Source organism: Nocardia heshunensis, from assembly GCF_054782115.1.
The window spans coordinates 113,065-342,650 of the sequence record NZ_BAAGTC010000004.1 but is presented as its reverse complement, the minus strand read 5'-3'; the positions used below and the strand labels follow the sequence as shown (position 1 = coordinate 342,650).

Sequence of the window (229,586 nt, the reverse complement as noted above, 5' to 3'; positions counted from 1 at the left end):
GCAATGAATTCCGCGGCGATGACGATGGCGCCCAGGGTCATTACCACCGCGAGCATGTCGAGCTTGCCGAGCTTGGCCAGCGGGCGTTCGATCCAGCCCAGCCAGGTGACCTCGTGCTCCTCGAGAATGAAGTTGAAGAACAGCAGCAGCAGGAACGCGCCACCGAAGGCCGCGATCTGCGGATGCGCGTCGGTGAGCAGCTTCTCGTAGGAGGCGCTGCCGTCGGGGAAGGTGAGCGCGCCGTCGGCGGGCGGGTTCATGGCCAGGTCGAAGGCGCGAACCGGGTTGAGCCCGGCCGTGATCCACACGATGGCCAGCGGAAACACCAGGCGCATACCGAAAACGGCGATGACCACACCGACGGTCAGGAAGATGCGCTGCCAGAATTCGCTCATCCGCTGCAGCACGCTGGCATTGATGACCGCGTTGTCGAAGGACAGGGACACTTCGAGCACACCCAGGATGGCGCACAGCAGCAGGGCCGTGGGGCCGCCGTAGATCAGCGCCGCCAGCAGCGCCAATACGGTGACGACGATGGAGAGTCCGAATATTCGCACCGCAGTGGGCCTTTCGTTGAGGCGGGATGGGATGGGTGGCGGTCGGACACACGAAGAGGGCCCGTGCGACCGAGCCCTCTTGCGATGTCGCTGATTATCGGTACTTAGACATTGACGCCGAAGTCGCGCGCGATGCCCGCCAGGCCGGACGCGTAGCCCTGGCCGATCGCCCGGAACTTCCACTCCCCATTGTTGCGGTAGAGCTCACCGAACACCATGGCGGTTTCGGTGGAGGCGTCCTCGCTCAGGTCGTAGCGGGCCAGCTCGGCGCCGTTGGCGCGGTCCACCACCCGGATGTAGGCGTTGCGGACCTGGCCGAAGCTCTGGCCGCGGGAGTCGGCGTCGTAGATCGAGACCGGGAAGAAGATGGATTCGATGGCCGGCGGGGTGTTGGCGAGATCGATATTGATGGTCTCGTCGTCGCCCTCGCCCTCACCGGTGAGGTTGTCGCCGGTGTGCACGATGGTGCCCTCCGGGGACTGCAGGTTGTTGAAGAACACGAAGTGCTTGTCGGACAGGGCCTTCTTCTCGGCGCCGGTTGCGATGGCGCTGGCATCGAGGTCGAAGTCGGTACCCGTGGTGGTGCGGACGTCCCAGCCGAGGCCGACGGCGACCTGGGTCAGGTTCGGAGCCTGCTTGGTCAGCGAAACGTTTCCGCCCTTGGACAAACTGACACCCATTGCGGCGATCCTTCCGTTGTGAAGCGTGTGAAGCCGTTCCTTTGGTCCAACGGCGTGTCCTCTATGTCGGTTCCGCGCCGAGTCAAACAGTAATGGTTTCCCCAAATCCTGGATAGGTGGAGCCCAATACAGCTGGGCAGGACCAACTGTCATACGACAGGTTTGCACGAATACCCGCCGCTGTCGCCCGTAGAACTCGCGTCCGCGCGGACCGATCTAACATCGGGGGCGTGGCAGGCCGTCGACGCGGATGGTTCCGGGCATCCGGGACAGCTCAGAACAACGAATGGGCGCAACAGGCCCGGCAGGCGCTGACGACCGCCTTCCTGGATATGGACAAGCGGCAGACCATCGCCGAGGCCGCGGTCGCCGCGTCCGCGGCGCTGTTCCCCGAACGCGGTATGGCCGCGCGCTGGGATGTGGTGCGTGCCCGCTGCTACGGCGCCTCCGGCGCCTACCTGGCCCTCAACGACCGCCTCGACCAGGCCGAACGCGATGGCACCAGGATCGCCCAGCCCGAAATCGACAGTGTCATCCGGGGACTGGCCGAGGCCGCCGGTGGGGTCGACCAGTTCTATCGCGGCAATCAGGCCCACCTCGAGCACGCGGTCGCCGTGTACGGCTCGGTGCCGCAGTTGATCGCGCAGGTGCGTGCGCAGGCGCAGCAGCAACTCGCGGCCGTGGCCGCTTCGCCGTATGCCGAATACCCGTCGATCCACCACGCCGCGGCCGGTGTGAATGAGGGACTGGTCACACTCGAAGCGGCGGTGGCCGCCGGTTCCGGACGCTCCGGCCGCGATGCCGCGACCCGCCTCGAGACCCTGCTGCGGGAACTGTCCACCGCCCTGGAAGCCGCTCCCGCGAAACAGCATTCGGCCACCACCGCCATCTCCTCGGCGGCCACCCGGCTCGACGCCGCGCGCAATCGGGTGGAGCGCGTCGCGCCCGCCATGTCCGCGCTGCTGCGCGAGTTCGCGGCTGCGTCGTCCGACGATTTGGCGAACAATGAGCGACAAGCCCGGGAGGCCGTCGCGGCCGCCGACGCGGATCTGACCCGCGCCCGGGCCGCCCTCGCCGCCCACGACCCGGAGGATGCGCTCGACCTGACTTCCACCGCCCGCGCCCACCTGGCCACCGCCGAAGAGCGCGCCGAGGCCGTCGCCGATCGGCTCGCCCTGCTGCGGCAGGTGCGCGAGCAGCCCGCCGACCGCGCCAAGACCGTGCGCTTCAAACTGCGCGACGCGCAGATGCTGGCCGTCAACAAGGGTGTGGTCCCGCAATGGGGGACCGTGCTCGACGCCCAGTCCGAACGCCTGGAGCGGGCCGCCGCGGGCCTGAGCGGACGCCACCCCGACTACTGGGCCTACGTGTCCGAACTCGACGCCATCTCCGCCTTCGTGGCCGGGGTGGTCGATCGCATGCGAAATACCGACAGATAGACCGAAAGTCAGCAGGAGGACGGCCGCACCGATGACCGCGATGATCGACAGCGATCCGGAGCTCGCCCCAGTCTCCCTGCGTAAGACCTTCCCGCTGCGCCACTTCCGGCAGGTGCCAGGACCGGAACTGCGGCGGCTGTTCCACCTGCTGCCCGAACCCTTCGGCGGCTCCCGCGACCGGGAACTGCTGGCCATGGCCCTGGGCGCCACCCTGTACGTGCCCGCCACCCGGCCCGACCTCACCGCCACCATCGTGCGCCGTGCCGCGCGCGGCGTGTGCTCGATGGTCATCGATCTCGAGGACGCGGTCGCCGACCATGCCGTCGAGGCCGGAAAGCGGCAGGCCGCACGGACTCTCGACGAGCTCGCCGACAGCGGGGAGCCGCATCCACTGCTGTTCGTGCGGGTGCGCGATGCCGAGAGCATCGGTGAGATCGCCGCCCGGCTGCGATCCGGTGCGCGGGCGCTCACCGGATTCGTGCTGCCCAAATTCGATGCCGCCCGTGCGGGCGACTATCTGCGCGCCGTGACTGCCGCGTCGGAACGGCTGGGGCGCACCGTGTTCGGGATGCCGGTGCTGGAATCACCCGCGCTGGTGCACCGCGAGAGTCGCGACCGGGAACTGCGCCTGATCGGGGACCTGCTCGCCGAGCACCGCGAACAGATCCTCGCGGTCCGCATCGGGGCCACCGATATGTGCTCCACCTTCGGGATTCGCCGCGACCGCGACCTGACCATCTACGACGTGCGGGTGGTCGCCGACGTGATCGCCGACATCGTCAACTATCTGGGCCGCGCCGACGGCACCGGGTTCACCATCACCGGACCGGTGTGGGAGTACTTCGCCGACCACGACCGCATGTTCCGGCCGCTGCTACGCACCTCGCCGTTCGCCGAGATCGATGCGGTCCCGTTCCGGGAGTCGCTGGTCAGCCGCGATCTGGACGGGCTGTTGCGGGAGATCACGCTGGACCGCGCCAACGGGATCCAGGGCAAGACGGTCATCCACCCGTCGCATGTGGCCGTGGTGCACGCGCTCTCGGTGGTGACCCATGAGGAATACGCCGACGCGCAGGACATTCTGCGCGTCGATACCGGCGGCGTCGCCGCCTCCGGGTACCGCAACAAGATGAACGAGATGCGACCCCATCGCAGCTGGGCGCACCAGATCATGCGGCGCGCCACCGTATTCGGCGTCGCCAATCAAGGAGTCTCCTTCGTGGATCTGCTCAAGGCGCTGGTCGAATCGTGACCGCCGACGCCGCCCTACCCGCGCCCACCCGCGAACTCCCCTGGGCCACCCGCGAACTCGGCCTCACCCTCGATCACACCGATTCCGCACTCCCGCAACCCGATTGGCGCATCGACGCCCTGATCGAACCCGGCCTACGCCGCAACCCCCACCGCGCCCACCTGCTGGTCTCCACCGTGCTGGGCAAACACCTCCCCACCGACCCGCACCGCGTGCTCGAGGCCGGTAACCGGCTGGGGGACCTGGTTTCCGAGCTGCTCGGAGCCCGCCCGGCCGTCGTGCTGGGGTTCGCGGAGACCGCCACCGGGCTCGGCCACACCGTGGCGGCCCGCATCGGCGCGCGCTGCTACCTGCATTCGACCCGCCGCGACGTGCCCACCGCCGAAACGCTCGCGGGCTTCGAGGAGGGCCACTCGCATGCCACCTCACACCTGCTGCAACCGATGCCCGCCGCGGTGTTCGACAACGACCTGCCCATGGTGTTGGTGGACGACGAGATCTCCACCGGTGCAACGGCACTGGACGCGGTACGCGCGCTGCACACGTACATGCCGCGCACCCACTACATCCTCGCGTCGCTGGTCGATATGCGCACCGAAGCCGACCGTATCGCCTTCGAGGCGGCGGCCGCCGAACTCGGTGTCCGCATCGACACCGTCTGCCTGGCCACCGGCCGCACCCACCTGCCGACCGACCTGATCGACGCCGTCGCCGCACTCCCGGAACCGGCGCTCAACCCGGTTGCCGACCGCCGAGGTACCTGCACGCGGGTGGAATTGCCTTGGCCTGCAGACGTTCCGGAGGGCGGCCGTCACGGCTTCCTGGACTCGGACGCCGCGCCGTTCGACGCGGCGCTCGCGCGGGCGGTGGCCGTGCTGTCGCAGGAACTCACGGCACCGGCTGTCGACGGATCGAACGGGCCGCGCCCGGTGATCGTGGTGGCCCACGAGGAGCTCATGTATCTGCCGCTGCGGATCGCGGCGGCCCTGGCCGACAACGGCATTCCCACCCGCTATCAGACCACGACCCGATCCCCCGCCTACGTGCTGGACCGGCCGGGTTACCCGCTGCGCCGTGGATTCCGTTTCACCGCACCGGAATCCGGCGAGGATGCCCCCCGTTTTCTGTACAACGCGCAGTGGCCGGGCAGTTCGTCCGATCCGATCCTCCTGATCGTCGTCGACACTCCCGCCGACACCGAACGGCTCACGGCCACCGGCGGACTGGTCGACGTCATCACCGCCTCGGGTGCCGACGTCATGGTGGCGGTCCTCCCGGACGCGGATCCTCGCGCGCTCGAGGCTGCCCGCTCGTTGCCAGAACCGTTGTACGGGCCCGAGTTCGGGTCGTATGCGCGGGCAGAGGTGGGCTGGCTGCTGACCGATCTTTCCGGTGCCGAGTTGGAAGCCGATGTGGCGGAACGGGAACGGCTGATTCAGGCCGGGGACGCGCATTACGCGGAGTCGTTGCCGGTGGAGTATCAACCGGATGCGGCCTATCGCGAACTTTTCGATCGGGTGCTCGAGGAGAGCGCCGAGCGGTTGGCCTTGGCGGTGGCGACCGTGTCGGAGTTGGTGGTCGCCGAGCGGGGGAGTGCGGTCGTGCTGGTTTCGCTGGCGCGGGCGGGGACTCCGGTCGGGGTGTTGATGCGTCGGTGGCTGTCGGGGCGGGGGATCGAGGTGCCGCACTATGCCGTGTCGATCGTTCGGGAGCGGGGGATCGATGCGGTGGCGTTGGATTATCTTGCGCGCCATCACGATCCGGGGCAGATCGTCTTCGTGGACGGGTGGACCGGTAAGGGGGCGATCACCCGGGAGCTCGCCGAGGCCTTGACCGCCTACGAGGCAGCGGGTGGCGCGCGGTTCGATCCCGAGCTGGCGGTGCTCGCCGATCCGGGCGGTTGCGTGCGGACCTTCGGCACGCGCGACGACTTCCTCATCGCGTCGGCCTGCCTGAATTCCACTGTGTCGGGCCTGGTTTCCCGCACGGTGCTCAACGATCGGCTGATCAACCCGGACCAGTTCCACGGGGCCAAGTTCTACGCCGAGCTCGCGGGCCAGGACGTGTCCAACCGCCTGCTGGATGCCGTGAGCGACTGCTTCGACCGGGTGCGTCCGCTCGTCGACGCGCGAGTGCGTGAACTGCTGGCGGCCGACCGGACCCCCACCTGGGCGGGCTGGGAGTCGGTGGAGCGGGTGCGTGCCGAATACGGCATCGCGAGCGTGAATTTCGTGAAACCCGGTGTGGGCGAGACGACCCGGGTGCTGCTGCGGCGGGTGCCGTGGCGGGTATTGGTACGCGACCCCGACGCGGGCGAACACGCCCACATCCGAATGCTGGCGGCGGCACGCGGTGTGCCGGTCGAGACGGTGCCGGATTTGGCGTATGCCTGTATGGGTTTGATCAAGGATATGAAGGGATAGCTGGTGCGCTCGGTGATGGTGGCGACGGATCTGGATCGAACCATGATCTACACGCGAGCGGCCGGAGGGCCCTCGAATCTCCCGACGGTGTGTGTGGAACACCATGAGGGCCAACCGCTCTCGTACATGACGGAAGCGGCCGCGCGGCAATTGAGCACGCTGGCCGCGACGGCCGCGGTAGTTCCGGTCACCACCCGCACCATCGAGCAGTTCCAGCGGGTCGCGCTGCCCGGCGGGCCGTGGCCGTACGCGGTCACCAGCAACGGCGGCACCATCCTGCGCAACGGCCTGCCCGACCGGCGCTGGCGTTCGGCACTCGACGCCCGGGTGCGCGCGGAATGCGCCACCCTGATCGAGGTGCGCGCGGAATTGCGTGCGCGCGTGGACGAATCGTTCGCCCTCAAGCTGCGCGAGGCCGACGACCTGTTCTGCTACCTGGTCGTCGATGAGGCCCGGCTGCCCGCGAACTTCCTGGCGGACTGGGATGCCTGGTGCCGTCCCCGCGGCTGGTCGGCATCCCAGCAGGGCCGCAAGATCTACGCCATGCCGACGCCGGTGTGCAAGAGCGCCGCGGTGCACGAGGTGCGCCGCCGCCTGCTCGACGCCGGTGACCTGCACCCCGATTCGGTGCTGGCGGCCGCGGGTGACGGTGCGCTGGATGCCGAAATGCTGCGCACCGCCGACCTCGCCATCCGGCCCCGCCACGGCGAGCTGGAACAGCGCAACTGGATCCATCCGGGCGTGGCCGTCACCGCGACCTCCGGCATCCACGCCGCGGAGGAGATCCTGGACTACTTCCTGGGCGTCAGCGCCAACCCGCCAGCAGCTGGTTCACCTGCTCGGACAGGGCACGCTGCAGGAACGGCCCGAAACTGACCCGCGCCACACCGAGTTCGGCGAAGTAGGCGGGCGTGCCGTTGTCGGGCAGGCCGATCGCATTGACCGGCAGCGGCAGCTCCGCGGTGAGCGTGCGCTGTACCTCCGGCTCGTGGCGGCCCACCGGGTAGAGCACGTCCGCGCCCGCCTCGGCGGCCAGCCGCAGGCGGGTGAGCGCGCTGGAGAGCCGCTCCTCCGGGGTGCCGGTATCCTGGCGCAGGAACACGTCGGTGCGGGCATTGATCACCACGTGCACGCCGGAAGCGTCGGCGGCGGCCCGCAATTCGGCCACCAGGTCGGCGTGCTCCTGCGGGGTGCGCAACCGGCCGCCCTCGCTGTGGACCGAATCCTCCAGATTGAAGCCGACCGCGCCCGCCTCCAGCAGGCCCTCGATGATCGAGGACGGCTTCTCGGCGTAGCCGGATTCCAGGTCGACCGACACCGGAATGTCCACGGTTGCGGTGATTTCCCGCACCCGGGCCAGCACCTCGGCGAGGGTCATGCCCTCCTGGTCCGGCTTGCCCATCGAGTCGGCCAGCGGGTGGCTGCCGATGGTCAACGCCGAAAAACCGGCGTCGGCCACCAGTTTCGCGGACCAGGCATCCCACACCGTCGGCAGGATCACGGGGTTACCGGGCTGATGCAGTTGCAGGAACGTGGTGGCTTTCTCACCGAGGCTGGTCATGATCTCGATTCTCGACCAGCGCACCGATTTTGGCGACCACCCGCGCCGCATCGGGTCCACTCGCGCGGACTTCCAGCCGCTGGCCCGGGAGCACACCGAGGGTGAGCACCCGGGTGAGGCTGTCCCCCGCGACCGGGCCCGCGCCGGTGGTGGCATTGGACAGGGTCACCGTCGCATCGAAATCCCGCAGGGCCGCGACCAATTCGGCGGCGGGCCGGGCGTGCAGTCCGTGCTCGCCGGTGACCTCGAAGGTTGCGGTGAGCGAATCATCCACAGACCCAACGGCTGTGGATGATTGTGGATAACCCGGCACCGGGGCATCGGGGGATGCGCCGAGCTGGGCGTGTTTGGCGCCGAGCGCGCCCTCGGCCTCCCGAGCCACCACGTCCAGATCCGCGCCGCCACCGGCCGTCGCCAGCGCCGTCACCAGCCCCTCCACCAGCGGTGCGGCCGAAAGCCGCACTCGCACCGGTGAATCCAGCAGATCCAGCGCGGTCTCGGCGGACAGCACCGCGCTGCCCAGATCCATCAACACCAGCACGCCGTCCCCGCTGTCCGCCGCGGCAATGGCGTCGGCCACCGCGACCGCGTCGGTCCCGAACTCGCCGTTGTCCAGCCCGGCCGCGATCCGGACGTCGACGCCCTGCTCGGGCAGCAGCCCGGCCGCCAGCGCCACCGCGGCCTCCGCGAGCGCGCGGCTGTGCGACACCACCACCAGGCCGATCATCGCAACGCCCGACCGGCCGCCAGCACCAGCAGCGCCGCACTCGTGGCACCCGGATCCTGGTGTCCCGCACTGCGTTCACCGAGGTACGAGGCCCGGCCCTTGCGCGCCACCAGCGGCGTGGTCGCATCCCGCCCGGCCTCGGCCGCCGCCACCGCGGCAGCGAGCGCCTGGGGAGCATCGGCTCCGGCCGCGACCGCCTCGTCCAGCGCGTCGGCGGCCGGACCCAGCGTGTCCACCATGGTCTTGTCCCCGGGCTCGGCCTTACCGCGCGCGATCACACCGTCCAGACCGGCCCGGAAGCCGCGCGCGAAATCCGCGATATCCGAACCCTTTTCGACAGCACCGGCGAACCGCAGGAGGAATGTGCCGAACAGGGGACCGCTCGCCCCGCCGATGGTGCGGATGAGGACCAGCGCGGTCTGCTTGGCCACCTCGGCGGCCCCCTCGGGTGGCGAATCATCCAGTGCCGCAACCGCGGCCGTCATACCGCGTTGCATGTTCGTGCCGTGGTCGGCGTCGCCGATGGCGGCATCGAGCGCGGTCAATTCCGCGGCGTGCGCGTCGATCAGCGCCGCGAATTCCCGCACCCACACGGCCACGTCCACGCTCGCCATCAGATGCCCCACCGCAGCGCGGGCGTCCGCACCGGCGCGTCCCACAACGCCGTCAGTTCGTCGTCCAGCCGGGTCAGGGTGATCGAGCAGCCCGCCATATCGAGCGAGGTGATGTACGACCCGACCAGCGACCGCTCGATGTGGATGCGATGCCCGCGCAGGATCCGCGCCACCTCGTCGAACATCAGATACAGCTCGAGCAGGGGAGTGGCGCCCATGCCGTTCACGAAGCACAGCACCCGATCGCCCTGCGCGAACGGCAGATCCGCGAGGATCGGTTCCAGCAGCAGCTCCGCGATATCGTGCGCCGGGGCCACCGGCCGCCGCAACCGGCCCGGCTCCCCGTGGATGCCGATGCCGATCTCCATCTCGTGCTCACCCAGTTCGAAGGTCGGGTGCCCGACCGCCGGAACCGTGCACGAGGTCAGCGCCATCCCCATGCTGCGCGAATTCGCGTTCACGGTTTCGGCGATCCGAGCCACCTCGGCCAGCGGGTGGCCGGCTTCGGCGGCAGCGCCCGCCATCTTCTCGAGGATCACCGTCGCGCCCACCCCGCGCCGACCCGCCGTATACGTGCTGTCCTGCACCGCAACATCGTCGTTCACCACCACCGAGCGCACCTCGATGCCGGTCTCGGCGGCCGCCAGTTCGGCGGCCATCTCGAAGTTCATGACATCGCCGGTGTAGTTCTTCACGATGTGCAGCACCCCGGCCCCGGCATCCACGGCGGCGGTGGCGGCCTGAATCTGATCGGGCACCGGCGAGGTGAAGATCTCGCCGGGACAGGCCGCGTCCAGCATGCCGAGCCCGACGAAACCGCCGTGCAGCGGTTCGTGCCCGGAACCGCCGCCGGAGAGCAATCCCACCTTGCCCGGTACCGGCGCATCGGCGCGGACCACGATGCGCTGCTTCACATCCACCCGCAGCTCGGGGTGGGCCGCGGCCATGCCCGCCAGCGCGGCGTCCACCACCTCGGCCGGATCGTTGATGAGCTTCTTCACCGAATTCTCCCGTCGGCAGGCCGGTTACGATCCCTCGCGAGCTTATTCGGCGCGCTCCTCCAGGGTGCGGGCCAGCTCGATGTCGGTCACCAACTGCACCATCAGATCTCGCAGTTCACAGTCGGGCAGATGGTCGGCGGCGAACTCGAACGGCTCCGACACATCCAGCCCACCCTGCGTCGCGGCCAGGATCACCCACGGGATCCCGACGTCGGCCACGCCGAGTCGCTCCCGGATCAGATCCTCGGTGTCGTCCATCAATCCATTGCGCGCGGCCACCGCCGCCGTCATCTGCTCATCGAGTTCCACCCGGCGCAGTTCCAAAAGGCCCGCGTCGGCGCTGATCTCCTGGGCGGGCGTGGTGCGCACCGAGCCGTCGTCGTAGACCTGGTAGCCCTCGTTCACGCAGATGGTGCCCAATGTCACCTCGGCGTCGGCCAATTCGGGCAGCGTGCGCAGACAGTCCAGCACCGCGTCCAGCGCGGCCACCAGGCGGTCGCGAATATCGCGGCGGCGCACCAGCTCCCGCTCCGCGTCCTCCCGCTCGGACAGCACCTGCTCGACCGCCCGGCCGATCTGGAAGGCCATGGCGGTGGATTCCGGGGCCCAGCCGCCGCGCGGGACGAACTCGTCCTCCTTGGGCGTGATGGTGTCCAGGAACGCATTCACCGCATCGAGCAGGTCCCGCAACTGGTCGCGGGACACGGCCGGATGCCGGAAGGCTCGCAGGTACTGCTCGTGCGCTTCCACGGGATCGACCTCACCGTCGCTCACCCAGCCGATCCTGCCACGGCCGCCCGCCCGGGCTGCTAATCACGGCCACGGCCCGTGTCGCGGAGTTCTCGTAGAGTGGCAGCGAAAGCACCGACAAGCGAAGGGTCGATCTTGTCCACAGTTTTGGTGAAGGGCCAGAACGGTCCCTCCAGCGTCCGTGACCTGGTGATCAGCGTGCAGGTGGCCGCGCCCGCGGACCTGTCCGCGCTGCTGGTCACCGCCGCGGGCACCGTCCGCACCGACGCCGACTTCGTGTTCTTCAACCAGCCTTCCGGCCCCGGCGTCAGCTTGCGGCCCGGCGCACCCGGGCAGCCGCAGGTGCTGGCCGTGGCCCTGAACGAGATTCCCGCCGAGATCGAGCAGCTGCGGGCCGTCATCACCCTCGACGACGCCGGTGCCAGCTTCGGGCAGCTATCCGCGCCCGTGGCGCAGGTCGGCGATGCCGCCGGAAACGTGTTGTACGAGTACCGGATCGACGGGCTCAGCACCGAATCCATCGTCATCGCACTGGAGTTGTACCGCCGCCAGGGTGAGTGGAAGGTGCGCGCGGTCGGCCAGGGCTACGCGGGCGGTTTCGCGGCACTGGTCACCGACCACGGCGTCCAGGTGAACGAGGCCCCGCAACCCGCGGCCGCGCCGGTACCGCCCGCCGCTGCGCACATGCCGCCCGCGCCAGCGCCGTTGGCGGCGCCGATCCCCAGTTATCCGGCGCCGACCGAGAGTTACGCCCCGGCGGGTGGCTACCCGCCGCCCCTGCCGAACCAGGGCTATCCCCAGCCCACCGAGCAGTACGCGCCGACCGGCGGCTATCCGCCGCCGGCCTACCAGCAGTCCGCCCCCATCCCTCCGCCGCCTGGGTATGCCCAGCCCGGCCCGGTCGATCGCGACCTGCCGAACGGACACGCGGTCAGCCTGGTCAAGGGCCAGCGCATCAATCTGCGCAAGGAGGGCGGCGCGGCCCTCGGCTACGTGAAGATGGGGCTGGGCTGGGATCCGGTCAAGCGCGGCGGCGTCTTCGGCAACAAGACCGTAGAGGTGGATCTGGACGCCTCGGTCGTGCTGTTCGCCGGCCCCAAGCCCGTCGACGTCGTCTACTACGGCAGCCTCAACTCCAAGGACGGCTCCATCCGGCACCTGGGCGACAACCTGACCGGTGAGGGCGAGGGCGACGACGAGGAGATCACCGTCGACCTCACCCGGATCGCCGACTCGGTCAACACGCTCCTGTTCATCGTGACCTCCTACAAGGGCCACACCTTCGAGCAGATCGCCAACGCCTACTGCCGTCTGGTCGACAGCGCCACCAATGCCGAGCTGGCGCGCTTCACCCTCGCGGGCGGCATGCCGTTCACGGCCATGGCGATGGCGAAGATGTATCGCCCTGCGCCGGGCGCGGATTGGAAGCTGGAAGCCCTCGGCGAGGGCTTCCAGGCCAAGCATCCGGGCGAGGCCGTGCCGCAGCTGGCCCGGTTCGTCTAGCGGTCGTTCAGGTAACGGGAGCGGGCTGCCGCGGCCGCAGCAGCGGCGGCAGCCAGGGCCGCTGCGGATCCGGGGCGTGCGCGAGCAGACCGCCCCCCGGATCGTCGACCCCGTCGCGGCGCACCGGATCCTCACCGGGCCGGTAGATCTGGCGGATCACCAGCACGCACAACGCGACCACGGCCAGATCCCGCAGCACCACCGCGCCGGTGAACCACTGTTCCGGCAGGCCCTTGTGATCGGGGCCCAGGTAGTAGTACATGCGCGGCACCCACACCAGAGCATCGATCGTCATCCACGCCAACAGGATTCGCCGCTGCGGTATCGCCAGCACCGCCAGCGGCACCAGCCACAGCGAATACTGCGGGCTCCACACCTTGTTGGTGAGCAGGAATGCCGCCACCACCAGGAAGACCAACTGCGCCAACCGTGGTCGCCGCGCCGCGGTCAGGCCGATCCAGGCGATGCCCGCGCAGGCGGCGACAAACAGCAACAGCGACACCGCATTCAATATCGTCGGTGTCTGCTGCGGTCCCAGCACCCCGTCGAATCCGCTCCAGTCGGTGAACGAGGTGATCACGTTGTAGATCGAATCCGGGTCGGCGTGGCGTTCGGTGTTGAGCCGGAAGAACTCCCACCAGCCGTCCGGGTAGAGCGCCGCGATGGGCGCGTTCACCGCCAGCCAGGTGATCACCGCGCCCGCGACGGCCGCGCCCGCCGCCCGCAGCGGCCGCACTCCGCCCCAGGCCGATTCGTCCTCGTCGAGGCGTTCGGCGCGCAGGCACAGAATCACGATGGGCCCCAGCAACAACAGCGGATACAGCTTCGCCGCGCCGCCCAGACCCAGCAGTACGCCCGCGATCACCGGCCGTCGCCGCGCCCAGGCCAGCAGGCCACCGGCCGCGAAAGCCGTTGCCAGCGCGTCGAAATTGGTGAAGGCGTGCACCAGCACCAGCGGTGAGAGCGCCACCAGCGCGGCATCCCACACCCGGCGTCCGGCCGAGAGCGCCGTCGCCCAGATGGTCACCAGCCAGGCCAGCGCGAGTCCGACGGCCACCACATCGAAGTAGATGACCACCTCGAGCGCACTGTGCCCGGGCAGCGCGGACATCTTCCACGCCTTGGCGATTCCCATGGAGGCGTACTGGTAGAGCCCCGACAGCACCGGGTACTCCATGTACCGGACCTGCGGCCGGCCGTCGCCGCCGGTCTCCACCCACTGCTTCTTGTACGGGAACGCGCCCTCGTTGAGATGCTCGGCCCCGTACAGCGGCACGGTGTCGGAGTAGCACATGGCGATGTACTGGCGGCCGTTGCTCCAGTCCAGCCCCAGCACGCCGTCGTCCGGCCGCTGCTGGATGCAGCCCGCCTTACCGAACCAGCTGAACGCCAGGAACAGCACCGCGAACGCCATCATCACGCGCATCGGTGTCCAGAAGCGGACCCGGCCGATCACCGCGTGATCGCCCACCGGGCCGCCGATCAGATCGCACAGCTGCGCGGTCAATGTGTCGGTGCGACTGGGCTTGTCGCGATCGTCGATCGATCGCAGATCCCCGGCCAGCGGCTCCGGCGATTCGTAGACGACCGGTACCTCGCGCGTGCGAGCCTCTTCCACCGCTGCCTCCCCCGGCTTCAGCGCGCCACCGGCCGGCTCGCCCGAGGCGGCCGGCCGGTGCACCAGTTCCTGCTCGATCACGGCAGCAGGCTACCGAGTCGGCCTGGACCCGTTGCCGTTGCCGTTCCCATTACCGCCACCGCCGTTCGGCGCGGTCGTCGGTGTGGACCCGTCGGCCGGGGCCACCGGCTGACCGGACATCGGCCCGCCGTCCTGCGGACTTGCCGGTTGGGTCGTCTGCCGCTGATTGTTCGGATTGGGTGCCAGACCCGGCACCGGGATCGTGATACCCGGCAGGATCTCGACCTGGCTCTGCGTCACCACCGGCGGCAGCACCGGCTGCTCGGTGGTGGACGGCGGCGTGTACGGCGCGGACCAGGACGGCACACCACCGTCGGAGCTGCCGATCTTGCCGGGCTTCGGGAAGGTCTCGGTCGGCGTGCCCTTGAGCGCGCCGTCCATGGTGGCCTTCCAGATGTCGGCGGGCAGACCCGAACCGTAGATCATGCCGCCGTTCACGTTGCGCAGCTTCTCGTTACCGGCGGCGGTACCGACCCACACGGCGGTGGACAGCGACGGCGTGTAGCCGACCATCCACGCGTCCTTGTTCTCGACGGTGTCACCCAGCTGGGCGGTACCGGTCTTCGACGCCGACTGCCGGTCACTGGCCAGCTGATGCTTGTTCGAGTACTGCGCGATCGGCTTCAGCGCGTCGGTCACGTTGTCCGCCACCGCCGCCGCGACCTTGCGGTCACCGGCGACATCGCCACGATCCATCAGCACGGTGCCGTCGGAGGCGACGACCTTCTGCACGAAGTGCGGTGCGTGATACATGCCCGAGGCGGCCAGCGTGGCATAGCCCGAGGCCATGTCCAGCACGCGAACGTTGTACTGGCCCAGCACGATACCGTTGTTCGGCGACCCGCCACCCGGCTCCACCAGCGTCTGGCCGATACCCGGGACGTTCTCCGGAATGCCGAGACGGTGCGCCATGTCGGCGATCTTCTGCGGGCCGTTGCCCGGCATGTCCAGCATCATCCGGTAGAAGCTGGTGTTGTAGGACCGCTTGGTCGCCTCGGCGATGGTGCACACGCCGCAGTTCTCGTCGGCGACATTGTGAATGTCGATGCCGTTGACCTTGAACGGCGAGGAGCTGTCGTACATGGTCGAGAGCGGCTTGCCCAGTTCCAGGTTCTCGGCCAGGCCGAACACCTTGAACGAGGAGCCCGGCTGCAGCCCGGCATTCGCGAAATCGAAGCCCTGGCCGTCGGATCCGCCGTAGTACGCCTTCACCGCGCCCGTCTTGGGATCGACCGACACCACCGCGGTGCGCAGCTGATCCGGCTCGCCGTCCATCACCTTGTTGACCGCGTCCACCGCCGCCTGCTGCGCCTTGGCGTCGATCGTGGTGGTGATGGTCAGGCCCTGGGTGTTCAGGTCGTGCTCGGAAATGCCCGCGGCTTCCAGCTCTTTGAGCACCTGGGTCTTGATCAGGCCCTCCGGACCGGAGTCCAGGGTCTTGTCGTGCGCGGCGTCCGCGGCCGAGATGACGGTTGGGTACTGCATGCCCTTGCGGTCGTTGGAGTTCAGATTGCCGCCGTCGACCATGCCGTCGAGCACGTAGTTCCAACGGGTCTTGGCGCCGTCCGGGTTCTTCTCCGGATCCAGGTTCGAGGGCTGCTGAATGGTCGCGGCCAGCACCGCGCCCTCGGCCACCGACAGCTCTCCCACCGGCTTGTTGAAGTACGCCTTGGACGCCGCGTCGATGCCGTACGCGCCGCGGCCGAAGTAGATGGTGTTGAGGTAGGCGGCCAGGATCTGATCCTTGGACCACTGCTGGGCCATCTTGGCCGAGATCACCAGCTCGCGCAGCTTACGGGTCAGCGAGTGCTCGTTGCCGACCATCGCGTTCTTCACGTACTGCTGGGTGATCGTCGAACCACCACCGGCGCTGGAATCCCCGGTCAGCTGACCGAGGGCCGCGCGGCCGAAGCCCTGAATCGAGAAGCCCGGATTGGTGTAGAACGAACGGTCTTCCGCGGCGATCACGGCATTGCGCACGTGCGGCGGAATCTGATCGATCGTCACATCGGTCCGGTTGCCCTCCGGCGGAATGACTTTCGCGAGCACGGAGGTGCCGTCGGCCATGTAGATGGTGGCCACCTGGTTGTTCTTCAGGTCACCGGGCTGCGGCACGTTCACCGTCGAATAGGCGTACAGGAAGATCGAACTCATGCCGCCGAACATCAGCGCGATGAACAGATAGATGACGCGCCGGACGATCCGCCAGGGCGAGCTCTTCTTTTTCTTCGGCGCGCCCTTGCCGCCGCCACCACCGGGGCCGTTGCCGCCGGGCCGCCGCGGCGGCGGACCGGAGGGGACGTCGCCCTGCGGGCGAGGCCGGGTCGCGGTACCCGCACCGGCTCCCGCGCGCACGGCGCGATCGGAGATCCGCTGGGTGCGGTCGGAGGTGGCCGCGCGGGAAATGTGGTTCGGAACCGCCTGGCGCCCGCCGGTATTCAGCTTGGCGTCCTGATTGGCGGGATGGGGCAGCTTGCGTGTCGCATCCGGATTGTCCGGTCGCTGCGGCGGCGGGCCCTGACGTCTAGGGGGCTGACCGCCCTGCGGCATCGGACCGCGCGGCGGCTGCCCGTTCGGTCCGCGCGGCGGCAGGCCGCCGGGACCACCGGGACCGCCGACGGGACCACGCTGCGGACCACCCGCCCCGGGTGTGGGCCGATTCGCTCCGGGCGGCGGGCCTGCCGGTCGAGGCGGCGGGTAGCCACCGGGGCCGGGTTGCGAACCGCCACGGGGGCGGCCGCCGTGCGGTCCGTCGTCATAGGGCGATGTCACAGCCTGGCTCTCCAATAACTACTCGGTACGGGTCCTGATTGGCTCAGTGCGGTCACGCGTTGCACCGCGGCGGGCATGGTCGTGCCCGCTGGATCAGCAGTCGACGTGGCCTCTCACTCGGCGGCCGTGCGACGGGTGCCGGTGCGGCGGCGCCTCGTCGGTGCCGGGGTCGACCCCAGCACATAGGACTGCACCAGATGATTCCAACTGCAGGTCCGGCACACCTCGACCACATGCACCGAGAACTCCTCGCGAGACTCGGCCAGCCGGACCAACTCTTCCGGCGTGCGGGCGGAGCCCGCCACGGGCCCGAGCCCGTCGCCGTAGACCCACGATACGAGAGTCAACTGCTCTTTCCTGCAGATAGGGCATGTGACCTCGCTCCCCCGACCGTGGAACTTCGCCGCACGCAATAGGTACGGATTCGCATCGCACACTTCCGCGACGTCCACCCGCCCCGCGTAGACGTCGGCCAGCAGCGACTTACGCCGAAGCGCATAGTCCACTACCTGCCGCTGTATTCGCACGCGACCCAGAGTACTTGCGGCCACCGTCGGCCCGCACGCCCCGAGTCGACTCTCACGGAATCTCCACATGGGTCGGGCGGTTCGGGGCGCGGCTGCCGAGGCCGCGAACGCGCGCCAACTATATCGGCGCGATATAGTTTGGAACTGCATCCATCGGTTAGGTTCTGAACACACAACAGTCAGGAGGTGAAGCCCGTGCTGGAACTGGCGATCCTCGGGCTGCTCCTCGAATCACCGATGCACGGCTACGAGTTGCGGAAGCGACTTACCGGTCTGCTCGGGCCTTTTCGGGCCTTCTCCTACGGGTCGCTCTATCCGGCCCTGCGGCGCATGCAGACCGACGGCCTCATCGCGGAGGAGAGTCCGCAGGGATTGGCCACCCGCCGTGCGCGGCGGGTCTACAACCTGACTGAGCCCGGCCGGGAGCGGTTCGCGGAACTGCTCGCCGACACCGGGCCACAGAACTACACCGACGACGGCTTCGGCGTTCATCTGGCCTTCTTCAGTCGCACCCCCGCGGAAGCGCGGATGCGAATCCTGGAGGGCCGGCGGAGGCAGGTCGAGGAGCGCCGAGAAGGACTGCGGGAAGCGATAAAACGCGCCAGCGGGCAACTGGACCGCTATACCCGCCAGCTCCATCAACTCGGTCTCGAATCAAGCGAGCGCGAAGTGCGCTGGCTCAACGAGTTGATTGCCGCAGAGCAATCGACGAAGGCGGCACCACAGAAAGAGGGAAATATCGGCCATGAGTGACATCAACACCGAAGTACGGGTGGCCATCGTCGGCGTGGGTAACTGCGCGTCTTCCCTGGTTCAGGGCGTGCAGTACTACAAGGACGCCGACGCGGATTCGACCGTCCCCGGACTCATGCACGTGAAGTTCGGTCCCTACCACGTTCGCGATGTGAAGTTCGTCGCCGCGTTCGACGTCGACGCCAAGAAGGTCGGCTTCGACCTGTCCGACGCGATCTTCGCCAGCGAGAACAACACCATCAAGATCTCCGACGTGCCGCCGTCGGGCCTCACCGTGCAGCGTGGTCCGACGCTGGACGGCATCGGCAAGTACTACGCGCAGACCATCGAGCTGTCCGAGGCCGAGCCGGTCGACGTCGTCCAGGCGTTGAAGGATGCCAAGGTCGACGTCCTCGTGTCCTACCTTCCGGTCGGTTCTGAAGAAGCCGACAAGTTCTACGCGCAGTGCGCCATCGACGCGGGTGTGGCCTTCGTCAATGCGCTGCCGGTGTTCATCGCCTCCGACCCGGTCTGGGCCCAGAAGTTCGTCGACGCGGGCCTGCCCATCGTCGGCGACGACATCAAGTCCCAGGTCGGCGCGACCATCACGCACCGCGTGATGGCCAAGCTGTTCGAGGACCGCGGTGTCACGCTGGACCGCACCTACCAGCTCAATGTCGGCGGCAACATGGACTTCAAGAACATGCTGGAGCGGGAGCGGCTGGAGTCCAAGAAGGTCTCCAAGACCCAGGCCGTCACCTCCAACCTCGAGGGCCCGCTGGCCGGCAAGGTGCACGACCGCAACGTGCACATCGGCCCGTCGGACTACGTCGAGTGGCTCGACGACCGCAAGTGGGCCTACGTCCGGCTCGAGGGGCGCGCCTTCGGCGACGTGCCGCTGAACCTGGAGTACAAGCTCGAGGTGTGGGACTCGCCGAACTCGGCGGGCATCATCATCGACGCGGTGCGCGCGGCCAAGATCGCCAAGGATCGCGGCATCGGCGGACCCGTCCTCCCGGCCTCGGCCTACCTGATGAAGTCCCCGCCGAAGCAGCTGGCCGACGACGTCGCCCGCGCCCAGCTGGAAGCGTTCATCATCGGGGCTGAATAACTCTCATCGCTCTCAGGGGGCTTCGCCCCCCGAACCCCCGATGAGAGACGTGGGGGCTCCGCCCCCACACCCCCAAATACAAACGGCGGCACCGCGAATCGCGGTGCCGCCGTCTGTTTGCTCTGGACGTCAGTCGAGCGAGACGTACACCTCGACCGAGGTCGGCCCGGTGTAGCGCTCGATCTCCGCGCTGTGCGAGCGGGTGATGGTGCCCGCGTTCTCGGCCTTGGCGACCTTGGCCCACGCGGTGCGCAGCAAGTCGTAAGGCTTGTCCGAGACAACGAATTTCGCGTAGCGGCCCGCCGGGATGCGGGTGACCACATCACCGGTGTCCAGATCGCTCAGACCCGAAAGTTCGTAGCCCAGCACGGCCACCGCGTGATCGTTCTGGCCGATGTAGGCGGCGGTCCGCTCGGCCTTCTTCTCGCGCGCCAGGTAGCGGTCCCAGGTGAAGTTCACCAGATCCAGATCGCGCGCGGTGACCTCGCGGCCGGCCAGGGGGATGGTCAGGCCGCCGACCAGGAACTCCTCCAGGGTGACGATTTCGAAGTCCACTGCTTCCCCTACCCCTCGGCGCTGGGATCCAGCGCGACGAAAACCTCTACCGTCCGGTTGTCCGGATAGTGCTCGAAATCCCCGGTGTACGCGCGCACCAGAGTGCCGGCCGCCTCGAGGTCCCAGACCGTGCGCCAGATCGACACGATGATGTCGCCGAGATTGTCGCCACTGCGAATGAAGCGCGCGAATTTACCGGCCGGGATACGGGCGAGTACATCGCCTGGCAATAAATCGTCCAAGTTCTTGCACTCGTACCCGACGACATGCGTCAGATACGAACCGATCTCCGGCGCGTGATCCACATACGCGGTCGCGGGGGGACCGGGCAGATCGCGTGCCAAATTCTGCTTCCAGGCCTCCTCGACCTTCGCGCGGCGCGGTCCTTCGACCGCTAGTGCCGGACTGCGTAGCACCGTTCCGGCTACCAGCGTTTCGTGGCGTTCAACGACATTGAAATCCACCGGCGTCGCCCCTAAGTCTCGTGCTGTCTCCGACCCCACCCTGCTCCCAACCCGCATCCTGCCATCGACTCCAGGAGTCATTGAAGCCGGTGGCGGTCTCCACCATATCCGTGGCTGCCCATAGATGGGCACAGTAGGCATGAAACATGATCAACACAGCATCACTGTTTCGAATCAGCCCGGCACAGGGATGCTGAGGCCCGGGAAGATTTCTACTTCCTTGGGGGTCGGGGCCGGGGGGATGACGAGGACCGGTTCTTGTTGGGGGCCGGGGGCGGGCGGGTTGAGGATGTCGTAATTGCCGTTGCTCGGGGGCATTCCGGCGATTTGTTCCGGCGCGGGGAATTGGTCGACGGGACTGCCGTCGAGGGCGCCGTCCATGGTCTGCTTCCAGAGGTCGGCGGGCAGACCGGAACCGTAGATGGCGGCGCCGCGCGAGGTGCGGATGGGTTGGGACTGTTCGGTTCCCACCCAGACCGCGGTGGACAGGCCCGGCGTGAAGCCGACCATCCAGGCGTCCTTGTTCTGGCCGCTGTCGCCGAGCTGGGTGGTGCCGGTCTTGGCGGCCGCGGGGCGGCCGCCCGCCAGGTTGTGATTGTTGGAGTAGGCGGCGATGGGCAGCATCGCCTGGGCGACGGTGTCGGCCACCGAAGTCTGGATGCGCTGCTCGGTCTTGCGCGGGTCCTTGCCGCGGTCGAGCAGGACGCGGCCGTCGCCGGTGATCACCTTCTGCACGAAGTAGGGCGCGCGGTAGGCGCCGGAGGCGGCCAGGGTGGCGTACGCGGACGCCATGTCGATGGGGCGCACCGAATACGCGCCCAGCACGATGGCGGGCAGCGGCGGGCCGCCGTCCTCGGTGAGGGTCTTGCCCGGCACGCCGGGGATCTGATCGGGGATACCGGCCTGATGTGCCGCATTGGCAATGGCTTTCGGGCCCTCGAACAGGGTCTGGGTGAGCCGGTAGAAGCTGGTGTTGAGCGACCGCTTGAACGCCTCGGCCAGCGAGCAGGTGCCGCAGGACTCGCCGCCCACGTTCTGGATCTTCTCGCCGTTCACCGTGACCGGTTCGCTGTCGAGCCGATACGACAGCGGGATACCCTGCTCCAGCGCGGCCAGCACCGCGAAAGTCTTGAAGGCGGAACCGGTTTGCAGCGGGGCCTGCGCGAAGTCGAAGCCGATGCCGTCGGGTCCGCCGTAGTAGGCGCGCACCGCGCCCGAGCGCGGATCGATCGAGACGACGGCGGTGCGCAATTCGCCGGGCTGCCCGCCCAACACGTTGCCGACCGCGTTCAGCGCGGCCTGCTGCGCCTTGGCGTCGATGGTCGTGATGATCTGCAGCGCACCGGTATTCAGGTCGTGTTCGCTGATGCCGGAGGAGCGCAGCTCGCGCAGCACCTGTGCGCGGATGAGTCCCTCGGGGCCGCGCGGGGTGCTGTCGTCCACCTCGGTGGCCGGGAGGATGTTCGGGAACACGGTGGCGGCGCGCTCGTTGTGGTTGAGCACGCCCATGGTCACCATGCCGTCGAGCACGTAGGTCCAGCGGGCCTTCAGCTGTTCGAGGTGGCTCTCCGGGTCCAGCAGCGACGGGGTGCGGATCACCGAGGCCAGTACCGCGCCCTCGGCGAGGCTGAGTTCGGTTGTGGGCTTACCGAAGTACGCCTTGGCGGCGGCCGAGATGCCGTACGCGCCGCGCCCGTAGTAGATGGTGTTGAGGTAGGCGGCGAGGATGTCGTCCTTGCTCCATTCGCGGGCCATCTTGGCGGAGATGATGAGCTCGCGCATCTTGCGGCTCAGTGTCCGTTCGGAACTCAGGAAGGCGTTCTTCACATACTGCTGGGTAATGGTGGAGCCGCCACCCGCGTCGTCGCGGCCCAGCAGGTTGTCGCGGGCCGCGCGCAGGAACGCCGAGGTGGAGTAGCCCGGATTGGTGTAGAAGTTGCGGTCCTCGGCGGAGAGCACCGCCAGCCGCACCGGTTCGGGTACGTCGCTGAGCGGGACCGGGACCCGATTGCCTTCCGGCGGAACGACCTTCGCGATGACGGAGTTGCCGTCGGAGGCGAGGATGGTGGCGATCTGGTTGGTCTGCACCGCATTCGGGTCCGGGATCTCGGCGCTCCAGTACGCGATGCCCATCAGCGTGGTCGGCATGACCACCAGGACCAGGAACAGAGCGAGTATCAGGCGGCGTAATCGCTGGCCGCGGGTGCGCCGCGGACGTGGTGACGGGTCGGGCTGTTTCGCTGCTCGCGGTGGCTTCGCGCGGCGGCGCGGCCTGCTGTGCGAGGGCTGTTGCCCCCGGCGGGCCGCCGCCGACGCCAGCTCGTTCCAGCCCGCCGTGGTGCCGTATGGCGCGGGTTCCCCACGACGTCGCTTGCGGGACGAGCTCACGAGCATCTCCTTCCGGAGCGTCGAAAAAGCTTGTGACAGGTGACGCCGCGGACCCATCCACGGCGCGACCCATGCTAATCGACGTTGCTCGGCGTCCCTAGCTCTTCACGCCGCCGGCGGTGAGGCCGGAGATGATGCGGCGCTGGAACAGCAGCACCATGATCACCAGCGGAATGGTGACGATGGTGCCCGCGGCCATGATCGCGCCGTAGGGCGGCACCTTCGAGCCGTTGTTGCCGCCGAAGTGCGCGACCGCGACCGTCACCGGCGCGGTGGCGTCCGAGGACAGCAGGTTGGCCAGCAGGAATTCGTTGACCGCGGCGATGAAAGCCAGGATGGCCGTGGTGAACACGGCGGGCGCGGCCAGCGGCAGCATGATCAGCCGGAAGGCCTGGAAGCGCGACGCGCCGTCGATGCGCGCGGCTTCCTCCAGCTCCCAGGGCAGTTCGCTGAAGAACGAGGACAGGATGTAGACCGTCATCGGCAGCACGAACGAGATGTTCGGGATGATCATCGCCTGGTAGTGCCCGTACCAGCCGAGGTCGGTGAACAGCTGGAACAGCGGCGTCGCCAACACCACGACCGGGAACATGGACGCCGACAGGATCAGGCCCGCGACCAGGTACTTGCCGCGGAAGGTCAAGCGCGCCAGCGCATATGCGGCCATCACGCCCAGTGCCAGGGCGATGGCGGTGGTGGCCGAGCCGATGAGCACGCTGTTGCCCAGCGCGCGACCGAAATTGGTGCCGCGGCTGGTGTCGAAGGCGGTCCGGAAGTTCTCCAGCGTCAGGTGCGTCGGCCACGGCGTGGTGTCGAAGACGTACGCCGGATCGCGCAGTGCGGTGACGACCATCCAGTAGAACGGGGCCAGCCCCCAGATCAGCACGATCAGCGCGCCCAGGTAGACGCGGCCCGAGGTGAGCCGCTGCTGCCAGGAAAGTGTCTGCCGCACCGGCGGCTTGGCGGTCTCGTCGATCACGTTGGTGCTCATCAGTGCGCCTCCCGCTGCTCTTCCTGGGTGCGAACAGCGTTGGCGCCCAAACCCTTCACCAGTACGAACGCGACCGCGAAGATGAGCAGGAAGGTGATCACCGACAGGGCCGAGGCGCTGTTGGCGCCCGACCGCGACTGGTCCACCACCAGCATCGAAATGGTGCGGGTGGCACCGAGATTCTGGGTCATGATGGCGGGCAGATCGTAGAGGCGCAGGGCGTCCATGGTGCGGAACAGCACCGCCACCAGCAGCGCCGGCTTGAGCAGCGGCATGGTGATGTAGCGGAACCGCTGCCAGGCCGAGGCGCCGTCCACGCGGGCGGCCTCGTACACGTCGCCCGGAATCACCTGCAGGCCGGCCAGAATCAGCAGCGCCATGAACGGGGTGGTCTTCCAGACGTCGGCGATGACGACCGCGAAGCGGGCGGGCCAGGTGTCGACGGTCCACACGATGTGGGTGCCGAAGACCCGATTGACCACGCCGTCGACGTGGAACATGAACTCCCACAACCGCGCCGTGACCGCGGTGGGAATGGCCCACGGGATCAGCACGGCCGCGCGCAGCAGCGCGCGGCCCTTGAAGGTCTTGCCCATGATCATGGCCATGCCCAGGCCGATGGTGGCCTCCAGCGTGACCGTGACGATCGCGAAGAACACGGTGACGCCGACGGCGGCCCAGAATTCGGAGCCGCCGTTACCGGTCGGGCAGGAGATGGTCTGGCCGAGCGAGTCGGTGCACTGTTGCAGCAGCCAGTGCGTGTAGTTGCTGAATCCGGCGCTGCCGCCGTCCACGAACATGCCCGTGGACTTGTCGATGCCGGCGTCCTTCTGGAAGGACATGATCACGGCCCGGACCACCGGGTAACCGACGACCACGATCAGCGCGATCAGCACCGGAGCGACGAACAGCCAGGCCCGGGCGGTGAGGCCGAGGAGCGGCCCCCGGCGCTTGGGCTTCGGGCCGTTCGGCTGTGCCGCTTCGGATTTCACGAATTGCTCCGTCGGTTCGGACTCCGCGACGTCGGTCGCTCCCGGAGGACGTGACACCTTTGACTCTTCTCCTACGGGACTGCGCCCATGATCGGGTACTGGGATTCCCGGTACACCTTACGATCCGGCGGTCTCGATGCCCTTCTGCATTCCGACAATCGCGTCGTCGACGGACTTGCTGCCCTGCAGCGCCGCGAAGGCGTTCTCCTGGATGGCCTTCGAGACCGCCGGGTAGAACGGGGTCACCGGCCGCGGCACGGCCGAGGCGATGGAGTCCTTGAGCGCGGGCAGGTACGGCATCTTGGCGATCAGGGCCGGGTCGTCGTAGACCGAGGCGCGCACCGACGGCAGGCCGCCCTGGGCCACGATGTGCTGGGCGTCCTCGCTGATCAGGTAGCGCAGGAAGTCCAGCGCGGTGGCCTTGTTCTTGGAGAAGGCGCTGATCGCGGCGTTGTAGCCACCGAGGGTGGAGGCGCCGATGCCGTCCTTGCCGGGCAGCGGGGCGACCCCGAACTTGTCCTTCACCGCGGAGGCGTCCGAGCCGGCGTCACCGAAGGAGGACGGCCAGCCGCGCATGAACATGAGATTGCCGCTGGTGAAGGCGTTCTGGGACTCCGGCTCCTTGAAGGAGAGGGCTTCCTTGGGCATGTCGTCGTTCTTGTACGCGTCGACCAGGGTCTGCAGGCCCTGCTTGGCCTGCGGGGTGTTCACGGTCGGGGTCTTGCCGTCGGGGCCCACGAAGCTGCCGCCGAAGGCGTTGATGACCTCGGCCGCATTCACGGTCAGACCCTCGTAGGGCGCCAACTGGCCTGCGTAGCAACCGATCTTGGCTTCCTTGGCCTTCGGGCACATGGAGATCATCTCGGCCCAGGTCTTGGGCGGCTCCGGCGCCAGGTCCTTGCGGTAGAACAGCAGGCCGCCGTTGGTGTTGCGCGGCGCGGCGTAGAGGGTGCCGTTGTAGGTGGCCGAGGCGACCGGCGGCGACAGCAGCGTCGAGGTGTCGATGGCGAAGGAGTCCTTCAGCGGCTGGATCCAGCCCTTGGCCGCGAACTCCGCGGTCCACGGCACGTCCAGGGCGACCACGTCGTAGTCCGACGCCTTGGCCTGCATGTGCTGCTTGAGGTCGTCGTACTGCTGGTTGGCGTCGCTGGACTGCTCCTTGAACGTCACCTTCTCGTCCGGGTGCGAGGTGTTCCAGCGGTCGATGAGCTGCTTGACCGCACCGGTCTCGGTGGTGTCCTTGCCCTCGACGTAGGTGATCGGGCCACGCCCGGTGAGGTTCTCGCCGATGGCGTTGGAGCCGCCGCTACTGCTGCTGGAGCAGCCGCTGGCGAGCGCCGCCGTCAGCAAGGCCGCCGAGGTCACGGCCACAGCGGCCCGTGGCACCAGCGTCGATCGTAGGGACGACACCTTCTTCAAAGCCATCGTGAATACTCCAGGGTCGAGACGTGAGCGGCAGCACACCCAGCCGGTTGCACAAGGGAAGATACAGGGTGGAGGTTCCCGGTGCCGGTACTACCTCGTCGTTCGGACGCTGACCACGATGATCTTCGCGGGCGTTAAGCTGGTCCGCGATGTCTTCACAGGACAAGATGCTCACCCGGATCGGGGGACTGCTGCGGCAGGCCGAATCGACCGACAACGAGCATGAAGCCGAGGCCTTTCTGGCTGCCGCGCAGCGCCTGGCGACCGGTTCGTCGGTGGATCTGGCGGTGGCGCGGGCGCATATCGCGAACCGGGAGCGGCGGCCGGTGCCGACGCAGCGGGTGATCCCGATCGGCGAGGCGGGCAAGCGCGGGCTACGCACCTATGTGCAGCTGTTCGTGGCCATCGCCGCCGCCAATGATGTGCGCTGCGATGTGGCCAGGTCCTCGACGACCGTGTACGCCTACGGTTTCGACACCGATATCGACACCTGCGAGGCGCTCTACACGAGTCTGCTGATCCAGATGGTGCGGGCGTCGGACCAGTACATCAAGTCGGGCAGCTATCGGTCGGCGACCACCGAGAAGATCGTGGTCGAACGCCGGTACGGCCGCCAGGTGCAGCGGCCCGTGCAGGTGCCGGTCGCGGGGGTGACGGCCCGGCTGAACTTCCAGATGGCCTTCGCCGCGCGGATCGGCCGTCGCCTGGCCGAGGTGAAGGCGGATGTCGAGACCGCGGCCGTGCGGGCCGACGCGGCCGAATCCGCGCCCACCGGAACGGCACTGGCGTTGCGCAACAAGGAGCTCGAGCTCACCGACTTCTACTCCCGCACCTCCGAGGCGCGAGGCACCTGGCGGGGGCCGGCGGCCTCGGCCGGATACTCGGCGGCCGCGCGACGCGCCGGTGACCGGGCGGGCAAGGCGGCCCGGCTGGGCAACGCAACGGAACTCGGCGGAGCGCGCGGGCAGCTGCCGCGCGGCGCGGGCGAATAGCGGTCGCGCGCATGGCGGTGCGGGACGCGCAGCGCTCCCAGGTGTACGACGCCGAGGGGCTGGTGCGCGGAATGTTCGACCGCGCCGACGAATTCGGGCTGCGCACGGTCGAGCTGCACGGGTCGAACATCACGCTGCCGATCGAGCGGCGCTTCGCATCGGTGGAATCGGTGCAGGCGTACGCGGATCGGGTGCTGGCACTGAACTGGGTTCGCGCCCAATGGGATCGATCGACCGCGCCTGTGGTCGTGCGGGCACGGGCGGGGGCCAAGGCGGCCCACTACGAATCCGCCGGTGCGGTGCTGGCCGTGCCGCTGCACGGCAGCGGAACCGCCTGGGCGTTGCGCGAATTGGTGATTCTGCATGAGTTGGCGCATCACCTGGACCCGGATCTCGCCGAGACCGCCGCGCACGGACCCGAATTCTGCGCCCGCTACCTCGAACTGCTGGACGGGATCATCGGGCCGGAGGCGGCGCTGCTGATGCGCACCACCATGTACTCGTGCGGGGTGCGGATCGCCTGAGCGCGGTCAGAGCAGTTTCGCGACGCGTGCCAGCCGTTGACGCCACCAGTCGGTGCGTTCCGGATCCGGGTGGCGATAGCGATCGAGCAGTTCCGGGTCGGGCACCGGTGCGCTGCGCGGGACCTGCAGCCAGCCGTCGACCGGGCGCAGCGGCTCGGTCACCACATCACCGGTGAGCAGCGACAACGTGTCCAGGCCGCAGGCGAAGTCGAGGTGAGGGAGCGCCGCGGCCAGTGCCACCTGGGCGGCCAGGCCGACGCTGGTCTCCAGCGCCGAGGACACCAGGCAGGGCAGTCCCGCCGCCTCCGCGACCTCGAGCGCCCGCCGGACCCCGCCCAGCGGAGTGCATTTCAGCACGGCCACATCGGCCGCCCCGGCCACCGCCACCCGCAGCGGATCCTCGGCGCGGCGAATGGATTCGTCCGCGGCGATGCGCACGCTCACCCGCTTGCGGACCGCGGCGAGTTCCGCCACGGTCCGGCAAGGCTGCTCGACATATTCCAAACCGCCTGCGGCCCGATCGATTCGGCGGATGTGCTCGACGGCGGTGTCCACCTCCCACACCGCGTTCGCGTCGACCCGCACCGCGCCGTCCGGTCCTAGCGCCTCCCGCACGGCGGCGACCCGATCCAGGTCCTCGGCCAGCGAATCCGGATGATCGGCCACCTTCACCTTGGCCGTGCGGCACCCGGAGGCGGCGACGATCTCCCGGGCCCGCTCCGGTCCGACGGCGGGCACGATGCAGTTCACCGGCACCCGATCCCGCACCGGCGCAGGCCATCCCGCGTTCGCCTGCTCCACGGCCGTGGCCAGCCACGCGGCGGCCTCGCGGTCGTCGTATTCGGGGAAGGCGCAGAATTCGCCCCAGCCGTGCGGCCCGGGAATCAGCATGCCCTCGCGCACGGTGATCCCTCGGAACCGGGTTCGCATCGGAATCGCGTAGACCACCGCCGACTCGAAATCCACCGCACCGCCGCCATCGCTCACCTCCCGCACCCTACCCAGCGCCCCCGGAGGTATCGGGTGGCGGTGCGGGCGTGCGCGGGTCACAATCCGAAGGAAGCCGATTCCGGCTCCAGACCTGCGCCTTGGGGGAGAACGCACACATGAACCGGCCCAATGAGCCCCGTCGTCCCGGACCGGACGGTCCGCCTCCCTCGCCTCCGGGCTTCCAGCCCGGACCGCCCCGGGGGCCCGAGGCCGACGGCGGGCACTCCGCACCGCCCGGCGGACGAGCGGGTGCGCGGCCCGGTGACGCGGGTTCGGCGGCGGGGCAGGGCAATCCGAATATGCCGGGTCCGCGCGCCGCGGGGCCGCAGCGCAATCCGGCGGGTCCGCGGCAGCCGGGAGGTCCCACCTCGCAACGCCCGCCGGGCGCGCCACGGCCCGAGGATCTGGCCGGTGCGGCAGGCCCGACGCTGCCCGGGCCGGGCCGCCAGGCTCCGCCGCCGCCTCCCGCGCCGCCGTCGGGCGCGCGTCCACCGGGTGAGGCGCTCGATCCGGCCGGGCCCACCCTCCCCAAGGGCGGCAACCGAACCCCGCCCGCGCCGGTTCCGCCGTCGCCGCCCGGTGGCCGCCTCGACGCCCGGGGCGCGGACCAGGCCCGGGGCCGGAGGCAAGCGCCGCCGTCCGCGCCGCCCCGACCGCTGGGCAATGCCGGTGGTGCGGCTGGTTCCGGTGGACCGGCAGGCCCGCCTCGTGGGGGATGGCAGCCCGCGGAGAGTGGTGCCGGGAACCAGCCCTACGGCGCCGGGCCGGGCCATCCGGACACCGGCTCGAATTACCCACCGGTCGTGGAGGTCTCGCCGGATGTCTGGGCTCCGGCCGGTGCGTCGTTCCCGCAGGACGCGGTCGGATCCGGGCAGTCCTTCGGCGAGAACGATCTGACCATGCCGTCGAAGCTGCCGCCCGCGGAGGCGGCCGCGGCGGCACTGCCCACGGCGGGCTCCGAGCGTAAACCGGTGCGCGGCAAGGACGTGCTGGTGGCGTCGCTGCTGTGCCTGGTCGGTGTGGCGGTGTCGTTCGGGTGGGCCTACGACCTCTTCTCCAAGCTCTCCGATCTGGTCCACAATCGCTGCACGGTGCAGTTGGGGCCGCCGGCCGCGAAGTGTGTGCTGATCCGCCCGCCTGCCTCGGCGCTGTGGGGCCTGCTGATCGGTGGCGGCGCGACGTTCCTGGTGCTGATCGTGGCGATCATCCTGACCTCGGTGGCGGCCATGACCGGCCGCCGGGCCTGGCTGTGGCCCGCCATCGCCCTGCCGATCATCGCCCTCGCGGGCGGAGCCGGGCACATCCTGGTGGCCACCGCCATCAACTGACCGGCATGCTGGAGGGGTGGCCGGATGGCGGCGGCCGCCGATCACGGCCGCGGATTTCGTTGCCACCGTGGTGATCTATCTCGGAGCCTGTGCTTCGGCCTGGACGGTGGCGGGCTTGGTGCCGGACTACCGCGGGCTGTTCCCGGCCACGGCCGACACCCGCTACCTCCCGCTGGCGGACGCGGTGGCCTGGCTGGGGATCGCACTGACCATGCTGCTGGTGCTGCTGTGGACAATTCGCGCGATAGCCCTGCGCCAGCGGGCATGGACCACCGCACTGGTCGCCTTCCCGCTACTGGTGGAGGCCTGGGGCCTCGGCTTACTGACCGCGATCGTCGCCGTGAGCGTGCTGCCAGCGCAGTGAATCCACCGCCCGGGCCGGGTTGGTGAGGGGTGGGTTGACCGCTTGGTAGGCAAGGGCATTCAGGTCCGGAGCCCGGGTCAGCAGCGCGCCGAGCCGGTGAGCGACGGCACGGAACTTCGCGGGAACGGATCGGGTGGCCAGCGGACTCGATCGGGCATAGCGCCGCACGATGTCGTCGAACGGTTCGGGTGGCGTGCCGCCGACCTCGAGCACGGCATCGGTGGGTGCGCCGATCCCGAAGGCGTCATCGCGGTAGTCCTGCAGGAACCAGTACAGCTGCCCGATGACGAAGTCCGAGAAGCCCAGGGACTTCGCGACTTTGAGGAACAGCGGCAGGGGAGTGTCGCGGTATTCGACCTTCCGCTCGAGCGCACGGCCGAAGGCGTCGGCGATCTCGCCGGGGTCCAGTAGGCGGGGGCCGGTGGGCCGGTAGGTCTTGCCGAGGTGCGGTCCGGGATCGATGAGCGCACCGGTGATCACCGCCGCGATGTCCTCGGTGGCGGGCGGAGCATTGCGACCCTCGCCCAGCGGCATGGCAAGGATCCCGAATTGGGCGGCCGCTTCCAGCGCGGCCAGGTAGTTGTCGGCGAACCACCCCGGATTCACCGTCACCAGCCCGATCTCCGACATCGATTGCAGGACTTGGCTACTCAGCCACTTCTCCCGCGCATGCACCGCCGGGTGCAGCGGATCCGCCACCCACTGGCTCAAGGCCACCACGACCTCCAGCCGGGCCTGCTGAGCGGCGGTGGCGAAAAGGGTTGCCCGGCGCAGAGTTCCGGGTTCCAGCGGCGGGCAGAAGTAGGCGCGTCGCACGCCGCTCAGCGCTGCTCGGCCTGCTGACTGCCGTGGTTGCGTTCAGCAACGAGATCAATCGAGACCTTCGTCGAGCTCTTCCCAGGTCAGCCGAACCTCGAAGGGGGCCAACGTCTCGATCGCGGCGCTGGCGTGCTCACCGCGGGTCCGGTGTCCATTGGACACATACTGTCCCGCGGAGTCGAGTACGAGCATCTCGATGGATATCGCCGGGCCGTCGTCGTTCGCCATGCGGACGATCCAGTAGTGCTGGATGCCATAGCGTGCATATTCGGCCCGCTTGTCGATGGTGTCGGTGGTAATCGTGCTGGGCGACACCACTTCTACGATCAGGATCGTGTCGGCGATGGTGGGTTTGGTTTTCCAGCGGGGCCGGGACTGTTCAATGCACCGGTAGACAATCGCGTCGGGCCGTTTGTAATGGAACGGGACCTCGGAGACCAGCATGTCGACATCATGATTCACCCGCAGACAGGGTTGCCGATCCGTTCGCCGTGCTTCGCCCTCGGCGAGTGCCCGCCGGAGGTTGTAGGAGATGACGTTGTGATTCGGCGACGGGGACTCGCAAAATACGATCATCCCGTCCTTTACCTCGACCGACCTCGACAATGCCTCCGGCAGTACCAGATAGTCGTCTATGTCGCAGGACAGAATATAGGTCTCGGGTGACAGCCAATCGAAAGCTTCCGACACGGTGGTCATCCTTCGGCTCGGGATTCCTCGCCATCGTACGTCCCGCGAACCCGGGGTTCGCGGGACAGACGTGAATTCGGCGACCGGGTCGGTGGAACGAAGGCCAGCTCAGAGGCGCTCGTAGAGGGTGGCGTTTGCGAGACCGCCTGCCTCGCACATGGTTTGCAGGCCGTAGCGGGCGCCGCGGTCGTGCATGGCGTGGACGAGGGTGGTGGCCAGGCGGGCGCCGGAGGCGCCGAGGGGGTGGCCGAGGGCGATGGCGCCGCCGTTGACGTTGACCTTGGAGAGGTCCGCGCCGGTTTCCTTTGCCCAGGCCAGGACGACCGAGGAGAACGCCTCGTTGACCTCGAACAGGTCGATGTCGGCGAGGTCGAGTCCGGAGCGCGCCAAGACCTTTCGGGTGGCGGGGATGACGGCGGTCAGCATGAGCAGGGGATCGTCGCCCGCGACGGCGAAGCTGTGCACCCGGGCCAGCGGGCGCAGGCCGAGCTGGGCGGCGCGTTCGCTGGTCATGATGAGGGTGGCGGCGCTGCCGTCGTTGATCGGGCTCGAGTTGGCGGCGGTGATGTTCCAGTTGATCTGCGGGAAGCGGGCGGCCATCTCCTCGCTGTAGAAGGCGGGGCGCAGCGCGCCGAGCGTCTCCAGCGTGCTGCCGACCCGGATGCCCTCGTCCACCGCAAGCCCGCCGTAGGGGCTGAGCTGGGCCTCGAAGGCGCCCGCCTTGGTTGCGGCGGCGGCCTTCTCGTGGCTGGAAAGGGCGAACTCGTCGAGCTGGGTGCGGCTCAGGCCCCACTTGGCGGCGATGAGTTCGGCGCTGACGCCCTGCGGCACCAGGCCCTCGGGATAGCGCTGCGCGAAGCCGACGCCCGCGATGTCCTCGGCACCGACCAGGTTGGCGCCCATGGGAACCCGGCTCATGGACTCCACGCCCGCGGCCACCACGATGTCGTACGCCCCGGCGATGACGCCCTGGGCGGCGAAGTGGATGGCCTGCTGGCTGCTGCCGCACTGGCGGTCGACCGTGGTGGCGGGCACCGATTCCGGATATCCGGCGGCCAGGGCGGCGCGGCGGGTGAGGTTGGAGCCCTGCTCGCCGACCTGGGTGACCACGCCGCCGATCACATCGTCGATCAGCGCGGGATCGATCTCGGTGCGCCGCACCACTTCCCGGAGGCTGTGCGCGAGCAGATCGGCGGGATGGGTGCCGTGCAAACCGCCGTTGGCCTTGCCCTTGCCGATCGGGGTGCGGACCGCTTCGACGATGACTGCGTCTCTCATGACGTTCCTTCCAGAGCCTCTAGCTTCATCGCTATATAGTTAGCGTAGGAGCTGGCAATAGTTAGGGCAAGTCAGGTTGGTATGATGTACGCCATGTCGGCAGTGATGGAAGGAAAGCTCAGCGACCTGGGTGCGTGGACGCCGGACGGCTGCTCGATCGCCAAGGCGATGGACATCGTCGGTACCCGCTCGGCGATTCTCATCCTGCGCGAGAGCTACTACGGGACGACCAGGTTCGACGGGTTCGCGGCACGCGTGGGGATCACCGACGCCGCCGCGTCGAGCGCGCTACGCAAACTGGTGGACGCGGGGCTGCTGGAGAAGCGACCGTACCGGGAAGAGGGCAAGCGCACGCGCAACGAATATGTCCTCACCCCAATGGGTTTGGACCTGTTGCCCGCGGTGGTCGCCCTGTGGCAGTGGGGTGACAAGTATTTGCAGGACGGCGTCGCGCCCCTGCAACGACTGGAGGATTCGACCGGCGAACCGGTCGCCGTCGAACTCCGCAGCGCCTCGGGAAACCCAGTGCCACTGGAGAATCTGCGGGTCCGGGTGAACGACGAATGGCGGCGGAAAACCCGCCGCCATTCGTGAGACTCGCGCGTCAGTTCAGGCGACGCCCGTCCTCCGGGTGGAAGAAGTAGGTGTGATCCGTGTCCGCCACCAGCGCCAGGCGGGTGCCCTTGGCGGGCGGGTTGCGCCAATCCGCCCGCGCCACAATGGTTTCCCCGTCACCGGCGGTACGGCCATAGATATAGGCGTCCGAGCCGAGCTCCTCGACCACATCAACTTCCATGGCGATACCCGCACCGTCGCCGACCGGCTCCAGGTGCTCGGGCCGGATGCCGACCACCACGTTCTCGCCGGTGGCCGCGGCCACCGAGCGCGGCAGCGGCAGCGGGCAGCCGCCCAGCGTGACCGAGCCATTGCTGACCGGCAGCGTGAACAGGTTCATGGCGGGCGAACCCATGAAGCCCGCAACGAACAGGTTGGCCGGATTGCGGTACAGGTCGCGCGGGGACGCGCACTGCTGCAACAGCCCGTCCTTGAGCACCGCCACCCGGTCGCCCATGGTCATGGCCTCGACCTGATCGTGGGTGACGTAGACGGTGGTGGTGCCGAGCCGGCGCTGCAGCTGCGCGATCTGGGTGCGGGTCTGCACACGCAGCTTGGCGTCCAGGTTGGACAGCGGCTCGTCCATCAGGAACACCTGCGGCTGCCGCACGATCGCACGACCCATGGCCACGCGCTGGCGCTGACCACCGGACAGCGCCTTGGGCTTGCGGTCCAGGTAGGGCTCCAGATCCAGCAGCTTGGCCGCCTCGAGCACCCGCTGCGCCCGCTCCTCCTTGGACACCTTGGCCATCTTCAGCGCAAAGCCCATGTTCTCCGCCACGCTCATGTGCGGGTAGAGCGCGTAGTTCTGGAACACCATCGCGATATCGCGTTCCTTGGGCTCGGCGTGCGTGACGTCCTTGTCCCCGATCAGGATTCGGCCGCCGCTCACCTCCTCCAGCCCCGCGAGCATGCGCAGCGAGGTGGATTTGCCGCAGCCGGAAGGCCCGACCAGCACCAGGAATTCGCCGTCCTCGATCTCGAGGTTCAAGGCATCCACGGCGGGCTTGTTCCCGCCGGGGTAGAGCCGGGTGGCCTTGTCGAAAGTCACCGTTGCCACGATTGAACACTTCCCTTCACCGGCAGGAACGTGCCGGACGATCCGTTGTAGAGGGTCGGCCCAGAGCGTAGCCGAGGGGCAGAATGGGGCGCAGTGTTCACCGACGGAGGAGCCCTTCATGAGCCAGCCGGTTCGTATCGGAGTTCAGTTGCAGCCCCAGCAGGCCCCCAACTACGGATTGATCCGGGATGCGGTGCGGCGATGTGAGGACGCGGGGGTCGATATCGTCTTCAACTGGGATCACTTCTATCCGCTCTACGGGGATCCCGAGGGCGCGCATTTCGAATGCTGGACCATGCTGGGCGCGATCGCCGAGCAGACCGAGCGGGTGGAGCTCGGGGCGCTGGTCACCGGCGGCGGCTACCGGAATCCGGACCTGCTGGCCGATATGGCGCGCACGGTGGACCACATCAGCAATGGGCGGCTCATCCTCGGCATCGGAGCGGGTTGGTTCCAGAAGGACTACGACCAGTACGGCTACGAATTCGGCACGGCCGGAAGCCGTTTGGCGGGACTCAAGGACGCCATGGCCCGCATCGCCGACCGCCTGGCCAAGCTGAACCCGCAGCCGGTGCGCGACATCCCGATCCTGATCGGCGGCGGTGGCGAGCGCAAGACGCTGCGGCTGGTCGCCCAGTACGCCCACATCTGGCACAGCTTCTCCGACATCGACGTGCTGCAGCGCAAGATCGGCATCCTGGGCGAGCACTGCGCCGAGGTCGGCACCGACGCCTCGGCCATCGCCAAGTCGGTGGCCTGGCCGGGCGCCGACCAGGTCGAGGCGTACGCGGCGGCGGGCGTCAGCCTGTTCACCGTAGGCGTGGGCGGACCGGACTACGACATGACCCGCATCCTCGAGGCCGTGGCCTGGCGAGATCGGCACAATCAGCAATCCGCGTGAGGGTAACTCTGGAATAGCAAGTCATCCCTATTAGGGTGATTTGCCATGGTTCCCTTGCGCCCGGGCGCGCCCCGACGCCGTCGGCCGACTCGCCTCCTGGCACTAGCGGGAGTATTGCTCGTTGGGCTGGTCGGCACCGTCACGCTCGGGGCGGGCGGGGCCGCGGCCGACAATGGCGATCTGTGCTCGCCGCCCGGCCTGGCCGCCGCCAGCGCCGCGCCGACCAATCTGGCGTCCGGACAGCGCGACGCCGGGGCGGACCGGTTCACCACCGCCACCACCGCGCCGCTGAACACCATCGATGTCGGCAAGCTGGGGTTGCTCACGGCCGGCAAGCTGAGCATCGGCACGCTGTCCGATGCGCCGCCGAGCATCTGCGTGAACTCCAAGGGCGTCTTCACCGGCTTCGACAACGAGCTGTTGAAGGCGATCGGCGCGAAACTCGGCTTGCAGGTGGAATTCACGGGCACCGAATTCTCGGGCCTGCTGGCCCAGGTCGCCAACAATCGCTTCGATGTCGGCTCCTCCAGCATCACCACCACCGATGAGCGGCGGCGGCTGGTCGACTTCACCAATGGCTACGACTTCGGGTACTTCTCGCTGGTGGTGCCGAACGGCAGTGGGATCAAGGGTTTCGCGGATCTGCACAAGGGCAATCGGATCGGTGTCGTGCAGGGCACCGTGCAGGACGAGTACGTGGTCAATGAACTGCACCTGGATCCGGTGAAGTTCCCCGACTACAACACCGCCTACGCGAACCTGAAGTCCGGCCAGATCGATGCCTGGGTCGCGCCCTCGCAGCAGGCGATCGGCGTGATCAAGGCGGGCGATCCGACCTCGATCGTGCAGAACACCTTCAGCGTCAACAACTTCACCGCATGGGCGGTGCGCAAGGGCAATCAGCCGTTGACCGACGCCCTCAATGCCGGTCTGGACGCGGTGATCGCGGACGGCACCTACCTGAAGCTGTACGAGGACTGGGTGCCGCGGCAGCCGCCACCGGGCTGGAAGCCGGGGTCGAAGGCCGTCGCCGCGCCGGACTGGCCGAACTTCACCGAGATCGCCGCCGAGCACGCCAAGGACAAGCCCGACAACAGCGGTGTCGCACCGAAATCCACGCTGGCACAGCTGAAGGACACGTTCTTCGACTGGTCGCTGTACCGCAAGGCTTTTCCCGATCTGATCAAGACGGGTCTGCCCAATACCCTGATCCTGGCGCTGGTTTCGGGTCTGCTCGGCACCGTGCTCGGCATGCTGCTGGCGGTGGCGGGTATTTCGCGGACCCGCTGGTTGCGCTGGCCCGCACGGGTTTACACCGATATCTTCCGGGGCCTGCCCGCGGTGGTGATCATCCTGATCATCGGATTGGGTGTGGGCCCGCTGGTCAAGAACATCACCGGCAACAATCCGTACTGGTTGGGCGCGATCGCGCTGGCCCTGCTGGCGTCGGCCTATATCGGTGAGATCTTCCGCTCCGGCATCCAGTCGGTGGAGGCCGGACAGCTGGAGGCGGCCCGCGCCATCGGATTCGGTTACCGGCAGGCCATGACGCTGGTGGTGATCCCGCAGGGTGTGCGCCGGGTGCTGCCCGCGCTGATGAACCAGTTCATCGCGCTGATCAAGGATTCCTCGCTCATCTACTTCCTGGGTCTGCTGGCCACCCAGCGCGAATTGTTCGCGGTGGGCCGGGATCTCAACGCGCAGACCGGAAATCTGTCGCCGCTGGTGGCGGCGGGTCTGATGTACCTGCTGCTGACCGTGCCGCTCACACACCTGGTCAACTACATCGACAAGCGCATGCGCGAAGGCCGACCACAGCCCACCGCCGAACCGATCGAACAGGCCGTCATCACCGAAGGGCGTGGAGCATGAGTGCCTCCCTGACCGGCACGGGCCTGCGCTTGACGCTGGGCCGCAACGAGATTCTGCGCGGCGTCGACGTGCATGTGGACGCGGGCAAGACCACCACGGTGATCGGCCCGTCCGGCTCCGGCAAGTCCACCCTGCTGCGGGTGCTCAACCGGCTGCACGAACCCGACGCGGGCGACATTCTGCTGGACGGCAAGTCGGTGCTGGGCGAGAACCCGGACCGGCTGCGGCAGCGCATCGGCATGGTGTTCCAGCATTTCAACCTGTTCCCGCACATGAGTGCCGCCGACAATGTGGCGCTGGGCCCGCGCAAGCTGCACGGCCTGTCCAAGGAGCAGGCGCGCACGCTGGCGGTGCAGCAGTTGGAGGCGGTCGGGCTGGCTGGGAAGGCGGATGCGCGGCCGGGCAATCTGTCCGGCGGTCAGCAGCAGCGCGTGGCCATCGCGCGGGCATTGGCGATGAAGCCGGACATCATGTTCTTCGACGAGGCCACCTCGGCCCTGGACCCCGAACTGGTGAAGGGCGTGCTGGCGCTGATGGCGGAGCTGGCGGACGGCGGCATGTCGATGGTCATCGTGACGCACGAAATGAGCTTCGCCCGTTCGGTTTCCGACCAGGTGGTCTTCATGGATCACGGTCAGGTGGTCGAAACCGGTAAGCCCGAGGCGCTTTTCGAGAATGCGGAAACCCCGCGCCTGCGCCAGTTCCTGTCCCAGGTGCTCTAACTGCTGCCGCGCCCGGATCCGCTGGCGCTGCCGCTGAAGGGGATATTGGCGAAGCCGCCGAAATCGCCCTGGGCTCCGCTGTACACGTTGAGGTCGACGCCCGCGCCGATGCCGTTGATCGCTCCGGAGTCGGTGGTCTGCCAGAAGGTCCAGGCAGGCCAGCCCCCGGGCACTTCGGGCTGGTCGTTGCCGCGGTAGTCGGCGATCCACAGCGGGTAGGACGTGAACTGGTTGGTATCGGCCATGGCCGTGCGCCAGAAGCGCGGATAGGTGTAGATGATCGGGCGGCGACCCGTCATGGCCTGCACCGTATTGAGATACCGATGGGTCCAATCGATCAGGGCGTCCGGCGGCAGTCCGCCGGAGTCCTCGAGATCCAGCACCGGCGGCAGATCCAGCAGCCCGTTCTGGCCCAGTACCAGGGCCGAGTAGAACGCGCCCTGGAGTTCGGGCGAGTCGGCCGGCCGCGCGAAATGGTATGTGCCGCGGGCGACTCCGGCCACCCGCATGGACAGGCTGTCCTGCACGAAGAACGGATTCACATAGCTGAGTCCCTCGGTGGCCTTGAGCATGGCGAACTGATATCCGGCCGCGCGCACGCCGAACCAGTTGATGCCGCTGCCGCCCGGGTGCTGATAGGAGGCCACATCGGGGCCCTCGACGTCGGCGGCGGCCACCCCGGCTGGGGTAGCCATCAGGATGCCGGTAGCTGCGACTGTGAGTACTTTCATCAGGCTTCGTCCGGTCATGCCAAAAAAGGCTAGGCCGAACTGTGCCTATAGCCGTGAAGGCTGGCCTGTGATGTTCGCCAAACGTTAGCTATCCAAGCCAATCCAAGACCGAAGCGGCGGTCCAGGACTGCTGCATGCTGCCCAGCGGCAGACCGGTGAACGGCTCGTAGTACTCCGCGAAGCTGCCGTCACTGGCCTGGCGCAGACCCTCCGCCCGCAGCATGAACGACCGTTCCGCCCAGCCGCGGCGGGCGAAGACCCAGGAGAACAGCCAGCTGATCACCGGCCACACCGGTCCGCGCCAGTACTCGCGCGGGCGAAAGTCCTTGGACACCGGGGAGGTCGAGGGCGGCAGGGCGTAGCGCAGATCCGGGTGCCCGCACCAGCGCGGCCCCTCGAACAGCCGCAGCAGCCGACGTTCGGCGTCGCGCGGCAGCCCGCCCGACAGCAGCGGTGCGAAGCAGGCGAGCGTCTCGGTCTCGATCCACTTGTCCGCGCGCACATCGAAATCGCGGGCCACCCCACTGCGCGCGTCGGTGGTGGCGACCACGCCCGCGCGGAAGTAGTCGGCCCACTCGTAGAGCTCGCGCACGTCCGCGTGCGGCTGCTTGTAGTCCTCGCCGATATTGGCCAGCACATCGCAGGCCAGCGCGAAGATGGCCGTCACGAACACGTCCTCGACGGCGAAGCTCATGGTCGAGGCCAGTTGGTAGTCGTCATACCCGGCGCGTCGCATCTGCTCGACCAGCCACATGTAGCGGTCGTACTCGCGGTCCGACGGCCGCTGCGTGGCATCGCCGACCACCTGCAGGTCCTCGCGCTGGTAGGGCGGCAGGTCCGGACCCGGAATCACGTTCTCGTAGGCGCGATCCCAGCGTGGCGAGTTGTCCATGCCGGATTCCCAGCCGTGGTACAGCGTGATGCGGCCGTGTTGCTTGGGGTCGCGGGCGTAGGCCAGCCAGCGGTGCCAGCGCATCAGATCGCCCCAGCGCCGATTCAGGAAGTCCTCGGCCACCGCGCGGGTACTGCGGCCGTGGCGGCGCGAATGATCCAGAATCCGCTGCACTGCAATGGCATGCACGGGCGGCTGGGTGATGCCGGAGGTATCGGGTCCGTCCGGCGCGTCGGCGGCGAGTCTGCGGCATTCCCAGCGGGCGGGTCCCGGGAAGTAGCCGTCGACGCCGTTGGCGAAGACGATGTGCGGGATCATGCCGTTGCGCCATTGCGCGGACAGCAGGGTGTCGAGTTCGAGCGCGGCTCTCTCCACACTCAGCGGCGCCAGGCCGACGGCCACGAAGGCCGCGTCCCAGCTCCACATGTGCGGATACAGCTTCGGTGCGGCGCTGGTCATGGTGCCCAGGTCGTTGCCGCGCAGCAGGTAGGCCGCGCGGGCCGCGAGCTGGGTGGGCGTGAATCCCGGGTGTGTCATCGCCCTATTCTGCGCTGGGACTCGCAGGTACGCGCGATGGACCGGACTGGAGGACGGCTCCTGATCGCCAGATTGCACTTCGTTCGCCTTCTCATGAATCAGTCGAGCGTTGGTGTGCCCGACCGATGCATCGCAGTCCGACCCCACGCGGTTACCGTGATCTCATGGCGAATTCCGCGAACACCAGCACCGAGGCGCCCACCGCGTTGATCACCGGGGCCAGCCGGGGGCTGGGCGCGGCCATCGCGCGGGAGCTCGCGCCGTCGCACCGGCTGTTGCTGGGCGCGCGCACGCCGGGGGCCCTGGACCCGATCCTGCGTGAGCTGCCCGGCTCGACCGGGTGGCCGGTCGAGCTCACCGACTACGCGGCGGTGGCGCGCGCGGTCGAGGGCATCGAACGGCTGGATGTACTGGTGCACAACGCCGGAATCGCCGACCTGGGAACGATAGCCGATTCCAGCGTCGAGCAGTGGCGGAATACGTTGGAAGGCAACCTGATCGCGGTCGCCGAGTTGACCCGGCTGTTGCTGCCCGCGCTGCGTGCCGCCAACGGCCATGTGGTGCTGATCAATTCGGGTGCGGGATTGCGGGCCAATCCGGGGTGGGGTGTGTACGCGGCGAGCAAGTTCGGCCTGCGCGCCTTCGGTGACGCACTGCGGCTCGAGGAGCCCGCGCTGCGGGTGACCTCGGTGCATCCGGGTCGCATCGACACCGACATGCAGCGCGCGATCATCGCCGAGGAGGGGCGGGCGTACGAGCCGCGGGAGTTCCTGACCGCCGAGACCGTGGCGCGGGCGGTGCGGGGAGCCGTCGAGACCCCGCGCGACGCGCATCCCACCGAAATCGTGTTGCGGCCCATCGCACGCTGAGGCTTCCCGGACCTCTCTGAGAGCAGCCTTAATTTCTCCACTGAATTCGAATCATTTCGCACAGATTTCGTGTTCGGTTCACAACCTGTGGATATAAATGATGAGCCCTGCGAGGGAGGCACGGCGCAAAAATATATATTTCGGAGTGATCGACAGGTATGGATAGAAGACAGCTGCTCGCCTTGCTCGCCGCGGGCACTGCGACTGCCCTGACGGGCTGCTCCGCCGACCCCTCCCCGCACAAGGTGACCCCGCGAATCAGCGGTCCCACCACCACGCCCGCGCCCTCGCCGGTGCCGCAGGCGCTGCCGACGCCCTCGGGCGCACCGAAGGCCCGAATTCCCGCCGGAACGATTACCGCGTTGCCCGGCAGCGGCAACAATCTGGCGCTCACCGTCGATGACGGCGCGAGTGCGGAGGTGGTCGGCGCGTATATCCAATTCGCCAAGGACACCGGCGCGCGGTTCACCTTTTTCGTCACCGCCTATTACGACTCCTGGACCACGCACCGCGCCGCGTTGCGGCCGCTGGTCGACTCGGGCCAGATCCAGCTGGGCAATCACACCTGGGACCACCCGGACCTCACCAAACTGTCCGCGGCCGAGGTATCCACGCAGCTCACCAAGGCGAAGACGTTCCTGCGCAACAACTTCGGCGTGGACGGTGCACCGTATTTCCGTCCCCCGTACGGCCGCCACGATGCTACGGTCGACAAGGTGGCAGCCGATCTCGGTTACACCGTTCCCGTCATGTGGTACGGCTCGCTGTCGGACTCCGGTGTCATCACCGAGGACTACCTGATCGAGTGCGCGCGTAAGTATTTCAACGCGCAAGCCATTGTCATCGGACACGCCAACCATCCGGCCGTCACCCACTGCTACGGCCAAATGGTCGACATCATCCGGTCCCGCAATCTGTCGCTGGTGACGCTGAACGACGTGCTGGTGTCGCCGACCTGACCCCCGGGGTTGCGTTGGGGGAGTGAAAGTTCCGGTGCCATGCGCGGTGCCGGAGTGAGGGAATGAGGTTCGACATGGACAGACGACGGCTGCTGACGATGCTGGCGGCGGGCACGGCTGCCACCCTGCTGGGCACCGGTGAAGCACGCGCCGACTTCCCCTTCGACTCCGGATCCTCCGGCATCGTCCCGCAGCTGCCGGGAATGCCGCAGACGACACCGGATTTCGGGCCCAAGACGCCGATCGGGACCGGCACCATCAGCGCGCTGCCCGGCGACGGCAATCACATGGCGCTCACCATCGACGACGGGGCCAGCTCCGAAACCATCGGCGGCTTCATCGATTTCGCCCGCAATACCGGCGCTCGGCTCACCTTCTTCGTGACCGCCTACTACCCCGGCTGGCTGGATCACCGGGATACGCTGCGGCCCTTGGTCGATTCCGGCCAGGTCCAGCTGGGCAATCACACCTGGGATCACCCGGACCTGACGCGACTATCCGGTGGCGCGATCGCCGATCAGCTCAACCGCTGCAAGGATTTCCTCTGGAACCAGTACGGCACCGACGGCACCCCGTACTACCGGCCGCCCTACGGCCACCACAACGGCAGTGTCGATGCCGTGGCCGCCGACTGCGGCTACACCGTTCCGACCATGTGGTACGGCAGCCTCAACGACACCAATACGGTGATCAACGACGGCATGCTGCTGGATGCCGCCCGGCAGTGGTTCCGGGCCCAGGCCATCGTCATCGGCCACGCCAACCGGCCGACGGTCACCCATCTCTACGACCAGCTCTCCGACATCATCCGCGAACGCAACCTGCAACTGGTCACCCTCAACGATGTCCTGATCCCGCCGCGCTAGCTCCCGGATGGGATGCTTGACCGCATGGCGGTGGACAGGGCGGAGGCGACGGGTGGTCGCTGGGGCGAGCACAATGTCGAGCGCCGCCGCGCCATCATCGACGCCTACATCGAGCTGATCGAGGAATCCGCACCGGGCGCGGACATTCCGCTGCAGGTGATCGCCGACCGCGCCGGGGTGAAGCGGTCGGTGGTCTACCGGCACTTCGGCGATCGCGGTGACCTGGATGCGAAGACGCGCGAGTTCGCCGTCGAGAGCGTGGTCGAGCTGGTGATGCCGGACTTCGAGCCGGAAGAAGGATTGCGCGACACCATCTTCCGCATCGTCGGCACCTACGTCGGCTGGGTGGCGGTGCACGCCCGGCTGCACGGCTGGATCGAGCGCGGTCCCGGCAGCGGTGATCCGGCGGGCAAGGCCGTGGTGGTCGGGACCAAGGCGGCCATCGCCGAACGCGTCGCGCAACTGTTCACCCTGGCGGCGAGTGTTGTCGGGCAACAGCATCCGGGCATCGACCCGGCTGCGTTCGCCATCGTCTCGCTGGTGGACGGCGGGGTGACCCGGTGGCTGGAGACGCGTCCGGCCGATCTGGACGAGGCCGAACTGACCCGTCTGCTCGCCGACTCGATCTGGGCGCTGTTCGACGCGATGGCCCGCACCCGCGGCTTCGCCGTCGACCCGGACCGGCCGATCGCGGAGCTGCTCGCCGATCCGCCCGCACCGCTCGATCTCTGATTCTCCTTCTTCTCCGCTTGTCACAGAGTGTGCGCGACATTGTGTCGCGATCACTCTTGTTTCGGCATGTCGGGACCGGTACCGTCGGTCCTATCGCGACATGATGTCGCGGTCACCCGAAACAGGGAGAAATGCCGTGAACGCACACCTCGGCCTCGACGCATACACCGAATCGCTGAGCACGCTCTCGGATGGATCGGTCAACAAGCGCTTCGATCCGTACGTCGACATCGACTGGGATCACCCCGACTTCGTGGTCCGCGCGGACGACGACCGCTGGATCCTCCCGCCCACCGACCCCTTCGGCGCGCACCCCTGGTACCAGGCATTGCCGCGCGAACGGCAGATCCACATCGGCATGTGGCGGCAGGCCAATGTCGCCAAGGTTGGGCTGCAATTCGAGAACCTGCTCATTCGCGGCCTCATGCAGTACGTGTTCTCGGTGCCCAACGGGTCGCCCGAATTCCGTTACTGCACACACGAAGCCATCGAAGAGTGCAACCACACCATGATGTTCCAGGAGGTGGTCAACCGTGTCGGCATGGATGTCGCGGGCATGCGTTCCTGGGTGCGGGTGGTCGGACCGCTGGTGCCGTTCCTGGCCTCGCTGTTCCCGGAATGGTTCTTCGTGATGGTGCTGGCGGGCGAGGAGCCCATCGATCACGCGCAGAAGACCGTGTTGCGCGGCGGCGACCGCACCCATCCCATGCTCGAACGCGTCATGACCATCCATGTGGCCGAGGAGGCGCGGCACATCAGCTTCGCGCATCAGTACCTCGAACACCATGTGCCGCAACTCGGTCCGATCAAGAAGTTCGCACTCTCGCTGGTCTTCGCGCCGACCATGCGCATCATCTGCGACCTGATCGCCGTCCCCACCCGCAAGTTCCGCCACGACTGCGACGTTCCGCACTCGGTCGTGCGCGACATCTTCTGGCGCAACCCGGAGGCCCGGAAGATGTTGCGCAACTTCTTCGCCGACGTCCGCATGCTGGCCGAGGAACTCGACCTGATGAACCCCGTCGCCCGCGTGCTGTGGCGCCTCTGCCGCATCGACGGCACGCCCTCGCGTTACCGCAGTGAACCCGCCCGGAAGGCCGCCTGATCCATGACCTACGAGTACCGATCCCCTTGGCTGGACGAGGATCTGGACGAGCTGCGCAAGCTCGCGCGCGCCTTCTGTGAAAAGGAGATCGCCCCGAATATCGAGAAGTTCATCGCCCAGCATCACGTCGATCGCGATCTATGGCAGGTGGCCGGCTCGCTCGGGCTGCTGTGCATGTCGATTCCCGAGGAGTACGGCGGCGGTGGCGGCACTTTCGCGCACGAGGCGGTGCTGATCGAGGAGCAGGCGCGCGTCGGCGACTCGTCCTGGGGCGGGCCGCTGCACAACGCCATCGTGGCGCACTACCTGCTGGCCTACGGGACCGAGGAGCAGAAGCGGCGGTGGTTGCCGAAGATGGCCGACGGCTCGGTGGTCGGCGCGATCGCCATGACCGAACCCGGCACCGGCTCGGACCTGCAGAACGTGAAGACGCGGGCGGTGCGCGACGGCGACGACTACGTGGTCAGTGGGTCGAAGACGTTCATCACCAATGGCGGCCAGGCCGACCTGATCATCGTCGTCGCCAAGACCGGAACCGGTGACGCGGCGGGGATCTCGCTGGTCCTGGTCGAGGCGGACCGGCCCGGATTCCGGCGCGGCCGGGTGCTGGACAAGATCGGCCAGCGTGGCCAGGACACCTCGGAGCTGTTCTTCGACGAGGTCCGGATACCGGTCGCCAACCTGCTCGGCACCGTAGAGGGGCAGGGCTTCATCCAGCTCATGCAGCAGTTGCCGCAGGAGCGGCTGATTCTCGCGGTCGGGTCCACCATCGCGGTGGAATCGGCGCTGGCCCACACGCTTTCCTACACCAAGCAGCGGGAGGCGTTCGGCAAGCCGATCTTCGGCTTCCAGAACACCAAGTTCACCCTCGCCGAGGTGGCCACCGAGGCCCGCATCATGCGGGTGTTCGTGGACCACTGCATCGAACGACACGTGCGCGGCGAACTCGATATCGCGACGGTCGCCATGGCCAAGTGGTGGACCACCGAGCGCGCCATGGCCAACCTCGACGAATGCCTGCAGTTGCACGGCGGATACGGGTACATGACCGAGTACCCGATCTCGCGGTTGTGGGTGGACAACCGGGTGCAGAAGATCTACGCGGGCACCAACGAGATCATGAAGGAGATCATCGCGCGGACACTGTGATTCATCCGGTGAAGACGGCGGCTTCGCGCAGGCGGTGCAGGCGCAGGGCGAGCTGGATCTCCAGTGCGCGATCGGGATGCTGCCAGCCCTCGCCGAGCAGGCCGGTGATGCGCTCGAGGCGTTGGGTCACCGTATTCACGTGCACATGTAGCTGTTTGGCGCTGGCACTGAGGCTGCACCCGCTGGCGAAATAGGCTTCCAGCGTGTGGATGAGTTCGGTGCGGCGACGCCGGTCGTAGTCGACAACCGGCCCCAGCGCACCGTCGAGGAAGCCGGGGGCGTCGGCGTCGCCACTGATCAGCAGGCCGACGAAGCCCAGATTGGCGGCGCTGCAGGCGGATCCGGTGCGGCCCAGCGCGTGCAGCACCCGCACGCAGCGCACCGCTTCGCGGTAGGCGGACTCGGCGCCGGACGGGAGGCCCACCGGTCCCGCGCCCGCGATGGTGGCGCGGGCTCCGAGCGCCGCGGCGAGTTCGCGGCCGATCTGGTCGGCGGTGGCGGCGGGGTCGTCGCCGGGCAGCAGCAGGACGGTGTGCTCGCCCCGGGTGGCCGCCAGCCCGTGATGGGACATGCCGTAACCGGTTGTCCAGGTGGCCATTCGGCGATGATCGCCGTGATCGACCACCACCAGCACATGGGGTCGGCCGAGATTGATGCCGAGCAGCGCCGCGCGGTTCTCCAGCGTCTCGCGGTCGGCGACCCGACCGGCCAGCAGATCGTCGAGCAGTTCCCCGCGCACCCGGCCCTCGGCCTCGGCGATGCTGCGGCGGAACAACAGCAGCAAGGCGGTGACCAGCGCCGCGCGCTCCAGAATGCGCTGATCGGAGACCGAGAGCGGGTCGGGGTGATGCAGCACCAGCGTGCACAGCGGATCACTGCCCGCCCCGCCGGGCGCGGCCCAGAGCTCCTTCAGTTGCGCGGTGCGCCCGAGTTGCGCGGCGGTGGTGGAGATTTCACCCAGCAGCCGGTCCTCGTCGAGTTGCTCGTGTGGCCGACCGTCGGGTGCGTCGACCAGGCCGACACGGCGGCCGTCGGCGTCCAGGACCAGTAGCGCGCCGCCGAGAATGTCGGCGGCCACCGCGGCGACATCCTCCACGCCACCGCCGCGCACCACCACGTCGGTCATCCGATCGTGGGCCTGTGCCGCACGTTCGACGGTGTTGTAGTGGGCGTGCATGGCCTCGTTGGCCGCGCTCAATTCGGCCAGGGCCGTGCGGGTTTCGGTGAGCAGGCGGGCCGAGTCCAGGGCGATGGTGGCGTGCGCCGCCAGCGAGGACAGCAGCGCGATCTCCTCCGGCGAGTAGGGGCGGGCATCGCGGTGCGAGGCGAACAGCACCCCGATCACCTGCTCGCCCAGCTTCATCGGCACCCCCAGGATCGCCACGATGCCCTCGTCGCGCACCGCGCCGTCGATGCCGGAGGTGTGGTGGAAACGCTGGTCGGCGAAGTAGTCCGGGGTGCAGTACGGCATGCCGGTCTGCTGCACCAGTCCGCCCAGGCCCGCGCCCATGGGCAGGCGGCAGGCGCGGAACTCCGGTGATCCGGAACCGTCGGTGACGCGCATGTAGGTGTCACCGCTCTCCTGGTCCGGCAGGGTCATGTAGGCGATGTCCGAGCGCAGCAGCCGACGCGCGCGATGCACGATGGCGCGCAGCACTGCGTCCACATCGCGCAGGCCCGCGAGATCGCTGGCGGTGTCGAACAGGGCCGCCAACTCGGCTTCCCGGCGGGTCCGCCGTTCCAACAGTGCGCGGACCCGCAGCGCGGACATTTTCGCTGTCTCTAGCGCGGCCACCTCGGCGGCGGGGGCGCCCGCGGCGCGCGCCTGCAGCACGGGGGCCTCGAATTCGACGGCGGGAGCTTCCCGTTCGAGCAACTCCAGGAAGATCTCGCTGGTCATGGCGTGACATTGTGGCGCACTTCGCGATCGCGCGGGCGGGAATGTCGTGTGGGCGTTCCACATAGTGATGACCCGGCCTATCTCTGTTGGCCACATGAGGTGACCTCCGACACATTCGCACCCGGAAATGTGGGTGACGCCCACCTGGCCGCGGTCGTGGCTGGTGAACAGACTTTCCGGCATTTCACTGGATATCACCGCCGTTCGAGAGGGAGCCCGATGCCGCAAGCACACCGCCGGGGCGCGATTCGCCGACTCGTCGCGCACACCGCCATTGCGACGGCCGCGGTCGTAGTCGCCGGAACCGTGGCCGCCGGGGAGCAGCCCGTGGCACGGGCCGCGAACTGTGCGGCGCCCCTGGTGCTCGGCGCACAGTTGCAGATCGCGGACTGCCTCGACGATCTGACCACCGCGGGCACCGTCGACTCCGGGCACACCGTGCCCGCCGACTGGGCGGGACTGCACCCGGCCGGTGCCCGCAATCCCAGCGGCGTACCCGGCATGCAGATCGACGGCTACTTCCCCGACAACTCCACCACCAACACCAATCACGGCTGGAATCACGACAGCCAGTTCGTGATTCGGCTGCCCGAGCACTGGAACGGGGGACTGGTGGTCAGCGGGTCGCCGGGCAATCGGCGGCAGTACGCCAACGACTTCGTCATCTCCGACTGGGTGCTGGCGCAGGGGTATGCCTTCGCCGCCACCGACAAGGGCAATACCGGCTCGGACTTCTTCCGCGACGACGCCGCACCCGGTGACGCGATGGCCGAATGGAACAGTCGCGTCACGCAATTGACCGTCGCGGCGCAGGCCACGGTCGCGCAACGCTACGGGCGGCCCGCCGCCCACACCCTCATGGCCGGACTGTCCAACGGCGGCTATCTGGTGCGCTGGCAACTGGAGAACGCGCCGTGGCTCTATGACGGCGGTGTCGACTGGGAGGGCACCCTGTGGACGGATGTGGATAACCCGCTCACCTCCCTTCCGCCTGCCATCGCGAATTACCCGAACTCACAATCGGATCCGGCCGCCCGCGATGCCATCGTGGCTGCGGGCTTCGCGGCCGAATCCCAGCCGCTGTGGGAGTACCACGACAAGACGTACTGGGAGCTGACCCAGCGCATCTACAGGCAAGAATTCGATCCCTCGTACACGGGTGCCGACGCCGAATACGACTATCCGGCCCGCCCGCAATCGGTTCACGACGCCGTCGCGCGGATCGCGCTCTCCGGCCGGATTCACAAGCCGCTCATCACCGTTCACGGCACCTTGGACACTCTTCTGCCCATTTCACACGACTCCGATGTGTACGCCGCCATGATCCGCGACCAGGGCCGCGCCGACCTGCACCGGTACTACCGCGTCGAGGGCGGCAATCACGTCGACGGCCTCTACGACACCTACCCCAACCTGCTGCGGCCCATGCTGCCGTGCTTCCGCAGCGCCTTCACCGCACTCGAATCCTGTACGACCGCAGGGCAATCGCCGCCCGCGGATACGACGCTGTCCCGCCCGGCCGGTACGGATCCGGCCAATGCGTGCCCGCTGGGCAACTGAGAGAAAGAAGTACAGATGAGGAAGTTCACGACGGTGGCCCTGCTGCTCGCCGCCACCGCCGGGGTTGCCACCGGACCCGCCGACGCGGCACCGGCCGGAACCGACAGCGGCGTCATCAATTACACCAACCAGGCCACGGCGACCGGCTCGGTCATTCGCACCGACGCGGGCTCGTTGGTGGTGGACGACGGCGCGCTGAAGATCAAGGCCGCCGATGGAACCACCGTCGCGGGAACGCCATTGACGTTCCGGGTCGATGACTTCGAGTTCCCGATCGCGGCCGAGGTCGCGGACCGCACCGCCACCTTGACGCCGCAGTTCGACGAGTCGCACGCGGTCTACAAGCCGGTCGCGCTGCCGTACGAGGATCAGGCCCCTTGGAAGACCCAGTACGACCGTGAGCAGGCCGCGTGGAACCGCCTGCGCGACACCGTGAGCATGGGCGCGACCGTCGGAACGCTGGTCGGCGGCCTGGGCGGCGCGGCACTCGGGTGCGTGATCGGTGGAGTCGTATTCGCCGCGGCCACAGCGCCTTTGGCCACGATGTTCGGTGTCGGTCCGGTCGCGGGCTGCCTCATCGGCGCCTCCACGGTCGGCTTCCTGGGCACCATCGCCGGCCAGGTCTTCGTGACCGCGCCCGTCGCCATCGCCTCCGCCATCCAGTACTTCACCACCATCAATCAGCCGTTCACTCCGGCGAAGTAGGGCCGCATGAAGTTACGAAACATCCTGTCCGTCACGGCCATCGGTCTCGGGCTGGCCGCGATCACCGCCAGCATGGTGACCGCCGCTGTCCCCAGCCCCACGCCGGGCACGCTGCAGGGCTACAACATCAGCGGCACCTACGTCTCGGGCGTCTCCTCCGGTGGCTATATGGCCAACCAGCTGCACGTCGCCTATTCCAGCGTGTTCGAGGGCGCGGGCATCTTCACCGCCGGCCCCTACCGCTGCGCCGGGGACTTCGACTACGCGGTCCGGGCGCAGAACTCCTGCATGCAGAACACATCAGGCCGCCAGACTCCCGCCCAATTGGAGTCGGCCACCAAGGATCTGGCGAACCAGGGCAAGGTGGATCCGGTCTCCGGCCTGTCCGGCTCCCCGGTGTACCTGTATCACGGCACCAACGACAACACCGTGCTGCAGGCCGTCAACGACGATCTCGCCACGTACTACACGGATTTCGGCGCGAACGTCACCTACAACAAGTCCAGTGCGGCCGGGCACGCCTGGGTCAGTCCGCTGGGGCCGGTGAACTGCTCGGACACGGCATCCCCGTTCGTCAACAACTGCAACAACGATCCCGAGAAGGAGATGCTCACCAAGCTCTTCGGCAGCGTGAGCGCCCCCGTCTCGACCCTGAACGGCAAGCTCATCCAGTTCGATCAGAACGCCTACGCCCCCGGCGGCAGCGCCAGCGCGATCAGCATGGACGACAAGGGATTCGCCTACATCCCGCAATCCTGCGCGGGCGGAACCAGCTGCCGGTTGATGGTCGCCCTGCACGGTTGCAAACAGGGCTACGACTACCAATCCCTCGGCGACGCCTTCATGAAGGACGCCAACCTCAACGAATACGCCGACACCAACAACATGATCGTGCTCTATCCACAGGCCGTGGTGGACAACGCCAACACCAATCCCAACGGCTGCTGGAACTGGTACGGCTACGAGGGCGATGCCAACTACGCCTGGCACGGCGGCAAGCAGATCGAGGCCATCATGGCCATGGTCCACAAACTCACGGGTGGCGCGACCCCGCCGCCTACGACTACACCGCCCACCACCACGCCCCCGACCACCCCGACCACCGTGCCGCCCACCACGACACCGCCGTCGACCACGACGACTCCGCCTACCACCACACCGGCACCCACCTGCGTGACGGCCAGCAACTACGCACACGTCCAGGCCGGCCGCGCCCACCAGACGATGGGCACCACCTACGCCAACGGTTCCAACCAGAACCTGGGCCTGTGGAACACCTTCGTCACCAGCACCATCAAGGAAACCAGCCCCGGCTACTGGGAAAAGTGCTGACGCACAACTGAAAACGGCCCGGTGCGCAATGCGCACCGGGCCGAATTCGTTCGCTGTCAGGCGACGATGTTCACCAGCCGACCCGGGACCACGATGATCTTACGAGGCGGCTTGCCGCCCAGCAGTTCCGCGATCTTCTCGTCCGCCAGGGCGGCGGCCTCGACCGCGGCCTGGTCGGCGTCGGCGGGGACGCTGATGCGGCTGCGGACCTTGCCGTTGACCTGGATCGGGTACTCGACCGAATCCGCCACCAGCAGTGCCGGATCCGCGATCGGGAAGGGACCGTGCGCCAGGGCGGTGGTGTGCCCCAGGCGTTCCCACAGTTCCTCGGCCACGTGCGGGGACATCGGGGCCAGCATCAGGACCAGCGGCTCGACCAGGACCCGCGGCGCACCGTCGCCGTAGTTCTTGGTCAGGTAGTTGGTCAGCTCGATCAGCTTCGCGCCCGCGGTGTTGTCGCGCAGGTTGGCGAAGTCGTCGTCGACACCGGCAATCGTCTTGTGCAGCAGGCGCAGTGCGTCGGCCGACGGTTCGGCGTCGGTGACCTTGATCGCGCCGGACTCCTCGTCCACCACCAGTCGCCACACCCGCTGCAGGAAGCGGTGTGCGCCGACGACATCCTTGGTGGCCCAGGGGCGCGAGGTGTCCAGCGGGCCCATCGACATCTCGTAGAAGCGGAAGGTGTCCGCGCCGTACAGATCGCACATCTCGTCGGGGGAGATGGCGTTCTTCAGCGACTTGCCGATCTTGCCGTACTCCTGGAACACCTCCTCCTCGACACCGGAAGCATTGGTCCAGAAGAACTTTCCGTCCCGCTCCACGATCTCGGCGGCGGGCACGTACGCGCCACGCGAGTCGGTGTAGGCGAAGGCCTGGATGTAGCCCTGGTTGAACAGGCGGCGGTACGGCTCGGAGCCGGACACCTCACCCAGATCGAACAGCACCTTCTGCCAGAACCGCGCGTACAGCAGGTGCAGCACCGCGTGCTCCACGCCGCCGACGTACAGGTCCACGCCGCCCGGATCCTTCGGGCCGTGCTCGGCCGGGCGCGGGCCCAGCCAGTACTGCTCGTTCTCGGGCGCGCAGAAGACCTTGTCGTTGGTCGGGTCCGTGTAGCGCAGCTGGTACCAGGAGCTGCCCGCCCAGTTGGGCATGACATTGGTGTCGCGGCGGTACATCCGGGGGCCGTCGCCCAGATCCAGTTCCACGTTCACCCAGTCGGTGGCCTTGGCCAGCGGCGGGGACGGCTCGGAGTCGGCGTCGTCCGGGTCGAAGGTGACCGGGGCGAAGTCGTCGATCTCCGGCAGCCGCACGGGCAGCATGGATTCCGGCAGCGCGTGGGGTGCGCCGTCCTCGTCGTAGACGATGGGGAACGGCTCGCCCCAGTAGCGCTGCCGCGCGAACAGCCAGTCGCGCAGCTTGTACTGGACGGTGCCGCGGCCGTGGCCGTCGGTCTCCAGCTGGGCGATCACCCGGGCCTTGGCGGTGTCGATGTCCAGGCCGTCCAGGTAACCGGAGTTCACCATCGGTCCGTCACCGGAGTACACGGCCTGTGAGACGTCGCCGCCCGCAACGACTTCCACGATGGGCAGGCCGAAGCCGGAGGCGAACTCCCAGTCCCGGGCGTCGTGGCCGGGGACGGCCATGATCGCGCCGGTGCCGTAGCCGCTCAGCACGTAGTCGGCGATGAAGATCGGCACGCGCGCCCCGTTGACCGGGTTGGTGGCGTAGGTGCCCAGGAAGACGCCGGTCTTCTCCTTGTTCTCCTGCCGCTCCAGATCCGACTTGGCGGCAATCGACTTGCGGTAGGCCGCAACGGCTTCCGCGGGCGAGTCCGCGCCGCCGAAGGTCCAGCGCGCGTCGGTGCCCGACGGCCAGGACGCACCGGTCAGCCGGTCGACCAGCTCGTGCTCGGGGGCCAGCACCACGTAGGTGGCGCCGAACAGGGTGTCGGGCCGGGTGGTGAACACCTCGATGATGTCGGAGCCCGCCTCGAACTTGACCTGCGCGCCGCGCGAGCGCCCGATCCAGTTGCGCTGCATGGACTTCACATTGTCCGGCCAGTCCAGCTCGTCCAGGTCGTCGACCAGGCGATCGGAGTAGGCGGTGATGCGCATCATCCACTGCCACAGGCGCTTACGGAACACCGGGAAGTTGCCGCGCTCGGAGCGGCCGTCGGCGGTGACCTCCTCGTTGGACAGCACGGTGCCCAGGCCCGGGCACCAGTTGACCATCGAATCCGTCTGGTAGACCAGGCGATAGGAGTCGATCAGCGCGCTGCGCTCGGCCGGGGTGCGCTCGGCCCAGGAGCGGCCCTCGACGGGATTGCGCTTGCCGACCTCGAATTCGGTGATCAGCTCGTCGATCGGGCGCGCCTTGCCCAGGCCCTCGTCGAACCAGGCGTTGTAGATGCGCAGGAAGATCCACTGCGTCCAGCGGTAGTACTCGGGATCGGTGGTGGCGAAGGTGCGGCGGCGGTCGTGGCCCAGGCCCAGCCGGTCCAGCTGTCGCTGCATGTTCGCCATGTTCGACGTGGTGGTGTCGCGCGGGTGCGCGCCGGTCTGCACCGCGTACTGCTCGGCGGGCAGGCCGAAGGCGTCATAGCCCAGGGCGTGCAGCACATTCCGGCCGCGCATGCGGTGGAAGCGGGCGAACACGTCGGTGGCGATGTAGCCCAGCGGGTGGCCGACATGCAGGCCCGCGCCCGAGGGATACGGGAACATGTCCTGGATGAACAGCTTGTCCGCCGGGATGTCGCCCTGCAGCGGGCCGACCGGATTGGGCGCGTAGAACGAGCCACGCTCCTGCCAGTTGTCCTGCCACTTGCGTTCGATGCGGCCCGCGAGGTCGGCGCTGTAGCGGTGTGCGGGAACGTCGCCGCCCCCACCCGCGCTCGCGGTGGGTGTCTCGGATACACGGGTGTCCTGCACGGTCCTGCCTTCTTTAGTTCGAGCCGATCCCCGTTAAGGTCGCCCACCAGCGTAAAACGTGCCCTACCCCAGGCCCAAAAAGGGTAGGCGTACCGTTTACCCGGTGTTCGTCGTGGCGCTGATCCTCTTTGTCCTCGCGGCTGTGGCCGTGGTCACCGGCGTGCTCGGACTTACCGGGACCCTGCCGGGCAACCGGTATTTCGGGGTGCACTCCGAGGCCGCGGTGAAAACCGAGGAGTCTTTCAAGCTGGCCAACAAGGTCGCCGCGCCGACCTCCATCGTGGCCGGGCTGCTGCTTGCGGCCAGCGGTGCGGTGGCGATCGTGGCGGGCGGGGTGCCCGCGCTGATCGTGACGGCGGTGGCCGTGGTGATCTCGGTGTTCACCCTGGGTGCGGGGGTGGCGGCGGCCGAAAAGGCCCTGGCCGTGTCCTTCCCGGAGGAGAAGGTCGGCGGTTGCGGCAGCGCGTGCGGATCCTGCTCGCTGCGCGACGCCTGCGAACCCGCCTGATCAGCTGAGCGTGCGGCGCATCCAGATGTGCGGGATGCCCGCGTCCATGCCGATCTCGCCGTACGCTTCGTAGCCCAGCTTCTCGTAGAAGCCGCGGGCCTGCGTCTGCGAATGCAGTTCGACCGCGTCCAGTCCGCGCTCGCGCGCCCGCTCCTCGATGGCCCGTACCAGCGCGACGCCCAGCCCGGTGCCGCGCGTCTCCTTCAATACGGCCAAGCGGCCGAGCACACCTATGCCGTCGCGGACGACCATGCGCCCGGCGCCGGCGGGCGCGCCGTCCAGCCGGCCCAGGAAATGATCGGCGATCTCGTCGAGCTCATCGATCTCGATGTCCGCGGGTACGCCCTGCTCATCCACGAACACCGTCATGCGCACGGCATAGACGTCGGCTCGTTCCTGTTCGGTGCTGACGGTGACGACCTCGATCATGGGACCAGCATGCCCGAGTGACCAGGCTCACCCGCGGCGGGTGGGCCAGCGCAGCCGGGCGCGCCCGGCCGGGCGCGGATCCGGGAGACCCAGTGCGCGGGCGAAGGCGGCGGCGTCCTCGGGAGTACTGGTCTTCGGCCGGGTGCGCGCCCACTCCACATAGCGGGCCACGAAATCCGACCCGACCGCGTGCGCCAGCAGCGGGAAGCGCCGCCGCACCTCCTCCGCGCGTTTGTGCAGCAGTCCGTGCGTGGTCGCGGCGAGATCACCCGCGTCGAAGCCCGCGGGTGCGGCGGCCCCGGCCACCAGCGCCCGCACCAGCTCCGCCTGCCGTTGCGCGAGTGAGTCGTTCATCCGCCACAGCCTCCCCCGCCGCCACCACATCCGCCACCGCCGCCACCGCCGCAACTGCTGATGCGACCACCGCTGATCGAGCCGCCCCAGCCGTCGGCGAGGATGGCCCCGCCGGTCAGCAGCTCGGCGGCCCGGGCGAGCGCCGGGTCCAGGGAGACCAGCAGCACCCCGCCGTAGAGCGCGACGGCGAGCGCGGCGCTCTCGGGCCCGTACGCGGAGAAGGCGGGCGAATTGGCCGGGCGCAGATGCCGATTGGCCTTCCGGGCCGCCGCGAACGCGACGCGGCCACGGTGGGTCAGGCGGACCTCGCGCCCGATCGCCCAGGTGAGCACGCCCGCGACGACGACGAGGCCCTCCAGCCAGGCGACGGGATGATGGGCGAGCAGACCGGCGATCACGCGAACCACGCCGAGCACGATCACCGCGAGGAGCGGGAGCGCACCAACCAGCAGAGCGCTCTTCTGACTGTCGTCCATCAGATAACCGCGTGCCTCCAGATCGCCGCGGAGAGCATCGGTTTCCGGACGGACAGCGACCAGCAACGCGGGGGTCTGGCCCTGCGGATCTTCACCCAGCCGGGTGTGCAACGCCCTGGAGATCGGATCGAGACTCCACTGCTCGGCCTGGTCCGGTTCCCGCAGCGGAACGCCCACGGAGCTGATCAGCTCGCCCGCGCGCAGTTGCGCCAGGCCGGCCAGGACCGGCCGCCGGTCGTCGGCCAGCATGGCGATTTCGAGAGGCCACAATGACTCGGCGGACGGGCGCGCCGCGTTGCCCCAGCGGAGAACATAGGTGCGCCAGGCGAATCCCCCGGCGGCGGCCACCAGGAGGATGGCCAGGTAGATCCCGAGGAAATCCGGACCCGAAATTCCCCAGGTGTCAGCTGCGGCCGGAGCCGCGACGATTCGAAGAACCATCATGTTCCCACCCCCGAGGGACGTGATTGTCGTTCGATACCAGTATCGCGCAGACTCCCGTGCGGTGTTATCCCCGAGCGGTCATCCCCCGATAACTCGCGGTGATCGGCGGGCGGCCCGCCGCGGCGGCGATGGCGTTCAATTCGGCGACGAGTTCGGTTGCGGGCGGATAGTTTCCGTCGCGCTCGAGCATGAGGGGCACCGGACGCCCGGGCGCGAATTCCGCCACCAGGGCCAAGACCTCGGCGGGGACGGCGTCGGTGTGGGTGTCGATATAGCGGCCGTCGGATTCGTGGCCGCCTGCGATATGGCAGTACGCCAGCCGTTCGGCGGGCAGTCGCAAGAGTTCGGTGAGCGGATCGCGCCCCGTATTGCGGGCATTGGCATAGACATTCGCGATATCGAGCAGCAGGTACACCCCGGTGCGCTCGACCAGCTCCTGGAGGAACTCGGCTTCGGTGTATTCGGCGTCGGGCCAGTCGAACAGGGTCGCGATATTCTCCACGGCCAGCGGCACATCCAGTTGACGGCTGGTCCGGAAGATATTGCGTTCCAGGGCATCCAACGCCTCGCGGGTGCGCGGCACCGGCAGCAGGTGCCCGGCCTCCAGGCCACCGGCCCGTACGAAGGCGATGTGCTCGCTCGCCAGCGGCGCACCCAGCGCCCGCGCGCAGTCGGCGAGGTGGGTGACGCGCTGCTCGTCGACCGGATCGGCACCGCCCAGCGAGAGCGAAATACCGTGCGGCACAGCGAGTATGCCTCGATCGATCAGCGCCGCGAGTTCCTCGGGCACCGTGATCGTCGACCGACGGCCACGCGTCAGCGATTCCGCGATGACCTCGCAGAATCCGATGCCGTCGAGATCCGCGACGATGCCGCAGATCTCGCGCCGCCAGCCGATGCCCAGCGCCGCGGTCGGGAGTGGGGAGCCGGTCATCCGCCACAGCCTCCGCCGCAACCACCGCCACAGCTGCTCCCGCAACTGCTACCGCCGCCCCCGCTGTCGCTGCTGCCGCAGCTGGAGCCGGAACTGCAACTGCTGCCGCCGCTTCCGACGCCGCCGACGGCGATCTCGGCGGCCCCGGCCAGCGCGGGATCGAGGGTCCACAGTGCCATCCCGCCGAACAGTGCGACGGCGACGGCCGCGCTGTCGGGACCGTACGCGGAGTAGGCCGGGGCATTGTTGGGCCGCAGGTGGCGGTTGCTCGCGGTGGTGATGAGGAGGGCCTCGCGGCCGCGCCGGGTCAGCCGGGTCGGCCGCCCCACCGGCCAGGTGAAGAAGGCCAGCACAATCATGGCGAACACGAGGAAGCCGACCGGATGCCCGGTCGAGGAGAAGAGCCGGGCGAAGCCCAGGACCAGCACCGCGAGCAGCGGAATCCGGGCTGTCCACAGCGCCTTCCGCTGCTTGCCGCCGAATAGGTAGCCACCGGTGATCAGATGCTCGCGTAGACCGCCCACCACCGAGCCGGTGGCGGCGACCATGTCGGACACGCGCGGCTGCTTCGCGCTGAACAGGTGGGCGTACAGCGTGCCGGACACCGGATCCAATTGCCGCTGTTCGGCTTCGGTGGGCGTGCGCACCGGCCGACCAGCGGAGTCGATGATCTGATGACCGCGCAATTGCGCGAGTCCGGCCAGCACCGGCCGCCGATCGTCGACGAGCATGGCGGTCTCGGTCGGCCGCAGCGCGGCGGCGGGCGGCCACTCCGGATCGATCATGCGCAGCACGGCGGCCCGCCGGGCGAACCCGGCGACCACGGCCAGCACACCGGCGATCACATAGCCGAGCATGAAGATGGGACCCGAAATCCCCCAGGTGTCGGGTGCGGCGGCGGCCGCGGCGGTCCACTGGACCATGGCGATTCCCCTCGGGAGTCGTCGAAACTGTCGATCACCACCAGTATCGCGGCCGTACAGGTGCGGTGTTATCCCGAGTTATCCCCAGAAATCTGACTGATTAGCCTGTTTCGGTGCGATTCCTCAGCAAGTTCTATATAGACGGATTCATTCTGGGGATCCTGGCGATGGTCGTGCTGGCCAGCATCTTCCCGGCCCGGGGTGAGGCCGCCGACGTCGTGAGCTGGCTGACGAAGATCGCCATCGGCTTGCTGTTCCTGCTCTACGGCACCCGCCTGGCTCCACAGGAAGCCCTCGCGGGTCTCAAGCATTGGCGCTTGCATGTCACCGTGCTGGCCTGCACGTTCATCATGTTCCCGCTGCTCGGTCTGGCCGCCCGCGTACTGGTCCCGCACATTCTCACCAGTGACCTCTACACCGGTGTGCTGTTCCTGTGCCTGGTGCCGTCCACGGTGCAGTCCTCGATCGCGTTCACCTCCATCGCCAAGGGCAATGTGGCGGGCGCGATCGTGAGCGCCACCGTGTCGAACCTGCTGGGTGTCTTCCTGACTCCCGCGCTGGTGATCCTGTTGATGAACACCACCGGTCAGGCGAAGGTCGATCCGTCGGCGGTGGTGGACATCGTGCTGCAGCTGCTGGTGCCGTTCTTCATCGGCCAGTTGATCCGCCCGAAGGTGAAGGGCTTCCTGTCCCGCTATGCCGAGCCGACCAAGCTGGTGGACCGCGGCTCCATTCTGCTGGTGGTCTACAGCGCGTTCAGCGCGGGCATGGTGGAGGGCATCTGGCATTCGATGTCGCCGTGGCGAATCCTGTCGCTGGCCCTGGTGTGCGCCGCGATCCTGGCCATCGTGATCGCCGCGACCGGATTCCTCGGCGAGGCCGTGAAATTCGATCGCGCCGACCGCATCGTGGTGGTGTTCTGCGGTTCCAAGAAGAGCTTGGCGACGGGCCTGCCCATGGCGACGGTACTGTTCGCCGGTCACCCGGTGGGCCTGATCGTGCTGCCGCTCATGATGTTCCACCAGATTCAGCTGATCACCTGTGCCGCCCTCGCACAACGCTGGGCTCGTAGCGCGCCGTGAGCGACAGCAACCGGCTGTCCTCCCGCCGCAGCGAGCGGCCGCCCGCCGACGGCCGCGCGGCCAGTGCGTGCAGTACGGCTCGGTCTGCACCCGGATCCCCGACCGCGATGCGGGCGCTGCCGTCCGGATAGCGCTTGGCCACGATCCCGGCCAGCGCCAGCGCGGGTGCGATGTCCCGGCCGGGCAGGTACAGGAAGTTGGCGCTGCTGCGCGGCACCCGGATCCCGCCGCGCCGCAGTTCGGTGCGCAGCAGTTCGCGTTCGGTGGTGATGCGCAGAATCCGTTCGCCCAGTTCGGCTTCCGCCGCGTAGGAGGCGCGCACCGCGGCCACCGCCGTGGCCGGGACTCCGAACGGCAGCTGTAGCCGTTGCACCTTGCGCACCAATTCCGGCGCGCCGAAGGCGTAGCCGATGCGCAGCCCGGCCAGGCCGTAGGCCTTGGAGAAGGTGCGCAACACCAGCACATTCGGATGCCGGTTGATCAGCTCGAGATCGTCGAGAGTGTCTGCCGCGCCCAGGAATTCGACGTACGCCTCGTCCAACAGCACCGGCACGTGCGGCGGAATCGAATACAGGAACGCCTTCAACTCGCTGGCCGGGATCACGGTGCCGGTCGGATTGTGCGGGCGGCACACCGCGATCAGCCCGGTGCGCTCGTCTACGGCGCGCGCCATCCCCCACAGGTCCTGGCGACCGTGGGTGTCCAGCGGCACCGCCACCGACCGCAGCCCGATCATGTTCGCCATGATCGGATAGCCGTCGAAAGTCGGTGCGCTGTAAACGAATCCGGCCCCGACCCGGGGGAGGGTCTGCATGATCTGCATGGCCACCCCGGTCGCGCCGGACCCCACCACCACCTGTTCGGTGTCGACGCCGAGATGGTCGGCGATCAGCCGCGGCAGCCGTTTGGGCAGGAACTCCGGATACCGATTGGCCTTACCCAGGCAGTCGTCCAGCGCCGCGACCACGGAAGGCAGTGGCGGAAACGGATTCTCGCTCAGGCTCAGGTCGTAGCGGATGGTCCGCGCGCCGTGCGGATCGAGCGCCCGTCCCTCCTCGATCAGCTCGCTGCCGCGCAGTCCGGTCGGCCAGGGCACCGGGGTCGCCGTGTGCGGTACCGGAAGGCTGTTCTCCCCCGAGCCGGGCCGGGTCATCGTGCGGCCCCCCAGCGTACGGCCGCCGCCCCCGCGAAGTCCCCGGCGTGCGCGAACGCCGCCAGCAGCACCACCGATCCATTGCGCAGCCGCCCCGCCCGGTTCTCGGCGTCGAGGGTGACCGGAATGCCCGCGGCGAACAGGTTTCCACAGCTGTCGAAGGTGTCCGGATGCCGTTCGGGCGGCAGTTCCAGGGCCTCGTTCCAGTTGCGCAGGAACAGTCGGTTGGGCTGATTGGTGACGAAGGTGTCGATATCGCGGGACTTCACCCCGATGCGCTGGCACACCGCCTGCGCCACCTCCGGGACCAGCCGGTTGCCGCGCGTCATCACCTTGGCCACCTTGGATTCGGTGAAGCTCACGCAGCCCTGGCCCTCGCCCGGCTCCCAGTACTTGCGGTCGCCATTGGTGCTGAACTCCATGTCCCCCGCGAATTCCGGATAGGTGCGGCATTCGATGTCGAGGATGGGCGCGGAATTGTTCTTCACCAGCAGCCCGACCCCGCAGCCGTCGCCGGGGACCGGGGCCTGCGCGAGCCCGCGAATATCGGACTGGGTGAACACCGGCCCGGCGCAGTTCTGGGCGCAGGCGATGAGCGCGGTGCGTGCGTCGGTGGTCTGCAGCACCATGCGGGCGATCCACATGGCGTGGATGAATGCCGCACAGCCGCCATTGCTGACGTCGAACACCCAGCGCGGCTTCATATCCAGCCGCCGTGCCACCTCCGGCCCCATGCCGAGGACCGGATTGTCCGGCAGCTGGGTGTGGGTGATCAGTACGTCGATATTCGAGAGCTCCTGTGTCCCATGGCGATCGATGAGCGGGGCGACCGCCCGCTCGACCATGTCCACCGAAGTCTCGTCGCGGGCGACGTGGTGGCGGCCCTTGGGCGCGCGGAACATGACGTTCTTGGCCATGCGATCCGAGCGGGAGAACTGGGTGAAGTACTCGGTGCCGACGGGCTCACCCGGTAGGTAGCCCGCCACGTCGACCAGGCTGACAGGCGGCGTCCTCAACGAGGGTTCTGTGAAATCCATTGGGTACTCACTTCTCTTCGATCGGGCTCAGCATCCAGTCGGGCTTGATGGGCAGGCCGTGCGAGGCGCGGTATTCGGCGATGGCTTTGAGGTTGTCGAGCTCCAATTGATGCCCGGCGGAGAACATCTCCCAGAAGTCGCCGACCCACACCTTGCGCTTGTCGGGCGCGGTGTCCTTGTAGGGGTTCTTGTCGTAGAACGGGTGGTGGCAATTCGTCCACAGGACAACCGATCCCGGCTTGTCGAACACCACCTGGGCGTCGACCACCCGCATCAGATAGATCATCCACAGGTGATCGCCCTGATCCCAGGCGCAGTGGTAATCCACCGTCATGGCATCGGGATTGGCGACCGTGCGGGTGTAGATATTGGTGTTGTCCCCCAGCCGGTCGTGCGAGATCCACAAACCCGGCTCCTCGGTCTCGGTGAACCCGCGCAGGCTGTAGGTCCACTCCTCCAGGCTGCGGGTGTCGGCGAGGTATTCGTAGAGATCCCGTGGCGGGGCGTCGATATAGCCTTGGACCGGGCAATAGTCGCCGAAGATTTGGTCGTGCGGATACACCGATCGCAGCATGTCGAGAATGATCGGGGTGGTGGCATCGCGATCGGAGTTCTCGATCCGCAGCAGACCGGGTACGGCGGTGTCGGGGATATCGCTCAGGGCGGGCAGGGCGCTGGTGGTCACGGGGTTACCTCCTGGTGGGGGGCGTCAGGAACGGTGTGAACGGCGGAATTTCATCGGGGTCGCAGTCGATGCTGACGAAGGCGGGTCCCGGCTGCTCGGCGCAATGCCGCAGCGCGGCGTCGAGCTCGGCGAGGGACTCCGGTGCATGGGTGCACAGATCCGGGAACATGGCGGCCATCCCGGCGCCCGGATACGCGGGACGAAATCGGTTGAAGCTGTAGCGATCTCCGTAGTACAGCTGTTCGCGGGTGATGCACATGGCGTGCGCGTTGTTGTTGAACACCACGAAAGTGATCGGCAGGCGATGCTCGATGGCGGTGTGAATTTCCATGCCGTGCATGAAGAAAGCACCGTCACCCGCGATCACATAGGTGCGGCGCGGACTGCCGTCGGGGCGACGGTGGCGGGCGAAGGCGGAGCCGATCCCGGCCCCGAACGCGTAACCCATCCCGCCCATACCCAGCGCCACCGTGAAACGGCCGTCACGCGGTAGCCGCAGGTGATGCACCACGGCCGCACCGGTATTGCCCGCGTCGGCGAACACGTCCGAACCCTCCGGCAGCGCGCTGTTGATGGTCTCCACCACCTCCCGGTAGCGCAGGCCCGGGCCCTCCGACGGCGGCACCGACAGGGCGGTCAGGGCGGGTTCGGGGCGCGGGCGGGGCCGCAGCGGAATCACCCGGGCATCGGGATCGCCACTGCCGGAAGTCAATTCGCCGATCAATTCGGTGAGAGTCTTGGCCAGGTCATTGCTGTGCGCGTGGGTGGCCGCCGGAAAGGGCGGCAGCGCGCCGATGCTCGCCAGCGGCACCGCCGCCAGCGCGTCCTCCATCCCGGCCCGGGCGGTCACCGGCATCCGGGTGCCGACCAGCAGGCACAGCGCCGCGCCGCGCAGCGCGTCGAGCAGTTCGGGATTGCCCATGCTGCCCGAGACGCCGCAGAATCCCGGATCGGCGTGGTGGTACACGTCTTTGGCGTCCGGGGCCACGCCCACCGCGGCATCCACGGCGGCGGCGAAGCGCGTCAGTTCGGCCCGGGCGTCGTCGCGGGCCACCTGGTCCCCGGCGATGATCACGATCTTGCCGGTGGCCCGGGCGGCACGCACGGTGCGCACTACCCGCCACAGGTTCTCGATCTCGCGACGGTAGGCGCGCGAGGGCGGGACGAAGTCCGGTGCGACCAGGTCGGCCTGCTGAATATCCTTGGGCAGCAACAACACCGCGGGTCCGCCGCGCCGCGCCGCGGTCACCGCGTGGGTGAGGTGCGCGGGCAGGTCGGCGGGGGCCTCGACACGCGCACAGTAGTGCGAGATCGGCGTGAACAGCGCGACCGCGTCGAAGGCGCCGGCCTGCCCGCTCGAATCCTGAAAGGCGCCCTTGCCCTCCAAGACCGTCGGCGGCTGCCCGATCAAGGCCAAGACCGGCACCCGGGAAGCGAATGCCTCGGCGAGCCCGGCCACCAGATTCACCGCCCCGCCGCCGGAGGTCGCGCACACCACCCCGAGCCCGGCGGTCGAGCGGGCGTACCCGTCGGCCATGGTCGCGGCGGCGAATTCGTGCTTGGCGACCACCGCCGTGATCAGCTCCCGCTGCTCGAAGGCAGCGTCGTACAGGTCTTCGATATTCGCTCCGCCGACACCGAAGATGTGCCCGACGCCCAGGGTCGACACCGCCTTGACCAGGTGATCTACGACCCGTGTACCGCTGTGCATGGGCGCTTCCTTTCGGTGATCTCCACCGGTGCCCTAGTAGCCTCACTCGGGATACGAATGCGAGTCGTCAGCGGTTCAATCAGCGCTGTTCACGAGACGTCACAGTGCGACAAGTCTTGCCATGTATGTATACGTCTACGTATAGTTGGGTCATGCCGAACAAGACGATTTACGTATCCGATGACGACCTCAAGCTGTTTCAGCGCGCGCAGGAGCTGGTGGGGGGCAATCTGTCGGGCGCGATCGTGACGGCACTGCGGCGCTTCATCGAGCTCGAGGAGGGCCGTCTACAGGGCTACGAAGAGGTGGTCCTCAAGGTCGGCAAGGACGGGGTGCGGCAGGTCCGCTTCTCCGGCCAGCTGCTGACGCACTGGCACCAGATGGCCAACGAGCGCATCGAGGACATCCGGGTGTACCGCACACGCAAAGGCGCGTACGCGGTGCACAGCCACTTCTCCAACTGGTCGGAGTTTCCGACCGACACCAATTGGCGCCAGTGGCGTCGTTTCCTCGGTCTGGGGGAACAGGATTGGGGCGATTTCGACCTCGAGGTCTTCGACTCGCTCGAGGACATGAAGGGCAAGATCCCGGATCGCCTCTACGCCCGCGTCGTCGACGCCCAGAACCCGCACGTCGAGGATCTCGATATCTGATCCGAACTTCTGATCCAAAACTCTTGTAGCACAACTGAATAGCCGGACAACAGCACTTTGACCGCACGCCTCGGCGGTCACGGCCTGGATGACGCATGCATTCATGCCTACGTATTGATGAAAGAGAGGGGAGCAATGAACCACCCCGCAGCGAAACATTCCGGAGCGGCGGCCATCGCGGTCACCGGCCTCTGCAAGTCCTTCGGCGAGCACATCGTGCTCGACCGCATCGACTTCACCGTCCCCGAGGGCAGCGTCTTCTCGATGCTCGGCCCCAACGGCGCGGGCAAGACCACCACGGTCGAGATCCTGTCCACCCTGAAGCGCGCCGACGGCGGCGACATCTCCGTCGGCGGTTTCGATCCCGGCACCGAGCCCGACGGAGTGCGCTCGGTCATCGGTGTCACCGGCCAGTTCTCGGCGGTCGACGAACTGCTCACCGGCCGCGAGAACCTCATTCTCATGGGCGACCTGCACCACCTGCCGCGCGCCGAAACCCGCAGGATCGCAGCCGAACTGCTCGCCACCTTCGATCTGGAGGAGGCCGGGGACAAGATCGCCTCCAGCTACTCCGGCGGCATGACGCGACGTCTCGACCTGGCCATGACCCTGGTCGGCGATCCCCGCATCATCTTCCTCGACGAGCCGACCGTGGGTCTGGACCCGCGCAGCCGCCGGGCCATGTGGGATGTCATCCGCCGCCTCACCGCGCGCGGCGTCACCATCTTCCTGACCACCCAGTACCTGGAGGAGGCCGACCAACTGGCCGACCGCATCGCGGTGCTGCATCAGGGCCGCCTGGTCGCCGAGGGCACCGCGGATCAGCTCAAGCGCCTGGTGCCCGGTGGATACATCCGCCTGGACTTCGGCGATCGAGTCGAATTCGAAACCGCCGCAAGTCTTTTCGGCTCGGCCTCGCAGGTCAACGGCGATCTCACGCTGGCCATCCCGAGTGACGGCGCGGTGCGCTCTGTGCGCGAGGTCATCGACCGCCTCGACTCGGCCGGGGTGGAACCCGCCGGGCTGTCCGTGCACACCCCCGACCTCGACGACGTCTTCCTGGCCCTGACCGGTGGCCACGCTCCCGAGAAGGAGACCTCCAAATGAGCACCCTGACAATGTCGTTCACCGACTCGCGGACCATGGTGCGTCGGAATCTGGTGCACGCCAAGCGGTATCCGGCGATGACCTTCTCGCTGATCATCATGCCGGTGTTCCTGCTGCTGCTGTTCAACTACGTGTTCGGCGGAGCGCTGAAGTCCGCCACCGGCGGCCGCTACATCGACTATCTGACGCCGGGCATGATGCTCATCATTCCGGCGTACATGGTGGCGGGCGTCGCGGTCGGCATGGCCACCGATATGACCAAGGGCATCATCAATCGCTTTCGCACCATGCGCTTCTCACACGCCTCGGTCCTGACCGGGCAGGTGGTGGGCACCCTGATTCAGGGCATGCTGGGCGTGATCGCCATGACGCTCATGGCCCTGGCCATCGGTTTCCGGCCGCACGCCAATGTCCTGGAATGGCTGGCCGCCTTCGGTCTCATCGCCCTGACCGTGTTCGCGTTGAACTGGCTGGGCGTCGGCTTCGGCGTGATCGCGCAGACGCCGGAGAGCGCCTCGAACATGCCGATGCCGATCCTGTTCCTGCCCTTCCTGGGTAGCGGCCTGGTGCCCACCGACACCATGCCCGCCGGAGTGAAGCAGTTCGCCGAATACCAGCCTTTCACCCCCATCACCGAAACCCTGCGCGGACTGCTCATGGGCGGACGGATCGGGCACAACGGGATTCTGGCGGTCGGCTGGTGCGTGGTGATCGGGGTGGCCGGCTACTTCTGGTCCACCACGACGTTCCGCCGCAAGACCAGGTGATCCGCCGCAAGACTCGCTGACCGCTCAGATACCCGCCGCGAGAAGGACTTTCCCCGACATATTGCGGATCTCCACCGTCTTCAGCTGCTCCGGCGACACCGAGGTGGTGCCGTCCGGAGTCAGCGTCTGTCCGGGCTTGACCGTCCACTCCGCGAGCTTGGACTGCACGCCGTCATCGCGGGTCACCCACAGCGACAGCGTCCACATGTACGAGGCATCGTCCTTGTCGGTGGCGGGCGGGTACTGGCACCACATGTCCACCCGGGTCTGGCCGTTGATCGTGCTCACCTTGAAGGTGGCCTGGATCGGGGTGTCGGTCTGCGGCTTCAGCGGCCCCTGCGCGACCACCTGCTGCACGATCGCCGGGCCCGCGTCACGCGCGACATTCGCCGTCACCGGCACCGCGATCATCACCGCCGCGGCCGTCGCCGCCACGGATCCGCCGATCGACCACCATCGCCCCCGGCGCCGCCGTTTCGCCGCCTGCTCCGCCAGGGTCGGCAGCAGCCGCTCGGGCGGTGGCGGCACGGAGGCGGGCGGATCCTCCTGCGCCGCAACCGACAGCGCGGTATCCGCATCCACCAGGGCCAGCAGTCCCGGCAGCCCGGCCAGTTTCCCCACCGCCGTGCGGCACGCCTCGCATCCCGTCAGATGCTCCTCGTACTCGCGGCGGTCGTCCCGGGCGAGAGCACCGAGCACATACGCGCCATCCCACGTGGTGTAGCCATCGCACAGCTCATGGCCCTCGGTCATCTCGTCACCCCCATCTCCTGCAGCACCAATCGCAATGCCCGCATGCCGTAGTGCATACGGGACTTGACCGTGCCCTCCGGGATCTCCAGCTCCTCCGAAATCTGGTGCGTGGACAGCCCCCGGTAATAGGCACGAACGATCACGTCGCGGTGATCGATGCTCAGCCGCGCCAGCGCGTCCGCCACCAGCCACCCGTCCAATGCCCGATCGGTCTTGTCCGGTTCGGGCACCTCCGGTGGATGGTCGGTGCGGAATTCACGCCGGCTGCGCGCGCTGCGATGTTCGTCGACAGCCAGGTTACGGGCCACCGTGAACAGCCAGGCGCGCGCCGAGCTCGTCGATTGATCCAGCACATTGGGCCGCTGCCACGCGCGCAGCAGCGTCTCCTGCACGATGTCCTCGGCCCGACCCGGATCCCCGACCAACCCGTAGGTGTAGCGCCACAGTGCCGCCGCGTGCTCGTCGTACAGCGCGCGGAGCAAAGCGGCCTGATCCTCCGGCATCGCTCACCTCCGCATCCACCACGACACAGACGTTCCGACGGTTCAGTTTCGTTCGAGCTCGATCGGGTGGGTGGCCAGCAGCGAGAGCGGGAGGGGTTGCCGGCGTAGGACTTGCGCCCACAGGTCGCCGCGGCCCGCGAGTGGGTCGGTGGGCAGCGCCGACAGGACGATCCAATCGCCGCGGTCCAGTTCGCCTTCCAGCTGGCCGAAGGTCCATCCGGCGTAACCGGCGAAGACCCGGACGCCCTCGACCAGGTGCTCGATCTGGTCGGGGTCGGAATCCAGGTCGATCAGGGCCACCCGGCCGTCGACCCGCCGTACCCCGGACAGACCCGCGATGGATGCGCCGACCTTGATGGTGGCCAGGCACAGTGCCGCATCGCGTTTCACCGGTCCGCCGATATAGAGGGCGCGTGGCCCGGAGGCCAGCTCGGACCAGGAGGGGAGCACATCGTGCAGGGCGGTATCGCTGGGTTTGTTGAGCACCACACCCCAGGTGCCGCCGTCATTGTGCTCGAGGATGTACACCACGGACCGTCGGAAGGACGGCTCCACGAGATCGGTTGCGGACACCAGCAGGGTGCCAGGGCGAACTACCTGGTCCTCATGCCGGAATTCGCGTCGAGAACGGTCACCGTGTTCCTCTGCGCGTGCCACTACGCCATCATCGCACTGAGACAGGCTAATTGCGTTGCATAATTTGCTGGTTACCCATTTGTGCCGTGACGAGCCGTTCCGGAGCCCGAAAAACTTGTCCCGCATACCTTGCGGTTGGTAGCTAGGGTGGCGATATGGAACGTCCCGAGGTGATCCTCGAGAACAGCGATGCCGTGTACGACTTCTATCGCGACCACCAGCAGAATCTGCTGAAGGCGCGGGCGGCCTACTGGCTGTTGGGGCGTCGCTACCGGCCGCGGGTGAGCTACGCGCCCGGGGCACGGGAACGGCTGCGGGAGTTGATCTCCCAGCGCCGACCGTTGCTCATCGCGGTCAATCACCTCTCGCAGTTGGATCCGTACACCGTCGCCGCCGCGGCCTGGCGCAGCGCGTTGCGGCCGGTCATCGGGCACACCCGGGTATTGGCCAAGGACGAATTGTTCATCGAACCGAAGCTGCGCGCCCGCATCGACATGATGGGCGGCATTCCGGTCTTTCGCGGCAAGGACCACGGATTGCGCGCGGTGAACGCGGCCGGGCAGCGCATGATCGACATCTGCGCCGAACGCATGGCGCGCGGGGACGGGGTGGCGGTATTCCCCGAGGGCACCTGCAATGACGTGGACCCCGCCCAGGTGCAGCAGGTCGGAAGCGGCATCGGGCACATCGCCTTCCGGGCCAAGAAGCTCGGGGCGGAGCCGGTGCTGGTGAGTCTCGGGCTGAGCTACGGGCCGCGCCCGGATCCCGCGGTGGAGCCCACCAAGGAAGAGGCGAACTCGGCGAGCTTCTACTTCGGCGTGCCGGTGCCGGAACTGCCCGCCAAGCCCGCCGAGATCACCCGGGTGGTGCGCGACGAACTGCAATCCGCGCTGGACGGCGCTGTCAAGGCCTACTGATCCGAGTTCAGCTCTGCGGCAGGTTCAGGCGCTGCCTGGACCACTGCGGCACCAATGCCAGGTATTCGGGCCGGGATTCGACGAAGTGGTGCACCATCGGGCACAGCGGCAGGATGCCGAACCCCTCGTCTCGGGTCTGATCCAGCGCCCCCTGCACCAGCTTGCGGCCGTAACCCAGGCCCTCGTGCTGTGGATAGATCTCGGTGTGCACGAAGGCGCGCTCATTGGCGGTGTCCTGGTAGGCCGTGACACCGGCGAGGTATCCGTCGACGTACAACTCGAACCGGTCCAATGCGGCGTTCTTGCGGACCTCGATCGACTCACTCGACATGGGTCCGACGTTAGTGCGCCCGCGGCGGCTATTTGTCCGAATACGTGAAGGGTGGCTCCGGGCGTGTCGCTTCCCACACCATTGCGCACACTGTAGGGATGACGAACCCACGGTCGCGCCGGGTGTTGCTCGCCCCGGACAAGTTCAAGGGCTCCCTCACCGCCGCACAGGTGGCCGCCGCACTCGCCGCGGGGATCGCCGAGGTGGCGCCGGAAACCCGGGTGCGGCAGGCCCCGATCGCGGACGGCGGGGACGGGACGGTCGACGCGTTCGTGGCGGCGGGCTGGGAGCGCGTCGAGGTCGAGAGCTACGGGCCGACCCTCGCACCGGTGAGCACCTCCTACGCCGTGCGCGGGCGGACCGCGGTGGTGGAGTTGGCGGCGGTCAGCGGCATCACGAAACTGCCCGGCGGACAGGCGGATCCCCTGCACGCCAGCACCTACGGCGTGGGCGACGTGATCGGCGACGCCCTGGACCGGGGCGCGCGCGACATCGTGCTCGGACTGGGCGGCAGCGCCTCCACCGACGGTGGCGCCGGCCTGCTGCAGGCGCTCGGGCTGCGCATCCTCGATGTGGACGGCAACGAATTGCCCTGCGGCGGTGCGGCACTCGCGCGCGCGGTGCACGTCGACCGCAGCGACCTGCATCCGGGCCTGGCCGATGCGACGTTCACCCTCGCCAGCGATGTGGACAATCCACTGCTCGGCTCCAACGGCGCGGCCGCCGTCTACGGTCCGCAGAAGGGCGCGAGTCCCGAACAGGTCGCGGATCTGGAAGCGGCACTGAAGAATTGGGCCGCCGTGCTCGGTCCCGAATGGGCCGACAAGGCGGGCGCGGGCGCGGCGGGCGGCACCGGATTCGGGGCGCTGGCGGCGCTGGGTGCGCGCATGCGATCCGGTATCGAGCTGGTGCTCGACCTGATCGACTTCCCGGCCCAGCTGGCCGACGCCGACCTCGTCGTCACCGGGGAGGGCTCCCTCGACGAGCAGAGCCTGTCGGGGAAGGCGCCGCTGGGCGTCGGTTTGGCGGCGCGAGCGGCCGGGGTGCCGATCATCGCGGTCGCGGGCCGCATCCAGCTCACCCCCGAACAGGTGCGCGCGGCCGGATTCACCACCGCCTACGCGCTTTCCGAGCTGGAACCGGACCCGGCCCGCAGCATGGCGAACGCCGCCGCACTGCTGGCGCGGGTCGGTGCGCGGATCGGGGAGGCCTGAGCGTCGGATCAGACCGCGGTGGTCAGCGGGCGGCCGAGCACCCGGTCGCGGTTGCGGTCGCCCCACTCCTCGAGCGGCCGCAACGCCACACTCAGATCCCGCCCCAGCTCGGTGAACGAATACTCCACGCGCGGCGGGATTTCCGGGAAGATTTCGCGATGCACGACGCCGCTGGCCTCCATCTGGCGCAGGTTCTCGGCGAGCACCTTCTCACTGACGCCGGGCAGCAGGCGGCGGATCTGCCCGAAGCGCTGCGGCCCCTCGGCCAGCACCCACATCAGGTGCATCTTCCATTTGCCGCCGACCACATCGATGGCCACGGACATGCCGCACACCGTGTTAGCCGTGTCACCCTCGGTACTCATCGCGCCCTCCTGACCAGATTTCGAACCTCCAGGTAAGCAACCCCACCCGAACGTGCGGTCTTCCCGAGGCCAGCGAGCGCGGGCACTCTCGACTTCAGCGCGCTGTACCGAAGAGCCGAAATCGAAGGGGTAACACCATGTCTGAACTGCGTCGATCCGTCACCGTCATCGGGCTGGGCCCGATGGGCCGGGCCATGGTCCGGGCCTTTCTGAAGGACGGGGTCGAGGTGACCGTCTGGAACCGCAGTCCCGGGAAGGCCGACGACATGGTCGAGCTGGGGGCGCGCAAGGTGGACACGGTCGCCGAGGCGCTGGACGCCAACGAGGTCATCATCCTGAGCCTCACCCACTACGCCGCCATGTACGACGTGCTGGGTCCGGCCGCGGATCACCTGCGTGGCAAGGTCATCGCCAATCTCTCGTCCGATTCGCCCGAGAAGGCCCGCGAGGGCGCGGCCTGGGTGCGCGAGCGCGGGGCCGAATTCCTGTCCGGCGGTGTCATGTCGGCGGGCAACAATATCGAGCACCCGGCGTCCTACATCTTCTACAGCGGTCCGCGGGAGGTGTTCGACGCGCACGCCGAACTGCTGCGCCCGCTGAGCCCGCAGGAATACCTGGGCGCGGATGACGGTCTGGCCCAGGTCTTCTACCAGGGCCTGCTCACCATCTTCCATCCGTGGCTGCTGGCCTTCGACCAGGCGACGGCCATGATCGCGCGGTCCGGGCACGACATCGCGCAGTTCGTGCCGTTCGCGGTGCGGTCGAATGCCGCCTTCCCCTATTTCATGGAGCAGTTCTCGGTGGAGAACCAGAACGGCGGCTGGGCCGATGTGGCCGGGCTGAAGATGATGGACGCGGGCGCGCAGCACATCATCGACGCCAGCGAGGAGGTCGGCGTGGACGCGACCCTCTCGCACACGGCACAGGCATTCTGGCGCAAGGCCGTCGCCGCCAGCGCCGACGCGGGCACGGCGGTGTCCACCTACGAGCTCATGAGCGCGGTGCCCGCGGACGCCTGAGCGTCAGCGGGTGGCAAGGAACTCGATGGCCGCCGCGTAGCCCTGGATCCCCATGCCCGCGATCACGGCCGTGGCGATGGGGGAGACATAGGAGTGGTGCCGGAACTCCTCGCGGGCATGCACATTGCTGATGTGCACCTCCACGATCGGCACCTCGGGAATCACCAGCGCGTCGCGCAGGGCCACCGAGGTGTGGGTGAGGCCGCCCGGATTGATGACGATCGCCGATTCCATGCCGCGCGCGGCATGGATCCGGTCGATCAGCGCCCCTTCGTGATTGGACTGGAACGCCACGATCTCCCGGTCGAACCGTGCCGCGGTCTTGCGGCACAGTTCCACCACGTCGTCGAGGGTGTCCGAGCCGTACACCTCGGGCTGGCGGGTGCCCAGCATGTTCAGGTTCGGGCCGTTGAGCACCAGGATCGGACCGGTTGCAGGCATGTGGCCCACTCTACGGCCCGGGCCACGGCCTACAGGCCGGTCGGTCCCTCGGAACGGAGGTCATCGACTTTGCTCATGGCCGAGCGCAATTCCTCCAGCCAGGCCTCGGCGTGCTTGCCGGCCAGCTTGACCGTCCAGGCCAGTGCGTCGGAGCGGGAGCGGGCGACGCCGGCGTCGACGAGGGTGTCGAGCACCTTGCGCTCGGGCTGGCGCAGCCGGGTCATGACCGGAATGGCCAGGTGGGTGAACATGATTCGCTCGCCGTCGACCGTGATGCCCCAGGCCACATTGCGGCCGTAACGGGCCTGTGCCTCCTGGGCGATCTGCATGCGAGCGGGGCGGGTGGTCTCCCGGAAGCGGGCGATGACGCCCTCGCGGGTGGCCTGCGGGACGCCGGCCGGGGGCGCGTCCTGGGGGGCGGCGTCGGCGGGTTCGGCTGTGGGGAGGGGGAGTTCGCCGACCACGACGATCTCGTCGCGATCGATCTCGAGGGTTGCGGGACCGGTGAACCAGTCGGCTGGCAAACGACCAGCGAACCAGTCGGCGGCGTCCGAGGCGTCGGGAAGGTCGGCTTGTTGCCAGCCGCCGGTGCGTCCGAAACCGGGTCCGCGATGTCCGTGTCTCATGTTGGTCACTCTCACTTACTGCATGGAGTTGTAATGCTGATTACAACGTTACGTCGAATCAGCCGCCGTGGGTTCCGCTCTGGGAGAACGGGGTTCGCGGGCTCGCGCCGGAACCGCTCGCATGCCTGTCACCAGTGAGAACCGAACGGTCTCCCGAGTCTCGAATACGCCAGGGCTGTAACCGACCGGTGATCATGTAAGTGGTCACTGCCGAACGATTTCGGCACTATGGTGGTGCTCAGAACAAGCACGCCTGGTGGAAAGGTGGAGCCGCGGGCGATAGGCGCGCGGTACCGTGGACCTGTTGCTGTTGTGGCCAGAGTGAAGAGTGGGCGATATGGATGTGTGGGGATCCCGCCGCTTCCGGGTACGGGGTGCGATCGCACTCGCGGGTGTGGCGGCCGTCGCTATCGCGATGGGGTCATGTGGAGTTCGGGAGCGATCGTCGGGTGCGGAGGCGGTGGTCGAACGGTTCACCACGCTGATCGACAAGAAGGACTATGACGGGGCGTCGCGACTGACGTCCTACCCGGCCGGGGCTTCGGCAACGCTGAAGCAAGTTTTCGAGGGCCTCGATCCGGGCAAGCCCGACTACCACATGACCCAGTACATCGGACTGGACGGTACGACTGGTCTCTTCTCCATGACCGGCGCCTGGAACTTCGGCGACAAGCGCGACTGGAAATACGACCTCAACGGCACCGTGCGCAAACTCAGTGTGGGCTGGCGCATCTCGTGGGATCCGGCCCTGGTGATGCCGCAACTCGACGCCAAGCGCAGCGCCAAACTGGTGCGCACCTCGGCGCAGCCCTCGCCCAAGGTGAACGACATCGTCGGGCAGCCGCTGATGACCGAGCAGACCATCAACGTCATCAAACTGGACCCGGCCAAGATCACCGACCCGGTCGCCTCCACCAACGCGCTGGGCGCCGCCATCGCGCCCGTGGCCCCGCTCATCGACGGACCGGCACTGCTGCAACAGCTCTCGGCCGCGCAGGGCAAACCCATCGTCGCGGTGAACCTGCGCGACGGCGACTTCAATATCCTGCAACCGCGCATGGCGCCCATCCCCGGCGTGGTGATGGAGAAGCAGCCCAAGCTGATCGCCGCCGACCGCCGCATCTGGTCGCCGCTGCTCGACGCCTTCGGCAAGGTGTGGAGCGACAATCGGGACGCGCACTCCGGCTGGGGAGTTCAGCTCTTCGAACCCGACGGCACCTTCGTCACCCAGCTGGCCGGCGAGCAGGTCCCGCCCGGACCCGACATTCCCGCCACCATGGACCAGCGTTTGCAGCGCGCGGCCGAGGACGCGGTGGTGAGCACCGGCTCGCCCACCTCCATCGTGGCCATCCAGCCGTCGAGTGGCGCGATCGTCGCGGCCGCGCAGAACAGCCAGGCCAGCGAGCGCGGCAATATCGCCTTCACCGGGCTCTACCCGGTCGGCGGCATGATCGAACTGTTCAAGAATGTCGCCGCGGTCACCAAGAACAAAGCGCCGCAGGATGTTTCGGTCGGCGACGCGGCGGACGCGGCCAGCCTGCTCGGCATCGGCATCGACTTCAAGGTGCCCGGCCTGGAGGAGACCACCGGTCGCCTGCCCACCGGCAAGAACGCCGCCGAAAATGTCGGCCGCGGCAATGCGGCGGACTCGTTGCTGGCCAGCCCCTGGGGCATGGCCATCGCGGCGGCGGCCATCGCCAACGGTCAGGTGCCCAAGCCGATGATCACCATCGGCCAGCCCGCCACCACCGAGGCCGACCTGGCCGCACTGCCCGGCGGCGCCACCGACCGGCTGCGGGCCATGCTGCACGACGGGGTCGGCGCGCCGGAAATGGCCGCCCTCAACCGCTATCGCGACGTGCAGGCCTTCGGGGCGACCACCGGCAACAGCGCCTGGCTCATCGCCACCATGGGTGACCTGGCCTTCGCCATCCACATCGACGATCCGGACAGCGGCGACCTCACCGCCCGCGTGGCCGCGCGACTGCTGCAGTCGCTGGCCTCGCCGGACTAGCGGGCGCGCAGGATCTGAACCGCTGCGCGCCAGCCGATCAGGAACAGGGCCAGGAAGGTCGCGGCCACCAGGACGAAGCTGAACGCGACCCCCTGGCCCGACACGGCCCGCAGCAGCATGCCGCCGATCAGCGTGCTCAGCCACAGGATCACCCCGGTCGGCCACCAGGCGCGGCCATCGAAACGCCGTGCCGCGCTGACCCCCTCGCGGCCCGACGCCACCGCGACGGCGATCACCCAGCCCAGCACCAGCCCGGTGCCGAACGGCCAGAAGGTACGCAGCAGACCCACGCCCAGCGTGGCCTCGTCATGACTGCGCCGCCCGAGCACGCAGAAGAACACCACGAGCACGACATCCACGGCGAACGGCACCAGTTTCCTCACGCGCCACAGGGTAGCTCCCCCGCCTCCCCGGGACTTCAGCGGACAACTCAGTGCCGCTACCGCTCTCGTATCCGTACCTGCCTTGGGAGCCGAAACAATTCTGGGCGTACCCGGTGAGTTACCCCGAACGTCACCGAATCGGTTGTCACCTGGGCAATCGAAGAATTTTCCCGCGTGACCTAGACCGGGGCGGTGCCGTTCGAATCTGCCGGTGGGGTGCGGCGGCGGTCGGTGACCAATGAATTGCCGCGCTCCTCGAATTCCTTTTCCAGCTCCGCGTCATCGGCCTGCGGCTTGCGGAACAGGAACAGGAAGACGATCCAGCCGACGATCGCCACCAGCACGAAGCTGATCAGGCGGTAGAGGAAGGCCGCGGCCACGGCCTGCGACGCGGGCAGCCCGGCCGCCACGGTCAGCGAATAGATGAGCGTCGCATCCACATAGACGATGCCGCCCGGCGCCAACGGAATGGTGCCGACCGCCTTGCCGGCCGCGAACGCCAACATGAGCGCCGCCCAGCGCGGGTCCGCACCCACCGCGTAGCAGGCGAAACCCAGGCACGCGACATCGGCGAGCCGATGCATCAACGCCCACAGCACAACCCAGGCGCCGTCACGCTTGTTGAGATCCACCGACTCCAGCTGCGCGAGGATCTCGCCGACCTTCTCCACCCCGGTATCGGCGGGCTTGTGGCGAATCCGGTTCACCCCGTGCAGGATTCGGGTCAGCAACGCCTCCACGCCGCCCGGATGCCGGGACACGTAGTTGACGGCCCCGACCAGCACGGCGATGGCGCCCAGCGTCAGGATCACCTTGAGCGGGCCCACCCGGTCCCCGGCCAGGACCGCGCCGAACAGGCCGAGCAGGGCCAGCCCGCCCGCCGCCACCACGCCCGACATCACCAGCTGCCAGGACGCCAGGATCGGGCTCGCCCCCCAGCGCCGGGTCTGCCGGTAGGTGAAGGCGGCCGAGAACACCTGGCCCGCGGGCAGGGTCAGCGACATACCGGTCGCGCCGTACACCACGGCCACCGATTTGCGCTGGCTCACCTCGACGCCGCCGGCGTGCATCAGCTGTTTCTGGATGCGGCCGAATCCGCTCATGGAAAGCGCCGCCATCACGATGCAGGCGGCGACCCAACCCCAATGGATTTCGGTGAGGTTCTTCCAGGATTCGTGCAGGCGCGGATATAGATAAACGCCCTCGGAAATCAGCAGCCCGACGAGCGCGATACCGAGAACCCATTTGACCCACCAGAACCTGCCACGATGCGAGTTACTCGCGGGCGGCGCAGGTTCGCCGGCCAGGTCACCATGGGCCGTCACGCCGTCAGCCTAACGAACTAGCCGCCGCCTCGTCTGCATCAGTAGGGTCGACGCTTTCCGACGGCCAGGCCAGCCGGGTTTTGCGGCGACGACCGCGCAGCTGCACCTCTTCACCGGTCTGCCAATGCAGCTGCTCGTTCTCGTCGGCGAAAAAAAGTGCGCTCGAGGAGGTCAGGACGCGTCCGGGGCGATCCTTGGCGAGTTCGGTGAGCCGCGAGGCCTCGTTCACCGGATCACCGATCACGGTGTATTCGAAGCGATTCGCGCCACCGATATTCCCGGCCACCGCCAGGCCCGCCGAAACCCCGATACCGATATCCAGCCCGACCACCTCGCGCAGGGCTTCGCGCAGCTCACGGGCGGCGGCGAGGGCCGCGGTCGGGGCGTCCGGACGGTCCAGCGGCGCACCGAAGATGGCCAGTGCGGCATCGCCCATGAATTTATTGATAAGTCCGTGGTGGCGGTCGATGACATCCACCACAACCCGGAAGAACTCGTTGAGCAGGCTGACCACTTCGGTCGGTGGGCGTTCCGCGGCGGTCGCGGTGGAACCGACCATATCCACGAACAAGACCGCCACGAATCGGGTTTCACCGCCGAGTTCGGTGCCGTACTCCAGCGCCCGGCGCGCGACCTCCTCACCCACGTGCTGGCCGAACAATTCCTGCAGTTCCCGCCGTTTCGCGGCCTCGCCCATCATGCGGTTGAAGCCAACCTGCAGCAGCCCGATTTCCGAACCGTCGAAGACTTCCACCTGCACATCCCGCGCGCCTTCCTGCACCCGGTCGATGGCCTGGCTGAGCTGGCGGATCGGATCGGAAATGGAAGAACCCGTGAGCATGGAAAGCGCCAGCGCCTGCATGATCACCACACCGCACAACAGGAGAATCGAGACGGCCAGCGACTGCGCGGAAAACTGGACGCGAGAAGAAATCTGGGTGACGCACAGCAGCACGATGGCAATGGTCGGGGCGAAGGTGCCCATGCCCCAGGTCATCGCCATCCGGGTGCCGACGCCGGCCGTCAGCGTGTGGTCGAAGGCGCCCGTGGTCAGGGCCTCCGCCGCGACCGGCCGCAGAATGCGTTCGCCCAGCATGTAGGTGAAGCCGAAAACGATGGTGGCGGCCATGCATTCGGTGACGATCACCGCCGCCGCCATCTCCGGGGTCCGCACGATGATCAGCGACGCCAGCACGCCACCGAGGATCAGCCACAACACCAGGTGCACGATCGACTGCCGCAACGGTGCGTGCAGCGCCGCCATCTGCTCCTGCCGCGACGGCGGCCCACCTCGCACCTGCCACCGCATCACCGGCCGCAGCATCAATGCCGACGCCGTCACACTCAGGAACCCACCCACCAGCAACACGACCGTCGGAATCAACAGCCCCGTCTGCCGGGTGGCGCTGTTCCCGTTCGCCGGAACCGGCAACCCGTACTGAATAAACGCCCACACCAGCACAGCACCGAACGCGTTGGCCGCGAGCATGGATGCCAGATACAGCGGCCAGCGAGTCCTCATGGTCTGTTTGACCGCTTCCAAAGGCGCTGCCGACACGATCACCAATCTAGCGGTCCCGCCCTGCCTAGGCCGCACCGCGCGACCGGGGCGAGGGCTGCTAGGCGGTGATCTGCTGGAAGATCTTCACGCCGACCAGGGCTACCGCGATGAGCAGATAACCGCGCAGTGCGATCATGCCCGCCATGCGTCCGGTGGAGAGTGCGGGGCGTTCGAGGGTGTCCAGCGCCGGGGTGCGGAAGCTTTCCCGGTCGGCCTCGAGGATGGCCTTGCGCTCGGCCTTGGTGAGCGGGGTCGAGTCGAGTTCCTCGACCTGGTCGGGGTCGAGTCCGCCCAGCTCGGCCGCGGTGATCTCGGCCTTCCTGCGACCGGACCTGTTGTGGGCGAACGCGATTGCCACGCCGCCGAGGATGCCCACCAGGGCGCCCACGCCGAACCCGATTTCGAGGGTCATGGTGCTCAGGTCGTGGAAGAAGGTCGCTGCCGTCAGGGCCAGCGACAGCAGCACCAGCGACCACACGATGATGCCCGCGATGATGTTCTGGCGCACCGTGTTCACCCACGGCCCCAGCACGGCCTTGTCGTTGCAGAGCAGTACCAGGAACACCGTGGCCGAGGGCAGCAGGACACCGGCCAGCGCCTGCACGCCCTGGGTCAGCAGGCCCAGCACGTGGTCGGGGCTGAACGACACCGCCGCGGCCACGGCCAGCAGGGCCGCGTAACCGGCGTAGAACACCGGCGCCTCAGTGATCTTCCAATGCAGTGAGTGCCGCTTACCCAGGGTGTCGCCGAGGGCGTACGTGGTGGCCAGGCCGACGGCATTGGCGCCGATCAGCGAGGCGTCCAGCAGCAGGATCGCGAACAGTGCACCCACCGTTTTGCCCATGTTGTCGTGCAGGGACTGCGCGACCGCGCCCGCGTCGGTGAAGTTGCCGACCGCGTCGGTGCCCGCCAGACCGAAGGCCGCGGCGGCCATGATGGCCACGGCACCGGCCATGACGACCGCGATGCCGATCCACAGATCGACGCGCTCGAACTTGATCCAGCGCGGGGTGATCCGCTTGTCGACGATGTTGGACTGCTGGAAGAACAGCTGCCAGGGCGCGACGGTGGTGCCGACGATCGACACGATGAGCAGCAGCAGCGTCGAGTCCAGCCCGCCCGGGAACGATGGAATCAGCCCGTGTGCGGTGTCTTTCACGCTCGGGTGCACCATGAACGCCAGCGGGAACAGCACGATGTTCACCGCGATGAGCGCGAAAAGGAAACGCTCCCAACGGCGGAACGAGCCGCCCGCGACCACGCCGAACAGCAATACCGCGGCCAACGGCACCGAGATCCCCTTGGGCAGCCCGAAGTAGTTGAGCGCCAAGGACACACCGATGAACTCGGTGACGATGGTCAGGGCATTGACGATGAACAGGTCACCGACGCTGAACGCGCCCCAGAACTTCCCGAACCGGGCGAAGATCAGGCGGGCGTGGCCGACCCCGGCGACCGCGCCGAGCCGGACGACCATTTCCTGGTTGACGTAGAGCACCGGGATCAGCAGCACCAGCGTCCAGACCAGGGCCATGCCGTAGTTCTGCCCGGCCTGCGCATAGGTCGCGACGCCACCTGCGTCATTGTCGCCGACCATGACGATGAGACCCGGGCCCATGATGGCCAGCAACATGCGGAAACGCTGCCAGCGGGTGCGGCCTTCGGTGGTGTCGTGTTGCCCGACGCGGCCCAGCGCGCCGACGATGTCGCCGACGTGCGCGCTGTCCATGACGGCACCCGGATTCGGGTTGTCCGCGACGGTGGAATGACGGCTGTCGCCGTTGGAGAAGAAAGTCATGACCTGTCACCAGTGGTAGGGGTGGCCGCCCAGCGAGGCGGTGTAGAGGGCGGCTCGGGGGCGAGCCGCCGCCATGTAGTGGCGCTCCTGATCGGTCAGCCGGGCCTTCATACGGATCCGGCGGATGAGTTTGATCAGGGACACCGGCATCGAGATGGTGTCGCGGTGAGGGAATGCGATGACGGCCATGACTGGCTCCTGGGGGTGAAGCCAACTGCCACAAGCGTTTCCGGGCATGACAAGGACACGCCGAAGTCACCCCGATGGGGTGGAAACTTCGAGCTCGGTCTGTCAGGAGTTCGGAAGGCCGCAGCGAGCTGGGAACGAAATGATTGCTCGAACCGGACTCGGATAAGGATCGTCGTCGTTCATGTTTTCGTCCCTCACCTCCCTGCTGCCGAGGCGCACGCGGGCGCCGATACGGTTGGGCCAGTACGCAAGGGGTGAATGCCGCACCGGAAAACGGTGGGCGAGCACCCCTCTCGTCAGAGCTTCGGCACTGCACGACGTATCCCGCTGTGCGGGAAGCCACCTGGGGTGACCCCTTAATCCGGGGAAACCTGTCCTGATCCTGGGCGTCTCTCGACGTCGTCGGATCAGTGGCCTGTGTTCGTACAGGAGCCTCGCCTAGCGAGGTGCTGACTCCAGAAGTGTGAACCTCTCGGAAGCCGCAAGTCAAGAGCCGTCGATCGCATCTTTACGGAATCCGATTGCGCCGGTGCGGCTTTCACGCCGGCGCAATCGGCCCACCACTACGCGGTCGCGGCGGCGGGGGCAGCCGGGGCCGGGGTGGAGTCCGGTGCGGTCAGGCGCTGGGCCAGGCCGATGCCGACCGCGATGGCGGCGGGCACGCCGGTGAACACCAATCCGGCCGCGGCGCCGAGTGGGATGCCGATGGCGGCACCGGCGACGCAGCCCGCGATGCCGGTCGGCACCGACATGATCACGACACCGGCGATGGCACCGCCGGCGGCGCCGATGGCACAGCCCGCGACGCCACCGACGAGGGTGCCGACCATGGTGCCCATGGAGGTGATGATGCCGAACTGGTTGACCGCGGCGGAGAAGGCGGCGTCCTGATCGGCCTGGCTGGCAATGTCTTTGGCCACCGGGGCCGGGAGGGCCGGGGCCGGGGTGACGGCGGCCGGATCCAGGTTCGGGGTGAGGGTGGCGGTGTTGCCGTCGATCCGGGCGGTGATCGGGTGCGCGCCCGCGTTGTCGAGCCAGCTCAGCGGGAACTGGGTGACCAGCCCGCCGGTGGTGTCACGGACCTGGAACTGGCCGTCCTGGGTGGTCAGCGAGCCCAGGTCGGTGGTCAGCACGACGGACTTGTCGACCACCCGGGTGGTCCAGTGGATGCCGGGATTCGCCGGTGCCGGATCGGCTTTGGCGTCCTGTGCGTTGCAGGCCACGACGCCGAGAGCGGTAGCGGCGGCCAGGGTGTAAGCGGTGAGCTTCCTCATCGGGATAAAAACCTTCGAAATTCAGGGGGACGATGAATTCGAATGGGGGTGAAATGGCCAGCACGAATTACACGGCCGCGCAGCGGACAGCATGCGGTCGCGTAAAAAGGGTTCGTGAATTTGTCAGGCTCGTGTGGCGTGTTTCCACCCGCAAACGAGTGCGGGGAACGAGGGACTGGGATGCGGACTATCGCCGGATGGCACTGTCGTTCCTCACCTCCTTGCGGCCGGGGCGCACGGGGGCGCCAGCACGTGTGCACACGAGGAGTCCACCCAGGTAGAAGACCGAATCGGGTGGGCACCTCTCTCGTCAGAGCTTCGGCACTGTGCGACGTATCCCATTGCCTGGGAAGCCACTTGGGGTGACCCCTTAATCCGGGGAAACCTGTCCTGATCCTGGGCGTCTCTCGACGTCGTCGGATCAGTGGCCTGTGTTCGCGCAGGAGCCTCGCCTAGCGAGGTGCTTATTACGGGGCACAGCTTGACACCAACGAGTTTGTTAAGTCAATTCGGACAATTGTCGATTGAGGTGTTTCGTTGTCCTGTTCGATACCGTCCGTTGAGCCAGAATTCGAGTGTTGGCACCGGCCACGGTGCAGGGTGAGGCTGTAGTCCCCGGTTCGCCGGAGACGCCGAGACAGGAGTGCATATGACCGACGCCACACCGCGGCCGATACCGGAACCCGCCGCGACCCTCCATCTGTCGCAGCTGCTGAAGTCTCCCGTGATCGCCGGATCCGGCGAATCCATCGGCCGCGTAGACGATTTGATCGTGCGATTGACCGGCGGCGACGCCTATCCGCCGATCAGCGGTGTGGTGGTCGGCGTCGGCGGGCGGCAGGTGTTCGTCTCGGCCGAGCGCATCCGCGAGTTCGGCGCCGATCGAATCGTGTTGGCGGTCAACAAGGTCGACCTGCGCTCCTTCGAGCGCCGTGACGGCGAGGTGCTGCTGAACGCGGACATCCTCGGGCACCGCCTGATCGACGTCGCCGCCGCGGAGTTGGTGCGCGCCTACGATGTCGAACTCGACGAGACCGCCGAGGGCTGGGTGCTGGCCCGGCTCGACACCCGCCGTCCGGCCCGGTTCTTCGGACTGATCAAATCCTCCGGCGGCCACGCCTCGCGGGATTGGAAGGCGTTCGAACCGCTCATCGGGCACAGCGGGTCGCAGACCGCGCGCGGCATCAGCGTTCGGCTGCGCGGGCTCAAGCCCGCCGAGCTCGCCGACCTGCTCGAGGATGCCGACAAGCACGAGCGCGGCGAGATCCTCGACCAGGTGCACGGCGATCCGGAACTCGAGGCCGACGTGTTCGAGGAGCTGGATTCCGATCAGTCCAGCCGGATCCTGAACTCCATGTCCGACGGCGAGGTCGCGGCCCTGCTCGGCCGCATGCGCGCCGACGACGCGGCGGACTCCATCCTCGAACTGCGCCAGTCGCGTCGCCGCCGGGTACTGGATCTGATGCCTGCCGGTCAGCGCGTCAAGGTCATCACGCTGATGGGGTTCAATCCCGACAGCGCGGGCGGGCTCATGAATGTGGATTTCGTTTCCTGCGCACCGAATTCCACCGTGTCGCAAGCGTTGTCGATCGTGGCGGCGGCGTCCGCACTGCAGCCCGAGGCGCTGCTGAAGATGCACGTGGTCGAGGGCGGGCAGCTGGTCGGCGTGGTGTCGGTGATCGCGCTGTTGCAGGCGGAACCGGGGCGGGCGATCGCCGAGATCATGGACGCCGACCCGGTGCGCATCGGGCCCGAGGCCGACCTCACCGATATCGCGCTGCTGATGGCGGATTACAACCTCTACCTGCTGCCGGTCGTCGACGACGAGGATCGCGTGCTCGGTGTGGTCACCGTCGACGACGTGCTCGAGGACATCATTCCCGAGGACTGGCGTCGCCGCGAGCCCGCACCGCGGCCGGTGCGCGAGCCCGCCTCGACCGGTAAGACCCCGAACCAGAACTCGAACGGCGCGGCACAGCTATGACGAACACTCACGAAAACCCCCCGGTGCCACCGGGTTCGGAACTCCCGCAGCCCGCGGCCGCCGCACCGACCCGGTCCCCCGCCGCGAATCGGCAGTCCGCCGTGCTGGATTCGGCGCACGTCGGTGATATCGAAGGCGCGTTCGGCAAGATCAAGCTCGGCGATACCGAGCATTCGCGCAGCTTCAAGACCCGGATGGCGACGCTGTTGGCGATCGTCGGGCCGGGCCTGATCGTCATGGTCGGCGACAATGACGCCGGTGGCGTGGCCACCTACGCCCAGGCCGGGCAGAACTACGGTTACAGCCTGCTGTGGGTGCTGCTGTTGCTGATTCCGGTGCTGATCGTGAACCAGGAGATGGTGGTTCGGCTCGGCGCGGTCACCGGTGTCGGGCATGCCCGGCTCATCAACGAGCGGTTCGGCCGCGGTTGGGGCTGGTTCTCGGTCGGTGACCTGTTCATCCTGAACTTCCTCACCATCGTCACCGAGTTCATCGGTGTCAGCCTGGCCGCGGAGTACTTCGGCATCTCCAAGTACATCGTGGTCCCGACCGCCGCGGTGGCGCTGGTCGTCATCATGGCCTCGGGCAGCTTCCGGCGCTGGGAGCGCGCGATGTTCGTGTTCATCGCCATCACCCTGCTGCAGATTCCACTGCTGCTGCTGTCGCATCCCGATTGGGGCCGGGCGGCAAAGGCTTTCGTGGTGCCCAGCATCTCCGGCGGGATCAGTTCCGATGCCGTGCTGCTGATCATCGCGATCGTCGGCACCACGGTCGCGCCCTGGCAGCTGTTCTTCCAGCAGTCCAATATCGTCGACAAGCGCATCACGCCGCGCTTCATCGGGTACGAGCGCGTCGACACCACCCTCGGTGCGTTCGTCGTGGTGCTCGGCGCGACCGCGCTGGTGATGACCGCCGATTACGCGGCGCGCGCCAACGACGCGGTCGGGAAGTTCGACGACGCGGGCGGCATCGCGCACCTGCTGGGCAACCTCGGCCACGGGCTCGGGTCGATCTTCGCGATCGTGCTGCTGGACGCCTCGATCATCGGCGCGGCGGCGGTCACGCTGGCCACCAGCTACGCCTTCGGTGACGTCTTCGGCATCAAGCACTCGCTGCATCGCGGTTTCAAGGACGCCAAGCAGTTCTACCTGTCCTACATCGCCATGGTGGCCGTGGCCGCCGCCATCGTGCTGATTCCCGGTGCGCCCCTGGGTCTTATCACCACGGCCGTGCAGGCGCTGGCCGGACTGCTGCTGCCGAGTGCGAGCGTGTTCCTGCTGCTGCTGTGCAACGACCCGCAGGTGCTGGGGCCGTGGGTGAACAAGACCTGGCTCAATATCGTGGCCGGTGTCATCGTCGCGGTTCTGCTGTTGCTGTCGGGGATCCTGATGGCCACCACCCTGTTCCCGGATCTGGACGTGGTCAGGACCTCCGAATACCTGGTTGTCGCGCTGGTCGTGCTCGCGGTGGTGACGGTAGGGGTGCTGCGCTTCCTGCAACGACGTTCCCCCGCGCCCGCACCGGCCCCCACCTTCGACCGGTCCGAGAAGGAACATTGGCGGATGCCGCCCCTGGCCCTGCTCGAACCGGTGACCTGGTCCGCGGGCACCAAACTCGGCATGCTGGCACTGCGCGGCTACCTGGTGATCGGCGCGATTCTGTTGGTGGTCAAGGCGGTACAACTCGGCCGCGGCTGACCGGGCGTAATCGCGGTCACACCGATTGACTTCCCATTCGGGTGGTGTAAAGCTACTGCCTCAATCAGTCAGGTGACTTCCCGGGTAACGGGAGATGTCGTGCAGTGCCGCAGCCCTGAACAGAGGGCACGAACGGTGGCCTCGCGACCCCGTAGCCCGAAAGCACTACTCATGCAGACGAATACCGCCGGCGCGGTCGCGCGCCCCAGGCCCGCGTCCCGGCCGTGGCAGCTGGGTGTCCTGGCAGGCCTGCTCACCTTCGCCGCGGTTCAGGCGATACCCGTCGACGCATCGGCCGCACCCGTGAACCCCGTGTGGTCCACGGTGCCGCCCGCGGAACTGGCCCGGCAGATGCAAGCCGCGATCCAGGACGCGTCCCCCGGCACCGAGGTCGGTATCGACGTCATCGATACCGGCACGGGCGCCGTGGTCGCGGCCCTCGCCGCCGATCGGCAGTTCTACACCGCGTCGGTGGTCAAGATTCTGATCGCGCTCGATGCCCTGCACGGGCAAGGGCGGCAAGCGGACTCGGCCGACCCGGCCCGGCTGGAGCAGATGCTCGCGACCAGTGACGACGATATCGCCGACGAGCTGTGGAGCGCGGGCGGCGGCACCGCGATCGTGAGCCGGATGATCGACCTGATCGGCCTCACCGGCACCCAGCCCCCGGACGACTCCGCCGAATGGGGTGAAACCCGCACCACCCCGGCGGATGTCGTCGCGGTCTACCGCTACCTCACCACCGTGGTCCCGGAACCGGACCGACAGGTCATCCTGAACGGCCTACGTCACACCACCCGCATCGCCGCCGACGGCACCGACCAGTCCTTCGGTATCCCCAGCGCTTTCCCCGGCGTCCCCACCGCGGTCAAACAGGGCTGGATGATGATGAACGCCTCCACGACCATGAACACCACCGGACTTGTGGCCGCCGCTGCTGACCAGCCATTGCGCTACCTGGTGGTCGTCCTGACCACCCAGCCCGCCGGAATCAGCTGGACCACAGCCGGTTCCGCCCTCACCGCCGGACTGACCGTCCTGAATTCCGCCCAATCCACCACCGTGGCCGCGGCCCACGTGCGCCTACCCGCGAGCGCCCCAACCGGATTGCCGTCGTAGTCGGCGGTCAGTGGGCGGCGGGGGTGGCGGCCAGCAGGGTGGGCCAGTCCTGGCGGGCGGCCCAGTCGGCGAAGGTGGTCCAGGCGATGGTGGGGTAGTCGCGGCGTAGGCCGGGGACGTCGACGTCGAGGCCCACCGTGGTGAAGTAGTCGAACATCGCGGCCAGGTCCTCCGAGCGGCTGCGGACGTATTCGAGTGGAACCCTCTGGTGCGCAATCGGAATGGCGAGGGCTCCGGTGAGGGCGGCGGCGATCTGTGCGGGGGTGAGTTCGTCGGCGGCGATGTCGATGCGGCGGCCGAAGAATTCGTCGCGGCGGTCGAGGGTGTGGGCGGCGAAGGCGCCGATGTCCTCGGGGCAGATGAGGGTGAAGGACCGGTCGGACGGCATGGGCCAGGAGAAGGTGCCGGTGCGCAGGCCGTCGAGGGTCCAGCCGGTGGTGTAGTTGTTCATGAAGGCGGCGGGGCCGATGACCGTCCACGGCACGCCCGAGGCCAGCAGGTACTGCTCGATGGCGAACTTGCTGTCGTAGTGCGGGACACCCGTCTCGCGGTCGGCGTGCGCGACCGAGCTGAAGACGATGTGGCCGATACCGGTGGCGACCGCGGCGTCGATGAGGGTCCTGCCGTGGCGGGTCTCGACGGAGGTGTCGGTGTCGAACGGAGTGGTGACCGCGAAGAGGGAATCGGCTTCTGCGAGTGCGGCATCGAGAGATTCGCGATCTTCGAAGTCGGCGTAGCGGACCTGAGCGCCGAGCTCGCGCAGGGCGACGGCGGACGGGGAGTCGGGGAAGCGGGTGAGGGCGCGGACCTGGTGGCCCTGGGTGAGCAGGGCGCGGGCGGTAGCGCCGCCCTGGGCGCCGGTGGCACCGGTAACCGCGATGGTGAGCACGAGGGTTCTCCTAGTAAGATCTGCTGTGTGGCGCATTAACTGCGTCACGCAGCAATCTAATCGGAATCGCTGCGCCGCGCAGCTGATTGGGAGTGTGATCTGGATGACATCCGAGCGTCGGCGCGCGCTGTACGAGGAAGTCTCGAACGAATCCCGCCGCTACATGGCGGCCTACACGCTGTTCAACCAGGCCCTCGCCGACCGGCTCGGCCTGCACCCCACCGACGTGCAGGCGCTGAGCCTGCTGACCGCCGAGCCCGAAGCGCTCACGGTGAAACAGATCGCCGATATGACCGGGCTGACCACCGGCTCGGCCACCCGCCTGGTCGACCGGCTCGAGCGCGGCGGCTACGTCGCCCGCGTCCCCGACACGCACGACCGCCGCCGGGTACTGGTCACCCCGGTGCCCGAGCGACTCGCCCACATCGCCGCGGTCTGGGGTGAACTCGGTGTGGGCTGGCAAGCGATGCTCGGCGAACACACCGACGACGAACTCGAGGTGATCGTGCGGCACCTGCGAAAAGCCCAGCAGCTCAGTCGAACTCAGATCGAACAGCTCAGGGGGCGGTGACCGGGGCGACGCAACTGGCCGGAGGATCGACCAGCTCGCACGCGGCGGGCGGACGCACCGGCAGGTAGTCGGTCGCCACGCCGTCCTGCGCGATGATGTCCCGGTAGGTGTCGACCGCGTCGGTGGGGATGCGAGTCAGGGCCGGATCGGTACGGACATTCACCGTGTACAGACCGAATCGCGGTGTGTAGGAAGCCCACTCGTAGTTGTCGGTCAGGCTCCAGTAGTTGTAGCCGATGACGTCCATGCCGTCGGTCTTTGCGCGCTGCAACCAGTAGACGGTGTCGCGCAGATGCTGTGAGCGGGTATAGCCGTCCGCCCGGGGCTGCCCGTTCTCGGTCGGCATGCCGTTCTCCACGATCCACAGCGGCTTTCCGGGGAACATCTGCGAATAGTGTTGCAGCGCAAAATAGATCCCCTCGGGATGGACCGGCAGATCCCACATGCCGCCCGAACCGCCGGGCGGTCCGTCACCGAAGTAGTAGTCGATGCCGACGAAATCCAGCCGGGCCCCGATCAGCGCCATCAGCGGCCCGTTGACCTGTGACTCCGCCCCCGCGACGTACCCGACATTGCTGGTCACCAACGCGTTCGGCTGCACCCGATGGATGTAGTCGTAGATGTCGTTGTGCGCCTGCGCCACCCGGCTCAGCATCTGATCGGCGTCGGTCCCGTTCAACTGCACCTCGTGCACGATGTAGGCGACCGGCTCGTTGATCGTCACCCAGATCGGGTCGCGTCCCGCGAAGTGGTCGACCACCTTGCGCATGTTGGTGAGCCAGTCCGTCACCATGCCGGGATTGCCCCAACCACCCCGATCGGCCTCCCAGCCCGGATACACCCAGTGATCCAGGGTCAGCATGGGCCGCATACCGGCCGCCACAATGGCCCCGACCACCTCGTCGTAGTAGGCGAAGGCGGCCGGATCCCACACCCCCGGTTGCGGTTCCAGCCGCGCCCATTCCACCCCGATCCGAAAAACCGTGACGCCGAGGTTCTTCGCCAGGGCGATATCGGATCGGAACCGGTCCCGGAAATCGACGGAATCCCCGAGCCGATCCCACCCGGGATTGGCTTCGATGTAACGGCTCCAATTGCTGTCCGGTGACTGACCTTCGGATTGAAACCCGGATTCCGCCACACCCCAGAGAAAGTCGTCACCGAGTACACCCGTGTGCGCTTCCGGCGCGGTGCGCCCCGCACCCGGGACCAGCAGCAGGGTGGCGGCCATAACGAGCCCGGCCGCGACGAGACAGCGAAATCGAGTGCGCATCAGCACTTCCCCAGGACCAGTACTCGAAATGAGTGAACGCGGTTACTTACTCCTGGATAGCTGCGATTGGTCTCGGAAATGTGCCAGGCCGATAGTGGTTTGGCACAACCCGTCGATGAGGCGCTTCACACTCGATTCCGGGAACTGGTTCCGGCGGATTGTCGAGCTCACCCAGTAGGCTCGCCCCTGTGAGTGAGGTGCGGGCGACGTCCAGCAGATCCGGCGAGTCCGGTGGTTCGCGCCGCCGTGACGGGGAGGCCGTGCACCCGATCGTGCGGCAGACCGCGGAGTGGTGCTGGCGGCTGCTGATCATCTTCGCGGCGGTGCTGGCCTTCGCCTACCTGGCGCGCAAGCTGTCCACGGTGACCATTCCGATGTCCATCGCGCTGCTCGGTGCGGCACTGATGGCGCCGCTGGTCAATTGGATGCAGCGGTTCGGGGTGCCCCGCGCGCTCGGCGTGTTCGTGGCGCTGGTCGGGTCGCTCGGCCTGCTCGCCGGGATCATGACCTTCGTCATCGAACAGTTCGTCACCGGTGTGCCGCAGCTGTCCGGCGAGTTCACCACCTCCGTGCACCAGGTGCAGGACTGGCTGATCAACGGGCCGCTGCACCTGAGCAACGATCAGATCCGCAATGCGGGCGACACCATCGTCAAGACCATCGAGTCCAACAAGGACGCGCTCACCAACGGCGCGCTCACCACCGCGACCGTGATCGGCGAATTCTTCACCGGCGCCTTCCTGACCCTGTTCATCCTCATCTTCTTCCTCTACGGCGGGGATCAGATCTGGACGTTCGTCACCCGCATCATCCCCACCGCGCACCGCGATCGGGTGCGGGTGGCCGGGAAGCTGGGCTTCGGCACCCTGACCGGATTCGTCCGCGCCACCGTCCTGGTGGCGCTGGTCGACGCCATCGGCATCGGCTCGGGCCTGGCGATCCTCAGTGTGCCGCTGGCGCTTCCGCTGGCCTCGCTGGTGTTCATCGGCGCGTTCATCCCGATCATCGGCTCCTTCATCGCCGGATCGGTGGCGGTGTTCATCGCGCTCATGACCAAGGGCCTCGTCACCGCGCTCATCGTGCTGGGCATCACCATCGCGGTCATGCAGCTGGAAGGCCATGTGCTGCAGCCGCTGTTGATGGGCCGCGCGGTGCGCATCCATCCGCTGGCCGTGGTGCTGGCCATCGCGGCGGGCATCGTGCTGGCCGGTCTGGCCGGTGGTCTGCTCGCGGTGCCGCTGGTGGCGGTGCTCAATACCGCCATCCGCTCGCTGCTGGCCGGTTCGCCCGAGGAGGCGTACCAGGAGTTGCACACCGGCGACCCGCACGACGGCATATTCCACGCCGAGCCGGACGATCCCGACGCGATTCTGCCCGTCTCCGCGATCACCGGCGAGGACGATCATCGGCCGACCAAGTCACCCGGCGGCACCGGTGACGCGGGCGACTGATCCGGATCCGGACTGGGCCGCATCCGCGCCGCTGTGGCGCGCGGTCCAGGCCTTCCGGCTGGTCACCCTGCTGTACGCGGTGGGCCAGCAGATCGCGTCGGTGTCGTACTACACCAATCAGCGGCTGAGCTGGTTCTACATCGCGATCATGGTGGTGTGGTCGGGGATCTCGGCGGTGCTGTTGTCGCAGTGGCGGATTCGCCACCACCCGCGGGTCCGGACCGCGGTGGTGATCGGCGACCACCTGGTGGTCATCGCCCTGATCTTCGCCACCCGGACCATCGCCTCCTACGACTGGTACCACCATCATCAGACCCTGCCCACCACCTTGTGGGCGGCGAACGCCGTGGTCTCCGCCGCGATCCTGTGGGGTCCGCTGGGCGGCGTCTGCTCGGGCCTGCTCGTCTCCGGCGCCGTCATCACCGCCCGCGCCCAATGGGATTTCGACGTCTGGCGCGACGCCACCCTGCCCGTGCTGATCTCGGTGGGCCTGGCCCTGGGCCTGGCCTCCAACACCGCCCGCCGCGCGCACGCGCAGCTGCAGCGCGCGGTCCGGCTCACCGCCGCCGCCCAGGAACGGGAACGCCTGGCCCGTGAGGTGCACGACGGCGTCCTGCAGGTGCTCAGCTACATCAAGCGTCGCGGCAACGAGATCGGCGGTCCGACAGCCGAATTAGCGCAGCGGGCCGGGGAGCAGGAGGTGGCGCTGCGGGTGCTCATCTCCGAGCAGGGCGTCCCCGCCGCCGACGGCGGCACCGAGGAGGACCTGCGCCCGCTGCTGACCGCCCAGGCCACCCCGTCGGTCTTCGTCTCCACCCCGGGTGATCCGGTGCCGCTGGGTCATTGGGCGGCCCGCGAGCTGGCCGCCGCCGTGGCCGCCGCCCTCGCCAATGTGGTGCAGCACGCCGGTCCTGGTGCGAAAGCCTATGTGCTGCTGGAAGATACCGGCGCCGAACTGATCGTGAGCGTGCGCGACGACGGCCCCGGGATTCCACCCGGCCGGCTCGCCGAAGCCGAAGACCAAGGGCGCATGGGCGTTTCGCGTTCGATCGTCGGTCGTGTCGAGGCCCTGGGCGGGACCGCGCAACTGTTGTTCGAGGCGGCGAGCTGGGACGACGACGAGGAAGGCGCGGGCGCGGAATGGGAGTTCCGCGTCCCCGTGCAACGGCGACAATGAGACCCGTGCGGCGGCAAGGAGAGCGGAGGATCCCATGAGCGAATCGGATCGGCGCATCACGGTGATGGTGGTCGACGACCACCCGATCTGGCGCGAGGGCGTGGCCCGCGACCTCGCCGAGGCGGGCTTCGACGTGGTCGCCACCGCCGACGGGGTGCGCGCCGCCGGTGCCCGCGCGGCCGCCGTCCTCCCGACCGTCGTGCTGATGGACATGCAACTGCCCGACGGCAACGGCGCGGACGCCACCGCCGAGGTGCTGCGGGTCTCGCCGCGCTCCCGGGTCCTGGTGCTCTCCGCCTCGGCCGAACGCGCCGACGTCCTCGACGCCATCAAGGCCGGGGCCACCGGCTACCTGGTCAAGAGCGCCTCGGCCACCGAACTGCTGGATGCCGTGCACGCCACCGCCGCCGGTCAGGCCGTCTTCACACCCGGCCTGGCGGGCCTGGTGCTCGGCGAGTTCCGTCGCATCGCCAATACCCCGGAGGACCGCGACGAACCGCATCGCCCGGCCCTCACCGACCGGGAGACCGAGATCCTGCGCATGGTGGCGAAGGGCTTGTCCGCCAAGCAGATCGCCACCCGTTTGAGCCTCAGCCATCGCACCGTCGAGAACCACGTGCAGTCCACGCTGCGCAAACTGCAACTCGGCAATCGCGTGGAGCTCACCCGCTACGCGATCGAACAGGGCCTCGAGTAGCGCTGCCGTACGACTCGAATCGGGGCGTGGATCAGGGATTGCCCTGATGCGGCCGGGGTGCGCCGCTGGCTAACCTCGAAGGCATGGGAGGTCCTGAAGCGGTTTCCGCTCTCGCGACCGGCAACGCCGTGATCGGCGACCGGGATCTACGGGTATCTGATGTCGAACGCGAACATGTCGGCCGGCTGCTGCAGCGCGCGGTGGGGCTGGGCATGCTGTCGCTGGGGGAGTTCACCGAGCGCATGGACACCGCGCTCGCGGCGAAGACCCGCGGCGAACTCAATACGGTGTTGGTCGATCTGCCGGGCATCCGGCTGGTCGGGCAACCCGCCCCCGCCGCGCAAGGCTGGGTGCAGCCGCAGCCACGATTCGTGACGGCGCAGCGCATGCCCCCGGCCATGCCGGGCAATGTGATTCGCGCGCGCCTGTCCAGTGTGGAACGCAAGGGTCCGTGGCAGGTGCCGCCGGCGATATCGATCAACAATTTGCTGGGCAGCGTGAAGCTGGACTTCACCCAGGCCGTGATGACCACCCAGGTGGTCGAGATCCATGTCAACGACACCTGCGGCTCGGTCGAACTGATCCTGCCGCCCGAGGCCACCGTCGACATGACCAGCATCGACCTGATCGCGTCCAGCGCCGAGACCAAGGTGCGCACCGGCGCGCCCATCGGTCCGCTGCACATCATCGTGCACGGCACGCTGCGCTTCAGTTCCATCAAGGCCAAGCACCCCTTCGGCACCAACTGGAAGCGCTTCCTCAACGGCGCGTGAAAACGGGCGCGTGAAACCGGACCGGCGGCAGTCTGTTCCGGACGGTAGGGTCACGGCATGGTGGAAGGCGTCGACGTTCCGGAGGCAGTGCATCGATCCGGCGGCGGCGCACCGCTGCTCCTGCTGCACGGGGTGCTGCTCACCTGGGAATCCTGGGGCACGGTCCTCGACGATCTGGCCACCGAGCACACCGTGCTCGCGCCCACCTTCCCCGGCCACTGGGGCGGACCCGAGGCCGCCCGCCCCGCCACCGTGGCCGCCCTGGTCGACTACTGTGAGCGGCTGCTCGACGAATCCGGTTGGGAGACCGCGCATATCGCGGGCAATTCGCTCGGCGGCTGGGTCGCGCTGGAACTCGCGGCGCGCGGCCGCGCCCGCTCCTGCACCGCCATCGCCCCCGCGGGATTGTGGCGCACCCCGGCCGCCGCCGATTCCCTGCTGCGCAAGTTCCGGGCCTTCGGCCCGCTCATCGGCCTGGGCCCCGACCGGCAGCCGACCATGCCCACCCTGCTGCGCAGCCTGTTGCTGCCGCTGCTCGCCAACCGGCCCGCCGATGTCCCGAATCCCTTGGCCAAGGCCATGACCGCCGCCATCACGGAATGCGCCATCGCCGACGATCTGGCCGAAGATCCGGATCTCGCAACGGGTTTCACACAGTTGTCCGAGCTGAAGCTGCCCACCACCATCCTGCTTCCGGAGAACGACCGCGTCCTCCCGCCGCACGTCTACCGCCCCCTCGCCTCGACCGACACCCTCGATGTGCGCCCGCTCCCGACCCTCGGGCACGTCCCCATGCTCGAATCCCCGGACCTCATCACCACCGAGATCCGCGCCACCATCGCCCGCGCCTCGGCCCCCGCGCACCCCGCCTGACCTGGGCTGCACACCCCGATCGGGCGTGCTCGGGTAGTAATCGTGAGTAGACCGGGTGGTTCTACTCAGGTGGCCGGACGCCCCACCCGAAAGTATGGCGACCATGAATCTCGCCATCGATCCTCGCCTGATCGCGCGGCTGTCGACTGAATTCACCTCGCTCAGCGAGCACATGAACGTCCTCGGCCGCGACCTCGAAACCCTGCACCGCCAGGTCATCGACGAAAACGCCCGCACCACACCGACATACACCGCAGCGCCCGTCACCCCACCACAGGTGACGGGCGCAACCATGCCCGCGGCCCCACCGTCGACCGCCTCGTCTCCTGCGCAAGCCACCCCACCCCCTGCGCAAGCCACCCCACCCCCTGCGCAGGCCGCGCCGCCGCCTGTACCAGCCGCACCGTCGCCCGCGCAGGGCGTGCCCACGCCGCCCATTCCTGCGGTGACCGGCTGGGGGCAGCCGTTTACGCCGGGTGCGGAGACCGTTGGGGGACAGGGTGTTCCGTCGCCGGGCGCGGTGCGTCCCGGCTGGATGGCGCCAAGCAATCGGCCGGCCAACCATCAGCCCATGCCGCAGTTGCCACCGCAGCGGGGTCGTGCGTATGCGCGGCCGGTGCGCTCGCCGTGGTGGCAGCGGGAAGGGGTGATCAGCCGGGTGCTGGCTGTCGCAGGGGTGGCGGTCACCTTGATCGGTGTGGTCATGCTGCTGGTGTTGGCGGCGCAGGCCGGGTTCTTCGGTCCGGTGCCGAGAGTTGTTGCGGGCGCGGTGTTCTCGGGCGCCCTGGTGGCGGTCGGGGTCCGGGTTTTCGGCAAGGCGGGCGGACGGGTCGGGGGAATCGCATTGGCGGCCACCGGTATCGCAGGGGGATACCTGGATGTCATCGCGATGACCACGATGTACGGCTGGCTGAATCCCGTGGTCGGGTACGTGGTCGCGCTGGGGATCGCGGCGGGTGGGGTCGCGCTGGCCGTGCAGTGGCGTTCGCAGGCACTCGCCGTACTCGTGGTGCTGGGTGCCGCACTGCTCGCGCCGATCGTGACCATCGAACTGGCGTTGCTCGGTTTCCTGATCGTGCTGCAGATCGCCGCCCTCCCGGTGCAATTGGTGCGTGACTGGCCGTGGCTGCACGTGGTGCGCACGGTTCCGGCGGTACTGGCGACCCTGGTCGCGGTCGGCGACTCGGCGCTGAAGCTGAACAGTGACGGGGCTGCCGCGTCGCACCGTTTCGAGGTGCTGGCCGCCGCGATCGTCATCGCGGTCGCGGGGCTGGCGGGTGCCGTCTCGTCCGGGCGGCGGCGGGCCGGGGATGTGGCCGCGAGCCTGAGTCTCGCGGCGGCGACCCTGCCCATGCTGGCCGCGCCGGTCATGTTCGGCCGCACCGGATCCGTGGTCGTGTCCGGCTCGGCCGCGGCCGTGCTGCTGCTCGTCGCGGCACTGCCGTGGGTGCCGAAACTGTCGGCTGCCCTGCGGATTCCGGGTCACCTCGCCGTGGTGGCGGGGCTGGCGGGCGCGTTCGCGCTGTTGGAGGCGTGCGTCGGAGTCTCGCGGGTGCAGACCTTGCCGCTGGCCCTGAACGTGGTCGCCCTGGGCTTCCTGGCGGTGGCCGGTCAGCAGCGGTCGCGGATTGCCGCGGGCCTCGGTGCGGCCTACGGGATGCTCGGCGCGCTCGCCTTCGTCGCTCAGGCCGACCCGAACACGCTCGCCGATCCCGCGGCAGCCGCGGCGCACCTGAGCATTTCGACCGCCCTGGCGGCGTTGCTGGTGCTCGCGGTGCTGGTGGTCGCGGGTTGGGCCGCGCGCCGCCTCGGCGTGCTGGATCGGGAATCCGATGCCACCACGCTGGCGGTGTTCGCCGGAATCGCCGGGCTGTACACGGTGACCGCGCTGACGGTGTCCCTCGGTGTCGCCACCGGCAACCCGGACGGCTTCCGCGCCGGGCACGGGATCGCCACGGTGGTCTGGATGGCCGCCGCGACGGCGGCCCTGCTCTACGGCCTGCGCAGCCTGGCCCGCACGCCGCAGCGGGCGAAGGTCGCGCTCGCGGCCGGGCTGCTGGTCACCGCCGCCGCTCTCGCCAAACTGTTCCTGTTCGATCTGGCGACCCTGGATGGGCTGGTGCGGGCCGCGGCCTTCCTGGTGGTCGGTGTCCTGTTGCTGGTGGCGGGCACCCGCTATGCGCGGGCCTACGCCGATCTGGATACCCGCACACCCACCGCGTGACCCGGTGAAAGACGAACGCCCGGCCGAGGATTCGGCCGGGCGTTCATCGTGGTCGGGTACGGATCAGTCGCGATCCTGGCGGCGGAGCAGTTCGTTGACGCTCACCTGGCGTCCCTCACCGCCGCGATGCTTGGCATCCTCGTCCGGCTTGGGTCGGCGGCGCGCGGAACGCAGATCCGACATCCACTGTTCGATGCTGCTGCGTTCACCGGTCGGCGGTTCGTCCGCCGCGTGGTGGGCCGGATGCTCTTCCGTCGCAGCCGAATCGGCGGCGGGCTCCGAGTGCGTCTCGGCGTCACCGGTTTCGGCCGGGTGCGGCTGGTAGAGCTGGGCTCGGGTGGCCGGATGCGGCGCGATCTTCGCCGTCGGGGGCGGCAGCACCCGCTCGGCACCGACCGCCGGGGCGGACGGATCGGCCGGTGCCGCAGGCGATGCGGGCGGTACCGGCGGTGCGGCGGCCGCGGGCGGCGTGGGCTGCGAGATCGACGGCACCGCGCCGGGCTGCGCCGACTGCGGTGCGGGTGTGCTGCCACGCTGCGGCAGGCCACCACCGGGATTGGTGAATCCCGTACCGGGCGAGGCGAAGTCACCGATCGGATGCGGGGCCATCGGGCCACGCGCGGTAGCGCCCCCACCCGGGCCGGCAGCACCGGCGCCGAGGTCGGTGGTCGGTGCGTCGGCCGAGGCCGCGCTGGTCACGCGGCGCGGCGGGAGTGCCGACCCGGACTCGCTCGAGCCGCCGAGATTCGTCAGCGGCGCACCGGATTCGGCGCGCGGCGCCGGGTTGCCCTGGCCTTCCGTGCCGGAAGTGCCGGGGGCCGGGGACGATTCGGGCGCGACGAGCCCCGACAGCGGGCCCGGGTTGCCGGGCACGCCCGGATTGGCGGGACCCGGGGTCGCTGTGCCCGGATTGACGACAAACGACGGCGCCGCAGCACCGGTCGAGGGTGTGACGCCGCGACCGGGACGTGCGGTGGCGGAAGGCAATCCGGGCGCGGGGCGATCGGACTCCGGCGCCTGCTCCGCGGGCGCCGCCGCCTTCTCCGTGACACTCGCGGACGGGGTGACATTGATGCGCTGCGTCGGCGCCTCGCTGTCCACGTTCACGGTGCGGCGCGGACGCGGCTTGCGGGGGCGGCTCGCGGCGGAACCGTCGGCCAGGATCGGGATCTGCATGGTGACCGGGTCGGTGATCGGGGTCGCCTTGACCAGGTCGAGCACCTCGCCGCCGCCGGGTCGCTCATCGTCGAGGATGGGCTCGCCCAGGCCGATCTTCTGCTGAATCTTCTTCATCCACTTGGGCGCCCACCAGCAGTCGTCGCCCAGCAGCTTCATGGTGGCCGGGACCAGCAGCATGCGCAGCACGGTCGCGTCGATGAACAGCGCCGCCACCATGCCGTAGGCGATGTACTGCATCATCACCAGATCGGAGAACGCGAACGCGCCGGTGACCACCAGCAGGATGAGCGCGGCCGCGGTGATGATCCGGCCGGTCTGCGCGGTGCCCGAGCGCACCGCCTCGGTCGTGCTCGCGCCCTGGGTGCGCGCCTCGACCATGCGGGAGAGCAGGAAGACCTCGTAGTCGATGGATAGGCCGTAGACCACGGAGATGATCAGCACCAGCACCGGCGACATGATCGGCTGCGGCGTGAAGTTCAGCAGCCCCGCGCCGTGACCGTCGATGAAGATCCAGGTCAGGATGCCGAGCGTGGAACCCAGGCCGAGCGCGCTCATGAGCGCGGCCTTGATCGGCAGCACCAGCGAACCGAAGGTGAGGAACATCAGGATGGTGGTCACCAGCACCACCAGCGCGATCATCAGCGGCATGCGATCGACCAGCTGATCGATGCTGTCCTGCATCATGACCGGCGTTCCGGTCACCATCACCTCGGCGCCGTCCGGCACGTCGATGGAGCGCAGGTCCGCCATCGTCTGCTTGATGTCGGCACCCTTGTCCAGCGGCCGCGTGGTGGACCACACGTTGGAGCCGTTGGGCGGCGTCTGCGGCAGCGAGAACGAGGTCTTCGGCTGCAGTCCGCTGGCCTTGTTCGCCTCGTTGAGGATGGTGCCGATGTTCTTCGGGTTGTCGGTGACGATGACCAGCTGCACCGGGTCGGCCTTGCGCAGCGGGAAGATCTCGTCGAAGTGCTGCTGCGCCAACCGGGTCGCGTTGTTCGGCGGCAGATACGTTTCGCTGATGCCACCGAAGGCCAGGTTCTTCACCGGGATGATCAGCAGCAGCAGGCCGATGGTGATCGGAATGGCGACCTTCAGCGGGTGCTTCATCACCCAGGCGGTGATCTTGCCCCAGAAACCGTTCTCGATTTCCTCGGTCGTCTTGTCCTTGCGGAACCGCTTGAGCCCCAGCGCATCCACGCGCGGACCCAGGATCGACAGCATGGCCGGCAGGATGGTCAGCGCCGACAGCGCGGCGAGCGCGACCGTCGCGATGGTGCCGTAGGCCACCGACTTGAGGAAGCCCTGCGGGAACAGCAGCATGCCCGCGCTGGCTGCGATGATCATGGTGGCCGAGAAGATGACGGTGCGGCCCGCGGTCTGCACCGTGCGCCGCACGGCCGCCTTGGTGTCGTAGCCGTCGGCCGTCTCCTCGCGGAAACGGCTCACGATGAACAGGCCGTAGTCGATGGCCAGACCCAGACCGATCATCGAAACAACGGGCGAGACAAAGGAGTTCACCTCGGTGAACTTGGTGATCCCCATGACGATGCCATTGGCGCCGAGCACCGTGAGGCCACCGATGATGAGCGGCAGGGCCGCCGCCACGACGCCGCCGAAGATGAAGAACAACAGGACGGCAACCACCGGAATGGCGATCATCTCCATGCGCTTCTGGTCCTGCGCCATGGTGTCGTTCAGGGTGCCCGCGACCGGCTGCAGACCGGCGACCTCGACGGTGACGCCCGGAATGGCGAAGGCGTCGGCCTGTTTCACCGTCCGGTAGTTGCGCACCATGTCGGTGTCGTTGTCGCCCTTGATGGCCACGGACGCGAAGGCGTGCTTACGATCCGTGCTCGCCGCCTGCGCCAGTTGCGAACTGGGCACGTCGAGCTTGAACGGAGAAGCGTTGATGCCACTGATCTCCGGGTACTTCGACGGCAGTGCGTTGAGGCTGTTGATGACCTTCTGACTCCACGTCGGATCATCGATGGTCTGGCCATCGGGCGCGGAGTACAGCAGGATCACGTCGCTGTTGTGATCGCGCCCGTAGACCTGGTCCTTGAGCATCGAGGCCTGGGAGGACTGCGAATTCGGGTCGAACCATCCGCTGGAGCTGAGATGGTCCTCGAGCCCGAATCCGAAGCCTCCGAGGCCGAGCATTGCGGCAACGACCACACCGAGCACGGTGTAGCGCAGCTTGTAGACCAGGTCGCCCCAGCGGGTGAACACTAAGCGACTCCTTGAGCGGGGCGGGAGGTGAGCAGGGCCGACAGCGGCCGGAACGGCTGCAACCATGCACCCTCGTCGGGCAGCGAGTCGAGGCTGACCCGGGGCAGCGGTTCACGGAACACGCCCGGGATGTCCTCGAGGTCGATGAACTCGAGGATATCCGACGTGACGGCCCAACTCGCGTGCTCGCGGAAACCCAATACCTGAACGGGCACACCGGAAGCGGCGATCTCCTCGAGGGGCGCGCGGAACGCCTGCCCGTCGGCGGAGGCCACCATGATGCCGGCCAGACCGGCACCGCGCCGGCGTAGTTCGATGTGGCCCAGCATGTCGCTGTCGACATCGGAGTCTTCGTCGATCTTGGGTTTCGCGAAGACGGCGTAGCCGACATTGCGGAGAGCTTCGACCCAGGGTCGCACGACGTCCGCGGTGCCCGGAGCGATATTGGTGAAGACGGTGGCCTCGGGCTCGACCCGGGTGCTGCTGCCCACCGACAGTTCCGCGGTGCGGGCCAGCAGCCAGCGGCCCAGCGCGTCGAAGCGCGGGCGGTAGGCGGCGGTCGGGCGGCCGCCGAGAATGGCGCCCAGACCCATATCCAGATTCGGTGCGTCCCACACCAGCAGCACGCGACGCACGTCGGTCGCGTTGCCGCCCAGGGCGACTGTGGCATTACCGCTCAGAGAGCCGGTGGCATGACCACTGAGAGATCCGGTGGCGGGGCCACCGGTGCTGCCGCCGAGACCGGTGGCGGTGCCCGATAGTTCGGTCGATTCGGTGCCGTGCATTATTCCGGCAACTTCGGCGACCTCCGGGGCCATCTCGCTGACGCTCATGATTCGATCTTCCCCCAGATGAACTCCGTGATGGCGCTGCCCGCGCGGAGTCCTTTGTTTTCGAACTTGGTAATCGGACGTTCAAAACCAATCGGTGCTTTGTTCCGATAGGCGTCGGGGTCCCCGCCGGTGGGCTCGTTCATGCCGATGAGCTGGGGTTCCGCATTTCCGTACTGTCCGATCCACTCCGCATAGTCGGCGTGATCGGTCGCCACATGCAACACGCCGCCGGGAATCAGGCGACTTGCGATGAGTGCGAAGGTTTCCGGCTGCAACAGCCGGCGTTTGTGGTGCCGCGCCTTCGGCCACGGGTCCGGAAAAAACACCCGAACACCCGTCAGCGATTCGGGAGCAATCATATTTTCCAGGACATCCACGGCATCGCCGCGCAGCAGTCGAATGTTCTCGATCTGTTCGCGTTCCACCCGCTGCACCAGCTGCGCCAGGCCGGGCTTGTAGACCTCGATGCCGATCAGGTTGAACTCCGGTTCGGCCTGCGCCATTGCCGCGGTGGCCGTGCCGGTGCCGCAGCCGATCTCGACGATCAGCGGGGCCGAGCGACCGAACCAGGTGTCGGCGTCCAGCTTTTCGTCGGAGACGTCCTTGCCGATCCGCGGCCACATCTCATCCCAGGAACCCTGGCGCGCGGGCGAGATCGCGCCGCGGCGCGCGCGGAAGCTGGTGACCCGCGGGTAGAGGCGATGGCCTCCCTCAGGACGCGGCCCGGGAGCTGGCTCGGCGGAGTGGTTAGCGGCGTCGTTCACGGCGTCCATTGTCCAGTATTGGATAGTTCGCGCAGCAATCGACCGGGGTTGCCGCGACCGCCGACACTCAGGCTGCCAGGCCCGAGACCTCGCTGGACGCCGTCGCGGAGCCCGGCCGCAGGGGCAGCCCGAGCGTGACTCGCATTGCGGTAGTTGCCATTTCCACCATGCTGCGCCAGTGCGCCGGGGCGAGCGCGACCGACCAGACGGTCTTGGTTGAGGGTTCGGTAAGAGTTTTCCCGGCGAGGCGATCGGCGAGCCAATCCAGGCTCAGTGGCGTGGCCAACGGCAGTAGCGAGAAATGCTCACTCAGGCGATCCCGGACATACCAGACGGCTGCCCCGCCCGCCCGATAGCGCTCCACCTGACCGTCGACACCCGCCGCGTCGATCACCTGGTCGTGTACGGGCTGCACCACCAGCACCGGACAAGCCGGGGTGCGATTGCCCAGCCGCAGTTCGTCGAACATGTCCTCGAGCTCGGGCAGGATCTCCGCCAGTGGACGCCGCAGGTAGTCGTCCAGGCGGTGGCCGACCAGCAGCGGCAGCACCGCGATCGGGCCCAGTCCGCGCACCCGATCCAGCAGGCGGCGGCCCTCCGGGGTGAAGTCGCGCTCCACCACCTCGGCCAGCGCCGGATACACCTGCCGCAGCGCCGCGATCACGATCGCCGGAAAGCCCGCGAACAGACCACCGTTCAGATTCAGGAAGACGTGCCGCGGATCACCCACTGGCGCGCCCAGCGCCGCGCCGACGATATTCAGTTCGGGCGCGTACTCCGGAGCCAGCTCCACCAGCCACGAACCGGCCATGCCGCCACCGGAATAGCCCCACACCGCCACCTTGGTGTCGGCGCGCAGGCCCAGCGGCGCGAAACGCAGTGCGGCGCGGACACCGTCGAGGCCGCGATAGCCCGGCTCCCGGGCCGCCCCGAAATTACCCAGCGGCCCTTCGTGATCCGCGATACTCACCGCCCAGCCGCGGCGCAGCGCGTTCGCGACCAGCAGCCACTCCAGCTGGGTGATCGAACCCGGGGCCAGGACGCCGCGGCGCAGCGCGTACGACGGCGCGCAGCGCTCGGTCACGGCGTCCATGGCGGTCTGGAACGCCAGTAGCGGGCGCTCGACATCCGGTTCCGCGCCCTGCGGCAGCAGCACCGTGGTCACCGCCGCCTCGGGGCGACCGTGCAGATCCTGACTGCGATACAGCAATTGCCACGCCGTCACCTGCTGCGGCACCAGTCCGAACAGCGCGATCTCGACCGTGCGGCTGCGCAGGATGGCGCCCGGCTCACGGCGCGCGAACCCGCGCGGCGGATGGAAGAAGGGGTCCCGGCTCGGTGGCAGCGGTCGGTCTCGCTCGTGGATACCGTCCGGTATTCCGATGGCACCGATGACGTCGGCGTTGACGGCCATCGCAACCTCCTCGTTCCAGCCTCGAACTTTGAGCGCAGCGGCCGTGGACCGAGAGGGTCAGCGCAGCCGTACATCGGCGTTGATGCCGACCGAATCGCCAGAGTAGGGGAATCCCGGGTGTCTGTGAAGGGCTGTCGCACCGAATTGTGCTGGCGCACAGAAGGACCCGGAACGGTCTGCTTCCTCACCGCCTGACCTGCGTGTTTGTGATCCGAAACCCGCACGCGCCCAGTAGCTTCCGGCTAGGCTGCCCGCGTGCAGGCCGGGCGATCCGTGCGCATCCAGGTGACGGGCCGGGCCCGTGCGGGCAAAACCACCCTGCGACATGCGCTCTCGCTGCTCACCGCCGAAGAAACCCGACCGGTCGACCACCCCGGGCAAACCGACCCCGTCCTGGACGCCGACCTTCTCCTCTATATCCTCCCCGGCGCCGCCGACCCCGCCGATCACCGGCTCCTGGCCACCCTCCCGCCCGAGGGCACCCTTGTGGTTCTCAACAAGGCCGACACCATCGGCACCCACTGGTCCGATGCCGCCGCGCACGCCGACCGGCTCGCGACCACCCTCGGCCACACCGTCTTCCCCGTGGTGGCCGCGGTCGCCGCGCGCACCCGCAACGGCACCCTCACCGACGCCGACCTGCGCACCCTCCGCCGCCACCACACGCGCCCCGACCCACCGCTGACCCTCTCCCACGAGCTGTTCACGGCACCCGACCTCGCCCCCGACCCCGAAGCGCGCCAAGCCCTCCTGGACCGCTGGGAACTCCACGGCGTCTCCTGCGCGCTCGCGGCCCTCCGCCACGACCCCACCCTCGGCCCGCGCGTACTCCTGCAAATCCTGCACAGCGCCACCGGAATCGACGCCCTGCACCGCGAACTCCACCACCGCTACGAGGCCATCGCCACGGCCCGCGGTCTTTGATCGAGGTCCGGCCAAGCCGAACGCACCCGCGGATACGAATCAGCGGGTGTTGATCCCCGAACCCCGCCCCGATCCGCCGCCGCTGAATCTGCCGCCGCAGCGGGCCGTCGCCGCCGATCCCGCGACCGAACCGGAACCCACTGCGATCCAGCCGCATTCGCCGCCTCCGCCGGAGGAGATGTCCGCCGGACTGACCGCGGCGGCGGAAGCCGTTGTCATGCGCTGGAATCCGCATGGGCTGGCGTTGTTGCGCGCGGTTCATGCGCCGGTCTCGGCGGCGGCCGGCTCGATCGCGCTGGTCGGGGGTGACGAAACCGGGGCGGCGGGGCTGCGGGTCGAGGTGGCGCGGTTGGCGCCGCAGGTCGATCTCGGTGCGGAGTCCGGCGGTCGGCCGGTTCCGGTGGCGCTGGTGGTCCTCGAGGCCGGGGCGCTGGTCGGCGGCGAGCTGATGGAGCGGGTGCGGCGCTTGTCGGCGGACGGGACTCGAATCGTGTTCGCGCTCGACGGGATTCACGCGCATCGGGAGTGGCGGGACGTGTTGAAGCTGGATACCGAACTGCTGGCCGAGGTGGACGGCTGCCGGGAGGTGGAGATCGTGCCGGTGTCGGCGCGGTTGGCCGCGGCCGGGCGGGCGTCGGGGGACGCGGCGCTGGTGGACCGGTCGGGGGTGGGGCTGTTGCATGCGCGGTTGGTGGCGGCGGCCGGGGCGGGGGCGGTCGGGGATCAGGTGGCGATCGTGCGGGAGCGGGTGGTGACGCAGACGCGGCGGCGGATCGAGGCGCAGATCGGGCGGCTGCGGGCGGGTGGGGATATCGGTGGACTGCGGGAGGAGCGGGCCCGGCTGCTGGCGGTCGGCGACGGCGGGCGCGGGGCGGCCATGACGATCGTGCGCCATCGGCTGCAACTGGCCCGGGTGGATCTATTGCACGAGGTGGGAGCCAGGATTCGGGCGGCGCACGGGGAGTTGCGCGGCGAAATCGAGGAGCTCGCGCGCGGCACACACGCCGAATTTCCGCGGCATGTGAGTGATGTTGTGGAAAAACTCACACAGGAGATGGATCGAGCGATTCGCTCCCGAGTCGGCGAATTGTGCCGTCAAGTCGAAGAATCCGTCGCGGAGGAATGGCATATATCTTTTCCGGCGGCCCCGGAACGGGTGGCGCGGGCGCTCCTCACGCCGGGTCCGCGCCGCCGCGGCGTGGAGGACCATCTGGTGGTGGCGCTGGGGGCCTCGGCGGGGTTCGGGCTGGGCCGCCTGGTGGTGGCGCCGCTGGCCCTGTGGCCGGCCCTCGACTACGCGATCATGCCGGTCAGCCTGCTGCTCGGGGCGGCCGCCGCGAGCTGGGTGGTGCGCGCCCGCGGCCATCTCGCGGAGGGCGCGCACCTGCGGCAATGGGTCGCGGACACGCTGGTCGACGCCCGTGCGCAGCTGGAACAGCGGGTCGCCACGGCCCTGGTCGACGCCGAGGAACGGCTCACCGACGAGGTGCTGGGCAGCTCCGCGGCCCGCATGGTGGAAACCGATCTGCGGGTCGGTGAATTGGAGGCGCAATTGCGTCAGGCCACCCAGCGCCGCCCCGCATTACTGCTGGCATGTGAACGTGACCTGGCCGCACTCGAATTCACATAGCGGCTGGTCGGAGGTTTCGACCCGATACCGAGTGGACAACCCGATTCCGTACGCCGCGATATGTGGCGTTAACCTCTATGGCAAGGAACTAGGGCATCCGGTGTCGCGAGCCGCGCTCCTCGGCTCGATGGCTATCGGGGGCCCGCCCATCTCAGGAGAGTTTTCATGACCTCAGCGACCATTCCTGGTCTTCACGATGGCACCGCGCCCACCGAGCACAAGGAACTGCTTGCCTGGGTACAGGAGGTCGCAGAACTCACCCAGCCCGACCGCGTGGTCTGGTCGGATGGGTCCGAAGAGGAAGCGGTTCGCCTCTCCGAGCAGCTGGTCGCCGCCGGCACCTTCAAGAAGCTGAACGAGGCCAAGAAGCCCAATTCCTACCTGGCGCTCTCCGATCCCTCCGACGTCGCCCGCGTCGAATCCCGCACCTACATCTGCTCGAAGACCGAGGCCGACGCCGGCCCGACCAACAACTGGGTCGACCCGGCCGAGATGCGCGCCACCATGACCGAGCTGTACCGCGGCTCCATGAAGGGCCGCACCATGTACGTGGTGCCCTTCTGCATGGGCCCGCTCGGCGCCGAGGACCCCAAGCTGGGTGTGGAGCTGACCGACTCCGAGTACGTCGTGGTCTCCATGCGCGTGATGACCCGCGCCGGCAGTGCCGCCCTGGAGAAGCTGGGCACCGACCGCCCCTTCGTGAAGGCGCTGCACTCCGTGGGCGCGCCGCTCGCCGAGGGCCAGGCCGACGTGCCGTGGCCGTGCAACGACACCAAGTACATCACCCACTTCCCCGAGGACCGCGAAATCTGGTCCTACGGTTCGGGTTACGGCGGCAACGCGCTGCTGGGCAAGAAGTGCTACTCGCTGCGCATCGCCTCCGCGATGGCGCACGACGAGGGCTGGCTGGCCGAGCACATGCTGATCCTCAAGCTGATCTCGCCCGAGGACAAGGCGTACTACATCGCCGCTGCGTTCCCGTCCGCCTGTGGCAAGACCAACCTCGCCATGATCCAGCCGACCATCCCGGGCTGGCGCGCCGAGACCCTCGGTGACGACATCGCGTGGATGCGCTTCGGCGCGGACGGGCGACTATATGCCGTCAACCCGGAGTTCGGCTTCTTCGGTGTCGCCCCCGGCACCAACCACAGCTCGAACCCGAACGCCATGGCCACCATGGAGGCCGGCAACACCGTCTACACCAACGTCGCCCTGACCGACGACAACGATGTGTGGTGGGAGGGCCTGGAGGGCACTCCGGACCACCTCATCGACTGGAAGGGCAACGACTGGTTCGAGCGCGAGTCGGAAACCCTCGCCGCGCACCCGAACTCGCGCTACTGCACCCCGATGTCGCAGTGCCCGACGCTGGCCCCCGAGTGGGACGACCCGCAGGGCGTGCCGATCTCCGCGATCCTCTTCGGCGGTCGCCGCAAGACCACCATCCCGCTGGTGACCGAGTCCTTCGACTGGCAGCACGGCGTGTTCATGGGCGCCACCGTCGGCTCCGAGCAGACCGCCGCCGCCGAGGGCAAGGTCGGCACCGTGCGCCGCGACCCGATGGCCATGCTGCCGTTCATGGGCTACCACGTGGGTGACTACCTCAACCACTGGATCACCCTCGGCAAGAACGCCGACGCGCAGGCGCTGCCGAAGATCTTCTACGTCAACTGGTTCCGTCGTGGCGCCGACGGTCGCTTCCTGTGGCCCGGCTTCGGCGAGAACTCCCGCGTGCTGGAGTGGGTCGTCGGTCGTATCGAGGGCACCGCTGCCGCGGAGGCCACCCCGATCGGCAATGTGCCGCACGCCGCCAACCTCGATCTCGAGGGCCTGGACGTGAACGCGGGCGACGTCGACGAGGCGCTTGCGGTGAACGTCGAGGAGTGGAAGAAGGAGATCCCCTCCATCGAGGAGTGGTTCGAGTTCATCGGCGACAAGCTGCCCAGCGGCCTGCGCGACGAGTTCGAGGCGCTCAAGCAGCGTCTGGCCTGACGTAAGACTGTCAGCGGCCCGTTTCCATCGATTTCGGTGGGAGCGGGCCGTTTTGTTGTTCCGGAGAATCCACCCGGGGGTGGAGGCACGCGGCGCCCTGGGTGGTGGTCGGTTCGTCGGGATCGGCGCAGGCTGAGGTTATGGACGCAGTCGATCTTCTGGTTCGGATAGCCGTGTGGAGCAGCCAGCTCGTATGGGTGGTCTGGCTGGGGACGGCGGTGTGGTTCGCGGCAGTGCGGCGCGACAGTCTCGGCGGGAAGGTGAAGCACTTCCTCGGGACGTTGCTGCCGGAGCCGTGGATGATCGTGGGGATCGTAATCCTTGTGGTGGCAATGAGTTTCGTGCCACGAAGGGTATGGGATCCGGTGATCTGGCACGTGCGGCCGATGCTGGCGCTGGGCGCGGTGGTGATCATCGCGGGGTCGGTGCTGATGGTGTGGGCGCGGCTGGCGCTGGGGACCATGTGGGCGGGGCGGCCGCTGATCCAGGAGGAACACCAATTACGGACGGGCGGGCCGTATCGCTTTGTGCGGCATCCGATTTACACCGGGCTGCTCGCCTTGGTGGGCGGCGCGGCGCTGCTGCAGGGCGGGCCGTCGCTGGTGATCTTCGCGTTCGTGCTGGCGTGGCTGCTGCGGCGGGTGCGGGTGGAGGATCGCATGCTGATCGCCACCTTCGGGCAGCGCTACGAGGAGTACCGGAACGCGGTTCCGGCACTCCTCCCGCTCGCCAAGCGCTAGGCGCCGAAGCCCATCGGCATGAGCAGCGACTTGGTCTCGCAGTAGGCGTCGAGACCCTCGGGGCCGTTCTCGCGGCCGATGCCGGAGGTCTTGTAGCCGCCGAAGGGCGCGCAGGCGTCGAAGGCGTACCAGTTGATGGCGTAGGTGCCGGTGCGGACCTTGGCGGCGACGCTCGCGCCGTGCTCGATATCGGTGGTCCACACCGAACCCGCGAGGCCGTAGTCGCTGTCGTTGGCGATCGCGATGGCCTCGGCCTCGGTGTCGTACGGCAGCACCGAGAGGACCGGGCCGAAGATCTCCTCGCGGGCGATGGTCATGGAGTTGTTCACATCGGCGAAGACGGTTGGACGGACGTACCAGCCGGGCAGGTCGGCGGGCCGGTCGCCGCCGCGGATCAGCCGCGCGCCCTCGTCCTTGCCCTTGGCGATGTAGCCCTCGACGCGCTCGCGCTGCTTCTCGGAGATGAGCGGGCCGAGCTGCGCGGCCGGATCGTCGGGCAGGCCGACCGGGAAGAGGTCGACGGAGGCGTTGAGGGCCTCCAAGATCTCGTCGTAGCGGCTGCGCGGGGCCAGGATCCGGGTCTGCGCCACGCACGCCTGGCCGCTGTTCATCAGGCCGGAGAAGGCGAGCTGGGGCATGTGCTCGATGTTCATGTCCGGCAACAGGATTGCCGCCGACTTCCCGCCCAGTTCGAGGGAGCAGCGCTTGAGCTGGCTGCCCGCGATGGCGGCGATCTTGCGGCCCACGGCCGAGCTGCCGGTGAAGGTCACCTTGTCGACGCCCGGATGGGAGACCAGGTATTCGGAGGCGTCGGCCTCGGCGGGCAGCACCGACAGCACGCCCTCGGGCAGGCCCGCCTCGGCGAAGATGTCGGCCAGCAGGTTGGCGGCCAGCGGGGTCAGCGGCGCGGGCTTGAGGACCACGCTGCACCCGGCCAGCAGGGCGGGCGCGAGCTTGTTGACGGCCAGGAACAGCGGCACGTTCCAGGCGATGATGGCGGCGACCACACCGACCGGTTCGCGTGAGACGCGGGTGGTTCCGAACAGACCGGTCCGAGTTTCGGTCCAGGGGAAGGACTTTCCGAGCCCGGCGTAGAAATCGAGGGTGGCGCGCGCGGGCACGTAGTTGAGGGTGCTGGCGGTCATGGTGGGCGCGCCCATCTCGGCGGACAGCGCGGCGGCGAGATCCCCCGCCTTCTGATCCAGCAGCGCGACAACGCGTGACAGTAGGGCGGCGCGTTCCTCGGGTGGGGTGGCGGGCCAGGGTCCGCTGTCGAAGGCCCGGCGGGCGGCCGCGACCGCGGCATCCACATCGGCGCGGGTGACAACGGGCACGCTGCCGACGGTTTCCAGGGTTGCGGGCGAGACGACGGGCAGGGTGTCGGGACCGGCGGGCGCGGTCCAGTGGCCACCGATGAACAGACTCTGGTACTCCATGAGAACACGTTACAGTTTTGCCCCTCTCGCTGTCCGGGGCATGGCGGGTCACGGTCCCGCTGACCGGGATTTTCTTTGAAATTCGACCCCTCGGTTTCTAAGCCGCCTTGTTACCCGTGGGGTAAAACGCGATTCGAATTCTGGGTAGCCAGGCGGTGGCCTATGCTCGGTTCTGCACGCCTTTCTCCACCGTTCTGGTCGGTTGCTATGCATTAGCTTCGCGAAAGGTAGATCACTCGTATGACCGATGTGCGCTCCGATGACCTCCTGCTCGACGAGTTGGCGGATCTGGGCCTGCCCACGATCAGTACGCCCATGCAGCGGGCCGCGAGTCAGTTGCAGCGGGTGCTGCCACCGGGCTGGCGGGTCGATGTGGCCGAGGCGACCTATCCGACAGTGCGGACCGGGCAGCCGGTATTGCGACTGGTGTTGCCGGAGGATTGATCGGCGTCTGATGTGCAGGGCCGCAAGTGATTCCGCATCCTTGCGGCAAACCGGCAGCACTCTGAAAAATCGAATTCCAACCTGTCGGTTCGCTTTTCACCGAACGCACTATTGCATTCGACGGGCGCAGCGAGCATGCTTTATAGCTACCGTGGATAGCTCGCTCGATTCATGAACCGTTACCGCACAGGGGAGTCCGAGTCATGGCGGTGCAAGTAGTCGATCGGTCGCTGATGACCAGTGATCTCACCCCGCATCAGGCGAAAAGCGTCGGCGCAGGCGGCTGGGTGGTGTCCTTCCTGCCGGGCCGGACCCTCACGCTGGAGCAGGCCGCCGCCGCATTGCAGGCGGCCGAGGCGGTAGCCGCGGTGAATGCCCTGGCCGGTCAGGTCGGCCTGACCGCGATGGAGACCGTCGGGTTGGCTACCCAGGAGTCACCGTGGGGCGAACCCGAACCGTGCACCGGTCTACGCCGCGTCTTCCGGCGCGGTTACGCCGAACGCTGACCCGTGTGCTTGGTGGCCACCACCACCAGGTTGCTGACCAGCAGCTCCCGCAGCCCGGGAACCTTGACCATCCACCACGCCCAGCGCGGGTGGTAGCGCGGGAAGACCGCGAGAATCTCGACCTCGTCCGGTGTTTCGTGCGCCCAGCGCATTCCCTCCGACGCCCGCACCGCGAACAGCGAACGGCCGAAACGATTCTTCGGCTCCCGGCCGTGCTTGCGTCGATACCGCCGCGCCGCGTACTCGCCACCCAGGTAGTGCCACGGCCCGGTCTCGTGCCCGCCGAACGGCCCCAGCCACACCGTGTACGAAAAGACCATCAGCCCACCGGGTTTGGTGACCCGCAGCATCTCCTCGGCCATCACCCACGGCTGCGGCACGTGCTCGGCGACATTTGAGGAGATGCAGATCTCCACCGCGTCATCACGGAACGGCAGCGCCATCCCCGACCCGCGCACCGACCCCGCCACCCGCAGCCCCGCCGCGTGCATCTCCGACGGATCCGGTTCCACCGGCAGATACCGGGCCCCCGCGCTCCCGAACTCGTCGGCGAAATACCCGGGCCCGCCACCCACATCCAGCACGATCGTGCCGCGCAGCGACTCCCCGGTCAGATCCCGATAGAAATCCCCCACCATTTCCGCGGTATCGGTGGCCACGCCGCCATAGAAAACAGCCGGGTCGGTCTGCTCGAACCGGAAACTCCCCAGCAGCCGTAGTGACCGGCGCAGCGTCGCCCGGCGGGCGAATCGCGGGCGCTGCCCGGCCTGGCGCTTGGTGGTCCGATCGGCTTGAAGCACGGCGGCCAGTTTTCCACAGCCCACCCCGGCCCGGACAAGAGGCGGCCGTGCAGGTCGGATGACCACTGTTGGCCCGTGGTGCGGGCTCGGGCTATATGGTGGAGCCCATTGTCTGTCCGTCCCGACCGTGACCCTGGAGATCCGCCCGTGCGTGAAGTGCTGCTGCTGTGCTGGCGCGACACCGGGCATCCACAGGGTGGGGGCAGTGAGCGGTATCTGGAGCAGGTCGGGGCGCAGCTGGCCGCGCGCGGGGTGAAGGTGACGCTGCGGACCGCCGGGTATCCGGGGGCGGCGCGGCGGGAATCGGTGGACGGCATCGAGATCAGTCGCGGTGGCGGCCGGTTCACCGTGTATCCGCGGGCGCTGGCGGCGATCGCCCTGGGACGGCTCGGGGTCGGCCCGTTGAAAGGGCTGCGGCCGGATGCGGTCGTCGATACCCAGAACGGCATTCCTTTCTTCGCGCGGGCCGCGACGGCCGCGCCGACCGTGGTGCTGGTGCATCACGGGCATCGCGAGCAGTGGCCGGTGGCCGGGCGGCTGGTCGGCCGGATCGGCTGGTGGATCGAATCGCGGCTCTCGCCGCGCGTGCACCGGCACGAGCAGTATCTGACGGTGTCGTTGCCGTCGGCGGAGGAGTTGACCGCCCTCGGTGTGGCCGGGACGCGAATCGCGGTGGTGCGCAACGGCGCCGAACCGATTCCGGCCCGCGTGCCCGCCGGTGCCGACGACACCCGCACCGCGCATCCGAGCATCGTGGTGCTGTCACGTCTGGTGCCGCACAAGCAGATCGAGGACGCCATGGCCGTGGTGGCCGGGCTGCGCGAGCGGAATCCCGGACTGCGCCTGGACGTGATCGGCGACGGCTGGTGGGCGGGCAATCTGCGCGCGCACGCCGACGAACTCGGCATCGCGGACGCGGTCACCTTCCACGGTCATGTCGATGAGCACGAGAAGCATCGGCTGCTCTCGCGCGCCTGGGTGCACGTGCTGCCGTCGCGCAAGGAGGGCTGGGGGCTGGCGGTCATCGAGGCGGCGCAGCACGGCGTGCCCACGGTCGGGTACCGGAGTTCGCGCGGGCTCACCGATTCCATCGTGGACGGGGTGACCGGGCTGCTGGTCGACGATGCCGCCGCGCTCACCGAGGCCGTCGGCGAACTGCTCGGCAATCGCGAGGCCCGCACGGTGCTGGGGGAGAAGGCGCGGGCGCGGGCGCGTGAATTCTCTTGGGAGCAAACCGGAAACGGGGTTTTCGAGGTGCTGTCGGCGGTGACCCGCGGGGAGCGGGTCAGCGGGCTGATCGCGCCCGCGCGCGACTGATTCGCTGTTCGGAAAACGAGCGGGCGGGTCTACTACGCTGCATAGTTAGTGGGTATGTGGATCATTCTCGTCATCGCGCTCGTGAGCATCGTCGTGATCGGCTTCGGCTTCGCTCTCGGATTCCCCAAGGACTGAGCCTTCTTCCGGGGCGGTCCTTCGCGAATACGCTGCCGCGGTGAGGAATCCGCCGACCAGCAGGGTCGCCCACAACAGATGCGCGGCACCCGACAGGCGGCGATCGGCGGGCGTGGCGTCATCGGTGGTGATGGTTCCCGGCACCCGGTACAACTGCAGATCCGCGTCACTGTAGACGGGATCCAGTTGGGCCAACGTGTTTTTCGAGTCGCCGAGCGGTCCGGGCGTCCCGCCCTCGACCAGCACCCAGCCCACCCCTTGCAGGGCGAGTTCGCGCGGGGACGCGCCGCGCAGCAGCAGCTTCTCCACCCGTCGCGCCTGCTTGCTCTCACCGGCGACCACCCCGCCCCGCACCGGAAGTTCGCCCGTCTGCAACGCATCTCGGCGCATCATGCGCGGAGCCGGATCCAGCACGGGCGCGCTACCGGAATAGCCGAACTTCCGGAATATGCCGCCCGGCAGGACCGCGATATCGCCGGGCCCGTCGGTCGCCGCCGCCACGCGCTGCCAGCCTTCCGGATAGTGCACCGGTCGCAGCGCCCCGCCGACGCCCCAGGCCAGATCCGGCAGCGCGATGAGCAGCAGGGCGATGAAAAGCACTGCGGCCCCGCCGGTCCGGGACCGATCGGGTCGCGCGCCGGGCCCGTCGAAGACATTCGTCGACAGCCATCGCCCGACCACCCGGCACCCGGCCGCCGCGCACAGCGCGTAGGCGGGCATCGCCAGGGCCACGTACTTCTGGGTGTCGCGCAGCAGTCCCGCGCCGGGCACCCGGGTCACCAGGAACTCGCCCACCGACAGCCCCCAGCCGGTCGCGCCCAGCGCGGGCAGCACGATCGCCGCGACCGCCAACCAGATCAGCCGCCGGGCGACTCGTCCGGAGTCGCGGACCGCGCGCAGCCCGGTGAGCACCAGCGCCAGCAGCAGCACCGTTCCGATCAAGGCGAAAAACGTTGTCCGCGAATCGGGTACCGCGGTGCTGTTCCAGATGCCGCCGAGGCCCGCCAGGCTGCCCAGGGTGCCGAGCCAGGGTTCGGCGCGGGCGGCGAACGCGGGGATGCCCGCCGGATCAGAGGGTGCGGCCCCGGTGCCCGAGAGCGCCGTCGCGATCACCCAGGGCGCGGTGGAGAGAATCCAGAACGTCACGGTCGCAGGCAGATTCCGCTTACCCACCAGCACTACCGCGAGGCCACCCGCCAGCAGCGACCCGGTCGGGGTGAGGCCCGCGGCCGCCAGACAACCGATCAGCGCCGCCCAGGTACCGGCCGTACCGGACGGGGGCGCGGCGCGTAATCGGGCCGCCAGCAGGGCGATCCAGGGCAGGGCGGCATACCCGGCGAGCAGACTCCAATGGCCTTGCAGCAGGCGTTCGGCCACATACGGGTTCCAGATGGCGACGGTGGCAGCCACCAGTTGCGGGCCCAGCGAGACCCGCAGTAGGTCCCGGGCCAGTGCCGCCGCGCCCCACCCGGCCAGCCAAACGGCCGCCAGCAGTATCGCTTTGACGATGATGCCGCCGTCCACGACCGAGGAGAGGGTGGCGATCAACGCGTCCTGCGGCACCGCGCGCGGTGCCGCCTCACCGAGCCCGAGCGCCGAATCGGTGAGATACGAGCGCGGCGTACTGACGGCGTCGCGCAGCAGCAGGTAGCCCGGTCCGAACAGCGGGCCCAGCACGAGCGCGGCCAGCGCCAGGCTGTAGCCCGCCGGGACCAGCCGATACCACCGCTTGTGACCCTCCGCATTCACATTCGGCACCCTACGTCCCACCCACTTCGAGATCAGGGACCGGCGAACGATGCTCGGCGTCGTCGCGTGCCGTGCGCAGGGCCACGCCGGTGATCACCAGGGTGGTGGCCGCCGCGGTCACGGTGGCGATGACGATCAGCGACAGCACCGAATGCGCACCGGCCAGCATGACGACCACGCCGACGGCCAGGCCGATCCAGGTGATCGCGGCCGGAGCCGTCCGATCCGCCGCGATCGCCGACAGCAGCGCCGCCTGTAGTACGGCGAGCAGTGCCCCCTCGAGCGCGAACAACCACAGCAGTCCTTCAATCGGCGCGTAATCCTGTCCGGCGAACAGGGGCGCCAGCGGGGCCGCCGCGGCCGCACCCAGTACGGTCACCGCCCCGATACCCAGCAGCACCGCCAGCGCGGATCGCATGGCGCGCACCGAATGTTGTGGCTGCGCCATCCGCGGATACAGCACCACCCCGACCGCCTGCGGCAACCAGAACGCGATCTTGGCGGCAATGGCCCCCAGCGCGTACCGCCCGGCATCGTTCTCGTCCAGCACAATCCGCGCCACCAGCAGATCCGCCGCCGACAGCGCGGTCAGCGCCGCCTGCACCTGCACCGCCCGGAAAACCGCCGCCACCCCGAGACCCCAGGTGGCCGCGGGAGGCGCGTCGGCGGAACGATCGGAGACGGCGGCATCGGTGATGCGCCGAGCGGTCGCCGCGGCGACCGCCGCTCCGGCCGCTCCGGCCCAGAGGGCGGGCGCGGCGCCGAAGCCGCAGGCCAGCAGGATCAGCGCCGGTGCTATCCGAATGACGGCCGCGCCGCCGAGCACGGTCGCCAGCTCACGGAACCGGCTGCGGCCCTGCAGAATTCCCTGCTCACCGGCCAGCAGCACCAGCATCGGCGCGGAGCACATCGCGCCTCCCGCGGCCACGAAGCTCACCTTCAGCACCGCGCTGACCACGGGTACCAGCACCAGCGCCGCCGCGGTCACCAGACCCGCGCAGCGCAGCGTGAGGCCCCGGGCCGCCGCGACGGGCGCACCCCGCACCACTTCGCGCGCCACCACGTTCTGCAGCGCGAGCGCGGGCACGGCACAGAGCATCTGCACGGCCAGCAGGCTCGCGAACGAGCTGTAGCCACCCACGCCCAGCCACCGGCTGGCGAGCAATTGCAGCAGGTAACCGGCCACATTCGCGGTCATCGCCCCCGCCGTCACCAAGGTCAGGTCCTTGACCACGGGCAGACGACGAACGGCAGACACGCCCGCAATGCTGCCATCACCGGCTGTGAGTCCGGGTGTGCACCCCTGGCGCGGAGGTGGAACGACAGCGGCCCAGCATCTTCGGAAAGATGCTGGGCCGCTGATCGAACGGGAGCCGCTAGGGCTTCTTGTTCATGTCGATCTGCTGGGTCGGCGGATCGAAGCTGCCGCCGGGACCACCGGCCGGAGCCGGGGCGGGGCGACGGACCGGGGTGGAGCCGTTGCCGTTCTTGCCGAGCACACCGAGCAGGACGCCGAGGATCAGGAAGACCGCGGCCAGCACGCCGAGGATGATCGGCAGGATGCGGCCGTACAGCGCCAGCTTGTCCATATTGTCCTTGGCCACCGAGATCTGCGATTCGATGGTGTTCTCGTCGAACACCAGGGTCGACTTCAGCGCGGTCACCTCGGGCTTGTCGCCGCTGCGGGCGTAGTACAGGTGAATCTGCTCCTGGCCCTTGATGACCGTGCCGGTGTCCGGCTCGACCCACAGGTCACGGACGTTCGTGTAGTAGCGGTCCATGGCGACGTCGCCGTCACCGTCCACGCCCCACTTGGCGGCGGGCAGGGTCAGCCGGTTGGTCGCCGAGTTGGCGACCGAGTTGAGATCGGTGGCCGGAACGGTCATCTGGAAGTGATAGACCTTCAGGTTGTTGATCTCGGTCTCTTCGACGTAGTTGATGTCGAAGGTCTTGCGCGCGTTCAGATCGAAGTACGGGTAGGTCTTCTTGTCCGTGCCGATCGGGAAGCGGTACTGCAGGCCGGTGTGCTGCACCGGGTCCATGACGGCCGCGCCCTTCTTGTCGACCGTCACCGCGATCGAGCCGTTGGGGCCGCCGTCCACGGAGTCCACCGGCTCACCGGTCTTGCGGTCCACGGTGACGCGGTCGATGGTCGCGGTGAGCAGGCCGGTGTCGCCCTGCTTGTCCGTGCGACGCAGAGTCTGACCGGCCTGGATCGTCAATTCCGAAGCATTGGACGGGTTTTCGATGGTGAGGAAGCGCTGCGAGACGAGCGGGACGTTCTGGTCCACCTTCGCCGCCCCGGTGGGCGAGGTCAGGGACTTGGCGTCGAGCACCTCACTGGGGGCACCGTTCTGCGGATTCGTCGCGACGGTGGTGATTTCCAGGTCCAGCGGGGTCTTCGCGAGGCGGCTCACGGTATAGGTGGGGATCATGATCGCGGCGACGAGCAGCATCGCACCGATTCCCACGAGTACGCAGGCCACCGTCCTTCGGGTACCGGCACTGAGTGCCATGCAGGTTCTCCTCGTCGTCGAACACGTGATTCGTCCAGCACTACGGTCGCCGCGCAGCACTCGTGAGCCCAGACACTAACAGTCCGAGCGGTCCAAGAGTGCGGCCGAGTCAGGAAAACACCCCTAAAATCCCCCAAGTCAAATGGCGAATGCTCACATAAACGGGTACAAGGCAGACTGGGACCCGATGACCACCACCCTGAACCCTGATGCGGGCCCGATCCCGGCCGGAGTTCCGGCCGAACATCGGCTCGGCCGGTTCGTTCCGGCACTCGAGGGTATGCGCGCACTGGCCGCGCTGGGCGTGGTCCTCACCCATGTGGCCTTCCAGACCGGCGCGACGGGACAGCCGCTGCTGGGCCGGGTGTGGGAGCGATTCGACATGGCGGTCGCGGTGTTCTTCGCGCTGTCGGGTTTTCTGCTCTGGCGGCCGCACGCGACAGCGGCCCGGGAAGCAGGAAAAGCACCGAGTGCCGCGCGGTATCTGCTGCATCGCGCGGCCCGCATCCTGCCCGCGTACTGGGTGGTGGTGACCGCGGTGCTGATTCTGCTGCCCAGCGCAGCGCACACCGCCGGGCTGCGGGTGTGGGTATCCAATCTCGCGCTGCTGCAGGTGTTCGTGCCGTTCACGCTGACCGACGGGCTCACCCAGATGTGGAGCCTCTCGGTGGAAGTGGCCTTCTACCTGCTACTTCCGCTACTGGCGTTCGCCCTGGTCTGGTTGCGTGGGCAGCGTGCACGGTTCCGGGTCCCGGTGGTGCTCGGCTTCGGACTGCTCTTCCTGGGCTGGAACCTGCTGCCCGTACCCACCCCCGAAGGCATCCATGCCGACAACTGGCTGCCCGCCTATCTGCCGTGGTTCGCGACCGGCATGCTGCTGGCCGAGCTCGCCGACCTGGCGATCCCGCGCCTGCGGCGGATCGCGGGAAACCACCTGCTGATGTGGCCGCTGGCGCTGGCGGCTCTGCTGCTCGCGACCACGAATCTGGCCGGACTCCGGGGCCTGACCCACGGTCAGCCGTGGCAGTACGCCACCAAGATGGTGCTCGGCGCGATCATCGGCTTCGGGTTGCTGGCTCCGCTGGTGCTGCGGCCGGACCGGCGGCACCGCTGGCTTGAGAGCCGGGTGGCCGCGACGTTCGGGCGCTGGTCCTTCGGCATCTTCATCTGGCATCTGGCGGTGCTGTCGATCATCTTTCCGGTCTTCGGCATCGTGCCGTTCCGCGGGCATTTCGTCATCGTCTACGTGCTGACCATCGCGTTCACGCTGCCGTTGGCAGCTGCCAGCTTCGCGCTCGTGGAGGAACCCGTCCGGCAGTGGACGCGCCGCCGCTTCGGCTGAGCGGCAGGCTGATTCAGCGTTTGTCGGGTAGCGCCGCCAGGCCGACCGCAATCACCGCGACCAGGGCCGGGAACTGCACCCACAGCGAGCCACCGGCATAACCCTCGAACGACCGCCACGGACCGGTCGAGAGCGCGGCCGCACAGATCGCGGTGCCGCCACCTGCGAGTGCGACAAGTACCCGGGGCCAGCGGCTCGGGCTCAGATGATCGACGAGCAAGCCGATTCCGGTGAGCACCAAGGCGATCGGCCCCGCGATGAGCCCGGCCGCGGCGGCCAGACCCAGCCCGGCGACCGTGCGGCTGCGCCAGGTGCGCGGCGGTGGGCCGTCGTCGCGAACGGAGGATCGCGCACCCCGCAGCGCCAGCACGATCAGCGGTAGCAACAGCAGCAGGCCGCCGAAAATGGCGAGGCGATACCAGCGGTCGGTGGGGAACGAGACGGTGATCGGGCCCTGTGTCCCGGGCGGCACCAGCCAGCCCTGTTGCCAGCCGTTGATCACCAGCGGTTTCAGCGTGCCGCCGTTCGCGGTGTGGGCCTGCCAGCCGACATTCGTGCTGAGTGGCAGCACCAGTACCTGGGTTCCGGTCGTGCCTTTCGGGTCGGCGACCGGCGGTAGCGCCGGGGCGCGGTCGAGACGCAGTTCGTCGACGGTGAACAGTTCGGTCGGCGCGACCGCGACATCTACCCGCCCGGAAGGGAACTCGAAGCCCGAGTCGGCCTCCGCCGGTGTCCCGGGTTCGGTGGCGTCCGCCGCGCACACCGTCGCGGGCAACGGTGCGCCGGAGAGCAATTCGGCGGCGGTGCCGGTCACGGTGGTGTGCAGGGTGCGGCCCGCGGCGGCGATGGTGGGGCCGTGCGCGCAGTCGATGGTGATCGGCCGGTTCGGGTCGGCGGGCGCGGGATAATCGGGACCCAGCACGTTCACCTCGGCCAGGCCCGGCGGCTGCTCCTGCGCGAAACCCAGTGCGGTGCGGTCGAGTACCGGATCCCAGGTCTGGATGCTGATCTCGATGCGGTCGGTGACGTAGGGATGCAATTCCACCCGGCTGACCGCGCCGGAGTCCGGGTTCACCGCGCGCACCTGCGGGCCGTCACCGAGATTCACCGAGATCGAGGTGGGGTGCGCGGGCAGATCGCCGCGCGAGGGCGACACTTCCAGCCCGGTCACCAGGGTTGGCGCCGGAAGTTCGATGGTGAGCGTGGGTTTCGCGCCCGCCGGATTGCGCACACTGGTCTCGGGTGCGGTCCAGCTGGTGCGCGGGTCGCCGTCGGTGGCGGCGAGCGCGGAACCGCGCGGGTCGCCGACATCGGCCTGCCCGCGCGCGATCGGGCGGTCCGGATCGGTGAGCAGCGCCTCCAGCGCCGGGCCGGGCCGGGTGTGCACGATCAGATCCGGGGTGACCGTGAGCGGCTGCGGAACCTGCAGGGTGCGTTCGAACAGGCCGGGTTCCTCCGCGGCCAGCGCCAGGCCCTTGCTGCAGCGGACGCGGTCGGGGGAGTCGAAACATGCACTGCGGCCGGGGAATTCCTGGCCCAGGTCCCAGCCGCGCACCGGGGAGTTCGCGGGTGCGGGCGGCAGCACGGTGCGGTGGCGGATATCGAGGGTCACCGGGTTGTCGCGGTCGGCGTAGTCGTCCACGGCGATCTCGCTGATCCCGAATTGCCCACCGGCGCTGCCGTCTTCGGTGTTCATGGCGGTGACCTTGATCCAGCCCGTAGCGCCCGGCGGCAGCGAAATCGACGTCGGCGTACCGGGTTCGGTGATGCGCGCGGCCACCGTGCCCTTGGCCGTCTCCACCTCCACCCACTTCACCGGGCTGCCGATGGCGGCGGCGCTGGTGGTCAGGCGCAGCACCGCCGAGCTGATCGGCTTGTCCAGGTCGAGCCGGAGCCATTGGCCCACAGCGTGTTCCGCGCCGTTGGAGATCCACGCGGTGGCCGGGTCGCCGTCCACCACGGCCGCGGTGGAACTGCCGGGGGCGGCCCCGCCCAGCTGGGTGGCGTCACCGGCGGAACTGGAGGCGGTGATGGTCGCGCCGGACCATTCGCCCTCCACGAGCTGCGCGCCGTACACCGGGTAGTCGGGGACCAGGTTGTGGGTGCGCCGGGCATCGCCGGGCGCCCGCAATGCCGAATTGTGGTTGTCGACGCGCCCGAAATCGGTTTCCCGATCCATCGGTGTGTCGGTGATGGTGACGCCGTCGGCGGGCAGCCCGGCGGCCGCGGCGTCGGCGGCCAGCAGCATCGGTCCGGCCGGCGTCGCGGGATTGCGGCGCAGCCGTTCCACCACTTCCGGCCCGCCCTGGACGACCTGGAGGCTGTTCAGTGGCACGGTGAACGCGCCCGGGAACGAGGTCGGCGCGCCGAGGCCGCTGTGCACCTCGGCGGGCGTGCCGGGTTGAGCGGCCTCGACCCGGTAGATCTCGATGGCCCGGTAGTTCGGCCGCAGATCGCCGTCCGCGACCAGGCCCTCCACCCGGCCCGTCTCGACCGGGTCACCGAATTCGGCGACCTTCTCCAGACCGGGGGAGCCCTCGATCGCGCGGTGCGCCAGCATCGGCCAGGTGGAGCGCGCGGTATCCGGGTCGAGGTCGTTGCGCAGCACCAGGATTCCGATGCCCTGCCCCGCCAGGGTGGCCGCCAGGCCCGCCGAGGGCCGCCCGTCGGCAATGAGCCGCTGCACCGAATCCATGGCCCGGATCGCGCCGGGCGGATTGAGCGGCACCGCGTCCCGCACCGCCCACGGCGTGCTCGCCAGCGCCTGCAGGGGTTCGTCGCGGGTCAGGCCCCACACCTGGCTGGCGAACGGCGCGCCCGGCACCACCAGGGCGCGGGTGTCGGAGGCATTGTGCGCCAACCAATCCGCGGTCTGCTGCCAGTACTGCGGCACGTGGTCGTAGCTGCCGCGCGGGGCGAGTTTGCCGGTCCAGGCCAGCGAGGTGGACAGCGCGAGCGCGGTCAGGATGAGCGCCCCGACCGCGACCATCCTGTCGCGCTCGGGATGCGCGAAGGCCCTGCGCCACACCGGCATCGGCACCGAACCCGGCAGCGGCACCCGGCCCAGCAGATGCGCCAGGCCCAGCACCAGCGGCAAACGAATGAGCGGCTCCAGCTTGTGCACATTGCGCAGCGGCGCGCCGCCGGAGTCCAGGAACACCCGGACCTGTTCGGCGAACGGGCCGCCGAGTTCGCCCGCGTAGCCCGCGCAGATGCCGACCAGGCCGACCAGCAGGATCAGCGCCAGCCGACCCCGATTCGGCATGGAGCGCAAGGCGAGTCCGGCCATCCCGGCGGCCGCCAGCATGCCGGTGGCCAGCACCGCGGCGGGCTGGGTGACCAGCACCGCGCCCGCGATGCGTTCCGGTGAGACGAACGGCGTCCAGCTGTCGGTGCCACGCAGCACCTCACCGAGCGAGGCCCACTGCGTGGTCACGCCGGAGGATTCGATGTAGTCCAGGAACGGCGGACTCACCTTGCCCAGCAACAGCAGTGGCACCACCCACCAGAAGGTGCCCAGTGCCAGGAGGGGAATCCAGGCGCGGGTGAACCGCCACCAGGCGCGATTGGGTTTGAACGAGATCCACCACAGCGCCGCGGGCAGGAATGCCGCGGCGGTGGCGACCGCGTTCACCGAACCCATCAGTGCCAGCGCCAGCGCACTACCGGCGGGAGTCGCCATCCCGCGACGCGGCAGCGGGGCGTCGTCGTTCTCCGCGCGCTTGAGGGCCACGCCCAAGGCGGCGGGCGCGAGCAGTACCCAGGGCGCGAGCATCATGGGCAGCGTCTCGGAGGAGATCGAGCCGAGGGTGGTGAGCACGCGCGGTGACAGCGCGAACGCGACCGCGGCGATCAGCCGCGAGCCGCGACTGCCGATGCCCAGCGTCTCGCAGAGTCGGATGATGCCCCAGAATCCGGCGAGCAGCAGCAGCGCCCACCAGATGCGCTGGGTCGCCCAGCCCGGCAGGCCGAGAATGTGTCCGAGGGAGAAGAACGCGCCGTGTGGGAAGAAGTACCCGTAGGCCTGGTTCTGGACCTGCCCCATCGGGGCCTGGCTGCTCCACAGATGCGAAGCGCGGGAAAGGAATCCGAGCGGATTCTGGGCGAGGTCGTATTTGGTGTCCGCGACCGTCTGCCCGGGTGACTGCAGAAAGGTGAGCAGGAACGCGGCGATGACACTGCCGAACAGCCAGCGGCGGCCCAGCGGTGCGGTGTGGCCTGGTTCGGAGGTCAGCCGGTCAGCGCGAGCCGTACTCAACGTTGTTCAATAGCGACGAGCCCGCGTCGCCACTGCGGTCGATATCGGGCCGCTTGTCCTGCGAAGCCGCCATTGTGATGACCAGGACCGCCGCCAGCCCGACCAGGGCTCCGCCGACAGCACTCGCTGCACCAGGAACGGCAAACTTCATCGCGGTACTCCCAACATCGGACGCATGCGTAACCGGGCCAACGGCCCAGCCTCCCCGGCACTCTAGCGGATGGTGCCTCGGCGTACGGAAAACGCTGCTGGGTTATTCCGGAATCGGGCAGTGCAGTCCGCCGAGGAAGGTGTGGAGTTTGGCTGTCGTTTCGTGGAGTTCGGCGTGGGGGTCGGAGGCGGCGACTATGCCGCCGCCGGCGAAGGCGCGGAGGGTGAGGGTGTCGGCAGAGAGTTCGGCGCAGCGGATGGCCACGTACCAGTCGCCGTCGCCGGCGGTGTCGCACCAGCCGACCGCGCCCGCGTAGAAGCCGCGGTCCCCTTCCAGGTCACCGATGGCGTCGAGGGCGAGGTCGGTGGGGGTGCCGCAGACGGCGGGGGTGGGGTGCAGCAGAACGGCCAGGTCGAGTGCGGTGGTGGCGGGGTGGCGGAGGCGGCCGTGGATGGGGGTGGCCAGGTGCCAGACCTCGGGGGTGGACAGCAGTTCGGGGCCGTCGGGGATGGACAGTTCGACGCAGACGGGGGCGAGCCGCTCGCGGATCCAGTCGATGACGTAGGCGTGCTCTTCGCGATTCTTGCTGCTGGCCAGCAAATCCTGGGCCTGCGCGGCGTCGGCGTCCGGATCGGCGAGCCGGGGCAGGGTCCCGGCCAGCGGATGCAGGGTGACGGTGTGGCCGCGCCGGGAGATCAGGACCTCGGGTGTCGCGCCGATCAGGGTCTCGCCGGGGCGTCCGGCGGCGGAGAGATCGACGGCGTAGACGGCGGCGCGCGGATGCCGGGTCACCAGATGCCCGGCGATCACCTCGGCCTCCAGCGGGGCCGCCGCCTCGGCCACCAGCGACCGTGCCGCCACCACCTTGCGCAGGGGTTGCCCGGGATCCGCCAGGAGTTCGACCAGCTTGGTAACCCGTGCGACATGCTCTGCGGCACTGGGCATTTCGGAGATCACCCGGACCTCCGGGAGATCAGGCAGTGCCGCCGGACGCCACGGCCCGGCGGTATGGGCGGCCTGCTCGGGGGCGACCAGGGCGGCGGGACGGCGGGGATCGAACGGCAGCGCACCCACGATCAGCTCGTGTGCGCCGGAGCGCAGTGCCGCGCTCGCTGCCGCCGCCGAGGCGAAGGCGGCGCGGGTGCCCGAGGTGCGGACGACACCGTCGGGTGTCGCGAGCAGAAATCCGTCCATGGTCCGAACATAGTCCCGGCCGTCGGCGCCGACGCCCGGGGAGCGACGCATCTCTCACGGTGCCGGAGGTCACCCACGGGCGAACGCCTTGCGGCCCAGCGTATTTCCCGCAATTCCGGTGCCGGACTGCGGCGTTCAGGCGCGTTTCGCGTCCGGCTCCCGGCCCGGCGGCACCATCAGCACCGGCCGGTGACAGTGTTTGAGCACCGCGTCCGCGACGCTGGAATGCATGAGCGCGCGGATCCCGGTGGCCCCGCGGGTGCCCGCCACGATGATGTCCACATCCAGCTCGTCGGCCACCTCCACGATGGCCGTCCAGATGGTGGTGGTGCACTCCACGGTGCGCGCCTCGGCGTTGAGACCGGCCAGTTTGGCCAGGCGCACTCCTTCGGCATTGATATTCTTCGCGTCCACGAGCGCGACGTCGGCTATTTCGTCGTCGGCCATCCATTCGGGCTGCATCACCCCGGACAACCCCGACAGTCGCGCGGCCTGCCGCACCATCGGCTCCCACGCGGTCAGCACGACGGCTCTGTTGGCCGCCAGGAACCGACCCGCGTATTCGACGGCCCGCCGGGCGTTCTCGGAACCGTCGTAGGCGATCAGCATCAAATCGCAGGGCATGACGAACCTCCTGGTAGGTACGTCTGTCTCTACCCCCGAGGCTACCCCGGAAACAGACCGTTCAGCGGACTTGGCAACCACCGCCGCGTCGCAAGTTCTCGACAGTTTGCGAACGATTCACCCAAACCGGTGGTGCGGTGCGGGTTCCGGGTTTTCACTGGGGATTGACATCGCCGTCGTTGGAGCAGGGCCCGAACGAGGGGTGGAATGTGCGGTTGGACGAGGACGAGCTGACGACCCCGCAGGAGTGGGCACGGGTGTACCGCTCCCTGTTCGGTCTGCCCCACGTACACGTGACCACCCCCGGATTCGTGGTGCTACCGCTCAACGACACGATTGCTGCCCTGAATACGCCGGAAGCCTTGGGGGCCTTGATTCTTGACGAACTGGTCGGTCGCGGATTCGCCGGTCCGGTGCTGGTCCGGGACAAGCCGCCGCGCCGCACCTTCCTGGCGGTCTTCGACGGCTATCCCTCCGACGAATGCCTCGAGGTGCTCGAACGCAGCAGCATCGATCTAGGCCCGCATCGCAGTAATGTCATCCTGCCCACCGGATTCGGCCGTCACACGCACGAGGGCCGCTGGTGGGCGCGCGCACCCCAGCGCGACGAATCCCTGCCCCTGCTCTCGGAGGTGGTCGCGGCCACCCAGGCGGTGCTGTGAAAACTCAGCAGGCGGTGCTGTGACCATAGAAGCGGCCTTCTTCGGCCATCACGAGGCCGATCCACGCGCGCTGCTCTACTACGAATGGTGTCAGCGCGACGAATCCGGTTACGCGGTCGAGGATTTCACCGAGGAAGTACACGACCTGACCCACGTCGAGCATCCGATCCCGGGTGCCTGCTGGCGGCTGCTGGACCGGGTCGAGCGCGCCCCCCGGTTGCCGGACTGGCCGTACACCGAATGGGTCGACGCGCCGTGGAGTGCGAATCTCCCTGGCGTGGAACAGGAATCACGCCCGTCGATCGCCGAGGCAGAGCTGCTGGACCGGATCCACGGCGGCTGGCTCGGCCGCTGTGCCGGGTGCACGCTCGGCAAGCCGCTGGAGAACGGCTTCCTCTGGACGCCGGGACGGATCCGCGAGTACCTGCGGGCGAACGACGCGTATCCGCTGCGCGACTACGTCCCCGTCGCCGACCCGCTGCCCCCCGAGGCAATGGGTCGAAGGTCCTGGGGCACAGCGACTCTGGGGCGCATCGACGGTTGCCCGCGCGACGACGATATCGACTACACCATCCTCGGTGTGCACCTGCTGGAACATCGTGGCCCGGCCTTCACCGCCGACGATGTGGCCGCCCTGTGGCTCGAACGCCTGCCGTTCCTGCAGACCTACACCGCCGAACGCGTCGCCTACCGCAACCTCATCGACGGCTACGCCCCACCCGACACCGCCACCTTCCGAAACCCCTACCGGGAGTGGATCGGCGCGCTGATCCGCGCCGACATCCACGGCTACACCCACCCCGGCCAACCCCGCCGCGCCGCGATGGCGGCCGCCCGCGAGGCGTCGATCTCCCACGTGGGCAACGGTTTATGGGCCGCCATGTGGTCGGCGGCCATGGTCGCGGCCGCCTTCACCACCCCCGCCCCCGCCGACATCCTGACCGCGGCACAAGCGGTCATCCCGCCGGGTTCCCGTCTCGCCGTGGCCCTCTCGGAAGTTCGCGACGACCACCGCCGGGGCAAGTCCTGGGAGCAGGCCGTAGCCGCCATCCACCAGCGCCACGCCCACTACAACTGGGTGCACGCCGTCGGCAACGCCTGCCTCATCGCCGCCGGATTGCTGTGGGGCGACGCCGATTTCACCCGAACCATCGCCCTGACCGTCCAGGGCGGCTGGGACACCGACTCCAACGGCGCGACCGCAGGCTCGATAGCGGGCATCCGCACGGGAGCCACCGCCCTCCCACCCCAGTGGACCACCCCGTTCCACAACACCGTCCACAGCGCGGTCGCGGGCTACGACAGCGTCCACATCTCCGACCTGGCCCGCCGCACCCGGAACTTGATTGTTCAGCCCTGAGTACGACGAAGGCGGTATCCGGTCCGCGTGGACCGGATACCGCCTCGAAGGGGGTCCGGGGGCGAAGTCCCCATTCTCCCAAGGGTTTCAGGGGCGTAGCCCCGGTGAGCTAGCGCTCGACGATCGCCACGACGCCCTGGCCGCCCGCGGCACAGATGGAGACCAGTGCGCGGCCGCCACCCTTCTCCGCGAGGTGCTTGGCGGTCTGGGCGATGATGCGACCGCCGGTGGCGGCGAACGGGTGGCCCGCGGCGAGCGAGGAGCCGTTCACGTTCAGCTTGGAACGGTCGATCGGGCCCAGCGCGCCGTCGAGGCCCAGGCGCTCCTTGCAGTACTGGTCGGACTCCCACGCCTGCAGGGTGGCGAGCACCACGGAGGCGAAGGCCTCGTGGATCTCGTAGTAGTCGAAGTCCTGCAGCTTCAGGCCGTTTCGGGCCAGCATGCGCGGCACCGCGTAGGTGGGGGCCATCAGCAGGCCGTCGGGGCCGTGGATGTAGTCCACCGCGGCGACCTCGGAGTCGACCAGGTAGGCCAGCGGCTCCAGGTTGCGGGAGGCCGCCCACTCGTCGGAGCCCAGCAGCACCGCGGACGCGCCGTCGGTGAGCGGGGTGGAGTTGCCGGCGGTCATGGTGGCGTCGCCCAGCTTGACGCCGAAGACCGGCTTCAGGGTGGACAGCTTCTCGATGGTCGAGCCCGGACGCAGGTTGTCGTCGCGGGTCAGGCCGAGGAACGGGGTGATGAGGTCGTCCATGAAGCCGCGGTCGTAGGCGGCGGCCATGTTCTTGTGCGACAGGTAGGCCAGCTCGTCCTGCGCCTCACGGGAGACGCCGAATTCCTTGGCGGTGATGGCGGCGTGCTCACCCATCGAAAGACCCGTGCGCGGTTCGGCATTGCGCGGGATCTCGATGCCGACCATGGACGGGCGCAGGCGGCCGACCAGCTTCACGTAGTCGGAGTTCTTCTTGGCGCGGTTGGCGTCGAGCATCCACTCGCGCATGCCTTCGCTCACACCGATCGGCGCGTCGGAGGTGGTGTCGGTGCCGCCGCCGACGCCGTTCTCGAGGCGCCCCAGGGCGATGCCGTCGGCCACGGTGACGATGGACTGCAGGCCGGTGCCGCAGGCGAGCTGCAGGTCGTGGGCCGCGGTGTAGGGGGAGAGGGTGGAGCCGAGCACGCTCTCGCGGATCATGCCGTGCTCGCCGACGCGCTTGAGGACCGCGCCGCCGACGACCATGCCCAGGCGCTCGCCCTGCAGGCCGAACCGGGAGACCAGGCCGTTGAGGGCCGCGGTGAACATGTCCTGGTTGGAGGCGTGGGCGTACTTGCCGTCGGAACGAGCGAACGGGATGCGGTTACCGCCGAGGATGGCAACCGGACGCGCCTGCTTGGTGGTCTTGGCCGCGGCCTTCGCCGAACGGGCTTTGGTGGTCACTCGAGTCTCCAGTGTCTCGTCGGTGGGAAATCCGGCACGCGCTATCCCGCGGGCAGCACGTCAGTCGGTTTACATTAAACTTACTCTGGAGTAAGTTCATTGTCGACACCGTACCCCGCAATGTGCGCAAGACCGCTCTTGAAATGTTGCCGTCGGCGGGGCGAGACCAAGGAGAAGGTAGAAACGTGGCTGCCAGCAAGAGCAAGGGCGCTCCCAACCTCTACGGATCTTTCGTTCACTCCGCCCCCGGCGCGTTCCTGGCTTCGAAGCTGGGCCTGCCGCAGCCGGAGTCGCTGCGCCGCTACAAGGCGGGCGAGCCCGCCCTCCCCGGGCCGGTGCTGCTGGGCGGTAAGGGCCGCGTCGCCGACGCCGTGCGGAACCTGTTGGGCGACTACACCTTCGTGGATGCCGTCACCCCGGGCGTGAAGTTCGGCGCGCTGGTGTTCGATGCCACCGGCCTGCGCACGATCGAAGATCTGCAGCAGCTGTTCGAGTTCTTCCAGCCCGCCATGCGCAGCCTCGCCGCGTCCGGTCGCGTGCTGGTCGTCGGCACCACCCCGGAGCTGGCCGGTTCGGTCGACGCTCAGATTGCCCAGCGCGCGCTCGAGGGGTTCACGCGCTCGGTCGGTAAGGAGCTGCTGCGCGGCGCCACCTCCAACCTGGTCTACCTGCACCCCGAAGCCGCCACGGCCGCAACGGGTCTGGAGTCCAGCCTGCGCTTCGTGCTGTCGGGCAAGTCGGCGTTCGTCGACGGTCAGGTCTTCCGGGTCGGCAAGGACGCCGCGACGGCTCCCGCTTCCTGGGATCGCCCGCTCGAGGGCAAGGTGGCCGTGGTCACCGGTGCCGCCCGCGGCATCGGCGCGACCATCGCCGAGGTCTTCGCCCGTGACGGCGCGACCGTGATCGTGGCCGACATCCCGGCCGCCGGTGAAGCGCTTTCGGAGACCGCGAACAAGGTCGGCGCGACCGCGCTCGCCCTGGACGTCACCTCCCCCGACGCCGCCGAGAAGCTGGCCGAATTCGCCACCGCGCGTTTCGGCGGCATCGACATCGTCGTGCACAACGCCGGTATCACCCGCGACAAGCTGCTCGCCAACATGGACGAGGGCCGCTGGAACTCGGTGCTGAACGTGAACCTGGCTGCGCCGCACCGCATCACCGAGGGCCTGGTCGCCCGGGGCGCGCTCAAGCAGGGTGGCCGCGTCATCGACGTGTCCTCCATCGCCGGTATCGCGGGCAACCGCGGCCAGACCAACTACGGCGCGTCCAAGGCCGGTGTCATCGGCATGGTGAACGCCGAGGCCCCGAAGCTGGCCGAGCACGGCATCACCATCAACGCGGTGGCCCCGGGCTTCATCGAGACCGCCATGACCGCCGCCATCCCGCTGGCGACCCGCGAGGGTGGACGCCTGCTGTCTTCGCTGCTGCAGGGCGGTCAGACCGTGGACGTCGCCGAGACCATCGCCTACTTCGCTTCCCCGGCCTCGAACGCGGTGTCCGGCAACATCATCCGCGTCTGCGGCCAGGCCCTGATCGGAGCATGATGTCGCAGACCATCAACCTCACCGAGGTGCCCAAGAACAGCGGCCTGTTCGTCAAGGCCGCGCTGGGCGCGTTGCCGGTACCGGGCCTGTCGGCCCGCAAGCCGGTGCTGCCGGACCGCACGGTCCGGCTCGAGGGCTTCAAGGTCGATCCCGATCACCTGGCCGCCTACTGCCGGGCCACCGGCCTGCGCTTCGATGACGCGCTGCCGCTGACCTATCCGTTCGTGCTCAGCTTCCCGCTGGCCATGCAACTGGTCGTCGCCCGCGACTTCCCGTTCGTGGCCGTCGGTGCGGTGCACGCGGAGAACGTCATCGAGCGCACCCGCGAGATCTCGGTGTCGGAGCCGCTGGACTTCGAGACCCACATCGAGAACCTGCGCGAGCACCCCAAGGGCCTGCTCGTGGACGCCGTCACCGAGGTCAGTGTGGGCCGGGAACTGGTGTGGCGTCAGGTCACCACCTTCCTGCACCAGCAGCGCACCTCGCTGTCGGGCGGGCCGAAGCCGGAGCCCAAGCCGGACGAGGTTCCGCCGCCGCCGCTCAAGGCGCTGCGCGTCGATCAGCAGATGATCAGCCGCTACGCCTCGGCGTCGGGTGACCACAACCCGATCCATACCTCGGGTCTGGGCGCCAAGGCCTTCGGATTCCCGAAGCCGATCGCGCACGGCATGTGGTCGGCGGCCACCGTGCTCGGCGCGCTCGAGGGCCGGATTCCCGGAAAGACCACCTACGCGGTCAAATTCGGCAAGCCGATCTTCCTGCCCTCCACGGTGAACCTCTACGCGGATCACGTGTCCGGTGGGTGGGACATCTCCTTGAAGAACCCGAAGAAGGGCTACCCGCACCTGACCGCTACGCTGCGCTGACAGTGACAAGCAGTCACCCGTAACTTCGGGCCGGACCGCCGCGAGGCGATCCGACCCGATGGGGGTGAAGAGCCGCACATTGTTCCACCCTCGGATGTCGCCACGCAGGGGTTTCTACATCCGGCCGGAACGGTGTGCGGCTCTTACCTTTTCACCCGTCAGCAGGGCCAGCGCCGCACCCAGCCAGGCCGGGGTCAAGCCCGAATCGGGTCCGGCGGCGAGGTGGTGATCGGGGCGGACCAGTAGCGCCTGCCCCGCGGCGAGGCCGGCGTGTTCGGCGCAGTCGCTCGCCGGTAGGGCGTGCACGGCCAGTTCGATGCCGGTTGCGCGCTGCGCCTGCGCGGCGGCTTCGCGCCAGGCTCCGGCCGGACCGGACACCAGCAGCGTGAAGCCGGGGCCGCACAGGTCCAGGGTGGAGGCGGTCCACCAGCCCGCGTCGATCCACCAGTGCGGCAGGCGAGTTCCGGTCTGCCCGCGCAGGGCGGGCACGTGCGGGGCCGGGTCCTCGGTGTCGAGGACGGCCGTCGAGCTGTAGCGGTAGCGGGTCATGATCGACGACATGTCGAGCTTGCGGGCCAGGTCGGCCGCATTGTCCGGGGTCGCGATGCCGTAGCGGGTCGGGAAATCGGTGCCCAGGCGGGCCTGCTCGACCGCGACGGACGCACGCGGGCGGCGTTCGGCCGCATAGGAATCCAGCAGATCCGGACCGGCTGTCCCGCGCAGCGTCGCCGCCAGCTTCCACACCAGATTGTGTGCGTCGGCGACCCCGGTATTGCCGCCGTAACCGCCCCACGGCGCATGCCGGTGTGCGGCATCGCCGACCAGGAAGACACGGTCGCGCCGATACTCGTCGGCCACGAAAGTGCCGGTGTCCCAGGCACTTCGGGCCAGGATGGTGACGTCGATGTCGTCCGCGCCGACCATGGTGCGGATGGCCGCCACGCAGCGCTCGTCCGACCGGTCACCCGGTGATTCGGCGGCCGGTTCGTATTCGATGTGGAAGGACCATTCGTCGGTGTTGTTCTTGGACAGCACCAGTCCGCGCACCTCGGGCCCGGTGATCTCGCACTGACTGAAGCCGCGACCGTCGAGGATCCCGGTGAGATCGACGCGGGCGAACACATTCAGATAGTGATGCGTCGGCGGCATCTCCGTGCCGGTGATGCCCAGCGCCCGCCGGATCGGACTGCTCGCACCGTCGGCCGCGATCAGATACTCCGCGCGCAACACCGACCGCGAACCCGAACCATCCCGCAGCACCGCCGTCACGCCATCGGCATCCTGCGCGAATTCCACCAGCTCCGTGCCGAATCGGAGGTCACCGCCGCCTTCCCGGGCCGCGTCGGCCAGCACCGGTTCCAGCAGATCCTGCGGCAGGAACACGAACTGCGACGGGCTGGGGTCCTGGTTCGTCATGGCCGCCCGCAGCCCCGACAGATCCAGCGACTCGGCCGATCGTACCGACTCTCCGGTCCACGCCCCGCCGAACTGCCCGGCCTTCAGCGCATTCCGCGCCGCCTCCAGAATCCGACCCTCCACCCCGGCCTGCCGGAAAATCTCGCCGGTCCGGATGTGCAACCCGCGCGAGCGCGGCAGCGTCGAAGCCCTTGCCCGCCGCTCCACCAGAACATAGGGAACACCGTGGTATTCGAGAAGCAGCGCCGCGGACAGCCCGACCAACCCGCCGCCGACCACCAGAACCGGAACTTGTGCCGTTGTCATGAACCCAGGTTGCGCACCCGTGCTTGCGCGTCACTTGCACCGCGATCACACGGCCCTGACCGGATCCACCCTCGCGTCAGCAACTGCAGTCGCAGCACCCGTCGCAGCAGCTCTCGCAACAACATTCACAGCCGCAGTTGCAGCCGCACTCGCAGCAGTCATCGCGGCACCCGCGGTCGAACCAGGGCCCTTTGTGATGGCCGCTGCACGGCCCGGTGTGCGATGCGCAGCAGGCATACCCGGTGCAGTACTGCGTGCAGATGATCCCCAGCCCCTCCAGCAGGCTCGGCCCCCGCGGCGGCGGTGGGGGCGGCGGCATACCCGGCCCGGGCGGCATCATGCCCGGCTGCGGGGTGAACGGCGCACCCGGCTGCCACGGCTGATACTGCGGGCCGGGACCGGGTCCCTGCGGCACGAATTGTGGTCCCGGTGCGGGCGGCGGGAACTGCGGGCCGGGTCCGGGCGGTGGCCACGGCTGTCCGGCGTGCGGTGCCAGGGCAGCCGCTCGGCCAGCCAGAACTCGGATTCGATCGAGCCGACCCGGCGTGGAAAGACCTGCGAGAGCACGGAATCGTGGCCGGGTGGCGGCGCCTCCCTCGAAGACGCCCGGACTCGTCTCGAGCAATTCGGTGACGGTGCTCGGCGCGTCGGTACGCGCGGTGCGACAGGCTCCGGCGGTGCAGGTGTGGGCAATGCCCGCTGCCCGGCCGAGTTTGCGGACCACGCCGCCGAGCGGGTCCAGCAGGATCCACCGGATGGTCGCGGTGCGGTCCAGGGCGACGCGGGTGAGGGCGGCGCGGAGGAGGGTGTTCGATTCGGCCACCAAGGCGTGCGCCTGTTCCGGACTGGTGCCGGTGGCGAGCAGCGGGTTGAAATGGCCCTGGGCGCGGTCGGATTCGAGATCTTCGAGGGCGTCGGCGAGGTGGGCGATGCGGCCGAAATGCCAACCGGCCTCGCGCAGCGCGTCGGCGTTCTCGGGGCGGTCGGCGAGGATCGCGGTGTGCGCGAACAGCTCCCCGGCGCAGAGCTGGGTCGGGCCGGTCAGTTCGTCGAGGGTGCTGGTGGGCGAATTCTCCAGTCGCAGCTGGGATTCGATGGCGGCGATGAGCGGCTCGACATCCAGGCCCAGCGGCGCGGCGGCGTCCCGGGCCCGGGCATGCCAGCGGGTGGAGACGCGGGTGAGGGGTCGACGCGCCATGCGATGGGCATCACCGTCCTCGACATGGTCGCGAATCTTGGCCGCGCCCAGCAGGAGTGAGGCCGTGGCGGCCAGCCGCACGCCGGGCGCGTCGGCCGCCACCACCGACGCCCGCCGCATCCCACGCAGCGGGCACGGCCCGGCGGCGCTGCGGGCGGACGGCAGTGCCTGCTGCGCCTCGGTGAGAATTTCCAGCACGATCGCATCGGTATTGGTTGCGGCGCGGGCCATTTGACCATGCCCATCCCGCAATCCCAGACAAAGCCCGCACAGGTGCGTCTGCCACGCCGACGGTTCGATGCCGTGGCGCGCCGCACTGTGCGCACACGGCTTGAGCAAGCCGAACAACTCTCGTCCCCGTTTCCCCGGCCGAATCCGGCCGTCCCACAATCTCGATCGTTGCGACTGTAGTTCAGGGAACGACGGGCAGCTTGCCCCTAAATCTGTTCGGCCTTCTTCTTGCTGCCGGACAGACCGCGCCAGGCCAGGTCGTCGAGCAGGTTCACGGCCTCGGCCATATCGACCGAGCCGCTGGCGACCCGGTCGGCGATGGCCTCGCCCGCGCCGATCACGGCCACCGACACCACCTCGAAATTGGTGCCCGGCTCGGCGTACTTGGCGCTGGATTCCAGCAGCTTGGCGGTGAGTTCGATGACCCGGTCGCGGCTGTTGGCGATCTCGGAGGCGAAGGGCTGCTGCCCCAGGGCCTGCCGGTAGAGGACCTGCCAGGACAGCCGGTTCTGGTCGACATAGGTCAGGAACGCCTCGAGCCCGGCGCGCAACTGCTCGTGCGGGGTGAGCTTGGGGTTGCCAGCCACCGAGACGGCCTCGATGAAGCGCATGGCCTCGCGGTGGATGCAGGCGCGGAAGAGCTCGTCCTTGGACCCGTAGTACAGGTACAGCATCGGTTTGGAGATCTTCGCCTCGGCGGCGATCGCATCCATGGAGGTGTCGTGATACCCCTTGCGCGAGAAGACCTCCACGGCGGCGTCGAGCATCTGCTGCTCGCGCACTGCGCGAGGAAGCCGTTTCGTTCCGCCAGCCATTCACACTCCTAGGACATATCGAAGCTCCTATCTTACTCCATGGTAAGTTCCGCGAGTGTGAATTGCCGTTGATTTGCTATGAATCAGCGGTCGAGCGGGCGGATTCTCAGCAGTGCGGCGCGGAGCCCTTGAACTTTGCCATGCGCAACACCGAGGCATCCACTTGGGCTCCCGACAGGCGGCCACTCTTGACCGCGTCCTCGAGCCGATCGAGCACCTTCGGAACGGCATCGGTGGTGATCCACAGGGCATTGTCGGCCCCCGCGATCAGGGCGGCTTCCACCGCGTCCTCGATGCTCATGCGCTTGGTGATGGCCGCCATGCCGCCCAGATCATCGGTGAAGATGACCCCGTCGAAGGGTGCTGCGCCGTAGCCGGTGCCCTGGCGCAACAACGCCATCGCCTGCGGGCTGATGCTGGCGGGCACATTCGGGGTGGTCAGCCCGGGCACGTCCAGGTGACCGACCATGACCGCGGCACCCGAATCCACCAGCTTGCGGAACGGCACCAGATCCTTGGTCTGCATCTGATCCAGCGGGGGCGTCTGCACCGCGCCGGTGTGCGAATCGCCCGAACCGGACCCGTGGCCCGGGAAGTGCTTCATGACGCTGCCCACCCCGGCATCGTTCATGGCCCGGATGAACGCCCCCGCGTACTGCACCACCACGTCCGGATCGTCGGAGAAGGAGCGGTCGCCGATCACCGCATCGTCGGGCTCGCTGCTGACGTCCACATCGGGGGCGAAGTCCACCGTCACGCCCAGCGCCTTCAGCTTCTTCGCGCGATCCAGGCTGAAGGTGTAGAACTCGTCCGGGCTCATGGTCTGCGCCACCACCCGCGCCGCGGGCGCGACCCCGATCAGGTCCTTGGCCCGCGAGACCCGCCCGCCCTCCTCGTCGATGGTCACCATCAGCGGTGTGCGCGAGGCCTTCTGGACCGCATCGAGCTGATGCTGCGCGAGCATGGCCTTGTCGGTCCAGCTGCCGACGAAGATGCCGCCGATCTGCTCGGTCTTCACCACATTCTCGGCGTCGGCCTCACCGGTGACGCCGACGGTCAACAGCTGGGCCAGCTTCTGACGCTGGGTGAACTGCGACAAATACCCCGCCGCGCAATCCTGTTGCCCGGGAGTCGTTGTCGGCGGCGTGGTGGTGCTGGTGCTGCTCGGCGTCGGCGTGCTGCTCGAGGCCGATTCGTTGGACGAGTTCGAGCCACTGGAACAGGCGGAGAGGGCGAGGGCGGTCACCGCGACGACGATCCCCGGAGCAAGGCGCATGCCCCCGACGGTAGCGCCCTGACGCCGATCTCTCGCCATCGACACCGAGTGCGCCACTGTATGTCCGGGGTTGTTGGCGGGGCGTGGCGAATTCAGCCCTGCGGCAATTCGTGGTGTCCGCCGAAGGCTTGCCGCATGGCGGAGAGCATTTTGTCGGCATAGAGCGATTCGCCGCGGGAGGCGAAGCGCTGGAACAGTGCCGCCGCCAGCACCGGGGCCGGGACGCCCTCGTCGATGGCCGCGTCCAGGGTCCAGCGACCCTCGCCGGAATCGGAGACCCGGCCGCCGAAGGAATCCAGGTTCGGGTCGGCGTACAGCTCGGCGGCGGTCAGATCCAGCAGCCAGGAGGCGACCACCGAACCGCGCCGCCACACCTCGGTGACCTCGGGGATGTCGATGTCGTAGCGGTAGAACTCGGGATGCTCGAGGGGTGTCACCTCGGCCGAATGCTCGGTGTCGGTCTGATTGCCGACATTCGCCTTGTGCAGGATGTTGAGACCCTCGGCGTAGGCGGCCATCGCGCCGTACTCGATGCCGTTGTGCACCATCTTCACGAAGTGGCCCGCGCCCGCCGGGCCGCAGTGCAGGTAGCCCTGCTCGGCGGGCGTGGGCTCGCCGGTGCGGCCGGGCGTGCGCGGCGCGGCATCCACACCGGGCGCGATGGAGCGCAGGAGCGGATCCAGATAACCGACCGTCTTGTCCTCGCCGCCGATCATCAAGCAGAAGCCCCGATCCAGCCCGAACACGCCACCCGAGGTGCCGATGTCGACGTAGTGAATGCCTTTGGGTCGCAATGCCTCCGCGCGTGCGATGTCCTCGTGGTAGCGGCTGTTGCCGCCATCGATGACGATGTCGCCCGGTTCCAGCAACTCGGCCAGGCTGTCGATGACCGCGCCCGTCGCACCCGCCGGGATCATGACCCACACCACCCGCGGGGCATCCAGCATGGCCACGAACTTGGGCAACTCGGTACTGCCCTGGAAGCTTTCGCCGAGTTCGGCGGCGAGCTGGTCGACATTCTCGACGCGGCGCTCGTAGCCCACCGCCGTATGCCCGTCGCGCACGATGCGGCGCACGATATTCGCGCCCATCCGGCCGAGTCCGATCATTCCGAGCTGCATAGGGGTGGCTCCTCGCGTCGTAGGTTGCCGGTCCGTCCCGATTGTCCCTGTCGAAGGTTGCGAATTTTTTTCCGATCGGATGGAACGGTGTGTAACGCCCTGGAACAGGTGTCGATAGAAGGGGTGGCTCCGTGCTGTTGCCAGACCCCCGACCCGGCAACCGCACGGAGCTCTTTTTCTGTCCCCGGCTATCGTTGCAGAAGATTTGCTGACAGCTGGGGAGGATGCCCGTGACCGGTGAAAGTCCTGGCGTACGCCAACTTCTGAACTCGACCGCGGCCCGCCGGGCCGGAATCGCCGCAGGTGTGCTGGTTGCCGCGGCCGGGATCGGATACGTGGTCGATCTGTCGCTCTCGTCGGGCAATGTGCCGCGCGGGGTGCAGGTTGCCGGGATCGAGATCGGTGGGCTGGATCGGGCGGCCGCGCGGACCCGGTTGCAGACGACGCTCGATCAGCGTGTGGCACAGCCGCTCACGGTGCGTACCGGTGATGAGCGGACCCAGTTGGTGCCGCGTGACGCCGGATTGAGTGTGGACTGGGACGGGACCTGGGCGCAGGTCGGCGAGCAGCCGAAGAACCCGTTCACGCGGCTGGCTTCGTTCTTCACCACCCGGAGCGTGGAACCGGCGGTCACCGTCGACGCCGGCGCCATGGATCGGGAGTTGACGGCGTTGCGGGCGCACGATCGGGAACCGGTCGAGGGTGGCGTGGTCTTCGAGGATGCGCGACCGGTCGCGGTGCAGCCGGTGCCGGGACGCGTGCTCGATGTCACGCGTGCCCGCGCCGCCTTGACCGAGCATTGGGCCGACGGCCCGGAACTGGTACTGCCGGTGGTGGACACGCAGCCGCACGTGCGTGCCGACGCGGTGGACCGCGCGTTGAAACAGGTCGCCGGACCGGCGGTCAGCGGCCCGTTCACCTTCACCGGCCAGGGCGGTGACGCCACCCTCGACCCCGCCCAGCTCGCGGGCGCGCTCTCCTTCCGCGCCAACGACCAAGGCGGACTCGACCTCTCGGCCAATGCCGAGGCCCTCACCGCGGCGCTCGCCCCGCAGCTGCAGCCCACCGAGGTGCCGCCCGCCGACGCGAGTTTCGATCTGTCCGGCTCCCGCGCGACCGTCCGCCCCGCCGTGGTCGGCACGCTCGTCGACTGGGGCAAGACCCTCGACGGGCTGCCCGCCGTGCTGACCGCATCCGGCAATCGTTCGAAAGCCGTGGTCTACCAGCAGGTTCAACCGAAGCTGAGTACCGACGACGCCAACAAGATGGGTGTCGAGCAGCCGGTCGGCTCGTTCACCACCGGCGGCTTCAGCGGACCCTCCGGCGTGAATATCCGCGTGATCGCCCGCAAGGTGAACGGCGCGGTCGTGAAGCCCGGAGAAACGTTCTCACTCAACGACTTCACCGGCCCACGCGGAACCGCCCAGGGCTACGTGGAATCCGGCATCATCAACAACGGCCGCCCCGCCACGGCCGTCGGCGGCGGCATCTCCCAGTTCGCCACCACCCTCTACAACGCCTCGTACTTCGCGGGCCTGGAGGACGCGGGCCACACCGAACACAGCTACTACATCTCGCGCTACCCGGCCGCCCGCGAGGCCACCGTCTTCGACGGCGCAATCGACCTGAAGTTCCGCAACAACACCCCTTACGGCGTGGTCATCGACGCCGTCGCCGACGACTCCACCATTACGGTCCGCCTGTGGAGCACCAAAACCGTTGAGGTCGAATCCATCACCGGCGACCGCACCAAACCGACCGAACCCAAAACCGTCACCCTCCCCAAGGGCAAGGACTGCATCCCCTCTTCCGGCGCACCGGGTTTCACCACCTCCGACACCCGCGTCATCCGAGATGCCAAGACCGGCAAGGAAATCTCCCGCCACACCCGAACCGTCAAGTACGACCCGGTCCCCGTCGTCACCTGTGAGTGAGCCCGGCGAGCAAACGGTCGACCTGGGCTCCGGCCTGTGCCGGATCGAGTGGGCGGTCGGTGAGCAGCCGGTACCAGAACACGCCGAAGAGCTGATCGGCCGCGTACTCGGCATCGATATCCGCTGACACCTGGCCGCGGTCCGCGGCCCGCGCCAGGAGTCCGATGATGACCGCCCGCCGCCCCGCGGCCCATTCCGTGAAGACCTCGGCGAAGGCCGGATCCAGCTGCGCTTCGGCCATCAGCCCGCGAAGTGCCCTGACCCGCACCGGATATGCGCCGACCGCGTAGAGCTGGGTGGTGAATTCCAGCAGATCGCCGCGGATCTCGCCGGTGTCGGGCACCGGCATGCGCTGCTCGACGGTCTGCTGATAGGCGTCCATCACCAACCGGGGCTTGGATTTCCACCACCGGTAGACGGTGCTCTTGGCGACCTCGGCGCGCTGCGCCACACCCTCCATGGTGATGCCCCGGTACCCGATTTCCTCGAGGAGTTCGGTGGTGGCGGTGAGGACCGCGTCGTGCGCGTCCTGGCTGCGCACCCGCCCACCGGTGCGGGCGGGTCGATCGGTGGTCGGCATGGGGCAACGGTAGCAGCGGTCTTGACGCGAATCGAATCGAAACGTAGCGTTTCGATTTGTCAGCCGAAGCACCCACCTGATGGAGACGGACTTGAGCACGATCGTCGTATCCCACGGCTACGCCATGGCGCCGGAGGCGCACTGGTACCCCTACCTGCGCTCGTCGCTGTCCGGCGACGACGTCCGCGTCCCGGCGCTGCCCGAGCCCGCGAATCCCGTTGCCGCCGACTGGCTCTCGGCCCTCCAGAAGGAACTGGTGGACGTCCCGGCCGGTGACACCGTCCTGGTCGGCCACAGCCTCGGCGGCGTGAATGTGCTGCGCCTGTTGGAGCAGCACGACACCGCGGCAGACGGGGCCTTCGCCGGGGTCGTCCTGGTCGCCTCCATGGCGGGCGAGGTCGGCTACGACGCCCTGGCCCCGTTCTTCGACGGCGGCTTCGACTGGGCGCGAATCCGGAACGCCGCCAAGTCCTTCCGCATCCTGCACGCCGCCGACGACCCGGTCACCGGTGCCGCGACCCCCGACCACATCATGCGCTTCGTGACCGAACTGGGAGCGACCGCCACGGTGACCCCTACGGGCGGCCACTTCCCGAGCACCGGCGAGACGGCTGTCAGCCTCCCGGAGGCGCTGCGCCTGGTCCGAGAAACCCTGGGGCGCTGACCAACCCCCACATACGACAGATGCGGCCCGGACAAAGTCCGGGCCGCATCTCTTTATTCGTCAGTGCGTCAGAACGCAGCCTCGTCCAGCTCCATGATGTCGTTGTCCAGGTTGGACAGGACGGTGCGGACGGAGGTCAGCTCCGGCAGGACGTTGCGGGCGAAGAACTGGGCGGTGGCGATCTTGCCCTGGTAGAACTTCTCGGTCGAACCGTTGTCCAGCGCGTTGATGGCGATCTCGGCCTGCGACAGCAGCAGCCAGCCGATGACCAGGTCGCCGACGGCCATCAGGAAGCGGACCGAACCCAGGCCGACCTTGTAGAGCTCCTTCGGGTCCTGCTGGGCGCCCATCAGGTGCCCGGTCAGGGTGGCGGCCATGCCCTGAACATCCTCGAGGGCGGTGGCGAGCAGCTTGCGCTCGGCCTTCAGGCGGCCGTTGCCACCCTCACGCTCGATGAACTTCTGGATCTGGCCGGCCACGTGGGCCAGCGCCACACCGCGGTCGCGGGCGATCTTGCGGAAGAAGAAGTCCTGCGCCTGAATCGCGGTGGTGCCCTCGTACAGCGAGTCGATCTTGGCGTCGCGGATGTACTGCTCGATCGGGTAGTCCTGCAGGAAGCCGGAGCCACCGAAGGTCTGCAGCGAATCGGTCAGGTACTGGTAGGCGCGCTCGGAGCCGACACCCTTGACGATCGGCAGCAGCAGGTCGTTGACGCGGAACGCGGTGTCCTTGTCGGCGCCCGAAACCAGCTCGGCCACATCGGCGTTCTGGTGCGCGGCGGTGTACAGGTACACGGCGCGCAGGCCCTCGGCGTACGCCTTCTGCATGGCCAGGCTGCGACGCACATCCGGGTGGTGGGTGATGGTGACGCGCGGGGCGGCCTTGTCGGTCATCTGGGTCAGGTCGGCACCCTGCACACGAGTCTTGGCGTACTCGAGGGCGTTCAGGTAGCCGGTCGACAGGGTGGCGATGGCCTTGGTGCCCACCATCATTCGAGCGTTCTCGATGACGTCGAACATCTGCGCGATGCCGTTGTGGACCTCGCCGACCAGCCAGCCCTTGGCGGGCACGCCGTGGCCGCCGAAGGTGACCTCACAGGTGGCCGAGACCTTGATGCCCATCTTGTGCTCGACGTTCGTCACGAAGACGCCGTTGCGCTCGCCGNCGCCCTCGGGGCGGGCCAGCACCAGGTGCATGATGTTCTCGAACAGGTCGTCGGAGTCACCCGAGGTGATGAAGCGCTTCACACCCTCGATGTGCCAGGTGCCGTCTTCCTGCTGTACCGCCTTGGTGCGACCCGCGCCGACGTCGGAGCCCGCGTCGGGCTCGGTCAGCACCATGGTGGCGCCCCAGTTGCGGTCGGCGATGATCTGAGCCCACTTCTTCTGCTCATCGGTGCCGTTGTTGTAGAAGACCTGCGCGAAACCCGCACCGGCGGCGTACATCTGGGCCGGCGGGTTGGCGCCGAGGATCATCTCGCCCAGGGCCCAGCCGATGACGGAGGGGGCGCCGAGGCCACCGAGCTCCTCGCGCACGGGCACCTTGGACCAGCCGCCGTCCTCGAGGGCGCGGTAGGACTTCTTGAAGGAGTCGGGGAGGGTGACCGTGTGGGTCTCCGGGTCGAAGGTCGGCGGGTTGCGGTCGCCGTCGACGAACGAATCCGCCAGCGGGCCCTCGGCCAGGCGACGAACCTCGTTCAGCATCTCCTTGACGGTGTCGGCGTCGAGGTCGCCGTAGGCGCCCGCGTCGAGCAGCTTCTGGATGCCGAGGAACTCGAAGAGGTTGAACTCGAGGTCGCGAACGTTGCTCTTGTAGTGACCCATGGTCGTACTCACTCTCCATTGAGATGGGTGCGGTTCGGTGGTGCCGTTCCCGCCCGTTAGGTCTCCACTCGGTAGACACCGTAAAGCAGCGCTACTAGCGGGTAACTTACGTGCCATGTTACCCACGGGTAGGAGGGCCGCCAAGGTCATCGGGGCTGAATGTGACTGAAAGCACGCGAGTTGCCGAGACTCGGGGTTCCGTTGAGCCCGTGGGGATCCCGTTATCGCAGCTCTCAGGGCTGCGGGGAGATCGGTGAGGTGGGACAGGAGTCCCTCGACAGGACGCGTGCGGCGGGCGTAAGCAAACTCGGCGCACACTGGGGTGGTGACCCCTGACCTCGTGATTCTCGGTGCGATCGCGAGTATCGCCGGGCTGATCGTCGCCTGGCTGATCGAATCCCGCCGACGCCGCTGAGGGCGGAATGGCGGATACGGCGGCCGGTCCGGCCGGAGCCCGGTGTGCCGCGCGAGGCCGGGGCGGGCGCGTGACTACGGTGCCTTCATGCGCATCGAGACGAATGGCGGACCGGCGGAGGTGGAGATCGACCGACCCGGGCGGAACAAGCCGACGTTCCTGCTGGTGCTGACGCACGGGTCGGGCGGTGGTGTCGATGCGAAAGACCTGCTGGCCGTGCGGGATTCGGCCGTCGGGCTGGGCGGTGCGGTCGCGCTGGTGACCCAGCCGTACCGGGTCGCCGGGCGACGCGCGCCGGGCAAGGCCGACGTGCAGGACGCGGCCTGGCTGGAAATCATTGCGGCACTGCGCAAGAAGGTGCGCGGCGTGCCGCTGATCCAGGGCGGTCGCAGCAATGGGGCCAGGGTCGCCTGCCGGACCGCGCGGGAGGCGAAGGCCAGCGGCGTGCTCGCGCTCTCGTTCCCGCTGCATCCGCCCGGCAAGCCCGAGAAATCGCGCCGCGACGAGCTGCTCGAACCCGGCGACATTCCCGTGGTCGTCGTCAACGGCGCACGCGACCCGTTCGGCATTCCGGATGCCGCCGACGCGACCGAGGTGCATGTCATTGCCGGACAGGCACATTCATACCGAGCGGGCTTCGACGAGATCGTCGCCGCGATCAGTCCGTGGCTCGAGCGTTGGTCCGGGAAGTGACCAAGTAGGCGAGTAGGTCGTCGACCAGGTCGGTGGGGTCGGCGTGGCCCTTGCCGTTCGCGGCCAGATGGCCGGTGGAGGCGAGGTCGGCTGCTCCGTGGGCGGCGGCGCGTACCAGGGATGCGAGGCGTTCCGGGTCTGCGTCGGGCAGGCTGCCCGCGGCCTGGGCCTGCGCTACCAGGGCTATCAATGCCGACTGGGCGTTGCCGCCGGTTTCGGCGAGTTCGGGGGTCTCGTCGGTCCAGCGGCGGAAGACCAGGCGGAAGCGGGCCGGATGGTCGAGGGCCCAGGCGATATAGCCGTGCAGGACGGCGCGCAGCATCTCGAGCGGGTTCGGCTGTCGCTCGATGGCCTCGGCGAATTCGACTGCGCGCTCGGATAGTTCGCGCGCCGCGACGGCGGCCAGGAGCGCCTCTTTGTTGGCGAAATGCTTGTAGGGCGCATTGTGTGAGACGCCCGCGCCCTTGCCGACCTCGCGCAGGGTGACGGCGTCGGTGCCGCCCGCGTCGAGCAGGCGCAGGGCGGAATCGAGCAGCACGGTGCGGGTGGGCGGCGGCATCGGTCCATCGTAATCGGCGGTTGACAGCGTCAACCCGCGCGCCTAGGTTGACGTTGTCAACCTCTGATGGGAGTGGGTATGGACCGGGGAACTACGGCCGTCGTCACGGGCTCGACGGGTGGAATCGGGGAGGCGATCGCGCGGCAGTTGGCGGCCGCCGGAGCGGACGTCGTGCTGGTCGGGCGGGACCGCGGTCGACTCGACGCGGCACAGGAACGGATCCGCAACGCGGTACCGGGCGCGCGATTGCGGGGTGAGCTGGCCGATCTCTCACTGCTCGTGGATGTCCGGCTGCTCGCGGATCGCCTGCGCGACACCCGAATCGACATCCTGATCAGTAATGCGGCGGTGGTTGCCGACCTCGCCGACCACACCTCGGAAGGGTTGCAGCGGACCCTGGCCACCAATCATCTTGCGCCCTATCTGCTCCTGCGCACGCTCGGCGAGAATCTCGCCGCCGCAGGCGAATCCGCCCGACTGGTGGTGGTCGGGGCCTCGCCGACGGCACTGCGCCGCATCCCTGTTCAGCTCGATGACTTGGGCTTCGAGAATGCGCGCTCGCTCGGATTCCCGCCCAGCTTCCGGCCTTTCGTGGCCTACGGGCGCACCAAGAACATGAACGCGATGTTCGTCTACAGCCTCGCGGAGCACCTCGCGGGCACCGGCGTCACCGTCACCGGCGCCCACCCCGGCATCATTCGCCACACCGGACTGGGCCGGGATTCCGCGCGCGGACTGCTGCGCGCCTTCGGCTGGTCGCAGTGGATCAACCCGCTGCTCCCCGGACCCGATGCAGGGGCCGACACTCCGGTCTGGCTGGCCACGTCCCCGGAACTCAAAGGAGTGACCGGGCGATTCTTCGTGCGCCGCAAGGACGTTCCCACCGCCGCGCACACCACCGATCCCGACCGTCGTGCCCGACTCTGGGAGGAAAGCGCACGCCTCACCGGACTGCAGGCACGGAACCAGAGCTAGAAGATGTCCAGGGCGGGCGGGACCGGAACCCCGCCCAAGGCGGGCTCTTCGTCCGGGGTTCCAGGGACCGGCTTGGTGGCTACCAGCAGGGCGTCGATGGCGTCGCGGTCCTCCGTCGGCCGGTGCACACGGTCGGCGAGTCGGATACGGATCTCTGCCTCGGCAGGGGCGAGATCGGCGATGAGGTCGGCCGGGGTGAAGGTCAGCGCCGGATTTCGCTCGCCGCCATAACCTTCCGCGAGGTTGAGCGTGTCGTTGCCGACGACCAGCAGCGTGCCGCCGGGAGAGAGCATCTCCACCGCGTGCAGCAGCAGGGCCCGCCGCTCGTCGACGGGCAGGTGCAGGAAGGCCATCAGGATCAGCTCGTAGGGGCCAGGGATCTCCGCCGCGTCGAGCTTGGTGACATTCGCGTGCACCCAGCGGATGCGCCCGCGCACCGAGCGCGACAACCGCGAGGCGATGGTGCGCCCCTTGTCGATCCCGGTCTGCGAGAAATCGACCGCGTCCACCTGCCAGCCGTGCGTGGCCAACCACAACGCGTTGCGCCCCTCCCCGCACCCGAGATCCAGCGCACGCGGCAACTCCGGCCGGGGTTCACCGATCCCGAACCCGCCGACCGGAAGTCGCCGCTCCAGCCCGAACACCTGCTCGACCACCGTCTCGCTCGGAGGCGCACCCCACACCAGTTCGGTACCGGCGTAGTAGTCATCCCATTCGGCGGCATCCATGGGAACGAGTCTATGAGCAGGTTTACAGCGTGGTGTGCATGAGCAGCACGTTGTACTGGGTGTGGACCGTGGTCAGGAAGTAGAGGTCACGCCCGGTTTGGTACGGGAAGATGTACGGCGCGTAGGCGGTCGGGAGTTCCCGTGTGTCGATGAGCACCGACGGCGCGCTCCACGGACCTTCCGGGCTGGGGGAGGTGTACATGACCACCGAGTTCCACGGGTCGGTGGTGAGCATGATGTATTGCCCCAGATAGTCGTTCCACTGCACCGACATTTCGGAGACGCCGCCGCCGACGACCGGCTGGGACGCGTTGACGTCCTTCTGCCATTTGCCGCCGTCCCAGTATTCGTACGCCCCCATGTCGGTGGCGGCCGCCTCCGGGACACGGGCGACGTACGCCGGGTGGTTGCGCCCGGAGGCCGTGCCGTACTCGTAGAGGAAGCCGTCGCGCTTGGTGAAGGCATTCATCTGGAAGTTGGCGTTGCCGCCGTCGTCGGGACGGCGGGTGGCGGGCAGTTCGACCCAGTTCTCGCCGTTGTCGCCGGAGACCGCGAGGCTGGAGTAGTTGGTGGTCCACTCGCCCACGTCGTCCCAGCTCTTGACCGACATGAGGCTCATGAACTGGGTGCCGCCGACCGAGATGCCCGCGGTGGGGATGCGGCTGATCTCGATGAAGGGGATCTTCGGGCTGGGGATGAGATCCCGGGCCTGACCGAACCAGTCGCGCACGACCGAGTCGAAGTAGATCCCGTTGCCGGGGTCGTGGGTGTGCGAGCGCACCAGGATGTTGGAGCGCCACGCCCAGGTGCTGCCGACCAGCAGATTCGGCAGGCCGAGTCCGGCGGTGTCGCCGAAAGCGGTGAGCATTTCACCGTTTCCGTTGTCCCACATGATGCCCAGGTCGGTGCCCAGGACGTTGTAGGACTGGGTGTTGTTGGGGCTGGCCATACCGGTGACCTGGAAGACCGCCTTGGTGCGGCCGGGCAGCTGGGGTAGACCGTTGGTGCCGTTGAGAACGGGAATCGGGTTGATCGCGTTGGGGTTGGCTGCGGCCGGTGTGGTCACGGTAAGGAGCAAGGCCGTGGCACCTGCAAGAGCGGACACCAGCAGGGGGGCGGCTTTTCTCAATGCGGTGCTTCCTCCGGGTCTCGCCGAATAATGCGCGGACCACACCGTATGTGACGGGCCGCACAATGCGTTCGACTCGTTGGCAAAGTGTGAAAATGCTAACAGCGCTACCCCAGTTCTGGGGCTTGCAAACCGGATTGTTTGCCGTGAATTGGCTTACTTTTGATTCTTACCAGATCCGAGCGCCTGCCGGACGATCAACGGCAGCTGAGTCGCGCGCTCCACGGCCAGGGTCCGCCGTACGGACGCCTGCCAGGTGCGATCGAACATTTTCTTCGCGCTGGCCACGGCGTGTTGCGGGCGCGCCGCGATCCGGTCGGCCAGTTTCTCCGCGGCCGCGAGCGGGTCGGCGGTCACCTCGGTGACCAGTCCGATGCGCTCGGCATAGGAGGCGTCCACCGGATCGGCGGTCATGGTGAGCAGCAGCGCCTTGTCGATGCCGATGAGCCGGGACAGGGTGGCCGCGCCGGTCATGTCCGGGATCAGCCCGTGCTTGGCCTCCATTACCGAGAACTCGGAATCGGGTGTGACGAACCGGAAGTCGGCGGCCAGCGCGATCTGCAGCCCGCCGCCGTAGCAGCGGCCGTGCACCACGGCGATCACCGGCTGCGGCAGTCGCCGCCACGCCCAGCACGCCTCCTGGAAGGTATTGGTGCCGCGCCACGGCAGCGGCACGAAGGCGCGCACCACATCCAGCGGATCGCTCATGGCCTTGGCGACATCCAGGCCCGAGCTGAAACTGGGCCCGTTGCCGGACAGGATGACCGCCCGGATGTCGGAGCGCTTCCCGATGACCCCCGCGACCCGCACCAGTTCACGCAGCATCTCGATGGTCAGGCCGTTGTGCTTGTCGGGCCGATCCAGCGCCACGTATGCGCGATCACCATCGAAGGTCAGGGAAACGTTGTGGCTCACGGGCTTTCCTTCTGTTCGAGCTAGTCGAGCTGATCCAGGATCAGGCGGGCGCACGCGGCCGGGTCGTCGTAGAAGGGCGTGTGGCCGCTGCCGTGCAGGGTGACGTGCCGTGCGCCGGGCAGGACCGCGCGGGCGCGCCGGGACTGGGTGGCGTACGTGAGCAGAATGTCACGATTGCCCCAGGCGATGGTCATCGGGATGCCCTCGACGGCGGTGCGGTCGGGCAGCCGGAAGTCGGTGAAGGAGGCCAGGGCCGCGTCGAAGCCGGGCGCGCCGAGCAGGCCCTCGACGGTGTCCACGGCCACCTGCGGGTCGAGCGCCCACGGCTTACCGAACACCAGGCCGAGGAAAGCGGAACGGCCCGCGGTGTTTCCGAGCAGGGCCGGGACGGCCGGGTGCAGCACCCGGGTGAGCTGCTTGGCGCGGCCGAGCGACTGCTGACACCAGATGCGACCGGCGGTGTCCCAGAACGCGATCGGGGAGAAGGCGGTCACCGAGCGGGCCAGTCCACGCGCGGCCAGATCCAGCACGATCCCGCCGCCCATGGAATTGCCTGCCAGATGCGGGTTTTCGATGCCCTCGGCGGCGAGGAAGTCGACGACGGCGTCGGCCAGGGTCGAGACGGTGGTGTGCGGCAGCGGCGGGGTGTCGCCGAATCCGGGCAGGTCCACCGCGATCACGTCGAAGGATTCGGCCAGGGTGTCGATGATCGGTTCCCACACCTGCCAGCGGCTGCCGACGCCGTGCACCAGCACGAGTGGATCCCCGCTGCCGGCGCGGTGGTGATTCAACTTCGTCACCGCTCTCACCCTACCGATGTTGACGTGTCGCCAACAGGCGGGAATCGGCCACTTCGGAAGTACGATAAAAGGTATGGCAACCCGAAAAGTGACCCTGTCGCTGGACGAGGCGGCCTGGTCCTATGCACAGGATGCCGCCGCCCGCGCCGGCATGTCGCCGTCGGCGTGGATCTCCCGCGCCGCCCGCCGCGAAGCCGTGCGGCTGGGTTTCGGCCCGGCACCGGACCCGGTCGAACTCGCCGCGGCCGACGAGGCGGAAGTGCTGGCCGCCGAGAAGGAGCTGCGTGCGCAGGGGTGAACTCTGGGTCTACCACCCGCACGGCACCACCCGAACCCGCACCATCATCCTCATCTCGAGCGACGGCATCAACGAGTCGCCGCGACACTGGCTGATCGCCGCCGAGGTAGAGGCCGAGGATCCCCAGGACATCCTGGCCGTGCCCATTCCCGGCCACGGCTGGGTGCACGCCGGCAATCTCGGCCGCATCTATCGCGGCTGGTTGGACGAGCGGATCGCCGAGGTCGACGGCGAGACGGCGGAACGAATCGACACAGCGCTGCGCGCCGCCATGGATCTGTGAGATCGTGCCTGCGGCAGTTTCACGTCGAATCTTGAAAGTCGAGGCCCCAGTGCGCGTTTCTTTGGGAAGCAGAGTTCTCGGAGGCACAGTCCTGCTGGCCGCCGCGCTTCCGCTACTGGTGGCGTGTGGCGGCAGCAGCGGCGGCGACAAGCCCGCCGATGTCACCCAGGCCCAACTGTCCAAGTCCCTGCAGGGCGGCGGCCTCGATGCCGCGTTCGCCGACTGCGCCGCGAAAGTCTTTATGGACGAGGGTATTTCGCAGGCAGGCTTGCAGGTGATGGTCAAGAAGGATGCGAAGACCGTGGGTGCCGCGGACTACGAGGCCGCGGGCATGAGCAAGGCGGACTCGGACAAGGCGCAGTCGGCCGCCACCAAGATCGTCTCCTCCTGCATGAAGACGGGACAGTAACCAAGATCGCCAGGCCCCTTGGCGGGCGGCGGGTTTCGGTCCCCCTTGTTAACTCTCCGGTGCCGGTGTGCAATCTCTGAATCGACCGGGATCGTCCCGGCACCGGGAGGGATCACAATGCGGAAATCCATCGTCGTGGCGGCGCTGATCGCGCTGCCACTGCTGTCCGCGTGCAGCAACAGTCAGCAGGCGGCACCCGCCACCACCACCCCGAACGCGGTCAAGGCCACCACGTCCGCGCCCGCCACGACGGTATCGGGCGCACCGGGCGCGAGCGGTACGCCCGCCGCGGGCGCCACCACCACGCCGGGCAGCGGCAGTGGGCTGACGGCCGATCAGATCTCGAAGGCCTTGCAGGACAAGGGCAAACTCAGCCAGCAGACCGCCGACTGCGTGGCCAATATCTACATTCAGGAAGGGCTGTCGGACAGCGGCATTCAGAAGGTCATCGACAGCGCCAACGGCACCAACCCCACCACGGCCGGGCTCAGCAAGGACGACCTGATCAAGGCGGCGAAGGCCACCACCCGCATCGCCACCGAGTGCGTCAAGTAACAGCGCCCTGACATGGCGAAAGGCCCCGCCGGTTGGCGGGGCCTTTCGCGTGGAGCCGATGACGGGAATCGAACCCGCGCTACCTGCTTGGGAAGCAGGAGTTCTGCCATTGAACTACATCGGCACTGTGTTTACTTGCGCTCGCGACTCTATCAGACCGGCTCCGACCGGACGCAACTCTTATCCGTTGCCGCAGGTACGGGTGGGGATTTCTGATCGAGGTCCGCATTCCGGTGATCGTTCCCGCGCGTCGGGCGCGGCGCGCCGAAGATCGCCGGGTTCTTTCGCCGAAGCACCGAGTTCCGACTACCGGCGGTCGTAAACTTGCCCCGGGTCGAAAACCCGTCCACCACAGGAAGTTTGGATGCGCTGAACGGTAGCTAGCGCACGTTCGGCAAATCCTGCTCGGCGGTCGAGGAGGACGTATGACCGCAGTGCCCGCTCGTGAAGTGCCCGAGCTCGAGCCAACGCGGCCATATCCACGCCGGATGGGACCCAAGGGGTCGTATCTGTGGAAGGCCATCACCACCACCGATCCCAAGATGCTCGGGAACATGTATTTGTTCACCGCGGTGGTGTTCTTCCTGATCGGTGGCCTGCTGGCGCTGCTGATGCGGGCGGAGCTGGCGCGGCCGGGTCTGCAGTTCCTGACGCCGGAACAGTTCAATCAGCTGTTCACCATGCACGGCACCATCATGCTGCTGTTCTATGCGACACCGATCGTCTTCGGATTTGCCAATGCGGTGCTGCCGCTGCAGATCGGGGCGCCGGATGTGGCGTTCCCGCGCCTGAACGCACTGAGCTACTGGCTGTACCTGTTCGGCGCGACCATGGCGACCGCCGGATTCCTCACCCCGGGTGGCGCGGCCGACTTCGGCTGGACCGCGTACACCCCGCTCAGCCTCGCCGAACACTCGCCGGGCATGGGCGCGGACCTGTGGATCATGGGCGTGGCGGTCTCCGGTGTCGGCACCATTCTCGGTGGCGTCAATATGGTCACCACGGTCATCTGCCTGCGCTGCCCGGGCATGACCATGTGGCGGATGCCGATCTTCACCTGGAACATCCTGGTCACGAGTGTGCTTGTGCTGCTGGCGTTCCCGATCCTCACCGCCGCGCTCATGGGGCTGGAGTTCGATCGGCATCTCGGCGGGCACGTGTTCGACTCGGCCAATGGTGGTGCCATCCTCTACCAGCATCTGTTCTGGTTCTTCGGGCATCCCGAGGTCTATATCGTGGCGCTGCCGTTCTTCGGCATCGTGACCGAGATCTTCCCGGTGTTCAGTCGCAAGCCGCTGTTCGGCTACACCACGCTGGTGTACGCGACACTGGCCATCGGCGCGCTGTCCATCGCGGTATGGGCGCACCACATGTACGCGACGGGATCGGTACTGCTGCCGTTCTTCTCGTTCATGACATTCCTGATCGCGGTGCCGACGGGGGTGAAATTCTTCAACTGGGTCGGCACCATGTGGCGCGGGCAACTGACATTCGAGACACCGATGCTGTGGTCCGTCGGCTTCCTGGTGACATTCCTGTTCGGTGGGCTGTCGGGCGTCATCCTCGCGAGCCCACCGCTGGACTTCCACGTGTCGGACTCGTATTTCGTTGTGGCGCACTTCCATTACGTGCTGTTCGGCACCATCGTGTTCGCCACCTTCGCGGGCATCTATTTCTGGTTCCCCAAGATGACGGGGCGGCTGCTGGACGAACGGCTCGGCAAGCTGCATTTCTGGACCACGTTCCTGGGTTTCCACACCACCTTCCTGGTGCAGCACTGGCTGGGGAACATGGGTATGCCGCGGCGCTACGCCGATTACCTGCCCAGTGACGGATTCACCACGCTCAACACCATTTCCACCATCGGCTCGTTCATCCTCGGGCTCTCGATGATCACGTTCGTCTGGAATGTCTTCAAGAGTTACCGATACGGCGAAGTGGTGACCGTGGACGATCCGTGGGGCTACGGTAATTCGCTGGAATGGGCGACCACCTGCCCGCCGCCGCGGCACAACTTCTACGAACTGCCGCGCATCCGCTCCGAACGTCCGGCCTTCGAACTGCACTATCCGCACATGGTGCCGCGCATGCGCGCCGAGGCGCATGCCACCTGGGGGCTGCGCAAACCCAAACAGGTCACCGAGGCCGGGGCAGTCGATAAGGCGACCGAGCATTGACATAGTCTTTTGTCCGTGCTGCTTTCAGATCGCGACATCCGCAAGGAAATCGCCAACGGGCGTCTCGGAGTCGAGCCGTTCGACGAGAAGCTGGTGCAGCCGTCGAGTATCGATGTGCGGCTGGACAGCATGTTCCGGGTGTTCAACAACACCCGCTATACGCATATCGATCCGGCGCAGCGGCAGGACGAGCTGACCACCCTGGTCGAACCGGGCGCGGGTGAGCCGTTCGTGCTGCACCCGGGCGAATTCGTGCTCGGGTCCACCCTCGAGGTGTGCTCGCTGCCCGATGATCTGGCCGGGCGGCTGGAGGGTAAATCCAGTCTCGGCCGGCTCGGCCTGCTGACGCATTCCACCGCGGGTTTCATCGATCCCGGATTCAGCGGCCACATCACGCTGGAACTGTCGAATGTGGCGAACCTGCCGATCACGCTGTGGCCGGGCATGAAGATCGGCCAGCTGTGCCTGATCCGGCTCTCCAGTCCGGCCGAGCATCCGTACGGCAGTGCGGCCGCGGGCTCGAAATATCAGGGTCAGCGTGGGCCCACGCCGTCGCGCGCGTATCTGAATTTCCCCGTTTCGCGCTGAGTTGTGTTCCGGGCCGGCGATTTATGCCGGGTATTCGGCGTAAATCGGCCGCTGCCTGGACAGTTGACCGTCAGCCATGGCGCGATTACGCCGACCGGTGGGTGAGCAGACCGGGTGTACGGATGGCGCGGTACGTCGTAAGGTGACGGCGACAGGTGTATGGCTACAAGGGCGGGCAACGGATGAGTTCGGTTCTGGGAGTATCGGTGGGGGCGGGCGCGGTTCGCGTCGCACGCCCGATCGCCGGTGATTCCGCCGAGACCCCCGCCTTCGATGTGCAGGCGGTGCCGGTCGGCGAGCGCCGGGTCGACGAGCTGGCCGCCGATGTCATCGGTGCGGTGCTCGCGGCGGATTCCCGCATCAGTGCCACCGCCATCACCTACCGCGACGAGAATCACGCGCGCTCCATCCGGGCCGAGCTGGCGCGGCGGCAGTTCACCAATTATGAACTGGTGCCGGATGTGGTGGCGGCGCTGGAATTTCTCGAATACTCCGGTGAGCTGCAAGGTTTCGGCACGGTCGCGCTCTACGACCTGGGTGCGTCCGGTTTGTCCGTGACGGTGGTGGATACCGCCACCCGGCAGGTCTGCTTCACCGAACGCACCAGCGATATCAGCGGCGACTACCTGGATTCGCTGATCCGCGAACAGCAGATCGCGTCGGGGCGCATCGCGCATCCGCCGGACCACACCGGGCTGGCCGCGCTGGACGCGCTCTGCCGTGAGGCCAAGGAACAACTCTCCAGCAGCAATGCCGTTGCGCTGCCCTCCACCGAGGGGCTGGTGCTGCTGTCGCAGGAGAACTTCGAGGCCCTCATCATGTTGGCCGTCGAATCCTCCGCGCGCATGACCCGCGATGTCATCCTGCGCTCCGAACAGCCCGTGCAGGCGGTCGCCCTGCTCGGCGGCTGCGCCCAGATTCCGCTGGTGGCAAGGGTTCTGCGGCGTTGGCTCGGGGTTCCGGTCACGGTGCCCGCCGCACCCGACACCGTGGTCACCCGCGGCGCGGCCCTGCTGGCCCGCCCGGTCATGGCGCGTCCGGCCCCCGCACCGTTCCCCACCGCCGTGCACGACAGCGCGCCCGCCGCACCCGCGGAACCGACGCAATCCTGGCCGACCGGCCACCGGGCCGCGGTCGAGAAGTCCGGCCGCCGCCGTGAGATCAGCCTCGCCGGCGTGGCGGTCGGTGCACTGGTCGTGGTCGCGGCCATCGGCATCACCCTCGGCTGGGGATCGCAAGTCCTGAGCCATGATTCGCAGCGCCAGGACGCCGTAACCAGCTCCGTCCCGGTCACCACCACCCGCCCGGCCGAAACCACCACGGTGGCCCCCACCACCAGCGACGCCACCAACGAATCCCTGGCCGCGCCCCAGCCGCACAACTACACCACCACGACCGAGGCCCCCACCACCACACCCGGCGGCCCCAACACCATCACGATCATCCCGGGCCTCCCGCCCGTCATCGTGCCGACGATCCCTCCGCTGTTCCCGGCCCCGGCCGCGCCGCAGTAGATCACCGCCGCAAGCCTTTACGAGCCGAGTCCGCCCCGTCGACTGCCAGAAGGGGCGGACTCGGTGGTTCCGGCGCGAGCAGCGCGCCGGCGCGAGGACCGGCTGCGTTCAGTCCCCGCTCCCGGTTCCCACCGCCAGAGCTGTCGTGATGATCGCCGACAGGGGTGGGAGTTTGGTGTCGCGCGCGGGCGGCGTCACCCAGTGACAACCCTCGCGCGTCCAGCGGCCGAGACCGGTGGGCAGCATGACCGCGCTGCCGACGGCCGGAATGCCGATATCGAGCCGGTTCAGGACCTCCATGATCTGGTCGCCGGGCCGCGAATCCGGTTCGGCCAGAAAGCTCCAGCGAATCTGCCGCGCCAGCATCGGCCCCTCGCGCTGCTGCTGTTGCAGTGCGCCGCGGACCTTTTCGGCCCGCGCCACCGGCAGGTGCACCACGCCGATCTGCGCGGTGACGGGAAGCATGACGAATCCGCCGCGTTCGGTGACCGGCAATCCGAACTCGTGCCGGTAGTAGGAAACCCAGTCTTCGACTGTTCTGAGCTTGTCCGCGTTCACATCCCCGCCTCCTTCCCCTGACCACCAGGGTCGCCCGCGGAACCGCCTGTGAAAACGCCCGCACACCCGCATTCCACTGCCAATCCGCCGCCACTATTACCGATACGTATAAAGCCTGGTACCAACCGGGTTTCGGATGTGGTCGCGGCCAGTTTCCGCTCGTACCCTGGACATCGGAGTTCGTTCGGAAGGGATGGCACCGTGGTCCGGCACTGGTCAGGCAAAGAGGCCCGGGCCCTCCGCGATGCCAAACGCATGAGTATCCGGGAGTTCGCGGCACATCTGGGCGTGCACGAACGACTGGTCTCGAAGTGGGAGGCCGGGGGCGATCGGGTACATCCCCGTCCCATCAATCAGGCCGCCCTCGATACCTCACTTGCCAGGTCCGACGATGTTGTGCGGGCACGGTTCGCGGCCTTGATCGATCAGCCTTCGAGCGACCGCCCCGCCGTTCCCGGTTTCGATGTGCGCCAAGGCGGTTCCGAACTATGGAGCGGCATGCCGGCGCAGGCCAGTTATTCCAGCGACGCGGAACTGCTGGCACTCGTCGACACGGGTGCGATGAGGGGCGATGCGTTAGCGGCGATTTCGGAGAGGGATCTGATCATGGCGGCTGCCCACGAAGCCAGCGAACACGCAGGCAGGGCCGAGGGCACCAATGTGGGTGCGACACTGCTCGAGCAGCTGGATGCCGATGTCACGCGCATCGCGAACGATTACGTACACATGCCTCCGGTGCCGATGATGGTGGAGATGTTGCGGGTGCGGCGGCGGGTGTACCGGTTGCTGGAAGGCCATCAGCGGCCTGCCGATACGGCTCATCTGTACCTTTTGGCGGGTACTTTGTCCGGTCTGCTGGCGAATGCCAGCACCGATCTCGGCTATTTCGATGCGGCCGGGGAACAGGCAAGGGCCGCTTGGGCTTACGCCGAACTGTGCGAGCACAATCCGCTGCGCGCCTGGACGCGCGGCATGCAGGCGCTCATCGAGTACCGGGCCGAACGGCCGCGCCGCGCGGTGCTGCTGGCCCAGAGCGGGCAGCACTACGCGGAATCGGCCACCTCGCGGGTGCGGCTGCTCAATATCGAGGCCCGAATCTGGTCGCGGCTGGGCAGCACCGCCGACACCGAGCGCTGCATCCGCTCCGCCGACGACGCCCGCGACAGTGAATCCAGCGACAACCTGCACGACGAGGTCGGCGGCGTCTTCGGCTTCACCCAGCCCAAGAGCCACTACTACGCGGGTGCGACCTACATCCACCTCGGGCAGGCGGCCCCCGCGCTGGACGCCACCAACCGCGCCATCGACCTGTACGTGAACGGGCCCACCGACAAGCGCTCCTACGGCGCGGAATCGCTGGCCCGCGTGGACAATGCGGCCGCGCACCTGATCAACGGCAGTCTCGACGGGGCCGCCGCGGCACTGGATCCGGTGCTGCAACTCGAGGAGGACAAGCGCATCGCGCAACTCGAGGAACGACTCTCGGCGGTGCGTCAGCGCCTGGCGAGCCCGGAGTTCCGCGCTGCGGGTGAGGCCCAGGACCTGGACGAAAGGATCGAGGAGTTCTGCGGGTCGACCGCCGCGCGCAGCGTGTTGCCGCCGGATACTGCCCGGTAGCCCTCTGGCACCATTGGTCGGGTGAGCCCTTCGAGTCACCTACCGCATAAGTCCCCGCGCGTGCTGGAGCAGTCGACCAAACTCCAGAACGTGCTCTACGAGATCCGGGGGCCGGTACACGCACACGCGGCGCGGTTGGAGGCCGAAGGGCATCGAATCCTGAAGCTGAACATCGGCAATCCCGCGCCGTTCGGCTTCGACGCGCCCGACGTCATCATGCGCGACATGATCGCGGCGCTGCCGTATGCGCAGGGCTACAGCGAATCGAAGGGCATCCTGTCGGCGCGCCGGGCCATCTTCACCCGGTACGAACTGGTGCCGGGCTTCCCGGAATTCGATGTGGACGACGTCTACCTGGGCAACGGCGTCTCCGAACTGATCACCATGGTCATGCAGGCGCTGCTCGACAATGGCGACGAGGTGCTGATTCCGGCGCCGGACTATCCGCTGTGGACGGCCATGACTTCGTTGGCGGGCGGCACCCCGGTGCACTATCTGTGCGACGAGTCCAACGACTGGCAGCCGGACATCGCCGACATGGAAGCCAAGATCACCGACAAGACCAAGGCCATTGTCGTGATCAACCCCAACAACCCGACCGGCGCGGTGTACTCCGCCGAGGTGCTGCAGCAGGTGGTGGACCTGGCCCGCAAGCATCAGCTGTTGCTGCTGGCCGACGAGATCTACGACAAGATCCTCTACGACGACGCCAAGCACGTGTCGCTGGCGACGCTCGCGCCGGACCTGCTGTGCCTCACCTTCAACGGCCTGTCCAAGGCGTACCGGGTGGCCGGATATCGCTCCGGCTGGCTGGTGATCACCGGGCCGAAGGACCACGCGGGTGGCTTCCTCGAGGGCATCGATCTGCTGGCCTCCACCCGGTTGTGCCCGAATGTGCCCGCGCAGCATGCCATTCAGGTCGCGCTCGGCGGGCATCAGAGCATCGACGATCTGGTGCTGCCCGGCGGGCGACTGCTCGAGCAGCGGGATGTGGCCTGGGAGAAATTGAATACAATCCCGGGCGTCTCGTGCGTCAAGCCGCAGGGCGCGCTGTACGCGTTCCCGCGGCTGGATCCGGAAGTCCATGAGATCCACGATGATTCGAAGTTGGTGCTGGATCTGCTGCTGCAGGAGAAGATCCTGATGGTGCAGGGAACCGGCTTCAACTGGCCGCATCACGATCACTTGCGCATCGTCACGCTGCCGTGGGCGCGGGATCTGTCGGTCGCGATCGAGCGATTCGGGAACTTCCTCTCGAGCTATCGCCAGTAATTCCAGGCGGAAATTCTCGATCACGGGGTACGCGCGGGGTACGCTGGAGTACCGACGCACCCTCGCGCATACCCACCCTGACCTGCGGTTAGTCGATCTTGTCCGGCTTTGGACACCCCTACCGTGGGTGGATGGCGCAGGTGAGACCATGGCAAAAACAAACCGCTGGTACGAAAAAGTTGGGTTTTTAGAGACTTAGCTAGCGCAAAGAACCGTCTTTTGTGTACAGTGGTCCTCGGCACTTCAAGTGCCCGACCGGACCGCCTACCCCCCCTGGGCCGTCCGGTCCTGTGTCAGCCGGCCTACCCCCCCTGGGCCGCTGATGCCGGGCGGCGGAGACATCCCCCTGCTCTCCGCCGCCCCTCCCGCAAGGCTCCCCCGCCTCCCCGAATATTTAGCGGACGGCTGAGTGCCGTCGCCGGACTTGCATCCGTGCCTGCGTTGAGAGCCGAAACCATTTTGGACGTACCCGGCGAGTTACCCCGAACGTCGCGAAATCAGTTGTCGCGTTGGCAATCGCAAAGACCTCTCAGCATGTCGAGAATTGTTTTCCTTTAGGCTCTGCGCGTGAGCGATCACCAGCACCATCATCACCATCACGACCACTCCGGACCCATTGCTATCGGGACGAATGCCGCACGAGTGGTGGTCGGACTGTTGGCGGTGATCGGTTTGGCGGTAATCGCCGGATTGATCTGGTTGTGGCCGAGTTCGCAGCATGTCGACATTCCGCTGCCCATGCAGGGCGCGGGTGGCGGGGCGGTGGCAACCCAGGCCGCGACGGTGATCAAGCAGGATCTTGGGCCGTGCGGTAGCGGTACCGCAGGTCAGGTGCTCGACCAGGAGCCGGAGTTGTTGCCCGCGGCGCAGCGGCAATGCACCCGCAGCGTGGTGTCCATCGAGTCCGGGGCCGATCAGGGCAAATGGGCGATGCTGGTGACTTCGCCGGGGCCGGATCAGGCCCATTTGCAGGTGGGCGACAAGATTCGCATTGCGCCGCAATCGGTTCCGAAGGATCCGACGAAACCGGTGGGCACGGACAATCCGCTCGTCACGTCGTATACGTTCAACGACTACGCGCGCGGGATGCCGCTCATCATCATCGTGGTGCTTTTCGCGGTCGTCATCATCGCGGTGGCGCGGTGGCGGGGATTGCGGGCGCTGATCGGACTCGTCATCGCGTTCGGCGTGCTGGTCTTCTTCCTGCTGCCCGCCATGCTGGCCGGCGAACCCGCGATACCGGTCGCGGTGGTGGCGGGCGCGGTAATCCTTTATGCCGTGCTGTATTTGGCGCACGGGGTGAATCTGCGCACCAGTTCGGCGCTGCTGGGCACGCTGACCTCGATGGCACTGGCGGCCGGACTGTCGTGGGCGGCGCTGAAAGCTACTCGCCTGACTGGGCTTTCCGAGGAGCAGAACACCAATGTCGCGGCCTATATCCAGCATGTGAGCATCACCGGACTACTGCTGGCCGGATTCATCATCGGCTCGCTGGGTGTGCTCAACGACGTCACCATCACGCAGGCGTCGGCCGCCTTCGAACTGGCGGCGATCGACGAAAAGGCCAACCGGCGCAGCATCTTCGCGGCGGCCATGCGGGTCGGACGCGATCACATCGCCAGTACCGTCTACACCCTGGTGCTCGCCTACGCCGGTGGCGCGCTGCCGCTGCTGCTGCTGTTCAGCGTCGCCGGGCGGCCGATCACCGATGTGCTCACCAGTGACGCGGTGGGCATCGAGATCGCGCGGGCCGCGGTCGGTGGCATCGCGTTGGCCCTGTCGGTGCCGCTGACCACCGCCATCGCGGTGCTGCTGGCCCGGCCGCTGGGTGCGAAACCGGCGACGGTCGCCGCCGGGGCGGGTGCCGGACGGGCGCGAAGCACGGGGGCGCAACGGAATACGTCGCGGCGGGCGGGTGGGCCGCGCACCGGCGCTCAGCCCGCGGCCACCCGAACGGGCTCGCAGCCCGCCGCTCGCCGGACCGGAACTCCGCGGACCGGTGAGCAATCGGCTGTGACTCGGACCGGCTCGCAGCCGGTCGCCCGCCGGAACGCGCCCTACGAAGGCGAGCAGCCGGTTCCGAGAACCGCTGCGCAGCCACGGGATTCGTGGACCGGTGCGGCTCCCGCGGAGCCGCGTGGCGGCAGTGGCGAACCGCCGACGATTCCGAGAACCAGTGTGGTGCAGCCGAATCCCGAGCCCGAAGCCCCCGCTTCGGACGAGCGGTCGTGGTACGACACGGGTGTCCCGCCGGAACAGCGGCATACGACATCCTCCTGGTTCCATCCCGTGGAGCCGTGGGCCGGGCCGGAACCTCGGGATGCGGGTCGACCGGAGCCGCAGGGGCAGGGCTGGCCGGAGTCCCCGGAGCAGAGTTGGCCGGAGTCCCCGGATCAAGGGTGGCCGCCGGAGCCGCCGCGCGGTGGGCGGCACTCCCGGTGAGCGAAAGCTGATGCGAGGGGCGTGTTCCCACGGAGGAACACGCCCCTCTCCGTCAGGTGCGGGGGTGGTCATCGGTGACGGCGTGGCGGATAGGCGCGGGGAATCCGTTGCGGCAGTGCACTCGACGAGAGGCAGGCCCGATTCGGCGGTTTCGGGTCTACTACCCACCCTGACGGGGTCTTCGGATCAGTCCACCATCTGCCACAGGGCGGGTGCGGCTTCCGGGGTCCAACCGGGGTCGTACACGGTGTGGGCCTGCAGGCAGCGATAGCGCATGTCGTCGTAGGTGACGATGTCGCCGACGTTGTAGTGCGCGCCGACCTTCCAGGCGGCAGCGGGCATGCCGGCGGTGGTGGTGGGCTGCGGACTGCGGGTGGTCGTCGGCGGTGTGGTGGTGGGTGGCGTCGTCGTGGTGGGTGGTGTCGTGCTCGGCACGGGGGTGGTTGTGGTCACCGGGGGCGTGGTGGTCACCGGAGTCGTTGTGGTGGAGGGTGTTCCGCCACCGCCACCGCCGCCGATCTGCAGGTCGACGCAGGAGTAGAAGGCGTCGGCGGTGTCGCCGATGTTCCAGACGGCCAGCAGTTTCTGGCGGCCGGTGAAGGCGCTGAGATCCACGGTGTGACTGACGGTGTCGGCCGGTGGTGGATTGTTGCCGCCGTCGAAGACCGCGACCCGGGTGCTGCCGATGTAGTACTCCCAATTCAAGGTGCGGTGCAGCGCGGTGAAGGTCCAGGTGAAAGTGACTGTGCTGCCGACGGATTGGACCTGCCAGGGCTTGCTGTCGTCATCCAGTTCCGGGAAGCGGGAATTGCCGCCGCTGCATTTGTTCGAGCCCTTGGGCGCTTCCACGCTCTGTGGCTCGTATTTGATGTCGCCGCAGGGTAGGAGCCCCTGGGCGCATTGCGCCTGGCGGCTCAGCGGTGCCGACACATAGCCGTGGGCGTGGGCGACGGCGGCGGGCAATATCGCGACGATGAGCGGTGCGATCCCGGCGGCCCCGAGCATGGACAGTCTTCTACCAATCACGTGAAACCCCTTGTGAGAGTGGGGTAGCGGAGGCCGGCGTGCTTCCCCGTGACGGATCTGAGATGTGATCCAGACCACTTTGTAGCAATAGCGTGCTCCAAAAGATATGGCCCGGCAACTCATTGGTCAAGCGTCCTATCACGCCTGACCGAATTGTCCTGTGCCACAGCAAACATCACGGGTGGTGCAGCAAACTTTGGCTCCGACACGACAGCGACACGCCGGTCGCTGGCCCACCGGTGACAGCCGCCCCGCCGCGCGAAACGGCTCAGCGGGAGACGCGCACCGCCTCACACAGGGCCGAAACGCCATCGGCGTCGGTCGCGAAATGATCGAAGCCGCCCGGCACGCCGAACTCGGCGAAGGACACCTCGGAATCGGGCTGCGGTCGGCCCGGCACCGGAATGCGCACCGCCGCATGCAGATCCCGCGTTCCGGTCAGCTCGATCACCCGGCGCGCATTGTCGGCGCGCAGGCCACCGCAGGCCATCACATCGATGCGGCCGTCGGCCAGATTCACCAGGCGCGCGATCAGCGCCGCCCCGTCGAGCACCGAGATCTGGCGGCCCGAGGTGAGCAGCCGGGTGAAACCGAGCTCCACCAACTGCTCGAAACCGATCGCCGGATCCGCGCACACATCGAAGGCGCGATGGAAGGTGACCTCCATGTCCTCCGCGGCGGCCAGCAATTCGGTATTGGCGGCCGGGTCGATGTGACCGTCCTCGTCGAGCACCCCGATCACCACGCCGTGCGCGCCCGCCGCCCGCACCCGCTCGATATCGCCCCGCATCACGGTGACCTCATCGGCCGAATAGCGGAAGTCGCCGGGGCGCGGCCGAATCAGCACATGCACCTGTGTATGCCCCGCCGCCTCGACCGCCGCCTCGATCAGCGCGGGCCCCGGCGTGAGCCCGCCGACCGTCAACCCCGAACATAATTCCACCCGTGTGGCCCCCGCCTGTTCGGCAATCCGGACCCCACCCAGAGACTCCACCCCGATCTCGACCCGAACCGCCCGCGCATCCGTCATACCTTGCAGTATGGCGAACTCCCGCCCGACATGTTGCCTGAGATTAGCCATCCGGCCATTAATGCCCGGTGAACAGACCCGGTAAACCCCGGCGACCAGGCGGCCCTTCGCGAAACGACGCGGGCGGCGCTACCGGTGAGGTAGCGCCGCCCGCGTCGATCAGGTTCGGCCGCCCGGAGATTCGGGCCGCGGTCCTAGTTCTTCTTGCCCGGAGCCTTCATGCCCGACTTGAAGCCGAGGCCACCAGGCTTCGCGGCGGGCGGGTTGGCCGCGCCATTGCCCTCCGACGTGCCGTTGCCCTCCGTGCCGTTGCTCTCCACCGCGGCCGGTTCGGCCGGGGCGGCGGGCTCGGCGGCGGGAGCCGGAGCCGGAGCCGGATCTGCCGCGGCCGCAGGCGCTTCCGGGGCCGGGGCGGCGGGTGCGGCGGCACCCGGAGCCTTCGGGCCGGGGCGCTTGAGGCCCGACTTCATGGCCAGACCCTTGGGGGCGATGGACGGCTTGGCCTCGGCGGCAGCCGGAGCCGAAGCAGCCGAAGCGGTTTCGGCCGCGGCCGCAGCGGCGGGAGCGGCAGCCTCGGCGGCCGGAGCGGCCGTCTCCGCCACAGCCTCGGCGGCGGGCTTCGCGCCCGGAGCCTTGGCGGCACCCTTCATCTGCAGGCCCTTGCCACCGGGAGCCTTGAGGCCGCCCTTCATGGCGAGCCCGCCCGGCTTGGCGGCCGGAGCCGCAGCCTCGGCCGGGGCAGCGGCCTCGGCAGCCGGGGCTTCGGCGGGAGCCGCAGCGGCGGAAGCAGATTCGGCCTTCGCGCCGGGGGCCTTCAGGCCACCCTTCATCTGCAGGCCCTTGCCACCCGGTGCCTTGGCGCCGCCCTTCATACCCAGGCCCTTGGCCGGGGCCGGGGCAGCAGCCTCGGACGCAGCCTCGGCCGGAGCGGCCTCGGCGGCGGGAGCGGCCTCGGCCTTCGCGCCCGGAGCCTTCAGCCCGCCCTTCATGGCCAGACCCTTGCCGCCGGGCGGCTTCATGCCACCCTTCATACCCAGACCGCCACCGGCCGGAGCGGCCTTCGGGGCCTCGGCAGCAGCCTCGGCCACAGCGGCTTCGGCCTTGACCGGCTCGGGCTCGGAAACCGGTTCGGGCTCTTCGACCTTCGGGGTCTGGATGACCTTCAGGTTCTCCGTCAGGACCGACGCATCCACACGGGCGATCGACTGCAGCATCAACTGCGCGACGTCGACGACCTCGACACCCTGGCCGACCTCGCCGCCATCCTTACGCGCGGTCACACCATCGGTCAGCATCACGCGGCAGAACGGGCAACCCGTCGCGATCATCGACGGCTCGTTGCCACCCTTCAATGTGTCGAGGGCTTCGTCGACGCGGTCGACGTTGATGCGCTTGCCGAGGTTCTCCTCCATCCACATGCGCGCACCACCGGCACCACAACACATCGAACGTTCCCCATGGCGCGGCATCTCGACCAGAGTCGAGCCGGAGGCTTCCATCAACTCACGCGGCGCGTTGTAGATCTTGTTGTGCCGACCCAGATAGCACGGGTCGTGGTAGGTGACGTTCTGCGCCACCGGCGACACCGGCACCAGCGACTTGGCCCGCACCAAGCGGTTGAGCAGCTGGGTGTGGTGCACGACCTCGTAGGTGCCACCGACCTGCGGGTACTCGTTGTTCAACGCATTGAAGCAGTGCGCACACGTGACGACGATCTTCTTCTTTGCCGCCTCGACACCCTCGAACACGGTGTTGAGCAACTCGATGTTCTGCATCGCCAACTGCTGGAACAAGAACTCGTTGCCCGCACGACGCGCGGAGTCACCGGTGCAGGTCTCTTCCTGACCCAACACCATGAACTTCACCCCCGCGGTCGCCAACAGCTCGGCCACAGCCTTGGTGGTCTTCTTCGCACGGTCCTCATACGCACCCGCGCAACCCACCCAGAACAGGTACTCATACCCGTCGAAGGAATCAGCGTCGCGGCCGTAGACGGGGACCTCGAAATCGACCTCGGAGATCCAGTTCAGGCGGTCCTTGGAGTTCTGACCCCACGGGTTGCCCTTGTTCTCCAGGTTCTTGAACAGACCCGCGAGCTCGGAGGGGAACTCGGATTCGATGAGTACCTGGTAGCGGCGCATATCGATGATGTGATCGACGTGCTCGATATCGACCGGGCACTGCTCCACACACGCACCACAGGTGGTGCACGACCACAACACCTCGGGATCGATGATGCCGTTGACATCCTCGCCACCGACCAGCGGCCGCTCCGCCTCGGCGCGCGCCGCCTCCGAAATATTGGCCAGCGCACGCTCGTTCGGCTTGCCGTCCTTGTCGACCAGGCCGATCTCGTCGCCGCCCATATCCTTGCGGCCACCGGCCAGCAGGTACGGGGCCTTGGCGTAGCCGTGGTCGCGCAGCGACATGATCAGCAGCTTGGGCGAGAGCGGCTTGCCCGTGTTCCAGGCCGGGCACTGCGACTGGCAGCGGCCACATTCGGTGCAGGTGGTGACGTCGAGGATGTCCTTCCAGGAGAAGTCCTCGAACTTGCCGACGCCGAAGGTGTCGTTGTCCGGATCGGCGGTCTCCATCTCGATCGGCTTGCCGTTCGACATCATCGGCTTGGCCGCACCGAGGGCGACCGAACCGTCGTCCTCACGCTTGAAGTAGATGTTGGGGAACGCGGCGAAACGGTGCCAGGCCACACCCCAGGTGGTGTTGCGGCCGACCAGCAGCAGGAACAGCGCACCGGAGCAGAGCTTGATGAACGCGAAGATCGACACCATGACGATCGACTCGGGCAGCAGCTTGGCGACCTGCTCGGTGAAGAAGTCGCTCCAAGTGTGGGATTCGTGGTAGGTCGCGATCTTGCCGGCCTTCACGAAGACCATGCCCAGGCCCTCGACCAGAACGATGGCCTCGATCACGTACGCGGGCGCGAACTTCGAGCCGCTGAAGCGCGACAGCCGCTCGGGCACCCGCGGGTGGTTCAGCTGCCGGATCGCGATCAGCACCAGGATGCCGACCACGGTTCCGATGCCGAGGATTTCGTCGACCAGGTGGTAGATGCCCCAGGAACCGATGATGGGCCAGTGGAATTCGGGATCGAAGATCTGACCGTAGGCCTCGAACCACAGGATGAACCCGGCGAGGAAGCCGATCATGACGAGCCAGTGCGCCCAGCCGACCGTGCGGAACTTGTTCATGCGCGTGTGCGCTAGGAACTCCACGAACATGGTCTTGAAGCGGGGGAAGAACGGCCGCCAGCGATCGGGCGCGGACTGCCCGACCATGACGGTGCGCGCGATGTTCCGCACGCCTCCGATGAACGATGCCCAACAGAAGACTGTGAACACCGCCCCAATCGTGCCCAGCGTCACTGTCAGGGCATTCATGTCGCGACCTCTCTTACGGTTCTACGAACGTGTGACGAGGCGGCCTGGTCCCGCCTCGGGTTGCTCGTATCCTAATGGACGGTAAGTTACCCGCCGGTAACTTAAGAGTCCAGTGTTTCCCACACCGTAAATCCCGGCAAAACGCTGCCGTTACCAAGGGCAGGCTTACTTTGAAAGCCGCTGTCCTGCAGAAAGAAACGAATCTCGCAAATCGTAAGTTGATCGACTAGGCTCACGCTGTCCGACAGCTGTGCGCATCTTCACATGCTCGGGGAGGACTCGTCCTAATTGCGCGAAGGCATGGCCCGAGGGAAGCCGGGCCTCGCGTGGCGGAGATGCAACACAGCGGATTACCTGATGACGGATTGGAAAACAACCGAATGAAGCTTCGCAGTACGACTGCGTGCGCTGCCCTGGTCATCGGCGCAATGACCGTGGGGATGACGACTGCCCACGCCGACGACGCTCCGGCGACGCCTGCTGGAATCACCTACTCGACCAAGCTGGTCGACAACAAGACCATCGTTTCCACGCTGAAGGACGGCACCTTCGAGCTCGCGCAGCAGGATGGCGCGAAGCCCGAGGACCCCAAGCAGACCATCGTGAACGTGAAGGACAAGCAGGGCACCACCCAGCTGTCGTTCCCGTTGAAGTTCGACATCTCCGGGACCGACATCCCGGTGAAGTCGGAGGTCAAGGACAACGGCAAGGTGCTCGAGGTCGTTCCGGAGAAGCCGGCCGACTTCAAGCCGGGCACCGAAACGGTTGCGCCGCAGGCGCAGCCGGTCGCGGGTCAGCCGGGCCTCAAGGACATCGCCTCGGATTCCGAGAACTCGCGGGCGATGAGCGACTTCTCGACCAAGTTCGGCCTGGCCATCGGCATCGGTAGCTTCGTCGGCACCGCGGTCGGCGCCATCGTTGGTTGTGCGCTCGGCCTGCTCGCCATTCTCGCCGGTTGCATCGTCGGTCTGCCGACCGGCGCCGGCATCGGTGGCATCCTCGGCACCATCGCCGCGGGTGGCCCGACCCTGCTGGCCGCGGGCATCGACCTGCTGAACACCCTGCAGGCTCCGGCCGGCACCACCAAGTGGTCCGACGCCGCGCAGCAGGCGCAGCAGCCGGCGTCCACCCAGCAGCCGGTTACGCAGAACTGAGTACTCGCCGGGAGCTCCTGGTCCCGGCGCACTCCATCATTCGGCCCGCCTCGCTCGTCGGAGGCGGGCCGAATGCGTTCGCGGACAGGTCCGCACGCGGTCGCAGGTCAGGCCGGAAGGTCGAGGGTGCCCTCGAACGAGACCGTGCCCTGGCGGCGGCCGAAGCGCGCGAAGGTGCGTTCGGTCATGGTGTAGCTACCGTCCTCGCGAACCAGTAGCACCGTGCTGCAGCGGGTTCCGTGGACCGGGTGGAAGACGAAGCGCGAGGAGGCGGCGCGCTCGCCGAGCCGGCCCAGGCCGGTGTCGGGGAGCTCGGCGTCGGCGGCGCGGGTGCGGTCGGCCAGGACGGCCAGATAGGCCGCGGTGTCGCCGGGATCGGTGGCGGCGACCGCGGCCACCGCGCGCACGCCCTCGCGCACCTTGGGCCAGGCCGGATCCGGGGTGCCGGTGGTGACGCTGCCGTCGGGTTCGAGCGAGCCGGCGAGGGCGCTGTTGGACAGGCCGTGAAAGCCGGGCGGGAGTTCGCGGGGAGTTCGCTCGCCGCGATTGCTGTGCCACCACAGCGTGTCCAGGTCCGAGGTCACCAGGTTGTAGCCGTTGTAGTCGTCGGGCGCCGCGGCCACATCGCGCACGAACTTCTCCGGAACCGTGTCCCCGCGGAGGAAATCCAAGAGCAGCGCGCCGCGCGACCGGGCATCGGTGCGGACTTCGCCCGCCCCGCGCACATTGGTGACCGTCGCGAAACGGTGCCGGTCGGGCAGCAGGCCGAGCCAGGTGCCGGGCACCGGGCCCGCCGCGCCCATATCGCGGCCCGCCAGCAGGCCGGGCACCTCGTCCCAGCGGCGCAGCGATTGCGTTGGGCGGGTGAAGAACTCGTCCCGATTGGCGGCGACGATCAGCCGGTACTCCGGATGCGTACGCCAGCCCAGCAACACCAAACACATGCCTCCAGGATGCCCGAGCCGGTGCTGCCCGGCCTACGCCCGAACCACACCCGTCCCATGGCTCCCTGCTGCCTCAGCACTGCCCTCCGGGGCCCCTGGGGTCCCCGGAGGCCGAAAAGGCCGGTAGCTGTTGAGCTACCGGCCTTTTCGAAGGTGTTGAGATCGCGGGACTACGTGGTGCTGACCCGCAGCCCCGGGTTGTCGGACAGCACCGTGCTCACCGGCTGCGCGAACAGCTGCGGGGTGTTGCCGGTGATGAGACCGATCAGGTTCGGGATCTCGCAGATCGGGTAGTCGGCGACCGAGGAGGCGCTGGAGATGCCCAGGGCCAGGGTGCCGGTCACCAGCGGGCCGCCCGAATCACCGGGCAGGGCGCAGATATTCGCCGAGAAGGACTGGGTGAGCATGCGGTCGCCGACCTGGACGGTCTGGTCGACGGCGTTCACCACGCCACAGCTGAAGCCGGTGCGCGCACCCGACTTGCAGACCGGCGCGCCGACCACCGGCACGGCCACGCCGGTGACCGAGATCGGGGCATTGCCCGGGACGCTCACCAGCGGGTTGTTGAGCGCGTCGTGGTAGTCGTTGTTGATGCCGATGATCGAGTAGTCCTCGTTGCCCAGGACCGACTTCTGGAACACACCGATCTGCGGACCGCGGCTGTCGCCGGCCATCGCGTACACGGCGGGCGAGTTGGCGCCGCCGGTGGCCGGGATGTTCGGGTTGCAGTGGCCCGCGGTGATGTTCACGACGTTGCCGTTGGCATCGGTGCCGTTGAAGCCGAGCGAGCAGCGCAGCGACATGCGGCCCGCCACCGAGGCGTAGGCCTCACCGGCGGCCATGGCACGCGGCCCGGCGCCGGCGATGTCGGCGGCCTGCGGCACGTCCTGGCCCTCGCCGCCGACCGGCGGCGCGCTCATCACGATGACGCGGGCCGGATCCACGAAGCCGGGCAGCGGCAGGCCGGGCTTGTCGGCCCGCACCGCGATGCTGTTGTTCAGGGTGTCGATGGCCACGCCCCGGATGGCCTTCGACACGGACTCGGGCTGATCCTTGAGCCACTGCTGGAAGGCGTTCTTCTCGCCACGCAGGGTGGTCTCGCTCTTGCTGACATCCTTGGCGGTGAAGCCGGCGTCGGTCACGGCCTTGCGCGCCTGGTCGATGCCGTCACCGGGGGCGAGCGCGACGACGGCCTTGCCGTTCTCGTCGAGCCACGCGCCGCCGAAGACGTTCGGGAACTGGCGCTGCGCGGTGGTGGCGAAGGTGGCCACCTTCTGTGCCACGTCGGCGCGCTGCAGGTAGTCCTGCGGGGAGATCTTGAGGTCGCGGGTGATGGCGTCCACCAGCGCGGCCGGAAGATCCGGGGTCGCGGGGGTCGCGGGGTCCGCCTGTGCGCTCGCCGCCAGCGGTCCGGCGACAAGCAGCGTGGTGGCCGCGATCGCCGCTGTCCGGACAAGGGTCTGTGGGCGTCGTCGGCCCGCAGATGGCATGGAGAAGCGCATACGTGGCAGGAGCATGGCCCCGACTATATGGTGTCGGGCCCGTTATGCCTACTTATTGCGAGGTGACGTTTCGGTATTCAGGGGGCAAACAGCCAGCGTGTCGGATTCAAGCGCAATGAGAAGGATGTCCGATTCTCTCCGGTGACATCCGAACACGCTGTCAATGCTGTTGCCGTCGGGGCTTTATCGCCCTCGCTCAGGCGCCGGACTGCGTCCGCACCTGAATTCCACTGCCGATACCGCCGCCGGAATTGGCGTCGATTTCGGTGAGAATCGCGCGCACCGGGATGCCCAGCGACGCGGTTCCACCGTACTGCGCCAACTGGGTATTGGCCTCGTTGCAGTTCGGCGCGTCGGCCGCGTTCGAACCACTGGTGATGCCCAGCGCCAGCGTGCCGGTCACGATCGCGCCGCCGCTGTCACCGCCCAGGGTGCAGGCGCTGGAGGCGAAACCACGCACCGTCTTGGACTGGCCCTCCGCGGTGAACAACTGGGTCTCGACCCGGTCGGCCACTACGAATCCACAAGTGAACGTGGAGGATTGGCCCGACTTGCAGACCGGCGCGCCGGTGATCGGGTCCGCCACACCGGTAATGGTCAGCGTGGTGCCGTTGGCGCCGCGCACCGACGGCTGATCCATGCCGCCGCGCACCGCGTCGTCATTCAGCTTGATGACCGAATAATCCAGTCCGCTGCGACCGCCGAGGTTCGAGGAGACGAAGCTGCCGACCTTCGGGCTGGCCGCCAGATTCCGCACATTCGGAAGGTAGACATCGGCGCTGGTGCCCTGCTCCACATTCGGATTGCAGTGGCCGGCACTGATGTTCAGGGCATTTCCGGCGGAATCCACACTGTTGAAACCGAACGAGCACACATCCACGCTGTGCAGCGACGAATCGCTCAGCGAGGTCGGCGCGGTGATGTAGGTGTCGCCACCCATCGGACGCCGTTCCACCGGGCCGCCGGAATCGGGGGACAGCATCACCTTGATATTGGCGATCAGCGTCGGCAGATTCAGCAAATGCCCGGCCGGGGTATTCGCGACACTCAACACCAGCTGGCTGTTGAGGAAGTCGATGGCGACCGAGTTGACGGCGCTCGAGAGATCACGCGGCAGGCTGGTGATCCACATATTCAGCTGATCGGCCGACTTCTCCAGGCCGTCGGCGCTGATCGGCGCCAACCGGGTCTGGTAGCCGTCCGCCGCGGCGATCTTGGCGGCATCCAGGGAGGTGACGGCCATGACCGGCTTGCCGTCGGTACCCATCCAGGCGCCCGCGAAATCGTCGGGCCGCTGGGCCCGGAATTCGCTTGCGTATCCCCGCAATTGCTGAGACTTCGCGGCCCGGTCCAGGTATTCGGCGGGCGACATCTTCAGATCGCGCTGAATGGCGGTGACCAGCTCCGCCGGAAGTTTGTCGGCGGCAAGCTGATCCACGGACGCGGGGTCCGCGGAGGCGGTGCTGAGCATGGGACCCAAGAGAACGGTCGAGGCAACGGCAATGGTGGCAGCTCGAACCGTGGCGCGGCGCGCCATGAACTTGCGCATGGAGTCCCTTCGTAGTGCACCCAGCAGACCGGCATTCCGAGACCAGGATCCGGTTACCTTCCGGAAGGTCGGTCAGCGCACCACTTTAGGGCACAAAGCACCGAAGGTCTCTACGAAATCAGTGCTGAGTCAGTCCCCATGGGTCCAACAGCGGCGGCGGTTCGAATGTCGGCACAGGAGGGTACTGATAGATCGGCGGATATGGGCGTGTCGTGGTCGGCGGCGTGGTGCGGGTCGGCGCTGGTGTCGTCGTCGGCGGCTCGGTGGTGGGCGGCGGCGGGGGCGGCACAGCGGTGGTCGGTAGATCCGAGGTGACCGGCGCATCCGTGACATCGGCGGGTGCGGGCGCGGCCGCGGTCGGCTTGTCGGATCCGGTCGGCGGCAGCAGCGGCGGGGCCGCGCCGGCCGAACCCGCGGGCTCGGAACGCACCTCGCCGCGCGGCGGGCCGGGCGTGGAGTTGTCATGGCGCATAACCGCAGCGATCCCTACGCCACCCAACAGCAAACCGATCGCGGCGGCGACCGCGGCGATGATGTACGGGCCGCGATGGCCGCGCGGGGCGCGGGACGACACGATCACCTGGGGCATGCCCCGGGTGACCGACGGTTCGACAGCGGTGTCCGCGGGGACGGCCGGGACCGCCTCCGAATACGCCTGCGCCAGATCCGAGCGCAGGGCGGGCAGCACATCGGTGACATCGGCGGCATTGGCGGCGGACGCGGTGGCATCGGGCGGCGTGACCCCGGCCGGAGTGGACAGTACGGCCGCCAGGGCCGCGCGGGCGGCTTGGTAGGCGATGGTCTTGCCCGTGTCCTCGTCCGCCGGGGGTAGGTCGCGCTCGGCGACCAGCACCACCGACTTGAGGCCCAGATAGTCGAGGGCCTCGCGCAGCGCACGAATATGCGTGTCGGGCCAGCTCGTCGGATGGGCCAGATAGAACTCGGCGGGACCGTTGAGATGCTCGGCGGCCTGGCCGATGAGGCAGAAGACGGCGGTGGCCATCAGATCCTCGGCGCGGTACGCCTCGCCGTCGTCGACGGCCAGGCCCGCCGGATCGCCGACCGCGCCGACGAAGTCCCGGATGGAGTGCGTATAGCCCTCCGGGGCCTCCCCGCCGAGCACGGCGTCACCGTCGTCGGACATGTGCAGCACGGACTCGCGCACGGTGTAGTGCACCGGGAGTGTGGCATCGTCGCCTGTCACCACGGCTACGACGGATTCGTCGTCCGCGATCCGCAGGCCCACCCCAGTGGCCATCCTCTTCTACCTCACTCGGTGCGTCCGGGTTCTCTCGCGCCGGGTTACACGAGGAGTGAACCGTGACCCATGGCGCGAAGCATTGACAATAACTCCGAACGCGACCCGGCACCGATCCGACGCCGCATCCGAGCCACGTGATGTTCCACGGTTTTGGCCGAGATGTAGAGCCGGGCCCCGATCTCCCGGTACGTCAAACCGAGGAGCACCAGTTCGGCGACCTCGCGTTCGCGTTCGCTCAGCACCGTATCGGTGATCGGTTCCGGACGCGGCTGCGGGGCCGCCGGGGCGGGCGCCCGCATCGGCAACTCGGGTGGCCGCGCCTGCGCGCGCAGGGTGCGGGCCAGCTTGAGCAGGGCGGTCGCGGTCGCCGAGTCGCGGGCCGCCAGCGCGGCCTCGCTGGCCAGCCGCGCCGCGTCCCAGCGCAGACCGAGTCCGGCCAGCCGGGCCGATGCGCCCTCGACCTGCTCACGCACCACCTGACCGCGCAACACCAGCACCCAGGTGCGGCCCGCGTCGGCCAGCGCGGCCGCCTGCGGGTCGCCCGCCGCCGCGGCCGTCTTGAGCCGATGTGCATGCGGCAGCAGGGCTTCCGGGCTCTCCTGGGCGATGGCGGCCTGAATCGCGTACCAGTGGAAGGCATTCGACCAGGCGGGCGGCTGGCCGAGGCGGCGCAGCAGCTCGTCGGCCGCGGTCACCAGCGCGGTGAGGCGGGCCTCGTCGCGCAATCGGATGCCGGCCAGCCAGAGTTCGCCGATCGGCAACAGCGTCAACAGGTCCGCGCCGACCTCGTCGAACAGGGGCGTGGCCTGTTGCCAGGCCAGCGCCAGCGCGGCATGGTCGCCGCCGCGCCGGGCCAGGCCGACCAGGACACCGTGCGCAAGCAGGCGATCGCGCGGATCGAGCTGCGCGAGCGGGACTTCCGCCATCAGCGTGGCCGCGGCGTGCTCATCGCCGCCCAGCATGGCCACCCACGCGCCCAGCACCAGCCGGTGCGGATCCGCCACGGGCCCGGGCTGGGCGGCATGGTGCAGGGCATCCGCCGCGCGGCGGGGGTCGCCCATGCTCAGGCACAGCAGGACCGCGATGGAGACGGCCGAGCACGGGAGGAAGCGGTCGCCGCCGTCGTCGGCGGGGGCCGGACCCGAATGCGCGGCCTGGATCAGGGCGGAGGCCGCCGCGACTGCCGCGCCGCGGTGTGCCCGGCCTGGGCTGGAGAAGCGTTGGACGGCAAGGGTGGTCGGCGCGAGCGCGCGCATCTCCGCGGTGAATCCGGTCGGCGCCGAGGCGGTACCGAAAGTGGTCGCGGGGATGCTGGCGGCGGTCGCCGAGTTCGCCGCGAGCGGGCTCGCCGACACTGCGCCTAGGGAATTCGCTGACGCCGCACCCAGAGAATTCGCTGACGCCGTGCCCAGAGAATTCGCTGACGCTGCGCCGAGTGAACTTGCTGACGCTGCGCCGAATGAGTTCGCCGATGTGGTGCCGAGTGAGTTCGGCTGGGTGCCGAGCGGGTTCGCGGTGCCGCGGGTGTTCGCCGGTATGGCAGCGAAAGTATTCGCCGGGCCCGCGGGGGCGGCGGTGCGCTCGGCGCGATTGCCGTTCACCGCGGGGAAGAGACCGACGGCGGTCGACTCCGGCCGGGACGCACTGGGCTGCAGGGCATTCGGATACCGGTGCGCGCCGTTCCCGGAGTGCGTCGCGTCCAGGCTCGGCGGGGGTGGGAATTCGGAACCGGCCGCGGCGGCACCTCGGCGCGGCTGGCGGCCCGCCATCGGGTCCCGCGCCGGATCGATCGGGGCGTCGGAGGATCCGAGGGAGTCGAACAGCGCGTTGGCGATCAACGCGGCCCGGGAGGTGGCCTCGGTGGGCGGCCACTGGGCCGAGTTCACCGAAAGCGACTGCGCGCCCGCGGCATCGCCGGACAGGTACAGCACGGTCGCCGCGATCGCCCAGTCCGGACCGACCCGGGTGGCCCCCAGCCAGGTGTAGAGCTGGGCGGCGCGGTCGGCCAGACCCCGGCGCGTCCAGACGCCCGCGCAGATGCGGACCGCCGCGGCCAGATCGGCGAGCGGCAGCACCGGATCGGCCAGGGCGGGTTCGGCCAGCCGCAGCGCGGTCTCACCGTCCCCGGCGCGGGCCGCGGCATCGGCCCAGCGCACCGCGAGGGTGTCCGGGTCGGCTCCGGCGGCATGGGCGGCCGCGTAGTAGCGGACCGCCTCGCCGCCCGCCTTCTCCGCTGCCGCACACAGGAATTCGGCCAGTCGCTCGTCGCGGACACCGGATTCGGCGAGCAGCAGCGCGGTGTGATCGCGCAGCAGTCCGGCGTCCAGGCGGGCGTGCAGCAGGCGGCGGGCCACGGTCAGGAAGCGGCGATCGCCGACCAGGGTGCGCAGCGGCGCCACCGCCGGGGCGAGCAGCAGATCGGCGTCGGTGACCAGGGCGCTGCCCCGGGCCCGATCCACCAGATCCTGTGCGGCCGTGGGGGGCAGGTCGAGGACCTCGGTGAGTTCACCGGTGTCCAGGCCCGCGCCGATGGCCGCCACCACCAGGGTGTCCAGCATTTCCGGGTCGGCGTCGTCGAGCCGGGCCCGCGCCCACGCCGACACCGCCTGATCGACCGCGGTCACGCCCGCGTCCAGGCGGGTGGCGCAGGCGGCGGACAGGGCCGCCACCACGCCGCCGTGGATGCCGCCGGTCTGACGGTGGATGTGCTGCGCCAGGCCGCGCGGCACCATCATGCCCAATTCCCTTGCGAACGGGGCGATCTCGGTGGCGCCGAGGGCGCGCAGATCGATCACTCGGCCGCGGCGCGCCACCAGATCGGTGAGGCCGCGCAGCCGCAGGTCGTGCGGGCGGGGCCGCATGCCGATCACCACCGGGAACTCCCCGGCCGTCACGGCTGCGCACAACTGATCGAACTCGGCCGCGCTCAGCGCGTGGGCGTCGTCCACGATGAGCGCGAGCCGGCCGCGCCCGGGATGGCCGTCGGAACGCGCCGGAAACCCGTCGGTGCGGGCTGCATACCCGTCTGTCCGGGTGGGGCGCAGTGCGGCCGCGGGATTGTCGGTCTGGGGGACGCCGCGGGCACGCAGCCGGGCGCGGATGGCGCCCAACAGCGTGGATTTACCGGTGCCGGAGCGGCCTCGTATGAGATACAGCGCGGCGGCGCTGTCGTCGGAATCCAGTTCCCGGAATATCTCCCGGGCGCACGGCAGCGAATCGAGCGCTACCGGGGTCATGCCTGTCACGAAGAACCAACTCTCAGCCGCCGGTGTGCGGAACGATCTGCGTCGGCACCGGCGGAATCGCGTTGCCCAGCTGATCGACGGCGTTGTTCAGGGCTCCCGTGGGGAGCGTGGGGATCGGCACCTGCACGGGTGCCTGTTGCTGAGTCGAGGGCGGCTGTTGCGCCGGGGCGGGTGCGGGCTGCGGAGGCTGCGCTGCCACCGGATTCTGTTGTGGAGCAGGGGTATCGGCGGGTGCGGCCGGATCGCCGGTGGGCGCGCTCGCCGGGGTGGTGGCGGTGGCGGGCTTGGTGCCGCCGGGCTGCTGGGCCCCCTTGGTCGCGATGACCGGGCTGCCCGCGGCGGGGGCGGGTGCGCCGGACGTAGGGGCCGCACCGGTCGGTGCGGGGGTGTCGAGGGCCACGGCCGAGGTCGTCGGCGCCTGCGGCGCATTGCGATTCGCGGGCGTCGACTGGGTGCCGGTGCCCATCGCGAGGGTGCCGGTGGCGACCGCGGCGACCGCCAGGGCGGCCACGCCGATCACCGCGACCCGTTTCCAGTGCCGGAAGCCGCCGCGCTCCTCCTCGGGGAACTCGGGCAGGGGCGGAATAGGCTTCGGCGCACGGGCTTTCGGCTCGTTCTCGGCTCTGTCCGCCGGGGCGGGTTCGGCTAGCGAGTCGGGGCGGATGCGCTGGGGGAGTCCGGCCGCGGTGCGGGCCGGCGGGGCGGTGTCGGCCCCGGCATAGCCCGCGCGGCCCGCCGCGATGGCGGGATGGGCCTCGGTTTCGGTGATGTCGGCGAGCAGGTCGGCGGCCAGCAGGGCGGCGCCGTGCGCGCTCAGGTGGGCCGGGTCGGCGGCGGCCGCGACCGGGATGCCGAATTCGGTGGACAGCAGTTCGGTTACCAGCGGGATGCCGGCGCCGCCGCCGGTGAGCAGGACGCCGTCCAGATCGGCGGCGGTCACGCCCGCGCGGCGCATGGCCTCACGCACCAGATCGGTGGAGCCGAGCAGCGGGCCGCGCAGCAGTTCCTCGATATCGACGCGAACAAGTCGTATGTCCATATTTCCCAGGCCCGGCAAACGCACCGGGACCATGGTGGCGGTATTGGTGGAGAGCGTTTCCTTCGCAATTTTGCAACGAAGACGGAGCGCTGACAATTCTTGTTCCACCAATGGGTCGAACGGATCGAAATCCTTTTCGCCGACGGCATGGGCGAGTACATAACGCATCGTCAGCAGATCGAATTCCGAACCGGCCACCGCAGTGGTACGTACCGGTTCGCCCAGCAGCCCCGACATGGCTCCCGTGCGAGCCACCGAAACGGTCAGACCGGTCGCGCCCAGGTCGTAAACGACCATCGCGCCGTCATGGCTGGATTCGTGGACCTCCTGCAGCCAGCGCATGGCCGCCGCGGGCTCCGGGACCAGGGCCACCGTGTCGAGTCCGGCGTCGCCCAGGGCGGTGCGCTGCACCTCGACGGTGTGCTGCGACCACCAGGCCGGATAGCAGGCGACGGCCGCATCGGTCGGGCCCGCCTCGTCCAGCGCGCGGCCGACGGCCGCGGCCACCAGATCCGCGGCGCGAACAGCGGATCCGTCGCGCGTGCGGATGTCCACGGGATCCCCGACCCGGGACAGGAAGCTGTCCGCGACCTCCGGCTCCGCGCCCAGCGAGCTGGGCCGGGTGCGCACTCTGTGTTGTCCCCCCGAAGTCGTCACGGCAACGGTATTCAGCGACCCGACGGTGATGCCGAGCGCCAGCCCCTGACTCATTCGAGTTCCCCTGTCATTTCCAGAACACGCTTCGGTTGAATCGTGTGCTGCCCGAAAGCTCTTCGGTCCGATATGTACGAAATCCTCGGTTCAGGCCGGGCGGCCCACCGAGCCTGTCGGTAGCTGGGGGGCTGTCGTTACCGATTCCCCGACAGGTATGGGGAAATTCCCCTAATGTCCACCTTTCCCCCTAGTTGGACGGCCGCGCAGTTGGGGGAGTTCACCCCGCTGTGCGTAACAAGTCGCCTTCGTAACGTGAAAGGAAATTCGAGCAGTGCGGGTCAGCGGGGCCCGCCCATCCAGGGAGACGATTCGCCATGAGCCCCAACGCAATTCTCGAGTTCATCCTCAATCTGCTGCGTGACCATGAGGCCGCGGTCAGCTATTGCGACAATCCGGGCGGGGCTTTGGCCGCCGCCGGACTCGACAACGTGACGCCCGAAGACATCGCCGCCGTCGCGCCCATGGTGGCGGAGTCCGCGTTGGTAGCGGGAGGTTCGCAGCTGTCCGACATCATCGCCGCGGGCGGGGCCACCGGGCTGGGCGTCGACACCGGGGTGAACGCCGGGTTGGGGGCCGACACCGGCCTCGGCGCGGGCGTGAACGGTGACGCGGGCGCCTCCGCCGGACTCGGTGGCTCGGCCGGACTCGGCACCGACGCAGGCCTCAACCTCGGCAGCGCGGCCGCCACCCAGGTGCTCCTCAACGGCGGCACCGACGCAGGCCTCAACCTCGGCCTCGCCGACAACCTCGGCGCGATGGCGGGTGCCGCCGCAGACCTCGGCGCGGGCCTGACCGCCGGACTCGGCGGCGCGCTCGGCGCAGCCGGCGACATCGCCACCGGCCTCGAAACCAACCTCGGCACCGTCCTCGGCGCCCAGGCCACCGCCGACCTGACCACCGCCCTCAACGGCGGCCTCGACGCCGGCGCCGGCCTGCAATCCGGCCTCCAAGGCGCGGTCGACGCGTTCACCCAGGCAGGCGCGGGCCTGACCGGTGCCCTCACCACCGCGGCGGGCCTCGACACCAACCTCGGCGCGGGCCTCACGACCGCCGCCGACGCGGCCGCCAACCTGGGCGCGGGCTTGCAGGCGGGCCTCGGCGGAGCACTGAATTCCGCAGCGGGTGTGGGCGCGGGCCTGCAGACCGGTCTCGGTGGCGCGCTCGACTCCGCGCTCGGCGTCGGTGCGGGTATCGATGGCGCGGTGAACGTCGCGAACGACCTCGGCGCACAGCTCGGAAGTGGCTTGGAGACCGGACTTTCCGGCGCAGCCGACACCATCGTGGGCGTCGGCAGCCAACTCGGCGGCGACCTCAACACCGGCCTCGCGGGCGGCGTGAATGCAGGCGCGAACCTCGGCACCGGCCTCGATGCCGGAATCAACAACCTGCTTGGCGCGGGCACCCAGGCGGGCTCGGACCTCCAAACCGGAATCGCAGGCGCTGGCAATGTGGGCGCGGGCCTGGGCACCCAGCTCGGAACCGGCTTGGAGGCAGGACTTTCCGGCGCGACCGGGCCCGGCGCCGGTCTCGACAGCGCGGTCGGTGCGGGCAGCCAGATCGGCGCGGGGCTGGACAGCGGCCTGCATGCGGGTACCGACCTCGGTGCGCAGCTCGGCGGCGGGCTTGATAGCGCGATCGGCGCGGGCACTCAGATTGGTGGGGGTCTGGAGACCGGGCTCAACGGAGCGGCGAATGTCGGCACTGATCTGGGTGCGCAGCTCGGAACCGGGTTGGATACCGGCATTTCTGGCATGGGCAATGCGGCGACCGGGGTCGGCGCGGGCCTCGACACCGGGTTGCATGCGGGTACGGATCTTGGTGCGCAGCTCGGAAGTGGTTTGGACACCGGCATTTCGGGTGTGGGCAATGCGGTGGCGGGAGTTGGCACCGGGCTGGATAGCGGTCTGCACGCGGGTACGGATTTGGGTGCTCAGCTCGGAAGTGGGCTGGATACCGGGATTTCGGGGCTTGGAAATGCGGCGACCGGGGTTGGTGCGGGGCTGGATACCGGGCTGCACACGGGTGTGGATGCCGGTGCCGGGCTGGGGACGCAGTTGGGGGCGGGTGTGGATACCGGGCTCACCGGGGTTGGGAATGCGGTTGCCGGGGTGGGTAGTGGGTTGGATGCCGGGGTCGGGGCCGGTGCTCAGGTGGGGGCAGGTGCTCAGGTTGGGGCGGGGGTGGATGCCGGGGCGCATGGGGTGACTGCTGTGGATGCCGGGTTGAACGGGGTGGGATCCAATCCTTGGGCGGGGGTGGATGTTTCGCAGGCGTTCGGGGGTGGGGTGCATGTGCCGGATGCTTCGTTGTTCGGGGATTCGCATGCCGGGGTGGATCTCGGGACGCATGCGGGTGGGGACATCGTGGGGGACATGCTGCACTCCTAGGTTTGAGGGGTCGCTCACCGCGGTTCGCCGCGGTGAGCGATGTTCCTCTCGAAACAGAGACGGCTGGAACAGGTTCGGAGAGCAGACGTGACGAGCATGGTGGCGGCTAACCCGCTGTTGACGATGGTGGCGGAGGCCATCGCGGTGGCGCGGGCCGCGGAACGCGGGGACCTGGTCGCCCGGCTGGAGACGGTGGCGGGCAAGGTGCGGGATCCGCGGCGGCGGATCGTGGTGGCCGGGTTGGGGAATCAGGGCAAGAGCCGATTCGTCAACGCGCTGGTCAATCTGGATGTCTGCCCGGTCGCCGACGATTCGGCGACGGCGGTGACCACGGTGCTGTCCTACGGTGCGCAGCCGAGCGCGACCGTGATCGCCGCGGGTGCCGATGGCGGGTCCAACACCCGGGAGCCGGTGCCGTTCGACGCCGTCGCCGCGGTGTCGGGTCGCGGCCCGCACGGCGGCACCGTGCTGAGCCCGCAGGGCCGGGCCGTGCTGCGGCTGGAACTGCAGGCCCCGAGTCAGCTGCTCGCCGACGGCATCGTGGTGGTGGACACCCCCGGTCTGGGCGGGCACGGAACCACGGGCGCGGCAACGGTTCTGGGTCAGGCCCCGGCGGCGGACGCGGTGCTGATGCTCACCGACGCCTCCACCGAACTCACCGAGACCGAGGTGGATTTCCTGCGGCAGGTGCGGGAACTGTGCCCGGCGGTCGCGGTGCTGGTCACCAAGATCGACCTGTATCCGCATTGGCGGCAGGTGTTCGAGGCCAACCGGAAGCACCTGCGCGCCAATGACATCGAGGTGCCCATGCTGCCGGTCTCGGCGGTACTGCGGGCACACGCCATGCGCTTGCAGGACGAGGGCCTGGGTCGCGAGTCCGGTTTCGGGCTGGTGTTCCAGTTCCTGCGCGAGCAGGTGGTGGCCCGGGATCAGGCGGCCCTGCGCCGCGCCGTCGCCCTCGACATCTCCTCTGCCGCCGAGCATTTGGCGCTGGCGCTGGGCAGCGAGCTGGTGGCGCTGCGGGATCCGGCGCGAGGTGCCGCGGCCATCCGGGAACTGCATGCCGCCAAGGCGGAGGCGGAGAAGCTGCATCGGCACACCGCCGCCTGGCAGCAGACGCTCGGTGACGGCATCACCGACCTGGCCGGGGACATCGACCACGATCTGCGCAACCGCCTGCGCGATATCGCCCGCACCGCTGAGGACTGGATCGACGAGCACGATCCGGGCCGGCACTGGGACAGCATGGACGAATGGCTCACCGCCACCGTGGGTTCCGCGGTCGGCGACAATCTGGTGTGGACCGGTACCCGCGCGGTGAAACTGGCCGAGCAGGTGGCCACCCACTTCACCGATCTGGGCGCGGTGGATCTGCCGGAGGTGCGCGACACCCTGGACGGTGACTCCCGCACCGAATCGTGCACCCTCGCCGACCTGGAACCCGATCTGGGCCTGGGCCACAAGCTGCTGGTCGGGGTGCGCGGCTCGTACGGCGGCGTGGTGATGGCGGGCATGGTGGGCACCATGGCGGGTCTGGCCCTGATCAATCCGATCTCGCTGGGCGCGGGAGTCCTGTTGGGCGGCAAGGCGTTCACCGATGACAAGCGGGCGCGGCTGGCCAAGCGCCGGGCCGACGGCAAGATGGCGGTGCGCCGCTACCTCGACGATGTCGCCTTCCATACCGGCAAGGAGACCAAGGATCGCCTGCACCGCATCCACCGGATGCTGCGCGACCATTTCACCGCCATCGCCGAGCGCACGCTGCGCTCGATCGACGAATCCCTGCGGGCGGCACAGGAGGCCGCCAATCTGGAGGCGGCCCGCCGCACCGAACGCGCCGCCGAACTCGAGCGGCGACTGCGCGTGGTCGCAGAGCTCCGCCACCACGCCAACGCACTGCTGGGCCCGGAAGCCCCGGCCGCCCTCACCCCCGGCACGTTGCCGCAGCTGCCGCCTGCCGCTCGCTGAACCGATTCACCGGGCATTCTCCGTCATTCCGGCGTGCCTTTGGCCGGAATCCACACGAGCGGTGGCAGCGTCTCGTGGTGTGGATCCCGGCCAAAAGCCCGCCGGGATGACGAGGGACTCGTGCACGCCGGGGCGGTGAAGGACCTGCCGCGTGCAGCCGGGGCATTAGGCTCCACCTGGGCTGTGGCCTCGGCGTGTGGAACTGGGAATCGACTGTGAGACCTGGGCGGTTCTGATAACGATTCGGCATGCCGGGGCGAATGCCTTGCGATGCGATCAGGTGCGGTGTGCTGCGGAATCGGGAGCCTATGAGAGACGACGCGAGCGGTGTCGGGTATGGGCTGGTGCCGGAGACGCGCGGGCTGCTGGCGGCGGCGCGGCGGTCACTGGGTGACCGGCCGCGGGTGCGCGCGCAGTTGGACGAGTGCGCGCGGCGGTTGGACGAGCCGTTGCGGGTGGCACTGGCGGGGCAGCTCAAGGCCGGAAAGTCGACGCTGCTGAATGCCTTGGTCGGGCAGGACATCGCGCCCACCGACGCGACCGAATGCACGCGGCTGGTCACTTGGTATCGCAATGGGTCCGCGCCGCGGGTCACCGCGTACAGCGCCGACGGGGCGCGCGCGGATGTGGTGGTGCGGCGCGGGCGCGGGGCCGAGGGGCTGCCGGGCGCGCACGGATTGACCTTCGATCTGTCTGCGCTGCGGTGGAATTCGCCGACGCCGCGCGAAGTGGATCAGCTGTCGGTGGAGTGGCCGTCGGCGGAGTTGGCGCAGACCACCATCATCGATACGCCGGGCATCTCCTCGCTGTCGCGGGAGGTGTCGGCGCGCACGTCGCGGCTGTTGACGCCGAGCGGCGATGGTCCGGCCATTCCGCCTGCCGACGCGGTCCTCTATCTCTTGCGTCGGCTGGATACCGCCGACATCGACTTCCTGGAACGCATCGGTACCGGATCGGCCGGGAATGCGGGTCCGGGGCGTGGCAGTGTCGGCTCGCCTCAAAGTGGCGGAGTCGGCTTGCCCCAGAGTGGCCGCGTCGGATTGCCTCAGAGCGGCGGTGCGCCGCAAGGCTTCTCGGGACCGCTCGGCGTGATCGGCGTGGTGTCGCGCGCCGATGAGATCGGGGCCGGACGCATCGACGCCCTGCACTCCGCACGCGATGTCGCCTCCCGCTTCTCGACGGAGCTGGAGCGAACCGGCCTGTGCCAGTCGGTGATTCCGGTCGCGGGCCTGCTGGCCTTCGCCGCCGCCACCCTGCGCCAGCGCGAATACGACGCCTTCGAGGCGCTGGCCTCGATCCCCGTGGACGACCTGACCGCGGCCCTGCTGTCGGCCGACCGCTTCGCCCACCCCGACCTGCCGCTGCCGGTCCCGGCGGAACTGCGCGCCCACCTGGCCGCTCGCTTCGGCCTGTTCGGAATCCGCTTGGCGGTCACCCTGATCCGTCTCGGCGTCCGTGGCTCCCAGGCCCTGTCCGCCGAACTCAGTGACCGCAGCGGCCTCGACGAGCTCCGCACCGTCCTGGACGTCCAATTCGCCCAGCGCGCCGACGATCTGAAGGCCCATTCGGCCCTGACCGCCCTGGCCCGCATCCTCACGGCGAACAGCGGGACCGCCGCCGATGCCCTGCTGCCCCGCGTCCGCACCCTGCTCGCCGACGTCCACGGCTTCGCCGAACTGCGCCTCCTGGCCCGCCTGCGCTCCAACGAATTGCCTTTGCCGCCCGAGGATCTCGCCGAACTACACCGCCTCATCGGAGGCGCCGGCGTAGCCCCCACCCTGCGCCTGGGCCTGCCGAGCCACACCGACCTGGCAACCCAGCGCGAAGCCGCCCTGGCGGCAGTCCACAAATGGCGCGCCCGCAGCCGCCACCCCCTGGCCGACCAGTTCTTCACCACCGCCTGCCGCACCGCCGCCCGCAGCGCCGAGGGCCTCCTGGACATCCTCCACGAGCCCCCGACCACCCCGTTTCCCGCGCTGCGCCCGCAGCTTTAGCGCCGTTACGGCGCGGTGCGGTCGCTGCGCGGGTCGACGAGGATCTTGGCGTGGTGGTCCGGGGAGGCGAGGGTGGTGAAGGCGGTGGCGATGCCTTCGAGGCCGACCGTACCGGTGAGCAGGGGTGACGGGTCGACCTTGCCGTCGGCGAGCATGTGCAGGGTGTCGCGGAATTCGCCGGGGTCGTAGCCGAGGACGAAGCGGAGTTCGATTTCCTTGTTGATGGCGGTGGCGGGTTGGAAGGCGTCCTGCTGCATGCAGACGCCGACCACGACGATTCGGGTCATCGGCGGTGCGGCGGTGAGGATCTGGTCGATGATGCCGGGGACGCCGACGCATTCGAAGACGACCGGGCCGGACGGGCCGCGGTCGAGGGTGTGTAGCAGGCGGAACACCTGCCACCAGGGCAGGCCGGGGATGCGGCGCAGCCGCTCCATGGCGTCGAAGCCGAGGTTGAGGATGTCGCTCGCGCCGGTGATGCGGGACGGCTTGGGTGTTGCCTCCCAAGGTGATTCGGTGCCCGGGTCGACCACGACGTCGGCGCCGCAGGCGGTCGCCAGTTCGCGGCGGCGCGGGGAGAAGTCGCTGGCGACGACCGTGCGCACGCCCGCCGCCTTCAGCATGCTGATGACCGCCAGTCCGATCGGTCCGCAGCCGATGACGAATGCCGTCTGCCCCTTGGTGATCCGGCTCTTGCGGACCGCGTGCCAGCCCACGGCCATGGGTTCGGTGAGGGCGGCGTGGTCGGGGGACAGGCCGTTGGGGACCTCGAAGGTCATGGGTTCCTGCACCAGCACGTGTTCGGCGTAGCCGCCGGGCGCGTTGGCCGACAGCCCTGTCAGTTCCGGTTGGCGGCCGGTGCGCAGGATGGGCATGGCCACCACCGGTGTGCCGGTCTTCCACCGGCGGCGGGTGCCCGGCCCGTATTCGACGATCTCGCCGGTGAATTCGTGTCCCATGACGATGGCCTGATCCGACCGCATGAAGTGGTCGTAGCCGGTGGCGGCGGCCAGATCGGCCATATCGTCACAGTGGGTGCGGGCGTGCAGATCCGAGCCGCAGATGCCGCAGCGGGTGACACTGACGAGCACTTGGCCGGGCCCGGGGACGGGAGTCGGCAGGTCCTCGACCCGGAATTCACCCTTGGTACAGACTGCGGCGCGCATGACGGACTCCTGTCGAAAGACGGTGACAGTTCGGATTCTTCACCACCTGCCGTCAGACGGCGACCAGTTCGTCATCCTCCTCGATCTCGTGCTGTTCGAGCCGCGTAGTGCCCGGCAGTGCCACGAAGCCGAGGCAGACCAGGGCCATCAGGCCGATGCCCCACATCAGCGTGTAGTCGAAGGTGTGCGCGAAGTTGACCGCGTTGGCCTGCGTACCGGAGTGCGTCAGGGCCTGTGTGACAGCCGGATTCGCGTTCGGAGCCGACTGGCAGCTGACCGGCACCGCGGACGGATCCACCTCCGCCGACCGATCCCGCACACAGGCCCGGAAGCCCGCCAGGATCTGGTCCTGGGCGGCGGCGGGCAGCCCGGCGCTCGACAGTTCGGTCCGGGTCTGTGCCGCAACCGCATCCACGCCCCGCGCCGAATCATGATCCAGCTGGGTGAAGAACAGAATGCCGACCAGCGCCACGCCGAGCGCCATGCCCAGCTGCTGTCCGGTGTTCAGCAGCCCGGACGCCGCGCCCGCCTCACGGTCGGGAATCTGGCCGAGCAGCATGTCGATGGTCGGCGCGACCACGATGCCGAAGCCGATGCCGGTCACCAGCAGCGGCAGCACCATCTGCCACGAGGTGAAACCGGATTCGTAGTGGGTGGCCAGCGCGCCGTACAGCCCGAAGCCGCCCGCCGTGATCAGCCCGCCGATGAGCAGCACCCACTTGCCAAAGCGCGGGGCCAGCGCACTGACCGACACGCCCGCGCCGATGCCGGCGCCGACCGCGAAGAAGACCGAGGTGAGTCCGGCGCGCATGGGTGACCAGCCCAGACCGGCCTGCATGAACAGCGTCCAGATCAGGAAGAAACCGCCGAAACCGATCCAGAACAGCAGCCAGCTGGCGAGTCCAGTGGTGAAGGCCCGGTTGCGGAACAAGGTGAGATCGATCAGCGGTGAGCCGACCGTCCGCGCCCGCCACCGCTCGTAGACGACGAATCCGGCGAAGACCGCCGCGGCCGCACCCATCATGACGAAAGTCCAGGCGGGCCAATGCAATCGACGGCCCTCGTTGAGCGGGTACACCAGCAGCAGCACCGCCGACACGGCCAGCACCATGCCGACGACGTCCAGGCGCGGCGGGTTGGCGGACCGCGAATCCCGCATCACCACGGCCGCCGCGATCAGCGCGGCAATGCCGATCGGGACGTTCACCAGGAAGATGGGCCGCCATTCCAGGCCGAACAGATTGCCCTGCACCAGCAGTCCGCCGAGGGACAGTCCGACCGCGGAGGCAGAGCCGCCGACGCCGCTGTACACGGCAATCGCCTTGGCGCGCTCCTCCTTCGGGAAGGTGACGCGAATGATGGCGAGGATCTGCGGCACCATGAGCCCGGCCATCGCGCCCTGGATGAACCGGGATCCGATGAGCAGGTCGGGGGAGGTGGCGACGCCGCAGGCCAGCGAGGCCAGGGTGAATCCGGTGACGCCGATCAGGAACAGCCGCTTGCGGCCGAAGATGTCGCCGAGCCGGCCGCCGGTGATGAGGACCGCCGCGAAGGACAGCACATACGCCGCGATGATCCATTCGATCTGGGAGTAGGCCGCGCCCAGGTCCTTCTGGATGCTGGGTACGGCCACATTGACGATGGTGACGTCGAGCAGGTCCATGAATCCGGCGGCCAGCACGACGGCGAAGGCGATCCAGCGGCGCGGATCGAGGGTGGGGTTGAGGTCGGTATCGGGGTTGATGTCGGTGTCCATAGCGGGCGAGCTCTCTTCGCAATCAGGGGGTGGATCGACCTCTCAAACTATGCACCTGAAGTGATTATCAAACAAGATGGCAATCACGGTTGGTGCGTTGCTGTACTCTGGGAGGGTGACCGACGTCGATACCCAATACCCTCCGCTGTACGAGAACGCCGCATTCCTGTTGGCGCAGTTGGGATCTCATGCGTCGTCCCGGTTCACGGCCATCCTCGCGCCGCTGGGTCTCAAACCCCCGCAGCACGGCTGCCTGCGCATCCTCGAGGCCAATGACGGGCAGTCGCAGCAGCAGCTGTGCGAGGTGCTGGGCATTCACCGCAATGTGATGGTCGGACTCGTCGACGACCTGGAGAAGCGTGGCCTGGTGGAACGCCGCAGGCATCCGGTCGATCGGCGCGCGCATGCCGTGCACCTGCTGCCCGCCGGCCGCGAGATGATCGTGCGCACTTCGGCATTGGCCCGGGAGCTGGACGCCGAGCTGCTGGCACCGCTCGAACCGGCCGACCGCACAACCCTGGTTGCCATGCTGCAGCGGGCCACGGTCGGCAATGGCCTCACGCCCGGGATTCACCCGGGTCTGAAGGGCGAGAAGATCTGTGACGCGGATCACTAACCCGTCCGGTCACAGCGGCCCGGGGCGCGTGTCCAACCAGGTGTAGGCAATTCACCCGGAAGGACATCGGCCATGGCCACCATCGACGTTCTGGACTCGTTCATCAACTACTCCGACACCGGCAGTGCCGAACTCGCCGCTCGCGGCAGCGGTGACGTCCCCGTCGTGTTCCTGCACGGCAACCCCACCTCGTCTTATCTCTGGCGCAATGTGATTCCGCACGTGAGCGGTGAAAACCGGGTCCTGGCACCGGATCTCATCGGCATGGGCGCCTCCGGCAAGCCCGAGAGCGACTACCGCTTCACCGATCACGCCCGCTACCTGGATGCCTGGTTCGACGCCCTGGGCCTGGACGACGTCGTGATCGTCGGCCACGACTGGGGTGGCGCGCTCGGCATGGACTTCGCCGCCCGGCACCCGGGCCGGGTGCGCGGCATCGCCGTCGTCGAGACATTCCTGCGCCCGCTGCACTGGTCGGATCTGCCGCCGCAGGGTGAGCAGCTGTTCCGCCGCTTCTGGTCACCGGAGGGCGAGAAAATGGTGCTCGAGGACAATATGTTCATCGAATTCAACCTGCCCACCGCGATTCCCACCCTCACCGCCGAGGCGCACGACGCGTACCGCGCGCCGTACCCCACCCCGGAGTCGCGCAAGCCGATGCTGGCGTGGCCGCGCGAATTCCCGATCATCGGCGAGCCCGGCGACACCGTCGCGATCGTCGAGAACTACGACCGCTGGATGGCGGCCAGCCCCGAGGTGCCCAAGCTGGTCATGCATGTGGATCAGGGGGTGGGCCTGGGTTCCCCGGAGGTGGTGCGGTGGGCCGCCGAAACTTTCGCGGCCACCGAAACCGTGAATATCGGCGCGGCCGGGCACCACTGCCCGGAGGAGCGTCCGGACGAGATCGGGACGGCCGTCGCCGACTGGATTCGCCGCCACGCGCTCACCACCACCCCGGTCGTGGCCTGAACACATCCGACCGGTTCGACCGGTTAGCCTGGATTCGCCGTGGCAGGGCCGATCGTGGGGCGAGGACTTCCTCGCCCCACGATCCCTGTTCGCGTGCGGCGTATTCGATTGCGTGCCGCGTCGTTCGCGCCCAAGCTGGCTGGATGCAGACCGAATCGGGCAGTGCCGGAGACGAGTTCGACACCGGCGCCGATCCCGGTGAGACCTCGGCGGCCTCGGACCGGGAGCTGGTCGACCGCGCGGTCTCCGGTGATCGCACGGCCGTGACAGAGGTGGTTCGGCTGCTGCAGGATCCGATCTACCGGCTGGCGCTGCGCATGGTGTGGCGGCCCGCCGATGCGGAGGATGCCACCCAAGAGATTCTGCTGCGAACGGTCGGCAATCTCGCGAGTTTCCGTGGCGAGGCCAGGCTGACCACCTGGGCGTATCGCATCGGCGTCAACTATCTGCTGAATCTGAAGCGGCAGACGCCGCAGGAGGCGCGGCAGCTCAGCTTCGACGAATACAGCGAGGGGCTGAAAGACGGGCTGGCGGACGAGGATTACCGCGGCCCGGAAGCCACCGTGCTCATCCAGGAGACGCGACTGAACTGCAGTCAAGCCATGCTGCAATGCCTCAGCCGTGACGAGCGGGTCGCCTACGTGCTCGCCGATGTCTTCGAGGTGAGTTCGGACGAGGCCGCCTGGATCGTGGACGCCACGCCCGCCGCGTATCGCAAACGGGTGGAGCGGGCGCGCAAGCGGCTCGGCAATTTCCTGGAATCGACCTGCGGACTGGCGAATCCGCAAGCCTTCTGCCGGTGTTCACGGCGGGTGGACAAAGCGGTGGAGCTGGGGCGGGTGGATCCACGGCGGCCCGCGTTCGCGGCGCACCCGATCACGCCGGGCGGGCGCAGCGTGCAACAGGCCGAAGAGCAGATGGTGCGGCTGCACGATGCGGCCGCCGTGCTCGGGGCACACCCGGATTACGCTGCGCCGCAGGCGAAGATGGAGGCCATCGCGGGCCTGCTGCGGTCCGGCCGGTTCCCGCTGCTGGGTTAGTTCGCGGTGCCGAACTTGCGTTCGTAGGCCCACGGGGCGAGTTCGGCGGTCACTGCCGCCAGGTCCGGCTCGGCGTCGCAGTCCGAACATTCCAGTCGCACAGCGACTTTCCCGGTGCAGCCGGGATGCCGGTAGGTGATGGGCGGCCCGTCCGGGGCCGCGTACCGGTCACCCCACGCGGTGAGCGCGAGGATCACCGGCTTCAGGTCGAGTCCCTTGTCGGTGAGGACGTATTCGGTGTGGCCGGTCGCGCCGCGCTGCTCGAAGATGCCGATCTCGACGAATTCGGCGAGCCGCTTGGTGAGGATGTTCGGCGCGATGCCGAGCCCACGCTGGAACTCGGTGAACCGGGTCATGCCCGCGAACATGGCATTGCGCACGATGAGCAGGCTCCAGCGTTCGCCCACGACCTCGAGCGTGCGTGCGGCCGAGCAGATCTCCCCTTCGTACATGCGTCCCAACATGACCTCAGATTGGCGCATTCGCTTGTGTGATGCAAGTAAGGTCGCTATCGTCATGAAAGTAAGTTACGCAGGCAGATGCCTGCATAAACCTTCACTCCGATCCTGAGGAACGGGACTCGTCATGACTGATCAGAACTTCACTGTCAGCTTCACCGTCGACAACACCCCCGCCGAGGTCTTCGCCGCCGTCCTGAACCCCCGAGGGTGGTGGGGACAGGACATCACCGGCGGCACCGAACGCCAGGGCGACGCCTTCGTCTACGAGGTTCCCGGCGTGCACCGCGGCGAGATCGAGCTGACCGAGGTCGTGCCCGACCGGCGCGTGGTCTGGCTGATCAAGGACAACTGGATGAACTTCGTCGAGGACAAGACCGAGTGGGTGAACAACGAGATCCACTTCGACATCACCGAAACCGAGGGCGGCACCGAACTGCGCTTCACGCAGATCGGCCTGGTTCCGGCCTACGAGTGTCACGATGTGTGCTCCCCGGCGTGGACCTTCTACGTCACCGAGAGCCTGCGCGATCTGGTCGAGACCGGCGTCGGCCGGCCCGGTCAGCTGCCCGGTCAGCGGGAGGCGATCGAGGCCGCGCGGGCCTGATTCAGAACTCGCCCAGCAGCTTTCGCGCGAGCGGGACCACCTGCCGCGCGAAACGCTGCACCTGGTCGACATCGAATCCCGGCGGCCAGTAGATGAAGGTGTCGAAACCGGCATTGCGGGCCAGATCAACGATGATCTCGGCCCACTCCTGCGGCGACCCGTGAATCGGTTCCGAGCCACGGGGATTCGGATGCAACGGCCGGTCGCTCACCACGCCCGGCAGCGCCGCCATCCGGGTGATGGTGCGCGGGTCCCGGCCCACCGAGCGCGCCACCGCGTCGATGCGGGCATTGGCGCCGGCCCACTGCTCCCACGGCATCCAATTCGGCAGGGGCGCAACCCATCCGTCGGCGGCCGAGCCGATCAGGTCCAGGGCGTGCGGGCCCAGGGCGCCGAGCCAGATGCCGATATTGTGGGCGGGTGCGGGCCCGCCCTCGATGCCCTGCACGGTGTATTCGGTGCCCACCACCGAAACCAGTTGTCCCGGACGCCATTCCGCGCGAATGATGGCGATCCCCTCGGCCAGCGCCATCAGCGCCGACCGCCCCTTGCGGGCCGGTCCGCCCATCCCGATCACGCCGCTCTCGAAAGCGCCGGACCCCAAGCCCAATTCGAACCGGCCGCCGCTGAGCAGGTCGAAGGTGGCGGCCTGCTTGGCCAGCATGGCGGGTGTGCGCAGCGGCAGATTGGCGACGCCCGGGTACACGCTGACCAGCCCGGTCGCCGCCAGGCAGGCCCCGATCACCGCGAACGCATCCCCGAATTCGGCGTTGTAGGGATGGTCCTGGATCCCGACCAGATCCAGGCCCTCGGCATCGGCGGCCACGGCCATGTCGATGACGTCCGGCAGCGCGGCCGCGACGGGCGGGATCGAGATACCGAACCTTGCCTGCATCGAGCCTCCTCACCAGCGGAAATCGACGATTCAGATCTTCGTGGGCGGCCCCGGCGATACCCGGCATTTCGGACGTCCGCCCCGCACCCGGGCGTGTCCGCGGAGGTGGTGACTCCGTATCCCGAAGCCGCGCGGCGTGGCGGGATTCCGTTTACGATCCCCGCGTGAGCTCCAGATCGTCCGGATCGGCCGGGGATGCCGCCGCGTCCGGGCGGATGCGGGCGCGGGACATCGACCGCGTGAACACCCGGGCCATGCTGGACGCCGCCTACGAGGAGGGCGAGCTCGGGGTCGAGGAGTATCACCAGCGGTCGGAGCGGGCGCAGGCCGCACAGACGCTGGGGGAGTTGCAGCGGCTGATCGGGGACCTGCAGCCGAGCGCCAAGGCCGTGAACCTGACCGCCGCCGGAAAACGGGTGCGGCGCAAGGCCGGTGGCGGGTATCCGCCCGGGACGCGGGCGCGTGACAGCGATCGACAGGCCGCGTGCGAGCTGCTCGACGCCGGGCTCGCGGACGGTCAGCTGAGCGTGGACGACCATCGCACGCTCACCGAACTCGCCGGGGGCGCAAAGACTCTGGGTGACCTCTCCCAGCTCATCGACGATCTGCAGCGACCCGCCGACGCGCCGCCGGATGCCGTGCCGCCGACCTCGCGGCGCGAGATCTGGTTCACCATCGGGGTGGTGGTGGCCAGCATTCTGGTCGCGGTCGGGACCTTCATCGCGGTGGACCGGCCCGCCGACCGGGCGGCGGGGCCACCGTCGGTCGATATCGGCGTGATCAAACCGATGGTGCTGCCCCACCCGAAGCTCACCGAGGCGGAAGGGCTCACCTACTTCCGGGACGCCTATCGCCGCAAGTTCGGTGACACCATCGTCGATTCGGCGGACCTGTTCCCCGACTACGCCTCGGTGGTGCGTGGGACGCAGCCCAATCGGCAGTCGCGCTACTACTATCGCGGCGGCTTCGATCTGGGCACCGCGCCCGAGACCAGGTCGCCGCAGACCCCCACCGTGGATCTGGCGGCCCTCGATGTCCAGGCGATCGCGGCGGTGGAGGCCCGCGCCGCGGACCTGACGAAAGTGCCGGACGGCGTCGTCGACAACCTCGATATCGTGGGCACCGCGAATGGTCCTCTCGTGCGCATCTCTGTGGGCAATACGGCCAAGGAGAGCGGCTACCTCGAAGTCACTCCGGATGGCCGGATCGTGCGCACCTCGGCGTTCGGTGGATAGGCGAGATCATGGCTGATACACGCTCCCAGGGACTGCGGGCCCGCGACTCCGATCGCGTCGACGCCTGCTCTCTGCTCGACGCGGCCCATGAACTAGGCGAGCTCTCCGCCGTCGAACACACCCAGCGCACCGCGAAAGCCATGGCGGCCACCACCTTCGGTGAATTGGACGCGGTGCTCTCGGATCTGCAGATTCCGCGCAATCTGGTGAATTCGCCAGTGGTGCGGGCGAATCGGCGTGGCCCATCCACCCGCTGGCGAGTGGCGGCCGCGATCCTGGTGGCGGCGGCCGTGCTGGGCGCTTTCGCCGGTTGCGTTTCGCGGACCGCCGCACCCAAACCCCCACTGCCCGACCCGACCACGGGCCAGGGCCTGGCCAGTTTCGTGGCCGCCTACAAGGGCCACTACGGAGACACCAAGGCCGACCAGGTCCTGCTGTTCCCCACCTACGCGATCATCGCGCGCCGCAAAGACGCGTCGGCGCGTGATGCCTCCATTCGCTACGACGGCACCTTCCAGTCCTGGTCCGATACTCCCCGCTCCCCGGACATGGACGTCTTCGATATGGCGCTGCTGGACCTGCCGAAGCTCGCCGCCCTGCTCGCGGGCGCGCCGCAGACCCTCGGCCTGGCCGGTGACCGGATCAGTCATGTCGAGATCGCCCACGGCGCGGATGGCAACCCGGTGGTCAGCATTTATGTCGGCGAGGACGGCAAGAGCGGCTATCTGACGGTCACCGCGCAGGGTGAGCCGGTGGCGGTCTACCCGCCCAACTGACCCTCCGCGTCCCCTGCAAGAATTTTTTTGTGGTGTGGGAATAGGTGACGTGCGCCTTCGGTTGGCACAGGTCAGTAAGGTTGAGTGGGTCAGACTCAAGTTCAAGTTGCGTACCGCCGCTGGCGGGTGCAGGATTGAGCGGACCACGCTCAGTGTTTCTGAGATGAAGTGCCTCAGGCACTCCAGGTACGTCAACACAGGAGGAATCACCATGGCTCGTGCGGTCGGTATCGACCTCGGGACCACGAACTCTGTCATCGCCGTTCTCGAAGGCGGCGAGCCGGTCGTCGTGGCCAACTCGGAAGGATCGCGCACCACCCCGTCGGTTGTCGCGTTCGCCAAGAACGGTGAGGTGCTTGTCGGTCAGCCCGCCAAGAACCAGGCCGTCACCAACGTCGACCGCACCATTCGGTCCGTCAAGCGCCACATGGGCGAGGACTGGTCCGTGGAGATCGACGGCAAGGGCTACACCCCGCAGGAAATCTCCGCGCGCACGCTGATGAAGCTGAAGCGCGACGCCGAGGCGTACCTCGGTGAGGAGATCACCGACGCGGTCATCACCGTCCCCGCCTACTTCGAGGACGCGCAGCGGCAGGCCACTAAGGAAGCCGGACAGATCGCGGGCCTCAACGTCCTGCGCATCGTCAACGAGCCGACCGCGGCCGCGCTGGCCTACGGCCTGGACAAGGGCGACAAGGAACAGACCATCCTGGTCTTCGACCTCGGCGGCGGCACCTTCGACGTGTCCCTGCTGGAGATCGGCGAGGGCGTTGTCGAGGTCCGCGCGACCTCCGGTGACAACCACCTCGGTGGCGACGACTGGGACGAGCGCATCGTCTCCTGGCTGGTCGACAAGTTCAAGGGCACCTCGGGCATCGACCTGACCAAGGACAAGATGGCCATGCAGCGTCTGCGTGAGGCTGCCGAGAAGGCCAAGATCGAGCTGTCGTCCTCGCAGTCGACCTCGATCAACCTGCCCTACATCACCGTCGACGCGGACAAGAACCCGCTGTTCCTCGACGAGCAGCTGACCCGCGCCGAGTTCCAGAAGATCACCTCCGATCTGCTGGACCGCACCCGCAAGCCGTTCCAGTCGGTCATCAAGGACGCCGGGATCTCCGTCGGCGACATCGATCACGTTGTGCTCGTTGGTGGTTCGACCCGTATGCCCGCCGTGTCCGACCTGGTCAAGGAACTGACCGGCGGCAAGGAGCCCAACAAGGGCGTGAACCCGGACGAGGTCGTCGCCGTCGGCGCCGCCCTGCAGGCCGGTGTGCTCAAGGGTGAGGTCAAGGACGTCCTGCTGCTCGATGTCACCCCGCTGTCGCTGGGTATCGAGACCAAGGGCGGCGTGATGACCAAGCTCATCGAGCGCAACACCACGATCCCGACCAAGCGCTCGGAGACCTTCACCACGGCCGACGACAACCAGCCGTCCGTGCAGATCCAGGTCTTCCAGGGTGAGCGCGAGATCGCCTCGCACAACAAGCTGCTCGGATCGTTCGAGCTGACCGGCATCCCGCCGGCCCCGCGCGGCGTGCCGCAGATCGAGGTCACCTTCGACATCGACGCCAACGGCATCGTCCACGTCACCGCCAAGGACAAGGGCACCGGCAAGGAGAACACGATCAAGATCCAGGACGGCTCCGGCCTGTCCAAGGAGGAGATCGACCGGATGGTGAAGGACGCCGAGGCGCACGCCGCCGAGGACAAGGCGCGGCGCGAGGAGGCGGAGACCCGCAACCAGGCCGAGTCGCTGGTGCACCAGACCGAGAAGTTCATCAAGGACAACGAGGACAAGGTCCCGGCCGACGTCAAGACCAAGGTCGAGGCGGCCATCGCCGAGGCGCAGGAAGCGTTGAAGGGCACCGACATCGCGGTCATCAAGACCGCCGTGGAGAAGCTCGCCACCGAGTCCCAGGCGCTGGGCCAGGCCATCTACGAGGCCTCGGCCGCCGATCAGGCCGCCCAGGGCAATGGTGACGCGCCGCAGTCCGACGACACCGTCGTGGACGCCGAGGTCGTCGAGGAGCCTGAGAAGAAGTGACGAACCAGAACCCGGAACCAACCATCGATCCGGCTGAGTTCGAGGGCCGCTTCGCAGCGACGGGTGAGGTTTTCGAGGCCGCGGCGGACACCGCCGCGGCCCTCGGGGCCGAGGGTTCTCCCGAAGCCGGTGCGGACGCCCTCGCCGACGCGATCACGGCCGAATTGGCCGAGCGCACCGCCGATCTGCAGCGTCTCACCGCGGAGTACGCCAACTACCGCCGCCGCGTCGAGCGTGACCGCAAGGCCACCATCGACAATGCCAAGGCGACGGTCGTGAGCGAACTGCTGCCGGTGCTCGACGATCTGGATCGCGCCCGCGCGCACGGCGACCTCGACAACGGGCCGCTCAAGTCGGTCGCGGACAAGCTGGTCACCGCCCTGCAGAAGCAGGGCCTCGAGGAATTCGGCTTGGAGGGTGAGCCTTTCGACCCGACCCTGCACGAGGCCGTGCAGCACGAGGGCAGCGGGGTCGACCCCGTGCTCGCCCTGGTGATGCGCAAGGGTTACCGCTTCGGCGATCGCGTGCTGCGGCACGCGCTGGTCGGCGTCACCGACGGTGTGGCGGATCAGGCTGCGGCGCAGCCGGATACGCAGAACGCTGGCACCGATGCCGCTGGCACTGAGTAACAACCTACCGACGCCCTCGGCGTCATCGACAGAGAAAGGAGGAGATGCCCGGTGAATCGAGAGTGGCTCGAGAAGGACTTCTACAAGGATCTGGGTGTTTCCTCCAGCGCCACCCAGGACGAGATCAAGAAGGCCTATCGCAGGCTGGCCCGTGACCTGCACCCGGACAAGAACCCCGGGGACAGCACGGCCGAGGATCGGTTCAAGGCCGTCAGCGAGGCGAATGCCGTGCTGTCGGACCCGGAGAAGCGCAAGGAGTACGACGAAGCACGAAAGCTGTTCGCCGGCGGCGGTTTCGGCCGCGGCGGGTTCACCCCGGGGGCCGGTTACGGCCAGCCGGGCGGGTTCTCCGGCGGCGAGTTCAACCTGGGTGACATCTTCGGTCCCGGCGCGAATGCCGGGGCGGCCGACGGTGGCCTCGGGGATCTGCTGGGCGGCCTGTTCAACCGGGGCGGCACCCGCACCTCGTCGCGGCCGCGGCGCGGTTCGGATGTCGAGACCGAGACCACCCTGGGCTTCCGCGAGGCCGCCCAGGGCGTGACCGTTCCGCTGCGGATGACCAGTCCGGCCGCGTGCACCACCTGCCACGGCAGCGGCGCCAAGCCGGGCACCAGCCCGCGGGTGTGCCCGCATTGCAACGGCAGTGGTGTGGTCAGCCGCAATCAGGGCGCGTTCGGCTTCAGCGAGCCGTGCGAGGACTGCCGGGGCACCGGGTCGATCATCGACGACCCGTGTGTCGACTGCCGCGGCAGCGGCATCCAGAACCGGACCCGCACCATCACCGTGCGCATTCCCCCGGGCGTGCGCGACGGGCAGCGGATCCGGCTGGCCGGTCAGGGCGAAGCGGGTCTGCGCGGTGCACCGCCGGGCGACCTGTTCGTCACCGTGCACGTCAGCCAGGACAAGGTGTTCGGCCGCAATGCCGACGACCTGACCCTGGTGCTGCCGGTCTCCTACGCCGAATTGGTGCTGGGCACCACGGTTTCCGTGCCCACCCTGGAGGGTCGCGTGGGCGTCAAGGTGCCGCCGGGCACCGCCGACGGCCGGACCCTGCGGGTGCGCGGGCGCGGTGTGCCCAAGCGCGACGGCGGCGCCGGTGACCTGCTGGTCACGGTGAAGGTCGCGATACCGCAGAAGCTGGATGACAATGCTTCCGAGGCGCTGCGGCGCTACGCGGAGGCGGAGAAGACCAGCGGGTTCGATCCACGTGCGGGATGGGCAGGTGCGTAATGAGTTCCGATCCGAAGAAAACCGAGGCTCAGTACTTTCTGATCTCGGTGGCCGCGCAGCTGGCGGGCATGCACGCCCAGACGCTGCGCACCTATGACCGACTGGGTCTCGTTTCGCCGCAACGCACTTCCGGCGGTGGACGACGCTATTCCGATCGGGATGTGGAGCTGCTCCGCGAGGTGCAGCGCCTGTCGCAGGACGAGGGCGTGAACCTGGCCGGCATCAAACGGATCATCGAACTCACCAACGAGGTCGAGGCATTGCAGCACCGGGTGAGCGAGTTGACCGCCGAGGTGGAAAGGCTGCGGGCCGGATATCGGCCCGCGCACCTGACGCCGCAGCAGCCCAGCACGGCACTCGTGGTGTGGCAGCCCCGAAACCGCCGTAGGCAGTAGCAAGACGCAACGAATGCGGCCCGGAGACCTTGTCTCCGGGCCGCATTCGTTTGCGCTCGGCGTGTCGGTTGCGGGTTGTGTGCTGAGTTGTGTGTGGGGACTGTGGGATTAGCGAAGTTCCTTGCAGTAGTTAATTACAAACAGACCGGTAGGTTATTGATATCTGTTGATTACGAGTTTTGTCCGTATGCTGCAGGGGAATTCGTTGCGGGGCGAGTTGCGGTGAGATCGCTGTTTTCCTGAGTCTTGCAAAACGGATCAGACAGGATCAACGGCCGAAACCCCGTGTTGCGCGGCGTTTTCCAGTTGAACAGTCTGTTTTCGGCTCAAAACCCCCGCAACGTTCACGTTTTCGAGGATAAAAGGGCGTGTTATTGAAACGTCCCGTTCCGTTGCTGGCTAACCTCGCCTACACTTGCTGAGCAACGGCTGCTGTCGAGTGTCCCGCAGCACTTCACTCGCCGGTCACGCCTGCGTTCGATTGCGAAATGGGGTTGTGACACAAATGGATTCGCGCACCGTCGCATTGATTAGAACAACGTTCAAGGCGGTAGCTGCGGAGGACGGTGGCCCCGAAAAGCTGGCACGATCCTTCTACGCCATCCTCTTCACGGAGTATCCGCAGGTTCGCGACTTCTTCCCCGCCGCCCTGGATGCCCAGCGCGACCGGCTGGTGAAGGCCATCGCCTACGTGGTGGACCGGCTCGAGGAACCCGAGCGGCTGCTGCCCTTCCTGGCCCAGCTCGGCCGCGATCACCGCAAGTACGGTGTGGTCGCCGATCACTATGCGGCCGTGGGGAAATCGCTCAAGAGCGCGCTCGAGGCGTACGCCGGCACCGAGCTGTGGACCGACGAGATCGGCCGTGCCTGGGACGAGGGCATCGGCGTCATCGCCAACACCATGATCACCGCCGCCGACCAGGAGACCACCCCGCCGGTCTGGACCGGCACGGTCATCGAGCACCGGGAGGTGCTGCGCAATCTGGCCGTGGTGCGGCTCAAGCTGGATCAGCCCATGCAGTACGCGGCCGGGCAGTACATGAGCGTGCAGATCCCGTCCCGCCCGCGCATGTGGCGCTACCTGTCGCCGGCGATTCCCGCGAATGCCAGCGGTGAGTTGGAGTTCCACATTCGCGGCGTCACCGGCGGCTGGGTCAGCCCGGCCATGGTCGGCCACACCCGGGTCGGCGAGCAGTGGCTGATCGGCTCACCCCTGGGCGGTCTCGGCGTGCCCCGCAATACCCGCCGCAAGATGCTGATGATCGGCTGCGGCACCGGCATCGCCCCGCTGCGTGCGCAATTGATGGCGATGTCCGCGCGTCGCTCCAACCCCAAGGTGGACATCTTCGTCGGTGGCCACTACCCCTGCGATCTCTACGATCTCGAGGTGCTCAGCCAATTGGCCTGCGCCAACAAGTGGCTCACCGTGCATCCGGTCACCGAGTCCACCGAGAACCCGTGGTGGCACTTCGACAATTCCGATGAGGCTCGGGACTTCCCGGGCCTGCAGCCGCGGCAGGTCGGTCAGATCGGCAAGATCGTGGCCGGCCACGGCGCCTGGGAGGATCGCGACGTCCAGATCGTCGGCGCGCCGTCCATGGTGCAGACCACCAAGTTTCGGCTGATGGCCGCCGGAACGTCGACCCAGAACATCCGCCACGACCCCTTGTTCTAGCGCGCGGAGTGTTCAGAACCCTTCGTAGCGAATGGATTCCGCCGGTGCGCCGATGGCCACCAGCTGATCGATGGTGTTGCGGACCATCGCCGCGCCGCCGCACACCAGGATCTGGTGGTGGTCCAGCGGCCCGAAGCGCTCGGGGATGTCGGCGATGGTGCCCGGCATCATCTCCTCCGGGTGGAAGCCGACGTTCACCCGGCACTGCTCGTACCACGGGTCGACGAGGCCCGGGTCCTCCTCGTCCTGCACCACGGGAATGACCGTGAGCCAAGGCATTTCACCGGCCAGCAGGAACAGCATGTCGGCGGCGTACAGGTCGCGCGGGTAGCGACCGCCCACGAACAGGTGGGTGCGCGGCGGTTCGGCGCGGCGCGAGACGTCCAGCAGCAGCGAGCGCATCGGGGCCAGTCCGACCCCGTCGGCGATCATCACCACGTCGGTGGTCTCGGGTTCCACCGCCAGCCAGCCCGCGGGCTCGCTGATCCGCCATTCGTCGCCCGGATGCGAGTCGGCCACGATGGCGCCGCTGCACCAGCCGCCCGGCACCGTCCGCACGTGGAATTCCAGCTTGCCGTCCAGCGACGGCGGCAGCGCGGAATACATGCGGCGCACCATGTTCGGATGCTGCGGCGTGCGCACCTCCACCGACTGCCCCGCCGCGAACGGCACGAACTCCCCGATCAACCGCACCACGGTGGTGTCCTCGCGCAGCCGGTGCGCACCGACCACGGTCGCGGTCCACTCGGTCTGCTCGCCCAGCGACAGCGGGCCGGTCTCGTCCGGGCCGATCGTCAACGCCTACTCCTCATCGTGCCTTCTCGTCATCCCGGCGCGCTCTTGGCCGGGATCCATACGGTTGCAGTGGATTCCGGCCAAAAGCACGCCGGAATGACGGGGTGGTTCTCAGCCCATCACACCGGATCGGAGCTGATCGCCGAATCCGGGGTGCCGACCGCGTACAGGGCGCGTCTGGTGTCGGCGATCATGCGGGCCGAACCGGCGATCTGGATCTGGCGGTCCGCCCAGGTCCCGAAGCTGGCCACCACCGCGCCCAGATTGCCGATCAGGCGGCGGTGCATGCCGAACGGGGTCTCGGCCGGTGGATACGGGTGCCACCACGGGTTGGTCTCGTTCTCGCAGACCGGGATCACGGTGAGCCACGGATTGGATTGCGAGAGCTGCCACATGTTCTCCACATCGTAGAGATCACACGGGTAGCGGCCGCCCATGAACAGGTGCACGCGTGGATTGATGCCGCGGCGACCCATCTCGATCAACTGTGCCCGCAACGGCGCGATGCCGGTGCCGGAGCCGATCATCAGCACATCCTTGCGGCGGCTCAGATCCACGTGCAGTCCGCCCAGCGGCGCCGCGATCATCCAGCGGTCCCCGACCTGCGTCTCGTTCACGATGGCCGGGCTCACCCAGCCGGTGCGCACCTTGCGCACGTGGAACTCGATCTCCCCGTACGGGTTCGTGGGAATCGCGGGTGACAGGTAGCGCCACATCTTGGGCCGCTGCGGAATGGCGATGGGCACGTACTGCCCGGCCTGATACGGAATCGGGGTGTCGGTCTGCAGCCGCACGATGGCCAGATCGTCCACCACCCGCCGGTGCCCGACCACCGTCGCCTCCCAATAGGGTTGCGACTTATCGGAGTTCGCGCCGATCGCCATGGACGCCGAGATCAGGATGGTGATGTCGCGCCAGCCCGCCTCCAGCGGCCGCGACCAGTTGGCGGCGCCGTTGTAACTACGGAACGCCGAGAGCAACGCGCGCCCGGCGATGTCGTAGTGCGCGGCCTCCACCCCGTACTTGCGGTGGTCGCGCGCGAGTTGCTCCAGGAAGCGCTGGGCTCGATCCCAGTCCTCCAGATTGTCGAGCACGAACTGGATGGCCGTGGCCAACCGTTTGGGCTGCATGTCCATGGCGGAGGGAAAAAGTTCCCGCAGGGCGGGGATCTCCGCGAAAAGATGACCGTAGAACGCGCTGATCAGCCGTTCGGGCCCGCTGGGGGCTTCGACGACTGTCCGAAAGTTTGCGCGGACCAGCGCTGCCGAACGCGCATCCACGACGTCGAGCTTCCCTTCCTCTGGAACAACCCCGGCACGCCTGCTGCCAGGCGGACCTCCGCGTCAAGTATCCCTGAAAAGTTGGTGGTCGCACGGATATAGCGGAGGGCCGGTCGTTTTGTGTAACTCGAGGTTCAAGTGACGAGGGCTCGGTGGGTCAGATGACGAGCACCGTCTTGCCCCGCGCGCCGGGTGCGCCGATCACGTCGGCGGCCTCCGCGAGCGGGGGCATATTTCGGATCGGGACCATCAGGTCGCCATTGCCGACCATGCGCAGCAGCTCACGCAATTCGGCAGCGCCACCGTGGGATTCGAGATTTCCGCCCCGGATGCCGCGGGCCTTCAGATCGTCCTCGTCGGCCGACCAGATGGTCGAATAGGCCGAGCCGCCCGCCTTCACCAGGCTCGCGTTGTCGGCGAACACGGGTGGCGGGGAGACCAGATCGAAGAGCACGTCGATGCCGCCCGGATCGGTGATCCGCACCGAGTCCGCGATCGACAGTTCCGAACTCTCGGCATGCGTCGGCGAGTCGGTGACGGCGACCCGGCCGTAGTTCACCACCTCGGTCGCGCCCAGGCGGATCATGCGATCGGTGTCGTCGGGGCGGGCGGTGGCGATGACATGCGCCCCGACCAGCGCGCCCAGCTGCACCAGGTAGGAGCCGACCCCGCCGGACGCGCCGACGACCAGCATCTTCTGCCCGCCGCGGACCTCGGCCGCGTGCATGAGGTCCAGCGCGGTGATGCCCGCGGTCGGCAGCGCGGCCGCCCGGATTGCGGTGACCTCGTCGGGCAGTTTGGCGATGGCGCTGTCGCGCGGCACCACGATGTATTCGGCGAAGGTGCCGTGCCCGACCGGCGGGATCAGGAACTTCCCGACCACCCGCTCACCGATCTCGAAGTCGTTCACCCCCGAACCCACCGCCGTGATGGTGCCCGCACCGTCCGTGCCGGGAATCAGGGGAAAGTCGTGGGGCAGTTTGCCGTCCAGGAAGCCGTCGATGATCCGTTTGTCGAACGGGTTCACCCCCGCCGCCTCGATCTGGATCTGGAGTTGGCCCGGCCCGACCTCGGGGACCGGCATGTCGGCGGTCTCCGGTTTTCCACCGAACTCACGGACGACGATCGCGCGCATGGAACTCCTCAGGCTAGGGCTCTTCGGAAGGTGTGATGCGTCAACGAATGCGCCCATCGTACGCGTAGCGTAGAAAACGGCCTGGGACTCTGGACCTGGCGTCGAAAACTGGTCAGACTTGAGCGGAACAGACTCAACTTCTACCGCGTTGTAGTCAACAACGACTAGTAGGAAGGTGACAGTGGACTCGTTCAATCCCACCACCAAGACCCAGGCGGCGCTGACCGCCGCACTCCAGGCGGCCTCGGCCGCCGGAAACCCGGAGATCCGTCCGGCGCACTTGCTGGTGGCGTTGCTGGATCAGACCGACGGCATCGCCGCCCCCTTGCTCAAGGCCGTCGCGGTCGACCCGGCGGCGGTCCGACGCGAGGCCCAGGACATCGTCGACCGGCTGCCGCGCGCCAGCGGCGCGACCACCAGCCCCAACCTCGGGCGCGAGGCACTGGCGGTGGTCACCGCCGCCCAGCGACTCGCCACCGAGATGGGCGACGAGTACGTCTCCACCGAACACATGATGGTCGGTCTGGCCCAGGGTGATTCGGATGTCTCGCAGCTGCTACTGAAGTACGGCGCGACCGCCGACGCGCTGCGCGAGGCGTTCACCGCCGTGCGCGGCAACACCCGCGTCACCACCGCCGACCCCGAGGGGCAGTACCAGGCGCTGGAGAAGTACTCCACCGATCTGACCGCCGCCGCCCGCGAGGGCAAACTGGACCCGGTCATCGGGCGTGACACCGAGATCCGCCGTGTCGTCCAGGTTTTGAGCCGCCGCACCAAGAACAACCCGGTGCTCATCGGCGAACCCGGCGTCGGCAAGACCGCCATCGTGGAGGGGCTGGCCCAGCGCATCATCGCGGGCGACGTCCCGGAATCGTTGCGCGGCAAGAAGCTCATCTCGCTCGACCTGGGCGCGATGGTGGCCGGCGCCAAGTATCGCGGTGAGTTCGAGGAGCGGTTGAAGGCCGTCCTGGAGGAGATCAAATCCGCTGCGGGGCAGATCATCACGTTCATCGACGAGCTGCACACCATTGTGGGCGCGGGCGCGACCGGCGAATCCGCCATGGACGCGGGCAATATGATCAAGCCCCTGCTCGCCCGGGGCGAACTGCGGCTGGTCGGCGCGACCACCCTCGACGAGTACCGCAAGTACATCGAGAAGGACGCGGCCCTGGAACGCCGCTTCCAGCAGGTGCTGGTGGGCGAGCCGTCGGTGGAGGACACCGTCGGCATCCTGCGTGGGCTCAAGGAGCGCTACGAGACGCACCACCACGTGCGCATCACCGACTCCGCGCTGGTGGCGGCCGCGACCCTGTCCGACCGCTACATCACCTCCCGGTTCCTGCCGGACAAGGCCATCGACCTGGTCGATGAGGCCTCGTCGCGGCTGCGCATGGAAATCGATTCCCGCCCGGTGGAAATCGACGAGATCGAGCGCGTCGTGCGACGGCTCGAGATCGAAGAGGTGGCCCTGGCCAAGGAGACCGACGAGGCGTCCAAGCAGCGGCTGGAGAAGCTGCGCTCCGAACTCGCCGACGACCGCGAGAAGCTCAATCAGTTGATGACCCGCTGGCAGAACGAGAAGCAGGCCATCGACTCGGTGAGCGGGCTCAAGGAGCAGCTGGAGAAGCTGAAGGGCGAATCCGCCCTCGCCGAGCGCGACGGCGACCTGGGCAAGGCGGCCGAACTCCAGTACGGGCGAATCCCCAAGCTGGAGAAGGAGATCGCCGAGGCCGAGGTCAAAGCGAAGACGGCCGCCGACGGTGACGTCATGCTCAAGGAGGAGGTCGGCCCGGACGATATCGCCGAGGTGGTGTCCGCCTGGACGGGTGTCCCCGTGGGCAAGATGATGGAGGGCGAGACCCAGAAGCTGCTGCGCATGGAGGACGAACTCGGTCACCGGGTGGTCGGGCAGAGCGAAGCCGTGCAAGCGGTTTCGGATGCCGTGCGCCGCGCACGGGCCGGGGTCGCCGACCCCAACCGGCCCACCGGATCCTTCATGTTCGTCGGCCCGACCGGTGTCGGTAAGACCGAGCTCGCGAAGGCGTTGGCAGACTTCCTGTTCGACGACGAGCGCGCCATGGTCCGCATCGACATGAGCGAGTACTCCGAGAAGCATTCGGTGGCCCGTCTGGTCGGTGCGCCTCCCGGCTACGTCGGCTACGACCAGGGCGGCCAGCTCACCGAGGCGGTGCGGCGACGCCCGTACACGGTGGTGCTGTTCGACGAGATCGAGAAGGCCCACCCGGACGTCTTCGACATCCTGCTGCAGGTGCTCGACGAGGGCCGCCTGACCGACAGTCAGGGCCGCACGGTCGATTTCCGCAACACCATCCTCATCCTGACCTCGAATCTGGGTGCGGGCGGTGACAAGGAGACGGTCATGAATGCGGTGCGCCGCGCCTTCAAGCCGGAGTTCCTCAACCGGCTCGACGACGTGGTCATGTTCCACGCGCTCAACGGGGAACAACTGGAGCACATCGTGGACATCCAGTTGGACCAGCTGCAGAAGCGGCTTTCGCAGCGTCGGCTGAAATTGGACGTGGCCGAGGCTGCCCGCAACTGGCTGGCCTCGCGCGGCTACGACCCCGCCTACGGCGCGCGTCCGCTGCGTCGCCTGATCCAGCACGCCATCGGCGACTCGCTCGCCAAGGAGCTGCTGGCCGGTGAGGTGAAGGACGGCGACATCGTGAAGGTGAACGTCACCCCCGACGGCGACGGCCTGATCGTCGGTCGCTGACCGGCGAGAACATCGACCCCCGCACGAACTCCGGTTCGGGCGGGGGTCTTGCTCTTTGGGAACCGTCCGGTCGAGTTAGGGGCTGGTATGGGGTACTCCGCCTACCCTGGAACCCATGACTAATCCGAGCGATCCGTGGTCGCCGCGGCCGGAACCGGGCCCGGGGGAGGGGCCCGCGCAGTCGGCCACCCCCGGCGGCCACCCCTCGGATGGCGGGATGGGGTACGGGCCCACCGAGGCCATACCTACCGGTCAGGTCGACTATTTCGGGCAGCCGCCCGGCCCGGACGCGACCCGGGTGATGCCACCCGCCGACGCGCAGTGGGGCGGCTACGAGACCGGCGGCGGCGTGGAGCCGACCGCCGTCTATCCCGGGCAACCGGGATACGCGCCCACCAGCGGCTACGGCGACACGAACAGCTATGGCGCGCCGGGCTATCCGGGTGGTCCCGGGATGCCGCCCGGCGGTTACGCGCCCGCGGGGTTCCCACAGAATCCGCCGCCGCCCCCGCCCCCGCGCAAGACGACGATGTGGGTGATGCTCGGCATCGGGGCCGTGCTGCTGGTCGCCATCGCGGGCGTCGTGGTGGGCACCCTGCTGGGGCACAAGGATTCCTCGGACACCGCGGCCGCGCCCAGCACCGTCCGGACCGCCTATCCGCTGCCGGGCAACACCTCGGTGGTGCCGCTACCCAGCGGGATTCCGACCATTCCGGGACTCGGCGACCTGGATCAGCTCGGCGCCCAGATGGGCACCATCGCCAGCAATGACGGCTCGACGCTGACCATCACCACCCTGTCCGGCGGCTCGGCGACGGTGAAGACCGACGCCAACACGCAGGTGATCTCGCTGGGCAGCACCAAGGTCGCCGATCTGACCATCGGGGAAGTCGTTATGGTGCAAGGCGATAAGAACGCCGACGGGTCGATTCAGGCGAAGCTGATCTTCAGTACCTCGCTGCCGAGTGGGACCCGATGAGCGACAAAGCTGCAGGCGTGCCGGGCATTACGTGCACCAACTGGATAGGGTAGGCGGCGATGACGGCGATATGGTTCGGGCTGGCGGCGATCGCACTGGTGGGCGCGATCGTGCTGCTCTATTTCGATCGGCTGCAGCGGCAGCGCACGGGGCACGTTCGGCAGGTCTGGGCGAAATCCCAGGGCTACACCTATGTTTCGGTGGAGCCCGCGCTGGCGGCCACCTGGCGGCGCGGGGCGCTGGCCAAACTCGGCTACCTGTCCGCGGTGGATGTGGTGTCCGGCAACCGCAAGGGCGAGAAGTTCGTGCTCTTCGATCTGGAGGACGCCGCCACCCTGGTCGCGGTGCGCCGGCAGATCGGCTCGGACATCGATATCGACCTGCGGCTGAAAACCGCGGCGCCGCCGAAGGATCACGATCTGGAACTGCTCGGCGCCATCGGTGACCGGGTGGTCTTCGCCACCAACCCGGATATCGCCCGGCACGCGGTGGACCAGCGCATGGTGGCGTTCATCGAATCGCTGCCCGACACCGTGCAACAGCTGTGGTCCGAAGGCAATTGGACGCTCGGCATGCTGCCGGTCGGCGCGGTCGCCAAGGACTGGGAGATGGCCATCGACGCCGTGCTGCGGCTGTCGGGCCTGCTGCATGTGCTGCCGCCGGTCATCAATGCCGAGCGCGGTCGCGACGAACTGCCCGAACCGGGCAGCTCGCACCCGATGCCCGAGGACGACGAGTACGACGGCCACGACGAGTTCGGCGACTTCGGCGACGACGAGCCGGTCCGGCCGCGCACCCGCCCGCAGGCCGACCCGCGCGCCCGGGGCCGTGCCGAGGACGACTACGACTCGCCACTGGTCAGCGATATCGCCGGGGCCAGCGAATCCGACGACGAGGCCGAGAACTGGCGTCCCGCGCTGAAGGTCGTACCGGATCCGCGCAACCGTCCGCGCCGCAACTGGCCGCCCGCCCCGGAGGACGAGGCGGAGTTCGGCCAGGCCGACCCGGATGACGAAGACCGTTGGGCCGAACCCGAATCCGAGGAGCGGGGCGAGGATCCCGACCGCGAGCCGGAGGAGGGCTGGCGCCGGGATCAGGGTCGCAGCGCCCCGCCCGGCGGACCGTTCCACCCCGGCTTCCGGCCCTACCAGGGCCCAGCCCCGAGGTGACCCGCCGCGCCCCCTTCCCACGGCACGCCGCAGCCACGTCGCATCTGCGTGATTTCGCAGTCTGTGGGACGGGCAGGGATCAGAATGGGGGCGCAGTTCCGGTCATCGCCGACCGCTCCCCTCACGTGCGAGTGATAGGCCGTCGATGATCGAGAGTTCCCCTGCCCGCCTGCCCGGCGCGCATCGTCCGGTGGCCTTGGTCACCGGGCCGACGTCCGGCATCGGCAAGGGATACGCCACCCGGCTCGCCGCACTCGGCTACGACCTGGTGCTGGTGGCACGCGATGAGGACCGGCTGACCGCGCTCGCGCACGACGTGCAGGTGCGGTTCGGTGCGCGCGCCGAGGTGTTGCCCGCCGATCTGGGCCGCCCCCACGATCGTGATCTGGTGGCCGCCCGCCTGGCCGACGGCGTCGAATTCCTGGTCAACAACGCGGGTTTCGGCATGTCGGGCGAATTCTGGTCGCAGGGCCCCGACGCCCTGCAGAACCAACTGGATGTGAATGTCACGGCCGTGGTGCAGCTCACCCGGGCGGCCCTGCCGCCCATGCTGCACGCGGCCAAGGGCACGGTGGTGAACGTGGCCAGCACGGCCGGGCTGATTCCCGGACGGGGCTCGACCTATTCGGCCTCCAAGGCGTACGTCGTATCCTTCTCCCAAGGGCTGGCTGGCGGGCTGGCCGGGACCGGAGTTCGGGTGCAGGCATTGTGCCCGGGATTCGTTCGTACCGAATTCCATGAGCGAGCCGGAATCGATATGGCCTCGTTGCCGCGACCACTGTGGTTGAGCGTGGACGAGGTGGTGGCCGGTTCGCTGCATGATCTGGAGAAGGACCGGGTGATCAGCGTGCCCGGCATGCAGTACAAGGCGATCGTCGCGATCGCCGGGCTCATCCCCCGATCCCTGGTGACCCGCCTGAACCGGGGCCTGTTCAACGCACGCGGAAGGACATAGACACAGCAATGCAGGTAACGACGACCGACCGGGACAGACTCGCGGCCCTGGTGCGCGACCTCGCCGTGGTGCACGGCCGGGTGACCCTGTCCTCGGGCAAGGAAGCCGACTACTACGTGGACCTGCGCCGGGCCACGCTGCATCACGAGGCGGCTCCGCTGATCGGCAAGTTGCTACGTGAACTGGTGGCGGACTGGGACTTCGACTCGGTGGGCGGGCTCACCATGGGCGCGGACCCGGTGGCGGCCGCGGTCATGCACGCGCCGGGGCGTCCCATCAACGCGTTCGTGGTCCGCAAGGCCGCCAAGACGCACGGCATGCAGCGCCAGATCGAGGGCCCGGACATCGTGGGCAAGCGGGTGCTGGTGGTCGAGGACACCACCACGACCGGCAACTCCCCGATCACCGCGGTGCGCGCACTGCGTGACGCGGGAGCAATCGTGGTGGGTGTGGCGACGGTGGTGGACCGCGAGACCGGTGCAGACGGCATCATCGCCGCGGAGGGCCTCGAATACCGTTCCATCCTGGGACTGAAGGACCTCGCGCTCAGTTAGGACATATGTCCCTACCTTTGCGTTAACACGACATGGCTCTGGGCTGAACCCTTGCTCTGGGTTAGCCTGGGGCTGGTCTTTTGTCCGACAAAGGTGTTGTGAAGGGTCGTGTGAGTCACCTGTGGTGAGCATTGCTATCAACAAAGGTCATCAGAACGTCGCAATGCTCGGCATCGGCGCCTACCGGCCCCAGCGCCTCGTCAGCAACGCTGACGTGTGCGAAACCCTGGACTCCACTCCCGAGTGGATCTTCGAGCGCACCGGTATTCACAACCGGCGCTGGATCTCCGGTGACGAGACCCTGCGCAGCATGGCGGTGGCGGCGGGCAACCGGGCGCTGAACAACACCGGCATCGACCGATCCAAGATCGGCGCGCTGCTGTTCTGCACCTCCAGCTGGCTCAAGCTGACCCCGCACGGCGCGCCCAGCGTGGCCGCCGATCTCGGCATGAACGGCATCCCGGCCTTCGACCTGACGTCGGGCTGCGGCGGTTTCGGCTACGGCCTGGGCGTCGCCACCGACATGATCCGTTCCGGCTCGGCCGAATACATCCTGGTGATCGGGGCGGAGACGATGACCGTCGGCCTCGATCCCAAGGACCGCGGCACCGCCATGATCTTCGGCGACGGCGCCGGTGCGGTCGTGGTCGGGCCCAGCGAGGAGAACGGCATCTCGCCGACCGTGTGGGGCTCAGACGGCGAGAACGCCGAGGCCATCTCCCAGGACGTCGACTTCCTGGAGTTCATGAACAAGGCGCAGCGCCTGCAGGGCACCGATCCGGCCGTCGAGCCGGTGGGCCGGATGTCGCTGCACATGGAGGGCCCCAAGGTTTTCCGCTGGGCCGCCGTTACGCTGCCGCGCGCGCTGTCCAGCGCCATCGAGGTGTCCGGCGTGGCCAAGGAGGACATCGAGGTGTTCATTCCGCACCAGGCCAATGCCCGCATCAACGAGCTGATGAAGAAGAATCTCGGGCTCGCCGACGACATCCCGATGGCCAATGACATCGAGAACACCGGCAACACCTCGGCCGCCTCGATCCCGCTGGCCATGGAGGAGATGCTGGTGACCGGCAAGGCCAAGGGCGGTCAGCTGGCACTGCTGCTGGGCTTCGGCGCGGGCCTGTCCTACGCGGGCCAGGTCGCGGTGCTGCCGCCCGCTCCGGCCGAACCCAGCTTCTGATGGCCCGCCCGTTCCGCGCCGCGTTCGTCGGCGCGGCGGCGGTGACCGTGTTCGGCGCGGTCACCGGTCGCGAGAAATTGCAGTGGGTCGCAAAGCCTTTGCTGATGCCGTTGCTCGCTGCAGACGTGGTAGCTAACGGCAGCTATCTGGACCGCACCGATCGCAAGGTGCTGCTCGGATCGCTGGCGGCGGCCACGGTCGGCGACGTGTTGCTGATCGAACCCGATGACGATCGCCGATTGATAGCGGGCGCTTCGTCTTTCGCGGTCATGCAGTCCGGGTACTCGTGGCTGTGGTTCCGGCGCGGCGGTCGCCCGCGGGCTCAGATCGCGCTGCCGCGGGTGGCGGCCTGGCTGGGTGCGGCGACGCTCATGCGGTTCAAGGCCCCGAGTGTGGCTGTCCCGCTGACCGTTTACGGTGCCACCCTGGGTACCGCCGCCACTCTCGCCTCCGATCCGGATCTGGCTCGGGACGCGAAGAATATTGCGGGCGTGAATGTTCCGAACGCGGACCCGCACAGCCGCCTCGGACTCGGCGCGCTGCTGTTCACGCTGTCGGACGGATTGATCGTGCTGCGCCGCATTTTCGCGCGCGGGGAGAAGTCGCGCCGGGTGACCGAGGGCGTCATTCTCGGCACGTACGCGGCCGCGCAATATCTGCTGGCGGATCCGCGCGCACATCGGTAATCGAATCGGTCACCGAATAGGTCGCAGAACGATTCACGTTGTTACCGACAACGCGAGCCGTGAAATTGTGGTGGCCGCCGCTATTCCGGATCGAGATTCGGTCCACCAGGCGGTATGGCCGAGAAAATACTCGACATAGGCGATTTCGGCATTCTTCGCATTGCCGCCCGGGATGACGCTCAGGAAGTAGTCGATCTCCGAGAGTTCGTACTCGCAATGGACGAGTGGGAGCAGCGCGGGAAGGGCGCGGCGTTCGGCCGCCGTCAAATTCCGCACCGATTGGTATTTCTGGAGCAGCGCCCCGACCTGATCCATCCGAACATGCGCGGACCCGCCGTCCCGGATCGAAATCCAGTCCACGGCACAACGTTCGATGGCGGTGGCGAGATCGTGGATGGCAGTGGTGCGGTCGCAGAGACCGAAATCGATGACGGCGGACACCGCGCCCTCGCGCCACAACAGGTTGGTGCCGTGCCAATCATTGTGTGTCCACAGCGGTTCCAGATCGGCCAGTAGCGGGTAGAGGCGTTCATGGGCCGGAAGATGGACGCGTTCCATATCACCGCGCCAGTCGCGTTCGGCCAGGAATGCGCCCAGCGCCGGTCGTGCCACGCCCCGATCCGCCACGGCGGCAAGCGGATCGGCGGCGGCGAAGACGGTGAAGCCCGCCTGCAACGGCCGCGGCGGCCGGGCCGGGGCGTCGTATCCGGCGGCCGCCAGGTGTAGGCGGGCCAGCATCTCGCCCGCAGCGCCTGCCTCCGCGACCGAGCGGTAGGGCGACCAGGAGAACACGCCCGCGTATTCGTCCGAGCCGGTGCCGAATTCCTGTACCTCGTAGCTGAATTCGCCTAGTTCGGCGGTCTTGGGCACCCGCGGCACCGGAATCCCCCGGGCACGCAGGTGGGCGGTGAAACGGTGTTCCTCGCCGAGCGCGGCCGCATCGCGCAGGGTGCGGGGGAGGCGCTTGAGGATGACCTCTTGCCCGTCGGGCTGCCGCACTCGCGCGGTGGCCGAGAGTGGCCGCGGGCTGCGCCAGACGATGGCCGCGTCCGCGCCCAGCACCGCCTCGACCTCACCGGAAGTCAGTGCGGGCCAGTCGGGTTCGACGAGCGCGTCGAACCCCATGCCGTAGACGCGGCCGTCGGTCATCCCCGCCGCAACCGGACCAGGAGCGCGGTCACCGCCGCGGCGGCCAGGAAGGAGTAGAGCGAGGCCGAGGACCACCAGCCGGGATGCACGTGCATGGTGTCCTGCGCCTTGGTCCAGAAGTCGGTCCAGTAGGAGATCGAGCCCGGATTGAACAGCTGGTAGATCACGAAGCCGATGGCCCACGGCAGCAACATGAGCGGCCGGGTGGGCGCGTGCTGGCTCAGGTCCCAGCCCTGGCGGCCGCGGCCGAAGAAGTAGTCGACGATCAGCACCGCGCACAGCGGCACGAAGACCGAACCGATCAGCACCAGGAAGTTGGCGTAGTTGCTGAAGTCGCGCACCGGCAGCGCCAGCAGCGTGACGACCAGGCCGACGAATCCCGCGAGCAGGCGGCGGTCCACCCGGGGCAGCAGGTTCTGGATGGACATGGCCGTCGAATAGATATTGGCGAAGGACTGATCCGATTCGCGCAGCACCAGGACCGCGAAGAACAGCCAGCCCGCGGTCACGCCGAGGAAGGTGTCGAAGATGTTGTCGCTGTTGCCCGCGTGCAGGATCGCCAGGATGCCCAGCAGGTAGCACCAGACCTGCGCGATGGAGTAGCCGAGCACGGTGGCCCCGGCGGCGGTCTTGGCGGTGCGCGAGTGCCGGGTGTAGTCGGCGGCCAGCGGCACGAAGGAGATGGAGACCGCGAGGGTGGAGTCCACGGCGGGCCAGAAGCCGCTCCAGCTGGTGCCGGTGGGCAGTGGAATCGGCTGGCGCAGTAGCTGAATCGTGAAGTAGATCAGCGCGATGGCGACCGCCACCGACACGTACTTGCGCAGCGCCCGCACCGCGGACAGCGGCCAGATCGCCATCACCGTGGACAGTGCGCCCGCCGCCACGATGACGATCCAGTGCGGGACCTTGTCGTGGGTGAGCGCGTTGACGCCGAGGGTGATGACCGTGAGTTCGTAGACGCCCCAGCCGATGCACTGCACGATGTTCGCGACCGTGGGCACGTAGGACAGCTTGGTGCCGAACAGTCCGCGCAGCATCGCCATGGCCGGTGCTCCGGTGCGGGCTCCGATCGCGGACGGCCCCGCGACCATGGCCGCACCGATGACCGTGCCGACCACGGTCGCCAGCAGCGCCCCGATGAGCGGCAGCCGCACGCCCTCCGACGGCGACAGCACCACGGCCGCGCCGCTGAACCCGATGAGGCTGACCCCGATGTTCAGCCAGAACGCCGCCTGATCGGTGAACCCGAGGGTGCGCGGCGGCTGGGTGTCGAGCACCAGCGGCGCTTCTCTGTGGTCCGGTTTGTCGGCGATCGTCATGTCGAGGATGCTACGGCCAGGATCGGGCAAAACTGGCAGCCAGGTGCCCCTGACCTGGATATATGTTTGACGGGTGCGGGATTGGGATCACAGGCAGAGCATGATGCGGTCGCGGTTGGCCGGGTCCACGCGGATCGAAATGGTGCCGCCGACAGTGATTCTCGGCTTCACGACCGGTTCCACGTCGAAGATGATGCTGCCGTAGTAGGTCTGCGAACCCGGCACCACGAGTTCGAGATCGAGTTCGGTGATCTCGGTGCAGTGGTCCGTGCGCCGCAGCGGGTGGACGGCTTCGATGTTCGCCCAGCCTTCGAGCCCGTGACGGCGCAGTTTGCGGTCGGAGCGGGTGGGTCGTTGCGCGAAGAGCATGCCGAGTCCGAGGAAGGTACCGAAAAGACCGACCAGTGTGATGACTTGGAGCGGTACGGTCCCCGGCGGCGTGAGCGGAACGATCCAGCCCAGCCAGACGCCGAGAGCGATCAGATAGGCGGCTGTCACTCCGAGCACTGTTCGGATAATGCGCGCGTGGTCCATGACACCCTCCAACCACGGCTTACGGAACTCCAGGATAGTCCCGAATGGCGCCGTGCGGGGGCAGATTCCGCGAGGTCAGGGGGTATTTCTGCTCAAACCGATGCGTTCGAGGCCCGTAGCGCGGTGAGTGCGTCGAGATCGAGTGGCAGGGTCATGCCGTCGACCTCGAGGGCGACCTGCCCCGTGTACTCACCGGTCGGTACGTATTGCTGGTCCCGCAGCCGGTAGGTCAGCAGCCGCAGCGCATCCTCGGTCTCCAACAGCCAATAATGTTCGATCCCTGCCGCGGCATACTCCGCGAACTTCATCACCCGATCCACGCGCCGCGAACCCGGCGACACGATCTCGACGGCGGCGAGCACATCCGCAGGCCGCACCCGCGTAGCGTGCTCCGCCCCGGCGGCACCGCCCACGATCAGCACATCCGGGACTCGCACGGTCGGTGGCGAGCCTTCGTCGATGAGCAATTCGATGCGCGCCATGGCCGCGACCCGGCGCGGCAGCGCCCGCTCGAGTTGCGCGGCCAGCCGCCACACCGCGAGCTGATGCCGCGGCGGCTGCGGCGCGACCACCAGCACGCCGTCCACCAATTCGCGGCAGTGTCGATTGTTCTCGGGCAGCAGCGACCATTCGGCAATGGTGAGCAGGTGATTCGGCCAGTATTCAACCGATTTCAGCAATTCCGCGGAACTCGACCGAGTCATGCCCTCCAGTGTTCCACGCTCGGCAACCCCGCAGTGACCTTTAGCCTTTCAATCGCAGAACCGCCAGCACCCGCCGGTGATGCAGATCCGACGGCGGCAGTTCCAGCTTGGTGAAGATGTTGCCGATGTGCTTCTCCACCGCGCGTTCGGACACCGTCAGCGCCTGTGCGATGGCCGAATTCGACAATCCCTGCGCCATGGATTCGAGCACCTCGCGTTCGCGCGGGGTCAGCCGCGCCAGTGAATCCTGTTGCCGGGCAGCACCCATGAGCTGGCTCACCACTTCCGGATCCAGGGCCGTGCCGCCGGTGGCCACCCGGCGCAGGGCCTCGACGAAATCGGTCACATCGGCCACCCGGTCCTTGAGCAGGTAGCCCACCCCGCCCGCACCTGCGGCCAGTAGCTCGGTGGCATAACGGGTTTCGATCCACTGCGAGAACACCAGCACGCCGGTCGCGGGATGGCTGCGGCGCAGTGCGAGCGCGGCCAGCAATCCCTCGTCGGTGAAGCTCGGCGGCATCCGGACATCCACCACGGCCACGTCGGGCGCGTGCTCGGCCACCGCGACATGCAGACCGGTCGCGTCGCCCACGGTGGCCACCACCTCGAAACCGCGTTCGGCCAGCAATGCGGTCAGGCCGTCGCGCAGAATGGCGTTGTCCTCGGCGATCACCACGCGCAACGGGTTCATGCCCTCGATCATTGCGGGCCCGCGAGCGGCAGCACCAGCGTGACCACGGTCGGCCCGCCCACCGGACTGTCCACGAACAGCGAGCCGTCCACCGCCCGCGCCCGCTGCGCCAGCCCCGAAAGCCCGCCCGCTACAACGGCTTCACCCGACGCCTCGGCCGGTTGCAGCGCACCGCCCTGGCCGTTGTCGCGCACGCTGACGGCCATCGAGTCCGATCCGGTGGGCAGCACCGCCACCCAGATCCGGTTCGCGGCAGCGTGTTTGACCACGTTGGTCAGCAGTTCGGCCACCGAGAAGTAGGCGATGGTCTCGATCGCGGGGCTGGGTCGCACCGGGAGCAGCACCCGCAGTTCCACCGGGACGGCGCAGCGGGCGGCGAGCGTTTCGAGCGCCGCTTCCAGCCCGAGGTCCAGGGCGGGCGGGTGGATACCGCGCACCAATTCGCGCAATTCGGTCAGGGCTTCTTTGGATCCCGTGCGGGCCTGGGCGATCAGTTCTCCGGCGTCTCCGCCGGTGGCGATGCGTTCTTCGGCGCGGCCCAGCATCATGGCGATGCTCACCAGTCGAGCCTGGGTGCCGTCGTGCAGATCGCGCTCCAGGCGGCGCAGGGTGGCGGCGGAATCCTCGACCGCGGCCCGGCGGCTCTGCTGCAGTTCGGCGAGTGCGCGATCGCGGCGAGTGGGGGTCAGCAGCCACAGCGAGAGCGTCCGATGCAGGAAGCAGACGCCGCGGATCAGCCAGGGCAGCAGGAAGCAGCCGAACACTCCGATCGCCGCCAAGCCCAGGACCCGCGGCCAGGTATCGATATAGAAATCGCCGAACTGTGCGAGCGAATGATGCGACACCCCTTGGCCATCCACATTCTGCGGATGCAGCAGCGCCCACGGAATCGGGGATATCGCGACGAAACCGGTGACCAGAACGACGATCAGCACGAAGTAGCCGACCACCACACCCAGCACGAACTGGCACAGCAGGAACAGCAGTGCCCGCCAGGAGGTCCGGTCGGTGAAGGCGCTGCGCAGCCAGCCGATCGGGCCGGGCCCGAAGGTGAACGGCGGTGGTTCGGGTAGTGGCGTGTCCAGCAGCACCACGCCGAGCACCCGGTAGATCCGTCCCCACACCCGGCCGCCGAGGATGACCGCCGCCAGCACCGGCACGCCGATCACCAGCAGCGAGACGTACAGGCTGCCGCCGAAAGCCAGGAAGAGGTAGGCGGTAGCCAGGCAGCCGAGCACGAAAACGATGATCAGATAGGCGAATTCCTTCCAGGTGCGCGCCCGGAACGGGGTCACCAGGAAGGTGCGCAGTCCGGCGAGCGGACCGGTCTCGCCCGGATCCGGTTGTGACGCGGGCGGATCCAGCACGGGGAGGGGAGTGGCGGCCGTTTCGCTCATGCCTTCATCGTCTCGGTCGGGGGCGGTCGGGGGCGATAGGGCAGGCACTCAAATCCTGGGTGTAGCCAGCACTACCCCCTAGCATTCTGGCCATGACATACGACCCCCCGCCGCCCGGCTGGGATCCGCAGTCTCCGGGCTACAACCCGCAGCAGCCCGTGGATTTCACCAAGCAGCAGCCACCCCAGCAGCCGATGGGTTACGGCCACGACCAGCCGCAGGCGTTCGACCAACCGCCGGCATACGATCAGCCGCCGGGTTACGGCCAGCCGCAGGCGTACGGCCAGCCGCCGGGCTACAACCCGCAGCCGGGTTACCCCCAGGGCTATCCGCAGCCGACACCCGGCTACTACCCGCAGTATTACGGCGCACCGCAGCCGGACCATCCGCAGGCGGTGGTGGTGCTGATTCTCGGCATCGCGAGCCTCGTCTTCTGCCAGCTGCTGGGACCGGTGGCCTGGATCATGGGGTCCCGGGCGCGCAAGGACATTCAGGCGTCCGGTGGTGCCATCGGCGGCAGCGGCATGGTGACGGCCGGTTGGATCTGCGGCATCGTCTCCTCCGCGCTGATGATCCTGGTGATCGTGGGGTTCGTGCTGCTCGCCGTCATCGGGGCCGTCGCGTCGAACTAGGATCGCCGGGTGAGTTCCGCCCCGACCGCCGACGAACCGCTCGCCCCCGGCCCGACCGAATGGGGTGAGCATCCGCACGGCGTCGGCCCGTGGCGCGACGAATTCGGGACCGAACCGCCCGCCGATCCGCGCCTGGACCCGGAGCTGCTGGAGCACGGTGACCGGCGCAATGTGGTGGATGCCTACCGGTATTGGCGACGGGAGGCCATCGTCGCCGACATCGACGCCCGTCGGCATCCCTTCCACGTCGCCATCGAGAACTTCGGCCACGACGCCAATATCGGCACGGTGGTGCGCACCGCCAATGCCTTCGGGGCGGCGGCCGTGCACATCGTGGGCCGCAAGCGTTGGAACCGCCGCGGGGCCATGGTCACCGACCGCTACCAGCACATCCACCATCACACCGACACCGCGGAGCTGCTGCGGTTCGCGGCGGCCGAGGGCCTGACCGTGGTCGCGGTCGACAATGTCCCCGGCGCGGTCCCGCTGGAAACCGCCACCCTACCGCGCAACTGCCTGCTGCTGTTCGGCCAGGAGGGGCCGGGCGTCACCGAGGCCGCGAAAGACGGCGCGCTGCTCACGGTTTCGATCGCCCAGTTCGGGTCCACCCGCAGCATCAACGCGGGCGTCGCCGCGGGAATCGCCATGCACGCCTGGATTCGTCAGCACGCCGACCTGGGCAATGCTTGGTGACATCGGACTCTCGGTAACAAAATAGCCACGAACACGGTTGTCCGATTGGCATTATTAATCCCATGACATCGCGGACCGGGCGCAACATAGAGCCGACCGCTGCCTTGTGGTCGGAGCGGGCCGACCTGGCGGAGTCTGCGATTCTTTCGCGCCACCTACGTACGTTGTGGGCCATCCCCGGCACCCAGCTCGGGGTGGTCGGCTGGCCCGCCACCAAGCGGGAACGGGCCTTTGCCTTCTGGCACTACTGGTGGCAGGCCCATCTGATCGACTGCGCCGTGGATGCCGCCAACCGGCATCCCACGCCCGCGCGGCAACGTCGGCTCTGGTCCATCGCGCACGCCATGCGACTGCGCAATATCACCGGCTGGACCAACAACTACTACGACGATATGGCCTGGCTGGCAATCGCTTTGGAGCGCGCCGAGCGCACGCAGGGCGTGGTCGAGGTCCGCGGCGCACTGCTGAATCTGGAGAAGGCGCTGGTCAACGGGTTCGAGCCGGAGTTCGGCGCGGTCCCGTGGCGCAAGGGTTCGGACTTCTTCAATGCCCCGGCCAATGGTCCGACGGGTATCGCCATGGCCCGGCTGGGCCGCTACCACCGGGCCCAGGAGCTGGCCGACTTCCTCGACGCCAACCTGCGCGACAAGGAGACCGGCCTGATCTTCGACGGCATCCACCTACCGTCGGGCGAGGTGGAGAAGCCGGTCTACAGCTACTGCCAGGGCGTGGTGCTGGGCCTGGAAACCGAACTGGCCGTGCACACCGGGGAAGCCCGGCACACCGAGCGGGCGGTGCGGCTGGTGGACTCCATCGAGGAGCACATGACCGCGAGCGGCATCGTGGTCGGGGACGGCGGTGGCGACGGCGGCCTGTTCAACGGCATCCTCATCCGCTATCTCGCGCTGGCCGCGCTCATGCTGCCCGGCGACGAGCCCGCGCAGGTGACCGCGCGCCGCAAGGCCGCCGCGATCGTGCGGGCCTCGGCCACCGCGGCCTGGGAGCATCGTCTCGACGTGGAGGGCGAACCGCTGTTCGGCGCGGACTGGCGGCAGCCCGCGCGGCTGCCCGGCATCGCGGGTGCGGGCGTCTTCGAGGGCGGTTCGGTGAGTGCCTCGCGCAACCCGGAACGCGATCTGTCGGTGCAGCTTTCGGGCTGGAAGTTGATGGAGGCCGCGCACACGGTGACGGCCGCGGGGCTGTAGCGGGCTACTGCCGCCGGATGACCGGGATCGGCACCGTCGCCGCGTCGGCCGCATCCAGGTCGAAATCCTCGGCGGGGCGCGCCATTTCGGCCCGGTACTGCCGGACCCCGAGCACGGTGCCGAGAATCAGCCCGACGATCAAGGTCCCGATGACGGCGGGCATCAGCCAGGACATGTCGGTCAGGAAACTGCCCGCGTAGTAGCTGGCCAGCAGGATCACCGGGGCCCAGATGATCGCACCGATGGTCGAGGCGATCGTGTACTTGCGGTGATCCATCCCGGCCGCACCCGCGACCAGTGGGCACAGCGTGCGCACCCACGGAATCCAGCGGGCCACCAGCACCGCGAGGAACCCGTGTTTGTGCAGCATCCCCGACACCCGCGCGAGATTGCGGGTGTTGATGTATTTGCCGTTCTTGCGCGCCACGATGTGATGCCCGGTGCGCTGGCCGAAGACATAGCCGACCTGATTGCCCGCGATGGCGGCGATCATGGTGCCGACCGACAGCGCCCACACCTGACCCTCGCCGACCTGCGAGGCCAGCACCACGCCCGCGGTGATGAGCATGGAGTCACCGGGCAGGAACAGCCCGATGATGAGTGCGCACTCGAGAAACACGAAGGTGAGCACGATCGTCCAGACCAGAACCGGTCCGGCTGTCTCGAGTGGACCGAAGCCGCCCGAGGCGATGGTTAGCGGGGTGGTCGACACCGATGGCTCAGTGGGTCGGCTCGTTCGTCGAAGCGGCCAGCTCGGACTTCTCCGGGTGCTGACCGCGATGCAGCAGGTTCTTCGCGACCGTGATGATGCCCGGGAGAATGGACACGAACACGATCAGCAGGAAGATGGCCTCGACGTTCTTGCGGATGAATTCGATATTGCCCAGGAAGTAGCCGAGTACGGTGACGCCGCCACCCCACAGCACCGCGCCGATGATGTCGACGGTGGCGAACTTGCGGTAGTCCATCTTCGAGACACCGGCCAGCACCGGCATGAACGTGCGCACGATGGGCACGAAGCGGGCCAGCACGATCGTCTTCGGGCCGTGCTTCTCGAAGAAGGCGTGCGTCTCGGTGATGTAGTGCTGCTTGAAGAAGCGCGTGTCTTCCTTCTTGAACAGCGATGGGCCGATCGAGCGTCCGATCCAGTAGCCGCTCTGGTCGCCGAGCCAGGCCACGAACGCGGTCGCGGGCACCAGCCACCAGATGTTCATTCCGGCCGGCGGGTTCGCGGAGGCCGCCAGCAGACCGCCGGTGAACAAGAGCGAATCGCCGGGGAGGATCGGGAAGAGCAGACCGGTCTCGATGAAGACGATGGCCAGAATCGCCGGGAGCACCGCGTGCGAGAGCCAGGTCTCGGTCAACAGGTGCATCGGGTCCAAGATCGCGGGCAGCGCGGCATTGGTCGTCACGGCATCGGATACGGCCAGCAAGGTCACGGCCACCACAGTACCGGTACCTCGGACATCACACCGATTCTCGATGGAACCTCACAAACTTGTGGGGTATGTGAGGCCATTGGTCCGGAGAAAAAGGGCTGTCCTATCGTGTCAGCTGACAGAATTTGTCGTACGCACCACACACAACACGGAGGTCACTGTGCCCATCGCGACTCCGGAGATCTACGCCGAGATGATTGCTCGGGCCAAGCAGAACTCCTTCGCGTTCCCCGCCATCAACTGCACCTCGTCGGAGACCATCAACGCGGCCATCAAGGGCTTCGCGGATGCGGGCAGTGACGGCATCATCCAGTTCTCCACCGGTGGTGCGGAATTCGGTTCCGGCCTGGGTGTGAAGGACATGGTGACCGGTGCGGTCGCGCTCGCGGAGTTCGCGCACGTGGTCGCCGCCCGCTACGACGTGACCATCGCGCTGCACACCGACCACTGCCCCAAGGACAAGCTGGACACGTATGTCCGTCCGCTGCTGGCCATTTCGGCCGAGCGCGTGCGCAATGGTCAGAACCCGCTGTTCCAGTCGCACATGTGGGACGGCTCGGCCATCCCGATCGACGAGAACCTGGAGATCGCGAAGGAACTGCTGAAGCAGGCCGCCGCCGCGAACATCATCCTCGAGGTCGAGATCGGCGTCGTCGGCGGTGAAGAAGACGGTGTCGAGGCCGAGATCAACGACAAGCTCTACACCTCCCCCGAGGACTTCGAGAAGACCATCGACGCGCTGGGCTCGGGCGAGAACGGCAAGTACCTGCTGGCCGCCACCTTCGGCAATGTGCACGGTGTGTACAAGCCGGGCAATGTCGTCCTCAAGCCCGAGGTGCTGGCCGAGGGCCAGCGGGTCGCGGCCGCCAAGCTGGGCCTGGGCGCCGACGCGCAGCCGTTCGACTTCGTCTTCCACGGTGGTTCGGGCTCGCTGAAGTCGGAGATCGAGGACTCGCTGCGCTACGGCGTGGTGAAGATGAACGTCGACACCGACACCCAGTACGCCTTCACCCGCCCGATCGCCGGTCACATGTTCGCCAACTACGACGGCGTGCTGAAGATCGACGGCGAGGTCGGCAACAAGAAGGTCTACGACCCGCGCAGCTACCTCAAGAAGGCCGAGACCTCGATGGCCGCGCGCATCGTCGAAGCCTGCAACGATCTGAACTCGGCGGGACGCTCGATCAGCGCCAAGTAAGCTCAACGGTCGGGGATTCCGCCGAAACGGCGGTATCCCCGGCAATTTTCGAGCGGCCGGCGCGCCGCGGTCTCTATTCGAGGCAGGTGGCATGACTGTCGATGTACGGGTCCTGGGCCCCGTGCAGCTGTTGGTCGCCGGTCGGTCCGTGCCGGTCGGTGGCCCCAAGCCGCGTGCGCTGTTGGCGGCACTGACCGTCAACCGGCGGCGCGCGGTGTCCTCACAGGCGCTGGCGGATATCGTCTGGAACGACGATCCGCCGGACTCCTATCAGGCCAGCCTGCAGGTGTTCGTCTCCAATATTCGCAAGACCCTGCGCACCGCCGGGGTCGATCCGGTGGCCTTGCTGCGCACCGAATCCTCCGGCTATCGCCTCGAAATCGAGGATGACGAGTGCGATCTGGGCCGCTTCGAGACGCTGCGCCGGGAGGGTTCGGAGGCCGCCTCGATCGGTGATCCCAACGCGGCGTCGCGGCTCTACGGTGAGGCGCTGGCCGAGTGGAGCGGGCGGGCGCTGGACGATCTCTCGGGCCTCGGCTTCGCGGAGAGCTTCGCGACCGCCATGGACGAGGAGCGGCTGCTGGTCGCCTCCGCCCGCATCGATTCCGAAATCGCGCTGGGCCGAGCCTCTTCGGTGGTCGGCGAGCTGGTGTCGATGACCAATACGCACCCGCTGCGGGAACCGCTGTGGGCGCAGCTCATCACCGCGCTCTACCTGTCGGACCGCCAGGCCGACGCGCTGGAGGCGTGCCGTCGGGTGCGCACCGTGCTGGCCGATGAACTGGGCATCGATCCCGGTCCCGCGCTCATCGCGCTCGAGCAGAAGGTGCTGCGCCAGGAACCGTTGAGCACCGGGCAGATTCACGAGGTCGAGCGCATGGCCAAGGCCATGACCGAGACCGTCACCGAGATGCCGCGCGCGGTGCGGGCCGGGCAGTTGCGCCTGGTCGACGGGCGCACGATCCCGATCGGGCCGAACGGTATGAAGATCGGCCGGATGACCGACAACGACCTGGTGCTCGACGATCCCAAGGCGAGCCGGTACCACGCACAGATCACCCCGAGCCGGGCCGGTTTGCTCATCAAGGACCTGCACTCCGCCAACGGGATCTACATCAACGAGGAGTCGATCGAATCCGCCGCCGTGCTGGCGGACGGGGACGCCATCCGGATCGGAACCACGGTGCTCACCTTCCAGGCGTTGCGCTGACCGGCCGTCTCGAATAGGCCGCTGTCTCGATTCGATCGAGTTCGGCCGAGTACCGGCGGTTCGCCCGATTCGGCGGGTAGGGTCTCTGCCCGGACGTGTCCGGGAAGCCCGATTGTCGAGAGGTTGTGTGGATGGCCAAGCGGCTGGTCGCAGCTGCGGGGGCGGTGATCTTCGGGGCGGGTGTCCTCGTCGGTGTGGATCGGATGGCGACGGCGGATCCGGGTGCGGCACAGGCCGTTCCGGGAACCGGTCCGTGCAGCACCGAGGCCAAGCCGTCGCACGAGGCATTGGTCCCCAAGACCCTCGAGGTGCCGGTGGTGTATCCGGTGGTCACGGTCGATCCGGGGCCGCCGCCGGAGAACGTGAAACGCGTGAAGATGGATCTGCCCTCGGATCCGTGCGTCAACCCCTGCCCGGATCTCACCGATCAGCCCGCTGCCGCACCGGATCTGGCGCAGCAACTCGGGCTGCCGAAATTGATCATTCGGCCGCAGCCGTTCAATTTCGCGTTCCCCAACCCGAATCCGCAGCCGCTGCCGCCCGGCCCCGACCCGGCCAACCCGCCGGTCGAGGCCGCCGCGCAGGTGCCCGCGCGGCCGACGCCGCAGGTCTCGGACGTTTCCGAGGTGGCCAAGCTGACCGGTGCGAACTCGGTCAACCGCACCGACAAGCGCTGGCAGGTGCAGGGCACCGACCTGGGCATCATGTGGCAGAGCGCGCCCGACGAGATCGCCATCGCCTTCGGTGACACCGTGGGCCGCGACTTCCATCCGCCGGGCGGCATGGGCGAGGACTGGCGCTCGAATCTGCTGGCGTTCAGCAAGAATCGGGATCTGAGCCAGGGCGTCGTGTTCGACCACATGGTCACCGACGACCGCTGCCACGCATCGGAACTGCTGAGCAGCCGCAAGATGGACAATATCGAGATCACCACGATCCCGACGTCCGGTTTCGCGCTCGGCAATCGGCAGTACATGAGCTACATGTCGATTCGCACCTGGAACAGCATTCCGGGCACCTGGTACACCAACTACGGCGGCATCGCCTACTCCGACGACCACGGTGAACACTGGACCAAGGATCCGTACGCCAAGTGGCAGAACATCTTCGGGGTCTCCAACTTCCAGGTCGCGGCCATGGTGCCGCAAGGGGACTGGGTGTACATGTTCGGCATCCCCAATACCCGCCTGGGCGGGGTGGGGCTGGCCCGGGTGCCCAAGGACCAGGTCCTCAATCCGACCGCCTACCAGTACTGGAACAACGGCGCCTGGCTGCCCGAGGTGAACGGATTGGCCACCGCCACACCGATTGTCGACGCACCGGCCGCCGAGCTGTCGGTCCGCTACGACGAGGACCGCAAGGTGTGGCAGATGAGCTATCTGGACACCGCCAAGGCGGCTCTGGTTGTGCGGGAATCGGATTCACCGCAGGGCGTGTGGTCCGACAGTGCCGTCACGGTGAGCGCGCTGCAATATCCCGAGCTCTACGGCGGTTTCATCCACCCGTGGTCGACCGGTAAGGACATGTACTTCACCATGTCCACCTGGAGCGACTACAACGTCTACCTGATGCACGCCACCCTGAACTGAACCGGGACAAAGCAAAAGAGCGGGCCGCACACGAATGTGCGGCCCGCTCTTCAGGTTTCGGAGCTCAGCTGAGGCGGACCTCGGCGATCGCGCGGCCGAAGAGCTTCTTGCCCTCCGAAGTCGCGCCGATGACCACGGTGGCGATGCCGGTCTCGGTGTCCACCGACTTCACCTTGCCGGTGAACTCGACGGTGGTCGCGGCGGTCGGCTCGACCGCGACATAGCCGGAGAAGCGGACGCTGAACTTGCCCAGCGCCGACGGATCGCCCAGCCACTCGGTCAGGTAGGCGGCGGTCAGGCCCATGGTGAGCATGCCGTGCGCGACCACGGTCGGCAGGCCGACCAGCTTGGCGGCGGAATCGCTGAAGTGGATCGGGTTCGGGTCACCGGAGACGCCCGCATAGTTGACCAGGTCACCGCGGGTGACCGGCATCTTCGCGGCGGGCAGCTCGGTGCCCGCGGTCACGGTCGCGGCGGTCGGGACGGTGCGCACCGCACGCGGGGCGGCGGGCGCGGCCGGTTCGACGACCTCGTCCGGGTCCAGCAGTACCAGTCCGGTCGGGTCACCGTCGAACTCGCCGGGCTGCGCGACATGGCCGTGCATGACGACGCCCGCGACGGTCTCGACCATCGACGGATCGATCTCCACACCCTTGCGGGCCACGATGGTGGTGGTGGAGACCAGGACCGGCAGCCGGTCGGCGTCGGTGAAAGTGACCTTGGCGGTGATGAAGTCGTTGTCGCCGAAGCTGCGGATGCTCTCCACGACGACGTCGACGCTGAGTCGGTCGTCGGCGAGGATCGGGCGGAAGTACTCGAAGACCTGATCGGTGTGCAGGGTCTGCGAGAGGTCGTACTCGGTCAGCACCGAACCGATCAGGGTGCGGGTGGTGGCCGCGCCGATCACGGACGCGAAGGTCGGCGAGGCCAGCAGGCTGGTGTAGCCGAGCGCGACGGCGTCGTCCTCGCGATGGTGGGCGGGGTGATTGTTGCGCACCGCGCGCGCGAATTCGCGGACCTTCTCGCGGCCGACGTCGTAGTGATCACGGACCCGGAAGTGCCGGCCGACAAGTTCGGCGGCGGTGGCCTTGATGGCCTCTGCCGTTTCCGGCATGGTGTTCGCTCCCTGCAAATCGAAACCCGGTGGGCCCGCACCACTTCTCTCGGACATCGCTTCGGGCTGTGAAGGCAATGTCCTGGACGGTGTACAACCGCTGAAGTGCCGGAACGCCGAAAAGGCTGGCCCAGACAATTCGGGCTACTTTACCGGCGTTCCGGACCACTGACCAGGTCTTTGTGACGTTCATCGCGGCCCCTTGTGCCACGTATCGCGGCCGCTGTGAGGTTCATCGCGGCAGGGCCCGCGAATGCTTCAGCGGCAGGGCCCGCGAATGCGTCAGTTTCCGCTCTGCGGATCACACACCTTCCACGAGCCACCCTCGTTCTTCAGATCGAAGGTGCGCGCGGTGGTTTTCGTCGGATCAGCGGCGGTGTAGACCGTCGCCTGCGCGATCGCGGTATCGCCGGTCACCTTGATGGCGTCCAGGGACTTCACCAGCGGAATGCTCTTCTGCTCCTTGGAAGTCCGATACACGCCGGTGAACTGATCGGCCGAGATCTTCTGGTAGAAGTCGTGCGGCGCCCCGCAGGTGACAGCGCGCAAGGTATCCAGGTTCCCGTTGTTCAGCGCATCGGTGTACGACGTGATCGTCTTCTGCACCAACGCTTCCGGCGAATTATCGCTCTTGTTCTTCATCACCAGCCCGGTCACCACGCCGACGACGGCGGCCACCACGACCACGGCGGCCGCGATGATCAGCACCTTCTTCTTCGACCCGGCTCCGGCCTTCTTCTCGCCGTCCACCGCATCCGCCGCGGGCACCCGCTGCGGCTGTGCCAACGGCGCCTGGGATGGCTGGGATGCCTGGGGCGCATTGGGCCCACCGGGTCCCTGGGGCGCAGTGGGTCCGCTGGGTCCCTGGGGCGCGTTCGGCGCCTGCGGCCCACGGGGTCCCTGAGGTCCCTGCGGCGCACCCGCGCCCACCCGCTGCGGCGGGGCGATCCGCGGCCCGCCGATCGGCTGCCCCGGCGTGGTCGGCTGCATATCCGCCGGTGACGGCGCACCGCCGGGCCGTCGCGGCCCCATCGGCGGCCGCGGCGGCGCGGGCCGAGTCTCCTCCACGGGCGCATCCTGCGCCGGCGCACTCCCGCGCGGCCCCACATTCCGCGGCCCCGCATTCCCCCGCGGCGACTGCGGCGGCTTACTGACGGCCCGCCCCTGCGGCCCCGACACCCGAATCTTCTCGGTCCCGGCCTCCCCGGTCACGATCGGCAACGCCATCGTGGCGTCATCCACCGGCACCGGAACCTTCTTGATCACAACGGTTTCCGCATCGCCCGCAGGCGCTGCCCCGGAATCCGCGGCACCACCGGACTTTTCGTCCTCGGTAGAACCCGCATCCGGCTTCGTCGAATCCTGCTGCGCGTCACCCTTCTTCGCGGTCGTCGGACCGTCGGAGGCTTCCGCATCCGCGCCCGGCACTTCCGCCATGCCTTGGGTCGGCACATCCTGCGGCGCGGGCTTCCCCTGCGCCTCACTCGCATCGGCCGGTCCCGAACCGCCCTGCGCATCGGGCTTTCCGGCAAGTGCCCCGGCCGCGGCAGCCCCGCCCGCTACGGCTCCAGCCGCGGACCCGGATTGCATCGCGCTATCCGGCTTGCCCGCGCCCGAACCGCTCGCACCCTGGCCCGGCCGCTGGATCTTGATCAACTGCGTAGTCGCGTCGGCTGATACTTCGGCGTCGGGAGCCTTCTTGTCCCCACTCGGCCGCTGAATCGGAATGTATTGGGTAGGTGCGTCATCGGCCGGAGACGAAGCCCCGGGCCCCCGACCGCCACCCGCCGCCGACGGCTGCCCGGACTGGCTACCGCCGCCCGCCTCTCCGCCCGCCTTCTGCGCACCGGCCGCCGGTCCGCCGTTCGCGGGCCGCGACTGTCCGCCCGGCGCGGCGGGGGCCGACGGCTGACCGCCCGAACCGGATTGTCCGGCGCTGCTGGGCTGTCCGCTCGGTTGGCCGGGGTTGGCGGGCTGGCTGCTGGGCTGGTTCTGCGGGGCGAAAGCGCCCGATCCCTGGCGGGCTGCCGGGGGCTGATTGCCGGGGGCGCTCTGCGGTGCTGCCGGGGGCTGGACACGGCCGGCACCGGCAGGGGGCTGGACACGGCCTGCACCGGACGGGGCGGGGGCGTCGTAGTGGATGGTGGCGAAGCCGGGCTTGGCTGCGCCGGTGGTGATCTCCTCGGTGCGGGTGTTGGGGGAGGGGATCACTTCCGTGGCGGCCGTCGGCGGGGCCGCGTCGGCCGGGGTGGCATCGGGCGCGGACTGGTCGGCCGGGGTCTTGCGGGGTGCGGTGTCCTGAGACTCTGCGGCGGGACGGGCTGCCTTGTCGGCAGCACCCTGCGGCTGCTGGTCGTCTTTCTGGTCGGACACGCGCTGCACCCCTCGCTTCGGCGGAACTGTGATTCGACGGTCAGCCTAGTGGGATCTGTCGACGTAGTCGCCCATACTGCGCGCACGGCCGGAGCGAAGGCGGAGGTTCGGCTACTGAGCAATTCGGGCGGCGGTGCAGAATGATCGGCATGACCTCCTTCGGTGATCTGCTCGGACCGCAGCCGGTCCTCCTTCCGGAAAACATCGAGGCGGAGGACGCGCTACTGCAGAATCAGGACCCGGTGCAGGTAGCCGCGGCGCATCCGACCGCCTCCATCGCCTGGGCGCATCTCGCCGAAGCCGCCCTGGCCCGCGGCGAAAACGCCGACGGCGAGGTCAATCACGACATCATCTCCGCCTACGCCTTCGCCCGCACCGGCTACCACCGCGGCCTGGACCTGTTGCGCCGCAACGGCTGGAAGGGCTTCGGCCCGGTGCCGTGGAGCCACGAACCCAACCAGGGCTTCCTGCGCAGCGTCGGCGCACTCGCCAAGGCCGCCCGCGCCATCGGTGAGACCGAGGAGTACGCGCGCTGCCTCGACCTGCTCGAGGATTGCGACCCGCGCGCCGCCGGCGAGCTCGGCCTCGACTGAATTGACCAGCGGCCTAGGCGAAACCCTCGACGCTGCCCGCGAGAGCAGCGTCACCCGCATGCGCCGGGCCGCCGGGCGCGTCCGGTCCTCCATCCTGCCGATCGCCCAGTGTGCGATCGGCGCGGGCGTGGCGTGGTTCATCGCCCACCAGGTGATCGGGCACGAACGCCCGTTCTTCGCGCCGATGGCCGCCATGATCTCCATCGGAGTCTCGTTCGGCGCCCGACTACGCCGCTCGATCGAGTTGATCGTCGGCGTGGCGGTCGGCATCGGCGTGGGCGACCTGTTCGTCTCCCAGGTCGGCACCGGCACCTGGCAGATCGTGCTGCTGGTGGTGATCGCCATGTGCGCGGCCGTCTTCCTCGACGGCGGCCCGGTGATCACCATGCAGGCGGCCAGTTCCGCGGTCCTGGTGGCGACCCTCTATCCGCCCGGCCAGGCCGGCGCGGCACTGCGCATGATCGACGCACTGGTCGGCGGCCTGGTCGGCATCGTCGTGGTGGCCGCGATCCCGTTGCATCCGGTCCGCCGCGCCCGCGAACAGGCCGCGGGCATTCTCGAGGTGATGGGCGCGGCCCTCACCGAGTGCGCGGACGGTCTGCTCGAGCAAGATTCCGACAAGATCAAGAAGGCGCTGGAGTCCGCGCGCGGCACCCAGTCCGCGATCGACTCGCTGCGCAACACCCTCGAGGGCAGCAAGGAGATCATTCGAATCTCCCCGCTGTACTGGAACTCCCGCGCCCGCCTGCAACGCCTGCGCGAGGCCGCCGACCCACTCGACAACGCCATCCGCAACACCCGCGTGCTGCTGCGCCGCGCCCTCACCTCCGTGCGCGACGACGAGGTGCTCAACCCGGGCCTGATCATCGAGGTCGAGAAGCTCGGCCAGGCGGTCGATGTGGTGCGCCGCATGATGCTCGCCGACCCGGACGAGAAACCGGACCCGGCCGAGGCCACCCGCGTGCTGCGCTCCGTCGGCAAGGGTGCGACCAAGAATCTGGTGGACGGTGCGGGCCTGTCGGCGCACGTGGTCTTCGCCCAATTGCGTTCCGTCGTGGTCGATCTCATGCAGGTGTGCGGCATGCGACGGCTCTCCGCCATGGCCCTGCTGCCGCCCACGGTCCCGCACCCGTACGTCACGCCCATCGACTGATCCGCGGGTACCCACGTTGATCTTCGAGTAGTCCACTACTCGCGTCGAACCGCCTGCGCGCCTCTACCGTTCGTGACAAGCCGGACTCACGAGGGGTAGTCCGGTCGGACTCGCAGCCGCGCCGCTGCGAAGGGGGCCGCCCGGCAACCGGGTCGTCCGGG

The 229,586-nt window shown here is 68.2% G+C and carries 200 protein-coding genes, 1 tRNA gene, 1 pseudogene and 2 riboswitches (1 of these 204 running past the window's edge); of the genes and pseudogenes, 99 read left to right on the top strand and 103 right to left on the bottom strand.

Features of this window, described 5'->3' with window-relative positions; all coding sequences use genetic code 11:
* Positions 1–557, bottom strand: the start of a protein-coding gene (locus tag ACYVN4_RS14190) for a DUF475 domain-containing protein (protein ID WP_460721125.1). The gene continues 562 nt to the left of window position 1, outside the view; only the first 557 of its 1,119 coding nucleotides appear in the window; its start codon is at positions 555–557; its stop codon lies off the left edge, out of view.
* A 104-nt stretch (positions 558–661) separates the two neighbouring features.
* Positions 662–1,237, bottom strand: coding sequence for a TerD family protein (locus ACYVN4_RS14185; RefSeq protein ID WP_460721123.1), 576 nt, complete (start codon positions 1,235–1,237; stop codon positions 662–664).
* Between the two features lie 230 nt (positions 1,238–1,467).
* Here ACYVN4_RS14185 and ACYVN4_RS14180 point away from each other — a divergent pair, with 230 nt between their 5' ends.
* Genes ACYVN4_RS14180 through ACYVN4_RS14165 form a run of 4 tightly spaced genes read left to right on the top strand, consistent with a single transcriptional unit; the run spans position 1,468 to position 7,227 of the window.
* Positions 1,468–2,676, top strand: a complete 1,209-nt coding sequence (locus ACYVN4_RS14180; RefSeq protein ID WP_460721121.1) for a hypothetical protein — start codon at positions 1,468–1,470, stop codon at positions 2,674–2,676.
* Positions 2,677–2,716: 40 nt separating this feature from the next.
* Positions 2,717–3,928, top strand: coding sequence for an HpcH/HpaI aldolase/citrate lyase family protein (locus ACYVN4_RS14175; protein WP_460722657.1), 1,212 nt, complete (start codon positions 2,717–2,719; stop codon positions 3,926–3,928).
* Complete coding sequence (locus ACYVN4_RS14170; protein ID WP_460721119.1) at positions 3,925–6,351, top strand: phosphoribosyltransferase; 2,427 nt, start codon at positions 3,925–3,927, stop codon at positions 6,349–6,351. The genes ACYVN4_RS14175 and ACYVN4_RS14170 overlap by 4 nt, the downstream gene beginning before the upstream one ends.
* A 15-nt stretch (positions 6,352–6,366) precedes the next feature.
* The gene (locus tag ACYVN4_RS14165) at positions 6,367–7,227 is read left to right on the top strand and encodes an HAD family hydrolase (RefSeq protein ID WP_460722655.1); all 861 of its coding nucleotides are present in this window, start codon (positions 6,367–6,369) and stop codon (positions 7,225–7,227) included.
* Here ACYVN4_RS14165 and ACYVN4_RS14160 read toward each other — a convergent pair.
* Genes ACYVN4_RS14160 through ACYVN4_RS14140 form a run of 5 tightly spaced genes read right to left on the bottom strand, consistent with a single transcriptional unit; the run spans position 7,157 to position 11,028 of the window.
* On the bottom strand, positions 7,157–7,915 hold the full coding sequence (locus tag ACYVN4_RS14160; protein WP_460722653.1) for an isocitrate lyase/PEP mutase family protein: 759 nt from the start codon (positions 7,913–7,915) through the stop codon (positions 7,157–7,159). The genes ACYVN4_RS14165 and ACYVN4_RS14160 overlap by 71 nt on opposite strands.
* Entirely contained in the window at positions 7,896–8,639 is a 744-nt protein-coding gene (gene dhaM / locus ACYVN4_RS14155) for a dihydroxyacetone kinase phosphoryl donor subunit DhaM (RefSeq protein ID WP_460721117.1), read from the bottom strand. The genes ACYVN4_RS14160 and dhaM overlap by 20 nt, the downstream gene beginning before the upstream one ends.
* Positions 8,636–9,253: a dihydroxyacetone kinase subunit DhaL gene (gene dhaL, locus ACYVN4_RS14150; protein ID WP_460721115.1), complete on the bottom strand. Its 618-nt coding sequence runs from the start codon at positions 9,251–9,253 to the stop codon at positions 8,636–8,638. Before dhaL ends, dhaM begins: the two co-directional genes overlap by 4 nt.
* Entirely contained in the window at positions 9,253–10,254 is a 1,002-nt protein-coding gene (dhaK, locus tag ACYVN4_RS14145; protein ID WP_460721113.1) for a dihydroxyacetone kinase subunit DhaK, read from the bottom strand. Before dhaK ends, dhaL begins: the two co-directional genes overlap by 1 nt.
* 42 nt (positions 10,255–10,296) lie before the next feature.
* On the bottom strand, positions 10,297–11,028 hold the full coding sequence (locus ACYVN4_RS14140) for a hypothetical protein (protein ID WP_460721111.1): 732 nt from the start codon (positions 11,026–11,028) through the stop codon (positions 10,297–10,299).
* A 111-nt stretch (positions 11,029–11,139) separates the two neighbouring features.
* Here ACYVN4_RS14140 and ACYVN4_RS14135 point away from each other — a divergent pair, with 111 nt between their 5' ends.
* On the top strand, positions 11,140–12,507 hold the full coding sequence (locus ACYVN4_RS14135; RefSeq protein WP_460721109.1) for a TerD family protein: 1,368 nt from the start codon (positions 11,140–11,142) through the stop codon (positions 12,505–12,507).
* Between the two features lie 7 nt (positions 12,508–12,514).
* Here the strand turns inward: ACYVN4_RS14135 and ACYVN4_RS14130 are convergent, their stop codons facing one another.
* The 3 genes from ACYVN4_RS14130 to ACYVN4_RS14120 all read right to left on the bottom strand — a co-directional run bounded on the left by ACYVN4_RS14130 (position 12,515) and on the right by ACYVN4_RS14120 (position 17,505).
* The gene (locus ACYVN4_RS14130) at positions 12,515–14,125 is read right to left on the bottom strand and encodes a glycosyltransferase family 87 protein (protein WP_460722651.1); all 1,611 of its coding nucleotides are present in this window, start codon (positions 14,123–14,125) and stop codon (positions 12,515–12,517) included.
* 90 nt (positions 14,126–14,215) lie between these two features.
* A complete protein-coding gene (locus ACYVN4_RS14125; RefSeq protein ID WP_460722649.1) occupies positions 14,216–16,372 on the bottom strand; it encodes a transglycosylase domain-containing protein in 2,157 nt (718 codons plus the stop codon).
* A gap of 719 nt (positions 16,373–17,091) precedes the next feature.
* The gene (locus tag ACYVN4_RS14120; RefSeq protein ID WP_460721107.1) at positions 17,092–17,505 is read right to left on the bottom strand and encodes a DUF5318 domain-containing protein; all 414 of its coding nucleotides are present in this window, start codon (positions 17,503–17,505) and stop codon (positions 17,092–17,094) included.
* Between the two features lie 195 nt (positions 17,506–17,700).
* On the opposite strand from ACYVN4_RS14120, the gene ACYVN4_RS14115 reads away from it, so the two are divergent.
* Together ACYVN4_RS14115 and ACYVN4_RS14110 are read left to right on the top strand one after the other, a co-directional pair.
* Complete coding sequence (locus ACYVN4_RS14115; protein WP_460722647.1) at positions 17,701–18,258, top strand: PadR family transcriptional regulator; 558 nt, start codon at positions 17,701–17,703, stop codon at positions 18,256–18,258.
* Positions 18,251–19,348: an inositol-3-phosphate synthase gene (locus tag ACYVN4_RS14110; RefSeq protein ID WP_460721105.1), complete on the top strand. Its 1,098-nt coding sequence runs from the start codon at positions 18,251–18,253 to the stop codon at positions 19,346–19,348. The genes ACYVN4_RS14115 and ACYVN4_RS14110 overlap by 8 nt, the downstream gene beginning before the upstream one ends.
* Before the next feature lie 129 nt (positions 19,349–19,477).
* Here the strand turns inward: ACYVN4_RS14110 and ACYVN4_RS14105 are convergent, their stop codons facing one another.
* The 6 genes from ACYVN4_RS14105 to ACYVN4_RS14080 form a co-directional block, all read right to left on the bottom strand.
* Positions 19,478–19,903 carry a GyrI-like domain-containing protein gene (locus ACYVN4_RS14105; protein ID WP_460721103.1) on the bottom strand — a complete coding sequence of 142 codons (426 nt, stop codon included), beginning with the start codon at positions 19,901–19,903 and terminating at the stop codon, positions 19,478–19,480.
* 8 nt (positions 19,904–19,911) lie between these two features.
* Entirely contained in the window at positions 19,912–20,367 is a 456-nt protein-coding gene (locus tag ACYVN4_RS14100; RefSeq protein ID WP_460721101.1) for a GyrI-like domain-containing protein, read from the bottom strand.
* 174 nt (positions 20,368–20,541) lie between these two features.
* Complete coding sequence (locus ACYVN4_RS14095; protein WP_460721099.1) at positions 20,542–22,761, bottom strand: transglycosylase domain-containing protein; 2,220 nt, start codon at positions 22,759–22,761, stop codon at positions 20,542–20,544.
* 91 nt (positions 22,762–22,852) lie between these two features.
* Positions 22,853–23,746: a carbohydrate ABC transporter permease gene (locus ACYVN4_RS14090; RefSeq protein WP_460721097.1), complete on the bottom strand. Its 894-nt coding sequence runs from the start codon at positions 23,744–23,746 to the stop codon at positions 22,853–22,855.
* The gene (locus ACYVN4_RS14085) at positions 23,746–24,657 is read right to left on the bottom strand and encodes a carbohydrate ABC transporter permease (protein WP_460722645.1); all 912 of its coding nucleotides are present in this window, start codon (positions 24,655–24,657) and stop codon (positions 23,746–23,748) included. Before ACYVN4_RS14085 ends, ACYVN4_RS14090 begins: the two co-directional genes overlap by 1 nt.
* Before the next feature lie 198 nt (positions 24,658–24,855).
* The gene (locus tag ACYVN4_RS14080; protein WP_460721095.1) at positions 24,856–26,163 is read right to left on the bottom strand and encodes an ABC transporter substrate-binding protein; all 1,308 of its coding nucleotides are present in this window, start codon (positions 26,161–26,163) and stop codon (positions 24,856–24,858) included.
* Positions 26,164–26,312: 149 nt separating this feature from the next.
* Between ACYVN4_RS14080 and ACYVN4_RS14075 the strand changes: the two genes are divergently transcribed.
* Positions 26,313–27,155, top strand: a complete 843-nt coding sequence (locus ACYVN4_RS14075) for a DUF2786 domain-containing protein (RefSeq protein ID WP_460721093.1) — start codon at positions 26,313–26,315, stop codon at positions 27,153–27,155.
* Between the two features lie 11 nt (positions 27,156–27,166).
* A complete protein-coding gene (locus tag ACYVN4_RS14070) occupies positions 27,167–27,679 on the top strand; it encodes a TIGR04338 family metallohydrolase (protein ID WP_460721091.1) in 513 nt (170 codons plus the stop codon).
* Positions 27,680–27,685: 6 nt separating this feature from the next.
* Here ACYVN4_RS14070 and ACYVN4_RS14065 read toward each other — a convergent pair whose 3' ends face one another.
* On the bottom strand, positions 27,686–28,666 hold the full coding sequence (locus ACYVN4_RS14065) for an o-succinylbenzoate synthase (RefSeq protein WP_460721089.1): 981 nt from the start codon (positions 28,664–28,666) through the stop codon (positions 27,686–27,688).
* Positions 28,667–28,785: 119 nt separating this feature from the next.
* Here ACYVN4_RS14065 and ACYVN4_RS14060 point away from each other — a divergent pair, with 119 nt between their 5' ends.
* Positions 28,786–29,997 (top strand): hypothetical protein, encoded by a 1,212-nt coding sequence (locus tag ACYVN4_RS14060; RefSeq protein ID WP_460721087.1) that lies wholly within the window; start codon positions 28,786–28,788, stop codon positions 29,995–29,997.
* Between the two features lie 16 nt (positions 29,998–30,013).
* Positions 30,014–30,361, top strand: a complete 348-nt coding sequence (locus ACYVN4_RS14055; RefSeq protein ID WP_460721085.1) for a hypothetical protein — start codon at positions 30,014–30,016, stop codon at positions 30,359–30,361.
* Here ACYVN4_RS14055 and ACYVN4_RS14050 read toward each other — a convergent pair.
* The 3 genes from ACYVN4_RS14050 to ACYVN4_RS14040 form a co-directional block, all read right to left on the bottom strand.
* A complete protein-coding gene (locus tag ACYVN4_RS14050) occupies positions 30,317–31,177 on the bottom strand; it encodes a Rossmann-fold NAD(P)-binding domain-containing protein (RefSeq protein WP_460721083.1) in 861 nt (286 codons plus the stop codon). The two genes, ACYVN4_RS14055 and ACYVN4_RS14050, sit on opposite strands and share 45 nt — an antisense overlap.
* Positions 31,178–31,231: 54 nt before the next feature.
* Entirely contained in the window at positions 31,232–31,870 is a 639-nt protein-coding gene (locus ACYVN4_RS14045; protein WP_460721081.1) for a Uma2 family endonuclease, read from the bottom strand.
* Between the two features lie 108 nt (positions 31,871–31,978).
* Positions 31,979–33,148, bottom strand: coding sequence for a thiolase family protein (locus ACYVN4_RS14040; protein ID WP_460721079.1), 1,170 nt, complete (start codon positions 33,146–33,148; stop codon positions 31,979–31,981).
* A gap of 93 nt (positions 33,149–33,241) precedes the next feature.
* On the opposite strand from ACYVN4_RS14040, the gene ACYVN4_RS14035 reads away from it, so the two are divergent.
* Positions 33,242–33,742, top strand: a complete 501-nt coding sequence (locus tag ACYVN4_RS14035) for a winged helix-turn-helix transcriptional regulator (protein WP_460721077.1) — start codon at positions 33,242–33,244, stop codon at positions 33,740–33,742.
* Between the two features lie 10 nt (positions 33,743–33,752).
* Here the strand turns inward: ACYVN4_RS14035 and ACYVN4_RS14030 are convergent, their stop codons facing one another.
* Positions 33,753–34,823, bottom strand: coding sequence for an ABC transporter ATP-binding protein (locus ACYVN4_RS14030; RefSeq protein ID WP_460721075.1), 1,071 nt, complete (start codon positions 34,821–34,823; stop codon positions 33,753–33,755).
* Positions 34,824–34,941: 118 nt separating this feature from the next.
* Here ACYVN4_RS14030 and ACYVN4_RS14025 point away from each other — a divergent pair, with 118 nt between their 5' ends.
* From ACYVN4_RS14025 to ACYVN4_RS14015, 3 genes are read left to right on the top strand one after another with little or no spacing between them, the layout of a single operon-like run.
* Positions 34,942–35,724, top strand: a complete 783-nt coding sequence (locus ACYVN4_RS14025; RefSeq protein WP_460721073.1) for an LLM class F420-dependent oxidoreductase — start codon at positions 34,942–34,944, stop codon at positions 35,722–35,724.
* 45 nt (positions 35,725–35,769) lie between these two features.
* Positions 35,770–37,596, top strand: a complete 1,827-nt coding sequence (locus ACYVN4_RS14020; protein WP_460721071.1) for an ABC transporter substrate-binding protein/permease — start codon at positions 35,770–35,772, stop codon at positions 37,594–37,596.
* The gene (locus ACYVN4_RS14015) at positions 37,593–38,318 is read left to right on the top strand and encodes an amino acid ABC transporter ATP-binding protein (protein ID WP_460721069.1); all 726 of its coding nucleotides are present in this window, start codon (positions 37,593–37,595) and stop codon (positions 38,316–38,318) included. Before ACYVN4_RS14020 ends, ACYVN4_RS14015 begins: the two co-directional genes overlap by 4 nt.
* Here ACYVN4_RS14015 and ACYVN4_RS14010 read toward each other — a convergent pair.
* Together ACYVN4_RS14010 and ggh are read right to left on the bottom strand one after the other, a co-directional pair.
* Positions 38,315–39,067, bottom strand: coding sequence for a glycoside hydrolase family 25 protein (locus ACYVN4_RS14010; RefSeq protein ID WP_460721067.1), 753 nt, complete (start codon positions 39,065–39,067; stop codon positions 38,315–38,317). The genes ACYVN4_RS14015 and ACYVN4_RS14010 overlap by 4 nt on opposite strands.
* A gap of 70 nt (positions 39,068–39,137) precedes the next feature.
* The gene (gene ggh, locus ACYVN4_RS14005; RefSeq protein ID WP_460721065.1) at positions 39,138–40,478 is read right to left on the bottom strand and encodes a glucosylglycerate hydrolase; all 1,341 of its coding nucleotides are present in this window, start codon (positions 40,476–40,478) and stop codon (positions 39,138–39,140) included.
* 164 nt (positions 40,479–40,642) lie between these two features.
* Here ggh and ACYVN4_RS14000 point away from each other — a divergent pair, with 164 nt between their 5' ends.
* From ACYVN4_RS14000 to ACYVN4_RS13975, 6 genes are all read left to right on the top strand, one after another.
* Entirely contained in the window at positions 40,643–41,347 is a 705-nt protein-coding gene (locus ACYVN4_RS14000) for an SDR family oxidoreductase (protein WP_460721063.1), read from the top strand.
* 158 nt (positions 41,348–41,505) lie between these two features.
* Positions 41,506–42,306 (top strand): polysaccharide deacetylase family protein, encoded by an 801-nt coding sequence (locus ACYVN4_RS13995; RefSeq protein ID WP_460721061.1) that lies wholly within the window; start codon positions 41,506–41,508, stop codon positions 42,304–42,306.
* Between the two features lie 74 nt (positions 42,307–42,380).
* Positions 42,381–43,172, top strand: coding sequence for a polysaccharide deacetylase family protein (locus ACYVN4_RS13990; RefSeq protein ID WP_460721059.1), 792 nt, complete (start codon positions 42,381–42,383; stop codon positions 43,170–43,172).
* A gap of 24 nt (positions 43,173–43,196) precedes the next feature.
* The gene (locus ACYVN4_RS13985; protein WP_460721057.1) at positions 43,197–43,904 is read left to right on the top strand and encodes a TetR/AcrR family transcriptional regulator; all 708 of its coding nucleotides are present in this window, start codon (positions 43,197–43,199) and stop codon (positions 43,902–43,904) included.
* A gap of 103 nt (positions 43,905–44,007) precedes the next feature.
* Positions 44,008–45,009 (top strand): AurF N-oxygenase family protein, encoded by a 1,002-nt coding sequence (locus ACYVN4_RS13980; RefSeq protein WP_460722643.1) that lies wholly within the window; start codon positions 44,008–44,010, stop codon positions 45,007–45,009.
* A gap of 3 nt (positions 45,010–45,012) precedes the next feature.
* On the top strand, positions 45,013–46,158 hold the full coding sequence (locus ACYVN4_RS13975) for an acyl-CoA dehydrogenase family protein (RefSeq protein WP_460721055.1): 1,146 nt from the start codon (positions 45,013–45,015) through the stop codon (positions 46,156–46,158).
* A gap of 1 nt (position 46,159) precedes the next feature.
* Here ACYVN4_RS13975 and ACYVN4_RS13970 read toward each other — a convergent pair whose 3' ends face one another.
* Positions 46,160–48,058 carry a helix-turn-helix domain-containing protein gene (locus ACYVN4_RS13970; protein WP_460721053.1) on the bottom strand — a complete coding sequence of 633 codons (1,899 nt, stop codon included), beginning with the start codon at positions 48,056–48,058 and terminating at the stop codon, positions 46,160–46,162.
* Positions 48,059–48,277: 219 nt separating this feature from the next.
* On the opposite strand from ACYVN4_RS13970, the gene ACYVN4_RS13965 reads away from it, so the two are divergent.
* The 3 genes from ACYVN4_RS13965 to ACYVN4_RS13955 are packed head-to-tail and all read left to right on the top strand — an operon-like array spanning position 48,278 to position 51,655.
* The gene (locus tag ACYVN4_RS13965) at positions 48,278–49,618 is read left to right on the top strand and encodes a 3-hydroxybutyrate oligomer hydrolase family protein (protein ID WP_460721051.1); all 1,341 of its coding nucleotides are present in this window, start codon (positions 48,278–48,280) and stop codon (positions 49,616–49,618) included.
* Between the two features lie 15 nt (positions 49,619–49,633).
* Entirely contained in the window at positions 49,634–50,323 is a 690-nt protein-coding gene (locus tag ACYVN4_RS13960) for a hypothetical protein (protein ID WP_460721049.1), read from the top strand.
* 6 nt (positions 50,324–50,329) lie between these two features.
* The gene (locus ACYVN4_RS13955) at positions 50,330–51,655 is read left to right on the top strand and encodes an extracellular catalytic domain type 2 short-chain-length polyhydroxyalkanoate depolymerase (RefSeq protein ID WP_460721047.1); all 1,326 of its coding nucleotides are present in this window, start codon (positions 50,330–50,332) and stop codon (positions 51,653–51,655) included.
* 56 nt (positions 51,656–51,711) lie between these two features.
* On the opposite strand, the gene leuS is transcribed toward ACYVN4_RS13955, so the two are convergent.
* Positions 51,712–54,585, bottom strand: coding sequence for a leucine--tRNA ligase (leuS, locus tag ACYVN4_RS13950; protein WP_460721045.1), 2,874 nt, complete (start codon positions 54,583–54,585; stop codon positions 51,712–51,714).
* Positions 54,586–54,688: 103 nt separating this feature from the next.
* Here leuS and ACYVN4_RS13945 point away from each other — a divergent pair, with 103 nt between their 5' ends.
* A complete protein-coding gene (locus ACYVN4_RS13945; protein WP_460721043.1) occupies positions 54,689–55,093 on the top strand; it encodes an SdpI family protein in 405 nt (134 codons plus the stop codon).
* On the opposite strand, the gene ACYVN4_RS13940 is transcribed toward ACYVN4_RS13945, so the two are convergent.
* The 5 genes from ACYVN4_RS13940 to ACYVN4_RS13920 form a co-directional block, all read right to left on the bottom strand.
* Positions 55,094–55,522 (bottom strand): GNAT family N-acetyltransferase, encoded by a 429-nt coding sequence (locus tag ACYVN4_RS13940; protein WP_460721041.1) that lies wholly within the window; start codon positions 55,520–55,522, stop codon positions 55,094–55,096.
* A gap of 27 nt (positions 55,523–55,549) precedes the next feature.
* Entirely contained in the window at positions 55,550–55,876 is a 327-nt protein-coding gene (locus ACYVN4_RS13935; protein ID WP_460721039.1) for a hypothetical protein, read from the bottom strand.
* Positions 55,873–56,796 carry a TIGR04222 domain-containing membrane protein gene (locus tag ACYVN4_RS13930; RefSeq protein ID WP_460721037.1) on the bottom strand — a complete coding sequence of 308 codons (924 nt, stop codon included), beginning with the start codon at positions 56,794–56,796 and terminating at the stop codon, positions 55,873–55,875. Before ACYVN4_RS13930 ends, ACYVN4_RS13935 begins: the two co-directional genes overlap by 4 nt.
* Before the next feature lie 64 nt (positions 56,797–56,860).
* Positions 56,861–57,730, bottom strand: a complete 870-nt coding sequence (locus ACYVN4_RS13925) for an MbnB/TglH/ChrH family RiPP precursor modification enzyme (protein WP_460721034.1) — start codon at positions 57,728–57,730, stop codon at positions 56,861–56,863.
* On the bottom strand, positions 57,727–58,653 hold the full coding sequence (locus ACYVN4_RS13920) for a TIGR04222 domain-containing membrane protein (RefSeq protein WP_460721032.1): 927 nt from the start codon (positions 58,651–58,653) through the stop codon (positions 57,727–57,729). Before ACYVN4_RS13920 ends, ACYVN4_RS13925 begins: the two co-directional genes overlap by 4 nt.
* A 113-nt stretch (positions 58,654–58,766) precedes the next feature.
* Here ACYVN4_RS13920 and ACYVN4_RS13915 point away from each other — a divergent pair, with 113 nt between their 5' ends.
* Positions 58,767–59,735 (top strand): bile acid:sodium symporter family protein, encoded by a 969-nt coding sequence (locus ACYVN4_RS13915; protein WP_379358802.1) that lies wholly within the window; start codon positions 58,767–58,769, stop codon positions 59,733–59,735.
* Here the strand turns inward: ACYVN4_RS13915 and ACYVN4_RS13910 are convergent.
* Genes ACYVN4_RS13910 through ACYVN4_RS13895 form a run of 4 tightly spaced genes read right to left on the bottom strand, consistent with a single transcriptional unit; the run spans position 59,689 to position 64,321 of the window.
* Positions 59,689–60,888 carry an aminotransferase class I/II-fold pyridoxal phosphate-dependent enzyme gene (locus tag ACYVN4_RS13910; protein WP_460721030.1) on the bottom strand — a complete coding sequence of 400 codons (1,200 nt, stop codon included), beginning with the start codon at positions 60,886–60,888 and terminating at the stop codon, positions 59,689–59,691. The two genes, ACYVN4_RS13915 and ACYVN4_RS13910, sit on opposite strands and share 47 nt — an antisense overlap.
* A complete protein-coding gene (locus ACYVN4_RS13905; protein ID WP_460721028.1) occupies positions 60,885–61,925 on the bottom strand; it encodes a 3-oxoacyl-ACP synthase III family protein in 1,041 nt (346 codons plus the stop codon). Before ACYVN4_RS13905 ends, ACYVN4_RS13910 begins: the two co-directional genes overlap by 4 nt.
* Positions 61,926–61,932: 7 nt before the next feature.
* Positions 61,933–62,610, bottom strand: coding sequence for an SRPBCC family protein (locus ACYVN4_RS13900; protein ID WP_460721026.1), 678 nt, complete (start codon positions 62,608–62,610; stop codon positions 61,933–61,935).
* Positions 62,611–62,614: 4 nt separating this feature from the next.
* Positions 62,615–64,321: a thiamine pyrophosphate-binding protein gene (locus ACYVN4_RS13895; RefSeq protein WP_460721024.1), complete on the bottom strand. Its 1,707-nt coding sequence runs from the start codon at positions 64,319–64,321 to the stop codon at positions 62,615–62,617.
* A gap of 152 nt (positions 64,322–64,473) precedes the next feature.
* Here ACYVN4_RS13895 and ACYVN4_RS13890 point away from each other — a divergent pair, with 152 nt between their 5' ends.
* The 3 genes from ACYVN4_RS13890 (at position 64,474) to ACYVN4_RS13880 (ending at position 66,848) form a co-directional block, all read left to right on the top strand.
* Positions 64,474–64,974 carry an EXLDI protein gene (locus ACYVN4_RS13890; protein WP_460721022.1) on the top strand — a complete coding sequence of 167 codons (501 nt, stop codon included), beginning with the start codon at positions 64,474–64,476 and terminating at the stop codon, positions 64,972–64,974.
* Between the two features lie 135 nt (positions 64,975–65,109).
* Positions 65,110–66,081: an ATP-binding cassette domain-containing protein gene (locus tag ACYVN4_RS13885; RefSeq protein WP_460721020.1), complete on the top strand. Its 972-nt coding sequence runs from the start codon at positions 65,110–65,112 to the stop codon at positions 66,079–66,081.
* Positions 66,078–66,848: an ABC transporter permease gene (locus ACYVN4_RS13880; RefSeq protein WP_460721018.1), complete on the top strand. Its 771-nt coding sequence runs from the start codon at positions 66,078–66,080 to the stop codon at positions 66,846–66,848. The genes ACYVN4_RS13885 and ACYVN4_RS13880 overlap by 4 nt, the downstream gene beginning before the upstream one ends.
* A gap of 24 nt (positions 66,849–66,872) precedes the next feature.
* Here the strand turns inward: ACYVN4_RS13880 and ACYVN4_RS13875 are convergent, their stop codons facing one another.
* From ACYVN4_RS13875 to ACYVN4_RS13865, 3 genes are read right to left on the bottom strand one after another with little or no spacing between them, the layout of a single operon-like run.
* A complete protein-coding gene (locus tag ACYVN4_RS13875; RefSeq protein ID WP_460721016.1) occupies positions 66,873–67,601 on the bottom strand; it encodes a zf-HC2 domain-containing protein in 729 nt (242 codons plus the stop codon).
* Complete coding sequence (locus tag ACYVN4_RS13870) at positions 67,598–68,104, bottom strand: sigma-70 family RNA polymerase sigma factor (RefSeq protein ID WP_379358784.1); 507 nt, start codon at positions 68,102–68,104, stop codon at positions 67,598–67,600. The genes ACYVN4_RS13875 and ACYVN4_RS13870 overlap by 4 nt, the downstream gene beginning before the upstream one ends.
* Before the next feature lie 42 nt (positions 68,105–68,146).
* The gene (locus ACYVN4_RS13865; protein WP_460721013.1) at positions 68,147–68,761 is read right to left on the bottom strand and encodes a YqgE/AlgH family protein; all 615 of its coding nucleotides are present in this window, start codon (positions 68,759–68,761) and stop codon (positions 68,147–68,149) included.
* A gap of 134 nt (positions 68,762–68,895) precedes the next feature.
* On the opposite strand from ACYVN4_RS13865, the gene ACYVN4_RS13860 reads away from it, so the two are divergent.
* Complete coding sequence (locus ACYVN4_RS13860) at positions 68,896–69,657, top strand: lysophospholipid acyltransferase family protein (RefSeq protein WP_460721011.1); 762 nt, start codon at positions 68,896–68,898, stop codon at positions 69,655–69,657.
* A gap of 7 nt (positions 69,658–69,664) precedes the next feature.
* Here ACYVN4_RS13860 and ACYVN4_RS13855 read toward each other — a convergent pair whose 3' ends face one another.
* Positions 69,665–69,988, bottom strand: a complete 324-nt coding sequence (locus ACYVN4_RS13855; RefSeq protein ID WP_460721009.1) for a GNAT family N-acetyltransferase — start codon at positions 69,986–69,988, stop codon at positions 69,665–69,667.
* A 98-nt stretch (positions 69,989–70,086) separates the two neighbouring features.
* On the opposite strand from ACYVN4_RS13855, the gene ACYVN4_RS13850 reads away from it, so the two are divergent.
* Positions 70,087–71,202 carry a glycerate kinase gene (locus ACYVN4_RS13850; protein WP_460721007.1) on the top strand — a complete coding sequence of 372 codons (1,116 nt, stop codon included), beginning with the start codon at positions 70,087–70,089 and terminating at the stop codon, positions 71,200–71,202.
* A gap of 8 nt (positions 71,203–71,210) precedes the next feature.
* Here the strand turns inward: ACYVN4_RS13850 and ACYVN4_RS13845 are convergent, their stop codons facing one another.
* Entirely contained in the window at positions 71,211–71,567 is a 357-nt protein-coding gene (locus ACYVN4_RS13845; protein WP_460721005.1) for a winged helix-turn-helix transcriptional regulator, read from the bottom strand.
* Positions 71,568–71,704: 137 nt separating this feature from the next.
* On the opposite strand from ACYVN4_RS13845, the gene ACYVN4_RS13840 reads away from it, so the two are divergent.
* A complete protein-coding gene (locus ACYVN4_RS13840; RefSeq protein WP_460721003.1) occupies positions 71,705–72,586 on the top strand; it encodes an NAD(P)-dependent oxidoreductase in 882 nt (293 codons plus the stop codon).
* 3 nt (positions 72,587–72,589) lie between these two features.
* Here the strand turns inward: ACYVN4_RS13840 and aroQ are convergent, their stop codons facing one another.
* Both aroQ and ACYVN4_RS13830 read right to left on the bottom strand, forming a co-directional pair.
* Positions 72,590–73,027: a type II 3-dehydroquinate dehydratase gene (aroQ, locus tag ACYVN4_RS13835; RefSeq protein WP_460721001.1), complete on the bottom strand. Its 438-nt coding sequence runs from the start codon at positions 73,025–73,027 to the stop codon at positions 72,590–72,592.
* A gap of 29 nt (positions 73,028–73,056) precedes the next feature.
* Complete coding sequence (locus ACYVN4_RS13830; protein WP_460720999.1) at positions 73,057–73,653, bottom strand: hypothetical protein; 597 nt, start codon at positions 73,651–73,653, stop codon at positions 73,057–73,059.
* 337 nt (positions 73,654–73,990) lie between these two features.
* Between ACYVN4_RS13830 and ACYVN4_RS13825 the strand changes: the two genes are divergently transcribed.
* Positions 73,991–75,667: an NTF2-like N-terminal transpeptidase domain-containing protein gene (locus ACYVN4_RS13825; RefSeq protein ID WP_460720997.1), complete on the top strand. Its 1,677-nt coding sequence runs from the start codon at positions 73,991–73,993 to the stop codon at positions 75,665–75,667.
* On the opposite strand, the gene ACYVN4_RS13820 is transcribed toward ACYVN4_RS13825, so the two are convergent.
* The 6 genes from ACYVN4_RS13820 to ACYVN4_RS13795 all read right to left on the bottom strand — a co-directional run bounded on the left by ACYVN4_RS13820 (position 75,664) and on the right by ACYVN4_RS13795 (position 82,197).
* Complete coding sequence (locus ACYVN4_RS13820) at positions 75,664–76,050, bottom strand: DUF3054 domain-containing protein (protein ID WP_379358764.1); 387 nt, start codon at positions 76,048–76,050, stop codon at positions 75,664–75,666. The genes ACYVN4_RS13825 and ACYVN4_RS13820 overlap by 4 nt on opposite strands.
* Before the next feature lie 179 nt (positions 76,051–76,229).
* Positions 76,230–77,375, bottom strand: coding sequence for a lysylphosphatidylglycerol synthase transmembrane domain-containing protein (locus ACYVN4_RS13815; protein WP_460720995.1), 1,146 nt, complete (start codon positions 77,373–77,375; stop codon positions 76,230–76,232).
* Positions 77,376–77,379: 4 nt separating this feature from the next.
* On the bottom strand, positions 77,380–78,897 hold the full coding sequence (locus ACYVN4_RS13810) for an adenylate/guanylate cyclase domain-containing protein (protein ID WP_460722641.1): 1,518 nt from the start codon (positions 78,895–78,897) through the stop codon (positions 77,380–77,382).
* A 97-nt stretch (positions 78,898–78,994) separates the two neighbouring features.
* Entirely contained in the window at positions 78,995–80,665 is a 1,671-nt protein-coding gene (locus ACYVN4_RS13805; protein ID WP_460722639.1) for an NRAMP family divalent metal transporter, read from the bottom strand.
* 75 nt (positions 80,666–80,740) lie between these two features.
* Positions 80,741–80,923, bottom strand: coding sequence for a hypothetical protein (locus ACYVN4_RS13800; RefSeq protein ID WP_460720993.1), 183 nt, complete (start codon positions 80,921–80,923; stop codon positions 80,741–80,743).
* A 281-nt stretch (positions 80,924–81,204) separates the two neighbouring features.
* Positions 81,205–81,376, bottom strand: a riboswitch (M-box (ykoK) riboswitch).
* Between the two features lie 110 nt (positions 81,377–81,486).
* Positions 81,487–82,197, bottom strand: a complete 711-nt coding sequence (locus ACYVN4_RS13795) for a hypothetical protein (RefSeq protein ID WP_460720991.1) — start codon at positions 82,195–82,197, stop codon at positions 81,487–81,489.
* 295 nt (positions 82,198–82,492) lie between these two features.
* Positions 82,493–82,664, bottom strand: a riboswitch (M-box (ykoK) riboswitch).
* Positions 82,665–82,846: 182 nt separating this feature from the next.
* Here ACYVN4_RS13795 and ACYVN4_RS13790 point away from each other — a divergent pair.
* From ACYVN4_RS13790 to ACYVN4_RS13780, 3 genes are all read left to right on the top strand, one after another.
* Positions 82,847–84,181: a magnesium transporter MgtE N-terminal domain-containing protein gene (locus tag ACYVN4_RS13790; RefSeq protein ID WP_460720989.1), complete on the top strand. Its 1,335-nt coding sequence runs from the start codon at positions 82,847–82,849 to the stop codon at positions 84,179–84,181.
* Between the two features lie 101 nt (positions 84,182–84,282).
* Positions 84,283–85,878: an Nramp family divalent metal transporter gene (locus tag ACYVN4_RS13785; protein WP_460722637.1), complete on the top strand. Its 1,596-nt coding sequence runs from the start codon at positions 84,283–84,285 to the stop codon at positions 85,876–85,878.
* Positions 85,879–86,049: 171 nt separating this feature from the next.
* Positions 86,050–86,997: a serine hydrolase gene (locus ACYVN4_RS13780; protein WP_460720987.1), complete on the top strand. Its 948-nt coding sequence runs from the start codon at positions 86,050–86,052 to the stop codon at positions 86,995–86,997.
* 7 nt (positions 86,998–87,004) lie between these two features.
* Here the strand turns inward: ACYVN4_RS13780 and ACYVN4_RS13775 are convergent, their stop codons facing one another.
* Entirely contained in the window at positions 87,005–87,886 is an 882-nt protein-coding gene (locus ACYVN4_RS13775; protein ID WP_460720985.1) for an NmrA/HSCARG family protein, read from the bottom strand.
* Positions 87,887–87,989: 103 nt separating this feature from the next.
* On the opposite strand from ACYVN4_RS13775, the gene ACYVN4_RS13770 reads away from it, so the two are divergent.
* Complete coding sequence (locus ACYVN4_RS13770) at positions 87,990–88,457, top strand: MarR family winged helix-turn-helix transcriptional regulator (protein WP_460720983.1); 468 nt, start codon at positions 87,990–87,992, stop codon at positions 88,455–88,457.
* Here the strand turns inward: ACYVN4_RS13770 and ACYVN4_RS13765 are convergent.
* A complete protein-coding gene (locus ACYVN4_RS13765) occupies positions 88,444–89,730 on the bottom strand; it encodes a family 1 glycosylhydrolase (RefSeq protein ID WP_460720981.1) in 1,287 nt (428 codons plus the stop codon). The genes ACYVN4_RS13770 and ACYVN4_RS13765 overlap by 14 nt on opposite strands.
* A gap of 197 nt (positions 89,731–89,927) precedes the next feature.
* Between ACYVN4_RS13765 and ACYVN4_RS13760 the strand changes: the two genes are divergently transcribed.
* The 6 genes from ACYVN4_RS13760 to ACYVN4_RS13735 all read left to right on the top strand — a co-directional run bounded on the left by ACYVN4_RS13760 (position 89,928) and on the right by ACYVN4_RS13735 (position 96,925).
* Complete coding sequence (locus ACYVN4_RS13760) at positions 89,928–91,181, top strand: AI-2E family transporter (RefSeq protein WP_460722635.1); 1,254 nt, start codon at positions 89,928–89,930, stop codon at positions 91,179–91,181.
* Positions 91,165–92,358, top strand: coding sequence for a MacS family sensor histidine kinase (gene macS / locus ACYVN4_RS13755; RefSeq protein WP_460720979.1), 1,194 nt, complete (start codon positions 91,165–91,167; stop codon positions 92,356–92,358). Before ACYVN4_RS13760 ends, macS begins: the two co-directional genes overlap by 17 nt.
* Before the next feature lie 34 nt (positions 92,359–92,392).
* Entirely contained in the window at positions 92,393–93,055 is a 663-nt protein-coding gene (locus ACYVN4_RS13750) for a response regulator (protein WP_460720977.1), read from the top strand.
* A gap of 131 nt (positions 93,056–93,186) precedes the next feature.
* Positions 93,187–93,828: a DUF1707 SHOCT-like domain-containing protein gene (locus ACYVN4_RS13745; protein ID WP_460722633.1), complete on the top strand. Its 642-nt coding sequence runs from the start codon at positions 93,187–93,189 to the stop codon at positions 93,826–93,828.
* Between the two features lie 57 nt (positions 93,829–93,885).
* Positions 93,886–94,701, top strand: a complete 816-nt coding sequence (locus tag ACYVN4_RS13740) for an alpha/beta fold hydrolase (RefSeq protein WP_460720975.1) — start codon at positions 93,886–93,888, stop codon at positions 94,699–94,701.
* Positions 94,702–94,804: 103 nt separating this feature from the next.
* Entirely contained in the window at positions 94,805–96,925 is a 2,121-nt protein-coding gene (locus ACYVN4_RS13735) for a DUF2339 domain-containing protein (protein WP_460720973.1), read from the top strand.
* A 63-nt stretch (positions 96,926–96,988) separates the two neighbouring features.
* Here ACYVN4_RS13735 and ACYVN4_RS13730 read toward each other — a convergent pair whose 3' ends face one another.
* From ACYVN4_RS13730 to ACYVN4_RS13715, 4 genes are read right to left on the bottom strand one after another with little or no spacing between them, the layout of a single operon-like run.
* Complete coding sequence (locus tag ACYVN4_RS13730; RefSeq protein ID WP_460720971.1) at positions 96,989–100,333, bottom strand: MMPL family transporter; 3,345 nt, start codon at positions 100,331–100,333, stop codon at positions 96,989–96,991.
* Positions 100,333–101,118, bottom strand: a complete 786-nt coding sequence (locus ACYVN4_RS13725; protein ID WP_460722631.1) for an NYN domain-containing protein — start codon at positions 101,116–101,118, stop codon at positions 100,333–100,335. The genes ACYVN4_RS13730 and ACYVN4_RS13725 overlap by 1 nt, the downstream gene beginning before the upstream one ends.
* 44 nt (positions 101,119–101,162) lie before the next feature.
* Positions 101,163–101,939, bottom strand: a complete 777-nt coding sequence (gene trmB / locus ACYVN4_RS13720) for a tRNA (guanosine(46)-N7)-methyltransferase TrmB (RefSeq protein ID WP_460720969.1) — start codon at positions 101,937–101,939, stop codon at positions 101,163–101,165.
* Between the two features lie 58 nt (positions 101,940–101,997).
* A complete protein-coding gene (locus ACYVN4_RS13715) occupies positions 101,998–103,344 on the bottom strand; it encodes a lipase family protein (protein WP_460720967.1) in 1,347 nt (448 codons plus the stop codon).
* 255 nt (positions 103,345–103,599) lie between these two features.
* Between ACYVN4_RS13715 and ACYVN4_RS13710 the strand changes: the two genes are divergently transcribed.
* The 4 genes from ACYVN4_RS13710 to ACYVN4_RS13695 all read left to right on the top strand — a co-directional run bounded on the left by ACYVN4_RS13710 (position 103,600) and on the right by ACYVN4_RS13695 (position 108,630).
* Positions 103,600–104,268: a hypothetical protein gene (locus ACYVN4_RS13710; protein WP_460720965.1), complete on the top strand. Its 669-nt coding sequence runs from the start codon at positions 103,600–103,602 to the stop codon at positions 104,266–104,268.
* Between the two features lie 46 nt (positions 104,269–104,314).
* Positions 104,315–105,898 (top strand): hypothetical protein, encoded by a 1,584-nt coding sequence (locus ACYVN4_RS13705; RefSeq protein ID WP_460720963.1) that lies wholly within the window; start codon positions 104,315–104,317, stop codon positions 105,896–105,898.
* Between the two features lie 165 nt (positions 105,899–106,063).
* Positions 106,064–107,890, top strand: coding sequence for a phosphoenolpyruvate carboxykinase (GTP) (locus ACYVN4_RS13700; protein ID WP_460720961.1), 1,827 nt, complete (start codon positions 106,064–106,066; stop codon positions 107,888–107,890).
* 140 nt (positions 107,891–108,030) lie between these two features.
* Positions 108,031–108,630, top strand: a complete 600-nt coding sequence (locus ACYVN4_RS13695) for a methyltransferase family protein (protein ID WP_460720959.1) — start codon at positions 108,031–108,033, stop codon at positions 108,628–108,630.
* On the opposite strand, the gene ACYVN4_RS13690 is transcribed toward ACYVN4_RS13695, so the two are convergent.
* Complete coding sequence (locus ACYVN4_RS13690; protein WP_460720957.1) at positions 108,627–110,066, bottom strand: aldehyde dehydrogenase; 1,440 nt, start codon at positions 110,064–110,066, stop codon at positions 108,627–108,629. The two genes, ACYVN4_RS13695 and ACYVN4_RS13690, sit on opposite strands and share 4 nt — an antisense overlap.
* A 240-nt stretch (positions 110,067–110,306) precedes the next feature.
* Here ACYVN4_RS13690 and ACYVN4_RS13685 point away from each other — a divergent pair, with 240 nt between their 5' ends.
* Positions 110,307–110,510 (top strand): hypothetical protein, encoded by a 204-nt coding sequence (locus tag ACYVN4_RS13685; RefSeq protein ID WP_460720955.1) that lies wholly within the window; start codon positions 110,307–110,309, stop codon positions 110,508–110,510.
* Between the two features lie 203 nt (positions 110,511–110,713).
* The gene (locus tag ACYVN4_RS13680) at positions 110,714–111,016 is read left to right on the top strand and encodes a hypothetical protein (protein ID WP_379358711.1); all 303 of its coding nucleotides are present in this window, start codon (positions 110,714–110,716) and stop codon (positions 111,014–111,016) included.
* Here ACYVN4_RS13680 and ACYVN4_RS13675 read toward each other — a convergent pair.
* Positions 111,001–111,816, bottom strand: coding sequence for a class I SAM-dependent methyltransferase (locus ACYVN4_RS13675; protein ID WP_460720952.1), 816 nt, complete (start codon positions 111,814–111,816; stop codon positions 111,001–111,003). The two genes, ACYVN4_RS13680 and ACYVN4_RS13675, sit on opposite strands and share 16 nt — an antisense overlap.
* A gap of 147 nt (positions 111,817–111,963) precedes the next feature.
* Between ACYVN4_RS13675 and ACYVN4_RS13670 the strand changes: the two genes are divergently transcribed.
* Positions 111,964–113,133 carry a glycosyltransferase family 4 protein gene (locus ACYVN4_RS13670; RefSeq protein ID WP_460720950.1) on the top strand — a complete coding sequence of 390 codons (1,170 nt, stop codon included), beginning with the start codon at positions 111,964–111,966 and terminating at the stop codon, positions 113,131–113,133.
* A 45-nt stretch (positions 113,134–113,178) separates the two neighbouring features.
* Here ACYVN4_RS13670 and ACYVN4_RS13665 read toward each other — a convergent pair whose 3' ends face one another.
* The 3 genes from ACYVN4_RS13665 to ACYVN4_RS13655 form a co-directional block, all read right to left on the bottom strand.
* A complete protein-coding gene (locus ACYVN4_RS13665) occupies positions 113,179–115,017 on the bottom strand; it encodes a hypothetical protein (protein ID WP_460720948.1) in 1,839 nt (612 codons plus the stop codon).
* 10 nt (positions 115,018–115,027) lie between these two features.
* Positions 115,028–116,215, bottom strand: a complete 1,188-nt coding sequence (locus ACYVN4_RS13660) for a polysaccharide biosynthesis protein (protein WP_460722629.1) — start codon at positions 116,213–116,215, stop codon at positions 115,028–115,030.
* Positions 116,216–116,393: 178 nt separating this feature from the next.
* Positions 116,394–117,533 (bottom strand): PorA family protein, encoded by a 1,140-nt coding sequence (locus tag ACYVN4_RS13655; RefSeq protein WP_460720946.1) that lies wholly within the window; start codon positions 117,531–117,533, stop codon positions 116,394–116,396.
* Positions 117,534–117,720: 187 nt separating this feature from the next.
* Here ACYVN4_RS13655 and ACYVN4_RS13650 point away from each other — a divergent pair, with 187 nt between their 5' ends.
* Entirely contained in the window at positions 117,721–118,875 is a 1,155-nt protein-coding gene (locus ACYVN4_RS13650) for an acyltransferase family protein (protein ID WP_460720944.1), read from the top strand.
* Positions 118,876–118,888: 13 nt separating this feature from the next.
* On the opposite strand, the gene ACYVN4_RS13645 is transcribed toward ACYVN4_RS13650, so the two are convergent.
* From ACYVN4_RS13645 to ACYVN4_RS13630, 4 genes are all read right to left on the bottom strand, one after another.
* Positions 118,889–123,133, bottom strand: a complete 4,245-nt coding sequence (locus tag ACYVN4_RS13645; protein WP_460720942.1) for an alpha-(1->3)-arabinofuranosyltransferase — start codon at positions 123,131–123,133, stop codon at positions 118,889–118,891.
* The gene (locus ACYVN4_RS13640) at positions 123,114–123,284 is read right to left on the bottom strand and encodes a DUF2613 domain-containing protein (protein WP_157389630.1); all 171 of its coding nucleotides are present in this window, start codon (positions 123,282–123,284) and stop codon (positions 123,114–123,116) included. The genes ACYVN4_RS13645 and ACYVN4_RS13640 overlap by 20 nt, the downstream gene beginning before the upstream one ends.
* A 102-nt stretch (positions 123,285–123,386) precedes the next feature.
* Entirely contained in the window at positions 123,387–124,478 is a 1,092-nt protein-coding gene (locus ACYVN4_RS13635) for an isochorismate synthase (protein WP_460720939.1), read from the bottom strand.
* Between the two features lie 135 nt (positions 124,479–124,613).
* Complete coding sequence (locus tag ACYVN4_RS13630; RefSeq protein ID WP_460720937.1) at positions 124,614–125,102, bottom strand: universal stress protein; 489 nt, start codon at positions 125,100–125,102, stop codon at positions 124,614–124,616.
* A 209-nt stretch (positions 125,103–125,311) separates the two neighbouring features.
* On the opposite strand from ACYVN4_RS13630, the gene ACYVN4_RS13625 reads away from it, so the two are divergent.
* Both ACYVN4_RS13625 and ACYVN4_RS13620 read left to right on the top strand, forming a co-directional pair.
* Positions 125,312–125,764 (top strand): hypothetical protein, encoded by a 453-nt coding sequence (locus tag ACYVN4_RS13625; protein ID WP_460720935.1) that lies wholly within the window; start codon positions 125,312–125,314, stop codon positions 125,762–125,764.
* 19 nt (positions 125,765–125,783) lie between these two features.
* Positions 125,784–127,124 (top strand): ADP-ribosylglycohydrolase family protein, encoded by a 1,341-nt coding sequence (locus ACYVN4_RS13620; RefSeq protein ID WP_460720933.1) that lies wholly within the window; start codon positions 125,784–125,786, stop codon positions 127,122–127,124.
* 109 nt (positions 127,125–127,233) lie between these two features.
* Here the strand turns inward: ACYVN4_RS13620 and ACYVN4_RS13615 are convergent, their stop codons facing one another.
* Complete coding sequence (locus tag ACYVN4_RS13615; protein WP_379358691.1) at positions 127,234–128,556, bottom strand: acetyl-CoA C-acetyltransferase; 1,323 nt, start codon at positions 128,554–128,556, stop codon at positions 127,234–127,236.
* Positions 128,557–128,699: 143 nt separating this feature from the next.
* Here ACYVN4_RS13615 and ACYVN4_RS13610 point away from each other — a divergent pair, with 143 nt between their 5' ends.
* Together ACYVN4_RS13610 and ACYVN4_RS13605 are read left to right on the top strand one after the other, a co-directional pair.
* On the top strand, positions 128,700–130,100 hold the full coding sequence (locus tag ACYVN4_RS13610) for a 3-oxoacyl-ACP reductase (RefSeq protein ID WP_460722627.1): 1,401 nt from the start codon (positions 128,700–128,702) through the stop codon (positions 130,098–130,100).
* Positions 130,097–130,966, top strand: a complete 870-nt coding sequence (locus ACYVN4_RS13605; RefSeq protein WP_460720921.1) for a MaoC family dehydratase — start codon at positions 130,097–130,099, stop codon at positions 130,964–130,966. Before ACYVN4_RS13610 ends, ACYVN4_RS13605 begins: the two co-directional genes overlap by 4 nt.
* A 114-nt stretch (positions 130,967–131,080) precedes the next feature.
* Here ACYVN4_RS13605 and ACYVN4_RS13600 read toward each other — a convergent pair whose 3' ends face one another.
* The 5 genes from ACYVN4_RS13600 to gnd form a co-directional block, all read right to left on the bottom strand.
* Complete coding sequence (locus ACYVN4_RS13600) at positions 131,081–132,688, bottom strand: FAD-dependent monooxygenase (protein WP_460720919.1); 1,608 nt, start codon at positions 132,686–132,688, stop codon at positions 131,081–131,083.
* Positions 132,689–132,764: 76 nt separating this feature from the next.
* Positions 132,765–134,225 carry a DUF5685 family protein gene (locus ACYVN4_RS13595; RefSeq protein WP_460720917.1) on the bottom strand — a complete coding sequence of 487 codons (1,461 nt, stop codon included), beginning with the start codon at positions 134,223–134,225 and terminating at the stop codon, positions 132,765–132,767.
* A 98-nt stretch (positions 134,226–134,323) separates the two neighbouring features.
* Positions 134,324–134,932, bottom strand: coding sequence for a TetR/AcrR family transcriptional regulator (locus tag ACYVN4_RS13590; protein WP_460720915.1), 609 nt, complete (start codon positions 134,930–134,932; stop codon positions 134,324–134,326).
* Between the two features lie 106 nt (positions 134,933–135,038).
* Entirely contained in the window at positions 135,039–136,208 is a 1,170-nt protein-coding gene (locus ACYVN4_RS13585) for a glycoside hydrolase family 3 N-terminal domain-containing protein (RefSeq protein WP_460720913.1), read from the bottom strand.
* 92 nt (positions 136,209–136,300) lie between these two features.
* Positions 136,301–137,329: a phosphogluconate dehydrogenase (NAD(+)-dependent, decarboxylating) gene (gene gnd / locus ACYVN4_RS13580; RefSeq protein ID WP_460720911.1), complete on the bottom strand. Its 1,029-nt coding sequence runs from the start codon at positions 137,327–137,329 to the stop codon at positions 136,301–136,303.
* Positions 137,330–137,559: 230 nt separating this feature from the next.
* On the opposite strand from gnd, the gene ACYVN4_RS13575 reads away from it, so the two are divergent.
* Positions 137,560–139,263, top strand: a complete 1,704-nt coding sequence (locus ACYVN4_RS13575) for a VanW family protein (RefSeq protein WP_460720909.1) — start codon at positions 137,560–137,562, stop codon at positions 139,261–139,263.
* Here ACYVN4_RS13575 and ACYVN4_RS13570 read toward each other — a convergent pair.
* A complete protein-coding gene (locus ACYVN4_RS13570; RefSeq protein ID WP_460720906.1) occupies positions 139,250–139,843 on the bottom strand; it encodes a TetR/AcrR family transcriptional regulator in 594 nt (197 codons plus the stop codon). The genes ACYVN4_RS13575 and ACYVN4_RS13570 overlap by 14 nt on opposite strands.
* Positions 139,844–139,934: 91 nt before the next feature.
* On the opposite strand from ACYVN4_RS13570, the gene ACYVN4_RS13565 reads away from it, so the two are divergent.
* Complete coding sequence (locus tag ACYVN4_RS13565) at positions 139,935–140,507, top strand: RBBP9/YdeN family alpha/beta hydrolase (RefSeq protein WP_460720904.1); 573 nt, start codon at positions 139,935–139,937, stop codon at positions 140,505–140,507.
* A gap of 68 nt (positions 140,508–140,575) precedes the next feature.
* On the opposite strand, the gene ACYVN4_RS13560 is transcribed toward ACYVN4_RS13565, so the two are convergent.
* On the bottom strand, positions 140,576–142,330 hold the full coding sequence (locus tag ACYVN4_RS13560; RefSeq protein ID WP_460722625.1) for an acyl-CoA dehydrogenase: 1,755 nt from the start codon (positions 142,328–142,330) through the stop codon (positions 140,576–140,578).
* Between the two features lie 502 nt (positions 142,331–142,832).
* On the opposite strand from ACYVN4_RS13560, the gene ACYVN4_RS13555 reads away from it, so the two are divergent.
* On the top strand, positions 142,833–143,438 hold the full coding sequence (locus tag ACYVN4_RS13555; protein ID WP_460720902.1) for an alpha/beta hydrolase family protein: 606 nt from the start codon (positions 142,833–142,835) through the stop codon (positions 143,436–143,438).
* On the opposite strand, the gene ACYVN4_RS13550 is transcribed toward ACYVN4_RS13555, so the two are convergent.
* Positions 143,404–143,997, bottom strand: a complete 594-nt coding sequence (locus ACYVN4_RS13550) for a TetR/AcrR family transcriptional regulator (protein ID WP_460720900.1) — start codon at positions 143,995–143,997, stop codon at positions 143,404–143,406. The two genes, ACYVN4_RS13555 and ACYVN4_RS13550, sit on opposite strands and share 35 nt — an antisense overlap.
* A gap of 78 nt (positions 143,998–144,075) precedes the next feature.
* Here ACYVN4_RS13550 and ACYVN4_RS13545 point away from each other — a divergent pair, with 78 nt between their 5' ends.
* The gene (locus tag ACYVN4_RS13545; RefSeq protein ID WP_460720898.1) at positions 144,076–144,972 is read left to right on the top strand and encodes an SDR family NAD(P)-dependent oxidoreductase; all 897 of its coding nucleotides are present in this window, start codon (positions 144,076–144,078) and stop codon (positions 144,970–144,972) included.
* Here ACYVN4_RS13545 and ACYVN4_RS13540 read toward each other — a convergent pair.
* The 4 genes from ACYVN4_RS13540 to ACYVN4_RS13525 all read right to left on the bottom strand — a co-directional run bounded on the left by ACYVN4_RS13540 (position 144,969) and on the right by ACYVN4_RS13525 (position 148,544).
* Positions 144,969–145,700, bottom strand: a complete 732-nt coding sequence (locus tag ACYVN4_RS13540; protein WP_460720896.1) for a class I SAM-dependent methyltransferase — start codon at positions 145,698–145,700, stop codon at positions 144,969–144,971. The two genes, ACYVN4_RS13545 and ACYVN4_RS13540, sit on opposite strands and share 4 nt — an antisense overlap.
* Before the next feature lie 22 nt (positions 145,701–145,722).
* On the bottom strand, positions 145,723–146,829 hold the full coding sequence (locus ACYVN4_RS13535) for a DUF4185 domain-containing protein (RefSeq protein WP_460720894.1): 1,107 nt from the start codon (positions 146,827–146,829) through the stop codon (positions 145,723–145,725).
* 156 nt (positions 146,830–146,985) lie between these two features.
* Positions 146,986–147,744 carry a crotonase/enoyl-CoA hydratase family protein gene (locus ACYVN4_RS13530; protein WP_460720892.1) on the bottom strand — a complete coding sequence of 253 codons (759 nt, stop codon included), beginning with the start codon at positions 147,742–147,744 and terminating at the stop codon, positions 146,986–146,988.
* 20 nt (positions 147,745–147,764) lie between these two features.
* Positions 147,765–148,544, bottom strand: coding sequence for an alpha/beta fold hydrolase (locus tag ACYVN4_RS13525; protein ID WP_460720890.1), 780 nt, complete (start codon positions 148,542–148,544; stop codon positions 147,765–147,767).
* 73 nt (positions 148,545–148,617) lie between these two features.
* Here ACYVN4_RS13525 and ACYVN4_RS13520 point away from each other — a divergent pair, with 73 nt between their 5' ends.
* The 4 genes from ACYVN4_RS13520 (at position 148,618) to ACYVN4_RS13505 (ending at position 150,089) form a co-directional block, all read left to right on the top strand.
* Positions 148,618–148,842 carry a hypothetical protein gene (locus tag ACYVN4_RS13520; protein WP_460720888.1) on the top strand — a complete coding sequence of 75 codons (225 nt, stop codon included), beginning with the start codon at positions 148,618–148,620 and terminating at the stop codon, positions 148,840–148,842.
* Positions 148,829–149,125: a hypothetical protein gene (locus tag ACYVN4_RS13515; protein ID WP_460720886.1), complete on the top strand. Its 297-nt coding sequence runs from the start codon at positions 148,829–148,831 to the stop codon at positions 149,123–149,125. The genes ACYVN4_RS13520 and ACYVN4_RS13515 overlap by 14 nt, the downstream gene beginning before the upstream one ends.
* Before the next feature lie 61 nt (positions 149,126–149,186).
* Positions 149,187–149,534: a hypothetical protein gene (locus ACYVN4_RS13510; RefSeq protein ID WP_460720884.1), complete on the top strand. Its 348-nt coding sequence runs from the start codon at positions 149,187–149,189 to the stop codon at positions 149,532–149,534.
* Between the two features lie 117 nt (positions 149,535–149,651).
* Positions 149,652–150,089: a hypothetical protein gene (locus tag ACYVN4_RS13505; protein ID WP_460720882.1), complete on the top strand. Its 438-nt coding sequence runs from the start codon at positions 149,652–149,654 to the stop codon at positions 150,087–150,089.
* 50 nt (positions 150,090–150,139) lie between these two features.
* Here the strand turns inward: ACYVN4_RS13505 and ACYVN4_RS13500 are convergent.
* A tRNA-Gly gene (locus tag ACYVN4_RS13500) sits at positions 150,140–150,213 on the bottom strand.
* Positions 150,214–150,514: 301 nt separating this feature from the next.
* Between ACYVN4_RS13500 and ctaD the strand changes: the two genes are divergently transcribed.
* The 3 genes from ctaD (at position 150,515) to ACYVN4_RS13485 (ending at position 154,368) form a co-directional block, all read left to right on the top strand.
* Complete coding sequence (gene ctaD, locus ACYVN4_RS13495; RefSeq protein WP_460720880.1) at positions 150,515–152,266, top strand: aa3-type cytochrome oxidase subunit I; 1,752 nt, start codon at positions 150,515–150,517, stop codon at positions 152,264–152,266.
* A gap of 15 nt (positions 152,267–152,281) precedes the next feature.
* Positions 152,282–152,854, top strand: coding sequence for a dCTP deaminase (dcd, locus tag ACYVN4_RS13490; RefSeq protein WP_460720878.1), 573 nt, complete (start codon positions 152,282–152,284; stop codon positions 152,852–152,854).
* A gap of 182 nt (positions 152,855–153,036) precedes the next feature.
* The gene (locus tag ACYVN4_RS13485; RefSeq protein ID WP_460720876.1) at positions 153,037–154,368 is read left to right on the top strand and encodes an Hsp70 family protein; all 1,332 of its coding nucleotides are present in this window, start codon (positions 153,037–153,039) and stop codon (positions 154,366–154,368) included.
* A gap of 108 nt (positions 154,369–154,476) precedes the next feature.
* Here ACYVN4_RS13485 and ACYVN4_RS13480 read toward each other — a convergent pair whose 3' ends face one another.
* Complete coding sequence (locus ACYVN4_RS13480; RefSeq protein ID WP_460720874.1) at positions 154,477–154,926, bottom strand: hypothetical protein; 450 nt, start codon at positions 154,924–154,926, stop codon at positions 154,477–154,479.
* A 255-nt stretch (positions 154,927–155,181) separates the two neighbouring features.
* On the opposite strand from ACYVN4_RS13480, the gene ACYVN4_RS13475 reads away from it, so the two are divergent.
* The 3 genes and pseudogenes from ACYVN4_RS13475 to ACYVN4_RS13465 all read left to right on the top strand — a co-directional run.
* Positions 155,182–156,543 carry an XRE family transcriptional regulator gene (locus ACYVN4_RS13475; protein WP_460720872.1) on the top strand — a complete coding sequence of 454 codons (1,362 nt, stop codon included), beginning with the start codon at positions 155,182–155,184 and terminating at the stop codon, positions 156,541–156,543.
* A gap of 12 nt (positions 156,544–156,555) precedes the next feature.
* The gene (locus tag ACYVN4_RS13470) at positions 156,556–157,815 is read left to right on the top strand and encodes a pyridoxal phosphate-dependent aminotransferase (protein WP_460722623.1); all 1,260 of its coding nucleotides are present in this window, start codon (positions 156,556–156,558) and stop codon (positions 157,813–157,815) included.
* 567 nt (positions 157,816–158,382) lie between these two features.
* Positions 158,383–159,687 (top strand): annotated as a pseudogene (locus ACYVN4_RS13465) (YibE/F family protein); the annotation flags it as partial.
* Between the two features lie 756 nt (positions 159,688–160,443).
* Here the strand turns inward: ACYVN4_RS13465 and ACYVN4_RS13460 are convergent.
* From ACYVN4_RS13460 to ACYVN4_RS13450, 3 genes are all read right to left on the bottom strand, one after another.
* Positions 160,444–161,283, bottom strand: coding sequence for a lytic polysaccharide monooxygenase (locus tag ACYVN4_RS13460; protein ID WP_460720870.1), 840 nt, complete (start codon positions 161,281–161,283; stop codon positions 160,444–160,446).
* Between the two features lie 268 nt (positions 161,284–161,551).
* Positions 161,552–162,313: a copper homeostasis protein CutC gene (locus ACYVN4_RS13455; protein WP_460720868.1), complete on the bottom strand. Its 762-nt coding sequence runs from the start codon at positions 162,311–162,313 to the stop codon at positions 161,552–161,554.
* Between the two features lie 194 nt (positions 162,314–162,507).
* The gene (locus ACYVN4_RS13450; protein WP_460720866.1) at positions 162,508–165,711 is read right to left on the bottom strand and encodes a (Fe-S)-binding protein; all 3,204 of its coding nucleotides are present in this window, start codon (positions 165,709–165,711) and stop codon (positions 162,508–162,510) included.
* Between the two features lie 440 nt (positions 165,712–166,151).
* Here ACYVN4_RS13450 and ACYVN4_RS13445 point away from each other — a divergent pair, with 440 nt between their 5' ends.
* Entirely contained in the window at positions 166,152–166,865 is a 714-nt protein-coding gene (locus ACYVN4_RS13445) for a hypothetical protein (RefSeq protein ID WP_460720864.1), read from the top strand.
* Between the two features lie 107 nt (positions 166,866–166,972).
* Here ACYVN4_RS13445 and ACYVN4_RS13440 read toward each other — a convergent pair whose 3' ends face one another.
* The 6 genes from ACYVN4_RS13440 to ACYVN4_RS13415 form a co-directional block, all read right to left on the bottom strand.
* Positions 166,973–167,809: an NRDE family protein gene (locus tag ACYVN4_RS13440; RefSeq protein WP_460720862.1), complete on the bottom strand. Its 837-nt coding sequence runs from the start codon at positions 167,807–167,809 to the stop codon at positions 166,973–166,975.
* A 170-nt stretch (positions 167,810–167,979) separates the two neighbouring features.
* The gene (locus ACYVN4_RS13435; protein ID WP_460720860.1) at positions 167,980–169,326 is read right to left on the bottom strand and encodes a S1 family peptidase; all 1,347 of its coding nucleotides are present in this window, start codon (positions 169,324–169,326) and stop codon (positions 167,980–167,982) included.
* A gap of 181 nt (positions 169,327–169,507) precedes the next feature.
* Entirely contained in the window at positions 169,508–170,860 is a 1,353-nt protein-coding gene (locus tag ACYVN4_RS13430) for a S1 family peptidase (RefSeq protein ID WP_460720858.1), read from the bottom strand.
* A gap of 118 nt (positions 170,861–170,978) precedes the next feature.
* Entirely contained in the window at positions 170,979–172,118 is a 1,140-nt protein-coding gene (locus ACYVN4_RS13425; protein WP_460720856.1) for a hypothetical protein, read from the bottom strand.
* Between the two features lie 44 nt (positions 172,119–172,162).
* Entirely contained in the window at positions 172,163–175,357 is a 3,195-nt protein-coding gene (locus ACYVN4_RS13420) for a LuxR C-terminal-related transcriptional regulator (protein WP_460720854.1), read from the bottom strand.
* Between the two features lie 22 nt (positions 175,358–175,379).
* Entirely contained in the window at positions 175,380–177,116 is a 1,737-nt protein-coding gene (locus ACYVN4_RS13415) for an Hsp70 family protein (RefSeq protein ID WP_460720852.1), read from the bottom strand.
* Between the two features lie 317 nt (positions 177,117–177,433).
* Here ACYVN4_RS13415 and ACYVN4_RS13410 point away from each other — a divergent pair, with 317 nt between their 5' ends.
* The 3 genes from ACYVN4_RS13410 to ACYVN4_RS13400 all read left to right on the top strand — a co-directional run bounded on the left by ACYVN4_RS13410 (position 177,434) and on the right by ACYVN4_RS13400 (position 183,468).
* Entirely contained in the window at positions 177,434–179,506 is a 2,073-nt protein-coding gene (locus ACYVN4_RS13410; protein ID WP_460720850.1) for an IniB N-terminal domain-containing protein, read from the top strand.
* Positions 179,507–179,602: 96 nt separating this feature from the next.
* The gene (locus ACYVN4_RS13405; protein ID WP_460722621.1) at positions 179,603–181,474 is read left to right on the top strand and encodes a dynamin family protein; all 1,872 of its coding nucleotides are present in this window, start codon (positions 179,603–179,605) and stop codon (positions 181,472–181,474) included.
* Positions 181,475–181,782: 308 nt separating this feature from the next.
* Positions 181,783–183,468, top strand: coding sequence for a dynamin family protein (locus ACYVN4_RS13400; RefSeq protein ID WP_460720848.1), 1,686 nt, complete (start codon positions 181,783–181,785; stop codon positions 183,466–183,468).
* Positions 183,469–183,473: 5 nt separating this feature from the next.
* Here ACYVN4_RS13400 and ACYVN4_RS13395 read toward each other — a convergent pair whose 3' ends face one another.
* The gene (locus tag ACYVN4_RS13395; RefSeq protein WP_460720846.1) at positions 183,474–184,634 is read right to left on the bottom strand and encodes a zinc-binding dehydrogenase; all 1,161 of its coding nucleotides are present in this window, start codon (positions 184,632–184,634) and stop codon (positions 183,474–183,476) included.
* A gap of 52 nt (positions 184,635–184,686) precedes the next feature.
* Positions 184,687–186,390 carry an MFS transporter gene (locus tag ACYVN4_RS13390; RefSeq protein WP_460720844.1) on the bottom strand — a complete coding sequence of 568 codons (1,704 nt, stop codon included), beginning with the start codon at positions 186,388–186,390 and terminating at the stop codon, positions 184,687–184,689.
* A gap of 115 nt (positions 186,391–186,505) precedes the next feature.
* Here ACYVN4_RS13390 and ACYVN4_RS13385 point away from each other — a divergent pair, with 115 nt between their 5' ends.
* From ACYVN4_RS13385 to ACYVN4_RS13375, 3 genes are all read left to right on the top strand, one after another.
* Positions 186,506–187,006: a MarR family winged helix-turn-helix transcriptional regulator gene (locus ACYVN4_RS13385; RefSeq protein WP_460720842.1), complete on the top strand. Its 501-nt coding sequence runs from the start codon at positions 186,506–186,508 to the stop codon at positions 187,004–187,006.
* Positions 187,007–187,078: 72 nt separating this feature from the next.
* Entirely contained in the window at positions 187,079–187,975 is an 897-nt protein-coding gene (locus ACYVN4_RS13380; protein WP_460720840.1) for a haloalkane dehalogenase, read from the top strand.
* Between the two features lie 143 nt (positions 187,976–188,118).
* Complete coding sequence (locus tag ACYVN4_RS13375; RefSeq protein WP_460720838.1) at positions 188,119–189,015, top strand: RNA polymerase sigma factor; 897 nt, start codon at positions 188,119–188,121, stop codon at positions 189,013–189,015.
* Here the strand turns inward: ACYVN4_RS13375 and ACYVN4_RS13370 are convergent.
* A complete protein-coding gene (locus tag ACYVN4_RS13370) occupies positions 189,012–189,479 on the bottom strand; it encodes a winged helix-turn-helix transcriptional regulator (protein WP_460720836.1) in 468 nt (155 codons plus the stop codon). The two genes, ACYVN4_RS13375 and ACYVN4_RS13370, sit on opposite strands and share 4 nt — an antisense overlap.
* Positions 189,480–189,600: 121 nt before the next feature.
* Between ACYVN4_RS13370 and ACYVN4_RS13365 the strand changes: the two genes are divergently transcribed.
* Positions 189,601–190,080, top strand: a complete 480-nt coding sequence (locus ACYVN4_RS13365; protein ID WP_460720834.1) for an SRPBCC family protein — start codon at positions 189,601–189,603, stop codon at positions 190,078–190,080.
* A 1-nt stretch (position 190,081) separates the two neighbouring features.
* Here ACYVN4_RS13365 and ACYVN4_RS13360 read toward each other — a convergent pair whose 3' ends face one another.
* Positions 190,082–190,975 carry an LLM class flavin-dependent oxidoreductase gene (locus ACYVN4_RS13360; protein ID WP_460720831.1) on the bottom strand — a complete coding sequence of 298 codons (894 nt, stop codon included), beginning with the start codon at positions 190,973–190,975 and terminating at the stop codon, positions 190,082–190,084.
* 164 nt (positions 190,976–191,139) lie between these two features.
* Between ACYVN4_RS13360 and ACYVN4_RS13355 the strand changes: the two genes are divergently transcribed.
* The 7 genes from ACYVN4_RS13355 to ACYVN4_RS13325 all read left to right on the top strand — a co-directional run bounded on the left by ACYVN4_RS13355 (position 191,140) and on the right by ACYVN4_RS13325 (position 198,962).
* Complete coding sequence (locus ACYVN4_RS13355) at positions 191,140–192,210, top strand: DUF1707 SHOCT-like domain-containing protein (protein WP_460720829.1); 1,071 nt, start codon at positions 191,140–191,142, stop codon at positions 192,208–192,210.
* 8 nt (positions 192,211–192,218) lie between these two features.
* Entirely contained in the window at positions 192,219–192,986 is a 768-nt protein-coding gene (locus tag ACYVN4_RS13350) for a DUF1707 SHOCT-like domain-containing protein (protein WP_460720827.1), read from the top strand.
* 211 nt (positions 192,987–193,197) lie between these two features.
* Positions 193,198–195,033: a molecular chaperone DnaK gene (gene dnaK, locus ACYVN4_RS13345; protein WP_460720825.1), complete on the top strand. Its 1,836-nt coding sequence runs from the start codon at positions 193,198–193,200 to the stop codon at positions 195,031–195,033.
* Positions 195,030–195,662: a nucleotide exchange factor GrpE gene (grpE, locus tag ACYVN4_RS13340; protein ID WP_460720823.1), complete on the top strand. Its 633-nt coding sequence runs from the start codon at positions 195,030–195,032 to the stop codon at positions 195,660–195,662. The genes dnaK and grpE overlap by 4 nt, the downstream gene beginning before the upstream one ends.
* Before the next feature lie 51 nt (positions 195,663–195,713).
* Positions 195,714–196,892: a molecular chaperone DnaJ gene (dnaJ, locus tag ACYVN4_RS13335; RefSeq protein WP_460720821.1), complete on the top strand. Its 1,179-nt coding sequence runs from the start codon at positions 195,714–195,716 to the stop codon at positions 196,890–196,892.
* Entirely contained in the window at positions 196,892–197,287 is a 396-nt protein-coding gene (locus tag ACYVN4_RS13330; protein WP_460720819.1) for a heat shock protein transcriptional repressor HspR, read from the top strand. The genes dnaJ and ACYVN4_RS13330 overlap by 1 nt, the downstream gene beginning before the upstream one ends.
* A gap of 505 nt (positions 197,288–197,792) precedes the next feature.
* Positions 197,793–198,962: a globin domain-containing protein gene (locus ACYVN4_RS13325; protein ID WP_460720817.1), complete on the top strand. Its 1,170-nt coding sequence runs from the start codon at positions 197,793–197,795 to the stop codon at positions 198,960–198,962.
* 12 nt (positions 198,963–198,974) lie between these two features.
* Here the strand turns inward: ACYVN4_RS13325 and ACYVN4_RS13320 are convergent, their stop codons facing one another.
* From ACYVN4_RS13320 to ACYVN4_RS13310, 3 genes are all read right to left on the bottom strand, one after another.
* Positions 198,975–199,760, bottom strand: coding sequence for an FAD-binding oxidoreductase (locus ACYVN4_RS13320; protein ID WP_460720815.1), 786 nt, complete (start codon positions 199,758–199,760; stop codon positions 198,975–198,977).
* A 116-nt stretch (positions 199,761–199,876) separates the two neighbouring features.
* The gene (locus tag ACYVN4_RS13315) at positions 199,877–201,037 is read right to left on the bottom strand and encodes an FAD-binding oxidoreductase (RefSeq protein WP_460720813.1); all 1,161 of its coding nucleotides are present in this window, start codon (positions 201,035–201,037) and stop codon (positions 199,877–199,879) included.
* 157 nt (positions 201,038–201,194) lie between these two features.
* Positions 201,195–202,172 carry an NADP-dependent oxidoreductase gene (locus ACYVN4_RS13310; protein WP_460720811.1) on the bottom strand — a complete coding sequence of 326 codons (978 nt, stop codon included), beginning with the start codon at positions 202,170–202,172 and terminating at the stop codon, positions 201,195–201,197.
* Positions 202,173–202,353: 181 nt separating this feature from the next.
* Between ACYVN4_RS13310 and clpB the strand changes: the two genes are divergently transcribed.
* The 7 genes from clpB to ACYVN4_RS13275 all read left to right on the top strand — a co-directional run bounded on the left by clpB (position 202,354) and on the right by ACYVN4_RS13275 (position 210,432).
* On the top strand, positions 202,354–204,909 hold the full coding sequence (gene clpB, locus ACYVN4_RS13305) for an ATP-dependent chaperone ClpB (RefSeq protein WP_460720809.1): 2,556 nt from the start codon (positions 202,354–202,356) through the stop codon (positions 204,907–204,909).
* Between the two features lie 115 nt (positions 204,910–205,024).
* A complete protein-coding gene (locus ACYVN4_RS13300) occupies positions 205,025–205,888 on the top strand; it encodes a DUF5666 domain-containing protein (RefSeq protein WP_460720807.1) in 864 nt (287 codons plus the stop codon).
* 59 nt (positions 205,889–205,947) lie between these two features.
* Complete coding sequence (locus tag ACYVN4_RS13295; RefSeq protein ID WP_460720805.1) at positions 205,948–207,057, top strand: hypothetical protein; 1,110 nt, start codon at positions 205,948–205,950, stop codon at positions 207,055–207,057.
* Between the two features lie 145 nt (positions 207,058–207,202).
* Entirely contained in the window at positions 207,203–208,012 is an 810-nt protein-coding gene (locus ACYVN4_RS13290; protein ID WP_460720803.1) for an SDR family NAD(P)-dependent oxidoreductase, read from the top strand.
* 8 nt (positions 208,013–208,020) lie between these two features.
* On the top strand, positions 208,021–208,566 hold the full coding sequence (gene pyrE / locus ACYVN4_RS13285) for an orotate phosphoribosyltransferase (protein WP_460720801.1): 546 nt from the start codon (positions 208,021–208,023) through the stop codon (positions 208,564–208,566).
* A gap of 121 nt (positions 208,567–208,687) precedes the next feature.
* On the top strand, positions 208,688–209,746 hold the full coding sequence (locus tag ACYVN4_RS13280; protein WP_460720799.1) for a beta-ketoacyl-ACP synthase 3: 1,059 nt from the start codon (positions 208,688–208,690) through the stop codon (positions 209,744–209,746).
* Positions 209,746–210,432 carry a lysoplasmalogenase gene (locus ACYVN4_RS13275; RefSeq protein ID WP_460720797.1) on the top strand — a complete coding sequence of 229 codons (687 nt, stop codon included), beginning with the start codon at positions 209,746–209,748 and terminating at the stop codon, positions 210,430–210,432. The genes ACYVN4_RS13280 and ACYVN4_RS13275 overlap by 1 nt, the downstream gene beginning before the upstream one ends.
* Positions 210,433–210,465: 33 nt before the next feature.
* On the opposite strand, the gene ACYVN4_RS13270 is transcribed toward ACYVN4_RS13275, so the two are convergent.
* From ACYVN4_RS13270 to ACYVN4_RS13245, 6 genes are all read right to left on the bottom strand, one after another.
* Complete coding sequence (locus ACYVN4_RS13270; protein WP_460720795.1) at positions 210,466–211,581, bottom strand: phosphotransferase enzyme family protein; 1,116 nt, start codon at positions 211,579–211,581, stop codon at positions 210,466–210,468.
* Positions 211,578–212,900: a purine-cytosine permease family protein gene (locus ACYVN4_RS13265; protein WP_460720793.1), complete on the bottom strand. Its 1,323-nt coding sequence runs from the start codon at positions 212,898–212,900 to the stop codon at positions 211,578–211,580. The genes ACYVN4_RS13270 and ACYVN4_RS13265 overlap by 4 nt, the downstream gene beginning before the upstream one ends.
* Positions 212,901–212,987: 87 nt before the next feature.
* A complete protein-coding gene (locus ACYVN4_RS13260; RefSeq protein ID WP_460720791.1) occupies positions 212,988–213,407 on the bottom strand; it encodes a hypothetical protein in 420 nt (139 codons plus the stop codon).
* A gap of 119 nt (positions 213,408–213,526) precedes the next feature.
* Entirely contained in the window at positions 213,527–214,138 is a 612-nt protein-coding gene (locus ACYVN4_RS13255; RefSeq protein WP_460720789.1) for a Uma2 family endonuclease, read from the bottom strand.
* Between the two features lie 40 nt (positions 214,139–214,178).
* Positions 214,179–214,829: a LuxR C-terminal-related transcriptional regulator gene (locus ACYVN4_RS13250; RefSeq protein WP_460720787.1), complete on the bottom strand. Its 651-nt coding sequence runs from the start codon at positions 214,827–214,829 to the stop codon at positions 214,179–214,181.
* Positions 214,830–214,837: 8 nt separating this feature from the next.
* Entirely contained in the window at positions 214,838–216,226 is a 1,389-nt protein-coding gene (locus tag ACYVN4_RS13245) for a sensor histidine kinase (RefSeq protein WP_460720785.1), read from the bottom strand.
* 92 nt (positions 216,227–216,318) lie between these two features.
* Between ACYVN4_RS13245 and ACYVN4_RS13240 the strand changes: the two genes are divergently transcribed.
* From ACYVN4_RS13240 to ACYVN4_RS13230, 3 genes are all read left to right on the top strand, one after another.
* A complete protein-coding gene (locus ACYVN4_RS13240) occupies positions 216,319–216,858 on the top strand; it encodes a DUF4190 domain-containing protein (protein WP_460720784.1) in 540 nt (179 codons plus the stop codon).
* A gap of 9 nt (positions 216,859–216,867) precedes the next feature.
* Positions 216,868–217,551 (top strand): TrmH family RNA methyltransferase, encoded by a 684-nt coding sequence (locus ACYVN4_RS13235; RefSeq protein ID WP_460720783.1) that lies wholly within the window; start codon positions 216,868–216,870, stop codon positions 217,549–217,551.
* Between the two features lie 62 nt (positions 217,552–217,613).
* Positions 217,614–218,756 carry a glycoside hydrolase family 76 protein gene (locus ACYVN4_RS13230; protein ID WP_460720782.1) on the top strand — a complete coding sequence of 381 codons (1,143 nt, stop codon included), beginning with the start codon at positions 217,614–217,616 and terminating at the stop codon, positions 218,754–218,756.
* A 4-nt stretch (positions 218,757–218,760) separates the two neighbouring features.
* Here ACYVN4_RS13230 and ACYVN4_RS13225 read toward each other — a convergent pair whose 3' ends face one another.
* Entirely contained in the window at positions 218,761–219,468 is a 708-nt protein-coding gene (locus ACYVN4_RS13225) for a DedA family protein (protein ID WP_460720781.1), read from the bottom strand.
* A gap of 7 nt (positions 219,469–219,475) precedes the next feature.
* Positions 219,476–220,129 (bottom strand): DedA family protein, encoded by a 654-nt coding sequence (locus ACYVN4_RS13220; RefSeq protein WP_460722619.1) that lies wholly within the window; start codon positions 220,127–220,129, stop codon positions 219,476–219,478.
* Positions 220,130–220,355: 226 nt separating this feature from the next.
* On the opposite strand from ACYVN4_RS13220, the gene fbaA reads away from it, so the two are divergent.
* From fbaA to ACYVN4_RS13205, 3 genes are all read left to right on the top strand, one after another.
* The gene (gene fbaA, locus ACYVN4_RS13215; protein WP_460720780.1) at positions 220,356–221,393 is read left to right on the top strand and encodes a class II fructose-bisphosphate aldolase; all 1,038 of its coding nucleotides are present in this window, start codon (positions 220,356–220,358) and stop codon (positions 221,391–221,393) included.
* A 91-nt stretch (positions 221,394–221,484) separates the two neighbouring features.
* On the top strand, positions 221,485–222,603 hold the full coding sequence (locus ACYVN4_RS13210) for a BTAD domain-containing putative transcriptional regulator (RefSeq protein WP_460720779.1): 1,119 nt from the start codon (positions 221,485–221,487) through the stop codon (positions 222,601–222,603).
* A 131-nt stretch (positions 222,604–222,734) separates the two neighbouring features.
* Entirely contained in the window at positions 222,735–224,192 is a 1,458-nt protein-coding gene (locus ACYVN4_RS13205) for a DUF4185 domain-containing protein (protein ID WP_460720778.1), read from the top strand.
* 64 nt (positions 224,193–224,256) lie between these two features.
* Here ACYVN4_RS13205 and ACYVN4_RS13200 read toward each other — a convergent pair whose 3' ends face one another.
* Both ACYVN4_RS13200 and ACYVN4_RS13195 read right to left on the bottom strand, forming a co-directional pair.
* Entirely contained in the window at positions 224,257–225,306 is a 1,050-nt protein-coding gene (locus ACYVN4_RS13200; protein ID WP_460720776.1) for a fused (3R)-hydroxyacyl-ACP dehydratase subunits HadA/HadB, read from the bottom strand.
* Between the two features lie 282 nt (positions 225,307–225,588).
* Positions 225,589–227,679: an Rv0361 family membrane protein gene (locus tag ACYVN4_RS13195; protein ID WP_460720774.1), complete on the bottom strand. Its 2,091-nt coding sequence runs from the start codon at positions 227,677–227,679 to the stop codon at positions 225,589–225,591.
* A 149-nt stretch (positions 227,680–227,828) separates the two neighbouring features.
* Between ACYVN4_RS13195 and ACYVN4_RS13190 the strand changes: the two genes are divergently transcribed.
* Complete coding sequence (locus ACYVN4_RS13190; RefSeq protein WP_379358538.1) at positions 227,829–228,272, top strand: DUF3151 domain-containing protein; 444 nt, start codon at positions 227,829–227,831, stop codon at positions 228,270–228,272.
* 58 nt (positions 228,273–228,330) lie between these two features.
* Complete coding sequence (locus ACYVN4_RS13185) at positions 228,331–229,425, top strand: FUSC family protein (RefSeq protein ID WP_460722617.1); 1,095 nt, start codon at positions 228,331–228,333, stop codon at positions 229,423–229,425.
* Positions 229,426–229,586 lie beyond the last annotated feature (161 nt).

What these genes read in the sequence shown, in the direction of transcription:
- ACYVN4_RS13845 (WP_460721005.1), bottom strand. Translation starts at nt 71,567, where the DNA reads ATGAGTACCGAGGGTGACACGGCTAACACGGTGTGCGGCATGTCCGTG.
- ACYVN4_RS13800 (WP_460720993.1), bottom strand. Translation starts at nt 80,923, where the DNA reads ATGGCCGTCATCGCATTCCCTCACCGCGACACCATCTCGATGCCGGTG.
- ACYVN4_RS13890 (WP_460721022.1), top strand. Translation starts at nt 64,474, where the DNA reads ATGCCGAACAAGACGATTTACGTATCCGATGACGACCTCAAGCTGTTT.
- ACYVN4_RS14020 (WP_460721071.1), top strand. Translation starts at nt 35,770, where the DNA reads ATGGTTCCCTTGCGCCCGGGCGCGCCCCGACGCCGTCGGCCGACTCGC.
- ACYVN4_RS13310 (WP_460720811.1), bottom strand. Translation starts at nt 202,172, where the DNA reads ATGCGCGCGATCGTCGTCCGTGAGTTCGGTGGAAAACCGGAGACCGCC.
- ACYVN4_RS13715 (WP_460720967.1), bottom strand. Translation starts at nt 103,344, where the DNA reads ATGGCCGTCAACGCCGACGTCATCGGTGCCATCGGAATACCGGACGGT.
- ACYVN4_RS13965 (WP_460721051.1), top strand. Translation starts at nt 48,278, where the DNA reads ATGCCGCAAGCACACCGCCGGGGCGCGATTCGCCGACTCGTCGCGCAC.
- ACYVN4_RS13395 (WP_460720846.1), bottom strand. Translation starts at nt 184,634, where the DNA reads ATGCGCGCCGCAGTCTGTACCAAGGGTGAATTCCGGGTCGAGGACCTG.
- ACYVN4_RS14060 (WP_460721087.1), top strand. Translation starts at nt 28,786, where the DNA reads ATGAACCGGCCCAATGAGCCCCGTCGTCCCGGACCGGACGGTCCGCCT.
- ACYVN4_RS13540 (WP_460720896.1), bottom strand. Translation starts at nt 145,700, where the DNA reads ATGGATGCCGCCGAATGGGATGACTACTACGCCGGTACCGAACTGGTG.
- ACYVN4_RS13810 (WP_460722641.1), bottom strand. Translation starts at nt 78,897, where the DNA reads ATGAGGACTCGCTGGCCGCTGTATCTGGCATCCATGCTCGCGGCCAAC.
- ACYVN4_RS13790 (WP_460720989.1), top strand. Translation starts at nt 82,847, where the DNA reads ATGACCGACGCCACACCGCGGCCGATACCGGAACCCGCCGCGACCCTC.
- ACYVN4_RS13455 (WP_460720868.1), bottom strand. Translation starts at nt 162,313, where the DNA reads ATGACGGATGCGCGGGCGGTTCGGGTCGAGATCGGGGTGGAGTCTCTG.
- ACYVN4_RS13955 (WP_460721047.1), top strand. Translation starts at nt 50,330, where the DNA reads ATGAAGTTACGAAACATCCTGTCCGTCACGGCCATCGGTCTCGGGCTG.
- ACYVN4_RS13410 (WP_460720850.1), top strand. Translation starts at nt 177,434, where the DNA reads ATGAGCCCCAACGCAATTCTCGAGTTCATCCTCAATCTGCTGCGTGAC.
- ACYVN4_RS14040 (WP_460721079.1), bottom strand. Translation starts at nt 33,148, where the DNA reads ATGAGAGACGCAGTCATCGTCGAAGCGGTCCGCACCCCGATCGGCAAG.
- ACYVN4_RS13860 (WP_460721011.1), top strand. Translation starts at nt 68,896, where the DNA reads ATGGAACGTCCCGAGGTGATCCTCGAGAACAGCGATGCCGTGTACGAC.
- ACYVN4_RS13650 (WP_460720944.1), top strand. Translation starts at nt 117,721, where the DNA reads ATGACCACCACCCTGAACCCTGATGCGGGCCCGATCCCGGCCGGAGTT.
- ACYVN4_RS14035 (WP_460721077.1), top strand. Translation starts at nt 33,242, where the DNA reads ATGTCGGCAGTGATGGAAGGAAAGCTCAGCGACCTGGGTGCGTGGACG.
- ACYVN4_RS13825 (WP_460720997.1), top strand. Translation starts at nt 73,991, where the DNA reads ATGGATGTGTGGGGATCCCGCCGCTTCCGGGTACGGGGTGCGATCGCA.
- ACYVN4_RS14165 (WP_460722655.1), top strand. Translation starts at nt 6,367, where the DNA reads ATGGTGGCGACGGATCTGGATCGAACCATGATCTACACGCGAGCGGCC.
- ACYVN4_RS13440 (WP_460720862.1), bottom strand. Translation starts at nt 167,809, where the DNA reads ATGTGTTTGGTGTTGCTGGGCTGGCGTACGCATCCGGAGTACCGGCTG.
- ACYVN4_RS13795 (WP_460720991.1), bottom strand. Translation starts at nt 82,197, where the DNA reads ATGAGGAAGCTCACCGCTTACACCCTGGCCGCCGCTACCGCTCTCGGC.
- ACYVN4_RS13380 (WP_460720840.1), top strand. Translation starts at nt 187,079, where the DNA reads ATGGCCACCATCGACGTTCTGGACTCGTTCATCAACTACTCCGACACC.
- ACYVN4_RS13765 (WP_460720981.1), bottom strand. Translation starts at nt 89,730, where the DNA reads ATGCGCACTCGATTTCGCTGTCTCGTCGCGGCCGGGCTCGTTATGGCC.
- ACYVN4_RS14025 (WP_460721073.1), top strand. Translation starts at nt 34,942, where the DNA reads ATGAGCCAGCCGGTTCGTATCGGAGTTCAGTTGCAGCCCCAGCAGGCC.
- ACYVN4_RS13850 (WP_460721007.1), top strand. Translation starts at nt 70,087, where the DNA reads ATGACGAACCCACGGTCGCGCCGGGTGTTGCTCGCCCCGGACAAGTTC.
- ACYVN4_RS14095 (WP_460721099.1), bottom strand. Translation starts at nt 22,761, where the DNA reads ATGCTCGTGAGCTCGTCCCGCAAGCGACGTCGTGGGGAACCCGCGCCA.
- ACYVN4_RS13970 (WP_460721053.1), bottom strand. Translation starts at nt 48,058, where the DNA reads ATGACCAGCGAGATCTTCCTGGAGTTGCTCGAACGGGAAGCTCCCGCC.
- ACYVN4_RS13545 (WP_460720898.1), top strand. Translation starts at nt 144,076, where the DNA reads ATGGACCGGGGAACTACGGCCGTCGTCACGGGCTCGACGGGTGGAATC.
- ACYVN4_RS13375 (WP_460720838.1), top strand. Translation starts at nt 188,119, where the DNA reads ATGCAGACCGAATCGGGCAGTGCCGGAGACGAGTTCGACACCGGCGCC.
- ACYVN4_RS13600 (WP_460720919.1), bottom strand. Translation starts at nt 132,688, where the DNA reads ATGACAACGGCACAAGTTCCGGTTCTGGTGGTCGGCGGCGGGTTGGTC.
- ctaD (WP_460720880.1), top strand. Translation starts at nt 150,515, where the DNA reads ATGACCGCAGTGCCCGCTCGTGAAGTGCCCGAGCTCGAGCCAACGCGG.
- ACYVN4_RS13475 (WP_460720872.1), top strand. Translation starts at nt 155,182, where the DNA reads ATGAGTATCCGGGAGTTCGCGGCACATCTGGGCGTGCACGAACGACTG.
- dhaL (WP_460721115.1), bottom strand. Translation starts at nt 9,253, where the DNA reads ATGGCGAGCGTGGACGTGGCCGTGTGGGTGCGGGAATTCGCGGCGCTG.
- ACYVN4_RS13360 (WP_460720831.1), bottom strand. Translation starts at nt 190,975, where the DNA reads ATGCAGGCAAGGTTCGGTATCTCGATCCCGCCCGTCGCGGCCGCGCTG.
- ACYVN4_RS13390 (WP_460720844.1), bottom strand. Translation starts at nt 186,390, where the DNA reads ATGGACACCGACATCAACCCCGATACCGACCTCAACCCCACCCTCGAT.
- ACYVN4_RS13855 (WP_460721009.1), bottom strand. Translation starts at nt 69,988, where the DNA reads ATGTCGAGTGAGTCGATCGAGGTCCGCAAGAACGCCGCATTGGACCGG.
- ACYVN4_RS13690 (WP_460720957.1), bottom strand. Translation starts at nt 110,066, where the DNA reads ATGGAGTACCAGAGTCTGTTCATCGGTGGCCACTGGACCGCGCCCGCC.
- ACYVN4_RS13925 (WP_460721034.1), bottom strand. Translation starts at nt 57,730, where the DNA reads ATGACCGGCTCCCCACTCCCGACCGCGGCGCTGGGCATCGGCTGGCGG.
- ACYVN4_RS13920 (WP_460721032.1), bottom strand. Translation starts at nt 58,653, where the DNA reads ATGGTCCAGTGGACCGCCGCGGCCGCCGCCGCACCCGACACCTGGGGG.
- ACYVN4_RS13505 (WP_460720882.1), top strand. Translation starts at nt 149,652, where the DNA reads ATGCGGAAATCCATCGTCGTGGCGGCGCTGATCGCGCTGCCACTGCTG.
- ACYVN4_RS13840 (WP_460721003.1), top strand. Translation starts at nt 71,705, where the DNA reads ATGTCTGAACTGCGTCGATCCGTCACCGTCATCGGGCTGGGCCCGATG.
- ACYVN4_RS13630 (WP_460720937.1), bottom strand. Translation starts at nt 125,102, where the DNA reads ATGCCCTGCGATTTGATGCTGATCGCCTACGACGGTTCCGAGAACGCC.
- ACYVN4_RS13990 (WP_460721059.1), top strand. Translation starts at nt 42,381, where the DNA reads ATGGACAGACGACGGCTGCTGACGATGCTGGCGGCGGGCACGGCTGCC.
- ACYVN4_RS13985 (WP_460721057.1), top strand. Translation starts at nt 43,197, where the DNA reads ATGGCGGTGGACAGGGCGGAGGCGACGGGTGGTCGCTGGGGCGAGCAC.
- ACYVN4_RS13570 (WP_460720906.1), bottom strand. Translation starts at nt 139,843, where the DNA reads ATGCCGACCACCGATCGACCCGCCCGCACCGGTGGGCGGGTGCGCAGC.
- ACYVN4_RS13420 (WP_460720854.1), bottom strand. Translation starts at nt 175,357, where the DNA reads ATGACCCCGGTAGCGCTCGATTCGCTGCCGTGCGCCCGGGAGATATTC.
- ACYVN4_RS13185 (WP_460722617.1), top strand. Translation starts at nt 228,331, where the DNA reads ATGCGCCGGGCCGCCGGGCGCGTCCGGTCCTCCATCCTGCCGATCGCC.
- ACYVN4_RS13450 (WP_460720866.1), bottom strand. Translation starts at nt 165,711, where the DNA reads ATGAATGCCCTGACAGTGACGCTGGGCACGATTGGGGCGGTGTTCACA.
- trmB (WP_460720969.1), bottom strand. Translation starts at nt 101,939, where the DNA reads ATGGACGCCGTGAACGACGCCGCTAACCACTCCGCCGAGCCAGCTCCC.
- ACYVN4_RS13960 (WP_460721049.1), top strand. Translation starts at nt 49,634, where the DNA reads ATGAGGAAGTTCACGACGGTGGCCCTGCTGCTCGCCGCCACCGCCGGG.
- ACYVN4_RS13250 (WP_460720787.1), bottom strand. Translation starts at nt 214,829, where the DNA reads ATGAACCCGTTGCGCGTGGTGATCGCCGAGGACAACGCCATTCTGCGC.
- aroQ (WP_460721001.1), bottom strand. Translation starts at nt 73,027, where the DNA reads ATGCCTGCAACCGGTCCGATCCTGGTGCTCAACGGCCCGAACCTGAAC.
- ACYVN4_RS13350 (WP_460720827.1), top strand. Translation starts at nt 192,219, where the DNA reads ATGGCTGATACACGCTCCCAGGGACTGCGGGCCCGCGACTCCGATCGC.
- ACYVN4_RS13605 (WP_460720921.1), top strand. Translation starts at nt 130,097, where the DNA reads ATGATGTCGCAGACCATCAACCTCACCGAGGTGCCCAAGAACAGCGGC.
- ACYVN4_RS13980 (WP_460722643.1), top strand. Translation starts at nt 44,008, where the DNA reads ATGTCGCGGTCACCCGAAACAGGGAGAAATGCCGTGAACGCACACCTC.
- pyrE (WP_460720801.1), top strand. Translation starts at nt 208,021, where the DNA reads ATGCAGGTAACGACGACCGACCGGGACAGACTCGCGGCCCTGGTGCGC.
- ACYVN4_RS13770 (WP_460720983.1), top strand. Translation starts at nt 87,990, where the DNA reads ATGACATCCGAGCGTCGGCGCGCGCTGTACGAGGAAGTCTCGAACGAA.
- ACYVN4_RS13430 (WP_460720858.1), bottom strand. Translation starts at nt 170,860, where the DNA reads ATGCGCAAGTTCATGGCGCGCCGCGCCACGGTTCGAGCTGCCACCATT.
- ACYVN4_RS13325 (WP_460720817.1), top strand. Translation starts at nt 197,793, where the DNA reads ATGGATTCGCGCACCGTCGCATTGATTAGAACAACGTTCAAGGCGGTA.
- ACYVN4_RS13940 (WP_460721041.1), bottom strand. Translation starts at nt 55,522, where the DNA reads ATGATCGAGGTCGTCACCGTCAGCACCGAACAGGAACGAGCCGACGTC.
- ggh (WP_460721065.1), bottom strand. Translation starts at nt 40,478, where the DNA reads ATGACACACCCGGGATTCACGCCCACCCAGCTCGCGGCCCGCGCGGCC.
- ACYVN4_RS14070 (WP_460721091.1), top strand. Translation starts at nt 27,167, where the DNA reads ATGGCGGTGCGGGACGCGCAGCGCTCCCAGGTGTACGACGCCGAGGGG.
- ACYVN4_RS13405 (WP_460722621.1), top strand. Translation starts at nt 179,603, where the DNA reads ATGGTGGCGGCTAACCCGCTGTTGACGATGGTGGCGGAGGCCATCGCG.
- ACYVN4_RS13210 (WP_460720779.1), top strand. Translation starts at nt 221,485, where the DNA reads ATGACTGTCGATGTACGGGTCCTGGGCCCCGTGCAGCTGTTGGTCGCC.
- ACYVN4_RS13255 (WP_460720789.1), bottom strand. Translation starts at nt 214,138, where the DNA reads ATGACTCGGTCGAGTTCCGCGGAATTGCTGAAATCGGTTGAATACTGG.
- ACYVN4_RS14185 (WP_460721123.1), bottom strand. Translation starts at nt 1,237, where the DNA reads ATGGGTGTCAGTTTGTCCAAGGGCGGAAACGTTTCGCTGACCAAGCAG.
- ACYVN4_RS14110 (WP_460721105.1), top strand. Translation starts at nt 18,251, where the DNA reads ATGAGTGACATCAACACCGAAGTACGGGTGGCCATCGTCGGCGTGGGT.
- ACYVN4_RS13735 (WP_460720973.1), top strand. Translation starts at nt 94,805, where the DNA reads ATGAATCTCGCCATCGATCCTCGCCTGATCGCGCGGCTGTCGACTGAA.
- ACYVN4_RS13935 (WP_460721039.1), bottom strand. Translation starts at nt 55,876, where the DNA reads ATGAACGACTCACTCGCGCAACGGCAGGCGGAGCTGGTGCGGGCGCTG.
- ACYVN4_RS13295 (WP_460720805.1), top strand. Translation starts at nt 205,948, where the DNA reads ATGACGGCGATATGGTTCGGGCTGGCGGCGATCGCACTGGTGGGCGCG.
- ACYVN4_RS13830 (WP_460720999.1), bottom strand. Translation starts at nt 73,653, where the DNA reads ATGAGACACGGACATCGCGGACCCGGTTTCGGACGCACCGGCGGCTGG.
- ACYVN4_RS13685 (WP_460720955.1), top strand. Translation starts at nt 110,307, where the DNA reads ATGACCGATGTGCGCTCCGATGACCTCCTGCTCGACGAGTTGGCGGAT.
- ACYVN4_RS13700 (WP_460720961.1), top strand. Translation starts at nt 106,064, where the DNA reads ATGACCTCAGCGACCATTCCTGGTCTTCACGATGGCACCGCGCCCACC.
- ACYVN4_RS13365 (WP_460720834.1), top strand. Translation starts at nt 189,601, where the DNA reads ATGACTGATCAGAACTTCACTGTCAGCTTCACCGTCGACAACACCCCC.
- ACYVN4_RS13425 (WP_460720856.1), bottom strand. Translation starts at nt 172,118, where the DNA reads ATGGCCACTGGGGTGGGCCTGCGGATCGCGGACGACGAATCCGTCGTA.
- ACYVN4_RS13610 (WP_460722627.1), top strand. Translation starts at nt 128,700, where the DNA reads ATGTTGCCGTCGGCGGGGCGAGACCAAGGAGAAGGTAGAAACGTGGCT.
- ACYVN4_RS13550 (WP_460720900.1), bottom strand. Translation starts at nt 143,997, where the DNA reads ATGCCGCCGCCCACCCGCACCGTGCTGCTCGATTCCGCCCTGCGCCTG.
- ACYVN4_RS13910 (WP_460721030.1), bottom strand. Translation starts at nt 60,888, where the DNA reads ATGACCCGGCCCGGCTCGGGGGAGAACAGCCTTCCGGTACCGCACACG.
- ACYVN4_RS13415 (WP_460720852.1), bottom strand. Translation starts at nt 177,116, where the DNA reads ATGAGTCAGGGGCTGGCGCTCGGCATCACCGTCGGGTCGCTGAATACC.
- ACYVN4_RS13750 (WP_460720977.1), top strand. Translation starts at nt 92,393, where the DNA reads ATGAGCGAATCGGATCGGCGCATCACGGTGATGGTGGTCGACGACCAC.
- ACYVN4_RS13995 (WP_460721061.1), top strand. Translation starts at nt 41,506, where the DNA reads ATGGATAGAAGACAGCTGCTCGCCTTGCTCGCCGCGGGCACTGCGACT.
- ACYVN4_RS13220 (WP_460722619.1), bottom strand. Translation starts at nt 220,129, where the DNA reads ATGCACCTGTTGACCGAGACCTGGCTCTCGCACGCGGTGCTCCCGGCG.
- ACYVN4_RS13290 (WP_460720803.1), top strand. Translation starts at nt 207,203, where the DNA reads ATGATCGAGAGTTCCCCTGCCCGCCTGCCCGGCGCGCATCGTCCGGTG.
- ACYVN4_RS13680 (WP_379358711.1), top strand. Translation starts at nt 110,714, where the DNA reads ATGGCGGTGCAAGTAGTCGATCGGTCGCTGATGACCAGTGATCTCACC.
- ACYVN4_RS14090 (WP_460721097.1), bottom strand. Translation starts at nt 23,746, where the DNA reads ATGAGCACCAACGTGATCGACGAGACCGCCAAGCCGCCGGTGCGGCAG.
- ACYVN4_RS13435 (WP_460720860.1), bottom strand. Translation starts at nt 169,326, where the DNA reads ATGCTCCTGCCACGTATGCGCTTCTCCATGCCATCTGCGGGCCGACGA.
- ACYVN4_RS14080 (WP_460721095.1), bottom strand. Translation starts at nt 26,163, where the DNA reads ATGGCTTTGAAGAAGGTGTCGTCCCTACGATCGACGCTGGTGCCACGG.
- ACYVN4_RS13725 (WP_460722631.1), bottom strand. Translation starts at nt 101,118, where the DNA reads ATGCACGGCACCGAATCGACCGAACTATCGGGCACCGCCACCGGTCTC.
- ACYVN4_RS14175 (WP_460722657.1), top strand. Translation starts at nt 2,717, where the DNA reads ATGATCGACAGCGATCCGGAGCTCGCCCCAGTCTCCCTGCGTAAGACC.
- dhaM (WP_460721117.1), bottom strand. Translation starts at nt 8,639, where the DNA reads ATGATCGGCCTGGTGGTGGTGTCGCACAGCCGCGCGCTCGCGGAGGCC.
- ACYVN4_RS13270 (WP_460720795.1), bottom strand. Translation starts at nt 211,581, where the DNA reads ATGACCGACGGCCGCGTCTACGGCATGGGGTTCGACGCGCTCGTCGAA.
- ACYVN4_RS13640 (WP_157389630.1), bottom strand. Translation starts at nt 123,284, where the DNA reads ATGAAGTTTGCCGTTCCTGGTGCAGCGAGTGCTGTCGGCGGAGCCCTG.
- ACYVN4_RS13485 (WP_460720876.1), top strand. Translation starts at nt 153,037, where the DNA reads ATGAGTTCGGTTCTGGGAGTATCGGTGGGGGCGGGCGCGGTTCGCGTC.
- ACYVN4_RS13740 (WP_460720975.1), top strand. Translation starts at nt 93,886, where the DNA reads ATGGTGGAAGGCGTCGACGTTCCGGAGGCAGTGCATCGATCCGGCGGC.
- ACYVN4_RS13660 (WP_460722629.1), bottom strand. Translation starts at nt 116,215, where the DNA reads ATGACCGCGAATGTGGCCGGTTACCTGCTGCAATTGCTCGCCAGCCGG.
- ACYVN4_RS13370 (WP_460720836.1), bottom strand. Translation starts at nt 189,479, where the DNA reads ATGTTGGGACGCATGTACGAAGGGGAGATCTGCTCGGCCGCACGCACG.
- ACYVN4_RS13585 (WP_460720913.1), bottom strand. Translation starts at nt 136,208, where the DNA reads ATGCGCCTTGCTCCGGGGATCGTCGTCGCGGTGACCGCCCTCGCCCTC.
- ACYVN4_RS13805 (WP_460722639.1), bottom strand. Translation starts at nt 80,665, where the DNA reads ATGGACAGCGCGCACGTCGGCGACATCGTCGGCGCGCTGGGCCGCGTC.
- ACYVN4_RS13190 (WP_379358538.1), top strand. Translation starts at nt 227,829, where the DNA reads ATGACCTCCTTCGGTGATCTGCTCGGACCGCAGCCGGTCCTCCTTCCG.
- ACYVN4_RS13895 (WP_460721024.1), bottom strand. Translation starts at nt 64,321, where the DNA reads ATGCACAGCGGTACACGGGTCGTAGATCACCTGGTCAAGGCGGTGTCG.
- ACYVN4_RS14010 (WP_460721067.1), bottom strand. Translation starts at nt 39,067, where the DNA reads ATGACCGGACGAAGCCTGATGAAAGTACTCACAGTCGCAGCTACCGGC.
- ACYVN4_RS13245 (WP_460720785.1), bottom strand. Translation starts at nt 216,226, where the DNA reads ATGAGCGAAACGGCCGCCACTCCCCTCCCCGTGCTGGATCCGCCCGCG.
- ACYVN4_RS13520 (WP_460720888.1), top strand. Translation starts at nt 148,618, where the DNA reads ATGGCAACCCGAAAAGTGACCCTGTCGCTGGACGAGGCGGCCTGGTCC.
- ACYVN4_RS13695 (WP_460720959.1), top strand. Translation starts at nt 108,031, where the DNA reads ATGGACGCAGTCGATCTTCTGGTTCGGATAGCCGTGTGGAGCAGCCAG.
- ACYVN4_RS13885 (WP_460721020.1), top strand. Translation starts at nt 65,110, where the DNA reads ATGAACCACCCCGCAGCGAAACATTCCGGAGCGGCGGCCATCGCGGTC.
- ACYVN4_RS13635 (WP_460720939.1), bottom strand. Translation starts at nt 124,478, where the DNA reads ATGGACGGATTTCTGCTCGCGACACCCGACGGTGTCGTCCGCACCTCG.
- ACYVN4_RS13230 (WP_460720782.1), top strand. Translation starts at nt 217,614, where the DNA reads ATGACATCGCGGACCGGGCGCAACATAGAGCCGACCGCTGCCTTGTGG.
- ACYVN4_RS13975 (WP_460721055.1), top strand. Translation starts at nt 45,013, where the DNA reads ATGACCTACGAGTACCGATCCCCTTGGCTGGACGAGGATCTGGACGAG.
- dnaK (WP_460720825.1), top strand. Translation starts at nt 193,198, where the DNA reads ATGGCTCGTGCGGTCGGTATCGACCTCGGGACCACGAACTCTGTCATC.
- ACYVN4_RS13300 (WP_460720807.1), top strand. Translation starts at nt 205,025, where the DNA reads ATGACTAATCCGAGCGATCCGTGGTCGCCGCGGCCGGAACCGGGCCCG.
- ACYVN4_RS14000 (WP_460721063.1), top strand. Translation starts at nt 40,643, where the DNA reads ATGGCGAATTCCGCGAACACCAGCACCGAGGCGCCCACCGCGTTGATC.
- ACYVN4_RS13275 (WP_460720797.1), top strand. Translation starts at nt 209,746, where the DNA reads ATGGCCCGCCCGTTCCGCGCCGCGTTCGTCGGCGCGGCGGCGGTGACC.
- ACYVN4_RS13780 (WP_460720987.1), top strand. Translation starts at nt 86,050, where the DNA reads ATGCAGACGAATACCGCCGGCGCGGTCGCGCGCCCCAGGCCCGCGTCC.
- ACYVN4_RS13590 (WP_460720915.1), bottom strand. Translation starts at nt 134,932, where the DNA reads ATGGCTGGCGGAACGAAACGGCTTCCTCGCGCAGTGCGCGAGCAGCAG.
- ACYVN4_RS13655 (WP_460720946.1), bottom strand. Translation starts at nt 117,533, where the DNA reads ATGGCACTCAGTGCCGGTACCCGAAGGACGGTGGCCTGCGTACTCGTG.
- ACYVN4_RS13265 (WP_460720793.1), bottom strand. Translation starts at nt 212,900, where the DNA reads ATGACGATCGCCGACAAACCGGACCACAGAGAAGCGCCGCTGGTGCTC.
- ACYVN4_RS13905 (WP_460721028.1), bottom strand. Translation starts at nt 61,925, where the DNA reads ATGGATTTCACAGAACCCTCGTTGAGGACGCCGCCTGTCAGCCTGGTC.
- ACYVN4_RS13400 (WP_460720848.1), top strand. Translation starts at nt 181,783, where the DNA reads ATGAGAGACGACGCGAGCGGTGTCGGGTATGGGCTGGTGCCGGAGACG.
- ACYVN4_RS13880 (WP_460721018.1), top strand. Translation starts at nt 66,078, where the DNA reads ATGAGCACCCTGACAATGTCGTTCACCGACTCGCGGACCATGGTGCGT.
- ACYVN4_RS14125 (WP_460722649.1), bottom strand. Translation starts at nt 16,372, where the DNA reads ATGTTCGGCGGCATGAGTTCGATCTTCCTGTACGCCTATTCGACGGTG.
- ACYVN4_RS13555 (WP_460720902.1), top strand. Translation starts at nt 142,833, where the DNA reads ATGCGCATCGAGACGAATGGCGGACCGGCGGAGGTGGAGATCGACCGA.
- ACYVN4_RS13870 (WP_379358784.1), bottom strand. Translation starts at nt 68,104, where the DNA reads ATGCCGGAGGATCAGGCCGCTTTGCTCCGCGCGCTGTACGACGAGCAC.
- ACYVN4_RS13240 (WP_460720784.1), top strand. Translation starts at nt 216,319, where the DNA reads ATGACATACGACCCCCCGCCGCCCGGCTGGGATCCGCAGTCTCCGGGC.
- ACYVN4_RS14015 (WP_460721069.1), top strand. Translation starts at nt 37,593, where the DNA reads ATGAGTGCCTCCCTGACCGGCACGGGCCTGCGCTTGACGCTGGGCCGC.
- ACYVN4_RS14075 (WP_460721093.1), top strand. Translation starts at nt 26,313, where the DNA reads ATGTCTTCACAGGACAAGATGCTCACCCGGATCGGGGGACTGCTGCGG.
- gnd (WP_460720911.1), bottom strand. Translation starts at nt 137,329, where the DNA reads ATGCAGCTCGGAATGATCGGACTCGGCCGGATGGGCGCGAATATCGTG.
- ACYVN4_RS13930 (WP_460721037.1), bottom strand. Translation starts at nt 56,796, where the DNA reads ATGATGGTTCTTCGAATCGTCGCGGCTCCGGCCGCAGCTGACACCTGG.
- ACYVN4_RS13205 (WP_460720778.1), top strand. Translation starts at nt 222,735, where the DNA reads ATGGCCAAGCGGCTGGTCGCAGCTGCGGGGGCGGTGATCTTCGGGGCG.
- ACYVN4_RS13875 (WP_460721016.1), bottom strand. Translation starts at nt 67,601, where the DNA reads ATGACCGAGGGCCATGAGCTGTGCGATGGCTACACCACGTGGGATGGC.
- ACYVN4_RS13330 (WP_460720819.1), top strand. Translation starts at nt 196,892, where the DNA reads ATGAGTTCCGATCCGAAGAAAACCGAGGCTCAGTACTTTCTGATCTCG.
- ACYVN4_RS13200 (WP_460720776.1), bottom strand. Translation starts at nt 225,306, where the DNA reads ATGCCGGAAACGGCAGAGGCCATCAAGGCCACCGCCGCCGAACTTGTC.
- ACYVN4_RS13445 (WP_460720864.1), top strand. Translation starts at nt 166,152, where the DNA reads ATGACGACTGCCCACGCCGACGACGCTCCGGCGACGCCTGCTGGAATC.